This window comes from Nitrospirillum pindoramense (assembly GCF_007827955.1).
Taxonomy (GTDB): domain Bacteria; phylum Pseudomonadota; class Alphaproteobacteria; order Azospirillales; family Azospirillaceae; genus Nitrospirillum; species Nitrospirillum amazonense_B.
Genome location: NZ_VITR01000002.1, coordinates 282,059 through 507,480, shown reverse-complemented (window position 1 = coordinate 507,480; position 225,422 = coordinate 282,059). Strand labels below are relative to the sequence as shown.

The following is a 225,422-nucleotide window of genomic DNA, read 5'->3' as shown; positions in this document are numbered from 1 at the left end:
ACCTGCCAGTCGATGGCGTAGAACCGTTGCAGCAGCGGTTCCTGACCCAGCCGCGCAATGATGTCCATGCGCGCCAGGTGATTGGCGTAGTCCGTCAGCGGCGGCACCAGCACGAAGAACAGCGGGGCCAGGACCACCGCCAAGGCGACCAGGCCCAGCACCGTCGCCACGGGCAGGTCCATGCTACGGGGGCGGGCGTCGCTGCGCGCGCTGGCATCCAGGGCAACCATCATCCTCGCCAATTAACAGGCCGCTCCCGCAGCGCACAAGACAATCAAAAGAGGGACAACCAGCGAAAGGGGAATACGGGATCCCCCGTTTATGCTGGCGCTACACTTTGCCTCACGCGCGCAGCTTCTGGAAGCGGGGCGCCGATGATCGCGGTTGCTGCGGCAATGATGGCCAGGCGGTTTGCCGCCAGCACCGCAGTGACGGGGCATTTTCGATTAAATTTTTTGACACGCTGGCGTTTTGTGATTCGGCTTGTGTCGCGATGCCGATTCCCCTAACGAAGCAGGCCAGAGAAACAGTGGGGCGTCCCAGGAACGGGCGGCCCGCGCGATGGACAACAGGTGGGCACATCCGCCGCGGCTTGGGGGCCGACGGCGGCAGGGCGGCGCGGGCGTGAATGGACAGGCTCGCCGTACCCGGACAGGGACGGCGGGGCGTGTCCGTCCGGGCGGGACCGCGCAACGGGCACCATACTTTCCAAGGATTTGGGCATGCAGGCACAGGTCACGGCACGCGTTCGGCATCCGGTCGGTTTCTGGTTCGTCTTCTGGGGTGAGTTGGCCGAACGCGCCTGCTACTACGGCATGCGGACGCTGCTGGCGCTCTACATCACTTCGCAGCTGGGCTTCTCCGACAGCGACGCGGCCACCGTCATCCAGATTTTCATGGCGTCCTGCTACGCCTTGCCGCTCATCGGCGGCGTCATCGCCGACCGCTGGCTGGGCCGTTATCCCACCATCATCTTCTTCTCGTTCCCCTACATCTTTGGACAAGTGGTCCTGGGCTTCGCCAGCAGCCCCTGGATGCTGTATGCCAGCCTCGCCCTGCTGGCCATGGGCGCCGGCGCCATCAAACCCAACGTCAGCCCGCTGATGGCCCGCATGTACCAGGAACAGGGCAAGGAAGCCCTGATGGACAAGGCCTTCAGCTATTTCTACGTGGCCATCAACATCGGCGGCTTCGTCACCTCCTACGCGCTGCCCTGGGTGCGCGACAAGGCGGGGTACCAGGTGGCGCTGATGCTGCCGGCGGCCCTGATGACGGTGGCCCTGGTGGTGTTCGCCGCCGGCAAGCGCTTCTACCCGCAGGAAAACGCGGCCGATCGGGCCGCGGCCCGCGCCAAGACCGGCCAGCCCGCCTCCAGCATGACGCCGGACGAACGGACCCGCCTGGTCCGCATGCTGCTGGCCTTCCCCATGATCCTGGTGTTCTGGATGGCCTATGACCAGACGGCCACCACCTGGGTGTTCTTCGCCCGCGACTATATCGACCTGAATTTCTGGCCCTTCGGTTTTGAGCTGACCCCTGATCAGCTGCAGGCGGTCAACCCTCTGATGATCATCCTGCTCACCCCCATCTTCAACGCCTTCTGGGGCGGCGTGGACCGGCGTCGCGGCACCCTGACGCCAGCGCGCACCAAGGTGTTCGTGGGCTTCGGCATCACCGCCGCCTCCATCGCGATCATGGCGCTGGCCGGCCTGCTGGCGACCAAGGATCATCCTGTCAGCATCTGGTTCATGCTGATTTCCAACATCGTGCTGGGCTTCGGTGAGCTGTGCATCAGCATGATCGGCCTGCAGTGGGCCTATATGGAGGCGCCGGCCCGGCTGAAATCCTCCATCACCGCCGTGTTCTACCTGACGGTCTTCGCCGGCGACATGGTGGGCGGGCTCTATGTCCAGCTGTATGACCGGCTGACCCCCGTCGCCTATTTCGGTGGGCAGGTGGCGTTGCTCATCCTGGCCGGGGTGATCTTCTACGGCGTGGCCCTGCGACGCCAGCGGGGGCCGGCCATCCCCTGAACCGGCCATCGCCCGGTGTGAAGGCCCCCGGGCCATCGCCCGGTGTGAAGGGCAGCAAAAGAAAAGGCCGCCGTCCCCTGCCTGGGACAGCGGCCTTTTTCTTGATCCTGCCGATTTTCGTCCCGGTCAGGAGAGACGAGGAAGGTCAGGCGGCGCCCGCCGTCGGGGTCGCCTCGGTCAGCCCGTTGTTCAGGGCCCAGATGGCCGCCTGGGTGCGGTTGTTGCAGTTGATCTTGCGCAGCAGGCTCTTCAGGTGGACCTTCACCGTCGCCTCGGTGATGTGCAGGCCATTGGCGATCACCTTGTTGCTCTCACCCTTGACCAGGGCGCGCAGGATTTGGGTTTCGCGCATCGACAGGCCCTTGTGCGGACCGGTGGTGCCGACCGTTCCGGCCTGGCTCTGCTGGGTCAGCAGAAGCGCCAGATCGGACGGGAACACCTTCTCCCCCAGCATGACCAAATGCAGCGATTGGATCAGGGCGTTGGAGGAGCGGTCCTTGGTCAGGTAGCCGTCGATCCCGGCCTCCAGCGCCATGCGCAGGCGCGACGCGTCGAAGCCGTTGGTCAGGTAAACCAGACGGGCATCCGGGAACGCGGCGTGCAATTGGCTGACGGACGTCCTGAACTCCGCCGCGTCCGTCACGTCGAACAGGACCAGGGAGATTTCCCGGGTAACGGCATCCCGGGCGGTCGGCTTGCCCCCCGGTGTATCATTTGGTGTGGGCGCGGCCAGCTCAGCGCGAACGGCCTCCACATCCCGCGCTTCCGCGACGACGCGGAAATCCTCGGGCAGCAATTGTCTCAAGCCCTGACGGAACAGGGTACTGGGGTCGATCACCAGAACATCATGGGCGGCCATGATCCAAACCTCCGACGCAGTTGCAACTAGCTCGGAGTGTTTAATATTGGCCCTTTCGCGTTATAAAACAACCCTCACTTGTGTCCTGTCGCTTTAGCCCTTTCGCGTATTCACCCCGCAGTAGCTAGCCAGGAAAGGACTTGACGGGTTTCGAAAGGGGTGCCGGGTCAACGGCGGTAGCGCTTTTCCTGCATAATTTCCAGTTGTAGCTGCTGGATTTCCGTGAGCCGTTTCCACTGCCGCTGGATGAGATAGTCAATTTTTTCGTGTAAATGACGTATTTCCAATTCAGCTTTAAGATTCACCCGGTAGTCGTTTTCCGACCGCAGGCGATCCTTCGCCTCCTGCCGCTTCTGGCTCATCATGATGATGGGCGCCTGGATGGCGGCCAAACAGGAGAGAATCAGGTTCAGCAGGATGAAAGGATAGGGGTCGAACGACTTCTCTCCCTCGAAGCCGCTGAAGATCATCCAGGCGATCAGGAAGGCGCCGAAGGTGAGGATGAAGGTCCAACTGCCGCCGAAGCTGGCCAGATGGTCGGACATGCGCTCCCCCAGGGTGCGCTCCTCGGCGTAGCCTTCCTCGATGTTCTCCGCCAGGGTCTCGTGGGTGGCGATGCTCTCCGCCACCTGGCGGTCCAGCTCCGTCAACTCGCCCTTTTCCTGCTGCAGCAGTTCTTCCACATACAACGAGCGATAGCGGGCGACCACGCCGCGGCTGACCAGGGCGTCGGCCGGCAGGCCGGGATGGTCGCGGCGGATGCGCACGGCCAGGCTGGGGCGCAGGGTGTCCAGGCTGATCAGGTCGCGCTTGGGGCGCAGCTTGCCGGTGACCCCGCAGGCGACCCGCTTTCCACTGGCCGGGGCGGTACCATCGGACGCGGGCGCTCCGTCCAGGCCAGGCTCGTCCTCCACGCCTTCCCCGCCGTCATCCATGCCGCCGTCGTCGCTGCCCTCGTCACCAAGATCGATGTCGGCCAGCTCCTCGGCCTCGGCCGCCAGTTCGGCAGCCATGGCGGCTTCCTGGGTTTCGTCCCGTGCCGGCTGCGCCGCGCCCTGGTCTTGCGGGTTCATGCCGCCGCGCCCCTCTTCCATCGCACTTGTCCTCTTGATCCTGGCTCTTGGCTGCTCAACCCCTGACGCCGGGGGGCACCGATACTGATAAGCGTTTCTATAACCGAACTATGACAATTTTCCGCGACCGTCGGGTGGGATGATATGTCCCGCCCGGAGAACGGACGGGGGGGCAGGGTGCCGCAGCCAAAGAAAAACCCCGCCGGCGGACCGGCGGGGTTTCCCTTGAACAGGCGCTCCTTGCCCTTGGTGACCCATGGGGAAGGACGGCCAGCCTTAGAACGTGAACTGCATACGGCCGCCGAAGGACTGCCAGTTGTCGCCCACCTGGGTGTTGTTGGTGGCGGACGAGTACTTCTTCACGTCGATGAACTGGTAGTCCAGCATCATCTTGACGTTCGGGGTGGCGTACCAGTTCAGGCCCAGGGTCCAGACTTCCTGCTGGCCGCCGCGCACGCGGTTGGCGGTGTTGGTGGCCCAGGTGTCGGAGTTCAGGTTCAGGAAGCTGTAGCGCGCCACGGCTTCCCAAGTGCCCCAGTTGCCGGTCATCGGGTTGAAGGGCTTGTCCACCGTCGGGGCGCTGAAGGCGCCCTGGTTGGCGACGTAGTTGCGCTTCTGACCGGTCAGCACCCAGCCGGCTTCGGCGTAGTAGCCGAAGAAGCTCGGGTCGTTGGTGGCGGCCGGGGTGAAGCGACGGGTCAGGTCGACCTGGTAGCCTTCGCCCTGCACCCAGAAGCTGTCGTACCGCACGGCGGCTTCACCGCCGTAGATGGTGACGTCGCTGACGTTGATGTTGCCGGTGTTCAGGATGGAACCCAGGCCGCCGTAACGGTTTTCCGGGCGTTCGGACAGGGACACGACGTGCGCCTGGGCGGGCGTCACGCTGCCGGCGACCAGGTTGGTCTGCGGCGGAGCGTACAGGTAGCCGATGTCGGCGCCGATGTGGACGATGGTGTGCTCGTCGTTGATCGGGCGGTAGGCGGCGCGGGCGAACACGGCGTGCTGGTCGTCGCCGGTGGTCTGGGCGCTGGTGTTGACGGTGTCGCCGGTCAGGTAGACGTCGGCGAAATAGTTATCGCCGAAGGTGCGGACGCCGGCGGACAAGCGGCCTTCGCTCGCCACCAGGCTGGTCACGACGTTGTTGATGCCGGGACGCTCGACCAGGCCGATGTCGTTGGAGCTGATGCTGTCTTCGAAGGTGAAGGCCGGCTGCATGGCGCCGACGTCGATGATCCAGCCCTTGAAGCCGTTGTACGACAGCTGCGCGGTCTGCAGACGGCCGCTGGCGTTGGTGCGGCCCGAGAAGTCGGCGGTGGCGTTGTAGGTCCAGTCATTGAACATCTTACCGGCGAAGCCGATGTAGGCGCGACGGAAGTTGAAGCCGTCGGTGATGTCCTTGTTGGAGCGGTTGTCCGGGTTCTTCGTGTCCTGCATGTTCCAGCCGTAGTCCAGCTGCATGCGGCCGACGGGCTGGAAGGTGAAGGCCTTGTCCGCGGACGAGAACGTCGGGATGCCGTTCGGGAAGGTGATGCTGGGCAGGTTCGCCGTGGCGGCGGTGGCGGAGGTCGCGGCCTTCTCGGCGGCGGCCTTGGACTCGGCGGCGGCCTTGTTGGCGGCGTCGGTCTGGGTCGCAATCGCCTGCAGCTGCGCCTGCAGCGCCTGGATCTGCTTGTTCAGCGCGTCGATCTGCGCCTGGGTGGCCAGCGGGGTGGCGGCCGCGGCGGCGGTGGCGGAGGCGGCGTTCGACTTCTTGGTTTCTGCAGCGGAGGCGCCGGCGGCGGCGAAAGCCACGCCCAGCACCGTGCCAGCGAGCAACACGGTCTTGAGGTTCATTTCCTAGATTCTCCCATCATCCGGTCTACGGCATGCCGCCCAATCCCGGTTTCGGGGCCGACGTCACGCGTTTGGAGCGTTTGGGCTGCGGCCCTCACGAAGCGCTCGGTAGCAATATAGCATGACAGCGAGACTGCTAAAGGTTGACAGATTTATTAAAGGGGCTGCCTGTGGCCGCGATGCAACAGTTCCGAGTCGGGTGTTTTAGCGGGCTTAAAGTAAGGCGGGGCAACAAATTCCGGACTACCGTAGTAGAGCCGCGACCGCCTGAAGCCGGTGAAAAAAGAGCCGGCCCCCCTCCATTGCATCTATAGTGTTGTGAATAGGGCGCACCGGGGCACGTGCTTGCGCCGGCCGATAATGCCCGGCCGCCGGGCCAGAAAAGATCCGGCGGGGAAGCCGGCACAGGCACGCTTGAAAAGTATTTGAGAATCGTCGGAGGTCCGCACCGCCCGCCCGCCACCGGCGGTGTTGCGCGCCGGCGGCGGGGTACGGGGCGTGAACGGGGGCGTGGGCTGCGACAATAGGCCCACAGTTTCACAAAACCGTAACATACTCGTCACCAAAGGTTCAGGACCCGGAATCTAGGGTCCGCCCGTCGAGACGGGATCAGGAGCGGTCGCGGGGGCATACCCCCTGGGCGGGCCGCCGGGACCCCGAGATGGTCGACTAAGACGTTCCAACCCGTGGGGGAATCCCGTGAACTTTCAACCGAAGAACCTGCTGAAGGGCATGGTTGCCGCCGCGGCCGCGGTGATGATGGTGGGCGCCGCCCAGGCTGCCGACATCAGCGGCGCCGGCGCCACCTTCCCGTACCCCATCTACGCCAAGTGGGCCGAGGCTTATAAGGCCAAGACCGGCGTGGGGCTGAACTACCAGTCCATCGGTTCCGGCGGCGGCATCAAGCAGATCAAGGCGAAGACGGTCACCTTCGGCGCCTCGGACATGCCCCTGAAGGCCGAAGACCTGAAGGAAGCGGGCCTGCAGCAGTTCCCGATGATCATGGGCGGCGTCGTTCCGGTCATCAACGTGAAGGGCATCGCCCCCGGCCAGATCCAGCTGGACGGCCCGACCATCGCCAAGATTTACCTGGGCCAGATCGCCTCCTGGGATGACCCGGCCATCAAGGCGCTGAACCCCGGCCTGAACCTGCCCAAGACCTCCATCGTCCCGGTGTACCGTTCGGACGGGTCGGGCACGAACTTCCTGTGGACCACCTACCTGTCCAAGGAAGACAAGGAATTCTCCGAGCGCGTCGGCGCCAACACCTCGGTGCAGTGGGCCGCCGGCCTGGGCGCCAAGGGCAACGAAGGCGTTGCCAACATGGTGAAGCTGACCGACGGCGCCATCGGCTATGTCGAATACGCCTACGCCAAGCAGAACACCTTGACCTTCACCAAGCTGAAGAACAAGGAAGGCAAGATCGTCAGCCCGGAAATCAAGGCCTTCCAGGCCGCCGCCGCCGGTGCCGACTGGGCCAACGCCCCGGGCTTCTACCTGGTGCTGGTCGACCAGCCGGGCGCCGACAGCTGGCCGATCACCGGTGCCAGCTTCATCCTGGTTTACAGCCAGCCGCAGGACGGCGCCGCTGTCGCCGAGGCCCTGAAGTTCTTCGACTGGGCCTACAACAACGGCCAGGCCGCCGCCGAGCAGCTGGACTACGTGCCGATGCCGGCTGCGGTGATCTCCCAGGTCGAGAAGTCCTGGTCCACGATCAAGACCGCCGACGGCAAGCCGGTCTGGTCGAAGTAACAGGACTCGGGTAAGAAGGATGCGCCCTCGGGGTCAGCCCCGGGGGACGGAGGTCGGGAGAGGGGTCGCCAACGGCTCCTCTCCCTCTCTGTCGGCTTCCTTCACAGACATCCGGGTTTCTAGGTCATCGCGTTTTCAGTATCGCAGGGCCTATGGCCGGAGGGGTGCTTTGGTGGACATGGCGGTAAAGGCATCGGACATCAGCGCGGAAAGTCCGCGGGCGCGCACGCAGCGCCGCAACGACCTTCTGTTTCGCAGCGCCACCCTATTCTTCGCCCTCCTGGTGCTGACGCTCCTGGGCGGCGTGATCATCTCCCTCATCCATGGCGCGTTGCCGGCCTTGAAGGCCTTCGGCTTCGGCTTCGTCACCACCGAGATCTGGAACCCGGTGACGGAGAAGTTCGGCGCGCTGGCTCCCATCTACGGCACGCTGGTCACGTCGGTCATCGCCATGCTCGTGGGTGTGCCCGTCAGCTTCGGCATCGCCATCTTCCTGACGGAGCTGTGCCCGGCCTGGGCCAAGCGCCCGATCGGCATCGCGGTGGAACTGCTGGCCGGCATTCCCAGCATCATCTACGGCATCTGGGGCCTGTTCGTGTTCGCGCCCTTCCTGCAGAAGACCGTGCAGCCCTTCCTGATCAACACCCTGGGCAACGTCCCGGGCATCGGCGCCTGGTTCAAGGGCCCGCCCTACGGTATCGGCGTCCTGACGGCCGGCCTGATTCTGGCCATCATGATCCTGCCCTTCATCACCTCCATCACCCGCGACGTGTTCGAGACCATGCCCACCATGCTGCGCGAAAGCGCCTACGGCTTGGGCGCCACGACGTGGGAGGTGGTGCGCGACATTACCATCCCCTACACCCGCGTCGGCCTGGTGGGCGGCGTCATGCTGGGGCTGGGCCGCGCCTTGGGCGAGACCATGGCCGTGACCTTCGTGATCGGCAACTCGCACCACATCGCCTCCTCCCTGCTGGCGCCGGGCACGACCATCTCGGCCGCCATCGCCAACGAATTCACCGAGGCGGTGGGCGATACCTACACATCCTCGCTGATCGCGTTGGGCCTCGTCCTGTTCATCATCACCTTCATCGTGCTGTCGCTGGCCAAGCTTATGCTGGTGCGCATGAACCGCAAGGCGGGGACCTGATCCATGGCCATCACCGATATGTCCCCCGGCACGCCTACCGGCTCGCCCCCCGGCACCAACTTCGCCATGGGCCGCTACAAGCGGCGCAAGGTCGGCAACACCATCACCATGGGCCTGGCCGTGGGCGCCGCCGTCTTCGGGCTGCTGTGGCTGGTCTGGATCCTGGCGATCCTGCTGATCAACGGCCTCAGCGCCATCAGCCTGGGCCTGTTCACCCAGATGACGCCCCCGCCGGGCAGCGCCGGCGGCCTGCTCAACGCCATCTTCGGCAGCCTGGTGATGACCGTGCTGGGCATGGTCATCGGCACGCCCATCGGCATCATGGCCGGCACCTACCTGGCGGAATACGGCAAGGGCACCAAGTTGGCGGAGGTGACGCGCTTCATCAACGACATCCTGCTGTCGGCGCCATCCATCATCGTCGGCCTGTTCATCTACACCATCGTCGTGGTCCCCATGGGCCACTTCTCCGCCTGGGCGGGGTCCATCTCGCTGGCCGTGCTGGTCATCCCGGTGGTGGTGCGCACGACCGAGGACATGCTGAACCTGGTTCCGGGGTCGCTGCGCGAGGCCGCCGCCGCCCTGGGCGCCCCCCGCTGGAAGGTCATCGTGCAGGTGACCTACCGCGCCGCGCGCAGCGGCATCATGACCGGCATCCTGCTGGCCGTGGCCCGCATCAGCGGCGAAACCGCCCCCCTGCTGTTCACCGCCCTGAACAACCAGTTCTGGAGCGTGAACATGAACGCCCCGATGGCGAACCTGCCGGTCACCATCTTCCAGTTCGCGCTCAGCCCTTATGAGGACTGGCAGCGGCTGGCCTGGGGTGGTTCGCTCCTCATCACGGTCGCCATCCTCGCCCTCAACATCGGCGCCCGCATGCTCGCTTCCATCGGCACCAAGAAAGGCCAGTGATCCCCATGACCGCGCTTTCCATGACGGCGGAACAGTCCCAGGCGGCCCTCGCCACCGACGGCGACATGCGCGAGAAGATCAGCGTTCGCAACCTGAACTTCTACTACGGCGGCTTCCACGCCCTGCGGAACATCAACCTGCCGCTGTTCGACAAGCGGGTGACGGCCTTCATCGGCCCGTCGGGCTGCGGCAAGTCCACGCTGCTGCGCATCCTGAACCGCATCTACGACCTCTACCCCAACCAGCGGGCCGAGGGCGAGGTGCTGCTGGACGGCGAGAACCTGCTGTCGCCCAAGCAGGACCTGAACCTGCTGCGCGCCCGCGTCGGCATGGTGTTCCAGAAGCCGACGCCCTTCCCCATGTCGATCTACGACAACGTCGCCTACGGCATCCGGCTGTATGAGAAGCTGAGCCGCGCCGACATGGACGTGCGCGTGGAAGAGGCCCTGCGCAAGACCGCGCTGTGGGGCGAGGTGAAGGACAAGCTGCGCCAGAGCGGCCTGTCCCTGTCCGGCGGTCAGCAGCAGCGTCTGTGCATCGCCCGCGCCGTGGCCGTGCGCCCCGCCGTGCTGCTGCTGGACGAGCCGACCTCGGCGCTGGACCCCATCTCCACCTCCAAGATCGAGGAGCTGGTGGATGAGCTGAAGCCCGACTACTGCATCGCCATCGTTACCCACAACATGCAGCAGGCGGCCCGCGTCTCCGACTTCACCGCCTTCATGTACCTGGGCGAACTGGTGGAATACGGCGCCACCGACACCATCTTCACGGCGCCCAAGGAAGAGAAGACGGAGCAGTACATCACCGGCCGCTTCGGCTGAGCCGGCGGTTGCGCGCGATTTGACAGGAAGGGCGGCATCCTCCGGGATGACCGCCCTTTTTCCATAGAAGCGCCGCTTTTGTCGCCCATATCGGCTTGGTGCCTGTTATCACCCTTGTCCTGACCGGTCGCGGCCCACATCTGCCTGATACCATGGATACCCACCCGCCTTCCTCACCCCCACCGGCCGGCCTCCCGGACCCGGAGTCTGGGCCGGTTGGGGAAGATTTGGGTGCTGGGGCGGCACAGCCAGCCGGGTCGCCGCCGCCCAGCGGTGGCCGTCGTCGCGCCGGGCGCCGCCTGCCCGTGGTCTGGCGCGCGCTGACCCACGCGCTGACACCCAAGGGTTTGCGCTCCTCCGAACTGTCCTTGGCCCTGCTCAGCGTGCCGGTGGGCATCGGCGTGGGGCTGGCGGTGGCGGGGCTCCACGCGCTGGTGTTGGCGCTGCACAGTCTGGCCTTCAAGGTCCCGTTCGGCGACCATGTCAGCAGCGCCTTGTTCATTCCCACCACCCTGACCCTGGCCGTTCCGGTGGTGGGCGGCGCCGTGTTGGCGGGGTTGGCCCTGCTGTTCCGCCGCGCCCGCGACACCGTCGACCCCATCGAGGCCAACGCCCTCTATGGCGGTCGCATGTCCCTGCGCGACAGCTTGCGCCTGACCCTGTCCATCGTCGTGTCCCATGGCGCCGGCGGGTCGGTGGGGATGGAGGCGGCGTTCACCCAGACGGGGGCCGGCCTGGCCTCCAATTTCGGGCGGCGGCTGAACCTGCGGCGCAACGATCTGCGCACCCTGGTGGGCTGTGGGGCCGCCGCCGCCATTTCCGCCGCCTTCACCGCCCCCCTGGCCGGCGCTTTCTACGCCTTCGAGCTGGTCATCGGCACTTATACCCTGGCCACCCTGGCCCCCGTCTGCGTCGCCGCCGTGGTCGCCAACCAGGTGGCGCAAATGGTGCTGAACCGGCCGGCCCTGTTCATCCTGGCGGAACCCCCGGTCATCCGGGGTGGCGACTTCGCCACCTTCCTGATGGTGGGCCTGGCCTCCGGCGCCGTGGCCATCCTCACCATGCAGGCCGTTACGTATGCGGAACGACTGTTCCGCCAGCTGCCGTTTCCCCGTGCGATCCATCCCATCCTGGGCGGCCTGCTGCTGGGACCCATGGCGCTGGTGCTGCCGGGCGTGCTGGGCGGCGGGCAGGGTGCCTTGCAGTACGGCTTCGACCATGGCTACGGCCTGGGGCTGGCCTTCGTGATGCTGGTCGCCAAGGTGGTGGCCTCGGCCCTGTGCCTGGGCGCCGGTTTCCGCGGCGGCTTGTTCAGCGCCTCGCTGCTGCTGGGCAGTCTGTTCGGCAGCATGGTGTCGGATATCGGGACCATGCTGCCTGTGGATTTGGTGGCGCAGAGGTCCGCCGTCATGCTGGTGGGCATGGGCTCGCTGGCCGCCGCCGTGGTGGGCGCGCCCGTGACCATGGTGCTGCTGGTGCTGGAACTGACGGGCGACCTGCGCGCGTCCGCCGGCGTGCTCATGGGCGTCATCGCTTCCACCCTGCTGGTGCGTGAGACTTTCGGCTATTCCTTCGCCACTTGGCGCTTCCATCAGCGCGGCGTGCAGATCCGCGGTGGGCATGACATCGGCTGGGTCAAGGACATGACCGTGGGGCGGCTGATGCGCGGCGACCCCAAGACGGTGCCGGCGGACATCACCCTGGGCGCCCTGCGCGGGCATTATCCACCCGGCAGCGCCAAGACGGTGTTCGCGCTGGACCCTGGCGGCGCTTTCGCCGGCCGGGTGGACATGAACGCCGTGCACGACCCCCAGCATGAGCTGCCGGCCGACCAGCGCGCGGCGGAACTGGCGCGGGATCGCGAGCATTTCCTGCTGCCCGACCAATCGGTGCGCATGGCCCTTCAACGCTTCGCCGACTGGGATGCCGACAGCCTGCCGGTGCTGGATGGGGTGAGCAGCCGCCGCATCGTCGGCTACCTGACCGAGGCCTACGCCCTGCGCCGCTATTCCCAGGAGTTGGAGCGTCGGCGTGGCGATGAACTGGGTGTGCGCGACCTGTTCGGCGGCGTCTGACGCCCTATCTTTGCTCTCCCATGGTCGGGGAACGAGCGCATCGGTCGCCTTAGGCGTTGCGCCCGCTGCGCCGATGTTGCATCACGGGGGCGGCCCCACGTTGGCGCGGCAGTCGGCGCGGCATCCGTCACCGGACCTGTCAGGCCCTTGAACCTTTCGGGGGGGCCGCTTGCCTTACTTCTCAGGGAAAGTCCGCATTGTTCGATGATTTCGGCGTGTTGATCCGGGGGATCGTCCTGGGATTGGCCATCGCGGCGCCGGTCGGCCCTATCGGCCTGCTGTGCATCCGGCGGACGGTGGAGCGGGGCATCATCGCGGGTCTCGCCACCGGCTTCGGCTCCGCCCTGGCTGACGGCTTCTTCGGTGGCGTCGCGGCCTTCGGCGTCAACGCCATCCTGGACGCCCTGCTGGGTCATGTGAAGGAGCTGCGCCTCATCGGCGGCATCTTCCTGCTGGGCGCCGCCATCCATTCCCTGTTGAAGGAACCGCACGAGCGCAAGAACAGGCCGCCCGATGCCGGCAACCTCATCGGCTCGGTCGGCACCGGCCTGTTCCTGACGGTGACCAACCCCATCACCATCATGGGCATCATCACCGTGGTCGTGGGCTTCGGCGGCGCGCTGGACCATGCCAAGGCGGGCACCATGACCCTGGGCGTGTTCCTGGGCTCACTGACCTGGTGGTCCATCCTGTGCGGCGGCACCTTCCTCATCCGCCACCACTTCACGCCGCGCATCGTCCTGTGGATCAACCGGGGCACCGGCGTGGTGCTGGGCGTGGTCGGCCTGATGGCCCTGCTCAGCTTCTTCTCCCTGGTGCCGGAAACCCTGCAGGACTTGGTCGGGGCGTTTATCAGTAAATAGCCCTCAGATGCCGGGCTTGTTCGTATTCCTCAGGCGCCCGCGTCCCCATCCGGGGACTTGGCTTCCTCGATTTCCAGTCCGCTACGCTCCCCGGAAATCTGTGGCGGACGCCGTCGCGTCCTACGGGCCTGGCAGCCCGCTGGAGCTTTTTCCGCCGGGGTAACCAAAACTAATAATCCCACTGGTACTTCAGGCCCACGGTGTCGTCCGTGCTGCCGACGGCGCCGTTCAGACGCAGGCGGGAGGTCAGGGCGTATTCCAGGGTGACGTTGGTGCCCGTGCCGCCCACCGATTGGCTGACGCCGATATAGGTGCGGCTGTTGATGTAGCGGCCGGCGGTGACCGTGCCGAAGGCGCTAGAGCCCACGGCGGCGCTGGAGAATTCCAGGCGGTCCACGCCCAGGCTCCGCTTCACGTTGTCCATGATGCCGGGGCCGCTGCCCAGCACGCCCGACAGCTGGGCCACGCCCTGGGCCAGCTGCAGGGCCTCCAGGGCGCTGATCTGGCTGATGGGCCGGTCGAACAGCAGGCGCGACAGCACTTCGTCCTGCGGCCGGGGCGGGTCGGACGTCAGCGCCACCGTGGGCTTGGACAGGCGGCCGGTGATGTTCAGGATGGCCGTGAAGTCCGCCTTGGTGGAGGAGGCGGAAACGTCCAGCAAGGGGTCGCTGTCGCCGGTGAAGGTGATATCGCTCTTGGTCAGGGTGAAGGTCTGGCCCTGGGCGCTGAAATCGCCCTTCACCAGATAGACGCGGCCGGTCAGCTGGGGGTCGGCGCTGGTGCCGCGCGCCTGCATGTCGGCCGCGAACTCGGCCGTCAGGCCCCGGCCCTGGACATAGATGCGGTTGCGCGCCGTGATGTCCACCTTCAGGTGGATCAGCAGCCCGCCGCCCGCCGCCGCCATCTGGGCTTGCGGCTGGCGGGGCCGGCCGTTGACGTAGCGCACCGGCAGGTCGGCCACATCGGCCGGGGGCTTGTCCGGCAGGCCCACCCAGGTTTCGCGCAGGCGCACGGTGCCGGCCAGGTCGGGCTTGTTCATCAGCCCCTTCAGCGTCAGGTCGCTGTCCACCCAGGCGGTGATGGGGTCGGTGCGCAGCAGGCGGGCGTTGTCGGTGGTGACGTGCAGGTCCAGGATCGGCGCCTTCTCCTGCGCGTTCGGATCGCCCAGGTTGATGCGCCCGCTCAGGTCCACCGCCCCGCCGTCGGCGGTGCTGCCATGGAACTTCTCGATGGCCAGGCCGCGCGCGTCGCCCACCAGATGGGCGTTCAGGCCGAAGATCTGGGTGCCGGTGCCGCCGTTCTCATACTTGGCGTCCATCAGGTCGACCGCGCCGGTCACCTTGGGGTCGGCCACCGTGCCGGCCACGGCCAGGTCGACCGAGACCTTGCCGCCCATGCGCTGGGCGGACGCCGCCATGAAGTCGTTGTAGCGCGACAGCTCCGTCCGGCCGTTGATCTTGGCGCTGACAGGCCCCTGTATCACCGGCGCCATCGTCTCGGGGTTCAGGGCCAGGGGGGTGTCGGCATCGGCGGTCAGGTCCACGGCGCCGTCGGCGGTATGGGCGGCCAGGGTGCTGTGCAGTCGGCCGTTGCGCCAGGCGGCGGACAGCGTGGCATCCGCGTTCAGCCGACGGTCGGTGCTGTTCTTCACCTCCAGCATCTTTTTCTTCACCGGGGTGGTGTCGGCGCCGGTGGCGTTGGCCGGGTTGTTGGCGACGGTGGCGCTGACCGCCGGCTTGCCGTCGGCCTCGGTGGCGGCACCCGGCGACTGGGTCGCGCCACTGTCCAGCGTCACGGCCAGTTGCTGCATGGACAGGCCGCGGATGCTCAGGGTGGCGTCGGCGGTGGGATTGGCGGCGGTGCCGCTGGCCGTGACCTTGGCGTCCAGTGTCCCGGCCAGGGTCAGTGCCGGGTCGGCCAGGGCCGCCAGCGCCAGCGGCAGGGCCGTCGCCTCCACCTGGGCCGTCACCTCCTTGCCGTTCAGCGCCAAGTCGGCACGGATACGGCCCGTGCCCAGGGCCACGTCCAGCCCCTTCACCGCGATGCTGCCCTTGGCGAAGGTGACGGTGGCCGGTGCCGCCAGCTTCAGCGTGGTCTGGTCCAGCCGGCCGTCCAGCTGGTCCAGGCGCGCCAGGGTGGGCGCGCGGGCCGCCTTCGGCGACGCGGGTTCCGGCGGCTGGGTCAGGTGGCCGGCCGCCTCCACCTGGAAGGCGCGGCGGCGGCCGACGCTGCCTACGCCGGTGGTGCCGTCCACGGCCAGGGTCAGGTCGCCTTCACCCAGGGTACCGCGCCAGGCGGCCGTGACCTTGTTCACCAGGATCTGGCCCGCCTCGATGCCATCCGCCGTCAGCGTGACATTGGGCCTGGGGCTGCCCAGCACGTCGTCGATGCGGCCGGCCAGGGTCGCCTGCTGGATGCGCTGGTCCTCCACCACCAGGTCGTCCAGCGCCACCTTCAGGTCCATACCCTGTTCGTTCCTGGGGCCGCTTCGGGGTGCCGGCGTCGGCTTGGCGGCCGACGGCGCGGCCTGGCCCTTGCCGGGACGGGGTTTGGTCTGCCGGGTTGGCCGCACCGGCGCCGGGGTGGAGGCGCCCAGCACGATGTCGGCCTTGGCCCGGCCAGCCAGGCGGGTACCGGCCAGCGCGCCCAGGCTGGACAGGTCGGGGAAGGTGGCCGCCAGCTTGCCGGTGGCCACCTGCCGGTCCAGGTCCGCCTCCAGCCCGCCCTGCAGCGTGTTGGGGCCCAGCGCGGCGGTGAGGTCGCGCACCGTCAGGCGGGGGCCGGTCTTGACCACATGAGCGGCGACGCTGGCGGGGTTGCCCACCACTTGGCCGTTGCCTTTCAGGTCCGCCGTCAGGGTGTTGTCCTTTAGGGTGACGGTGCCGGACAGCTCCACGGCGCCCGTGCGCACGGTCAACGGCGATACGGCCACGTCCTTGCCGTCCAGGCTGGCGCGCACCCGGCCATTGATCTCCGCCCGGCCGGCCAGCAACGCATCCTCCGTCGGCTGGCCGGTGCGCAGATCCGTCGCCTGCAGCGCCAGCGTGCCGTCCACCACGCCGTCGGCCACCGTGCCCTCCACCGTGGCGGCCACATGGCCGGTGATGGCGTCCTCTGGCGCCGGCTTGGCGTCGGAATTGGGGGTGGGCTTGCCCATGCCCGTCAGGGCCATCAGGGTCGCCAGCTCGCCGTCCGTCAGGCGCAGGCTGCCCTTCGCCTGGCGGCCCCAGCCCTGGGCGCTGCCGCTGCCGGTGACATGGCCCATGCCGCCCGTCAGGTCCAACTTGTCCACCAGGATGTCGCCATTGGCCCGGTTCAGCGCGCCGTTCAGCGCCAGGTCGGCATGATCGGTCAAAGCCGGGGGCAGGCCCGGCGCGTTCAGGCCCTGCAGCTTGGCGGCCAGGTCCAGCAGCAGGCGGGTGCCGTCCTCGCGCAGCGTGGTGGTCGCGGTCAGGTGGCGCACATGGGCGTCGTTGTAGCCCAGGTCCTCCACCGTCAGGTCGGCGCTGACGGTGCGTTGCCGCTTGGCGCCTGTCTTGCCCGCCGCCGGATCGATGGTGTGCAGCACGGCGTCCAGTCCGCCCAGCGCCAGGCCGGGCGCCACCGGGGACAGGGCCTCGGGCGCCGCCGGAGTCAGCCGCAGGGTCAGGTCGCCCCCCTTGTCCTTCAGGCTGCCCTTGGCGGTCAGGCGGCCAAAGGCGGCGGCTAGATCCAGGTTTTCCAGGGTGATGGTGCCGTCGTCGGCCAGGGTGGCGGCCACCTGTACCGTGGCGGCGTCGCCCGCCATCTGGGCCAGGTTGTCGGCCAGCAGACGGCCGGGCGCCGCCTTCAGGGCCAAGGTCAGACGCTTGGCCTTGCTTTGGGGGCGGGCCAGGGCCACGTCGGCCACCAGATTGACCGCGCGCGGGGTGGCGGTGGTGCCGTCCGCCGCCTTGACCGGCTGCGGTGTCTCCTTCAATTCCAGATGGGCCTGGAAGCGGTCCAGCGGGCCGTCACCCTTCAGGCTCAGGGCCAGGGGCCCCAATTCCGGGTGCCCGGCCAGCCGAGCCACCAGGCCCCCGGCTTCCTCCTGGCCTTGCAGTTCCAGCGTCAGGCTGCCGGGGCTGGCCAGGCCGGGGGCGGTGAAGCGGGCGGTCAGGTCGCCATGGGCGGCCCCGCCGTCCAGTTGGGTCAGCGTCAGGCGGCTATCGCCATCCAGGGTGGGGCCCAGCCGCACGGTGCCGCTGGTGGACAGGGCGGCCCCCTGGCCGCCGGCCAGGTTGGGCGCCAGTTCGACGCGCGGCAGGTCCAGGTGGGCCAGGGTGATGCTGACGGGCAGGGTCAGGGGATTGGTGTCATCCTTGACCGTTCCGTCCGGCGCTTCCAGCGCCGGGGCCGGTTGGGCCACCCAGATGCGCTTGGCGCTCAGCGTGTCCACCGCCAGCTCGCGGTGGGCCAGGGGCAGCAGCCGCCAATCCAGCGCCGCGTCCTCCACCATCAGCCAGGGCTTGCCCGTGATCACGTCCACCAGGGTGGCGCGCCCCACCCGGGGGTGGAAGGGCAGACCCGCCAGGCCCTCCACCTTCAGGCCCGGCACGTTGGCCTCCGCCTGCCGCGTGGCGAAGGCGCGCCCCGAATCGGTGTCCATCCACCACAGGCCGATGCCGCCGGCGGCCGCCAGGCCGGCGATGACACCCAGCGAGGCGAAGGCCGCGACATGACCCGCCGACAGCAGGCGCCGTCCCCAGGATCGTTTTGGAACGGAGGGGCCAACCGGGGGCTGGGGACCGGGGGATACAGGGCCGGGACCGGGCGTTTGGGGGGGGTCGGACATGCCGGGTTCCGTCAGAAGGACTGGCCGATGCTGACATACAGCTGCCACATGCTGTCGCCGCTGCGGCGATCCAGCGGCACGCCGACGTCCAGGCGCAAGGGACCGAAGGAGGTGAAATAGCGCACGCCTAGGCCAGCACCCCAGCGCATGCCCTGGCTCAGGTCCGGGTAGGCGGACTCGAAGACGTTGCCGCCGTCGATGAAGGGCACCAGGCCGATGGTGTCGGTCAGGCGGATGCGCAACTCGGCGCTGGTCTCGATCAGCGAGCGGCCGCCGGTGGGGTCGTTGTTGACGTCCAGGGGCCCGACCTTCTGATAGGCGTAGCCGCGCACCGATCCGCCGCCGCCGGCGAAGAAGCGTTTGTCCGCCGGCACCTGGGCCAGCGATCCGCCATAGACCGCGCCCAGGTTCACGCGCGCGGCGATGACATAGGCCTTGGCGTCGTCCACCGCCCAATAGCCGCTTGCGCCCGCGTTGCCTATGACGAAGGTGCCGCTATCGCCCAGGGGGCTGAGATAAGGCGTCAGGCCGGCGTTCCAGCGATAGCCCTGGGTGGGGTTCAGCAGATTGTCGGTGTTGTCGAACTTCAACGCCACCGGCAGCCCCACCAGGGTGTTGTCGGTGGTGGTCAGCACGCCATCGCCCGTCAGGTCCTGCCGGATGGAGGATTGTTCCAGCGTCACGCCGGCGCTGGCGGTCAGATGGGGCGTCAGCGGGTGGGTGACGATGGCGCCCAGCGTCAGGGCGTCACGCGAATAGGCCTCCGGATGCTCTGACACCGCCAGGGCCGACAGGTTCAGCGTGGTGTCGGTTTCCAGGAAGTCGGGCTTCTTCAGGGTGGTGCCCAGGCTGTAATCCAAGCCGTCGGAATCGCGGAACTTCTTGCGGGCGATGCCGCCGATGGATCCGGTGACGGTCAGGGCCTCCGCCCCGCACAGGAAGTTGCGGTCGCCCCAGGTGGCGGTGGCGGCGGCGCCGTCGGTGGTGCCGTAGTTCAGCCCGGTGTTGATGAAGTGGCGGGGCCGTTCCTCCATCTGGCCCAGCATGGGCACCTCGCGCGATCCGTCCGGCTGCGCCGTGCCCGGCACATCGTCCAGAACGACGCGCACCTGGGAAAAGACGCCCAGGTCGGTCAGCTTGTTGCGGGCCTTGTCCACCTTGGCCGGATCGTAGACGTCACCCTCCTTCCACGGTAGGCGGCCATAGGCCACGTCCGGATCCAGGCGGCCCAGCCCGGTGAAGGTGGTGGGGCCGAAGCGGACCAGCGGGCCAGGCTCCAGGGTGAAGGCCACGGCCATGGTGTGGGCCTGCACGTCCACCGCCAGGTCGCGCTGGCCGACCTTGGCCCGGGCGTAGCCGCGGGCGGCCATCAGGGGCACCACGGCCGCCTCCGCGTCGCGCACCGCGGGGCCCCGGGCGGGATCGCCCGGCTTCAGGTGCAGCTTGGACAGGTCCAGCGGCCCGCCCGGCGGGGGGGAGCCGTCGGGCATGCTCAGCGTCACCTTGGAAATGGTGTAGCGCCGGCCCGGCGTCACCTCGATGACCACCGCCACCGGCTTGGCGTCGGCATCGACCTTCACCATGACGCTGCCGTCGAAATACCCTTCGGAGCGCAAGGCGGCGGCCAGCTTCTCGTAGTCGTTGTCGATGCGCTTCTCCAGCCCCAGCAGGGACGATGGCGGATCGTTCTGCAGCGTGATGAGGGAGGAGGCGCTGCGCAGCACGTCCATCAGGCCGTCATCGGCCTCGACCCCCGGCGCGGGGTGGAAATCGACGGTGTAGGTGGCCGGCGGCGGCTCCGCGTCCGGCTGGTGGGTGGCGCCGTCCGGCTCCTGTTCCGCCTTGCGCGCCAGCACGGCCCCCGGCGTGTCGTCATCGCCCGGCGTGTCCGGCTGGGTGGCGGTCCCGGTTGTGGTCCCAGAGGCGGCCCCGGCAGCCGCGTCGGTCGCCGGGGCCGCCTTGGCGGCATCGGTCGCGGGCGCGGCGCCGACCTGGGGCTGCTGCCCCGTGGGCGCACTAGTGGGCGCACCTTGGGCGTGGCCCTGTGCGGACCAGCAGGCCAGGGACAGGGTAGAGAGCAGCGCCAACGCGGTCGGACGGACCGGCGATCGGGGCTGAAGGCGGGGGACGGCGAAGGGCGACGCGGGCTCCAACGGCTGCGGGTGGTGGAGTGGGGCTTATAGAGGCCGGCGGTAAGGGGGGCCGGCGGTAAGGGCCAGGAAGGGGACGGGCCTCCATGGTTTTTCGACCCATCCGCCGGCGTCCAGCGTTAAGTCTTTGTGACGGTGACGGCGGGGCGCATTCTCCCGATTCAGGAAAAACGCTCCGCGCGCATGAGGTTAACCCACAAAATCATGGCGAATTTATAGTCTGCCTTGCGGTACCCGTAACCCCCTCTTGCGTCCAACCCCCTTCGGCAGGTCTTTCTCCCGACCCTGCCAATAGCTATATTCCGCTCCGTGAAACCCGGTCCCGGCGCCGATGCGTCAGGGGGCGGGCTTTTGTTTTTGGGCCATCGCCAGGCGCACGTCGCGTTTTTGGACCGGGCCCCAGCTTCGCGGGATTAGCGTCCAATGGATATGCGTAACATCGCCATCATCGCGCACGTCGACCATGGCAAAACCACCTTGGTTGACGTGCTGCTGCGCCAGTCGGGCGCCTTCCGCGACAACCAGCAAGTTGCCGAGCGCGCCATGGACAGCAATGACCTGGAACGTGAGCGCGGCATCACCATCCTGGCGAAGTGCACCAGCGTCCTGTGGGAAGGCACCCGCATCAACATCGTCGACACCCCTGGCCACGCCGACTTCGGCGGTGAGGTGGAGCGTATCCTGAGCATGGTCGACGGCGTCATCCTGCTGTGCGACGCCGCCGAGGGCCCGCTGCCCCAGACCAAGTTCGTGCTGGGCAAGTCGTTGAAGCTGGGCCTGAAGCCCATCGTCGTCATCAACAAGGTGGATCGTTCCGACGCCCGCCCCGACGAAGTCCACAGCGAGGTGTTCGACCTGTTCGCGGCGCTGGACGCCAGCGACGAGCAGCTGGACTTCCCCACCCTGTTCGCCTCGGGCCGCAACGGCTGGGCGGCGGAAAGCCTGGATGCCCCGCGTGAGGACATGCGCCCGCTGTTCGAGCTGGTGCGCCGTCACGTGCCGCCCCCCAAGGTCGACGTTGACGCCCCCTTCACCATGCTGGCGACCACCCTGGAAGCCAATCCCTACCTGGGGCGCCTGCTGACCGGCCGCATCCAGACCGGCGTCGCCCGGGCCAACATGGCCATCAAGGCGATGAGCGCCGACGGCAAGCTGATCGAGCAGGGCCGCATTTCCAAGCTGCTGGCCTTCCGTGGCCTGGAGCGCGTGGGCGTGGAAGAGGCGCAGGCTGGTGACATCGTCGCCATCGCCGGCCTGACCAAGACCACCGTGGCCGACACCATCTGCGAGCCGTCGGTGACCGAGCCGCTGGCCGCCCAGCCCATCGACCCGCCGACCCTGGCGATGACCTTCAGCGTCAACGACAGCCCGCTGGCCGGCCGCGAAGGCGACAAGGTCACCAGCCGCATGATCCGCGACCGCCTGATGCGTGAGGCCGAGGGCAACGTCGCCCTGCGCGTCCGCGAGACCGAGAACGCCGACGCGTTCGAGGTCGCCGGCCGTGGTGAACTGCAGCTGGGCATCCTGATCGAGAACATGCGCCGCGAAGGCTATGAGCTGTCGATCTCCCGTCCCCGCGTGCTGCTGAAGACGGACGAGAACGGCCAGCGCATGGAGCCGATCGAGGAAGTCGTGGTCGACGTGGACGAGGAATTCTCCGGCGCCGTCGTGCAGAAGATTTCCGAGCGCAAGGGCGACATGCTGGAGATGCGTCCGTCCGGCGGCGGCAAGGTGCGCCTGGTGTTCCACGTGCCCTCGCGCGGCCTGATCGGCTACCAGAGCGAGTTCCTGACGGATACCCGCGGCACCGGCCTGATGAACCGCCTGTACCACGGCTACGCCCCGTACAAGGGCCCCATCCAGGGCCGCCGCAACGGCGTGCTGATCTCCAACGGTGAGGGTGAGGCCGTGGCCTACGCCCTGTGGAACCTGGAAGACCGTGGCCCGATGATGATCGAGCCGGGCGCCAAGGTGTACCAGGGCATGATCATCGGCGAGCACAGCCGCGGCAACGACCTGGAAGTGAACGTCCTGAAGGGCAAGCAGCTGACCAACATCCGCGCCGCCGGCAAGGATGAGGCCGTGCGCCTGACCACCCCGATGGACATGTCCCTGGAAAAGGCCCTGGCCTACATCGAGGACGAGGAGCTGGTGGAAGTGACGCCGAAGTCCATCCGCCTGCGCAAGCGCCTGCTGGACCCGACCGACCGCAAGCGCGCCCAGAAGCAGGCCGAAGCCGGCTGATCGCTGGCTTTGCCGGTTTGATTGCGTTTGAAACCCCGCCCACCACTCCAGTGGGCGGGGTTTCGTTTTTGGGGCGGCCGCCTCTACGCGCGGGTGGGCAACGATATTCTCGCCTGGGGCGCCGTCTCTGGCAGGATGGGGGCGGGCCCCTCGTAAGTGACGTCGGTGGAGAGGCTGACCGCTTTCCACGCCGCCAATTGGGCCGCGCGCTCAGCATCGGCCAGGCTGAAGAAATGCATCGCGTCACTGCCCAGCAGCAGGTGCGGGGGCAGGGTGGGGTGGTCGGCCAGGCGCAGGATCAACTGAGCGACTTTGGCCGGATCGCCGGCTTCATTGCCGATGTAGGGCTTATACATCTCCATGAAGGCGCCCACGGTGGGCTGGTAATCGGGCCATATCGCCGGCATGTCACGCAGGGAACGGGGGCCCCAGCCGGTACGCATGCCGCCGGGCTCCAGCGCGCAAATCTGGATGCCCAGCGCGTTGAGTTCCCCCGCCAGCACCTCTGTCAGGCCGCTCACGGCCCATTTGGCTGCCTGATAAGCGCTGAGCCCCGGCCGGCCCACCCGCCCGCCGACGGAGGACACCTGCAGGATGTGGCCGGATCTCTGGGCCCGCATCACGGGCACCGCCGCATGGGTGACGTTCACCACGCCCATCAGATTGGTCTCGATCTGCGCCCGGAAGACGTCCAGGTCCATCTGCTCGAACGGGGCGATGTCGGCATAGCCGGCATTGTTCACCACCACATCCAGGCGGCCGAAAGCCTTGACCGTCTGGGCCACGGCGTCATGGGCGGCCGCAGCGTCCGTCACGTCCAGCGCCAGGGGGCGCACCCGATCGCCGTACCGGGTATGAAGATCGGCCAGCCGCTCGGGCTGACGGGCGGTGGCGACCAGGCGGTGGCCGGCGGCCAGAATCGCCTCGGCGATGTCGCGGCCCAGGCCAGCGGCGCTGCCGGTGACAAGCCAAACCTTGGAAGTGTCGGTCATGATCGCTCCTTCGTGGATGATGGGAATATGAGTGATCAATCACTCATTTTTGAGACTTAAAAATCGGGCCGGCGCCTACGTGTCGACCATCAGCGGCCGATGGCGTGCCAGAGGGCGTCGAAGCCGGCGGCGCGGTAGTTCTCGGCGCTGTCCGGCCGCCGCAGGATGAAATCTATGGTGGTTTCGGCCAGCGAGGCCAGGATGGCTGCGGCGAAGTCGGGGGGGTGTTCCCGCATCAGGTCTTGGGCTACGCCCTCACGCACCATGTCCTCGATGCGGGCGAATCCCTCGCTGCCCAGCGCCCGGGTTTCGGTCGCCAAGCGGTCCGACACGATCAGCTGCGCCAGCGTCCGGCGCTTGGCGGGATTGTGGACCCCCCAATCGACATAGCGGTCCCAGATGTGGCGCAAGCGGTCACGGAGGGGGGCGTCGGCGGGATAGGTCGCCATCATGGCTTGGCGCAGTTCCGCCTTCAGCCCCAGGTACAACTGGTTCAGCAGCAAATCCTTGGTGGCGAAATAGGTAAACAGCGTGCCCTCCGCCACGCCGGCCAAGCCGGCAATGCGGGCGGTGGGGGCGCCCAGGCCTTGATCGGCGATGATCTGGACGGCAGCCGCCAGGATGGCGTCGCGTTTCTCTTCGCTTTTGGGCCGGGCCATGAGTTGAACATGCAGAGGTTAAAGAATGAGTGCGCACTCAATATAGCCTCCTCGAGCGCCGGGTGCCAGTGTGCGGCGTCACAGAGGATCGCGCGCGCCTCATTTGATCCGAATCAGCGCGGACGGGACGCGTGCAAGTTAAGTTTCCGGGTGAAGGACGTAATGTGGCGCAAGGGTGTTTCGCGCTTTGGTGGTGCGGCGGCTGGCGAGCATGCTTGCACCCGGATTGGTAAATGGCCAAGACTAGGAACCGGGGATGGCCAAATGCCGCCCCACCGGAATTTCCACCGCCTTTTCCCGCCGGCCCCGTTAACCTTGACAGGGGCGCCGGCGGGGCGGGCCGCCCCAAGATAGACGGGGCATGAAATCGTTCGGGAAGAGAGGAAACATCATGGTCGAAGTGGTCATCGCCGGTGCCGTGCGCACGCCCATCGGCAGCTTCAACGGCGCGCTCAGCAGCCTGACGGCCGTGGCCCTGGGCACTGTGGCCGTCAAGGAGGCGCTGGCCCGCGCCCACGTCGACGCCGCCGAGGTGTCCGAGGTCGTGCTGGGCCATGTGCTCAAGGCCGCCACCGGCCAGAACAGCGCCCGCCAGGTGTCCGTGGCCGCCGGGGTGCCGGTGGAGCGGACCGCCTACACCTTGGACCAGGTCTGCGGGTCCGGCCTGCGTGCCGTGGCCCAGGGCTTCCAGGCCATCCGCCTGGGCGAGGCCGAGGTGGTGGTGGCCGGCGGCATGGAAAGCATGAGCCAGGCCCCCCACGCCATCCACCTGCGCAACGGCACCAAGATGGGTGACGCCAGCATGGTGGACACCATGATCAAGGACGGCCTGTGGGACGCCTTCAACAACTATCACATGGGCACCACGGCCGAGAACGTGGCCAAGAAGTGGGAAATCAGCCGCGAGGCGCAGGACGCCTTCGCTGCCGCCAGCCAGCAGAAGGCTGAGGCGGCGCAGAAGGCCGGCCGCTTCAAGGATGAGATCGTCCCCGTCACCGTGCCCGGCCGCAAGGGCGACGTGGTGGTCGAGGCGGACGAATACCCGAAGCCCGGCACCACGGCCGAAACCCTTGCCAAGCTGCGCCCGGCCTTCGCCAAGGACGGCACGGTCACCGCCGGCAATGCCTCGGGCATTAACGATGGCGCCGCAGCCGTCGTGCTGATGACCGCCGAGAACGCCGCCAAGCGCGGGGTGAAGCCGCTGGCCCGCATCGTTTCCTGGGCCACCGCCGGTGTCGACCCGTCCATCATGGGCACGGGGCCGATCCCGGCCAGCAAGCTGGCGCTGCAGCGTGCCGGCTGGACCGTGGCCGACCTGGATCTGGTGGAGGCGAACGAGGCCTTCGCCGCCCAGGCCTGCGCCGTGAACAAGGACATGGGCTGGCCCGAGGACAAGGTGAACGTCAACGGCGGCGCCATCGCCCTGGGCCACCCCATCGGCGCCTCGGGCGCCCGCGTCCTGGTGACCCTGCTGCATGAGATGCAGAAGCGTGACGCCAAGAAGGGCCTGGTGACGCTGTGCATCGGCGGCGGCATGGGCATCGCCCTGTGCGTGGCCCGCGACTGAGTGATGCGGTTGCGCGACCGGAATTGATCTTTCCGGCTGCGCAACCACCTAGGTTTTACCTTGGGCTGGCGCGATATCGTCGCGCCGGTCCGGGGCTGGGGGGCCGGATGCCGATCCTCCTGAAGCGTGACGCTCCATGGTCGTATTCTGACTCGTGAAAAAAGGGGAGGACTAGATGACAGCGCGTGTTGCATTGGTGACGGGTGGTACCCGCGGCATCGGTGAGGCCATCTCGGTGGCGCTGAGGGACGCCGGCTACAAGGTTGCGGCCAATTACGGCGGCAACGAGCAGAAGGCGCGCGAGTTCACGGAGCGGACGGGCATCCCCGCCTATCGCTTCGACGTGGCGAATTTCGAGGACGTTCGTCATGGCATGGGCAAGATCGAGGCCGACCTGGGCCCGATCGAGATCATCGTCAACAACGCCGGCATCACCCGTGACGGCGTGTTGCACCGCATGGACTTCGAGCAGTGGAACGAGGTCATCCAGACCAACCTCGCCTCTTGCTTCAACACCTGCCGCGTGGCCATCGACGGCATGCGGGCGCGCGGCTTCGGCCGCATCGTCAACATCGGCTCGATCAACGGCCAGGCCGGCCAGTACGGCCAGGTGAATTACGCCGCCGCCAAGTCCGGCATCCACGGCTTCACCAAGGCCATGGCCCAGGAAGGGGCGGCCAAGGGCGTCACCGTCAACGCCATCGCCCCCGGCTACATCGACACCGACATGGTGCGCGCGGTGCCGCCGAACGTGCTGGAAAAGATCGTGGCCAAGATCCCGGTCGGCCGTCTGGGCAAGGCGGAGGAGATCGCCCGCGGCGTGCTGTTCCTGGTGGGCGACGATGCCGGCTTCATCACCGGCTCCACGCTGTCCATCAACGGCGGCCAACATATGTATTAAGAGATCCCTCAGCCGCCGGGCGGCCACATCCGTGGCCTTGGCTCGTCCTCGCGTTTCAGTCCGCTACGCTCCCCAAAACGCTCCGGCGGCCGCGGTCGCGGCCTAGGAAATTTGGGAAGCGGATGTGGCGCGAGGTGTTGGCCCGGTGGGCGGGCTTTGAGGTATGACGGGGGCGGGTCCGGTGACGGGCCCGCCCTTCGTCTTTGGTGAAATCATGACCAACCCGCCGTCCGCCTCGCCGCATCTCTACCCCGACCAGCCCCGCGTGGGGGTGGGCGTGCTGGTGTGGAAGGGGGACCAACTGCTGCTGATCCGCCGCGCCAAGGCGCCTCTGGCGGGGGAGTGGTGCCTGCCCGGCGGCAGCCAGGAATTGGGGGAGACCCTGTTCCAGACGGCGGCGCGGGAGGTGCGGGAGGAAACGGCCGTGGCCTGCCGCCCCTACACCGTCCTGACGGCGGTGGACGGCATCACCCGCGACCCCCGACCCGCAGGCGCCGGGCCGGCGGTGGAACCGCGCGTGCGCTTCCACTTCACCATCGTGGAGATCATGGCGGAGTATGTGGGGGGTGAGCCCGTGGCGGGCGATGATGCGGCAGCGGCGCTGTGGGCCGACCGGGAAACCTGCGAGCGGCTGGTGACCTGGCCGTCGATCAAGGCGGTGGTGGATTTGGGCTGGGCGGCACGGGCGACTGCCGGTTAGGATCCTCCCCTGGGATATTGGGGCAAGGGGCGGGGCATGGTTGATACGGCAGCGGATGATAGGGTGGCGGCCGGCGGCACGGCCGCGCGGCGGGCGACGCTGATCGGCGCGGGGGCCATCTTGCTGTGGTCCACGCTGGCGCTGCTGACCACGCTCACCGGCCCCATCCCGCCCTTCGAGACCGAGGCGGTGGCCTTCGCCGTCGGCGGCCTCATCGGCATCGTCTGGATGATGGCGCGCGGCCGATCGCCCTGGGCGGCCCTGCGCCAGCCGCCGGTGGCCTGGGTGTTAGGGGTGGGTGGGCTGTTCGGCTATCACTTCCTGTACTTCCTGGCGCTGAAGTCGGCGCCGGCGGCGGAGGCCAACCTCATCAACTATCTGTGGCCCCTGCTCATCGTGCTGTTCGCCGGCCTGCTGCCGGGCGAGCGGTTGGGCCGGCGCCAACTGGCGGGCGCCCTGGTCGGCCTGGCCGGCACCGGCCTGCTGGTCACCGGTGGCCGGGGCCTGAGTGTGGACCCCGCTTATCTGCCGGGCTTCCTGGCGGCGGCGGGGGCGGCTGTCACCTGGGGGGCCTATTCCACCCTGTCGCGCCTTCTGGGGGCCGTGCCCACCGATGCCGTGGCCTTCTTCTGCCTGGCCACCGCCGCCCTGTCCGCCCTCTGCCATGGCGCGCTGGAGGCGACGGTGGTGCCCGACGCCGGGCAATGGACCTTGCTGGCCTTGATGGGCCTGGGGCCGGTGGGCGCCGCCTTCTTCGTCTGGGACATCGGCATGAAGAAGGGCGACATCCACACCCTGGGTGCGCTCAGCTACGCCACGCCGCTGCTGTCCACCCTGCTGCTGATCCTGGCGGGGCGCGCCCAAGCCAGCGGCGTGGTCGCCGCCTCCTGCCTGCTGATCATCGCCGGCGCCGTTATCGCCAGCTGGAAGCCCCGCCGCTGGAAGGCCCCCATCTGAAGCCCTGTCAGCACTGACATTTTTCGCTCACATACCGCTTGCGCAAGCCCCCCGCATCCGCTAGGGTCCGCGCCGCTTCGCCAGCCGGCCCCTTTCCCGTTCGACAGCAAAACGGGGGCCGGACACGGGAATGGATACGGAGAGGTGCCGGAGCGGTCGAACGGGGCGGTCTCGAAAACCGTTGTACCAGCGATGGTACCGTGGGTTCGAATCCCACCCTCTCCGCCATTTCCTTAGCTCAAGCCTTCTTAAACAAAGGCTTATGCTCCCCGAAAATCCCTGAGTCGCGCCAGTGGTACAGAACCGTGGTACAGCACGGATGCTGCCATGGCCTATTCCCATGTCCCCCACCTAGTCATCCGGAACACCACGTTCTGGTTCCGCATGGCCGTTCCCAAGGACATTTTCCGCCGAACAGGCTTCCTGGAGTTCAAGGGATCGCTGCGGACGCGGGACCCTGCCGTTGCTAAACTCCTGGCGCGCCGGCTAAGCGGCGACTTTGAGCAATTAATTGCACGGCTACGCCACATGGAAGAGTTGAGCCACGAGAAGCTACAGGCCCTGGTACGCGGCTACTTCCAGGGCTTGATCGATAAGGGCAAGGAAACCATCGCCTGTATGCGGGACGACGCGATGGCTGATTTTGAGCAGGAGACGGCTCTTACCCAGCGGGATCTGGATGCCCTGAGGAAGGAACTGACGAGCCGACAGTTCCGCCAGGTTATCAAGGGCGCGGCGATGGACATCCTCGCCGGCGCGGGGGTCGAACCCAAGGCCGTATCACCCTCTGGCTTTGCGGACCTGTACGAGGGGGTGCTGCGGGCCGAGATCGAGTCGCTACGGATACAGGTGGCCAGGCTGGAAGGGCGCCCCTGGAATACCAGCCCCGGTGATCCGTTGTTCCAGGGACTGAGCGTCGAAAATTATCCACCGCTCCCCCTTTTGCCCGGCCAAGAGCCGCCTGAAGCTATTCCCGCCCCACAGGGGAAGACGCTAAGCGAGGTCCAGCGGGAGTTCGTGGCCCTGAAGAGCAAGGGTGAGTGGGAGGAGGATACGCGAAAGGACTATGAGCGCGTGTTGCGATGGCTGTTGGAGGTCATCGGTCCAGATTGCCCGGTCGACAAGGTTGCGACGTCCCACGTTAAGGAATTTCGGGACATGCTCCTGAAAATTCCTGCTAATTACTCCAAGATGGCGCACCTGAAAGGGATGTCCCTTAAGGAGTTGGTGGCGCTGCCTCCTGGCGAAAAGACGCTCTCGCTTAAGACCGTGGACAAGTATTTTGGGATGCAGCGCACCTTCTTTCACTGGTGTGTGGCCGAGGACTATCTGCAGAAGGTTCCGGGGGAGAAGCTGACGCTGCCGGCGCCACCACCAGCGTCCGAGGCCCGGTACCCATACAGCCCGGAACAACTGAATAAGATTTTTTCCTCCCCTGTGTACACCGGCAGCAAGTCCCTGGGCCGCCGGTCCACCCCCGGAAGCCTGATCGTCCGTGACGGCCGATACTGGATTCCCCTCGTCGCCCTGTTCACGGGCGCCCGCCTTGGGGAGATTGTTCAATTGCTTGTATCGGACATCAAGGAGAGAGACGGCTGCGTCTTCTTCGATCTGAACCAATACGGCGGGGAAAAGAAGAACTTCAAAACAGAATCCAGTAAGCGGGAGGTTCCCATCCACCCTGGGCTGGTGGATCTTGGATTCATGGGCTATGTGGGCGCGCTTCGTCAGAAAGCCCCCAAGGGGCCTCTCTTTCCGGACATAAACGAGGGAACCGGTAAGGATTTTTCAGACGCTTTCAGCAAATGGTATGGGCGTTATGTCAGGGAGATCGATGCCTGGGCAGAAAAAACCGCTTTCCACTCGTACCGCCATAATTTCAAGAATGCGCTTGATAAAGGTGGTGTTCAGGTCAGCTTGAGCTATGCCCTGATGGGGCACGCGGACAGCAGCGTTCACGCCGCTTATGGTTCTAAGCCGTCAATTAAGCAGCTAGCTGAAGCGATGAGTATGGTCAAATTCGAGGTCGATCTTTCGCACCTCTTTTCGGAGTCCCACCAGTCTACGACGGATACTTAATCAGGGACTTTGTTAAATCCGACATCGTTTGATGTTGGGCGATAATGTGATATGTTAATTCAGGAGAGCGGATTGCCTGTTAATTATCAGTTCAAGGTATCTTCCTCTAACAAGGTCATCATACCGCTTGGTGAATACGCTTATCACAAGCCAGGTCTCTGGGTAGTGTGCAGACCCAAGATTGATAAGATCACCCTCACGGTAAAAGACCTTGACCCAGATCTACAGAATCTTGTCCAGGCCAACCTGATTGCCGCTGAAGATGAGAAGGGGCCTTACACCAGCGCGCCCGTTTCCAAGAAGGCCCCATACTACCAAACCCGCGCATTGCTCACGCATGAGCCATCAGGCCAAAATGCCTTGATCGAAGCGAAACCCAAGCTCCCCGGCGCGGCCTTTCTCCGTATGGAGTTCAACCCTCATAAGCTGGGAAAAGCGGGGATATCCTTCGTTTACAGCCATCTTCTCGCGCTGCTTTCTGGGGCCTACTTTCTGCACGAACTGCTGCCGAAGGTTCGAGTGACCCGTCTTGATATTGCGGTTGATCTCATCGACGTCCCTATCCAGGATGTCCACGTCACCTATGGCAATGGGGGGAAGACGCTCGCCTACTTCTCTAGCGTGGGGCAACTGGAAACCCTGTACGTGGGGAAAAAGAAAAGCGGTCCCGCTCCGGGGTATATCTACGATAAGAAGCAGCAGTTGCTGGACAATGGGCAGCCGCTTGTCTTCAAGAACGTGAGCCACGCAAGGGTCGAACTCCACGTCAAATCCTCACGTCCGCTGGTGAAGCTGGGGACATTAAAGAACCCCCTCAATAAGTTGACCGTCCAATGGCCCTTGGCCGGCCCCTCGCTAGATCTCACCCCACACCATTGGTCCCACTTCCTTGATAGCGTGCGCCTGCGAGGGCTCCAAGCGGCCCTATCGCTCATCAGCGACGGTGTTACGCGGGAGAACTACGCCATAGGCTTCAAGAAGGGATGTGAGGAGAACCATATTTGGGACGCTCAAAAACTCTGGGGGATGTGGGGAGAAGTGGTCCATGGCTCCGGCCTCCTGCCATAGGTCCTGGAGACAGGATGATCTGTCCCTTGGGGTGTCCTAAGCCCTCACCGGGCGGGGCAGCGCCTAGATCGACCCTATGGTGGGGTAAAGTCACAAGCGCATTTTGCGACCTGCCTAGGGTTTTATATCGAAATTATAAGCGCTTACGTGTCCGTCCCGCCCAGGCTCGAGGGTGCAATAGTTAGGGGGAAATCACCCCCTCCCGGGCCGCCAGAAAGACAGCGTGCAATTGATTGCACACCGCTCCTCATGGGAACGACGATGGGGGCAAGTCAACGCATAGAGCTACAGGCGTGAGGTGCTCTATTCACCTGCCGCCTGGTGATGGACGTCGCCCCTCAAGTTACCAGCGCCTGGCTTCAGAACGCCCAAGGGCCACAGGAAAAGGTCTACTGCTATTCCGAGCACCAGAAAGGCCAGAGCCACCCCACCGCCCACCCAGCCGTTGTCCGTGAACACGAAGGCATAGAGGGCAATAAGCGGCATGAGATAGATGACCAGGCCAGCCCATAGCTCATGGGCTGGGCGCCACTTCATATAAACCTGGGCGCCGCAGGATGGACAGGTGAACGGATGGGAGCGGCGCAGATCGCGCGACTTGCCGGCGGGTATCGTCCGATTGCTGCAGGACGGGCAGGCACGGGAGGGAATGAAGGCCATCAGTGCTGCTCCGCGCCCTGGGTTTCGGCGTCCTGCGCGAAGTTCAGGATGCCTTTGAGCGCATCCACCATCGGGCCCGTGTCCTTGATGTCCATGTCCTTCAGCTCGCGCTCCATCTTATCGACCGGCACGCACAGCCCATCATAGCGGCCGCTCAGAATAGAGTATGCGATGGCATGCAGTTGCCGGTCTCCCTTGGCGATACCCAGGATGGCGGAGCCATAACTGGCCAGGATGAAATTTAGGCCCAGGCCACCATACCTCGCCGTATCGTTCAGCTTTCGGAGGCGCAGGGCGTAGGCGGTGAATGCCGCTCCCCCGAATCGGGCCGCGATGAAAGCGGCGTCCTTGGGCAGGACGTTGATGGCTATCCATTTCAGGATGCGGCCTGTCCGGTCCAGGTCCTGGAGGGCCATTGATATAACCGAATGCAGGACATGGTTGCGCAGTACGGCGTGGCGCTTCTGCGTTTCGCCAAAGGTGCCGGCCAACATGGCGATCTGGATAAGGCCGCCGGCCCATCCCTGGGGAAAGCTGAGAAAGCCCTTTGAGACTTGCTCGACGATGCCGTGCGTCGGGCACGCGGCTATTGGCAAGGTCGGATTGCCGTTGGCCTCGGCCATCTTGTTGAACAACTGCGGGTGATCCACCCACCCGGCGCCGTCTGGCCGATTGAGCCGGGACAAGAGGGCGTTGGCCTCTTGGGTTGTATCAGCAGGAAAGGGCGTGGGCATGATGTTGGCCGTCATCAGTTGCACGGCGGGCGCGTAGGCCCACCACGCGACTCAATCTATGGCGCCGATCCCCGGAGGCCACCGCCCATAGGTGATAACCCTTGGGAAGTCTGGTAAGGGTGCCACCGTAGTGGCCGACAAACCGCCCGGCTCAGTTTGCAATCAATTGCACACGCCCCGGCCAGTGTTACCGTTTCATTCCCTTAAACCACCCTTCAACCCAATGTAACGCCGGGGGGCCGCCCGAAATGACCCGCTACGTCGCCTATCTCCGCGTCTCCACCGCAAGGCAGGGAGCTTCAGGGCTCGGGCTGGGGGCGCAGCGGATGGCTGTCGGCCAGTTTATAGGCCGGGTGGGGGGAGAGCTTGTTGCTGAGGTCCAGGAAGTGGAAAGCGGGCGGAAGAATGACCGGCCGCGGCTGCTGGAGGCACTGGCCCTCTGCCGGGTCCATGGCGCCACCCTGCTGATCGCCAAGTTGGATCGTTTGGCCCGAAACGTCGCCTTCATAGCCAACCTGATGGAAGCGGGGATTGAGTTCGTCGCCTGTGACATGGCGGCAGCCAACCGGCTGACTATTCATGTTCTTGCCGCCGTAGCAGAACATGAACAGGAGATGATCAGTAGTAGAACAAAAGCAGCTTTGGCAGCAGCAAAGATGCGTGGTGTGAAATTGGGAACGCCCGGAAATTTGAAACGACAGAGCGAAGGTAGTTTAGCAGGAAACAGAAGCCGCGCCGTGTCTGCTCAACTGCGAGCAAAAGATCTGAAGGCCGTTGTTCGAGACGTACAGGTTACAGGAGAGTGTAGCTTACGAAAGCTAGCTCAGGTCCTGAATGATCGTATGATTCCCGCTCCGAGGGGTGGGAGTTGGTCTGGTGCTCAGGTTCGAAGATTGTTGATAGATCAGAGTAAATTAGATCAATGAAGAGTGGTTGATACGTAGAAAATTACAAGTTCTATCTATTACGGCCGTGGCATTTCTTGTATTTTAGGCCGCTATTGCATGGGCATCGTGAGTTTGGTTTAGTGCGTGGGACTGATATTGGTCTGGATTTGGGGTCTTCAGGTTTTACAGACAATCCTGATATTACCGATTTGTTTTTATCAGATGTAACGACAATGAGGTCTGGCATGTAAGTTTCTTGTTTATTTATTGAAGAATAATAATCTGATGTAATCATTTCTGATGGATTGCGCGGAATAATCACGACGTTCAGTTGCTTTCCAATTGTGCCGTTAGATAAGTCTGCACCAGCTATTCTCATAAATATATTGTAGACTTCTCTAATGATTGCATTGCGAGAAGCGTGACGTTCAAGCATGCTTAGTAGACGCAACTCTTCGGCACGCTCCATTGCCGTCCATTGGCCAATACGTTGGATCAGCGCCGGAACTTTTTGAGCTGGTCTCCGCTCTTCTGTGAAGGAGGTGATAAATTCCCTTGATGCAATGGGCAGTATTTGTCCGTCAGGTCGGAATGAGAAATTGGATATGGCCGCCGTTACAGCTAGTGGCGGATCAATTCCATAGTGATACCCACAAAAAGAAATACTTAAGCGCTTTGTAGCTGGATCAAGGCGACGTATATGGTTATTTTTCTCGAAAAGCTCCGTTGCCTTTAGTGCGAGTCTTTTGATTATTAACTCTGCTTTGTAGTCTGGTGGTGATAAATCAAATAAAGAATCTAATATCCATTCTCTCGTTGAGAAGCGGCCTGCCGTTGCTAGTCCAGAAAATGAGACAGATAGGCGTGCATCGGAGGTAACTAGAGCAATCGCTTTATTTTCTTCGTCAGTTAGCGTGCCGTGTCTATAAGTTAATCTCCTATCTGATATCTGAATGCATTGTTCGTCATTTAATAATGATAAAACTAGTGTCATTATTGTGCGCTTCTGGCTCGTGTATTATCGAATGCCAAGGTAACAGATTTGGGTTAATCGGTTGAATGAATTGTGGTGTGTTGGGAGGGGGCCTAGCGCCCTCGCTCGTTGAGCAATTTGGATAGGGAAATAACCACATCCAGGTCCTTCTCTTCGAGGGCCTGGGCTTCTGTTAGGAGTTGCAGTTCTTTCTCCAGTCGCCGTTGGCTGGCCTCCCGCCCCTCTCCGACGCCCTCAAAGAAATAAGTCATTGGTGACCCGACCGCCTCACTGATGCGCTGCAGGGTATCGAGACCGGTCAACGCGAAGCCGCGCTCAATGTTGGAGATGGTCTCTGTGGCCTTGCCAACGGTCTCGGCTAGTGCCTCCTGCGTAAGGCCCGCCTGCTGACGCGCAGCTTTGACTCTCAGACCAATGTGCATTTTTAAGTTCATGATGCGACCCGGATTATCGAGTCGGGTCTGCGCATCGACCATGATCCCAAAATGCGTTTGCAATCAATTGCACGTAATATGGTAGCGACTTTTGGTCGAAGCCGATAAAACGGACTCCACAGTGCCAAGGAGGGCGGCGTGGGGTTGTTCATCGTTGGTGGGGAAACGGCGGCGCCGTTGGTGCGGGTGGCGTTCAGCGACACGCACCTGGAAAGGGATGTTCAGGTTTGGGTGAACCAGTGCCCAGCCATGATCAACGCCGGCTGTCCCATGTTGCCGCTGGGCATGGAGATCCAGACCAAGCACGGGCTGTCCATCGACAACCTTTTCCTCGACGGCAACGGCACGCTGGTGGCCGTAGAGATGAAGCGGGGACGGGCTCCCCGCGATGTGATTGCCCAAATCCTGGAGTACGCCAGCTTCATCAAGGGTCTGGAATGGGATGCCGTTGATCAGCTTTCCCACAAGATTCATGGCCGGCCGGCTGAGCAGGCGTTTGGTTCCTTTTTCGGCCGCCCGCTGTCAAAGGCGGGCAATCCGACCTTTAGGCTGGTTGTAGCTGCTGAAAGTTTCGACGCGCGGGTATTCGAAAGCGCGGTCCTGCTCATCAACACCGGGATGCCCTTGGCGCTGATGACGTTCACCTACTTCCGCGTGGGAAGTGCCGAGGTGTTGGAGACGGCGACTGTGTTGGGTGACATCCCCGCCCAAGCCCCGCCCAATGTGATTTTACCTGCCGGGCTACCTACCCCCATCCCAACGGCATCACAGGACTCCACGGCCCTCCCAGGCGCGGGAAATGGCTATAACGCGTGGCTCTTTTCCAACCTCGCCCGGAAGCTGACGGAACTGGCGGAACAGAAGGGATGGAGCCTGCGCAGTAAGGTCAACCAGATGTCGCTCCCCTTCGCGGAGACATCTTGGCCGCTGCCGTTTGGAGACTTCCATTTCCGGGTCGATGTGCATAAGGCGGGCGTTGTCTCCATCCGCCTGCATTTTCGCACGGATGTCGCGCCTGGCCTACCTGAGTTCCTCACTGCCCACCAGGCAGTGTGGGGTGGGGTGTTCAGAGGGGTGATGGCCAGATCGTCCAGCGTGACACCGAATACGTTGATCACGGCCACCGTGCCCCAGCCAGCTATGGGCGACCAGCAGGCCGTCAGCCGCACTTTTGACGAAGTGGCGAAAATGACAGAGGTTCTAACCCCTTTAATTCGGCGATATTTCGCTGAAATAAAGTCTATCGCGTCCCGGTAAAATAATAATTGATAGGCTGCTGACCAGTAATACGATCCCCTTAATTCGCAATATCAGGGGAATCAAATGCTTAACTTATTCCGTGACTCTCTTTGTTCTTTTTTGGTTTTGCCCGACGAGATTATGGAGCCGCTTGCGCTGCCGGATAAATGGATTGGGCTCAGCATTCTACAGAAAGCCATTAGGCGAGGAGATACCGCCAAGGCGGCGAGTGCCGCCCTGGCGTTGCTGCCGTTGGATCGCTCCGGGCTCTGGCGCCGCCTTTTGACCATCGCTTTCGAGGATGTTGGTATTGGCGACGAGAACGCCGTTTCCATGTGCGCGGCGGCTGTCGAGAGCCCGACCTGGCGGGCGGAGATGGGCGGTGACGCGCGGGTGGCGGTCACGCTCTGCAAGCTCTTGGCAGAGGGTGTTAAGGACCGGTCTGCTGATCATCTGATCTGTGCCGCGCGAAGTCACCCCGACTGGGAGGAGGTGCGCGAGGCCGCCGGCAGCAGGCCCCTTGCTGACCGCGTCCGCATGGTCGAGGACGCCTCCCTCCCCATCGCCGACAGGATCACCGCCGCTTGGTTCGCCTCCGGCGTGGAATGGTACCCGGAACGGCGTGTGGGCGCCGGTGACCTGGACGGGCTCATGGACGCCCTCCAGTCCGCTGGAGCCGCGCCCGGCATGGTCGCCGCGACCCGGGTTGGTATCCGCAGGGTGGGGCACCCCATCGTTCTCGTCCCCGCCATGCTGTCCGCTGTCACCACCGGCGAGCCTCACCGCTGGGAAGCGCGGAGCGTACCGCAGGAGACCTGCGTCAACGGCTTGCCCCTCCATGCCTATGACCAATTCACCCGGTTGGGGAAGGCCGCCATCGCCCGCTTCGCGCGGCAGAACAATGCGGTGCGGACGGTGCTGGAGCGTTTCGTGCCAGACCGGAAATGGGAAGCCGCCACCGGCCTGGGCGTCTTCTTCGCGGAGGGTAGCCAGGTCGCTAAGTGCCGCGTTTGGAGTGACGCGATCAATCCCGAGCGCTTGGGCCGGGAGGCTGATTTCGAGTCACAGGGCGTGGACATGAGTGCCGCCGATCCGGTGATCAACGTGGTCGGGGAGAATCTCCAGGACCTGAACCGGATCAGGATGGAACTACTGCGCCACTGAAATTGCAATTGATTGCACGCCGGGTATGGCTCTAGGTGCGGGGGGAAGGGCAATGGGTTCTGTAACTTGTCGCGAATGCGGGCATGTCGCCAAAGGCGAGGTGCTCATATGTCCGAACTGCGGGGCAAAGAGGGCGATTGGGTCAGGGCCGATGGTCTGGGCTGTTGGCATCTCCATCATTCTGCTTCTGATCGTCGGTCTCATTGGGCTTTGTTTCGTCCCCCGTCATCCAGAGACGGCACAGGAGGACGCCTTACAGGTTGCTCTCCGAACTGCGGAGGCGCTGCACCCTCATCCACCACCTCGTCCTGCTCTGGGCTGGTCCTATTCCTCCGAAGGCGACGGCATGACGAGTAAGGAAGTCAAGCTGGCGAGGACGGTGAGCGCCAATGTGGAGGATCTCCATTGGCCGTATGGGCCAAATGTTGGCGCCGTCCTGACCTTGAGAAAACATCCGCGCTTCGGGAAAAGTGCCTACATTACCCTCGATAGGGGGCAGATCCTCTGCCTCAGCTACGAGGATTGCTACATCGAGGTCCGTTTTGATGATCGGCCTGCCATGTCGTTTTCGGCGCGGCGGCCAAGCGATGGCACAACGGAGATCGTTTTCATTGGGGAGTACCCGAAGTTCCTGAAGGAACTGAGCCGATCAAAGAGTGTCTTGATCGAGTTGCCCATGTACCAGGATGGAAACCGGTCCTGGCGGTTCGAGGTCGGCGATCTAACTTGGCAATAGCATGCCAAAGTGCTCGGATAGAGCCTGCCCAGCCATGGTCACTACCGAGCTCAATGGATGCTAATGGTAGGGGGAAATAGATATTTGTAGGTGAGACGCGCCGTGAACGCATGGATTTTCCAGGGGAATCCCACTCTCTTTGACATGGAAAAGTACCTGGCGCAGAGCGATGGCGTAATTGTTTGGGGCGTTGGTCGATATGCCAGTGAGATTGCCCCTGGGGATGCAGCCTACATATGGAGGTCCCAAGGGAAGGAAAAGGACTTGGCGGGGATTATTGCCGAGGGGACCATTATGGATTGGCCCGCAGTCCAGCCCGATGATGCGGCCAGCGCCTTACTTTGGCGGGGAGAGGCTGAAGCTGAACTAGCGATGCGAGTGAAAATTCGGCTGAAGCGGATTGCGTCGCGTAAGGAAATTCTGAAGCGGGACTGGATGAAGGATGACAGTGTGCTCAGGAGCATGTTGATCATGCGGAATCCGAACCAAGGAACGCCATTTCCTCTCATGCCGGCTGAGGAACAGCGTCTTGGTGCCATGTGGCGAAAAACCGGTAGCGACTGGGGCCGAGATGAAATTATCGCGGCCATGCACCTCTATGAACAGCTTCAAGGGAAGCCGATTTCCAAAATCGCAGGATCAGAAGTCGAGCAATTGGCCCAAAAGATCGGCCGTGCTCCGACGGGTGTCTATAATAAGCTGATGAACTTGCGGGCGCTTGATCCCCGTGACGGAAGAACCGGATTTGAAGGGGCTTCCAAGCTCGATCAGGTAACCTGGGATGAGTTCTATGATGCAGAACGGCAGGAGATTGACGTCCGTCGACTGAGCGCCGAGCGAGGTCGCCTATGGGATGGCATCAGCGAAGGAGCGGAAACATCATATCCGTCGCTGGAGACGGAAGAGCGTCGTTTAAGCGAAAAGTCGACGGAATGGTTATTGGCGCATTACTCGCACCGGCCCCGGAATTTAGCGCCTCAGCGCCGTTCGCAGAGGGCCGCGACTTATGAACGTGACGCCATTGTCGCGTTGTTGCGCAAGCGGCTTGCTGGTTTCAGATGTGAGGTGGATGGCTGCACTAGCGAGAGGTTTGAGACCTCTGCGGGAGAGTATTTCATTGAAGTTCACCACTTAATTCCGTTAGCGGCTGGTGGGCCGGATACTCTTGAAAATACAGCTGCGGTATGCCCGACCCATCACAGGTTGATGCATCATGGAAAGGAGAAGAGAAAGATAACCGCACTGCTTTCAGATAAGCGTTCCAAGGATAAATGGCTATAGAATTTACTCGCCTTCGCGAGAAGGTGCGGCCTAATTTGGGGAGTGGGTCATGAAATTTCGCTCATGGGTCTGGCCTATCATTCTCGCCGTCGTGTTAATCCCGATAATTATTGTTTTCTTCGACGCCTTGCTTTGCTCAAAGGCTGGTGAGATTGCAGGGGCATTGGGCGGGTTAATTGGCGGTTTGGTCGGAGCGGGAGGCGCGATTTACGCTGTCAGCCTTGCCGTTTCAAGTCAGAGGAAGGAGGAGGCGAGGAGGGTGACCCGCGCCATCAACATTGAGGTCGCAGTGTATGTTAAGTACGTCATTGGTGCACTGGAGATTTGCAATCAGATAGCTAAGGCAAGAACATTGCTTCCGACGAATCAGGCTTCTTACATAACGAAAAGTATTCCGATTGATCCTACTGTCTATACTGCGGTTGCTGACAGAATAGGGCTTCTCATTCACCCAGAGGCAACTGTTAGCTTCTATGCTAGAATTCTAGAAGCAAAAGCCATGACAGAGGCCTTGGAAAAGAAGCCAAAAGATGTATCTCAAACTATGTATGTTCCCTCTCCGACAGAGCATGTTTCGATGAAAAACGTCCAGCCGGTGGTTGATGTTCTACTTACTGCTCTTGAGCTTTCTAGGCCTATTATCAACGCAGAGCCTGAATTTCGTGGCCGTGATGTTTTCGATAAACTGGTACGAAAGAGGACACTAGAGCAGATTGAACAGGCGCGGGAAGGTGTTCGCTCTTGGTATCCAAATTCGGAATGTTTTTCCCCGCCTCCTATGGAGCTATAAGACTCCGTGGTACAGACTTTTGGTACAGAACCTACCCGGTTCCGGGCCACAGCAGCGTGCAAACCCTAAGGTTTCCGGGGCTTGGCGGAAAATGGGAACTTCTCCCACCCTCTCCGCCATTCCCTTATAGAGCAACGTGAGATGCCGGAAGGCGCCCCGTTGCCCTTGCAATGCGCGCCGCAACTCACGGCAATCTCTTCCAGAAAATTGGGTTAATAGACTCTCCCGGGTCGCTATGGCCGTTTAGGGGCGGCACGACGCTGCCTGGCGGATCGGCGGCGGATACCCGGATTAGGCGGGTGTGGCGTCGGCGGTTTCACTATGCTGATCACGCCCGCAATAACGGCAAATATTGGCGTCTGCCTTTATCAGCTCGGCGCAGTGCGGGCATTTTTTCATTCCATTATCCAGTTGCCGCTGCTCGACTTCCGCGACGTTCGGCGAGATCAGCAGGGCATGGATTAAGGCAATGATGAAGAATGCGGCGCCATAGAGCCACCACAGGAAAAATGAACGACCTTTACTGTGGGCGATGTAGCCGGGAATGACACCAATCAAGGCGGCGATGGCGAATATTTGAAACATTTTCACACCCTATCTGTCGAATTCCTTGCCATCGGTGGAAACTGTGTATAGCCACTTGCTGTAGGGAAGGCGAAGGTAGATAGTCGCGTTTTGGGCCACGGTGCCCAGCAGCATGCTGCGGCATAGCAGGCTGACACTGCCTTGAACGCGGTCACACATCGCATCAGCGCTATCAATGAACTGCATTTTATTCAGTCTGGAAATAATCAGGGTTTTTCCATCAGGAATGGCGCCGATGGGCTGAATCACGAATATTGTTATCTGTGTGCACAGGACGGCGACAATCAGGACAATGGTCGCCAGCCCGCCAAGGATTATGGCTTTCTTTTTATTCATTCTCCCCTATGCCTCCATGGCCCGTTTATTGTGATTTTCTGAAACTTATGTGCTTGGCACGAGCGCGCGTTCACGGCACATATCGGAACATAGGCAGAACGAAGAGTCAACGAACATTCCCGTTTTTGGTGTGTGTCCGATCATTTTGCAAAAGACGGCGCGCATCGTCCCAGTGGCAGGGAACTGCCCTCCACAATCAGGTCCACAGGGTTTGACAGATGGCCGGAGCGCCAGCCGGCTTATCCATCCAAAGTCCATCCTGCCTTCCCTCTTTATCCGCGCCATGCTGTCCCCCCAGCAGGGGAGGATGCTCATGGTCAGGGTGGTGGCGGGGTTGGCGTTGGTGGTGATGCTGCTGGTGGTGGCGGCCCGGGCCGGCGCCGCGCCGGCGGGGGGCCCTGCCACGGCGGTGTTCGACGTGCAGTTCGTCAACAGCTCACCGGCCGACACCACGGCGGAGGAGGCGGCACGGGTGGCGCGGCTGGGGGTGGCCTTGCGGGCGGCGCTGGCGCAATCGGGGCGCTATGCCCTGGTGGACATGACGCCCTGGGCGGCCACGCTGGCGGCGAAGCCCGCCCCGCGCGATTGCCCGCCCTGCGCCCTGGAGATCGCCACCCGGGCGGGGGCGACCGTGGCCGTGTTCGCCTGGGTGCAGAAGGTCAGCAACCTAATCCTGAACCTGAACATCAGCATCCGCGACGCCACCACCGGCCAGGTGCTGAAAGGCGGCAGCGTCGACATCCGCGGCAATACGGACGAGTCCTGGGATCGGGGACTGAAGTTCCTGCTCCAGGAGCATGTGTTTGAGGAGGGGCGGTAGTTCCCTCAATCGGCGGGCGGGCCCATCCGGGCCCTTGCCTTATCCTCGATTTCCAGTCCGCTTCGCTCCCCAGAAATCTCCGGCGGCCGCGGTCGCGGCCTAAGTTCAGATCGGCTGGTCGATGGAGGTGGCCAGCGGGGTGAACAGCGTGGGTCCCGTCTCCGTCATGTGCCAGCAATCCTCCAGCCGGATGCCGAACTCACCAGGGATGTAGATCCCGGGCTCGTCGGAGAAGCACATGCCGGGCTCCAGCGGTGTGGCGTCGCTCAGCACCAGGTAGGGGGATTCGTGGCCGTCCAGGCCGATGCCGTGGCCGGTGCGGTGCGACAGGCCGGGCAGGCGGTAACCGGGACCCCAGCCTTCCCCCTCGTAATAGCGGCGCACCGCCTTGTCGATGTCACCCACCGGAATGCCCGGCTTGGCGGTTTCCAGCGCGATCTCCTGCCCACGCCTCACCGTGTCCCACACCGTGCGCTGGCGGGCGCTGGGGGTGCCGAAGACCCAGGTGCGGGAAATGTCGGACTGGTAACCGTGCACGGCGCAGCCGCAGTCGAGCAGCACGGTGGAGCCGTCCCGCACCACCTCCGGCTGGAGGGAGCCGTGGGGATAGGCGCTGGCCTCGTTCAGCAGCACCAGGGAAAATTCGGGCCGCCCGCCCAGGGCCGCCGTGGCGGTGTCCACCAGGGCGGCAATGTCGGCGGCGCGCATGCCCGGTCGCACATGGGCGTGGGCATACCGCAGGGCCGCCAGCGTCACGGCGTTGGCCACCTGCATCAGGGCCAGTTCCGCTGGCGACTTGTGCATGCGGCAGGCCCGCACCAGATCGTCGCCGGACACCAGGTCATAATCCCGCGTCACCTGGCGGATGCCGTCGATGATGAAAAAGCGGGTGGTGGGCTCCACCGCCACCGTCCGCGCCACCGTCCCCGCCGCCACGCCGCCGTCCTTCAGCGCCTGGGCCAGGCGCTGGAAGGGGCTTTCATGCTCCTGCCAGGCACGGACGTCGCCGCCCACCTGCAGGGTTTCGCGCACCGACGGTTCCTCGAACGCCGGGGTCACCACGATGACCGGCCCCTGGGCCGGGATCAGGGCGGCGGTGGTCCGTTCAGAGCGGTGCCAGCGGATGCCGGTGAAATACTCCAGGCTCGACCCGGATTCGACCAGGAAGGCGCCGATGCCGCGCCGTGCCATCAGGTCCTGCAGCTTGGCGATGCGGGCCTGCCGCTCTTCCACCGTGATGGGCTTGGCGCCGGTGGTCAGGGATTTCAGGGCGGCGAGGTCGCCGCCGCCGGTGGCGGCCATGGCCCCCATGGTGCTGGCGGTAATGGCCGGGACCGACAAGGGCAGGGCGGCTGCGGCGGTGAGGAGGTGGCGGCGGCTGAGCATGGTGACGCTGTCCCGGAGGGTTCCGCGCCAGCCTTGCGCGGCTGGCGGTTCGCCCTCCGTCCTATCACAGCGCATCCGCCCTTTCCCCGCCTTTCCCCAGCGGTGGCGGTTCGGGGTGGTTTATCCGCCGGCGGCCCTGGCCTTCATGTAGGCGCGCAGGCCTTCCTCCATCTCATCCCACACCCGTGCCAGGGCGGGGCTTTCGCGCAAGCCCTGGGCGTAGCCGGCCACGGCGGCGTGGCGGTCCAGCAGGTGGGTGCGGCCGGAAAAGCGCATCAGTCCCTCCAGCGTGTAACGCACGGGCGTCAGCCACGCGTCGGCGGTGGTCACCCGGCCGCCGAAGGCGAAGGGGCCGCGCGCCGCGTCGTCCGCCAGCAGGGCGTTCAACTGGCCCAGGCCCGTGTCCAGCTTGGCCAGTTGCGCCTGGATGGCTCCCTCATCCGGGGTCTTGCTGTCGAACAGGGCGAACAGGGGGAAGGTTTCCCGCATCACATAATGGTCGGCCACGGCGGTCAGCAGGCGCACGCGCGCGCCGTCCACCGGGTCGGCGGGGCGCAGGGGGACGGCCGGGAAGGCATCCTCCAGATACTCCACGATCACGCCCGACTCCGGGATGGACCGGCCGTCGTCCAGCACCAGCACGGGCACCCGCACCATGGGGTTCAGCGCCCGGAAGGCGGGGGAGGTGCGCCAGTCTTCCGGCGGGGTTAGGATGTCGACGGCCAGGTCCTTGGCATAGATCGCGGCCCGGGCGCGGGCGGCGAAGGGCGACAGGGCCAGGGAATAGAGTTTCATGGCGGCTCTCCACGGGGAAGGGGATGGCTGGAACGATAGTCTTGGGGGACACCGTGGGCTTGGAAAAACGCGACAGCAGGAAGGAAGCCCCGTGCATCCGGTGACGGCGGCGCCTAAGGGGGTGCTGGCGCCCGGCGCGGCGGCGCAGCGTTTCCGCCTGGGCCGTTACCAACCGTCTCCGGATCTGGCCCCCGATCTGGCGGCGGTGGTGGAGCATTACTGGGTGGTGGCCTGGGACCTGACGGGGCAGCCGCCCTATGTCCAGCGCACGCTGCCCTATCCCGCCGTGAATTTGGTGTTCGAGCGCGGCCGCTCCGCCGTCTACGGCCCCATGCACGGCATCTTCGCCTATGAATTACGTGATGCCGGGCGGGTGCTGGGCATCCGCTTCCGCCCCGCCGGCTTTCGCGCCTTGGTGGATGCCCCCCTCACCACGCTGGTCGACCGTGTCCTGCCGCTGGAGGCCGTGCTGGGCCACCTGACCCCGGCGACCGCGGCGGCGGCGGAGGCGGCGGTGCTGGCCGCCGACGATGACGCCGGCATGGTGGCGGTGGCCGAGCCCCTGCTGCGCCAGGGGTTGAGGTTGAGGGCGGCCCCCGCCCAGGTGGAAGAGGTCAACCGCCTGGTGGCGCTGATCGAGGCCGACCGGGAGATTTTGCGGGTGGACGATCTGGTCGCCCGCTCCGGCCTTGGCGTGCGCACGCTGCAGCGCCTGTTCGCCGATCTGGTGGGCATGACGCCCAAATGGGTCATCCGCCGCGCCCGCCTGCATGAGGCAGCGCACCGGCTGGCCCAAGAGGGGGGCGGCCAAGAGGGGCGGGGCGAGGATGGCGCGGCGCTGGATCTGACGACACTGGCCCAGGATCTGGGGTATTTCGATCACGCCCACTTCACCCAGGATTTCAAACAGGTCATCGGCCAGTCCCCCTCCGCCTACCGCGAGGCCTGCGCCCGGAAGATCGTCGAAGGGAAACAGCACCCATGACCCTGCAAGACCGCCTGCGCTGGCTGCTGCCCGCGGCATTCGCCTGGTTCGCCACCGACCAGGCGACCAAGGCCTGGCTGAAACAGGCGCTGACGCCGGGGGTGGAACTGACCGCGCTGGGCGGCGCCATCCTGGTGACGCCGGTCAACAACCCCGGCGCCTTCCTCAGCCTGGGCGCCGGGCTGGACGACCACGCGCGCGGCCTGGTCTTCACCGTGGGCGTGGCCCTGGTCCTGGCGGCCCTGCTGGTGTGGAGCCTGCGGGCCAAGACGCTCGGGTGCCTGGAACTGCTGGGTGCCGGCAGTTTCCTGGGCGGCGGCCTGGGCAACCTGCTGGACCGTCTGCGTCAGGACGGCATGGTGTTCGATTTCCTGAACCTGGGCATCGGCCCCTTGCGCACCGGCATCTTCAACATCGCCGATGTGGGCCTGATGGCGGGGGTGGCGCTGTTCGTGGCGGGTGGGTTCAGGGGCGGAATGCGCCGCGTATAGTTATGTTCAGCAACTTTTCTGGACATCCATCGTTTCCGCGCGCACCTTAATCCCGCCCATAAGAACAAACGGGAGAGGAACGTGCTGAACCAAGACGCGGTGCCCGCGCCCGCCGGTGCCCCCATGGCGGCGGCCGGCGGTCTGTTGAACCGAACGACGCTTCTGTGCCTGCTGGTCGCCATCCTGGAGGGGGTGGATTTGCAGGCCGCCGGCGTGGCGGCGCCGAAGCTGGCCCCGGCGCTGCACCTGACGCCGGGCCAGTTGGGCATCTTCTTCAGCGCCGGCACCATCGGCCTGTTCCTGGGCGCGTTGGTGGGCGGGCGGCTGGCCGACCATTTCGGGCGCAAGGCCGTGCTGGTTGTCTCCGTCGCCCTGTTCGGCCTGTTCACGGTCGCCACCGCCTTGTCGCCGGACTTCACCACCCTGTTCCTCATGCGCCTGGCCACGGGCCTGGGGCTGGGGGGCACGCTGCCCAACCTGGTGGCGCTGGCGGCGGAGAACAGCCCGCCGGGACGCAGCGGTGGCGCCGTTTCCCTGATGTATGGCGGCATGCCGCTGGGCGGTGCCATCGTCAGCCTTATCGCCATCTTCGCCGCGATGAGCGGCGGCTTCGACAGTTGGCGCACCATCTTCTATGCCGCCGGCGGTGCGCCGCTGCTGGTCCTGCCCCTGCTGATCTGGGCCCTGCCCGAGTCGCGCGCCTTCCGCGTGGCCGCGGCCGCGGACAAGGAGGGGCGGCCCGGCGTTCTCACCATCCTGTTCGGCGGCGGCCGCGCGGCGGAGACGGTGCTGTTGTGGCTGGCCTTCTTCGCCACCCTGATGGTGCTGTACCTGCTGCTCAGCTGGCTGCCCCTGCTGATGACCGACCGGGGGTTCAGCAAGCCGCAGGCGGGGCTGATCCAACTGGTGCTGAACATCTCGGGCGCCATCGCTTGCGGCATCACCGGGCCTCTGCTGGACGGCCCGCGGCGCTTCAGTTTCGCCATCACCGTCTTTTTGGGCCTGGCTCTCTTCCTCGTGCTGCTGGCCTTGATGCCGCCCAACCTGACGGTGGCCATAGGGGTGGGCCTGGGTGCCGGCGCCATGATCCTGACCACCCAGGCCACGCTCTACGCCGCGGCCCCCGCATGCTACCCCATCGCCATCCGTGGCACCGGCGTGGGCGGGGCGGTGGCCGCCGGGCGCCTGGGGTCCATCTTCGGGCCGTTGCTGGGCACTGCCCTCGTGCAGGCGGGGTTATCGGCCTCGGGTTTGCTGCTCAGCCTCGTGCCCCTGGTCGCGGTGGGGGGGCTGCTGGCGGTCCTGCTGATCCACCGGCAGCTGCGGCGCCGGGCCTGACGCTTCCCAGGCCACCGTTTCCCAGGCGGCCGATTCCCTCGCCAGCCGCCGCGCGACGGTGTAACCCTGCCGCCCGGTATCGGGATGCGCTGTTGGGGAAGGGATGGGCAGGAAGACGGATATGGTGCTGGCCGTGGCGGACATGGCCGGCACCGTGCTGTTCGCGGTCGAGGGCGCTATGGCGGCGTTGCGGGGTGGGCTGGACCTGTTCGGGGTGCTGGTCCTGTCCTTCGCCACTGCCCTGGGCGGCGGCGTGCTGCGCGACCTGCTGATCGGGGCGGCGCCGCCCACGGCGCTGCGCGACTGGCGCTATCCCGCCATGGCCTTCGCCGCCGGGGGCGCCACTTTCGCCGGCCACGCCATCGTTGGCCAGATTCCGGTGGGCCAGGGCCCTCTGGGGTGGATGACCACGCTGGACGCCGCCGGCCTGTCGCTGTTCGCCGTGGCCGGCACGGAAAAGGCGCTGAACCGCCACATACCGCCCTTCAGCGCCGTGCTGATGGGCACCATCACCGGGGTGGGCGGCGGCACCCTGCGCGACCTGCTGCTGGCCCAGGTGCCGGCCATCCTGCGGGTCGATGTCTATGCCACGGCGGCCCTGCTGGGGGCCGCGGTGATGACCGCCGCCATCCGCCTGGGCGTCGCCCCGCGCTATGCCGCCTTGATGGGGGGCGGCGCCTGCTTCGTCCTGCGCATGGTCAGCGTCTGGCGCCACTGGGCCCTGCCCACGGCGGCGGGGCTGGCCGGCTGACGTTTCAGTCGCCGTCCACCTTGGGCGCCGGCGTCGCCGTATCCGACGGCTTGTCCGTCTTCGGCTTGGCCTTCAGGGCGTCGGCCTCGGCCTTGTCGATGGGGATCATGCTGTCGATCAGGCAGACGGGCGGCACGGGCATGCCCACCAGGGTCAGGGGATCGGTGCGGCACAGCTCATCATTATGGGAAACGTAGGCGAAGCCGTAGAAGCCCAGCCCTGTGCACCGGCCGGCCAGGTTGATGCGGATGAACTTGGTGCGGTCCTGCATCTCCACCAGGATGGTGCTTTCATCGATGACCTGGGTGCGGCGGATGGTGCGCACGGGGATGCACATCTGGCCCCGGTCCCGCGACTCGGCGTCGGCCGTCTGGGTTCCGGGGGCGCCCTTATCGGCGGCTGGGTCGGCGGCGCAGCCGGCCAGCAGGCCGGCGGCAAGGGTCGCGGTGATCAAGGCGGGGGCGAAGCGGAACATGGCGGGGGCCTCCCAAGGCGTTCACCCTGGAAGGTAAGCGCCGATTCGCCCCGCCACAAGCGGCGGCCGCGTCGCAGGGGAGGCGGCCGGCATGGTTATAGGTTTTAGGGCTCCAGGCCTAATAGGCGAACCCGCGCCCGCCATGCTAGCATCCGCCCGATGTATAACGATGTCGTCGACCTGCGCGAATTCTATGAAACCAGCCTGGGCCAGGTGGTCCGGCGCCTGGTGCGCCGCCGCCTGCGGGAGCTGTGGCCCGATGTCACCGGCCAGCGCGTGCTGGGCATCGGCTACGCCACGCCCTTCCTGCGCCCCTTCCTGACAGAGGCGGAGCGGGTGATGGCCGTCATGCCCGCCGCCCAGGGGGTGGTCTTCTGGCCGCCGGAAGGGCCGGGGCTGGTGACGCTGGGCGAAGAATCGGAACTGCCGTTCCCCAATATGTCGGTCGATCGCGTGCTGCTGGTCCATGGGCTGGAGTTCACCGAGCACCTGAAGCCCATGATGCAGGAGATCTGGCGCGTGCTGGCGGGGGGCGGGCGCCTGATCGCCGTCGTGCCCAACCGGCGCGGCATCTGGGCCCGCACCGACCGCACCCCTTTCGGCCACGGGTCGCCCTTTTCCTCCGGCCAGTTGCGCCGCGTCTTGCGCGCCAACCTGTTCGTGCCGGAGCGGGAGACGTCGGCCCTGTTCATGCCGCCCGTGACCTCCCGATTCTTCATGGCGTCGGCGGGCGCGGTGGAAAACCTGGGGGCCCGCTGGTTCAAGGCCTTCGCCGGCGTCCAGATCGTGGAGGCCAGCAAGCAGATTTACGCCACCACCGCCACCCGCGTGGTCGAGCCGCGGCGGCGCATGGCCCCCTCGGTGGCGCAGCCGGCCTTCTCCGGCCTGGCGGCGGAACGGCGGCTTCTGCCCCGGCTGATCGCTTCCTCCGGCACCGGCATGGACCCGGACGCGGAGCCCTGAGAATCCCGCAACGGTGCCGGGCGCGGAGATTCCGCGCGGACTCGTATTGGGGGTGCTTGACAGGGGCCGGGTCGCCTGTATAGTGCGCGCTCTCTTAGAAACGGGTCCTGTGCTAGGTCCCGTCGTTCCGTTTTGCGTGGGCGCTGGCCACTCTCGGCTGGGCCCGGCCAGATCAGTGGTGGGCTAGAATGTTCGCAGTCATCCGCACCGGCGGTAAGCAGTACAAGGTCGCGGCCGGCGACGTCATTAAGGTTGAGAAGCTGGCGGGTGAAGCCGGCGCCTCCCTGAAGCTGGACGAGGTCCTGCTGGTCAGCGATGCCGGCAACACCACCGTCGGCACCCCGCTGGTGGCTGGCGCCGCCGTGACGGCCACCGTGGTGGCCCAGGCCCATGCGCCGCACATCATCATCTTCAAGAAGAAGCGCCGGCAGAACTACCGCCGCAAGAATGGCCATCGTCAGGACCTGACGATCCTGCGCATCACCGACATCCAGGCCGGCGCCTGATCGGCAGCCGACCCGCTAGATTTAAGGAGTTTTCGAGATGGCACATAAAAAGGCAGGCGGTAGCTCCCGCAACGGTCGTGACAGCGCCGGTCGTCGTCTGGGCGTGAAGGCCTTCGGCGGTGAAGCCGTCGTTTCCGGCAACATCATCGTCCGCCAGCGCGGCACGAAGTTCCACCCCGGCGCCAACGTGGGCCTGGGCAAGGACCACACCATTTTCGCGGTCGCCGATGGCGCCGTGAAGTTCCACACCGGCCGTCAGGGCCGCACCTACGTGTCCGTCGAGCTGGCCCAGGAGCCGGTGGCCGCCGCCGCCGAGTAACCTGCCGCTTCGGCATCAGGTGTTTTGACTCTGATCGGGGGGACGGGTGACCGTTCCCCCGATTTGCATTTGCCGCGTGCCGCCCAGTCTCCCACTCCCCTGCTAGGACGCGACCGCGTCCGCCGGAGCGAGCACCGAAGGGCGGAGCGAGGAAGCCAAGGCCACGGATGTGGCCGCCCGGCGTTTGAGGGGGCCTTTGATAATTCAAAGGCCATGACATAAGGCCCGCCCATCATGAAGTTCCTGGACCAGTGCAAAATCTACCTGAAGAGCGGTGACGGCGGCCCCGGCTGCGTCGGCTTCCGGCGGGAGAAGTTCATTGAGTTCGGCGGGCCGGACGGTGGCAACGGCGGGCGGGGCGGCGACATCGTGATCGAGGCCGTGGACGGCCTGAACACGCTGATCGACTATCGCTACAAGCAGCATTTCAAGGCGCAGCGCGGTGGCCATGGCATGGGCCGCGACCGCTCCGGCGCCGCCGGTGAGCCCATGGTGCTGAAGGTGCCGGTGGGCACCCAGGTCCTGGACGAAGACCAGGAGACGGTGCTGGCCGACATGATGGAGGTGGGCCAGCGCATCGTGCTGCTGAAGGGCGGCGACGGTGGCTTCGGCAACGCCCATTACAAGACCTCCACCAACCGCGCGCCCACCAAGGCCGGCCCCGGCTGGCCGGGGGAGGAGCGCTGGGTGTGGCTGCGCCTGAAGCTGATCGCCGACGTCGGCCTGGTCGGCCTGCCCAACGCCGGCAAGTCCACCTTCCTGGCCGCCGTGTCCCGCGCCCGGCCCAAGATCGCCGACTATCCCTTCACCACCCTGGTGCCCAACCTGGGCGTCGTGCGCGCGGGTGAGGAGGAGTTCGTGGTGGCCGACATCCCCGGCCTGATCGAGGGCGCGCACGAGGGCCACGGCCTGGGCGACCGCTTCCTGGGCCATGTGGAGCGCACGCGCGTGCTGCTGCACCTGGTGGACGGCACGCAGGAGGATGTGCAGAAGGCCTACCGCACCATCCGGCGCGAGCTGCGCGCCTATGGTGGCGGCCTGGCGGAAAAGCCGGAGATCGTGGCCCTGAACAAGGTCGACGCCCTGACCGAGGAAGAGCTGGCGGAAAAGAAGCTGAAGCTGCGCCGCTCGGCCAAGAAGCCGGTCATGGTGCTGTCCGGCGCCACCGGCGAGCATGTGCCCGACGTGCTGTATGCGCTTCTTGAGCAGATCAAGGCTGCGCGTCTGGCGGATGGCGAGGAAGCGCGCAGCAAGGCATACAAGGCGCGGTACAATCCCCTGGATGACATCTCCCAGGCCGACAAAGGGACACGTTAGAAAATGAACGACGCCGCCGACCGCACGGAAATTTCCTCAACCCGTGCGGCGGCGGTGTTTGATGTCCCGCCGGTGTTGGGCGCCAAACGGCTGATCGTCAAGATCGGCTCCGCCCTGCTGGTGGATGGCGAGACGCACCGCATCCGCCGCGACTGGCTGGACAGCGTGTGCGATGACGTGGCCGCATTGCGCCGCCGGGGCGTCGACGTGGTCATCGTTTCCTCCGGCGCCGTGGCCGTGGGGCGGGAGCATCTGGGCCTGGTGGGCCGCCCGCTGAAGCTTGAGGAAAAGCAGGCCGCCGCCGCCACCGGCCAGATCCGCCTGGCCCACGCCTATCAGGAAACCCTGGCCCGCCACGACATCACCGTGGCCCAGGTGCTGCTGACCCTGGACGATACCGAGGACCGCCGCCGCCACCTGAACGGCCGCGCCACCATCGAGACCCTGCTGAAGCTGGGCGCCGTTCCCGTGATCAACGAGAACGACACCGTGGCCACCGCCGAGATTCGCTTTGGCGACAACGACCGCCTGGCCGCCCGCGTGGCGCAGATGATCAGCGCCGACACCCTGATCCTCATGTCCGACATCGACGGCCTCTACACCGCCGACCCGCGCAAGGACCCGGCGGCCAAGCATCTGCCGGTGGTGACCGAGGTGACGCCGGAGATCGAGGCCATGGCGGGGGAACCTCCCGCCGGCTACAGCAGCGGCGGCATGGTCACCAAGATCGCCGCCGCCCGCATCGCCGTGGCCGCCGGCTGCCGCATGGCCATCGTCTCGGGCAAGCGCATGAACCCCCTGGCGGCGCTGGAGAAGACGGCGGAGCAGGGTGGGGCGCTGTGCACCTGGTTCCTGCCGTCGGCCGGCCCCGGCACGGCGCGCAAACGCTGGATTGCAGGGTCACTCAAGCCAGCGGGGACCCTGGTGGTGGATGAGGGCGCGGCCCAGGCCCTGGCCCGGGGCGGCAGCCTGCTGCCCGCCGGCGTGCGCGAGGTCGAAGGGGATTTCCAGCGCGGCGACCTGGTGGCCGTCCGCACCCAGGCCGGCCGCGTCATCGCCCGCGGCCTGGTTGCCTATTCCGCCGAAGATGCCCGCCGCATCCAGGGCCGCCGCAGCGCCGAGATCGAAGCCAGCCTGGGCTGGCGCGGCCGGGACGAGATGATCCACCGGGACGACCTGGCGCTGGGGTGAGTGAGTTACTTCACGCAGGCATATAAAGTTACAAATGGCGTTCCATGGGATAATTTAGGAGAAATAGGCTTTTTGAGCAGGTGAATGTTCTCAAATTTTTCAATGGAAAGCATTCTGAAACCCGAATCTTCCGCCAATTTAACGATTTCATCATCCGTCATAATGTTTGATGGCAGGTAGAGATCAGATCCGTCCTTCTTTTGGAAATATGCTTTGTCTGATATTTCCTTCCGACCTGATCTAAAGCTGTTAGCCCACTCGATAGACGGTGTGGTGTACATGAACATGCCGCCGTGATGTAGGATTGAATTAACTGATTCCCACATATTTCGACCATTATATGGATCTCCGAGGTTCGAAATCACCAAATCAAAATATCTGTTCTTAAAAGGCAACTTCCCAGCGTCGCATAGAACTATATCAATATTCATTGATTTTAGATTCATTGAGTGACTGATCATATTTATATTTAAATCACTAAGAACAACGTGAGATTTTTTGCTAATCTTGATCGGTTTTATTTCTTCAATTATGGACATTCCGCAGCCAATCTCCAAGATTTTACCAAATTCTCCTGGAGTCTCGGAGAGGAAATGGGAAATAAGCCTAATGCCCGCCTCGCGGAAGTTGTGGCAAGTTGGATGGGCAACGGGATCATAGTATTCTAAGCCTATATCGTTATAGCTCATTTAGAGGCCCCGCTTCAGATCGACGAGAATTCGTAGTGAAGAGAATTCATCCTCCATCTCTGCTAATTTTCTCCCAAATGTATCGTTTATATGGTTTTGAAGTTCTTGTGTGATCTCTTCTTTATTGGATTCCATGATATTGCCGTTCAAAAAAGTATCCTTCTCTTCAGAGTCCATAAATATCAAGCCAATTTTTTTTCCGCTATCCGGTGTGAAAATCGGTGCGCACAGATAAGACGGCTTCTTTATAGCATTTTCCGCCTCGTCTTTGTGCATTCCCCAGTCCTTCATTATGATATGAATTTTCTCGTCTTGACTTTTACTATTGTGCGATGGGTTTTGATGAAAAAGGTTCCCAACAACCTGACTGGTTTCTGAGCGCCATATCTTTCCAATAATCCCATATCTATCAGAAAATACGCGACCGGCCGTCTTTTTTTTATTTTTTCTCGGAAAATATTCAACAAGTTGATAGAGATTTGTGCTCGTTATATAGTCTTGAACGTATATTGTGCATCGAAAATTTCCAGTCTCGACACCATTCTGTAAGTACGGCGCGATATGATTATCGACGAAATAAGACATGGTTTCATATATTCTACGCTCGTAGGCGGCGCTCTTGATCTTAATATCTGCGTCTCTCGAGTAGGAGTTTATTGTATCCGCCAATTCCTTTGCGGCCCCCTCGATCTGGCGCTTTACCACATCTCCCAATTCGAACTCAGTTCCGAGAATTTTAATTTTCCGTACAAATCGGAGAATGCCAAACATGAATGTCACTGCAGATTGTGAGTATACAATAGAAATAAAGGCAACTAAAAAAACAAATGGCCATGGAAAAAGAGATTTTATTATATCAGATATATAAGCGACTATATTTATTAAAGATGCTGATATAATATCTCCAAAATAAGATTGGCTATTGACGATATTAAAATCAAAAACATGTCTTGTCGAAACAAATAAAATAAAAAGGAATAATGCCGTGAACATGGATGGGATTATGGTTGATAGAAAGCATTTCTTTAGGTATGAAAGCGCTCTTCTCCAGGCAGACCTTACGGATTGCGTCCCCATACTCCATTCCCTTCATATGGCAGTGAAATTTAAAATATCTTGAATATGTTAGCCCGAATCGCCTTTAAAGTCAGTGGCAAGCTAGCCGAGTCGATTCCTTACCTGGACCCTAACGCGCTCGGCAATTCACGTAAGGATGCGAGCTCGGTATAGGGGTAGGGAATCGGGCCGGACACCATCTCGTGGGCCCAGGTGGTGTGGTAGGGCACGTGGAAACCCTGGCCGCCCAGGGCCGCCACCGGCAGCACGTCGGACTTCAGGGAGTTGCCGGCCATGGCGAAGTCGGCGGGGTCCACGCCGTGGCGGTCCAGCAGACGGCGATAGGTGGCGTCGTCCTTTTCCGACACGATCTCGATGCGGTGGAACAGATCGGCCAGGCCGGAGCGGGCGATCTTGCTTTCCTGGTCGAACAGGTCGCCCTTGGTGATCAGCCACACCTCATGGTCCCGCTCCCGCAGCGTCTCGATGACCTCCACAGCACCATCGATCAACTCCACCGGGTGGGCCAGCATGGCGCGGCCGCGCTGCACCAGCGTCTCGATGGCGATGCCGGGGATGCGCCCCTCGGTCAGTTCCAGGGCGGTCTCGATCATCGACAGGGTGAAACCCTTGATGCCGTAGCCGTAGGTCACCAGGTTGCGCCGCTCCACCAGCAGCAGGCGCTCATCAATGGTGGCTTGGTCCAGGTCGCTGTGGCGCAGCAGCAGGTCGCGGAACTCGGCGTACGAGGTCGAGAACATGGCCTCGTTGTGCCAGAGCGTGTCGTCGCCATCCAAAGCGATCACCCGGGGAGGAAGGGCAGGCATAGTCGGAACTCCAAAGAAACTCAGGCGGCTTGATCGGGGGCCGCGACGGAAGGGGACGATACCCCCGCCGCCCGCATCAAGGCCAGGCAGAGCAGGGATGCGGCCAGGCCGCAGGCGGCGGCGCTGGTCCAGCCCCAATGGCCGGCGAAGGCGGCGAACAGCGGCGGCCCGATAAGGGAGCCGCTGGCGCCGAATTGGGTCAGCAGGCCGTTGGCGGCGGGCAGGCCCCGGTCCGATCCGGCCACGGCGGGCAGCAGGGCGAATGCCAGGCCGGGATAGACGCCGGACAGGGCGTTGAGCGCGACGACCACCCCGGCGGCGGTGGTGAGGTCGGGCGCCGGCCCGAACACCATGAACAGCATAAGGGCCGGCAGGACGATGCTGAGCGCCATCAGGGCGAAGGAGGGGCCCCGCGCCAGGTCCCGCCCGTGGTTGCGGTGGTTCCACCACCCCGCCACCGCGCTGCCCGCCACGGTGGCGAAGGAGGCGACGCCGGTGATCAGGCCGGCGGTGTCGGCGCTGGCGCCGGCCTTGTCCACCAGGAAGGTGGGCAGCATGCCCAGCAGGCCGACCTCGAAGGTGGTGTAGCAGCCGAAGCCCAGGGCCAGGGCCCAGGCCCGCCGGGTGGGGCCGCTGCCGCTGGCACCAGCGCCGCGCACCCGCGCGCCGGCACCCGCCGTCATGGGCAGGGACAGCGCCAGGGCGCCCGCTGCCACCACGCCGCCGCCGAACAGGGCGCCGCGCCAGGTCCACAGCTCCGCCGCCCAGCCGGACAGGATGGCGCCCAGGGCCAGGCCCACGGGCACGAAGCTGCTCCACAGGGCGAGAGCCACGCCGCGCTGGCGCGGGGTCGCCGTCTCCAGGATCAGCATGGGGGCGGCGATGACGGTGGTGAGGTAGCCGGCGCTCTCCACCACCCGCCAGGCGATCAGCGCCGCCGGGCCCTGCGCCAGGCTTTCGCCGATTCCGCCCAGGGCCAGGAGGGCGGTGCCGGCCAGCAGGGCGGGTCGGCGGCCCGCGCGCTGGATCAGCCCGCCTGCGATGCGGCCGAAGCCGGCGCCGCCGATTTCCAGCAGCGAGATCACCAGGGCCGCCACGGTGAGGCTGAGCCCCAGGTCGCGGGAGATGAGGGGGATCAGGGCCGACATCTTGCCCAGTTGGGCGGCGGCGATGACGCCGACACCATAAAACCAGACGATCTTCACCCAGCTTCCGCCCATGATGCCCCCACCCACGACCTGCCCCGCGACAGGCGGGGCACTATTTTTGCCATGACCGGTCGGGGTCCGGCGTGAATAAGATATGCGGCCCCAGGGTGCGGCCGGGATGGCCGGTCCGGGCAGGCAACGGAGGCACCATGGCCAGCATCGCCGCCGTCATCGACACGCTGCCGCGCATCGCCGGGCCGCACCTGGGCCGGTCGTTGCGGTTCTGGCGCACCCTGCGACGCATGAAGCAGAGCCATGCCGGCGAACTGCTGGGCGTCTCCCAGGCCACCGTGTCCCGCTGGGAATCGGGGGCGCTGACGCCCGATGCCGGGGAGCAGGCGGCCATCCGCCAGCTCATGCAGGCCGGGATGGACAGCGCCGCCGACCGGGAGCTGGCGCGGCTGGTGAACAACGCGAACGGGCCGGTGCACCTGGTGTGCGACCTGACCCACCGCCTGCTGGCGGTGTCGGCGCGGCGGGAGCGCGACTTCGGCCGGCCGCGGGCGGAGGTGCTGGGCACCTCGCTCTGGCCCTATGCCAGCGATGAAATCCGGGCGGCGGAGGCCACGCTGGCCGATTGGGGCTGGTTCGAGCCGGCACCGCCGGAATTGGTGATAACGACGCGGGCCAACCGCTCACCCGAGGTGCGCATCTACGCCAGCCGCTTCCGCTGGGTGCGCTTCCAACTGTCGGACGGCAGCTTCGCCCGTCTGGTCGACACCATCGCCTATGATGACTGACGTGCTTGAGACCCAGGGGCCCCAGCGGCCGCCGGCCGCTGTAGGACGCGACCGGGTCCGCCGGACCTTTGTGGGGAGTGCAGCGGACCACAAAGGGAGGACAAGCCAAGTCGGCGGCCGCCGGCGCCCGGCGCTTGAGGTGGAGGGGAAACTAATCCCTTCTTAACAGGAAAATCCCCTGCTCGCCCGACCAGTTGGCGCGCCAGGTGGTGGCGTCGCTGGTCAGTTGGCGGCCGTCATGGTCCAGGATGGCGCTGCGCTCCACCGTCACCCCGCCCAGCTCGGCGCAGAGGGCGGTGAAGTCGGCGATGGTGCAGAAGTGGATGTTGGGCGTTTCCCACCATTGGAAGCCCAGCCGGTCGGTCACCGGCATGCGCCCCGTCAGCAGCAGGGCCAGGCGCACCCGCCAATAGCCGAAATTGGGGAATGAGACGATGACGCGGCGGCCGATGCGCAGCATCTGCAGCAGCACGCCGCGCGGGTCGCGCGTGGCCTGCAGCGTCTGCGACAGGATGACGTAGTCGAAGGCGTCGCTGGGATAGTCCTTCAGGTCGGTATCGGCGTCGCCCTGGATGACGGACAGGCCACGCGACACGCAGGCGCGCACACCGTCCATGCCCAGTTCCATGCCGCGCCCGTCGACACCCTTTTCCCGGGTCAGAAGGTCCAGCAGGGCGCCGTCGCCGCAGCCCACGTCCAGCACGCGGGCGCCCGTGCTGACCATGTCGGCGATGCGGCGCAGGTCGCCGCGGATGTCGGTGCGGGGGGGAATGACCGAAGCGTCCATGGGATCAGACCCGCCGTTTCAGGCCGCGATGGTCGGCGCAGCCGTTGATGAAGCCGCGCATGACCTGATGGAACTCCGGCTCATCCAGCAGGAAGGCGTCGTGGCCCTTGTCCGTCTCGATCTCCACGAAGCTGACATTGGCGGCCACGGCGTTCAGCGCGTGCACCACCGCCCGCGACTCGGACGTGGGGAACAGCCAGTCGCTGGAGAAGCTGGCCAGGCAGAAGCGCACCGGCGTGCCGCGCCCGTTCACGCGGAAGGCCTGGGCCAGCTGGCCGCCGTGTTCCGCCGCCAGGTCGAAATAGTCCATGGCCCGGGTGATGTAGAGATAGCTGTTGGCGTCGAAGCGGTCGACGAAGCTGGCCCCCTGATAGCGCAGATAGCTTTCCACCTGGAAATCGGCGTCGAAGCCGAAGGTGATGGCCTGGCGGCTTTGCAGGTTGCGGCCGAACTTGCGGTGCAGGGCCGCCTCGGACAGATAGGTGATGTGGGCGGCCATGCGGGCCACGGCCAGGCCGCGCGCCGGGTTGGTGTCCGCCCGCTGATAGGCGCCGTCGCGCCAGTCCGGGTCGGCCATTATGGCCTGGCGTCCCACCTCGTGAAAGGCGATGTTCTGCGCCGAATGCCGGGCGGCGGTGGCGATGGGCACGGCGGCGAACACCCGCTCCGGGTGGGCCACCGCCCATTGCAGCACCTGCATGCCGCCCATGGAACCGCCGATGACGCAGAACAACTGGTCGATGCCCAGCGCGTCGATCAGCAGCGTCTGCGCCCGCACCATGTCGCCGATGGTGATGACGGGGAAGTCGATGGCGTAGGGCTGGCCCGTCGCCGGGTTCACGTCGTGCGGCCCGGTCGAGCCCATGCAGCCGCCGATGACATTGCTGCAGATGACGAAGAAGCGGTCGGTGTCCACCGGCTTGCCGGGGCCCACCAGCATCTCCCACCAGCCGGGCTTGCCGGTGATGGGGTGGCGGTCGGCCACGTATTGGTCACCCGTCAGGGCGTGGCACACCAGGATGGCGTTGGACTTGTCGGCGTTCAGGGTGCCGTAGGTCTGGTAGGCCACGGTGAAGGGGCCCAATTGCCCGCCGCCGTCCAGGGGCATGGGCCGGTCGGCCCCCAGCACCATGCGCTTGCCCGGCAGGACCAGGGGGGAGGTGCCGGTATTGTCCGTGCCGGAACTATCCGTGTAGGCAGGCGGGGTGATCATGATGAAGGGGCCTTCGAATCCAGTCTGAATGACTAGGAAGGTGGGGCGTCCCAAGTCAACGTTTTCTTTGATTTTGCGGGGGGCAGGCTCTAAGACTCAGTCGTTTCAGGTCTCAAATCCGAACCCGTCCATGCCCCCTGTGCCCCCCTCTGTTGACGCTTTACGCCGCGAAATCGATGAAATCGATGTGGCGATCCATGACCTCATCATGCGGCGCGCCCGGGTGGTGGAGCGTATCGCCCACTCCAAGGCGGGCGAGAAGGTCTTCATCCGTCCGGGCCGGGAGGCAGGCATCCTGCGGCGCCTGGTGGCCCGCCACCAGGGAAGTGTGCCCGTGGCGGCCATCGTGCGCATCTGGCGGGAGATGATCGCCGCGATGACCCTGATCCAGGGGCCGTTCGCCGTCGCCGTCTATGCGCCCGACGACGACCGTCGCCTGTGGGACATCGCCCGCGACCATTACGGCACCGTCACCCCCTTGGCGCCGGCCAACACCACCCAGGCTGTGCTGCGCGCCCTGGCGGAGGGCCGCGCCACCGTCGGCGTCGTGCCCATGCCGGAGGAGGAGGACACCGACCCCTGGTGGCGCTTCCTCATCAGCGACGACACCAAGACGCCCAAGATCATCGGCCGCCTGCCCTTCTGCCGCCGTCCCGGCCAGAAGGAGGGCGGGGACGCCCTGATCCTGGGCGCCGTCCCGCTGGAGGCGACGGGCCAGGACCACACCCTGCTGGGCGTGGAGCTGTCGCAGGACATGAGCCGCGGCCGCCTGAAGGACATGATCGAGGCCGCCAGCCTGCCCGTGGGCTGGTTCCGCATCTTCCACCTGCCGGGGGGCGGCGGTTCCGTTCACCTGATCGAGGTGGAGGATTTCGTGGATATCGACGACCCGCGCCTGCGGACCCTGGCGGAAAAGCTGGGCGACGCGCTGGTGCGGGCGCTGCCCGTCGGCACCTACGCCCTGCCCATCACGCTGGAAGCCAGGAAGGCCTGATGCGTGTGGCATTTGATCGTGGACGCTCAAATGCCCCCTAAGTCGCCGGGCGCCAGCATCCGCTGGCGGAAATCTCCGGCGCCCGCAGTCGCGGGCTGATGGGGGCAGGCCTTGCGAGTCGTGCTCACACTTCCGCCCGAGTCGCGCCCCGTCGGCGCAGGGCATGCGCCCCCGATTCGCATAAGGCTTTGATAAGACTCACAGCTATCCTTACCTGCGTGCGGGTTTGATCCCGAACCCGCCGCCCGCGAGAAGAAGACCGCCACCGCCTGTCAGAAGGTTACGCCGTACCATGTCCGCACCCGTTCCCAACCCCGGCATTCTCGATATCCATGCCTATGTCGGGGGCGAGGCGCATGCGCCGGGGGCGTCGCGGCTGATCCGTCTGGCCTCCAACGAGGGGGCGCTGGGCCCCAGCCCCAAGGCCATCGCGGCCTATACCGCCGTGGCGGGGCAGATGCACCGCTATCCCGACGGCGGCTCGAAGGCCCTGCGCGCCGGCCTGGGCCGCCGTTTCGGCCTGGATGCGGAGCGCATCGTCTGCGGCAATGGCTCGGACGACGTGTTGCAGTTGCTGACCCGCGCCTACGCCGGCGTGGGCGATGAGGTGCTGCACACCGTCCACGGCTTCGCGATCTATCCCATCAGCGCGCGCTTCGCCGGCGCCACGCCGGTGGCCGCCCCCGAGCGCGACCTGAAGACGGACGTGGACGCCCTGCTGGCCCGCGTCACGCCCCGCACCCGCGTGATCTTCATCGCCAACCCCAACAACCCCACCGGCAGCTATCTGAACAAGGATGAGCTGCGGCGCCTGCACGCGGGGCTGCCGGAGAACGTGCTGCTGGTCATCGACGCGGCCTATGCCGAGTATGTCGACGCGCCGGACTATACCGATGGCGCCGATCTGGTCGACGAATTCAGCAACGTCGTCATGACCCGCACCTTCTCCAAGATTTTCGCCTTGGGCGGTCTGCGCCTCGGCTGGGCCTATTGCCCGGCCGCTGTCGCGGATGTGCTGAACCGGGTGCGCGGCCCCTTCAACGTGGCGTCCAGCGCCCAGGCCGCCGGCCTGGCGGCGCTGGAGGATGTGGAGTTCCTGGAGCGGAGCCGCCGGCACAACACCCAGGTGCGCGGCTGGTTCGTGGAGCAGGTGCGGGCCCTGGGCCTGGTGGTCCATCCCTCCGTCGCCAATTTCGTCCTGATCTCCTTCGCGGAGCAGGCGGGCGAACGCGCCGACGCGGAGGGTGCGCGCCAGCTGCTGAAATCGCGCGGCATCCTGGTGCGGCAGGTAGGCTCCTACGGCCTGCCGCATTGCCTGCGCGTCACCATCGGGCTGGAGGATGAGATGCGGGCGGTGGTCGACGGCCTGGCGGACTGGGTGAACGGCAAATGAGCGCCCCCGAAACCATTCCCGGCACGCCCGACACCCCGCTGTACGACCGCGTCTGTGTCATTGGCCTGGGGCTCATCGGTTCCTCCCTGCTGCGCTGCCTGATGGCGGATCGCGGCCTGGCGGGGGAAGTGGTGGCCTGCGACCGGTCGGACGCCGTTTGCGCCCGCGTGGCGGAACTCGCCATCGCCGACCGGGTGGAAAACGACGCGACCCTGGCCGTGGCCGGTGCCGACCTGGTGGTGCTGTGCACCCCCGTGGGCGCCTATGCCGACGTGGCGGCCCTGATTGGCCCGCACCTGGCGCCTGGCAGCACGCTCAGTGACGTCGGCTCCGTCAAGCAGGCGGTGGTGCGCGACGTTTCGCCCCATGTGCCCGACGGCGTGCATTTCGTGCCCGGCCATCCCCTGGCCGGCACCGAGCATTCCGGCCCGGACGCCGGCTTCAAGGAGCTGTTCCGCGGCCGCTGGCTGATCCTGACGCCGCCGCCGGGCACGGACGCGGCGGCGGTCGACCGGCTGGGCCGGCTGTGGGCCGCCTGCGGCTCACAGATCGAGGTCATGGACGCCAGCCACCATGACCAGGTGCTGGCCATCACCAGCCATCTGCCGCACCTGATCGCCTATACCATCGTCGGCACGGCCACGGACCTGGAGGAGACGACGAAGTCGGAGGTGATCCGTTTCTCCGCCTCCGGCTTCCGCGACTTCACCCGCATCGCGGCGTCGGACCCCGTCATGTGGCGCGACATCTTCCTGAACAACCGCGAGGCGGTGCTGGAGATGATCCAGCGCTTCACCGAGGATTTGACAGCCCTGCAACGCGCCATCCGCTGGGGAGAGGGGGACAAGCTGTTCGACCTGTTCACCCGCACCCGCGCCATCCGCCGGTCCATCATCGACGCCAAGCAGGCTTGATCGGTTCGTTTGCCTCAAGCGCCGGCGGGGCATCCGCCCCTTGGCTTATCCTCGCTGCGCCCTTCGGTACTCGCTACGGCGGACGCGGTCGCGTCCTTGTCGCTGCGCTCCGGTGAAACTGCGAGGGGGCTGGCCCATGATCCGACCTGGTTCAGCGCCAGGCGATGTCGGGGTAATGGCCCACGGTCAGCGGGCCGATCTGCAGCTTGTGGTTCTGCATCGTGATGGGCAGCTTCAGGGTGGGGGCGCCGCCGTCGGCCTTGGGCTTGGCCAGCAAGGCCACGCCCAGGTGGGCCCATTGGGCCTGGTTGCCGTGGAGGCTACCGCCGTCCTGCAGCGCGTCCACCAGGTTGTCCAGGCCCGAAAGCTCGGCCGTGCCCGATCCCTGGGGCTGCAGGCTGGTGTCCAGCGCCAGGGTGGCGTTGGCCGCCAGGTGCAAGTCGCCCCAATCCAGCTTCAGGCTGTCCAGTTCCACCGTTCCGCCCGCCTTGGACCAGGGCGCCACCGCTTCCGCCGTGGGGGCGGCGGGCAGGGGACCTTGCACCCGGGCGGACAGCACCAGACGTTGCAGCTTGGTGCCCAGGCTGCGCACTGGCGGCACCGTCATGTTGGTGATGTCCAGCCGCAGGCCCAGCCCCGTGCCGGTATGATCGGCGGGTGGGGTCGCGGGCCGTTCCACCGTGATGGACAGGCCTTCGATGGGATAGCTGCCGGCCGGCACCAGGCTGGCCGGTGGCGGCGCGCCGGCGGCGTCTCCCTCCGGCGCCGGCAGGGCGGCGGCGGTCAGGGTGGCGTGGCTCAGGTTCACCTGCACCGTGCGCGGGGTGCCGGCGCCGAGGTCCAGGGCGACACGGCCCCCGACGATGGCGGCGGTGGCGTCCAGGGCCGGTCGCACGCCCTCATGTGGCAGGCTGGCGTGGCCGCCCTTGGGCAGGGTCAGGACGACATCGTCCAGGCGCCAGATGGGGGCGGAGGCCCTGACCGTGTCGGCGGACCAGCTGAGCCCATCCGGCTTTTCCACCTTCACGTCGGTGGCGGTGATGGCGATGCTGAGGGGAAAGCCGCCCAGCGTCGGCGGCTGATAGGTGATGGTGGCGCCCCCGGTCCGGGCCAGGTCGGCGCTGTGGTCCAGCAGGGTCAACAGCCGGGTCGCCATGCGGTGCCACCACACGGCATAGCCGGTGACCAGGACCAGCACCAGGAACAGGACAAGCGTCAGGGGACGGATACGCATGGGAAATCCCGAAAGGCGGCGGCCGGGGCTGGCCGCCGGGGCGATGAGGCCATGGCCCGGGTGGGCTTGGCAAGGGCGGCGCCGTCGCGGCGGCCTTCAGTCATAGATCGGCATCATGCGGCCGGAATGCCAGCCTCCGTCCTTATGCCGGCAGTTGACGGCGGGGGCCTAAGCCGTCCAGGCTCAGGGTGTGTCCCTGTTTCCCCTGCCTGGCATGCCGGCCTTGTCCTCATCGTCTTCTGAAATCGCCGCTCCCTACCGTGCCATCGGCGTCGCCGCTGGTGCTGATATCTGGGTCTTCGGATATGGTTCCCTGATGTGGAACCCCGGTTTCCCCTTTGAGGAGCGGCGGCGCGCCACCGTGCGGGGATGGCATAGGGGCTTCAGCGTCTATTCCTTCCTTCATCGCGGCACCCGCGCCTGCCCCGGTGCCGTGCTGGGGCTGGACCGGGGCGGCGCCTGCCGCGGCATCGCCTACCGTGTGACGGCGGCCCATGCGCCTGGCGTCCTGGACTATCTGTGGGAGCGGGAGATGCCGAACGAGGTCTATGAGCCGCGACTGCTGACCGCCGCCTTGGACAATGGCGCGCGCGTTGCCGCCCTGGCCTTCACCGTGCTGCGTGGGCATGAGCAATATTGCGGCCGCCTGCCCCCGGACGAGGTCGCCCGCCTCATCCGCCAGGGCGTGGGCGAGAGCGGGCGCAACGTGGATTATCTGGTCAACACGGTGCTGCACCTGCACGAACTGGGCATCCGCGACCGTAACCTGGAAGGGCTGGTGGAACGGGTAATTGGTCAAGGAATTGATGTTAATCTTCAATAGGGTATCATCGGCCCGATGAGATAAACGGCTTCAGTTGGCGATGAGGGTGCGGTGTCGATAATGGCGCCGCCACCAGGGTCCAATTCCCAGGCATATTCTTTGCCGTCACTGGTTACTAGGTGACCTTTAGCAGAGCATTGTGTAATCGTTGATGTTTCCATGAAGCTGGATTGTTTAACCTCTTTTGCTTTCTTAATCCAATTGAAGACCATCTTATTTGTTGGTTTGAATCTTGAGCAGGCTTCTTTGCTTAGGTAGCTCGGTATTTGTTCTTGATAAATTCCAGTTTCCTCGACCATAACTGACTTTACGGAAAATGACTTTGGTTTGCAGTTTCCAGTCGTGGAAATGGAGAATATAGATAAGGCAATTACGCAAATTTTATTATTTACCATTTTGCGGTCTCCGCCTCGTGAGTGCTCTTGTAGGAGACATCTGGGTGGCGCCAAATCTCTGTTGGCGGCAATCTAAATCTGATGGATATTTCCGAAACGAGCCATTTTAAAGAGTCGTTTTGTTGCTGTGTCGCTGGCTCGTAGTGCGCATCTTTTGATTTATCGATAGTGCTACCTACTAGTTCGATTCCTATCGCATCATCATTCATAGGAAATCTATCGGGAAAGTTCTTTTCCTTCTCGATTCGATGGACGGTCATCGCGTTCCACGGCCTAGAGGTTAATGCTTTAGTTTCTACCTCTGGGCAACTCAAAGTTAAAATACATCTGGGCTTCAATATTCCAACATGCCACAGTTTCCAGGTAACAGAAGCCGTCTGATAGATGGTGCCATCTTTGTCTATTAAGAAATGAGCCCCGTTTGGGTCGGCTGATTTGTAGCTATTGAAGGTGGATTGAGCGGATGGGCTCGCGGTTTGATGAACTATTATTCCATGGATAACAGATATCAAGCCGTGCTTGAGATTAAAGAATGGCGTTTTCTTTACTCGGGGGTCTATGACCCACCCATCGTCGTCTATCACCATCTTTAACATTCCCTAAAAAATCAGGTTGGGAAATGCTACCTAGGGTCGCTCGCCCAGATGGCAAGGCGCATCGGAATAAGTAAGCCTTCGGACCAGGAGATGACCTGCCTAAGCGCTTCGAAGGAACAGCACCCGGGTGTCGCCATAGCGGCGGTCGTCCAGTTCCTCGAACCCCGGCGGCGCCTCGAACGGGTCGTCGCCGCCGATCTCCACCACGCAAAGGGCCTCAGGGGCCAACCAGCCGGCGGCCGACAGGCCCTCCAGGGCGCGGGGTGCCAGTCCCTGGCCATAGGGCGGGTCCAGGAACACCAGGGCGGCCGCCTGTGCGTTCACGGAGGGGGGCTTGGGCTTGGCGGCGTCGCCCTGGACGAACTGGCAACGGCCGGTTTCCTTGAGCGTGGCGGCGTTGGCCCGCGCCAGCTCCAGGGAGGCGCGGCTGACGTCCAGGAACAAGGCGGCCTCCGCGCCGCGCGACAGCGCCTCCAGGCCTAAGGCGCCGGTGCCGCAAAAGGCATCCAGCACCACGCGGCCTTCCACCGTTGGGCCGCCGTCGGTGAAGAAGTCGCCATGCTCCAGGATGTTGAACAGGGCTTGGCGCGTGCGGTCGCTGGTGGGCCGCACGTCCCGGCCGCTGGGCGCCGCCAGGGCCCGCCCGCGATGCCGGCCGCCGACGATGCGCATCAGGTCTTCTTGCCCTTGGGCGCCGGCTTGCCCTTAGGGGCCGGGCGAGCGGGTTTCGGGCCAGCCGATTTGGCGGGCGTGGCCTTGGCGGGGGCTGCCTTGCCGGCGCGCGGGGCCGCCTTGGCGTCACCCCGCTTGGCACCGTCCTGTTTGGCGTCTTGGCGTTTGGCGGACGCGCGCTTGGCGGGGGCGCGGCTGTCGACACGCTCCCCCAGGCTGGGCGCGGTGCGGGCCACAGCGGCCTTGCGCGGGCGGCGGGCAGCGGGCCTGTCCTCGTCATCGTCCGGCGTGCCGTCCAGCGCCCGGTCCAGGGCGTGGGCCAGCGCGCGCGCCTTGTCGGCGGCGCTGTTGCCGGTCGATGGCGGGCGCCGGGTGCGCGTGGCCGCGTCCGCTTGGGCCGAAGGACGCTCAATTGAGGGGCGCTCCACCGAGGGCCGGGAGGGTGAGCGGGCCGGGCGGGGCGCCTCGGCCACGTCCTCGCGGCGGGACCGGGCCGGCGCGGCCTTCGTTGTCGCGGCCTTCGCCGGTGACTTCCCCGACGGGGCGGGCTTGGCCTTGGGCGCCTTGTCGAAGCGCAGGGCGGGTACCTCCGCCGCCGCGGCCTTCGTGGCGCGGGCCTCCTTGCGATCCTGGGCGCTGTCCTTGGGGAAGAAATCGGGCAACTGGTCGCGCAGCACACGGCGCGGCACTTCCTCCACCTCGCCCTTTTCCAGCTTGCCCAGCTGGAAGGGTCCGTAGGCGATGCGGATCAGCCGGTTCACCGTCAGGCCCAGATGCTCCAGCACCTTGCGGATCTCACGGTTCTTGCCCTCGCGCAGGGTCATGGTCAGCCAGGCGTTGCTGCCTTGCTCGCGGTCCAGCACGGCCTCGATGGGGCCGTACTCGATGCCGTCGACGAAGATGCCCTCGGCCAGCTTGGCCAGCTTGGCGGTGTCCGGCGTGCCATGCACGCGCACGCGGTAGCGGCGCGGCCAGGCGGTGGACGGCAGTTCCAGGTGCCGCGCCAGCTCCCCGTCATTGGTCAGCAGCAGCAGGCCCTCGGTGTTCAAATCCAGCCGGCCGACGCTGATGACGCGCGGCATGCCGTCGGGCAGCCGGTCGAACACCGTGGCGCGGGCCAGTTCGTCCCGGGCGGTTGTCACCAGCCCGGCGGGCTTGTGATAGCGCCAAACGCGCGTCGGCTCCTGTTCCGGCAGCACCTGGCCGTCAACGACGATGCGGTCGCCGGGCCGCACGTTCACGCCGGGCGAGGTCAGCACCTGGCCGTTCACGGCCACGCGGCCATCGGCGATCCAGCGCTCGGCATCGCGGCGGGAGCACAGGCCGGCACGCGCCAGCCGCTTGGCGATGCGCTCACCGTCCTTGGGGGCGCCGGCCTGGTCGGCCGCGGATTTCTGGGGGGATTTGGTATCGGGCATGCGGCGGACTGTATGCGCGCCCAGCCGCCTTGCCAAGCGCCACACGGCGCTGGCCCAAGCCGGTGGGGCCCCCGTCTGGGGCATGGCTGATGGCGGTCGGCGGGATTAGCGACTGGGGCTGTCCACCGTCTCAATCGCCAGGATGGCCTGCTTGCGAAACGCCAATGGTTCGGCGATCCCTGCAATGGGGGTTGGGGTGCCGGCGACGCCGCGAATGATGACAGTGCCGTAATTCAGCAAACGTCCGGGAATGCTCTGCTCAACATGGAAGCTTTCGACCTTGGACAAGTTCAATTCCACCGTGGTTCGGCGAATGATCCCCTGCTTGACGATGACGCGCTTGGTCGTCACGGCCAACTCCGTCGTCTTGGCGTGGAACCAGGCTCGAGCCAGGTCGGTGACACCGCCAAACGCCGCTATGGCACCGAGGATCGTAAGGATGGGCCGAGTGCCCGGATCCGTAGCCAGAAAAGCCATGATGGCGGCGCCCGCCAGGAAAAAGCTCGGCTTCGCATAGATGATCCAATGGATGCGCCCCACCGCAAACACGGCTTCCCCTGGCATCAGGTTGCTCGCTACGTAGCTCAAAATTGTTCCCGCCATGGTTGTTGTGCTGACACCATAGCGAAGGATGCGGACCCCGACGATAGGCAGACGCCATAGCTTGATTCGGAAATGATCATTTCCTATCATGCCGCCATGACCGCTCCATCCCATCCCCGCCTTACCGGGCCCCGCCGTCCCGGGCCCGGCCGTCCGCGCGAATTCGACACCGACCTGGCGCTGGACCGCGCCATCGCGGTGTTCAGTGAGCGCGGCTATCAGGGTGCCGCCATCAGCGACCTGACCCAGGCCCTGGGCCTGACCGCCGGCAGCCTGTACAAGGCCTTCACCGACAAGCGCGGTCTGTTCCTGGCCGCCTTCGACCGCTATGTGGCCGTGCGGACAGAGCGATTGCGCGCCGCGCTGGAGGGCGCCCCCACCGGTCGGGCCAAGATCAAGGCGGTCTTGGATTTCTATGCCGACAGCAGCCATGGGGCGGACGGTCGCCGGGGCTGCCTGGTGGTGGCCGGCGCCGTGGACCTCGCCACCGCCGATCCAGAGGTCGCGGCCCGGGTGACCGGCGCGCTGCACCTGAACGAGGACCGGCTGGCTGGCTTTGTCGCCGAAGGACAGGCCGATGGCACCGTCGCCCCGCATCTTGATCCCATGGCCACCGCCCGGCTGCTGCTGTGCGTGCTGCAGGGGATGCGCGTCGTCGGCAAGACGGGGCGGGACCGCGTGGAAATGGCGCCCCTGGCGGACAACGCCTTGAAACTGCTGGATTGAAGGCGGCCCGCCATTGCCGCCGCATTGACGGCCATCCAATTAGGAAATGGTCATTCCCAAAATTAGGAGAGAAGCCCATGGAACCCTTCAACGCCCATCGCTTCTGGCAACGCTTCCGACACGGCCTGGTGACCGCCAACGGTGTGCGCCTGCATTATGTCGAGGGTGGGCCGGACCGGCAGGGGCCGCCGGTGCTGTTGATCCCGGGGTGGCCGCAAAGCTGGTACGCCTGGCGTCATGTCATGCCCTTGCTGGCCGACGCCGGGCGGCGGGTCATCGCCGTGGATCCCCGCGGCTTCGGCGAGTCGGACCGGCCGGCGGGCGGGTATGATTTGGGCACGGCGGCGGCCGACATGCATGGCTTGGCCGCCGCCCTGGGCCTTCTGACGGAGGGTCCCCTTGACGTGGTGGGCCATGATGTCGGCACCTGGATCGGCCACGCCTATGCCGCCGACTGGCCCGGGGATGTGCGGCGCCTGGCCCTGGTGGATGCCGCCCTGCCGGGCATCACGTCCCCGCCGCCGCCCGGTATCCCGTCGGACGAGGCCAATGCCCGCACTTGGCACTTCGCCTTCAACCGCCTGGACGACCTGCCGGAACTGCTGATCCAGGGGCGGGAGCGTGCCTACCTCAGCCACCTGTTCAACGCCAAGGCCCAGCGGCGCTGGGCCATCGGGCCGGCCGACCTGGACGAGTACGTGCGGGTGCTGTCCCTGCCGGGCGCCCTGCGCGCCACCTTCGCCTATTATCGCGAGGTGTTCCGGCCGGAAGAACTGGCGCGGGCGAAGGCGCGGGCGGGGAAGGGGCTGGCGCTGCCCATCCTGGCCGTGGGGGCCCGGACCGGCGTGGGAACCATGCTGGCCGATACCCTGCGCGGCCACGCCGCCGACGTGCGGGCCCAGGTGCTGGACTGCGGCCATTATGTGCCCGAGGAGGCACCGGACGAACTGGCGGCCCTGCTGGTCGATTTCCTCGCCGGATGACAGATGCGTCGCCCGCCCGCTTGACGCCGTGCGCGGCGCTGCCCCACGCTGGGGACATGCTGTCGTCCCCGCTTGAGACCGAGCCCGACCTGTCCCCCATGGAGCGCGCCTTCGCCGAGGCGGCGTCGGCCGCCGCGCGGGGGGAGGTGCCGGTGGGTGCCGTCATCGTCGACCCCGCCACCGGGGCGGTGCTGGCCGCCGCCTCCAACCGCACGGAGGAACTGGCCGACCCCACGGCGCATGCCGAGGTGCTGGCCATCCGTGCCGCCTGCGCCGCCGTGGGGCAGCCGCGCCTGCCGGGCCTGGATCTCTATGTGACGCTGGAGCCGTGCGCCCTCTGTGCCGCCGCCATCAGCTTCGCCCGGCTGCGGCGCGTCTATTTTGGCGCCTACGATCCCAAGGGCGGGGCGGTGGAGCACGGCCCCCGCTTCTTCAGCCAGCCGACCTGCCATCATGCGCCCGACACCTACGGCGGGCTGCAGGAGCGGCGGGCGGGCGCCCTGCTGCGGGATTTCTTCAAGGATCGCCGATAGGGGATCGCCGCTGACCATAGCAAGACGACACCAAGGGGGACGGGAACCGCATGCCGCTCTACCGCGACGACTACGGCGCCTTCTATTGGTCCTTGCGCGGCGACGTCACGGGCGAGGTGGTGCGCGACACGCCGTTCCATAAGGACGCGGGCATGCGGGCCCAACGGGTGCGCCCAGGCCAGGAGGGGCGCATCCTGTGGACGGTGCGCGGCGTCCTGGCCCTGTTGGCGCTAGAGGCGCTGGCCCTGGTGGCGCTGGCGGTGGGGTTGGGGGATGTCCTGGCGGGCTGGCCCCTGGCGCTGGCCTTGAACGCCTTCCTGCCCATCACCGTCATGGCCGGGCTGGCGGTGTCGGTTCTGGTCCCGCTGTCCTGTGAATGGACCACGGTGCGCTATCCCCTCCGCATCGTCTATGGTCAGGCGGCCAGCCTGTTGCTGGCGCCGCTGCTGCCCATCCTGGCGCTGGCGCTGCATTTCCTGGCCATGGCCCTCACGCTGGGGCTGCACCCGCAGGCCATGAAGGGGATGCTGGTCGTTCTGCGCGGCGCCGATGTCTGGGAATGGGGAATGCTGGCGGTGGCCGTTACCGGCTTGCTGGCGCTGGCCGGGTGGCAAGTCCGCCAATGCTGGATCGCCTGGCGGGCGTCCCGCCGCCGCCCGCCGCCGCGCATCCTCGGCCTGAGGGTGGCGGCGTCACGGGAACAGCGGCGGGACCGCACCGGGTCTTAAGCCTCCGGCGTCGCCGCCGGCGCGGTTTCCGTGGCCGCCTCTTCGGCCTTCGGGGCCTCTTCAGCCGTCGTCTGGGCGGCGGCCTTCTCGGCGCGGTAGGTGTCGAAGGCGATCTTCACCGACCGGGCGGCCTCGCTGTCCGGGTAGGCGGCCGCCCACTGGTCGGCGCGGTCGGCGGCGGCGTCGCCATTGCCCATCTGCGCCATGACCGTCAGGGCGCGGGCGTAGAACTGCTGCGGCACCGGGTGGGCCGGCGTGGTCTGCACCAGCACCCAGATGATCTGGGCGGCCTCTTCGGCGCGGCCCATGGCAATCAGGGTGTCGGCCAGGGCCAGGCGGGCATCGCCCTGGGACGGGTCCAGGGTGGCGCAGGCGTGGAATTCCGCCGCGGCCGCGTCCAGGCGGCCGGTGTTGCGCAGCACCAGGCCCAGGTTGAAGCGGGTCTCGGCCCGGTTCGGGTCCAGTTCCAGCGTGCGGCGCCAGGCGTCCTCCGCCCCGGCCAGGTCGTTCTTCTGGCCGGAGGCCACGCCCAGGGCGTGCCAGGCCTCGGTGAACTGCGGGTTCAGTTCCACCGCGCGGCGGAAGCTTTCCAGCGCCTCATCCACCTTGCCCTGGGCCAGCAGGGCCATGCCCAGGTTCTGGTAGGGCGGCGGGTGGTTGGGGTTCAGCGACCGCGCCTTCTTCAGCGCCGTCACCGCCTCTTCCAGCTTGCCCAGGCCCTGCAGCACGGCGCCCAGGTTGGACCAGGCGACGCGGATTTCCGGGACGGAGGCGTAGATGCGGATGATGGCGCGGTAGGCGTTCTCCGCCTCCTTCAGCCGGCCCTGGCGGTGCAGGTCGGCGGCCACGCGCATGTCGTTGACGAAGGGCGCGCCGGCATTGGCGTCCTTGGAGATTTCCGCGATGCGGCGGCGGCGGTCCTGGCGATTCATGATCTCGTGTCCCTAAAAACGGCGGGGCCCCGTGCTGGGGCGCCGGCCTTATCCCTGCTTCTGTTCCCGTTCGGCCTTTTCGCGTTCAAGCGCGCGCCAGCCGATGTCCCGCCGGCAGAACCCCTCGGGCCAGCGGATGCGGTCCACCGCCTGGTAGGCCAGGGCCTGCGCCTCGGCCACCGACTTACCGATGGCCGTCACGCCCAGGACCCGGCCGCCGTTGGCCAGCACGCGGTCGCCATCAGCCTTTGTCCCGGCATGGAAGACGGTGACCCCGTCGACCTTGCCCGCGTCCTCCAGCCCCCCGATGACGGTGTTCTTCACATAATCACCCGGATAGCCCTGGGCCGCCATCACCACGCACAGGGCGGGGTCATCGTGCCAGCGCACATCCACGTGGTCCAACTGCCCGTCGCAGGTGGCCAGCAGCAGCGGCACGATGTCGGACTTCAGGCGGCGCATCAGCACCTGGCATTCCGGGTCGCCGAAGCGCGCGTTGAATTCGATCAGGCGCGGCTTGGGTCCTTCCGGGCTCGCAACGATCATCAGCCCGGCGAACAGCACACCGGTGAAGGGCTTGCCCTCCGCCGCCATGCCCTTGACCGTGGGTTCCACGATCTCGCGCATCACCCGGTCCTGCAGCGCGGGCGTCAGGACGGGGGCGGGGGAATAGGCGCCCATGCCGCCGGTGTTGGGGCCCTGGTCGTTGTCGAATACCCGCTTGTGGTCCTGCGCCCCCACCAGGGGCAGGGCGTGGGTGCCGTCGCACAGGGCGAAGAAGCTGGCCTCTTCCCCATCCATGAACTCCTCGACCACCACCTCGGCGCCGGCGCTGCCGAAGCGGCCATGCAGCATGGCGTCGTCGATGGCGGCATGCGCCTCTTCCAGGGTCATGGCGATGACCACGCCCTTACCGGCGGCCAGACCGTCGGCCTTGACCACGATGGGCGCACCCTGCTCGGTGGCATAGGCCTTGGCGGCGGCGGCATCGGTGAAGCGCCGGTAGGCGGCCGTAGGCACGCCGTACTTGGCGCAGATGTCCTTCATGAAGCCCTTGGAGCCTTCCAGGGCGGCGGCGGCCTGGCTGGGGCCGAAGGCCTTGATGCCAGCGGCGGTCAGCCGGTCCACCAGGCCCAGCACCAGCGGCTGCTCCGGCCCCACCACCACCAGGTCCACGGCGTTGGCCGTGGCGAAGGCCACCAGGGCGTCCACGTCGTCGGCCTTGATGTCCACGCAGCTCGCCACGTCGCGGATGCCGGCGTTGCCGGGCGCGCACCACAGCGTGCCGCACAGGGGGGAGGCTGAGATCGCCCAGCACAGCGCATGCTCCCGCCCGCCGGATCCGACCACCAGGATCTTCATCGCCTCTACCCCCGATCACGATTCCATCTGTTGAGCGGGTGCTTGTATCATGCCCGCGCCATGACTCAAGACTTCCCCGACTCACCCCCGCCCTCCGCCGCCGATCTCGGCTATGCCGGCGCCACGCCCGTGGCCGGCGGCAACCTGCCGGAACTCAGCGTTTCCGACCTGTCGCGCGCCCTGAAGCGCACGGTGGAGGAGACGTTCGGCTATGTCCGCGTGCGCGGCGAGGTCAGCCAGCCCAAGCGCGTCTCCTCCGGCCATCTGTACCTGCGCCTGAAGGACGACCAGGCGGTGATCGAGGCCGTGTGCTGGAAGGGCACGGTCATGCGCCTGGCCGTGAAGCCGGAAGACGGGATGGAGGTGGTGTGCACCGGCCGCCTGACGACATACCCCGGTCGCTCGCAATACCAGCTGATCATCGAAACCATGGAGCTGGCGGGCGAGGGCGCGCTGCTCAAGATGCTGGAGGAGCGCAAGCGCCGGCTGGCGGCGGAGGGGCTGTTCGATGCCCAGCGCAAGCGGCCGCTGCCCTTCCTGCCCCGCGTCATCGGCGTGGTGACCTCCCCCACCGGCGCCGTCATCCGCGACATCCTGCACCGCCTGGCCGACCGCTTCCCCCGCCATGTCCTGCTGTGGCCGGTGGCGGTGCAGGGCGAGCAGGCGGCGCCCCAGGTGGCCCGCGCCATCCAGGGCTTCAACGCCATCGCCCCCGGCGGCCCCGTGCCCCGGCCCGACCTGCTGATCGTGGCGCGCGGTGGCGGCAGCCTGGAAGACCTGATGCCCTTCAACGAGGAGATCGTGGTGCGGGCGGCGGCGGCCAGCCAGATCCCGCTGATCTCCGCCGTGGGGCATGAGACCGACACGACGCTGATCGATTTCGCCTCCGACCGCCGGGCGCCCACGCCCACCGCCGCCGCCGAAATGGCGGTGCCGGTGCGGGCCGAGCTGATGGCCCAGGTCATGGAATGCGGCCGCCGGCTGGAGGGCACGGCCAACCGCCTGTTGGCCGAGCGCCGCAATCGGGTGGAGGGGCTGGCGCGCGGCCTGGGCGACCCCCGCGCCCTGCTGGAAGGGTGCGCCCAGCGCCTGGACGACCGGGGGGAGCGCCTGGCCCTGTCCATGACCGGCCTGATCCGCCGCCATCGCACGGAGGTGGCCAAGCTGGGTGCCGGCCTGCGCCATCCGGCCCAGGTGCTGGGCCTGGCCTACGCCCGCCTGGATATCGCCAGCCGTGGCCTTTCGGGCGGGGTGACCCGCCTGCTCACCGACCGCACCACCCGCGCCCAGACCCTGGCCCAGCGCCTGACGCCCCAGCCGCTGGTGCGCCGGGCGGAGGAAGGGGGCGTCCGCCTGGCCGATCTCGGCCGCCGCCTGGACGCCAGTTTCGGCCGCGCCGTGGCCGACGGCGCCCGCCGCCTGGAAGGCCAGGCCAAGCTGCTGGAGACGCTGTCCTACCGGGGGGTGCTGGCCCGGGGTTTCGCCCTGGTCACCACCGCCGACGGCCACCCCGTGACCAAGGCGGCGGATGCCCCCGCCGGCGGTCGCGTGCGCGTGGAGTTCATTGATGGCGCGGTGGGCGCCACGCTCGATGGGGAAGGGGCCCCGGCGCCTGTTCCAACACCGGCCCCGCCGCGCGAGTCGGCTCCCCCGCCCAAGCCGCGCGCGTCGGCCCGGCCCGGGGGCCAGGGCAGCCTGTTCTGAGCAGGGGGCGGGCAGCCCCCTATTTCGGCCATCTCCGGTGGGTCCATAGCCATTGGCCAGGGTTGTCCAGCACCCACCGCTCCAGCAGCTGGTTCACCGCCACGGTGATGGCGCGGATGTCGGCCGGCCGGTCGCCGGTGGGGGCGGGCAGATCCATCGGGGGGAACGCCTCGATGCGGAAGCGGGCGCCCTTGGCCTTGCGTGTCACCCGCACCGGCACGACCACGGCGCCGTGGCGCACCACCACGTCGCCGGCGATGGTGCCGGTCATGGCATCCCGTCCCAGGAAGGGGACGGCGATGCCCTCGTTCAGCTTCTGATCGGCCAGGATGCCCAGGATGCCGCCTGCGCGCATGGCGGCCAGGATGCCCTTGGCCGAGGCGCGGCCCTTGGGCACCAGGGTGGTGCCCAGTTCACCCCGCGCCTCCGCCAGCAGCTTGTCGACCGAGGGGTTGTTGGGCGCGCGATAGATGGCGGTCATGGTGGTGCCGCACTTGAACACGGTCATGGCCACCAGTTCCCAATTGCCGAAATGGCCGGTCAGGATGACGCCCGGCTTGCCGTCGGTGACCAGGCCGCGCACGTGCTCCGCCCCGATCAGCTCCACCCGCTGCTCCCACTCGCGCGAGATGGTCTTCAGGTGCGGATATTCGGCCAGGGTGCGGCACAGGTTGTCCCAGGATTCGCTGGCCACGCGCCGGCGCGCCGCCTCGTCCAGCTGGGGCATGGCCTGTTCCAGGTTGCGCAGCACCTTGGCGTTGCCGCCCAGCCGGGGGCCCAGGGTGCGCCCAACCCAGCCGCCGAAGTCCGACGCCACGTCGGCGGGCAACAGGCCCAGCAGGCGGAACAGGGCGCGGATGCCCGCCGCCTCGATGGCGTAGCGCAGGGAGGAAGGCTGGGTACCGTGCTCGGCCATGGATGCTCCCGCTGGCGGGCCCGCATGGCGATGGGCCGACCGTCCTGGAAAGGATGGGGTGACGAAACCCCTCCGAACCTGCGGGCGGCGGAAAACTCCGAGGCGGACGAAGACGGGTGCCCCGGTCCCCATATCCGGCGGCGCTACAGCTATCGGGCGCTTTTCGTCGCGGGTCAAGCGTGGCGGCTATCGCTCAAGGGGCCAAGGCCTAATCGGGCCAACGGTTATGGGTCCACATCCATTGGCCGGGGTGGGCGCGCACCCACTCCTCCAGCAGGGCGTTGACCCGGACCATGCCGGCGCGGGTGTCGGCAGCGCGGTCACCGGTCTTTTCCAGCGCCACGGGGGCCATGGCCTCGATGCGGAAGCGGCTGCCCCTGGTGTCCAGCCGCGTCACCTGGATGGGGACGATGGGCGCGTCGTAGCGCAGGGCCAGGTCGGCGGTGAAGGTGCCGGTCATGGCGTTCCGCCCCAGGAACGGCACGGGGATGCCCTCGTTCAGCTTCTGGTCGGGCAGCACCCCGATATGGCCGCCGCTGCGGATGGTGGCCATCATGCCCCGCGCGGCGTCGCGGCCCTTGGGCACCAGGAAGCCTTGCAGCGGCCCTCGTGCCTTGGCCAATAGCCGGTCGACCCAGCGGTTGTTGGGCGCGCGGTAGACGATGGTCAGCGGCAAGTCCAGCTTGTGGCAGGCCAGGGCCGCCAGTTCCCAGTTGGCCAGGTGGGCCGTGACGCAGATGCCGGGCTTGCCGTCGTCGCGCAGGGCCCGCAGATGCTCCGCCCCCACCATCTCCACCCGCGTGTCCCAATCGCGGGATATGGTTTTGATGTGGGGATATTCGGCCAGGGTGCGGCCCAGGTTTTCCCAGGATTGCCGGGCGACGTCCCGGCGCTCCCGCGCCGTCAGGTGGGGCATCGCCCATTCCAGCCGGCGCAGCACCTTGGCATGGACGGGCAGCCAGGGCCCCAGGGTGCGGCCCACCCACCCGCCCAGCGCCGATGCCGCGTCCAGGGACAGCAGGCTCAGCACGCCGTAGATGAGGTAGACGGCGACCGCCTCCAGCCGGTGGCCCAGGACGCGGTCGAAGGTGCGGCGCAACGGGCTATGGTTGGCCATGGCGCGCAGGGGGGTTGAATGACTGGAACATGCTTCCACGCAACGCGGCGGTGCCGGTGGCGCCCGCCGTTCCCTCAATGGACCGGTTTCTCGATCACCATTCCCGGAACAGGATGTCCCCGAAACAGGGTGTCCAAGACACGCTCCAGGGCGCCGGGATCGTCGAAGTCCAGCACCACGGGCAGGGCCTTTATGGCCCCCTGGTGCCCGGCCGGTAGTCGCACCCAATCCTTCTCGGTCGTCAGCGGCACGGCGCTCAGGGCGCCGGCCCGACCCAGCAGGCGGGTGATTTCGGCGCCGGTATAGGGATGATGGTCAGGAAATGGAACCGTTTCCGTCAGGGTCAGGCCCAGTTCACGACAGGTATCGAAAAACTTGGACGGCCGCCCGATGCCGGCGAAGGCCAGCACCGGCCGCCCGCCGATGCTGGCGGCGACGGTGGAATCCGGGCGCAGGCGCGCCGTCAGGATGGGCAGGGCGGGCGCCAGCCTGGCGACCTGGGCCGCAGCGCCCAGGCGATCCTGTCCCACGATGACCACGCCGTGCGCCCGGGCCAGGCCGGCGGCCAGGGGTTCGCGCAGGGGGCCGGCCGGGATGACCTGGCCGTTGCCGAAGCCGGCGCCGCCGTCGACCACCAGCAGCGACAGGTCCTTGGCCAGCGCCGGGTTCTGGAACCCGTCATCCATGACCAATGCCTGGGCACCGCCGTCCCGCGCGGCGCGGGCGCCGGCCAGGCGGTCGGCGGATATCCAGGCGGGGCCGGAGCGGGACAGCAGCAGCGGCTCGTCACCGACATCGGCGGCGCCGTGCCGGGCTGGGTCCACCCGCAGCGGCCCCGTCAGGCGCCCGCCATAGCCCCGCGACAGGTAATGCGCCTGGATGCCGCGCGCCTGCAGAGATCGCATCACCGCCTGCGCCAGTGGCGTCTTGCCGGCGCCGCCGGCCACCAGGTTGCCGATGCACAGGACGGGGATGCCGGCATCCTGTGGGGCCGCTTTCGCCTGGCGCCGCCGGCCGGCCAGGGCGTAGAGGCCGGCCAGCGGGCTCAACAGGGCCGCCGCCAGTCCAGGCGGGCGATACCAGAAGCCAGGCGCCTTCATGCGGCGTCCCCGGGCGGGCGCAGGCCCGCCTCCGCCAGCAGCGGGGCCAGGGCGGCCATCACCCGGTCCACGGCGTCGCGGTTGTCATCGGCCACGGCCCGGGCGGCGGCGGCCTGGGCCGCGCGCGTGGATGCGTCGGTCAGCAGGGCGCGCACGGCGTCCGCCAGGCCATCCCCGTCAGCCACCCGCCGGGCGCCGCCCGCCGCCTCCAGCGCCGCGGCGATTTCCGCGAAATTATGCATGTGCGGCCCATAGACGACGGCGGCGCCCAGTTGCGCCGGCTCGATCGGGTTATGGCCACCCACCGGCACGAAGGACCCGCCAATGGCGGCCACCGGCGCCAGGCGGAAGAACAGCCCCAGTTCCCCCAGCGTGTCAGCCACATGCAGATCATCCGTCGCCAGGGGTAGCGCCCCGGTCGCGCGGCGGCTGACCGTCAGGCCCTGGGCCTGGAACGCGGCGGCGATCTCCGGCCCGCGCTTGGGATGGCGGGGCACCACCAGGGTCAGCAGGCGGGGAACATGGGGGGCCAGGCGCCGGTGGACCTGGGCGGCCAGGTCGTCCTCACCCGGGTGGGTGCTGGCGAAGACCCAGGTGGGCCGCTCGCCCATCGCGGCCCGCAGCGCCGCCAGGGCGTCCGCCGACGCCGGCAGGGGGGCGGTCGAGTATTTCAGGTTGCCGACGCAACGCACGTCCACCAGGCCCAGGTCCCGCAGGCGTTCGGCCTCCGTCGCCGTCTGCGCCAGGGCCAGGCGGAAGGTGGACAGCAGGCGGTGGGCGGTGCGCGGCGCCCGGCGCCAATTGCGGTGGCTGCCGGCCGACAGGCGGGCGTTGACCAGGGCCGTGGGCACGCCCCTCTTGCGCAGGGCGCGCAACAGGTTGGGCCAGAATTCCGATTCGATCCACAGGGCGAGGTCGGGACGCCAATGGTCGATGAAGCGGGCCACGGCCGCCGGCAGGTCCACCGGCACGAACTGGTGGATGGCGCCGGTGGGCAGGCGCTTGGCCATAAGGGTGGCGGAGGTGACGGTGCCGGTGGTGACCAGCACGGTGGGCCGGGGCGCCAGGGTCAGCAACCGGTCGATGAGCGGCAGCACGGCTTGGGACTCGCCCACGCTGGCGGCATGCAGCCAGATCAGCCGCCCCGGCGGCCGGGGCAGGCCGGGATGGCCCAGGCGTTCCGGCAGGCGGGCGGGATCTTCCTTGCCGGCGGCCAGCCGTCGGTCCAGCAGGCGTCGGACGGCGGGGCCGGCCAGGGCGGTCAGCCCGCGATAAAGCGCTTCCAGCATACTGGTCATGTCAGGGGAATGGGCGGTGCGGCGGGTGCGTGCCCGCCGCGGTCGCCGCCACCCTAGCACCGGGCCGTCGCCCGCTTCAACGGATGCAGGTCAATTGCGCGGCCGGGATCAGCTGGCCTTCTTGGCCTCGTCGGCTTGAGGGGCCAACTCGGGGGCCGGGTCCAACACGGGGGCCGGGTCGATGACCGGGTGGCCGCGGAAGGGGCGCAGGTTGTTCAGGAACTGCTCCGCCGACGCGGACCAGGAGAAGGTCAGGGCGTGGCGCCGGCACTCGTCGCCCGGGATCTTCAGCGCCGCCAGGGCGGCCTTCTGCAAATCCTCGTCCAGCACGGCAACGTCCGACCCCGCCAGCACGTCCAGCGGTCCCGGCACCGGGTAGGCCGCCACCGGCACGCCGGAGGCCAGCGCCTCCAGCAGCACCAGGCCGAAGGTGTCGGTGCGCGAGGGGAAGACGAAGACGTCGCCGGCGGCGTAGTGCTTGGCCAGTTCCTCGCCATGCTTGGGGCCGACGAACTGGGCGGCCGGGTACTTGGCCTTCAGGTCGTCCAACTGCGGGCCGCCGCCCACCACCACCTTGGTCCCGGGCAGGTCCAGCGACAGGAAGGCCTCGATGTTCTTCTCCACCGCCACCCGGCCCACATACATGAAGATGGGGCGGGGGAAGGGCAGGAAGTCCTTCTCGCGCGGGCGGAACAGGTCGGTGTCGACACCGCGCGACCAGCGCTTGATGTTGCGGAAGCCCCGGTCCACCAGGTCGTTCTCGATGGACGGCGTCGCCACCATGACGGCCGAGGCCGGCGCGTGGAAGCGGCGCACCAGCGCGTAGCTGAGACGCAACGGAATGGGGAAGCGGTCGCGGACGTATTCCGGGAAGCGTGTGTGATAGGCGGTGGTGAAGGGGATGCGCCGGCGCAGGCAATAGCGCCGCGCGGCCAGACCCAGGGGCCCCTCCGTCGCGATGTGGATGGCGTCGGGTTGGATTTCGTCGATCATGCGGCGCAGCCGGGCGCCCGGCTTCAGCGCCAGGCGGATTTCCGGGTATGTGGGCATGGGTACGGTGCGGAAGCGGTCGGGGGCGATGACCTCGACCTCATGGCCCAATTGGCGCAGTTCGTCCCGCGTCGTGGTCAGGGTGCGGACCACGCCGTTCACCTGGGGATGCCAGGCATCCGTGACGATCAGGATCTTCACGCTGCAGCCTTCTGCGTCGTCCCGCCCGGCTGCCCAGGCTGCCGCGCCGCTACGCGCTTGCGCACTTCGTCCGCCCAATGAATGATCTCCAGCGTGCCGTCGGCGTGTTCGACCAATGCGGTACACGATTCCACCCAGTCCCCGTCGTTGCAGTAGAGGACGCCACCCATGTCACGCATCTCCGCGTGGTGGATGTGGCCACAAATGATGCCGTCGACCTGGCGGCGCTTGGCCTCGTCCGCCAGCGCCTGCTCGTAATTGCCGATGAACTCCACCGCTTTCTTGGTGCGGTTCTTCAGGAAGGCGGAGAGCGACCAGTACTGGAAGCCGAAGCGGCGGCGGGCGGCGTTCAGCCAGGTGTTCAGGGTCAGCAGCAGCGTGTAGGCGCTATCCCCGACATAGGCCAGCCACTTGGCGTATTTCACCACGGCGTCGAACAGGTCGCCGTGCAGCACCAGGAAGCGGCGGCCGTCGGCGGTGGTGTGGACCGCATCCTCCAGGATGGTGACCCCGCCGAACTGCAGCCCGATGAAGTCGCGGAAGACCTCGTCATGGTTGCCGGGGATCAGGAAGACCTTGGTGCCCTTGCGCACCCGGCGCAGCACCTTCTGCACCACGTCGTTATGGGCCTGCGGCCAGTACCAGCCCTTCTTCAGGCGCCAGCCGTCGACGATGTCGCCCACCAGGTACAGATACTCCGACTCGGTGTGCTTCAGGAAATCCAGCAGCATGTCGGCCTGGCAGCCGCGGGTGCCCAGATGCAGGTCGGACAGCCAGATGCTGCGATACCGCCGCGTGGCCTCGTGCTCCGTCTCCATCTCCGTCTCCATGCTACGCCCCCGACATGACCAACGCAGACAATCAATAGTAATGTTGACAGGGCTATACCGCAGCATGTAGGGCAAGACAAATGGTGATAGAGGCTGGCTCAAGGACTTCACCATATATTCACGGGGCATTCATAAATATGTCTTCCGCCCTTCACTTGGCTGTCACGGAAACTGTGGCGATTCCCGCCCGCCGTCTCTTGATCATTCACAATCCTGTCGCGGGTCGCCGGCGGCGGGGGCTGATGGGCGGCGTGGTTGACACGCTGAGACAGGGCGGGTCGGCGGTGACGGTGGTGGAAACCACCGGGCCGCGCGACGCCGAACGGCTGGCGGCGCTGGCGGCCTCGGGCGCCTTGACGGAGGGGGTCATCCCCGACGCCGTGGTGGCGTCGGGCGGCGACGGCACCATCAATGAGGTGGTGAACGGACTGCTGGCCGCCCCCCTGCTGTCGCCGCCGGCCCTGGGCCTCATCCCGTTGGGCACGGCCAACGTGCTGGCGGCCGAACTGGGCCTGCCCACGGGCGCGGCCGACCTGGCGCGCACCCTGGCGGGCGCCGCGCCGCGCGTCATCCATGCCGGGCGGGCGAACGGCCGGCTGTTCACCATGATGGCCGGCGTGGGGCTGGACGCCCATGTGGTGGAAGGGGTGGACCCGATTGTGAAGCGGCGCCTGGGCAAGGGCGCCTATTTTCTGGAAAGCCTGGCTCAGATCGCCCGCTGGCCCAGCCCGCGCTACCGCGTCACCCTGTGGGACGCCGCCGGCCGCGACAGCGTGCACGACGTCGCGTCCTGCATCGTGGCCAAGGGGCATTTCTATGGTGGCCGCTTCGTCTGCGCGCCCGACGCCCGGTTGGACGTGAGCGGCTTCCAGGTCTGCCTGTTCTTAGAGGGCGGCCGCCTGGCGGCCCTGGCCTATGGCGCGGCCCTGGTCACCGGGCAACTGGCCCGCTGGGGTGCCGATGCGGCGCGGGCGGCGAGGGGGGGATTGGGCTACCGCGTGGTTCCGGCGGTGCGGGTGCGTATCGAGGGGCCGCTGGGCGACCCGGTGCAGGGGGATGGCGACACCATCGGGCGCCTGCCGGTCGATATGGAAACGGCGGCGCCCTTCTCTGTCCTGGCACCGCCGCTCCGCCCCGTATCACAACTGAGATAAGTGTCCCGTCTGCCCTGATGGGGGCGCTGGTCTGCCCCCAAGGCGTGAAGTCCAGGCAAGGCCACCAACCAGGCAACTCACTTAACGCCACTCACTTAACAATGAACCAACCAGGCCACTTTACACGACGCGACTCCGGACGCCGCCAAGGCTCACATCAACAGTAGGCCGCCTCAATTCGGGTCCGGACCACGCCACCCAGGCATCCAATGGGCGTCAAAACCCCTCGTTCTTTAGTATAGAGGGCCCCGTGACGACCGGGCCCTCAACGCGTGTGCGTCAACGTCCCGCCTGGGCGCCGGCCTCGGCCGTGGCGCGCGGCACGCGGCCCCGCCACACCGACAGGCATTCCTCGGCGGTCTCGCCGGTGCCGATGCAGTACCAGCCGCGACGGTCGTTGAAAAACAGGCGATAGGTGCCGCGGCGGTCACGCTCGAAACGAAACACCGGCCGGTCCAGGTTGGGAAAGCGCACGATCAGCTGGTCGTGGTCCGGCGCGGTCTGGCGGCTGACCGTTTCCCACAGGCCCCGCTCCAGCTTGGGCTGGGCGACGCTGTTCCACTCGGTCAGATCGAAGGGGGTGAAGCGGGCAGAGGAGAAGGGGACGACAGTCATGACTCACCAGCACTCTGCCACCCTGGATCGGGGTACCCGGGTGATGCCGGGCTTTTTTCAAGGGGCGCCGGGTGGCATTGGCGCGATGAGGGGACTATGCGGTCCCAACTGTTAATGGCGCCTTAAAGAGCGCCGCTCACCCAGGGGATAGTATGCTTTCGATGGAGTGATGCAGTTGCGCCCTGCGGCATCCTGTGTTAAGTGCACGACGCCCGACGCCGGGGTGGTTTCCACCCGGTTCGGGCCCACATTGCTAAGGCCCTGAAATCCTTCAGGTCTGCGGATAAACCGAGGTTTCCAGGTGGCATCCCAAGGGACAGTCGTATCCGGACTGGCGGCCCGCTACGCGGCGGCGCTGTTCGACCTTGCCGACGAGCAGAAGGCGCTGGACCAGACCGCGCAGGACCTGACGTCGCTCAAGCAGGTTCTCGCCGAAAGCGCAGACCTGCGTCGCGTTGTGCGCAGCCCCGTCCTGTCGCGTGCCGATCAGGCCCGCGCCATGGAGGCGGTGCTGTCACAGGCGGGCACGTCCGAGCTTGTGCGCAAGTTTGTTGGTCTGGTGGCCCAGAACCGCCGGCTTTTCGCCCTCGACGGCATGATCGCCGCCTTCCTTGCCGAGCTGGCCCAGCGCCGCGGCGAGGAAACGGCCACCGTCGTCTCGGCCCGTCCGTTGACGGATGAGCAGCTGTCGGCGGTGACCGATGCGCTGAAGAAGGCCCTGGGCTCGAAAGTTACCGTCGCCGCCAGCGTCGATCCGACGCTGCTGGGCGGCATGATCGTTAAGGTCGGATCGCGCATGATCGACAGTTCCGTGCGCACCAAACTGACCAAGCTGAAAATCGCCATGAAAGGGGTGGGCTGATGGAAATCCGCGCCGCAGAGATTTCCGCGATCCTGAAGCAGCAGATCGCGAATTTCGGCACCGAGGCCGACGTTGCTGAAGTGGGCCAGGTGCTCTCGGTCGGTGACGGTGTCGCTCGCATCCATGGTCTGGACAAGGTCCAGGCCGGTGAGATGGTCGAGTTCCCGGGCGGGATCAAGGGCCTGGCCCTGAACCTGGAAGCCGACAACGTCGGCGCCGTGATCTTCGGCGACGACCGCGCCATCAAGGAAGGCGACACGGTGAAGCGCACGGGCGCCATCGTCGAGGTGCCGGTGGGCCGCGGCCTGCTGGGCCGCGTCGTGGACGGCCTGGGCAACCCCATCGACGGCAAGGGCCCCCTGGTCGACGTCGAGCGCAAGCGCGTCGAGGTCAAGGCCCCCGGCATCATCCCGCGCAAGTCGGTGCACGAGCCCATGCAGACCGGCCTGAAGGCCGTGGACGCCCTGGTGCCCGTCGGCCGTGGCCAGCGTGAGCTGATCATCGGCGACCGTCAGACCGGCAAGACCGCCGTCGCCATCGACGCCTTCATCAACCAGAAGGGCGTCAACGCCGGCGGCGACGAATCCAAGAAGCTCTACTGCATCTACGTGGCCATCGGCCAGAAGCGCTCCACGGTCGCCCAGATCGTGAAGACGCTGGAGGAAGCCGGCGCGATGGAATACTCCATCGTCGTCGCCGCCACCGCGTCCGAGCCGGCCCCCCTGCAGTACCTGGCGCCCTACACCGGCTGCGCCATGGGCGAGTTCTTCCGCGACAACGGCATGCACGCCCTGATCGTGTACGATGACCTGTCCAAGCAGGCCGTCGCCTACCGTCAGATGTCCCTGCTGCTGCGCCGTCCGCCGGGCCGCGAAGCCTATCCCGGCGACGTGTTCTACCTGCACAGCCGCCTGCTGGAACGCGCGTGCAAGATGGCCGACGGCTACGGCGCCGGTTCGCTGACGGCCCTGCCCATCATCGAAACCCAGGCGGGTGACGTGTCGGCCTACATTCCGACGAACGTCATCTCCATCACCGACGGCCAGATCTTCCTGGAAACGGGCCTGTTCTACCGCGGTATCCGCCCGGCCATTAACGTCGGCCTGTCGGTCAGCCGCGTCGGCTCCGCCGCCCAGATCAAGGCGATGAAGCAGGTCGCCGGCACCATTAAGCTCGAACTGGCCCAGTACCGCGAAATGGCCGCCTTCGCCCAGTTCGCCTCGGACCTGGACGCCGCCACCCAGCGCCTGCTGAACCGTGGCGCCCGCCTGACCGAACTGCTGAAGCAGCCGCAGTACAGCCCGCTGCCGGTGGAAGAGCAGGTGGTTTCCATCTTCGCCGGCGTGAAGGGCTTCCTGGACAAGGTGAAGGTCGAGGACGTGAACCGCTTCGAGGCGCGCTTCCTGGACGAGATCCGCAGCAAGGGCCAGGACATCCTGACCGCGATCCGCACCGACAAGCAGATCAGCAAGGACACCGAGGAAAAGCTGAAGGCCTTCCTGGAGAGCTTCTCCAAGGTCTTCGCCTGATCCCCGCAAACGGCGGGCGGCGCCGTCATGGCCGCCGCCCGCCCAAGTCTCCCTAGGAAGTGAAGGCACGGCATGCCCAGCCTTAAGGACCTCAAGATCCGGATCGACAGCGTCAAGTCGACGCAAAAGATCACCTCGGCCCTGAAGATGGTCGCCGCCAGCAAGCTGCGCCGCGCCCAGGAACAGGCCGAAGCCGGGCGTCCCTATGCCGAGCGCATGGGCCGCATGCTCTCCTCCCTCGCCGCCAACGTGCCGGCGGGCGCGCAGGGCCCGAAGCTGATGGCCGGCACCGGTTCCGACCAGGTGCAGCTGCTGATCGTGCTGACGGGTGACCGCGGCCTGTGCGGTGGCTTCAACGCCACCATCGTCCGCGAGACCAAGCGCCAGATCGCCCGCCTGACGGGCGAGGGCAAGACGGTGAAGCTGCTGACCGTGGGCCGCAAGGGCCGCGACCTGCTGCGCCGCGAGTTCGGCTCGATGATCGTCCACAGCTACGAGAACCTGGGCGGCAAGCGCCTGGGCTTCGCCGACGCGGCCCAGGTCGCGGACAAGGTGCTGGAGCTGTTCGACGCCGGCGAATTCGACGTCGCCTCCATCATCTTCAACAAGTTCAAGTCGGCGATGACGCAGATCGTCACCGTCCAGCAGATCGTCCCGTTCGCCGTGACGGCCACGACGGAAGAGGCCCCGGCCTCCACCGAGCCCAAGGCCATCTACGAGTTCGAGCCGTCGGAAGAGGACATCCTCAACGACCTGCTGCCGCGCAACCTTTCCATCCAGGTGTACACCGCCCTGTTGGAAAGCTCGGCCTCGTTCTTCGGCGCGCAGATGACCGCCATGGACAACGCCACGCGCAACGCCGGCGACACGATCAAGAAGCTGACGCTTAACTACAACCGCACGCGCCAGGCCTTCATCACCAAGGAGCTGATCGAGATCATCTCCGGTGCTGAAGCGGTCTGACGGCGCCACGACAACATTCGCAAGGGTCCGAGGGAGCTTACCCCATGGCTACGACTAACCAGGCGACCAACGCCGTCGGCCGTATCACGCAGGTGCTGGGCGCCGTGGTGGACGTGCAGTTCGATGCCGAACTGCCCGCCATTCTGAACGCCCTCCACACGCAGAACGAGGGCAAGACCCTTGTGCTCGAAGTCGCCCAGCATCTGGGTGAGAATACCGTCCGCTGTATCGCCATGGACAGCACGGACGGTCTGGTGCGTGGCACCTCGGTGTCCGACACCGGCTCGCCCATCCAGATGCCGGTGGGCCCCAACACCCTGGGTCGCATCCTGAACGTCATCGGCGAGCCGATCGACGAGCGCGGTGCCGTCGCGTCCGAGAAGACCTACCCCATCCACCGGTCCGCGCCGGAGTTCGCCGAGCAGGCGACCGACGCGCAGATCCTGGTCACGGGCATTAAGGTCATCGACCTGCTGGCCCCCTACCTGAAGGGCGGCAAGATCGGCCTGTTCGGCGGCGCCGGCGTGGGCAAGACCGTCACCATCATGGAACTGATCAACAACGTCGCCAAGGCGCACGGTGGTGTGTCGGTCTTCGCTGGTGTGGGCGAGCGTACCCGCGAGGGTAACGACCTGTACCACGAAATGATCGAATCGGGCGTCATCAAGCTCGACGGCCCCGGCTCCAAGGTGGCGCTGGTGTACGGTCAGATGAACGAGCCGCCGGGGGCCCGCGCCCGCGTCGCCCTGTCCGGCCTGACCATCGCGGAATACTTCCGTGATGAAGAAGGTCAGGACGTGCTGCTGTTCATCGACAACATCTTCCGCTTCACGCAGGCCGGTGCCGAGGTGTCGGCGCTGCTGGGCCGCATCCCCTCCGCGGTGGGTTACCAGCCGACGCTGGCCACCGACATGGGCGCCCTGCAGGAACGCATCACCTCCACCAAGAAGGGCTCGATCACCTCGGTGCAGGCCGTGTACGTGCCCGCCGACGACCTGACCGACCCGGCCCCCGCCACCTCGTTCGCCCACTTGGACGCCACGACGGTGCTGAGCCGCGCCATCGCCGAACAGGCCATCTTCCCGGCCGTGGACCCGCTGGACTCCACATCCCGCGCGCTGGACCCGCGCGTCGTGGGTGAGGAGCACTACCAGACGGCCCGTTCGGTGCAGAAGGTGCTGCAGACCTACAAGTCGCTGCAGGACATCATCGCCATCCTGGGCATGGACGAACTGTCGGAAGAAGACAAGCTGACGGTCGCCCGCGCCCGTAAGATCCAGCGCTTCCTGTCCCAGCCCTTCCACGTGGCCGAAGTGTTCACTGGCACGCCCGGCGTGCTGGTCAGCCTGGAAGACACCATCCGCGCGTTCAAGGGCATCGTGGCCGGCCAGTACGACCACCTGCCGGAAGCGGCCTTCTACATGGTCGGCACCATCGAGGAAGCCGTCGAGAAGGCCCGCAAGATGGCCGCCGAGGCCGCTTGATCGCCTGAGGAGTGCCAGGACGGAAGGGGCCGCCCCTTCCGTCCGTTTTCTTACCCGTGCGATCGGCCGCCAGGCCGTGAATCGCACGACGAAACAAGTCGCCGAACGGAAGCCCCATCATGGCCGATAAGGTTGAATTCGAGCTGGTGTCGCCGGAAAAGCTGCTGGTTTCCCAGCCGGTCGACATGGTGGTCGTCCCGGGCAGTGAAGGCTACCTGGGCGCCCTGCCGGGCCACGCCCCCCTGATCACCACGCTGAAGCCGGGCGTCATCGACATCTATGCCGATGGCATCACTACCATCAGCAACCGCATCTTCGTCGCCGGCGGTTTCGCCGAGGTGACCGAGACGCGCTGCACCGTCCTGGCGGAAGAAGCGGTCGAGGTCACCGCTCTGGACCGCGCCGCTGTTGAGCAGCAGGTGAAGGACTTGGCCGAAGATCTGGCCGACGCCGCCAGCGATGTCGAGAAGCGGGCCGCTGAGGGCAAGTTGCTGGTTGCCCAGGCCAAGCTGGAAGCGCTGGGCGGCACCCAGACGGCCCACTAAGGCCGGCGCCCGACGGGTTGAGAGCGAATCGCAAGACCGCGTTCGCGGGCTAGGACACAGGGCCTAGCCCCCTCGGCCTTGGGGCCGAGGCTTGATGATCAGACCTAGCCCGTTGATTTAGCACAATTGTTTCCGCCCCTGTCGGGTGCGCATCTTGCCAATCCGGGACGTCGTGCTAGTTTGGCCCCTGCCAAGCGTGGCGGATGTTACGGATTTGTGGCATACCGGCCGGCGGGGCATCATGGAAAGCCCACCGGCCTTTTTGCTTTCAGGCGGACTTTCCGAAAAATCGAGTGGGGTCTGATCGTCGCAGTGGGGGCGCGGCGGCGGTATCGGCCCCGTATAATGGTCATAGGTTGCCGGCGCTCCGCCCAGTGGACCGCGCCGGCCCTGGGGCACAAAGAACGGAACGCGCATGGCAGACGTCAACGGCATGGACTCCCCGGCTACCGATCCCCGCAACGGCCACTGGACGGTCGCGGGTTTGCCCTGGGACAAGCTGGACCCCTCCAAGGTCGACGCCGATATCCTGAAGCTCATCAAGGCCGCCGCCCTGGTGGAGTACAACGGCGACAGCTACGCCGATTACCTGTGCAACGTGTTCGCCGACAACGCCGATTTCTGCGCCACGGCCCGCCAGTGGGCGGTTGAGGAAGTGCAGCATGGCGAGGCGCTGGGCACTTGGGCGGAGCGCGTGGACCCCAACTGGAGCTTCCAGGCGGCGGTGAAGCGCTTCCGTGAGGGCTACAAGATAGACATCAATGTCAGCCAGTCGGTGCGCGGGTCCCGCGCGGGTGAGCTGGTGGCGCGTTGCATTGTCGAGACCGGCACCAGCAGCTATTACACCGCCCTGGCCGAAGCCACGGACGAGCCGGTGCTGAAGCAGATCTGCCGCCACATCGCCGCGGACGAGTTCCGGCACTACAAGCTGTTCTATGACTACCTGGGCGACTATCTGGCGCAGGAGCGTCTGGGCACCTTCGGCCGCCTGCGCATCTCGCTCTCGCGCATCAATGAGACGGAGGATGATGAGCTGTCCTTCGCCTATCACGCCGCCAACAACGGTGACGCCCCCTATCACCGCGAGACGGCGTTCGCCAACTATGTGCGCCGGGCCTACAGCTATTACCGGCCCCACCACCTGGACCGCATGGTCGCCATGGTGTTCAAGGCCAGCGGCCTGAACCCCCAGGGCTGGCTGCGCGACATCGCCTCGCGCTATGCCTACAAGCGCATGATGAAGAAGGCCGGTGTGCCACCCTTGGCCGCCTGAGGCGTCTTCCGCGCTGACAACAAAAACGCCGCCCCTGGGTGACCGGGGCGGCGTTTTTGTTTTCGCGGCGCATGCCCTTTTGCGGAGCTGTCCTCCAGTGCCTAAATAGGATTAAATCCTATTTCAGCCCAAGGGACCCAACCATGCGAACCACCCAGCAAATGAGCATCACCTTGCCCAATGACATGGCGGATGTCGTGAAGGCGAAGGTGCGGTCTGGTGAATACGCCAGTGAAAGCGAAGTGATCCGGGATGGTTTACGGGCCTTGATGGCGCGGGACCGTGCCGTGGAAAGCTGGCTGCGTGATGAGGTCGGCCCCGCCTATGACGCCTTGAAAGCCGATCCGTCCCGCGCTGTCACCGCGGAGGATGTGCGAGCCCGTTTGGCGGCCGAACACGCAAAGGCGCGATGAGCCAGCGTGTCGTCTTCACGCCGGAGGCGATGGAGCAACTCGCCGCGCTGTACCGCTACGTTGCCGAGGCGGCCTCGCCGGACATCGCGGCCCACTATACTGACGCGATCGTCAGCTACTGCGAGAAACTGACACCATTTCCCCATCGCGGCATTGTCCGGGATGACGTCCGGCCCGGCCTCCGCATCACCAATTACAAGAAGCGCGCGATCATCGCTTTCAACGTGGACGCGGAGTTGGTTTCCATTATCGGCATCTTCTACGGTGGTCAGGACTATGAGGCCATCCTGGGAGACGACACGGGTAGCGACGAAGGGTGGGGGTGATCGTTGGCTTATTCACCCGTGGCTCTCAGCCAGATCGCGCTTACGGCACCAAATGCCGGAATGCGGCGACCACCTGCACATAAATCTCCCGCTTGAAGGGCACGATCAGGTCCACCGTCCGCTCCAGCGGCACCCATTGCCAGGCGTCGAACTCGGGATGCTCGGTCTCCAGGTTGATGTCGCCGTCCTGGCCGGTGAAGCGGCAGGCCAGCCATTTCTGTTTCTGACCACGGTACTTGCCCTTCCAGGCCACGCCCACCAGCTCGGGCGGCAGGTCATAGCGCAGCCACTCCGCCATTTCCTCCAGCAGGGTGGCCTTGTCGGTGCCGATTTCCTCCCCCAGCTCGCGCAGGCCGGCCTCCGCCGCCGTCTCGCCCTTGTCGATGCCGCCCTGGGGCATCTGCCAGGCGCCGGGCGTGTCCCGCCGCTGCCCGACGAACACCAGGCCTTGGGCGTTGAACAGGCAGATGCCGACGCAGGGGCGGTAGGGCAGGGTGCTGGGGTCGACCGGCTTGGCCATGGGATGCTCGTCATCGCTGGGGGTTTCGCCCGCAGACTAAACAGGGACGGGCCGTCAAGCCAGCGCCGCTTCCCGAGTCGCGGGCCCAAAAAACGGCTGGAGGGTGGCCGGGCCGGCGCGCGCGCATGGCTGGGTCGCGCCTACGTAAGGATCGAACCCAAATGGCGCCCCCTGGGAACGAGTCGGCGCGATTGCTGCGGTGCTTCCGACAGGAAATATGTCAGCATAGATGACCTATTTTCGGGGCCTTGCATCCCTGCTTAGATGGATGGGTAAGCCGGGAAAACATCGGCGCCGGACCTTGCGGACCCCCAGGCCGTTAGGCACCGTTCCCTGGAAGGCCGCCGCCCGACCGCATCGGGCAGGCGCTCCGGGGCCAGGAAGGGGACAGGTTCACCCGAGTGGGAGATGCGTTATGACGCTGGCCGCCGTTACCCTTGATGACAAGTACGTCCTGCGGGACGGCCGGGTCTATATGACCGGAACCCAGGCGCTGGTGCGCCTGCCCATGCTGATGCGCGACCGCGACCGCGCGGCGGGCCTGAATACCGCCGGCTTCATCTCGGGCTATCGCGGTTCCCCCCTCGGCGCCTATGACCAGGCGCTGTGGCAGGCGCGCAAGCACCTGGCCCGGCATGACATCCATTTCCAGCCCGGCGTGAACGAGGAACTGGGCGCCACCGCCGTCTGGGGCAGCCAGCAGGTCAACCTGTTCAAGGGCGCCAAGGTCGATGGCGTGTTCGGCATCTGGTACGGCAAGGGCCCCGGCGTCGACCGCTCGCTGGACGCGCTGAAGCACGCCAACTTCGCCGGCACGGGCCGCTATGGCGGTGTGCTGGCCATCGCCGGCGACGACCATGCCTCCAAATCCTCCACCCTGCCGCACCAGTCGGACCACGCCTTCATCCACGCCTTCATGCCGGTGATGAGCCCGGCCGGTGTGCAGGAGTTCCTGGACTACGGCCTGATCGGCTGGGAGATGTCGCGCTATTCCGGCTGCTGGGTGGGCTTCACCGCCCTGGCCGACACCATCGACACCTCCGCCATCGTGCGGGTGCCGGACATCACCAGCGGCGTGGTGCTGCCGGCCGATTTCGAGATGCCGCCGGGCCGGCTGAACATTCGCCTGCATGATACGCCGTTGATCCAGGAAGACCGCATGATCCAGTGGAAGCTGGACGCGGCGCGCGCCTTCGCCCGGTCCAACCGCTTGGATAAGGTCATCCTGGGGGCCGCCAAGCCGCGCCTGGGCATCGTCACGGTGGGCAAGTCCTATCTGGACGTGCGCCAGGCTTTGGATGAGCTGGGCATCACGGCCGAGATGGCGGCGGACCTCGGCATCGCCATCTTCAAGGTGGCCATGACCTGGCCGCTGGAACCGCACGGCATCCGCGACTTCGCCGAAAGTGCCGAAGAGCTGCTGGTGGTGGAGGAGAAGCGCGCCCTGATCGAGGCGCAGCTGAAGGAGCAGCTGTACAACTGGGACCGCCGTCCCCGCATCCTGGGCAAGACCGATGAGGAGGGGCGGCCCCTGCTGTCGGAAAAGGCGGAACTGTCGCCCACCACCATCGCGCTCGCGCTGGCCGGCCGCATGGCCAAGCTGGGCCTGATGGTCGACCGCGTGGCGGAGCGGGTGAAGGCCCTGGAGGCGCAGCTACGCCCTGCCGCCTCCGCCAGCACCGTGGTCCGCGCGCCCTTCTATTGCTCCGGCTGCCCGCACAACACCTCCACCCACCTGCCCGAGGGCAGCCGCGGCCTGGCCGGCATCGGCTGCCACTACATGGTGACGTGGATGGGCCGCAACACCGACGTCTTCAGCCAGATGGGCGGCGAGGGCGTGCACTGGATCGGCCAGGCGCCTTTCGCGGGGGAGGAGCATGTCTTCGCCAACCTGGGCGACGGCACCTACTTCCACTCCGGCATCCTGGCGGTGCGCGCCTCCGTCGCCGCCAAGGTCAACATCACCTACAAGATCCTCTACAACGATGCCGTGGCCATGACCGGCGGCCAGAAGGTGGACGGCAGCCTGTCCGTGCACCAGATCGCCCGCCAGCTGGAGGCCGAGGGGGTGGAGCGCATCGTCGTGGTCAGCGACGATCCGGAGAAATACGGCCTGGGCCAGGGCCTGCCGCCCTTCACCACCATCGAGCACCGCGACGACCTGGACCGGGTGCAGCGCGAGATGCGCGAGATCAAGGGCGTCAGCGTCCTGATCTATGAACAGACCTGCGCCGCCGAGAAGCGCCGCCGCCGCAAGCGCGGCACCTTCCCCGACCCGGCCCGCCGCGTGGTGGTGAATGAGCTGGTGTGCGAGGGCTGCGGCGATTGCTCGGCCAAGTCCTCCTGCCTGTCCGTGGTGCCGGTGGAGACGGAGTTCGGCCGCAAGCGCCAGATCGACCAGTCCAGCTGCAACAAGGACTTCTCCTGCCTCAAGGGCTTCTGCCCCAGCTTTGTGACGGTGGAGGGCGGCTCTTTGCGCAAGCCCAAGCCGGTGGGAGGCAAGGCCGACGCGTTCGAGGCTCTGCCGGAGCCGGTGCGCCGCACCCTGGACCGTCCCTGGAACATCCTGGTGACGGGCGTGGGCGGCACCGGCGTGGTCACCATCGGCGCCATCGTCGCCATGGCGTCCCACCTGGAAAGCCGGGGCTGCACCGTGCTCGACATGGCCGGCCTGGCGCAGAAGGGTGGGGCGGTCACCAGCCATCTGCGCATCGCCGAACGGCCGGAGGACATCCACGCCACCCGCATCGCCGCCGGCGGCGCCGACGTGGTGCTGGGCTGCGACATCGTGGTGGCGGCCAATGCCGACGCCCTGACCAAGATGGCCAAGGGCCGCACCCACGCCATCCTGAACACCCATGAGGCCATCACCGCCGCCTTCGTCACCAACCCCGACTTCCAGATGAATGGCGGGTCCATGGTGGCGACGGTGGCCAAGGCCTGCGGCGCCGACGCCGTCAACGCCGTGGATGCCACCCGCATCGCCACCGGCCTCTTGGGCGACAGCATCGCCACCAACCTGTTCATGCTGGGCTACGCCTATCAGAAGGGGCTGGTGCCGGTCAGCGCCGAGGCCCTGGAGAAGGCCATCGAGATGAACGGGGCGGCGGTGAAGATGAACACCGACGCCTTCCGCTGGGGCCGTCGCGCCGCCCTGGACCAGGCGGCCGTGGAAAAGATCGCCACGCCCAAGGGCCCGGCCGCCGACCAGCCCCATCGCCGCCTGTCGCAGACGCTGGATGAGGCCATCGAGCGCCGCGCCGCCTTCCTGACCGACTACCAGGACGCGGCCTATGCCGACGCCTATCGCCAGTTCGTGGCCAAGGTGCGGTCGGCGGAGACGGCCAAGGTGCCGGGCGCCGACCAGTTGACCGAGGCCGTGGCCCGCACGCTGTTCAAGCTGATGGCCTACAAGGACGAGTACGAGGTGGCGCGCCTCTACACCCAGACCGGCTTCCTGGACCAGGTGCGTCAGCAGTTCCAGGGCGACTATAAGCTGGTCTTCCACCTGGCCCCGCCCACGGCGTCGCACACCGACCCGGCCACGGGCGAGGTGCGCAAGCGCGCCTTCGGTCCCTGGATGCTGACGGCCTTCCGCGTCCTGGCCCGCCTGAAGGGCCTGCGCGGCACGGCCCTGGACATCTTCGGCCGCACGGCGGAACGGCGTATGGAGCGCCAGCTGATCGTGGACTTCCGCGCCACGGTGGAGGAACTGCTGGCCGGCCTTGCCGAGGACAACCACGCGCTGGCCGTGGAAATCGCCGAGCTGCCGCAGAAAATCCGCGGCTACGGCCACGTCAAGGAGAAGGCCTACGCCGAGGTCAAGGCCAAGGAGCAGGCCCTGCTGCGCGACTGGCGGGCCCCCGCCGGCACGCCCGGCCGCTCCGCGCCCCTGGCGGCGGAGTGACACCGGCGGCGCGGGACGGTGTCTCGTGCCGCTGTAGCCCGCGACAAAGCCCTGTCGCGGGCCAACGCTTGGGGTCTATGGTTGGCGCCAGGTGAGGACGCCTCATTTCCAAGGACGGATGGCATGGACAGCAAGGTTGGCGTGGGGCAGGCCGGTATCGAGCCGGTGACCCTGGAGGATGTGCGGGCGGCGGCCCTGGCGCTGGGCGGCCAGGTGATCGACACACCCTGCATCCCGTCGCGCACGCTGTCGCGCATCGCCGGCTGCGAAATCTGGGTGAAGTTCGAGAACCTGCAGTTCACCGCCAGCTTCAAGGAGCGCGGTGCCCTGAACCGCCTGCTGTCCCTGACGGAGGAGGAGCGCCGGCGCGGCGTCATCGCCATGTCCGCCGGCAACCATGCCCAGGGTGTGGCCTACCATGCCGGCCGCCTGGGCATTCCGGCCACCATCGTCATGCCTGAGGGCACCCCCTTCATCAAGGTGGAGCATACGGAGAACTTCGGCGCCAAGGTGGTGCTGAAGGGCGCGGTGCTGGCCGAGGCGGCGGCGGAGGCCGAACGCCTGCAAAAGGAACACGGCTACGTCTTCGTCCACCCCTATGACGACCCGCTGGTCATCGCCGGCCAGGGCACCGTGGCGCTGGAGATGCTGAACGCCGCGCCCGACCTGGACGTGCTGCTGGTGCCGGTGGGCGGCGGCGGCCTCATCTCCGGCATGGCCGTAGCGGCCAAAGCGCGCAAGCCGGACATCGAGGTCATCGGCGTGGAGGTCACGGCCTATCCGCCCATGTACCAGGCCCTGCACAACCTCCCGGTCAGCGTGGGCGGCGACACCATCGCCGAGGGCATCGCCGTCAAGAACGTGGGCGCCACCACCCTGGAGATCGTTCGTCGCAAGGTGGATGACATCATCCTGGTGGAGGATTGGGAGGTGGAACGGGCGGTTGCCCTGTTCCTGAACATCGAGAAGACGGTGTCGGAGGGGGCGGGTGCGGCCGGCCTGGCCGCCGCCCTGAAGTATCCGGAGCGCTTCGCCGGGCGCAAGGTGGGCTTGGTGCTGTCCGGCGGCAACATCGACAGCCGCGTCCTGGCCAGCGTCATCCTGCGCCAACTGGTGCGCGAGGGCCGCATCGTCACCCTGCGTGTGGTCATCCCTGACCGGCCAGGCGCGCTGGGCCGCATCACCACCCTGATCGGCGAGGCCGGTGGCAATATCATCGAGGCCGTGCACCAGCGCCTGTTCAGCACCGCTAACGTCAAGGCCACCGACATCGACATCACGGTGGAATGCCGCTCCGCCAACCATGCCGGCCGGGTGGTTGATGCGCTGCGCAGCAATGGTTTCCAGGTCAAGCCGCTGGCGGGGGAGTGAGTTTAGGCAAGGAGATCCCCTAATGGATCCCACACCTCAATGTCGCATCGTTCCGCAATCTTTTCCGCCAGGGCCTTGAAGTCCTGATAGCAACCGATTACGGCTGCTTGGTGGCCGCCGATCGCACCGTCAGCTGGCCTCAGGGCAAACATCGGCTTATTAACTTCCTGCGCCATTGCCATAAGCGAACGGTAGTCCTTCAAGCGCCCCAGACAATATGGATCGACCTCAGAGGTTAAATTCGGGTCCGCAGCTTCTTCCTGAAGCAAATCTACTCGATATGCACCAGGTACTTTCCGCATCCATCGGTCGAAGGCCTTCACGGCGCGATCCAACCGCACTGAGTGGCGCATTAGAATATAGCCGGCGGGCTCAATTTTCCCATCGGGCAGCCAGAGTCCCGGGGCATCTAAACGATCTCGCCGACGTAACCAGCCGCTCCTCCATTCCCGTAGGGTAGGGCCTAAGTTGCGTAAGCCTTGAAGTGAGAATAGGTCAGGGCTCAATGGTACAATGACGTAATCGGCTGCAATCAGGGCGGCCCGATTGATAGCGCCTAAGTTCGGACCAACGTCGATCAATGTCACGCCCGCAGCTGTTTGCTCAGCCGTTCGTTTAATGATTCGACCAAACGAAGAAACAGTTCTCAAGGCCCCTTCATCACCATCGGCGCTATTCATCCAAGCTTGTGATAGCTTGTCTTCAAAGCGAGAAAGTGCTAGGTCGCCGGCAATAAGCCGTATTCGATCACTGATAGGTTCTAGAAACGGACCAGCGATATCACCGGTATTCCTATAGAGAGGTTTGACCGAACTCCAGATTGTCTGTCGATCATCGCCAGGTGCCCACAATTGCTCCTGGCGCTCCTCGGACAGAAACATCGAGGTGAGATTCGCCTGAGGGTCAAGATCCGCAACGACGACCTTCTGGCCTAATTCTGCGAACATCCAGGCTAGGTGATAGACCAGTGAGGTCTTGCCGACGCCGCCCTTGTTGTTGAAGAAGGCGATGGTGGTCATGCCTTGGGTCTCACGATAGCCAGGATATGGGCTGGCTGCACGATGAACTGAGGTGCCGGATTGCCGTTAGTTTTCAGTGCCTCGCGTGCCCGAGCGATGCCGGAGCCGAAGCGGTGGACAAAGCCCATGCTCTTGGCGGCTTCGGCAATCATGGGATTGCGATAATCGGTGGCGCCCGGTTGTCCGAACGTTTCTATGGTGACCATGCCATAAGGCCCGCCAGGGCTCAGGATTTCAATCCGGTCATCATACCAGTGCAGCCGGACAGGGGCGGCGGTACCTTCATAATTTCGATGGATGAGGGCATTCCGGACGAATTCGCGCAACGCGACAATCGGGTAGTCGGGGCTAGGAGTTGAGCGGGCCGCCGTAGGATCCAATGCTACGGCGATATGCGCGCTAATAATTTCCTCAATCTGCCGAATTTGGGACGCCAGTGTCCCGCTGACTTCCTTCTGGTCGCGGATAGGGTCCGTGAGGTTGGTGCCGGCAATGCGGACGAACTGCATGTAAGCTCCCGGCAGCCACTGCCGAGGATCTTTCCCCAATAGCAGTACGGCGCCATTCGTCGGCGTGCCGTTGGGCGTCAGCAGGCGCAGCGCCCGCATCTGATCGTCCTGTTGCCGGTGATTTTCCTCAAGGACCTCTGGAGCCACCATGGAGGGAAGGATCTCCTCACGGAAGGTCAGCAGATTGAGGTCGTCAATTGACGCGCCCGACGCGCCATGCTGATCGAACGGCAGCGCGCCCCAACGGCGCTTTTCGGTCAGGCGCCGCTCCTCCTCAGCGGTGGCGAAGCCTCGCCGTGGGCCAACGCGGATGCAGACGCGGCCATCGAATTTCACGGGGGGGTTGTCTGATGGCTGCACCTCGACTACGGCGACGGTACAGCCGTCCAGAATCTTACGATCTACGCTCAATTGTGGAAGGGGCTGAATATTTCCATCGGATCGAAAGGCCGAAAGATTCTTAAGAATCTCGTCGGTGATGTCCAAGCCGGCGCAACTGCCGTCATCCTTCTGGCCGATGAAAAGCACGCCAGGCTGACGGCGATCCGCCAAGTCGTTCGCGAACGCGCAAATGGCGCGGCCTATCTTACTCTTGTCGGTTGCGGTGCTAGTCCGCTCGACGTTGTCCGCCTCCAGGTTCCGAAATAAAGCCAGCAGGGTCTCAGCGTCGAGCAAAGCCATCTCCAAGGGCACAGCGGAAGCCCAGCATCACCAATGTGCAACCTTACAGCAGTTTGGTGCCCATTTGGCGAAATATGGCCCACATCACCCCCGCTGCCGCGTGATCTCGATCCCGGCGGAGGCCGCGTCGGGGAAGACGTCCAGTTTTTCCACGCGCACGGTGACGCTGTGCACCCGGGTGTCCTTCAGCAGGCGCTGGGCCACCGTTTCGGCGAAGGTTTCCACCAGGTTCAGGTGGCCCTGGGCCGCCAGGTCGCGGACGATGTTGACGCCGTCCTCATAGGACACCACGTCGGCGATGTCGTCGCGGCGCTGGCCTTGGCGGTCCAGCACCATCATGTCCAGGTTCACGCGCAGGCGCTGGGCCTGGCGCTTCTCATGGTCGTAAATGCCGATGACGGCCATCACCACTAGGTCGCGCACGAAGATGCGGGCCAGGGGGGGGACGGCCACCGGCGAGTTGGCCAGCGGCGGATTGGCGACGGCGGGCCGGGCCTGGGCGGGCGCGGCCTTCGCGGCTGTGCCCGTCACTTGGGCGAAGAGCGTGTTCATGGGCCGCTCCTCTACCACCGCCGGCGGATGGCGGGAAGGGCCGCTCAATGCATCTCGGCGATGACGCGCTGGCGCAGCATGTCGATGGGGGCCAGCTGGCCACCCTCGACATAGTGCCAGAAGGTCCAGCCGTTGCAGGCCGGCAGGCCCTGCATGGCGGCGCCCACCTTGTGGATGGACCCGTTGTGCTCGCCCAGATGGTTGGCGCCCACCAGGGTGCCGTCGGCCTTGATGCGGGCGCTGTGGCGGCGGCGGGTGTCATAGAGGGTGGTGCCGGGCTGCAGCAGGCCGCGCTCCACCAGCCAGCCGAAGGGCACACGCGGCTGGGCGCGCTTGGACGGCGGCTCCAGCAGTTCGGCCTCGGCCGCCGGCTCCACCGCCGCGATGCGCGACAGGGCGACCTCGGCGTAGGTCTTCTCCCGCTCGATGCCGATCCAGTTGCGGCGCAGGCGCTTGGCCACGGCACCCGTGGTGCCGGTACCGAAGAACGGGTCCAGCACCGTGTCGCCCACGCGGGTGGAGCTGGACAGCACGCGGTACAGCAGGGCTTCGGGCTTCTGGGTGGGGTGGGCCTTGTTGCCGTCGGCGTCGCGCAGGCGTTCCGACCCCGTGCACAGCGGGAACAGCCAGTCGCTGCGCATCTGCAGCTCTTCATTCAGGTTCTTCATCGCCTCATAGGCGAAGAAGTATTTGGCGTCCTGCGACTTGGCCGCCCAGATCATGGTCTCGTGGGCGTTGGTGAAACGCTTGCCCCGGAAGTTGGGCATGGGGTTGGTCTTGCGCCAGATGATGTCGTTCAGGATCCAGTAGCCCAGGTCCTGCAGGATGGCGCCCACGCGGAAGATGTTGTGGTAGCTGCCGATGACCCACAGCGTGCCGTCGTCCTTCAGCGCGTGGCGGGCGGCGGCCAGCCAGTCGCGGGTGAAGCGGTCATAGGTGGCGAAGTCGGCGAAGCGGTCCCATTCCTCATCCACGCCGTCGACGCGGGTGTGGTTGGGGCGCATCAGGTCGCCCGACAGCTGCAGGTTATAGGGCGGGTCGGCGAACACCATGTCGACCGATCCGGCCGGCAGACCCTGCATCAGGGAAACGCAGTCGCCCACAAGTATCCGGTTGGCGGGTGCCGCCTCGCGCACCTTGGATTTTGTCTTGGCGTCAGTACGGGCTTCCGGGGTCTTCAACATGGGGAGTATTCGCCGAATCGGGGGTTGATTTTTGCCGACAATGAGTCGGCCCCGAGTCGCCGTCAATGTAAATTTTTAGCCAAGAGTCAGTAGAGTCAAAGGTTTAGGGCGAGTTGTTCTGAAATTGGAGCAAATGTACGGCGGTGAACGGGTGTGACCCCCAATATCTTGATTGCGTCACGATGTTCGGCCGTGCCGTAACCGGCGTTGCGTTCCCACCCGTAACCGGGGTGGGCCAGGGCCAAATCGGTCATCAAGCGGTCGCGGGTGACCTTGGCGATGATCGACGCGGCGGCGATGGACAGGCTCAGTGCGTCGCCGCTGACCAGGGTGGTGATGCGGGGGCAGGGCAGGCCCACGGGACGCTGGTTGCCATCCACCAGGGCGGTGACCGGGGCCGGGCCGCCATCGGCCGCCAACTGCTCCACCGCCCGGCGCATGGCCAGGAAGGTGGCCTGCAGGATGTTGACGGTGTCGATCTCCTCCACGCTGCTGATGCCGATCCCCACCCGGGCGTTGGCGCGGATGGCGTCGAACAGGGCCTCGCGCGCGGCGGCGGTCAGTTTCTTGCTGTCATTGATGCCGGCGCACCAGGCAGGCGCCTCGGCCGCTACCGGCAGGATGACGGCGGCGGCCACCACCGGGCCCGCCAGCGGACCGCGCCCCGCCTCATCCACGCCGCAGACCAGGCTGTCGGGGCCGTGGCCGGCGTCCAGCTCATGCCGCAGGGTGGGCGGGCCCAGCTGGATGAGGATCTCGGAGGCGGGCTTGCGGGGGCGGGGCATGGGACACAGGCTTTGGCAGGGGGAATGAAGGGCCGCCATGATGGCGGCGCCGCCGATCCCGGGCAAGGCCCCCAGCGTCGCCCCCGGCGTCAACGAGGGGCACGGTTGAGGCAGATCATTTTGCCACCGACGCATCAGGCGCAGCATGCGGCCATCCCGCTTCCCGCCCCTTTTTGCGTCAGGCCGTCCCATGCGCCCCGATCTCGTCGCCAAATACCGCAACCAGCGCGTTCCCCGGTACACCAGCTATCCGCCATCGCCGCAGTTCAGCGCGGCGGTCACGGCTGACGACTATCGCCGTTGGCTGGGACAGCTGACCGCGGCCGATACCCTGTCGCTGTACCTTCACGTCCCTTTCTGCCGCAGCATGTGCTGGTACTGCGGCTGTCACACCACCGTGGTGAACCACGAGGCGCCCATCCGCCGCTACCAGGCGGCGCTGGAGGCGGAGATCGACGCCGTGGCGGGCGCCCTGGTTGCCGACTCTACGCTGTCCAGGGGGGGCGGCCTGCCCCTCGTCACCCACATTCATTTCGGGGGCGGAACGCCCACCTTGCTGCCGCCCGATGCCTTCCTGTCGCTCATGGATCGGTTGGCCCTGCGCTTCGGCCGCCCGGCGGCCACGGCGGAAATCGCGGTGGAGATCGACCCGCGCACCCTGACCCCGGCCATGGCGGAGGCCCTGGGGCAGGGGGGCGTCACCCGCGCCAGCCTGGGCGTACAGAGTTTCGATGAGCGGGTGCAGCGCGCCATCAACCGCATCCAGCCTTACGCCGCCACGGCGGAAGCGGTGGCCCGCCTGCGCCAGGCCGGCGTCGGCGGCATCAACCTGGATCTGATCTACGGCCTGCCCCACCAGACGGTGGAAAGCTGTGTTCAATCCGTGACCCAGGCCCTGGAATTGGCGCCGGATCGGCTCAGCGTCTTCGGCTATGCCCACATGCCCTCGCTGAAGGGGCACCAGGGGCGCATCGACACCAGCGCCCTGCCCGGCGCCACCCAGCGGACGGAGCAGGCGGCCGCGATGGCGGCGGTGCTGGAGGCGGCGGGTTATGTCGCCATCGGCCTGGATCACTACGCCCGCAAGGACGACGTCATGGCCACGGCCTACGCCGCCGGGCGCCTGAAACGTAATTTCCAGGGGTACACGGTGGACACGGCCACGGCCCTGCTGGGCTTCGGCGCTTCCGCCATCGGCCGCACGCGCGGCGGCTACATCCAAAACCGGGTGGAGGTGCCGGCCTACCTGAAGGCGTGGGAGTCCGCCGCACAAGGGGATGGTGACGGCTGGGCGGTGGCCAAGGGCCTGGCGCTCACCGATGACGACCGGTTGCGCGCGGATATCATCGAGCAGCTGATGTGCCGCTTCTCCGTCGACCTGGAAGAGACGTGCCGCCGCCATGGCGGTTCTTTGGATGAGGTGCTCACGCCGGCGACCCGCCACGCCTTGGCCGCGCTGGCGGACGATGATATGATCATCTGTGACAAAACGAGGGTGGAGGTACGGGAGGAGGCCCGGCCTTTGGTCCGGAGTGTCGCGGTCCTGTTCGATGCCTATTTCGATCCAGGATCGGGTCGTCACAGCTACGCCGTGTAGATTTTTTTCAGAAATTTTCAAGATGGGGCGGATTGACGCGCCTGCGAAGCGCCCCTCGTTGCCTGCCTGCTTTCACAATGCGCCTTAGAAGACTGAAAACAAACAGTCCCACAGGTTAACGGAGGAGAGCCCCGAACCCGCTGCTGCAATGCAGCATTATGGCGATCGTGCCCCGCGAAAGTTGCATGAAATTACGAAGGCTGGCTGGTTTAAGACAGGCAGTGACCGAGAGAGTCATTTCCTGCATACCTGCCGCTTGCGTGCGTCTTAGAAATCGGGCATACGAAAACCCAACAAGGTTCGACTGTGAAGGTCGACAACGATCGCGAGCGGTGTTCAGGTCCGTGAAAGACGGGCCGTGGTGCTTGGGGCTAGCGCTCGTCGGGTTATGAAATAACCGGATGCGCGTTACGGGTGCCGGATACTGCTTCGCAAACGAATTGGAGGCAGATGTGGGAAGGTCGGTGTTGGTCGACCCCAGGAACGCAGTTCGATGTCCAGGTGAACCCCCGGTTCCGGACGTCGCGGATTCCGCCCGCTCTGCCGCCCATGAATCACTTCCGCTCGGATGCGCCGTGGCGTTTTCCGATGCGGTGTCTTCCTTCGTGATGTGACCGCAGGAAAATGCCTTACACCGCAAAACAATCGTCAAGCAGCCGGTTGATCGGGCTGGTCGCCACGGTCCTGATCCAGGCCGGTATCGTTTACGCTCTCGTCACCGGCCTTGCGAACAAGGTCGTTGAGGTGGTCAAGGGTCCTGTCGAGACCAAGATCATCGAAGAGATCAAGGACGAGACCCCGCCGCCGCCGCCGCCGCCGCCGCCGCCGCCGCAGACCGTCCAGCCGCCGCCGTTCGTGCCGCCCGTCGAGGTCAATATCGAGACCCCGCCGCCGCCGGTCATGCAGCAGGTGGCGACGACCAAGCCGCCGGCGCCCCAGCCGCCCGTCGCTCCGGTACAGCCGAGCGCCCCGCCGGCGCCGGCCGCCAGCCCGGTCAAGATCGACCCGAGCAGCTTCTCCCGCTACCTTCCGGAATACCCGTCCGCGTCTTCGCGCCTGGGTGAAGAAGGTCGTGTCGTGTTCGTCGTGTACTGCGACGCCAGCGGCAAGGTCACCGACGCCAAGGTCGTGGAATCCAGTGGCCACGACCGCCTGGATGAGGCGGTGGTCCGCCAGGCCCAGCGCGGCGTGTGGAAGTGCACGGCGGAGCAGCAGGAAGGCAAGTCTGTGGGTACCTGGTCCTCGACCCGTGTCCCCTTCCGCTTCCAGCTCAAGGACGCGCGTTAACAGTTCAAGAAAACCGGGGCCTCTTAGACGCTGATGCGCAAGGGTTCCTCATCCCCTCAACCCAAATGTGTTGGAATTGTCATGAGCATTAGGGAGCGTTTCAAGCTGACCGCCGGTTCCATGGTGCGCTTTGCCATGGTCGCCCTGGTCGTCGGTACCTTCACCTCGGTCGCGGTCGCCCAGACCACGACCCCGTCCACCGACAGCTCGGCCCCGGCCGCTGCCGCTCCGGCCGCTGACCAGGCCGCTCCGGCCGCCGCGCCCGCCGCTGACGCCGCCGCCAGCGACGTCGCCGCTCCGCCGGCCGCCACCGAGACCGTCGAGAACCCGTACGGCCTGAACGCCCTGTGGAAGGGCGGTGACTTCGTGTCCCGTGGCGTTCTGATGATCATGGTCATCATGATGACCGGCACCTGGTACATCATCGTCACCAAGCTGATCGAGCAGACCCTGCTGCTGCGCTCCGCCGCCCAGGCCGACAAGTCCTTCTGGACCGCCCCGTCCCTGGCCGATGGCGCCGCCAAGCTGAACAAGAACAGCGTGTTCCGCATGCTGGTCGAAGACGGCCTGCGCGCCACCGAGCACCATGAAGGCACCCTGGTCGACCAGATCGACCTGCACACCTGGGTGACCATGCAGCTGCAGCGCTCGGTCGACAGCATCAGCAACCGCATGAAGTCCGGCCTGGCCTTCCTGGCCACCGTGGGCTCGACCGGCCCGTTCGTCGGTCTGTTCGGTACGGTGTGGGGCATCTATCACGCCCTGACCAACATCGGCATCGCCGGTCAGGCCTCGATCGACAAGGTCGCCGGCCCCGTCGGTGAAGCCCTGATCATGACCGCCATCGGTCTGGCCGTCGCCGTGCCCGCCGTGCTGGGTTACAACTGGCTGCTGAGCCGCAACAAGACCGCCATGGACCGCGTCCGCAACTTCTCCGCCGACCTGCACGCCCTGCTGGTCAGCGGTGGTCGTCTCGGCGCCGGCAAGTCCGCCCGGAGCGCGTAAACCATGGGGATGAATGTCGCTTCCGGCGATGCTGATGATGATGGCGAGGTCGTATCCGCGATCAATACGACCCCCCTCGTCGACATCATGCTGGTGCTGCTGATCATCTTCCTGATCACGGTCCCCGTCGTGACCCACACGGTGCCGGTGGACCTTCCCAAGGAACGTAATCAGCCAACCAAGACGAAACCGGAGAACATCGTCATCGCGGTAAACCGGGACGGCGACATCTTCTGGAACGAAACCAAGATGCCGGACTACACGACCCTGCTTGACAAGCTCAAGCAGCGGGCCGTGGAGCAGCCCCAGCCGGAAGTTCACATCCGTGGCGACAAGAACGCGCGCTACGAATATGTGGGCCGGGTCGTGGTTGCCGCCCAGCGGGCGGGTATCGTGAAGATCGGTTTCATCACCGAGCCGCCGGCGGGCGCGATCCCGGCCGCGCAGTAACGGTTCCGCCGAAGGAGTTTAAGCCATGGGTATGAACGTTGGCGGAGGTGGTGAAGACGAAGCCATGATGGACATCAACACCACGCCGCTTATCGACGTGATGTTGGTGCTGATCATCATGCTGATCATCACCATTCCGATCCAAACCCATGCGGTGAAGTTGGACATGCCGTCGGCGACCCCGCCGCAGTCCAATACGACACCGCCTGAGGTGGTCAACATCATGGTGGATTTCGACAACACGATTCAGTGGAACGGAACCACCGTTGATCGCCATGAACTTGAGCTGCGTCTCAAGGACGCCGCCCTGAAGAACCCACAGCCCGAGGTTCATCTTTGGCCGAACAAGTTGGCCAAGTACAACACCGTGGCGATGGTCATGGCCTCGGCCCAGCGCTTGGGCGTGACCAAGCTGGGCCTGGTGGGTGCGGAACAGTTCATGGATTAAGTCCGTGTCGACGGCGGCCTCTCGTTACCCAAGCTTGTCTGGGGTGCGGGGCCGCCGTTACCGTTTTCGCCATTACCATGTTCCGGGGCCCGTGATCTTTTGGGGCGCGGGCCTTGCGTCGGGTTGTTGTCCCGATTTCATCCCAATCATCGATTAGATTTCCCGCTAGTCTCGATTTCCCGACATGAGGGGCCGCTCGTCGGTCCAGCCCTTCAACAAAGCAGGTAGAGTCCTCGGAATGATCGCCACGCACTTCCTTCGTGCCGCACTGCTCGCCTCGGCGCTCACCATGGGCGGCGCCGTTGTCATCAGCGCCACCACGCCGGCCCACGCCGCCGAAGCCAAGAAGTTCAGCCCGGAAGTCGGCAAGCCGCTGCAGGAAGCCCAGACCGCGCTGAAGGCTGGCAAGTTCAAGGAAGCCTTGGACAAGATCGACGAGGCCGAGAAGGCCAGCAAGACCAAGTCGCCGTTCGAGACCTGCACCTTCGAGACGCTGCGCGCCTCGGCCTACAGCGGCCAGAAGGACATGGGCAACTTCGCCAAGTCGCTGGAAGCGACCCTGTCCAGCTGCCAGCTGCCGGACACGGACAAGGTGAACCGCGACAAGCTGATCGCCGAGGCCTATTTCAGCGTGAAGAACTACGCCAAGTTCTCCGCCGCCTCCGACCGCTATTACAAGGACGGCGGTACCGACAACCGCCTGAAGGAACTGGCCATCCAGATTTACCTGGACCAGAAGGACTACGCCAACGCCTCCAAGGCCGCGCGCGCCATGATCCAGGCCCAGGGTGGCAAGCCGTCCAAGGTGCTGCTGCAGACCATCGCCAGCGCCGAATACAACATGGATCACAAGCCCGCCTTCGTTGAGGCCATGGAACGCATCCTGATCAACTACCCCGATCAGGAAAGCTGGGAGAGCGTGATCCGCGGTGTGCAGAAGCTGCCGGGCTTCAACTCCAACCGCCTGCAGATCGACGTGCTGCGCCTGCAGCTGGGCGCCGGCCTGGTCAAGGACCCCGGTCCGTACCTGGAATTCGCCCAGCTGGCCATGAGCGACGGCCTGGGCGCCGAGGCCAAGGCCGTGATGGACAAGGGCTTCAAGGCCGGCATCCTGGGCAAGGCCCAGGGCGACCGCGAGAAGCGTCTGGCCGACATGGCCGGCAAGCAGGTCGATGACGATCAGCGCAAGCTGCCGGACGACGAGAAGGAAGCCAATGCCCAGCCGGATGGCAAGCAGCTGGTCCGCGTCGGCACGCAGTACCTGGCCCTGGGCAACGCCGCCAAGGCCATCGAGGTCATTCAGTCCGGCATCAAGAAGGACCAGCTGAAGTACCCGGAAGAGGCCAAGTTGCGCCTGGTCCAGGCCTACATCGCCGCTGGCCAGAAGCAGAAGGCCGTGGACACCATGAAGTCGATCAAGGGCACCGACGGCACCGCCGACATCGCCCGCCTGTACCTGATCCAGGCTGGCATCACCCAGTTCTGATCCCCCTGCTCCCGGCGCCCCGGCGCCCGTGGAAACAGCAAAGGCCGGTCCCTCGCGGGACCGGCCTTTTGGCATTTCAGGGCCGTGGAAGCAGCCGTCAGAACAGCGCCAGTTGGTCGCCCGGCTGCGGCGGCGGCTGGAACAGGTCACAGCGCATGTCCCAGCGCCGCTGATCCAGGCCCAACCGCCGCGTTGCCAGCCTGTGGCGCGCGGCCAGCAGTTGGGCGTAGGCACCGGTGCCGCGCATCCGGGTGCCGAATTGGGCGTGGTTGTGGCCGCCATCGCGGCATTGCCGGATAAGGCTCAGCACGCGGTCGGCCCGGTCAGGCACGTGCAGGCGCAACCATTCCTCCATCAGGCCCGCCAACTCGCGCGGCAGCCGCAGCAGGATGTAATGGGCTTGGTGGGCTCCCGCGTCCTTGGCCGCCGCCAGGATGGCTTCCAGTTCATTGTCGTTCAGGGCAGGGATCATGGGGGAGGCGAGCACGCTGACCGGCACGCCGGCCTGGGACAGCTGGCGTACCGCCTCCAGCCGGCGTTGCGGCGTGCCGGCGCGCGGCTCCAGCCGGCGGGCCAGATCCCGGTCCAGCGTGGTGATGGAGATGGCGACCCGGGCCAAGCCGTCGGCCGCCATGGGGGCCAGGATGTCCAGGTCACGCAGCACCAGGGGGGACTTGGTGATGATGCCCACCGGGTGGCGGAAATCTCGCAGCACCTCCAGCACGCCGCGGGTGATGCGCTCCGTCCGCTCCACCGGCTGGTAGGCGTCGGTGTTGGCGCCCAGCGCTATGGGGCGGGGCACATAACCCTTGGCCCGCAATTCCTTGGCCAACACGGCGGGGGCATCCCGCTTCGCATAGAGGATGGTTTCGAAATCCAGGCCGGGGGAGTGCCCCAGATAGGCATGGCTGGGCCGGGCGAAGCAGTAGACGCAGCCATGCTCGCATCCGCGATAGGGGTTGATGGATCGGTCAAAATTGACGTCCGGGCTGTCGTTGTAGCTGATGACGCTGCGCGACGTGTCCAGGTGGACCTGGGTGGCCGGCGCCGCCGCCAGGTCCGCCTCCCCGTCCCAGCCATCGCTTCCCACCCGGGCCCAGCCGTCATCGGTGCGCATGCGGGCATGGGCCTCGAACCGGCCCACGCGATTGGAGATGGTGCCCCGGCCTTTCAGCGGGCGGTCATCCAGGATGTCGACCATGGCTTCCTCCGTTACCCGGAGGCTAGCCTAGCGCCGTCAAAACCAGAACACAACATGAACAATTGGGCGGGTGCGGCGGCCAACTCCGAACTCCAGACAGCAAAAAGGCCGCCAGGGAAAGCCCCGGCGGCCTTTTTCACGCAGGTTGGTGTCAGGCGGCGGCGACGGCCAGGCGGGCGCAGACGGCCTCGATCAGCAATTGCCGGGCCCGGTCGACGATGTCGTCCATCGACGGCGTGCGCACGAACATGGCGGCCGCCCGGTCCTTCAACTCATCGCGCGTCGGCAGCGTGGGCATGGTCGGCATGTGCAGGTCGGGCAGGCTGGGCATGTGCAGCTCGGGCATATGAAGGGAGGCCAGCATGGCCTCCGCCTGGGCCCGGGCGTTTTCAAGCTTGTGCTGCAGTTCGGCCTTCACGTCGGCCAGCGAGGGCGTGTCGGCCAGCGTGGCCTGCAGCCGGGCGGCGATCTGCTCCACATGGAAGGTGGCGACCAGCTGGCTGGCGGCCTTCTCGATGATGGCCTTGCCCAGCCGCTGCTCCCCCCGCACCACGGCGGCGGGCGGGCGATGCAGGTCCCAGGTGATGCCGACCCAGGACAGCGCCTTCAGGATGTAATAGGTGGTGTCGATCTCCCACCAGCGGAAACCCTGGCAGGCGGCGCTTTGATAGGCGTGGTGGTTGTTGTGCCAGCCCTCGCCCATGGTCAGCAGGGCGAACCACCAGTTGTTGCGGCTATCATCGCCGGTCAGGTAACGGCGGCGCCCGTACACATGGGCCAGGGAGTTGATGCAGAAGGTGCCGTGGTAGGTGGCGACGGTGCTCCAGAAGAAGCCCACCACCAGGCCGGACCAGCCGGCCGCGAACCACACGGCGACGGCCAGGATGAAGGCCGGCAGGTAATGGAACCGATCCAGGAAGCGCAGCTCGGGGAACTTGGCCAGGTCCGGCACGGCGGCCAGGTCGGTCGTGTCATGGCGGGCCGTGAAGATCCAGCCCATGTGCGCGTACCAGAAGCCGCGCTGGGCCGGGGAATGGACGTCCGCCGGGGTATCTGAATAGCGGTGATGGTGGCGATGCTTGGCCGCCCACCACAGGATGCCGCGCTGGGCCGAGGTCTGGGCGATGAACGCCAGGATGAACTGGAACCAGCGGCTGGTCTTATAGGCGCGATGCGAGAAATAGCGGTGATAGCCGCCGGTGATGCCGAACATGCGCAGACCATAGAGGCCTACCGCCAGGGCCACGTCTTGCCAATAGACCCCTGTCCAGATGGCGCCCAGGCAGGCCAGATGCACGAGGATGAAGGGCAGGGCGCCGGCGGCCTGGATATCGTCCAGGTAATGGTCGGCCGGCTTTTGGGCGGCGTCGCGGGCGGGCTTGGTCACCGGGGTCGGTACTCCGTCAGGGGCGGCGAAAGGCCGCGAAGAGGGTGAGGCGATCGATTGAATACCAGGAATCGGCGGCCAAGCCGACTCCGCGTTTGGTACGGATGTCCCCGGCGCCAAGGGTAAGGGACAACCCTGAAGGGGAGATTAACACGGGGGGCCGCATCCGCGATTTGTGCTGGGTCAAAAGGGCTCAGAAGTCGGGGGACAGATCGTCCGGCATGTCCCGGCCGGGGCTGCCGCCGCCGGCGCCACCCTGCATCCACCAGCCGGATTCGGCGAGCTTGCCCTCGTAAAGCTCCATCACCGGCTTCTGCAGGCGATCGACCAGCACCATGTCATGCGTGGCCACCAGGCAGGTGGTGCCCAGCTTGTTCAGCTCGATGAACAGCCGCATGATGCGCAGGCTCATCTCACGGTCGATGTTGCCCGTGGGCTCGTCGGCGATGATCAGCTTGGGCCGGGTGACCACGGCCCGGGCGATGGCCACCAGCTGCTTCTGGCCGCCCGATAGGCGCAAGGGCCGCTCATCCAGCTTGGCCTTCAGCCCCACCCACGACAGCAGCTCCGTCACGCTTTCCTGCACATGGGCCTCATCCTGGCCGGCCAGGCGCAAGGGCAGGGCGACGTTGTCGAACACCGTCAGGTGGTTCATCAGGCGGAAGTCCTGGAACACCACGCCGATCTGGCGGCGGAGGGCCGGCAGGGCCTTGCGCGGGGTCTTGGACAGCGGATGGCCCAGCAGGGTGATGAGGCCGCGGGACGGGCGTTCCGCCAGATAGAGCAGCTTCAGCAGGCTGGATTTGCCGGCGCCGGTGGGGCCGGTCAGGAAATGGAAGGACCCGGGCGCCAGTTCGAAGCTGATGTCGCGCAGCACCTCAGGCCCGGTGCCATAGCGCAGACCGACATTCTCGAAACGGACCAAAGGCGGGGCATCCTTGAAATGGAAAGAGCCCGGCCCGCCCGCTTATGGGCGGGGCGGGACCGGGCCCGATCCGGGAAACGGAGGGGCGCTTACTCGGCCGATGCCGCCTCGGCGTCCGCGCGGTCGGTGGTCGGGAACAGGCCGGCCTTCTCGAACGCGGTCAGGGTTTCCTGCGCCCAGGCGCGCAGGTCGGTCAGGCCGCTGTGGCCGGTCCAGACGTCGATGCCGTAGCGCTTCTCCAGGTCGGCGTCGGTCATCTTCAGCGCGTCACGGACGGAGATGAACTCCTTCTCCAGCAGCTTCCAGATGTCGCTTTCGCAGCGCTTGATGGTGATCAGGCCGACGCCCTGGCTCTGGAAGCTCTTCAGGCGGCGGAAGGACTGGTCGTTCTCATAGGGGCCGAAACCGCCGGCCACCTCGTTCAACACCACGAAGCGGCGGCCGAAGGGCAACCACTCGTTCTTGTCGAACGAATACTGGATCAGGGCGCGGGCATCCTCGATGGCCTGGGCCTCGGCCTTGGTGGTGACGATCAGGTCGATGGGGTTGCTGTTGCGGCGGCGCAGCAGGGCGCCGGCGTTGCGGGCCTCGGCCCAGGCGAACAGGTCGGCGGCCACGTTGGCGCCCACGTCCACCACATAACCACCCTCCAGCAGGGTGCGGCCGAACTCGTCCCAATACTTGATGGCCAGGTTGGGGTCGGTCGAGGTCTTGATGTTGGTCAGCTGTTCACCGATGCCCAGTTCCTTCACGCCGGCGAACAGGCGGCCGAACTTGGACCGCTGGTTCAGCGTGTCGCTGTCGGCGGCGGCCAGCTTCACGGGCGCGCCCTTCTGCTCGTGCTGCAGGACCAGCATCTGGGCCACCAGCGTCTTGCCCTGGCCGCCGGTCTTGGCCATCGAGATATAGGTTCGCGTCATGGGGTCGTTCTCCTGGTCCCGCATTCTTGGTGCCGGCGTCCTTGGCCGCTCACGTCCTGCCGCCTGTCGCCGATGCCGGCCGCCGGCGGTTTCCCTCGGGGACGGACCCCGGAACGCGTCTGGCCACGGGTGTGGACGGCGTCGGGAGGACCCGTCCGGCCGGGCCTTGAATCGATACAGGTTTTCCCCCCGCGCTTCAACTGCGGGGGGCGGTCTTAACCGAAATCGCGTCCCGCCGGCCCCCGCGCCCCCGTCCTCAGGCGCGGTGTTCCTGCAGGCGGGGCATGATTTCCACCAGGTTGCAGGGGCGGAAGCGGTTGTCCAACTGATAGCGCAGGATCAGGTCCCAGCCGTCGCGGCAGGCGCTGGGGCTGCCCGGCAGGGCGAACAGGTAGGTGCCCCCCGCCACGCCGGCCGTGGCCCGGCTTTGCAGGGACGAGGTGCCGATCTTCTCATAGGATAGGGTCCGGAACATCTCGCCGAAGCCGTCGATTCGCTTCTCATAAACGCTCTCGAACGCCTCGGGGGTGACATCGCGGCCGGTCAGCCCGGTGCCGCCGGTGGAGATGACGACGTCCACCGCCGGGTCGGCGATCCAGGCGCGCAACTGCGCCGTGATGGCCGCCTGGTCATCCCTCACGATGGTGCGGGCCACCAGCACATGACCGGCGCCGGTCAACCGTTCCGCCAGTGTGTCGCCGGATTTGTCCGTGGTGGAGTCGCGGGTGTCGGACACCGTCATCACGGCGATCTGCACCGGCAGGAAGGGGCGGGTTTCGTCGATGCGGGACAAGGGGGCGCTCCTGTTCTGAACGCCCCTTAAGTGAGGCGCCGGGCGCCGGTCGTCAACCGGGGATCAGACCTCGACCACTTCCAGCAGTTCGCCATCGGGGCCGAAGCAGCCGCAGACCAGGGCGCCGTTGAAGCCGCAGCCGCCGTCCAGCGTGACGGCATGGGGCGTGGCCGCCGGTCCGCCATGGCTGGGGTCATAGCCGCGCACCACGCGGCGGAAACCGGCGTAGGCGCCCTCGATGCGGTGCCAGGCGCCACCGCCCCACCAGAAGCTGTCGCCCTGGGCGGCCAGGGGGCGGGAGATGTCGATGCCGGCGTTCACGAACAGAAGCTCGGGCAGGCCGTCCTGCCGCCGCTCGGTATAGGCCGCGCGGCGCAGGGCGGCGAACAGGGTGTCATGGCCGGGGGCGGCGCGCTGGGCGGTGCGCAGTTGCCCGGTCCAGCGCGCCAGCGACACCGCACCGTCGCGCGCGGCGGCCACCCCCTGGTAGGCGCTGCCGCCGTAGGCCGCCAGGGTGGCGTCCACGCCCTGGCTCATCATCCATTGCAACACTTCGATGGGGTTGGGCGCGAATTGCAGCTGCAGCAGCTTCTGCCACATCTCCTCCTGCCCGCCGCGCAGGTAGACCAGGTCGCTGACGATGACCCCGCGCACCGACAGCACGGCGCGACGGAAGGACAGCAGTTCATCCACCGTGTCCCGCACGCGCGGGCCGCGACCGATCAGGTTGCCGAGATAGACCAACCGGTCCCCGGGCTGAAAACGGGCGCCGATGTCGTCGTGCAACGCGGCCAGCCGGTCGACGTCGCCATGAATCGCCCCCACGGCCCAGATGCGCCGTGGACGGCCCAGCACGACAAAGCGCTCTTGTTCGTTCATGCGAAGGGTCAGACCGGCAGGAGAAAGTTATCGGTCAGTGTATGCGCCGCCGCCCCATGAAAAAAGGGGCGATCGACCGGGATCGCCCCTTTTTCCACTAAGTATAGTGATGTCGGCGCACCGTACCCCCAATGGGCGGGGATAGTCGAGCCTTGGCGGCTGACGGCTTACGCCGCCTTCGCCAGCACCGCTTCCAACCGCTCGGTGGCCTTGCGCTCATCGATCTTTTCCACGGCGGCGAGCTCGCGCGCCAGGCGCTCCAGCGCTGCGTGGTAGATCTGCCGCTCGCTGTAGGACTGATCGGACTGGTCGGTGCCGCGGTGCAGGTCGCGCACCACCTCGGCGATGGACACGGGGTCGCCGGAGTTGATCTTGGCCTCATACTCCTGGGCGCGGCGGCTCCACATGATCCGCTTGATCTTGGACGGACCCTGCAGGGTCTCCATCGCGTCCTTGATCCGGTCCTTGCTCGACAAGCGGCGCAGGCCGGCGTTCTTCGCCTTGGTCACGGGGACCTTCAGCGTCATGCGCTCCTTCTCGAAGGTGATGGCGTACAGCACCACCTCCATATCGGCGATGGCATGCTTTTCGATCGCCACGATGCGTCCAACCCCGTGGGCCGGGTAAACGACGTAATCACCAGTGACGAAATCGAGCTTATCGGTCATTTGGATCGGCTCTCACAATTCGGCTTTTAAAGTCCCGCCTCGGGGAGGCGGGCCTGGACGCCCGGAACGGCATGCAAAGGTCGCTGTCGGCCTGCCAGGGGCTGCGACAACGGACAGACAGCACGAAGGCGCTGGGGGAATGGGGCACGCTTAAGCTTTCGCGAACGGCGTGCCTATTCTCGCGTCCAGAACTATAACCGATATGACGATGCGATGACAGGTCAACAAGACCACGTTCGACTTAAGTTCCTGGTATGGGCCAGGATGTCGGACATGCGAATCGCGCATGTCTTAGGCAGAAGCCGCTTAAGATTTGGGCGGCTCCGCCCAAAGGAAAGACAAAGCGCCGCCCGGCCCGGTGGCTGGCGGCGCCTGACGCCTGTCTTCAGTTGCCGTTGCCGGGCTTGTCGCTGAAATAGGTCTTGAACTTGTCCGGCACGCCCTTGAAGGCGTCGGCATCCGCCGGGGCGGGCTTCTTGCGGTTCAGGTTGGGCCAGGCGGCGGCGTACTGCCGGTTCAGTTCCAGCCATTCCTCGGCCCGGCCGTCGGTGTCCGGCAGGATGGCCTCGGCCGGGCATTCCGGTTCGCAGACGCCGCAGTCGATGCATTCATCGGGATGGATGACCAGCATGTTGTCACCCTCGTAGAAGCAGTCCACGGGGCACACTTCCACGCAGTCGGTGTACTTGCACTTGATGCACTGCTCGGTCACGACATACGGCATTGCTCGCACTCTCCTTGAAAACCCGGTTCCCCAGGCGCCCGGACCAGGGCAGCCTCCAGCGGGGTGGCACGGGGGCACGTATAGCCCGATATCGCCCGAGGGTATAGCACCCGCGAGCGTCGGCGAAACCTACGTCGTCCGGATAGCGGCCGGATGACAGCGGGAGAGGTAGAACATGCGTGGGGCGGGCGCAACAGGGTTCAGCGTGCGCGGGTGGTGGCCCGCGTCCGCGTCCAGCGCACGCCACACGTAAAAAGAGCACGTCTGATTGAAATTGACTTACCGTTACGGATAGTCTGGCCAAGGACCGGGAGAGGCAGGAACGGTATGACGGCGCACGGCAACAAAGGCCAAGCGGAGGACCCACCGGAAATGTCCAGGCGGTGGGACTCGGGCTCCATCGAGCCGTCGCCGGCCATGGCGGCCGAGCTTTACGCCGTCCTTCAGCGCTTTTCCCAAGCCATCGTCGTGTTCGGTCCCGACGACCGGGTGGTGTTCGCCAACGACCGCTATCACGACATGTTTCCCCGGTCGCCGCCGCCGGGGGCCATCCTGGGCTGGCGCTTCGAGGATCTGCTGCGCCATTCCATCGCCGCCGGCCAGGTGCCGCAGGCGGAGGCGGATCCGGAGGCCTACATCGCCCGGCGCCTGGCCCAGCGCGGCATGTCCCAGCGCGGCCTGGCGCGCGAGGGGCTGATCGGCGACCGCTGGTACCGCGCGGTGGAGGAGCGCATCCCCGGCGGCGGCCTCGTCCTCAGCTATAACGACATCACTGACCGCCGCCTGGCCGAGGACGAGGTACGGCGCAAGTCCGCCATCCTCAGCGCCGCCATGGAGGCGGTACCCGGCGGCTTCATGGTGATGGACGAGGACTTCAATTTCGTGGTGTGGAGCCGTAATTGGCCCGCCATCGGCGGCGCCACGGACGAGATCATCCGCACCTATCCCAACATGCCCGATCTGGCCCGCTGGCAATCGCGCCGGGGTGACTATGACGGTATCCGGCTGGATCCCAGCCAGTTCGACCCGGCGGCCATCGCCTCCATCCCCTGGCTGGGTCGTCTGCTGGCCTTGCAGGCGGCCCGTCCCCCGCAACTGATCCCCAGCGATGAGGAACGGGAGCTGTTGGTGCAATGGCAATTGCTGCGCTACCGGCCCGAAGGCCGGCCCGACGGCGAGCGCGCGGAAGGCACCGGCACCATCCATATCGGGGGCGAGGACGGCCGTATCGTCGAATTCCGTCGCAACCGCATGCCCGGCCTGGGTTGGGTGTCGATCTACAATGATGTCACCGAACGCTACCGCCATGAGGAGGAGACGGCGCGGGCCCATGCCGAGACGGCGCGCGCGCTGCAGGAGTTGCGGGACACCCAGGAAAGCCTGGTGCAGGCGGAGAAGCTGGCATCGCTGGGTGAGTTGGTGGCCGGCGTGGCGCATGAGCTGAACACGCCGGTGGGCATCAGCTATACCGCGGCCACCTTCCTGGCCGACCGCCTGCGCGACTTCCGGGCGGAATTGGCGAACGGCCCACCCCGCCGGGCGGCCCTTATGGACTTCCTGGATTTGGTGGAGGAGACGGCCAGCCTCATGACCGTCAACGCCGGCCGCGCCGCGCGTTTGGTGCAGAGCTTCAAGAACATCGCCGTCGACCAGACCAGCGATGAACGGCGCCTGCTGTCGCTGAAGCCGTATCTGGAGGAAATCGCCATCAGCCTGGGCCCGCAATGGAAGCGGCCGGGCCACACGTTGACGATAGAGTGTCCCGCCACCCTGGTGCTGGACACCTACCCCGGGGCGCTCAGCCAGGTGCTGACCAACCTGATCGTCAACGCCACCTTGCACGCGTATTCGCCGGGGCAGGCCGGGCGGCTGACCATCACGGCCTCTTCCCTGCCGCCGACGCCGGGGGCGGTGGGGCGGCCGCCGGCGGAGCATGTGGAAATCCTGTTCGCCGACGATGGCAAGGGTATCCCGGCGGAGGCCTTGCCCCGCATTTTCGACCCGTTTTTCACCACCCGCCGCGGGGCGGGGAGCACGGGCCTGGGACTGAACATCGTTTTCAACCTGGTGACCCGCACCCTGGGCGGCCGTATCGAGGTGGATAGCGCCCCCGGCCGTGGCACCCGCTTCTTCCTGCGCCTGCCCAAGGTCGCGCCCCAGCCGCCGGCATCGCCACCTGCCGAGGCGGAGGTCGTGGCCGTCCCGGGCTGACCACGGCTGGTGGGGCATCGGCGGGCAGCCAGGGCTTGCCCCCGTTTGGCCGCCCCACTACGGTGGAACGGCGGCCGGCACCAACGCCAGCGCGCGGGGGGCTTTGGGGGCCGTGCCTATGGGGATATCGTCGCGCTGCCGGGCGGGGGGCCGCTGCCTGGCGCTGTGGGCTGGCCTTCTCCTGATGGCTGGCCATCCGTTTCCTGTCATGGCCGCCAATCCCCAGCCCGGGAAAACGCTGGTCCGCTCCATCGGCGGGGTGCCGCTGACCTTGGATCCGCAGCGCGCCGACCTGGGATCGGAAGGCCTGGTGATCAATGACCTGCTGGAAGGTCTGCTGGCACCCGATGGCCGTGGCGGCGCCCGGCCCGCCTTGGCGGAAAGCTGGACGGTCTCACCCGACGGCCGCATCTACACCTTCAGGCTGCGCGCGGACGCCGCCTGGTCGGACGGCACGCCGGTGACGGCGGATGATTTCGTCTTTTCCTGGCAGCGCCTGGCGGACCCGCGCACGGCGTCGCCCTTCGCCTTCTACATGGGCATCGTGGTGAATGGGGAGTCCATCGCCAAGGGTGTGATCAAGGACCCGCGTCGCCTGGGCGTGGCGGCCCTGGACGCCCACACCTTCCAGGTGGAACTGGTGCGGCCCACCGCCTATTTCCTCGCCATGTTGCAGCACCAGGCCTTGTTCGCCGTGCAGAAGGCCAGCGTGCAGGCCTATGGCGACGCCTTCACCCAGCCCGGCCATTACGCCGCCAGCGGGCCCTATGTCCTGGTTGAAGACGTGGCTGGCGATCACCTGACCCTGGCGCGCAATCCCGCCTATTACGACCGGGCCAAGGTTGCCATCGATACCGTCCGCGACCTGCCGCTGGAGGACCGCGAGGCGGAGACGCGGCTGTTCCAGGAGGGACGGCTGCAGGCGACGTACGAGTTGCCGGTGGATCAGGTGGCCTGGGCACGGACGGCATTGCCGGACGCCTTCGTCAGCGCCGAGGCCTACGACACCTATTTCCTGAGTTTCAACCTTCGCAATGAGCCGTGGAAGTCATCCCCCGCCCTGCGGGAGGCGCTGACCCTGGCCGTGGAGCGGGAGGCGCTCGCCACCGGCGTCCTGGCGGGGGAGCGGCCGGCCTACAGCTATGTGCCGCGCCTGGCGCCCAGCCCCGGCGTGCCGGGGTATGAACCGGGCTGGCCCGCCTGGCGCGACCTGCCGCAGGCGGAGCGGGAGCGGCGGGCGCGAACCTTGATGACCGAGGCCGGCTACGGCCCCGGGGCCAAGCCGCTGCCGGTCATCACCCTGTTGTATCCCACGGGCGCCAACTGGCAGTCCGCCGCCGCCGCGGTGGCCCGCCAGTGGCACGCGGTGCTGGGTGTCGAGGTGCGCCTGGAGGATCGGGACTTCCAAACGGTGACCACCAAGGCCAGTGAAAAGACTTTCAAGGATGTGGTGTTCGCCTCCTGGATCGGCGACTACCCCGATGCCAACAGCTTCCTGGCGGTGATGCGGGCGGATGCCGGCCGCGAAAACTACCCAAGCTATGCCAATCCCCTGTTCGACGCGCTGATGGAGGAGGCCAATGGCGAGGCCGATCCGGGGCGCCGCGCCGGCCTGCTGCGCCGGGCGGAACGGTTGATGATGGATGACACCCCCATCATCCCGCTGTTCCACAAGAGCATGAGGCGGCTGGTATCGCCCCATGTCACCGGCTGGGTCCCCAATCCACTGGATCTGACGCCCAGCCGCTTTCTGGACGTGACGCCCTAGCGCCAGCGACGCGAGGCGAAGGCTGGTGCCCGGCGATTGAGGGGGGCGGTCACGATCAAACACCGCGCGCACAAGGCCGGCCGCTATCGCCCCTTATCCACGGCCGGACGGCCGGCGTTAGGGGCGGTGGGCGGGCTGTCAGGCTCCGGCGGCGTGTCCCAGCCATGGGCAAGGGTGCTCTCCGCCATCGGGATCAGGAACTGCCCCAAATCCACCGGCACCTGGAACCCGGGTCTGCCCGGATCGGGACAGGATGCGGATTTGGCGCGCAAGGCCCAGCCATCGGGCAGGGGGCGGTCCCAGACGAACACGGCGCAGGGCCCCGTCAGCGGCGGCCGTGGCCTGTAGGTCTCGTCGATCTGGAAACCGGGATAGTTGCCCCGGATGCTGCCCGCCGCGCCGGCGAAGGTCTGTGGGGTGAGCGGCGGCGGCGCCGGGGGAAGCGGCCCCGGCTCGGCGCAAGCCGACAAGCCCATCAACGCGCCGCCCACGCACCACCACCGCTTTGTCATGGTTCCCCCTTACGCGACCTATGCGCGCGCCCATCCCGACGATGGATGCGGGGCGACGGCGGCAGCCGTGGGGCGGAACTGTGGCATTTCGGGGGCGGGCTCGGTTGCCGCAGGATCGGGTTGTCACCCTTCCCCGACCGCCAGGATGATCTTCCCGAAGCCGCCGCCGCTTTCCATCCTTTGATGCGCCTCGGCGGCCCGTTCAAGTGGCAGGATCCGGTCGATGACCGGCCTTATCTCCCTTCTTGCCAGGTGGGGCAGGGCGCCTGCCGTGAAGCGGGCGACCATGGCGCGCTTTTCCTCCGGCGTCCGTGATTTCATCACCGTCCCGATGAGACGGAGATGGTTGTGCAGCACCAGGTCCAGCGGGATTGACGCGTCGGCGTCGCCACTCAGGACACCGACCTGGACCAGCGTGCCACCGGGCGCCAGGCTTCGGAGATTGCGTGCCAGATAGTCGCCGCCGATGAAATCGACCACCGCGTGCACTCCCGCCGCTTGCGTAAGGCGGGAAACCTCCGCCTCGAAATCCGCGCCGCGATAATCGATCACGGCCGCGGCTCCCAGGTCACGCACGTCCGCCATCCGTTGGGCCGAGGCTGTGGCATAGACGGTGGCCCCCAGGGATCGGGCGATCTGTACCGCCGCCGAACCGATGCCGCCGGCCGCCGCGTGGATCAGCACCCGCTGCCCGGGCTGGACCCGGGCCAGGTGCGCCACCGCCTCCCAGGCGGTGACGAAGGCCTCCATGACCCCGGCCGCGTCCGTCAGCGGCAGCTCGTCCGGCACCTTCACGGCCATGCCGCGGTCGACCCGGGCGATCTCTGCATAGGCTCCGCCGCCGACGATGGCCATCACCCGATCCCCGATCCGCATATCCGTGACGCCGGGGCCGACCTCGATGACCTCGCCGGCGAGTTCAAGGCCCAGCAAGTGACTGTCGCCGAAGGTCTGGTCGCCGTAGAAGCCGGCCCGTTGCATCAGATCGGCCCGGTTGACCCCCGCCGCGGCCACACGAACCAGCAGGTCATTGGGCCGCGGCCGCGGCGCGGGCGCCTCAACCAGCCGCAGCATGTCCGGCGGGCCGAAGCGTTCATAGGCGATGGCTCTCACGACACCGCCTCCTTGGCATTGGCCAGGGCGCGACGGGCGATGCTCTCGGCGAACAAGGGAGTTTCGCGGCGGTTGTGGTCTCCGCCGGCGGCTTGGCGCGCCGCGGCGGCGTCCTCATAGGCGATGCCGTGCCGGGCCAGGAAATCCATGAAGGCGTCGGTCGGGTGGGCGGTCACGCGGTTGGTATACCGGGTGCGATTGCCGTCGATCGCTTCGGCCATCAATTCCCAGATCACGTTCACCTGGGTACGTCCGTTGGCGGTGAAAACGTCCGAGATCGAATTCATGCGGCAGTAGGTCTTACCCGCCTCCTCGGCCACATAGTGCTGTACCACCAGGCCGGTTCCGATCATCTCGACATTGATGGACATGCGCCGGCCATCGTCGGTGGTGGTCACCCCGGCGGCGATATGATCAGGCGCGCAACACCGCAGGTACTCCGCCTCGGGTAGGGTGAACAGCCAGTCGGCGATATCGATTTGCTCAATCGGAACATCGACTTCATGGCTGTACGCGGATTGGGATAGGATGCGGTCGAGGACAGTGGCCATGACAGTGTCTCCTGGTTGGGTTGGCTCGGCGGGCGGGCGCCACGTCGATGAGCCAAACCATGCGGCCAGGGGCGGCGGATGATAACGCGGCCATTTCTCGAAATGGCTTTGCCTGCGGAGCAAAGATGAAGGACCCGAGGTTCGCCGAGTTGGTGGCCGTGTTCGTCGACGTCGTGCGGGCCGGCAGCTTCTCGGGTGCAGCGCGCCGGCGGGGGGTGACGCCCTCGGCCATCGTTCGGCAGATCGACGCCTTGGAGCATGGCCTGGGCGTGCGGGTGCTGGTGCGGTCCACCCGCGCGCTGGCGATGACCGATGCCGGGGAGAGGCTGTTCGAACGCGGCCAGCGCCTGATCGACGATCTTGTCGATGTTCATGCCGAAATCGCCGCGTTCGGCGGGGCGATCGCCGGCGTCCTGCGCGTCGCCTGCTTTCCCACCTTCGGCAAGCGGTACGTGCTGCCGGTGGCGGGCGCCCTGATGCGGGATCATCCCGGCCTGTCGGTGGAACTGGATTTGACGGAGCGCCTGGCCGACCCGGCGCGCGATCGCCTCGACGCCGTCATCCGCATCGGGCACCTCGCCGACAGCGCCTTGATCGCCACCAAGCTCGCCGATCAATCGCGGTTGGCGGTCGCCGCCCCCAGCTACCTGGATCGTCATGGCACGCCCGAGCGTGTCGAAGATTTGCGCGCCCATCGCCTGCTCGACAAGCTGCACGGGGCGGACCTCTTGGGGTGGGCCGACATGCTGGGCGACGCGGCGGGCCAGCCTGGCTGCGGCGAGGTGGTTTTCCGGTCCGATGATTTCGAGGCGTTGCGCCTCGCCGCTCTGGAGGGTGTGGGGGTGGCTTTCCTTCCCAGTTGGGTGGTCGGTCCGGACGTGCGCGCCGGTGCCCTCACGCGGCTTGCGCTGGATGGGGAGCCCTGGGCCCCGAACCCTCAGGGCATCTTCCTGCTCAGGGCCCTGCCGGAGCCATCAGCCAAGCTGCGCGCCTTCATCGATGGTCTGCGGTTGTCGATCGGCGGCCCCCCTGTTTGGGAACCGTGACGGTCCGGGAACCATGGCTGCCGCCGACCTCTCCCCCAAGGACGCCGGTCCCCAAACGAAAACACCCGCCGGACGCGCTGCCCGGCGGGTGTCTTGGTACTGCATCAAGCGTGCGACCGGGGCGGCGCCTTAGGGCCGCCGCCTGGGCTCACAACAGGCGCCTTAGGCGTCCTTGTTGTTCATGCCACGGCCGGTGGTGCGCTCGGAGATGCGGGCCGACTTGCCGCGGCGATCGCGCAGGTAGTACAGCTTGGCGCGACGCACGTCACCCTTGCGGATCAGCTCGATGCTGTCCAGGCGCGGGCTGTACAGCGGGAACACACGCTCCACGCCTTCGCCGTAGCTGATCTTGCGGACGGTGAAGCTGGAGTTCACGCCGGCGTTGCGGCGGGCGATGACGACGCCCTCGTAGGCCTGCACGCGCTCGCGCGAGCCTTCGACGACCTTCACGTTCACCTTCACGGTGTCGCCCGGGGAGAATTCCGGGACCGCACGGGTGGCGGTCAGCTTTTCAATCTGCTCTTGCTCGAGCTTCTGGATGATGTTCATGGCACTCAACTCCACATGATGACAATGGCCAGCCTCACGGCGGTCAATCCAGGTTTGGCACAGGCGCCGTTTCCGCAGTGGGGTCCACCAGGGAAACGCCATCCTCAAGGGTCGAACCGCTTCGCGGCTTGCGCCGTCGGCGGCTCTTGGTTTCGGCCTTGGGCCGGCTCTCCTCGTAGCGCTGCCACAGGTCCGGTCGCCGGTCCCTGGTGATGCGCTCCGCCTCGGCCAACCGCCAGGCTTTCACCTTCTCATGGTGCCCGGAGAGTAGAACCTCGGGCACCGCGCGGTCCTGCCAGACGGCCGGCCGCGTATAGTGGGGATACTCCAGCAATCCCCGCTCGAAACTCTCTTCGCCCGCCGTCTCGGCGTTGCCCATGACGCCCGGCAACAGCCGGACGCAGGCGTCGATCAGGCACAGCGCCGCGGGCTCACCCCCCGAAAGCACGAAATCCCCGAGGCTCACTTCCTCGAGGCCCTGCGCTTCCAGGACCCGTTCATCCACCCCCTCATACCGGCCGCACAGCACTGTGAGGCTGGGCGCCGATACGAGTTCCCGTACCAGCGCCTGGTCCAGCACACGGCCACGCGGCGAGAGGTAGATCGCCCGGCCCCGTTCCCTCTGGTCCTGGCTCAACCGCGACCGGCTGGCGGTCAGGGCTGCGTCCAGGACGTCGGGCCGCATGACCATACCTGGTCCGCCGCCGAACGGGGTGTCGTCCACGGAGCGGTGTTTATCACTCGCGAACGACCGGATGTCCACTGATTCCAGCGACCAGGTGCCATTTTCAAGCGCTTTCCCCGCCAGGCTCATGCCCAGCGGCCCCGGAAACATCTCCGGGAACAGGGTCAGCACCGTCACATGCCAGCCGGCCGTCATCGAATCAGCCCTCGTGGGCCTCGGGCGCGTCGTCATCCGACGCCACCGCCTCATCATTTTCCGAGGCTACCGCCTCATCGGCGGCGGGCCCGCCTTCCATCTCGGCCAGTTCCTCCGGCGTCGGCTTGACCTTCTCGAACAGGCCGGCCGGCGGTTCCACCGTCACCAAGCCCGCCTTCACATCCACCACCGGGACGGCGGCGCGGGTGAAGGGGATGGTGACCGTCTTGCCGGACGCCGCGTGCGCGATCTCCAGCATGTCGCCGCCACCGAAGTCGTAGATGGCCTTGATCTCGCCGAAGGGCTCGCCATCCGCGGTGGTCGCCACCAGGCCGATCAGGTCGGTGTGATAGAACTCGTCCTCGTCCTCGGGGGCGGGCAACTGATCACGGGCGATGTACAGGCGGGTGCCCTTGAGCGCGTCGGCCGCGTCGCGGTCGCGCACGCCCTGCAATTCCGCCAGGAAATGATCCTTGCCCATGCCGGTCATGGTCAGGGCGAAGGCGCGGGCGCCTGATTCGTCGGTCAAGGTGCCATAGGCGAACAGCGACTCCGGCACAGCCGTGAAGCTCTTCACCTTGACGCGGCCGCGCACCCCGTGGCTGCCCACGAACTGCCCGACGCAGATGCGCGTGGCGGTTTCCATAACGATACTCTCTGGAAGACTGTAGGCGGCGGAAAAGCTGAACGGGGGCGGTCACCCGCCCCCGTCGCAACCCGTCAACCTGGATGCCTGCCAACCCACCCCTGTCGCCAAGGGAGGCGGCCGGCGTCAGGTCAATCAGCCCTCGGTGCTGGCGGCGGCAGCGGCGGCCAGCTTGGCGCGCTCCTGGGCCTTCGCCTTCGGGGCGGACTTCTTCGGGGTCTCGCGGACCTTCGGCAGCTCGATGATGTTGGCGCGGCCCAGGAACAGGGCGACGCGGTCGGTCGGCTGGGCGCCCACGGACAGCCAGTGGCGGGCGCGCTCTTCCTTCAGGGTGACGCGCTCGGCGTGCTCACGCGGCAGCATCGGGTTGTAGGTGCCGATCTTCTCGATGAAGTTGCCATCGCGGGGCGAACGGCTGTCGGACACGACGATGCTGTAGAACGGACGCTTCTTGGCGCCACCGCGGGCCAGACGAATCTTGAGGGACATTTCTTACTTCCTGACTCTGATGTTGAACTGAAGATGATGGTGAAACGCGGATACTAAAATTTGGCTGGGGATCAGCGGCCCTTGGGCATCAGGGCCGACAGGCCCTGGCGCATCAGGCCCTTTTTCCCCAGTTTTTTGAACTTGCGCATCATGTCGGCCATGTCCTGGTACTGCTTCAGCAGCCGGTTGACGTCGGCCACCGTGGTCCCGGACCCCAGCGCGATGCGGCGCCGGCGCGATGCGTTCAGCAACTTGATGTCGCGGCGCTCTTTCTGGGTCATGGAGGTGATGATCGCCTCCTGACGCTTCAGCATGCGCTCGTCGATGTTGGCCTTGGACAGCTGGTCCTTGATCTTGCCCACGCCGGGCAGCATGGACAGCATGCCGCCCATTCCGCCCATCTTCCGAATCTGGCGCAGCTGGGACAGCATGTCGTCCAGGTCGAAGTTGCCCTTCTCCATCTTCGCGGCAAGCTTCTCGGCTTCCTCGCGGTCGATGGTTTCGGCGGCCTTCTCCACCAGGCTGAGCACGTCGCCCATGCCCAGGATGCGGCCGGCGATGCGGTCGGGGTGGAAGGCCTCCAGCGCGTCGATCTTTTCGCCGGTGCCCAGCAGCTTGATGGGGCGGCCGGTGATCTGGCGCATCGACAGGGCGGCACCGCCCCGGGCGTCGCCGTCGATGCGGGTCATGACGATGCCGGTGACGCCGACCTTGTCATTGAAGTTGGTGGCGACGGTGACGGCGTCCTGGCCGGTCATGGCGTCCACCACCAGCAGGCTTTCCACCGGCTTGGTGACGTCGCGGATGCGCACCACCTCGTCCATCAACTCCTCGTCGATGGCAAGGCGGCCGGCGGTGTCCAGCATGACGACGTCATAGCCTTCCAGGCGGCCGACGCGCATGGCGCGCTGGGCGATGGTCACTGGGTCTTCGCCGGGGACGATGGGCAGGGTGGCCACGTCCACCTGCTCACCCAACACCCGCAGCTGTTCCTGGGCGGCCGGGCGTCGCGTGTCCAGCGACGCCATAAGCACCTTTTTCTTCTCGCGGGTCTTCAGCAGGCAGGCGATCTTGGCGGTGCTGGTGGTCTTGCCCGAGCCCTGCAGGCCCAGCATCAGCACCGGCACCGGCGCCTCGGCGTTGAGGTTGATGCCCTCGTTCTGCTCGCCCAGCATCTCGACCAAATGGTCGTGGACGATCTTGATGACCATCTGGCCGGGGGTGATGGAGCGCAGCACCTCCTGCCCGACGGCCTTTTCCTTCACGCCGTTGATGAAGGACTTGACCACGGGAAGGGCCACGTCGGCCTCGAGCAGGGCCACGCGCACTTCGCGCAGCGCGGCACCAACGTCCTCTTCGGTGAGGGCGCCGCGCCGACGCAGCCGGTCGAAGATATCGCCGAGCCGTCCTGTCAAGCCGTCAAACATAACCCGTCCTGGCCATTGCCGTTCCGATCTTCACCCGCCCCCCTAGTCCAAGCGTCCGGTCAGGCCCATTTGCCCAAACGAAAAGCGCCAGTGCACGAAACTCGTGGACTGGCGTCGCGCCTTGGCGCGGGGTGCGGTTCGACCTGGCTTCCGAACCGGAACCCGTGGTCGAGGTTGGGCTATCTAGACCGATGGCGGGCACATGTCAATGCCCCACAAGGGCGGGCGAGAGGCGCGAAACAGACGATGACAGCCCACCAGGCGCGGTATGCCGGCGGCGGGGGCCAAGCAAAATGGGCGACGTCCAAAGGCCTGCGGATGTGTGACAGATCATATACGGCGCCCGCCATTTCATCTAAAGCCTAGCCTCGTGTGCGCGGGGGCCCTTCCAGCCAGCATTTAAGATAATGTATGAACGGATTATCGGGATAATCTTAGATTAATCTCACCGCCCCGAGGCGAAGATGGATTGCGGGGGAGGACCGGCCCCCGCGGAGGCTTGTATGTCGATGTCGTCCGGCAGAAATGCCGAACCCGAACGGTCAAGGATGAGCCAGACGGAGTTGCTGGCGATCATAGGCAAGCATCGGGCCTTCCTGACGAAGCAGCCCGGTGGCGTGCGTGCCAGCTTCAAGCTGCGTGACCTGTCCCACATGGATCTGTCGGGCCTGAACCTGGCGGAGGCCGACTTCTCCGGCGCCAAGCTGTTCGGCGCCCGCATGGTCGACTGCATCCTGACCGGCGCGTCCCTCTATGCCGCCGACTTGCGCCTGGCCAACCTGGAACGCTCGGACCTGCGCCGGGCCGACCTGCGCGGCGCCTGCCTGCGTGGGGCCGTGCTGAACCAGGCCTCCATGGCGGAGGCGGACCTGCGCGAAGGCACCATCATGCACGTCCGCAAGGACGGCAGCATCACACCCCATGAGTTCGACGATGTTCCGGTGCAGACGGAACTGTCATGCGCCACGGTGGTGGGGGCGGATCTCAGCCGGGCCAAGCTGTCCAACACCTTCCTGGTGCAGTCCGACCTGACCGATTGCATCATGCGCGGCGCCAAGATGGCGCGCGCCAACCTGACCAACACCAACCTGACCGGCTGCGACCTCAAGGGCGCCGACCTGACCGGCGCCAACCTGACCGGCGCCAAGCTGCACGGGGCGGATTTGTCGGGCGCGGAACTGGGGCTGGCCCGCTTCGCCGGCGCCCTGATGATGGGCACCATCCTGGACGACAACGCCCGGCGTGCCGAAGAGGTGCTGGAGGGCATCCACGCCCCCACGCCGGAGGACGCCGGCCTGGACCTGTCCGCCATGCTGGTCCTGCATACGGAATGGGTGGAGACGGGGGGGCGCGAGGGCGCCCGCGCCGACCTTTCCAGCCTGGACCTGAGCGGCGTGGATCTCGCCGGGGCGAACCTGTCGGCGGCCCTGCTGCACTGCGCCTGCCTGCGCAAGGCCAGCTTGGTGGGGACGTCGCTGCCCATGGCCGATCTGTCGCTGGCCGACCTGCGCGACGCCGACCTCAGCCGGGCCGACCTGCGCGGGGCCTCGCTGGAACGGGCCACCCTCAACGGGGCGCTGCTGGTGCGGGCGGACCTGGGCCCCGTCTTGATCCAAAGCTCCACCGGCCGGTTGTGGAGCGCCAACCTGCACCGCGCCCGCCTGGACGGCGCCAACCTGACCGGCGCCATGCTGAAGCGCGCGGTGCTGTCCCAGTCCTCGCTGGTGGGGGCGGTGCTGAAGGACGCGGAACTGTCGGACGCCAAGATGGCGGGGGCGGATCTGCGCGATGTCGACCTGGCCGAGGCGGACCTGGACGGGGCCGACCTGGCGGACGCGGTCGGCATGGTTCACTGACCTGGGTTCACTGATCCGGGTTCACTGATCCGGCATCCTTTCCTGGGCCTAGTTTCGCCCTATTTTCTGGCAAATCTGTCGCACGATTTCCGCCGCCCGCCTTCCTCTGTTTGACGGACGCCCATGTTGCTGCCCACACAAGACCGCCCCGTCCGCCGCCTCACGCTCGGCCTCCTGGTGGCCGGCCCCTTCCTGTTCGGCCTGTGGGCCGTGCTTCTGGGCCAGGACGGCAATTGGGACCTGCGCAACTATCATTGGTACAACGCCTACGCCTTCCTGACCGGGCGCTGGGGCATGGATGTGGCGCCGGCGCAGGTGGCCAGCTTCTACAATCCCACCCTGGATCTGCCCTTTTTCCTGGCGGCGCAGGTCTGGCCGGCCCGGGTGGTGGAATTCCTGCTGGGCAGCATCCAGGGTGCCAATCTGGTGCTGCTGTACGGCCTGGCCTGGACGGTGCAGCGCCCGGCGACACCGGAAGGCCGGCGCGCCCTGGTGGCCCTGGCCGTGGCGGTGTGCGGCATGGTGGGTGGCGGCCAAGTGGGCCTGCTGGGCACCACCTTCTACGATAACGTCATCAGCCTGTTCGTGCTGGGCGGCCTGCTGGTCGCCATCGGCGGCGGCCAGCGGGGCGGCGAGGGTGCCGCGTGGACCGCGCCCAGCGGCCCCGCTTTCCGCCGTGTGGCGTTGGCGGGATTGCTGGTCGGCAGTGGCGTGGGCCTGAAACAGCCCACCATCGTCTTCGCCGTGGGCACCTGCGCCGCCTTCCTGCTGGCCGGCGGCACGCCATGGCGCCGCCTGTTGCTGTCCTTCTTCTTCGGGCTGGGTGTGCTGGCCGGCATGGCCCTCTTCTCCGGCCACTGGATGTGGTTCCTGTGGAGCCATTACCAGAACCCGCTGTTCCCCTATTTCAACAATGTCTTCCATTCCCCCTGGGGCACGCCCGATCCCTACCGGGACGACAAGTTCATCCCCAAGGGGGCCTTGGCCGCCGCCGCGTTCCCCTTCGCCTGGGCGCGCGATCCCAAGCTGGTGGGCGAGATCATCTTCCGGGATTACCGGGTGCTGGCGGCCTATGTCGTGCTGCTGCTGACGGGGGCCGTGGCCCTGGTCCGCTGGCTCCGGGGGCTGTTCGCCGTCCAGGCCCCGGCGGTGGACACCACGGGCCATGCCCGCGCCCGGCGCTACCTGCTGCTGGCGGGCGCCTTGAGCTACCTGGTGTGGCTGAAGCTGTTCGCCATCTACCGCTATCTCATCCCGCTGGAGATGCTAGCGCCGGTGCTGATCCTGGCGGCCGTGTCGCTGTGGCCGGCCCCGGCCCGCGTGCGGGGCACCGTCATTGCCCTGCTGTTGCTGCTGCTCGCCATCACCGGCCAATCGGGCACCTGGGCCCGCGTGCCCTGGGGCGAGCGCCCCTTCGGCGCCAAAGTGTCGGAGGTGCAGGCGCCCGTCCTTCCCCGGCCGGACCATACCGTCATCCTGATGACGGGCTACGCCCCCACCAGTTTCCTCATTCCCGGCTTTCCGCCGCAGATCCCGTTCCTGAGGGTACAGAGCTATTTCATCCACCCCGACCAGGGCGACATCCTGCTGAACCGGCAAATGCGCCAGCGCATCGACCAGGGCATCGCCGACGGGGATGACTTCTATCTGCTGGTGGCGCATTGGGAGACGTGGACCATGGACCAGATTTTGCCACGCTATGGCCTCAAGGGTGCCGGGGAACCCTGCCAGCCTGTGACATCGACCTTGGACGAACCCATGCTGTTGTGTCGCATCGTACCGCTGCAACCGGCGGCGGCCCGTGATATGAACCCCGTCAACTGACGCCTATTTTCGAGGATACCCCGCGATGGTAGATACCACCGCCTCCACTCCGGACGCCAACCGCCGCCCCACCGTGGCCGTCCTGGTGCCCTGCTATAACGAGGAAGCCGCCATCGCCAAGGTGGTCGCCGATTTCAAGGCGGCCCTGCCTGACGCCACCGTGTACGTCTATGACAACAACTCCAGGGATCGGACGGTGGAGGTGGCGCGCGCCGCCGGTGCCGTGGTGCGCACCGAGCCGCTGCAGGGCAAGGGCAATGTGGTGCGCCGCATGTTCGCCGACATCGAGGCGGACGTGTACGTGATGGTCGACGGCGACGACACCTATCATGCCGCCAGCGCCCCGGCCCTGGTCGACCGGCTGGTGACTGAGCAGTTGGACATGGTGAACGGCGCCCGCGTCACGGAGATCGAGGCGGCCTACCGCCCCGGCCACCGGTTCGGCAACCTGTTGCTGACGGGCCTGGTGACCTTCATTTTCGGCAAGCGCACCAACGACATGCTGTCGGGCTACCGCGTCTTCTCCCGCCGCTTCGTGAAGTCCTTCCCGGCGCTGGCCGGCGGCTTCGAGACGGAGACGGAGCTGACGGTGCATGCGCTGGAGTTGCGCATGCCCATAGCGGAGGTGGAGACCCCCTACAAGGACCGGCCGCCTGGGTCGGTCAGCAAGCTGTCCACCTACAAGGACGGCATGCGCATCCTGTGGATGATCACCAAGCTGGTGAAGGAGGAACGGCCCATGCTGTTCTTCGGCGTGGCCGCCCTCCTGTTCGCTCTGCTGTCGGTCATCTTGGGTATTCCCATCTTCGTCACCTTCGTGGAGACGGGCCTGGTGCCCCGCCTGCCCACGGCGGTGCTGGCCACCGGCCTCATGATCCTGGCCTTCCTGTCGCTGACCTGCGGCCTGATCCTGGACACGGTGACCCGTGGCCGGCGCGAGATGAAGCGCCTGCGCTACCTGGAAATCCCGGCGCCGGACTTCGCCCCGCTGGGCCGGGGTTGAGCGGCGTGACCGATCTGCCTGAGGGCCAGTCCCCTCCTGGCGACCCGAAGCAGGTGAAGGCGGAGGTCATGTCCTTCGCCCTCATCGGCGTGGCTGGCCTGTTCGTGGACATGGGCGCCCTCTGGGTGGCCATGAACCCGCTGGGGCTGGACAAACACAGTGCCGGTTTCTTCTCCTACTTCGTGGCGGCCACCTTCACTTGGTGGATGAACCGGCGGTTCACCTTCACCGGCGCCAGCCGCCGGCGGGCCTTGCACCAGTGGGCCAAGTTCCTGGCGGCCAATGCCGTGGGCGGCGTGGTCAACCTGTCAGTCTACAACCTCATCGTCTGGCTGGACGCCCCGGCCTTCGCCGTCGCCCTGCTGCCGTGGCTGCCCACGCTGTGGCCCTATGGTGCCAAGGGTGCGGGTTCCCTGGCCGGCATGGGCTTCAACTTCGTCCTGTCCAAGGTGCTGGTGTTCGGCCGGAAATAATCTCTCCAACCTGCAGCGGGGACAGAACCGCTCTGCCGGGCACGCCCATGGACAGGGGGCGGATCGTCGCCATATAACCGGACATCATGGCGCGCCGGTTTCTCAAGATGCACGGGCTGGGCAACGACTTCGTCGTTCTGGATGCCCGCACCACCCCCCTGTCCTTGACGGGCGCGCAGGCGCGCGTCCTGGCCGACCGCCGCTTCGGCGTCGGCTGCGACCAGATCATCATCCTGGAACCGCCGCAATCGGCCGGCGCCGATGTCTTCATGCGCATCCTGAACCCGGACGGCAGCGAGTCCGGTGCCTGCGGCAACGCCACGCGCTGCGTCGCCTCGCTGATCGCCGCCGAGGGGGCTGGACGCGACCGCCTGACGGTGGAAACCATCAGCGGCCTGCTGCCCGCCGTCCGCCATGCCGACGGTCTGGTGACGGTGGACATGGGTCCCGCCCGCCTGGACTGGCGGCAGATCCCGTTGGCTGAACCTGCCGATACCCTGTCGCTGGACGTGGCCGCCGGCCCGCTGTCCGGCCCCTGCACCGTCAACATGGGCAACCCCCACGCCGTGTTCTTCGTGGACGATGCGGAGGCGGTGGACCTTCCCCAGTGGGGGCCGCAGCTGGAACACCACACCGCCTTCCCCGAGCGCGCCAATATCGAGGTCGCGACCGTTGTCGCACCCGGCCGAGTGCGCATGCGGGTGTGGGAACGCGGCGCCGGCATCACCCTGGCCTGCGGTTCCGGGGCCTGCGCCACCCTGGTGGCGGCCGCCCGGCGCGGCCTGACCGACCGCAAGGCCGACATCGTCATGGACGGTGGCACGCTGACCATCGAGTGGCGGGAGGACGGGCATGTGTTGATGACCGGACCGGTGGCCACGGCCTTCAGCGGCGAGCTGGATGACGCCTTGCTGGCGGGCGCTGGACGATGAGTGCCGAGCACGCTGACACTGATCATGGGCACGAGCACCGCCAGGAAGGCTCCGGCCCGGAGATTTCCGGCGAGGCCGGAGGGCCGCAGGTGGTCACCTTCGGCTGCCGCCTGAACGCCTACGAGTCCGAGGTGATGCGCGACCACGCGCGCGCCGCCGGCCTGGGCCCGGTGCTGATCTTCAACACCTGCGCCGTCACTTCGGAAGCCGAGCGCCAGGCGCGCCAGGCCATCCGCAAGGCCCGGCGCGAGAACCCGGACACCCGCATCGTCGTCACCGGCTGTGCCGCCCAGGTCAACCCCGGCACCTTCGCCGCCATGCCCGAGGTGGACCAGGTCCTGGGCAACGATCTGAAGCTGAAGGCTGACAGCTGGACCAGCTTCGGCGCCGGCCAGGCGGAACGGGTGATCGTCAACGACATCATGTCGGTGCGCGAGACCGCCAGCCACCTGATCCAGGGCATGGAGGGCCGCGCCCGCGCCTTCATCCAGGTGCAGAACGGCTGTGACCACCGCTGCACCTTCTGCATCATCCCCTATGGTCGGGGCAATTCCCGCTCCGTCCCCATGGGTGAGATCGTGACCCAGGTGCGCACCCTGCTGGAACAGGGCTACCGCGAGGTGGTGCTGACCGGCGTGGACGTCACCAGCTATGGCCCCGACCTGCCGGGCGCCCCCACCCTGGGCCAGATGATCCGCCGCCTGCTGGCCCTGGTGCCGGAGCTGCCACGCCTGCGCCTGTCCTCGCTGGACCCGGTGGAGATCGACGACGACCTCTGGCGCCTGATCGCCGAGGAACCGCGCCTGATGCCCCACCTGCACGTCAGCCTGCAGGCCGGCGACGACATGGTGCTGAAGCGCATGAAGCGCCGCCACAGCCGGGCTGACGCCGTGGCCTTCTGCCAGCGCGCGCGCGACCTGCGGCCCGACATGGTGTTCGGCGCCGACCTCATCGCCGGCTTCCCCACGGAAACGGATGAGATGTTCCAGAACACCCTGGACGCCGTGGCCGACTGTGGTCTGACCTGGCTGCACGTCTTCCCCTACAGCCCGCGCCCCGGTACGCCCGCCGCCCGCATGCCGCAGGTGGACAAGGCGGTGCGCAAGGAACGGGCGGCCCGGCTGCGCGCCGCGGGTGAGGAGGCGGTGCGCCGGCACCTGGCCAGCCAGCAGGGCCGCACCGTCGCGGTGCTGGTGGAAAAGGGCCGTATCGGCCGTACGGAACAATTCGCCGAGGTGCGGCTGGATCGCGATTTCGCGCCAGGCACGCTCGTGGAGGCCCGCATAGCCGGGCTGGATGGCGACATGCTGATGGGTTGCTGCTGATGTTCGATTGGATCAAGCGTAAGAAGCCCGCCGCCGAAGCCCCGGCCGCTCCACCCACGCCTGAAACCCCAGTCGCCGTCGAGCCTGTTGCGCAACCGGAACAACTCGCGCCGGAGCCGCTGGCGCCGGAGCAGCCAGCCCCGGTCGCGGTGGAAGCCCCACCGGCCCCGGTGGTCCCCAAATCCGCGCTGGTCCTGGACGCCGCCCCGGTGGCGCCGGTGGAAGAGGCGCCCCAGGGCGGCTGGCTGTCGCGCCTGCGCCGGGGTTTGTCCAAGTCGACCTCTCGCCTGACCGACGGCATCGGCGGTATCTTCACCAAGCGCAAGCTGGACGACGAGACGCTGGAGGAGCTGGAGGAGCTGCTGATCCAGGCGGACCTGGGGCCCGCCATGGCGGCGCGCGTCACCGGCGACCTGGCCAAGAGCCGCTTCGGCAAGGAGATTTCCCCCGACGAGGTGAAGCGCTTCCTGGCCGATGAGATCGCCAAGGTGCTGGTCCCCGTGGCCCAGCCCCTGGTGCTGGACGGCAACCACAAGCCCCATGTCGTGCTGGTGGTGGGCGTCAACGGCACGGGCAAGACCACCACCATCGGCAAGTACGCGCGGGAATTGCGCGCCGCCGGCAAGACCGTGTGGCTGGCCGCCGGCGACACCTTCCGCGCCGCCGCCGTCAGCCAGTTGCAGATCTGGGGCGAACGCACCGGCGCCCCCGTGATCGCCAAGGAGACGGGGGCGGACGCCGCCGGCCTGGCCTATGAGGCGTTGGAAAAGGCGCGGGCCGCGGGCGCCGACGTGCTGCTGATCGACACCGCCGGACGGCTGCAGAACAAGCAGGGCCTGATGGATGAGCTGCGCAAGATCGTGCGCGTCATCAAGAAGGTGGACCCCACCGCCCCCCACACCACCCTGCTGACCTTGGACGCCACCACCGGCCAGAACGCCCATTCGCAGGTGGAGGTGTTCAAGGAGATGGTGTCGGTCAACGGCCTGATCCTGACCAAGCTGGACGGTTCCGCCCGCGGTGGCGTGCTGGTCTCGCTGGCGCAGAAGTTCGGCCTGCCGGTCCACGCCATCGGCGTGGGCGAGGGCATCGACGACCTTCGCCCCTTCGACGCCCAGTCCTTCGCCGCTTCGCTGGTTGGCCTGGACGAGGGGCGCTGACGGGGGCTGGCCCGGTGTCTGGCCCCGGTGGCTGGCCGGGTGACGGAAGGTCGCGCAACGGTCATCAGGGTGCGCTTGACACCTTCCGTTCCTTGACGGACTATCTTTGCAAAGCCGCACACGGGGACAGCCCGGTGCGGCTTTTGTATTTTTAAAAGACGTTGCTGACCCAAGGGGTCCGCCGGCGGCAATCCGGTCGCGGGCGTGCAGGACCCCAGAATAAAAAGAGGAGTTTTCGATTGAACGCACCGGTTTCCCTGCAGACGGACAAGGTCGTCACCTTCACCGACGCGGATGCCGCCTTCACCCACGTGCTGGCGCTGTACAATGACGCGGTGGGGCATTTGCGGACCCGTTTCCAGGATTACGCCAAGGGCGACAGCTTCACGGGCCGGGTGCGGCGCTTTTATCCCTTCGTGCAGGTCACGGTGGACCATGAGCCCCGGGTGGACAGCCGCCTGGCCTATGGTTTCGTTTCCGGCCCCGGCACCTACCGCACCACGCTGACGCGGCCCGACCTGTACGCCCATTACTACCGCCACCAGTTCCAGCAGCTGCTGCGCAACCACACCACCAGCATCGAGGTGGGGGTGAGCGATATGCCCATTCCCATCCAGTTCGCCTTCCCGGAAGGCATGCATGTGGAAGGCGACCTGCCGCCGGAACATCTGCGCAAACTGCGCGAGGTTTTCGACCTGCCCGACCTGGCGGTGATGGACGACAGCATCGTCAACGGCACGTACGAATGCCCGCCGGGCGCGCCCGAGCCGCTGGCCCTGTTCACCGGCCCGCGCGTGGACTACAGCCTGCACCGGCTGAAGCACTATTCCGCCACGGCGCCGGACCACTTCCAGAACTACGTGCTGTTCACCAACTACCAGTTCTACATCGACGAGTTCGTGCGCCGCGGGCTGGAGACCATGCAGCCGTCGGACGATCCGGAGGTGCAGGCTTATCGCTCGCAATACGTGGCCTTCGTCGAGCCCGGCGACCACGTGACCTTCAACCAGGCGCTGGAGCCCGGCCGGGCCGCTGAGGGGGAGCGGATCAAGCGCCTGCCGCAGATGCCCGCCTATCACCTGAAGCGCGCCGACGGCAACGGCATCACCATCGTCAACATCGGTGTCGGTCCCAGCAACGCCAAGACCATCACCGACCACATCGCCGTGCTGCGGCCCCACGTCTGGCTGATGCTGGGCCACTGCGCCGGCCTGCGTGAGACGCAGCGCCTGGGCGACTACGTCCTGGCCCACGGCTATGTGCGCGAGGACAAGGTGCTGGACGCCGACCTGCCCACCTGGATCCCCGTGCCGCCCCTGGCCGAGGTGCAGGTGGCCCTGGAAAAGGCGGTGGGTCACGTCACCGGGCTGGAGGGCTGGGAGCTGAAGAGCCTCATGCGCACCGGCACGGTCGCCACCATCGACAACCGCAACTGGGAACTGCGCGACTACCGCGAGCCGGTGCAGCGCTTCAGCCAGAGCCGCGCCATCGCGCTGGACATGGAATCCGCCACCATCGCCGCCAACGGCTTCCGCTTCCGGGTACCCTACGGCACCCTGCTGTGCGTGTCGGACAAGCCGTTGCATGGCGAGCTGAAGCTGCCGGGCATGGCCAACCACTTCTACCGCGCCCGGGTCGACCAGCACCTGGCCATCGGCATGCTGGCCATGGAACTGATGCGGGAGAACGGGCTGGAGCGCCTGCACAGCCGCAAGCTGCGCAGCTTCGTGGAAGCGGCGTTCCAGTAATGTCGCAGCTGATCCGTCTGTTTCTGGAATGGGGCCCGTTGGTCATCTTCTTCGTGGCCAACGCCAAGGGTGGGATCATGGTCGCCACTGCCGCCTTCATGGCGGCGGCGGTGGTGGCCCTGCCCATCTATCGCAAGCTGGATGGCAAGTGGCCGCTGATGCCCCTGGTCACCTGCGGCTTCGTGGTGGTGTTCGGCGGCCTGACCCTGTGGCTGAACGATGAGACCTTCATCAAGGTGAAGGCCACCATCATCTACCTGCTGTTCGCCGTGGCCCTGGCCGTGGGCGTCGCCCTGCGCCGCAACCTGCTGGCCCACGTGCTGGTGGGCGTGGACCTGGACCCCGACGGCTGGCGTCGCCTGACCGTGCGGTGGATGGCCTTCTTCCTGGTGCTGGCCGGCGCCAACGAGGTGGCGTGGCGCTTCCTCACCACCGACCAGTGGGTGGCCTACAAATCCTTCGTCGTCATTCCCCTGTTCGTCCTGTTCAGCATGGCGCAAGTGCCCCTGATCCTGAAGCACCAGAAGCCGGAGGCGGAGGCTGGGGCGGACAGCAAGGGCGGAGAGGGGTGAGGATGCGCAACCGGCGGACCGGGCTTGCGGTGGCGATGATGCTGGGCTTGGCCGCGTGCGCCGGCAACAATGCCCAGGAGCATGGCACCGCCCTGCATCACCTGGGCGGCCCGGCCGATGGGGTGATGGTGCCGCCGGCGGTGGCCGCCCCCCCGACCCAGGCCGAGGGGCCCGGCACACAGCAGGCGCAGGCGAATGGGGCCACGCCGTCCGGCGGTACGCCGCGCAACCGCGCGGCCGCCTCGATCCGGCCGACACCCGCCCCCGACACCGCATCCCCCACGGCCGCCGGGCCGTTCGCGCCGCCGCCGGATACCGAAATGCAGGAGGTGGTGATCACGCCGCTGGACGTCAGCGGCTATTGGAAGATCACCGCTCGCTCCACCTTCGGCTTGGGCGACTCGGCGTTCTACAAACGCTATGAGAACGACACCCATATCTGCCGGTTCGAGCAGACCCGCGCCCGCCTGCTGGCATACTGCCCCCTGCTGGATTCGGTGGGGGAGGGGGAGTTGCGTGAGCGCCATCTCAGCCTGTCGTGGAGCCTGGCGGGCGGCATCGCCTTCCATGTCGATGCCGAGGTCGAGGGGGGGCCCGGTAGCGGGATGGGGGGACAGCAATTGTCCTTCACCGGCCAAGCCGCCGGCCGGCTGGTGGGTCTCCTGCCGGTGACGGCGGAGGTGCCGGCGCGCGGCGTACGGTTCGAGCCGCCGGCGGACGCGGCGCCACCCAGCCTTGGCCCCTTGCGCCAGGCCTTGGCCGATTGGGACAGCGGCCATCTCACGCCCGACCTCTACACGCCCAACTTGCTGCCCCGCCTGGCCAAGCTGCTGGCCCGCCCGAACCGGGCCGCGGGACGGGGCGCCCTGCAGGGCCTGCGCTACATCGGCAGCATCGAGCGCGCGCTGAACAAGAAGGACACCCCCGACGCCCGCGTCAGCCATGACGTCTATGAGGCGCGCTACGCCGCCGGTACCTGGCTGTGCGTGGTCCATCTGGAGGGCGACGGCAAGATCAGCGACTTCGCGTGCTGATCCCTGTTTGTTGGCTGGCCCGTTACCAAACGGCCTGCCGCGTTACCGTCCGGTAAATTCGGGTAACCCCCTGGTTTCGCAGCCTTGTCCTTCCCCACGGTCCTTGTAGAGAGGGCGGGGGCGCCGCGTTGCGCCATCGCCATGTAAGGGGAGAACGGGGCATGCGTAACCGGGTGATCATGGGCGCCGCCGTTGGCTGCCTGTCCTTGGGGGGCTGCGTCATCAATGCCGATGACAGCGGCCATCACTATGACATGCCGCGCACCGCCACGACCGTATGCCGGCGCGAGGTCGATCACGTGTACGACGATTATTACAAGATCGCCTTCGACCTGCCGGTTCTGTCCACCGAGGCGGACGGCCGCCAGACCGTGGTCCAGCCCTTCACCCTGATGCCCCGCCGCGACATCACCGCCGCCGCCGGCCGCCATGTCATGCGCTGTGTCGTCAAGGATACGGCCCTGATCTCGGTCAGCGAGGATCGGTGAGGCTTCGTTGCCGGCCTGGGCCCGCGCCGAGCAAGGTCAAGGCCAAGCCGGCGACCAAGGCGACGTAGCCCCATCCCATGTGGGGCGGGCTGTACCGGAAGACCACCTCCGACTGGCCGGCGGGTAAGGCCAGTTTCTGGAACAGCGGGCCGTCTGTCGCCACCGCCTGTTCCCGGCCGTTCACCGTGGCCGTCCAGCCCGGCATGAACAGTTCCAGCCGGGTCAGGCTGGATGGCGCGGCGCAGTCCGCGGTCAGCCGCTCCCGCGTGGTCGGCGTCAGTTGGCATCCATCCGCATTGAAGTATGGCCGGGGGTCTGTGAGGGCGTCGATCTGCATCACCTCATCGCGGAAGACGGGTCCACCGCCGTCGGCTGGCGCCGCCGCCGCCGCCGCCAGGGCAAGGGCGAGGTGGGGTTCCATGCCCCCGACCGGGGTGCCGTTCAGGGTGAGGGTTCGCCCCGTATCGGCGGCCATCGTCCACATGGCCAGGCCAAAACGCTTGTGTCCGCCCACCCGGCGAATCTCCAGCGTCAGGGGCATGTCGCCCGCCAGTGGGACGGTGCCGGACAGTGGGATCAGGACGTAGCCGCCCCCCACGATATCCGACAATCCGCGCCCGCCCTCCGCGCAGGTGCCGCCGCCGCACAGGCGCAGCGTCAGGCGGCCGTCGGCGGCGCCGTTCTTCAGGGAACGGACAGTCAGTCCCACGGCGGCCACCTGATCGCGCTTGGCATCGAATGGCGCCCGGCCAGCATCCGCCGGCAGGGTCAGGATGGCCGCGTCCCCGTCAGCCAGGACCAGGGGGCGCTGCTCCTGGTCGCTCATCCCGGAAGGCCGCCAATCGAAGGGGCCCTGGCCCGGTACGGAAACAACATAGCGAACGCCCACATCGCGGTAGGCGTCCATATCGCGCCGCACATTCTCCACCGCGCTGGCTCCGGCGGCCGAGCGGCGATCCCGTCCGTCGAAAGCAATGGATTGCGTGTTGTCGTCCAACCGATGGATGACGTGGTCCACCCAGGCGGCCGGCAGGGGCAGGTCGTTGTGGTTGATGCCGGCAATGCCGTAATAGGCGCCATAGTTGGGTTGGACGGGGCCCACGGTGTAAAAGCGCTGCAGGCCCAGATGGCTTTGCAGAAAGGCGATGCCGTCTTCCCGGAGGACGCCGGCGCGCGGATAGAACACGGTGGGTATCAGCAGCAGCAGCACCGCCTCCGCCACCGCCAGGCCACCCAGCCAGCGGGCGCGACGATGGCCGTCCAGGGTGGGCCGGCGCAGCACGGCGGCCATGCCGCCCAGGACCAGGACGGCCACGACCAGCGAACCCCACAGCCAGGGCCCACGGTAGGGCTTCAGCGCCAGCAGCGGGGCGGCAAGGCCCAAGGCCAGGGCCGCGAAGGCCATCACCGCAGTGATACCAAGCCACTGCCGGCGGGTCGGCTTGGCCGCGCCCGCCACATCCTGGCAGCCCAGCCCCGCGAGGATGGCCAGGGCGAAGGCCACCGACGGGGCGAAATAGCGAAAGAACATGGCCCAGCCGACGCCCGGGATGGCGGTCACCACGGCGTTGACCAATGGCAGGCCATAAATGGCGCCGGTAACGATGGCGACCCACGCGGCCAAGGCCAGGCGCAGGGGACGCAGGTGGCCTCCGACGGCGCCGATCGCCCCCAAGGTGAGCAGGCCGATGCCGGTATAGCCACCAACCGCCCCCCAAAAGCCGAAGCTCTCCGCCGTGCCGGGGTCGCTCAGCCGGCCCAGGCCGTAGGGCAGGATCAGCGTGATCAGGCGGGCGGCGGAGAGATGCACATGGCGGAAGCCGCCATCGCTGTGATCGCCCAGGTTGGCGTGTGGCAGATAACCCAGGAAAGCGATCAGGATGGGGGCCGCGACCAGCAGGCCGCCGAGGGCGCCCAGCGCCACCCGCGCGAGATAGGCCAGGCGCTGGCGCCCGGCAAGGCCGGCCAGCCGTGCCAGTGTCCAGACGGCTATCAGCAGGCCGTTGAAATAGGCGACTTCGGGAAAGCCGGCATAGAGGGACAAGGCCAGCCCCAGGATGATCCAGGACCAACCGCCCCGCCCGCCCGCCTGGACACGGCTTCGCACGGTTTCCACACCCAGAAGGATCATGGGCAGGAAGCAGATGGGGTTGACGACGGCGTTGGCCAGCCAGGCGTAGGTGCCGTTGAACTCGAACAGCAGGGCCGCGACGGCCGATGCCATCGGCGCCAGGCCCAGCCGCCGCAGCAACAACCAGGTGAACAGGCCGGCCAGGATCTGCAGGCTGATGTGCATGTAGAGCTGGCCGTTGGGCAGGGCCAGCAGCAAGGTTGGCGGGAACAGGGCGGCGGATTGCATGTCACCGGCCAACGGCATGCCGACGCCGGAATAGGGATTCCACCAGGGAATGGTGCCCGACAACCAGTCCAGCGCCGCGCGGTGGCCCAAGGCTTGGCTGGTATAGGCGATGTTGGGGTCCAGCGTGGCCAGGCTGCGCCTGAGGACGTTGGCGGCGATGCCGCTTTCCAGGAAGCGGGCATCGGCCAGCCGCCAGCCCAGGATCAGGTGCAGTTTGGCCAGGATGGGGGCGAGGATGACGAGGAGCAGCCCCCGGCCGCCGGTGGTGCTTGATGTCATCAGTGCCATCACGGCGTCGCAGGAGCGCGGCGGTTACGGCCGAAGGGCAGCGCGCTGGCCGCCGCCAGGGCAAGCCCGGCAAGGAAGGCGGCATAGCCCCAGGCGATGTGCGGCGGCTGGTATTGGAAGCGCACCTCCGACCGGCCGGCGGGCAGGTCAACCGTCTGGAACAGCGGGCCCTCCCGGCCAACTGGCCGCGACGCCCCGTTCACGGTCGCGGTCCAGCCCGGCATGAACAGTTCCAGGCGCGTCAGTGTGGCCGGGGCGGGGCAGTCGGCGGCAACGCTGTCGCGGCTGATGGGGGCCAGCTGGCATCCCTCCGCCGTGAAATAGGGCCGGGCGCCTGGCAGTTCGACGATGTCCATGATGCCGTCGCTGGCTGCGGGGGAATCGAAACGCAGGGTCACCTGGGGTTGCCGCTCGGGTGCCGGTGTGGTCCATAGCCCCACTGGGGAATGGCCGCCGACCTTGCGGAAGGTGATGGTCAGGGGGCCGGCGAAAGGCACTGGGGCGTCAAGGGGAATGGACAGGTACTGGTTGTCGACCGCCGTGGCCAGGTCCCGCCGACCCTCGGCGCAACGGTCGGCGGCGCAGAGGCGCACGGCCAGCGTGCCGGTGCTTGTCCCCAGATATGTCGCTACCAGGACGCCGACCGATCGCACCTCGCGGTCGGCGTTCATCGACGGGTCAGGCGGCAGGGTCAGGCTGGCGCTGTCTCCGTCCTCCAAGCGCAAAACCTCGGTCCGATGGATGGCCGTGCCCGGGGGCCTCCAATCGAAGGGGCTTTGGCCGGTGGGCGCCACCAGGTACTTCACGCCCAAGGCCCGATAGGCGTCCAGATTGGCGCGCAGGTTCTCCGCGGCGGTTGGTCCCGACGGTACCTTGCGATCCTGGCCATCGAAGGCCGACTCGATGGTGTTGTCGTCCAGATGATCGTGGACGTAATTCACCCAGGTCGCCGGCAAGGGCAGGTCGTTGTGGTTGATGCCCGCGATGCCGTAATAGGCGCTGTAGTTGGGTTGGATGGGCCCCAGGGTATAGAAGCGTTGCAGGCCCAGGTTCTTTTGCAGGAACTCTATGCCCGCGGTCTGTAGCTGCCCGCCCTTGGGATAATAGCGCAGGGGCAGCACGAACAGGACCACGGCTTCAGCCACGGCCACCGTGCCCAGAACCAATGCCCGGGTGCGGTCGCTGATGAAGGTGGCGCCGCCCAACTCGCGGATGCCCAGCATCACCACCACGGCGTAGATCAGGGATTTGGCCAGGATGGGCGTGAGGGGAGCGTTCATATACAGCATCCGGGACAGCCACAGCGCCGCCGCCAAGCAGGTCCACCCCACTGCCCAGCCGACCCAATAGGTGCGGTTCGGCCGCCGTTCCGTCCCACACTCCACCAAGTCCTGGCAGGCCAAGCCGGCCAACACGGCCAGCGCGAAGGAGATCGAGGCGCTGAAGTAGCGGTAGAACATCGCGTCGCCGACGGCCGGGATGGCGGTGAGCAAGAACACCGTCGCGTGCTGGCCATAGATCGCGGTCGTCACCACCAGGCACCAGCCGGCCAGTGTCAGCCGCAAGCTGCGCAACCAGGGGCGCCAGACCGCCATCACGGCGGCGACCACCAGGACCAGGCCGGTATACCCGCCAACGCTGCCCCAGAACACCACGTCCTCGGGGGTCTTGGATTCGCCCGCCTCGCCCAGGGCATAGGGCAGGAACAGGGTCAGCCCCCGTTGGATGTTGAGATGCGACTGGCGAAAGACGCCCGTGGCATGGTTGCCCAGATAGGCGTCGCCCATATAGACCAGGAAGGCGATCAGGATGGGGGCGGCCAGCAGCAGGCCGGCGACCGCGCCGGCGGCGACACGCGCGAGGTACGCCACGGAATGGCCCCGCAGGTCCGCCAGCCGCGCCAGGGTCCAGGCGGCGACCAGCAGACCGTTGAAATAGGCGACCTCGGGAAAACCGGCATAAAGCGACAGCGCCAAACCGCCGGCGATCCATCCCCACCCGCCCGGGCGGCCGGCCAGCGCGCGGGCCCGCGCCTCTTCCACCCCCAGCAGCACCATGGGCAGGAAGGGGATGGGGTTGATGACGGCGTTGGCCAGCCAACCGAAGGTGCCGTTGAATTCGAACAGCAGGCCGGCCACCGTGGCCCCCAGCATCGCAACCCCCAGGCGGCGCATCAGCAGCCAGGTGAACACCCCCGCCGTGATCTGCAGGCTGATGTGCATGTACAGCTGCCCATTGGGCAGGGCCAGCAACAGGGTGGGCGGGAACAGGGCGGCCGACTGCATGTCGCCGGCCAGCGGCATGCCGATGCCGGAATAGGGGTTCCACCACGGGATGTGGCCGGACAGCCAGTCCAGGGCGGCGCGGTGGCCCAGCGCGTGGCTGGTATAGGCGATGTTGGGGTCCAGGGTCGACAAGCCCCCGCGGACCACACCGGTGGCCAGCCAGCCTTCGATGAAGCGGGCATCCGCCAGGCGCCAGCCCAGGATCAGGCCGAGCTTCGCCAGGATGGGGGTGGCGATGAGCAGGGCGATTGCGCGGAAGCTGGCGGAACGCCACAGAGCGGGGCGGGACCGCGCGCCGGCGGGCTGTGGCGGCAGGGGGGGCGTCAAGCTATTCGGCAAGGCTTCCATCACGGCGCTGAAGAGGCGAGGGTAACGCTTCCTCATCGGCTATGGCGGACACTTTTTCAATCGCCCAGTGCCGTTGATGCCGCCCTTGCAGGCCAAGAAAAACGCCGCGGCGGGCGAACCGTCGCGGCGTTTGTCATCGTGGGCCTTATCGGCTGGCGTCAGGCGGCGCGGGCCACCATCAGCTTCTTGATCTCGGCGATGGCCTTCGCCGGGTTCAGGCCCTTGGGGCAGGTCTGGGTGCAGTTCATGATGGTGTGGCAGCGGTACAGCCGGAAGGGATCTTCCAGGTTGTCCAGGCGCTCACCCGTCATTTCGTCGCGGCTGTCGGCGATCCAGCGGTAGGCCTGCAGCAGGATGGCCGGGCCCAGGTACTTGTCGCCGTTCCACCAATAGCTGGGGCAGCTGGTGGAGCAGCAGAAGCACAGGATGCACTCATAGAGGCCGTCCAGCTTCTCACGCTCCTCCGGGCTCTGCAGCCGCTCACGCGACGGCGCCGGGCTCTGGCTCTGCAGCCAGGGTTTGATGGAGGTGTACTGGGCGTAGATCGTGTTCAGGTCCGGCACCAGATCCTTCACCACCGGCATGTGCGGCAGCGGGTAGATCTTGACGTCGCCCTTCACGTCCTCGATGGCCTTCAGGCAGGCCAGCGTGTTGCGCCCGTCGATGTTCATGGCGCAAGAGCCGCAGATGCCCTCGCGGCACGACCGGCGGAAGGTCAGCGTGCTGTCGATGTCGTTCTTAATGTGGATCAGGGCGTCCAGCACCATGGGACCGCACTTGTCGAGATCGATCTCGTAGCGGTCCTCGGTGGGGTTGCTGCCCTTGTCCGGGTCATAGCGATAGATGCGGAAGGTCTTGGCCCGCTTGGTGGCGGACGTCTTCACCGACGTGGTCTTGCCGGCGTGAACCTTGGAATTGGCGGGAAGGGAGAACTCGGCCATGGCATCGGGTCCGTTCGGCTAAGGCGTCAGTAGACGCGCTTCTTGGGCGGGATGACGTCAATGTCACCGGTCAGGGTGTACATGTGGACGGGGCGGTCACCCAGGGTGACGGTGCCCTTCTCATCCACCCAGGACGTGGTGTGCTTCATCCACTCGTGGTCGTCGCGCTCGGGGAAGTCCTCGCGGGCATGGGCGCCGCGGCTTTCCTTGCGGTTGGCCGCCGAATTGATGGTGACCACGGCCTGGCGCATCAGGTTGTCCAGCTCCAGCGCTTCCACCAGGTCGGAGTTCCAGATCAGCGAGCGGTCGCTGACGGCGATGTCGTCGCGCTTGGCCCACACGCCCTTCATCAGCTCCACGCCTTCCTCCAGCACCTCGCCGGTGCGGAAGACGGCGCAGTTGTTCTGCATGATCTTCTGCATTTCCAGGCGCAGGTGGGCGACGCGGGTGCCGCCCCTGGCGTTGCGCACCTTGTCCAGGTGGGCCAGCGCCTTGTCGGTCACGTCCTGCGACAGCGTCTTGTGCGCGGCACCCTTCTTCACCGTCTCGGCGGCGCGGTTGGCGGCGGCGCGGCCGAACACCACCAGGTCCAGCAGCGAGTTGGAGCCCAGGCGGTTGGCGCCGTGCACCGACACGCAGGCCGCCTCGCCGATGGCCATCAGGCCCGGGACCACCTGGTCCGGGTTCTCGGCCGTCGGGTTGATGACCTCGCCATGATAGTTGGTCGGGATGCCACCCATGTTGTAGTGCACGGTCGGCAGCACGGGGATGGGCTCCCGCGTCACGTCCACGTTGGCGAAGACCTTGGCGGTCTCGGCGATGCCGGGCAGGCGCTCGTGGATGATGGCCGGGTCCAGATGCTCCAGGTGCAGGTGGATGTGGTCCTTGTGCTCACCCACGCCGCGACCCTCGCGGATTTCCACGGTCATGGAGCGGCTGACCACGTCGCGGCTGGCCAGGTCCTTGGCCGACGGGGCGTAGCGCTCCATGAAGCGCTCGCCCTGGCTGTTGGTCAGGTAGCCGCCTTCACCGCGCACACCCTCGGTGATCAGACAGCCGGAGCCGTAGATGCCGGTGGGGTGGAACTGCACGAACTCCATGTCCTGCAGGGGCAGGCCGGCGCGCAGCACCATGCCGCCGCCGTCGCCGGTGGAGGTGTGGGCCGAGGTGCAGCTGAAGTAGGCGCGGCCGTAGCCGCCGGTGGCCAGCACCGTCTGATGGCCACGGAAGCGGTGGATGGTGCCGTCGTCCAGGTTCCAGGCCAGGACGCCCTTGCACTCGCCATCTTCCATCAGCAGGTCCAGGGCGAAGTATTCCACGAAGAACTCGGCTTCGTGCTTCAGGCTCTGCTGATACAGGGTGTGCAGGATGGCGTGGCCGGTGCGGTCGGCGGCGGCGCAGGTGCGCCTGGCCTGGCCTTCGCCATAGCGGGTGGTCATGCCGCCGAAGGCGCGCTGGTAGATCTTGCCTTCCGGGGTGCGCGAGAAGGGCACGCCGTAGTGCTCCAGCTCGATGATGGCCGGGACGGCCTCACGCACCATGTACTCGATGGCGTCCTGGTCGCCCAGCCAGTCCGACCCCTTCACGGTGTCGTACATATGGTAGCGCCAGTCGTCCTCGCCCATGTTGCCGAGTGCTGCGGAAATGCCGCCCTGCGCCGCCACGGTGTGGCTGCGGGTGGGGAACACCTTGGTGATGCAGGCCGTCTTCAGGCCCTTTTCGGCCATGCCGAAGGTCGCGCGCAGACCGGCGCCGCCGGCGCCGACGACGACGACGTCGTACTGATGGTCGATGATGGGGTAGGCGTTAGCCATGACAGTCCTTCCTCACGCCCCGAAGGCGATCTTGAGCACGGCGAAGACGCTCGCGGCGGCCAGCAGGATGGCGGCGCCGTTGGTCAGCCCGATGGCGACCAGACGCGCCAGCTTGCCGTGGATGTAGTCTTCATAGACTTCCCGCATGCCGTAGGCGGCATGGTGGAAGGTGGCGATCAGGGTGACCAGCAGCAGGACGGCATGCACCGGCTGGTGCAGCCAGGCGATGGCGTCCGCGTGTTCCGCCTTGGCCAGGCGGACGACGGAAACCAGGAACCAGACGGTCAGCGGGGTCAGCAGCGCCGCGACCATGCGATAGGCCAGCCAATGGGCGCCGCCGCTTTTGGCGGAGCCAAGGCCGCGCACGCGGCCGAGGCGCGTGCGGAAGCCGTTGTCGGACGTAGAAGCCATGGAATGCGCGCTCCCGTCAGAGGGCGAAAGCGGCGATCCAGACGATCGCCGTGAGAACGAAGGACGCGCCGAACACCAAGGCGGAGTTGCGCTGCGCGCTCGCGGTATTTACGCCGACGCCGGCGTCCCAGATCAGGTGCTGGATGCCTTTCAGCAGGTGGTAGCCGAAGGCCCAGGTCCAGCCCAGCAGGCAGAGCAGGCCAATGGGGCTGCCCAGCACGCGCTGCGCCGTGTCGAAGTCGTCCGGGCCGCTGGCGGCGGCGACCAGCCACCAGGTCAGCACCAGGGTGCCGACGGCCAGGGCGATGCCGGTGAAGCGGTGCGTGATCGACGACACGGCCGGCAGGGGTAGGCGATAGACCTGGAGGTGGGGCGACAGCGGCCGTGCCTTTTTGGCCACGCTGGTCTCGCTCATGATTCGCGCGTCCTCGTCCTTTTGGATTATCAGGTGCCGGTGCCGCACCGGCCACGTGGCGCCCCCGACATGCGGGTCGGGACGCCGGCCGAATTGTTGCACCGCCGGGGGCGGATAGGATGTGAAGTCAATTACGCCCCTGCCTCCGGTCCGTCAACGCTCTGTCTGGGGACGACTTTTTGGGAATGCAAGGGGGTGGCGCATAGGTGCGTGATTTTTTTGGCATGGCTGGGGACGCCCCGTCGCCAGGGGCTTCCTCGATCGGACCTGGGGCCGGACTGGGACCGGACCTGGGCCGCGTTGCGGCGCAGCATCGGGGCCGGTACAGTCCGACCGTCAACGCCCCGGCTGTCCGAAAGTTTCCGTCTTGCCCGCCAACGACTTGTGCCGCCTGCTGGAAGAGCTGTGCCTGACGGCCTGGCCCGCCCTGAAGACCATTCATGACGATGGCTGGCTGCTGCGCTTCGCCCAGGGGCATACCGGCCGGTCCAACTCCGTCACCTGCCTGGCGCCCGGCGTGCTGCCGCTGGCCGAAAAGGTGGACCGGGTGGAGGCGGCCTACATCCGCGAAGGCCTGCCCCCGCGTTTCCGCATCACCCCGCTGGCGCCCGCCGGGCTGGCGGCCGAACTGGACCGGCGCGGCTATCTGCGGCAGGAGGAGAATCTGGTGCAGGCGGCCGCCATCCCGCCGGACCTGGTGCCAACAGTGGATGGCCTGGATTGGCGGGTGGAAACGGCGCCGGCCGGCGACCTGCTGGCTAGCTATGCCCAGGCGTTGCCGCTGCCGGTGGGGGAGGTGGGCCCGATGCGCCGCCTTCTGGACGCCATCGCCGTCCCCACCCTTTATGTCAGCGCCTGGGAAGGCGACAGCTATGCCGCCAGCGCCCTTGGAGTCGCGGATCGCGGCTGGCTGGGTATCTACAAGGTGCTGGTGGCGCCGGAGCAGCGTGGCCGGGGCCTGTCGCGCCGGCTGCTGACCCGCTTGCTGGCGGCGGGGGCGGAGGCGGGTGCCACGCGAGCCTATCTCCAGGTGGGGGGCGGCAACCACCCGGCCCTGGCGACATACGCCCGGGCCGGGTTCCAAACCATTTATCACTACCAGTATCGGCAGACGCATTAGTTGTGTCATTGATAAGGCGAACGCCCAAAAGTAGATTGCCAGTGCGGCAACCTATCGGATTTGGGGGGCGCGCTTGGGCATGGGGATCATCAGAACCGCCATTGCGGGAATGGTTTTGTTCCTGCAAGGACCAGTCCCGGCGTGGGCGGGTGGCTCGCCCATGGGTTCGACCATAGAGATTATTGAAACCCAGCTTTACAGGGCCGATCCGGCGGGGCGCGGTGGGCTGGTGGAGCTCACCGATTGTGACGACCGATTCTCCCAGCAGATATGTGGCGCAGGGGGGCGAACTGGAGGCGCGGGAGGTGGAGGACAGCGGTTCCCTGCCACCCAGGCCACGCACACGCGGAAATGCGCCGGCCATCCTGCCGGACCAGCGCGCGCAGATTATGGAGGCGGTGGCATGGGTGACCGGTGGCACGGGGCTGGAGCATCACATCGGGTCTTTTCCTGGGGCGATTTTTATATCCAGTGCATGAAGGCGGATGAGCCCAAGATGTATTGTGAGGTGGTGTCCGCTGACATCAACCCCAACCTGAAGTCCGTGCTGACGCCCGCCGCCGGGCGGCGATTGCAGGAATTGGGCTTCCTGGAACCGGGCTATTCCAAGAACTACGTCGGGTGGTTCAGGCTGAACGACGGCAAGCCCGAGAACTGGGCCTGGTCGACGATGCAGGCGGCGCTGACGGCCTTCGGTGGCTACGCCATCCAGCCGGTGACCGTGGAGCGCCGCTCCATGAAAGGGGAAACCTGAGCGACCCGACTTAGGAGGAGGGCGGATTCCCGCTGGCCGCTGTCCCGATTGCCGCCGCCAGCGTGACCAGCCGGTGGGCCTCCGCCACATGCAGGGCCTCCACCAGGCGGCCGTCCACCAGCACGACGGCCTTGCCCTGGGCCATGGCCTCGGCATGGGCGGCGATGATGCGGCGGGCGCGGTCCAGGGACGCCGCGTCGGGGGCGAAGGCGGCGTTGGCGGCCGCCAGCTGCCTGGGATGGATCAGGGTCTTGCCGTCGAAGCCCAGTTCCACCCCCTGGCGGCAACTGGCGTCCAGGCCCGCCGCGTCGTCCAGGTCCAGATGCACGCCATCCAGGATCGCCAGGTTGTGGGCACGGGCCGCCAGCAGACATAGGCCCAGGGCCGTGATCATGGGCAGGCGCAGGGGTGTGTGATGGGCGTGCAGTTCCTTGGCCAGGTCCGAGGTGCCCAGCACCAGGCCGGCCAGCCGGGGGGAGGCGGCGGCGATCTCCTTGGCGTTCAGCATGCCCAGCGCCGTTTCCATCATGACCCACAGGGCAAGCTCCCGAGGCGCGCCATGGGCTGCCAGCAGCCGGTCGGCCTGTCGCACCGCCTCATCCGACTCCACCTTGGGGATCAGTACCCCATGGGCCCCCGATCGGGCGGCGGCCGACAGGTCGGCATGGCCCCAGGGCGTGTCCAGGCCGTTGGTGCGGATCAGCACCTCGCGCCGGCCGAAGCCACCGGCGGCGACGGCGGCCAGCACTTGCGCGCGGGCCTGCTCCTTGGCGTCCGGCGCCACCGCGTCCTCCAGGTCCAGGATCAGCACGTCGGCGTCCAGCTCCCTGGCCTTTTCCAGCGCGCGGGCGTTGGATCCGGGCATGTACAGGGCGGAGCGGCGGGGGCGGACGGATGCGGGCATGGCGGCGGCTCACAAAAAGAAAGGGCGGGGGCGATAGTGTGACGGCGGCGACGGCTGGTCGCCATCCCCGCGTGGTAACAGGGTTCGCGTCCCTATGTCCCGTGTCTTGCGGCTTGCCGACAGGCCGCCGCGGGGCTACCCCTAGGACAGGCCGCCGCCCCTTCCCGCAAGGGCGCGGTCCATTGCCACGAGGAGCCGTTCCCCGATGCCGTCGCGCACCCGCCGTCCTTCCCCTTTTTCTCCCCTCTACGCGGCGGCCCTGCTTTGCCTGACCGCCGGTGTCGCCGTGGCCCAGGTGGCCCCGCCGCCGCAAGGAACCGGGCAAACCGACGGCGCGCCTGGCGCCGGCGAGTCGGTGACCGCCAACCAGCCCCTGCTGCGCGATCCGCGCCTGGTGGGCAATGCCAAGGCGCCGCCGCGCGACGTGGAATGCGTGGTGGGCGTAGGCAGCCCCTGCGCCGGGCGGCTGGACTTCAACGACGGTCGCAGTTTCGGCTTCAAGATCAGCGGCCCGGGCGAGGCGCTGTTCCACAACACCGGCAACCGTCGCTGCACCCTGGAATACATCCTGACCGACAGCACGGTGGCCACGGCCGGCCGCACCATGGACCTGGCGGCCGGCGCGTCCACGACCCTCAAGGTGCGCGACGCCCAGGGCATGCATGTCCGCCTGTCGGCGCGCGGCATGGCCTCCCCCGTCTGTGAAATGGAAGTGGCCGCCAAGCAACCCTGAACTAGTGCAGATCGCCCAAAGGTGGAATCGCCTTTGGGCGTGAAGCTGCTCGCGGGACAGACTCAGCGAGAGCTGGCTGCGTCTGGTTTTACGCAACCAGCTCTTAGTCGTTGGGCACATGAAAAAGGGCGCCAGCCTGGTGAAGGCGGCGCCCTTTTTTGTCAGCCGGCGGGGCCGAGGCTCATACGTGCGGTATTTGATCGTGACCGCTCAAATACCCCCTCAGTCGTCGGGCGCCAGCATCCGCTGGCTTGGCCTCTCCTCGATTTCCAGTTCGCCTTCGGCTCCCCGAAAATCTCCGGCGCCCGCAGTCGCGGGCTACATCGGCACGCGTTATCTCTCGTGCCGCTGGTGCTACTTCTTGGCCAGGTGATCCTTGATCAGGCGTTCGGCGATCTGCACGGCGTTCAGCGCGGCGCCCTTGCGCAGGTTGTCGGAGACGACCCACAGGTTCAGGCCGTTTTCCACGGTGAAGTCCTCGCGCAGGCGGCTGACGAACACTAGGTCATCGCCGGCGGCCTCGACGGGGGTGACATAGCCTTCGTCGGCCTGGTGGTCGATCAGCGACACGCCCTTGGCCCGCCGCAGGGCGGCGCGGGCCTCGTCGGCGCTGATGGGGTTCTCGAACTCCACGTTGATCGCCTCGGAATGGGCGATGAACACCGGCACGCGCACGCAGGTGGCCGTCACCTTGATGGACGGGTCCAGGATCTTCTTGGTCTCCACCGTCATCTTCCACTCTTCCTTGGTGGTGCCGTCGTCCATGAAGACGTCGATGTGGGGGATGACGTTGAAGGCGATCTGCTTGGTGAACTGCTTCTTCTCGACAGGGTCGTTCACATAGATGGCGCGGGTCTGGGTGAACAGCTCGTCCATCGCTTCCTTGCCGGCGCCCGACACGGACTGATAGGTCGACACCACCACGCGGCGGATGCGGGCCAGGTCGTGCAGCGGCTTCAGCGCCACCACCATCTGGATGGTGGAGCAGTTGGGGTTGGCGATGATGCCCTTCTTCTTGTAGCCGGCGATGGCCTCGGGGTTCACCTCCGGCACCACCAGGGGCACGTCCGGATCCATGCGGAAGTGGCTGGTGTTGTCGATGACCACGGCGCCGGCGGCGGCGGCCTTGGGGGCGAACTGGGCCGACACCTTGGCGCCGGCCGAGGACAGCACGATGTCGGTGCCGGTGAAATCGAACTTGGCCAGGTCCTGCACCCGCAAGTCATCGTCGCCGAAGCTGATCTCCGACCCGATGGACCGTTCGGACGCCAGGGCCACGACCTCGCTCACCGGGAATTCCCGTTCCGCCAGGATCTGCAGCATCTCGCGCCCGACATTGCCCGTGGCGCCCACGACGGCGACTTTATAGCCCATGGTCATGCTCCTCATATCTCTGGCGGGGATCCCCAGGGGCCGCCGCTTGCGGGGGCGGGGGCCGCTCTGGTCTAATTCGGCGGAGACTTAAGACGGGCAGGCGGGCTTTGCAAGCGCGCAGGCGTCAGTGCCGCCCCGCGAGCGGGCTGACCACGGGCGCCGGCGGCCGGGACGGGAAGGAAATGCCATGACGGTGCATGAACCACGCATCACCACTTATGAGGCGTTCTGGCCCTTTTACCTGGGGGAACACGCCCTGCCGGCCACGCGGGCCTGGCACTTCGTCGGGACCGGCTTGGTTCTCTTGGCGCTGGCGGCCGGGGTGGCCACCCGCGACTGGCGCTTTTTCGCCGCCGCCCCCGTCTGCGGTTACTTCTTCGCCTGGGTCAGCCACTTTTTCGTGGAGCACAACCGCCCCGCCACCTTCACCTATCCGCTATGGTCGCTGGTCAGCGACTTCCGCATGTTCTTCCTGTTCGTGGCCGGCCGACTGGGCCCCGAACTGCGCCGTCACGGCATCGGCCGCTGACGACCGTCCCACCATCCAGGCCAGCCACCAAAGGATAAGCCGCCTTGGCCCAAATCGTCGAAACCATCGCCCAGTCCATCAAGCGGGCCGACAAGACCTTCTTCAACGAGAACTATGTCAAGCAGGCTCAGGCCGTGGTCGATGGCCTGCGCAAGGCCGGTTTCGAGATCGTCCCGGTGAAGCCACCGGAAGTCCTGGTGGAATACGCTATCGAGAACATACCGTTCGGCCGGTTGCGCCCGTCAGAGTTGATCAGGGCGCTCTATGGAACAATGGTAGAGAATTGCCGAAAGTTCGTTTCCTGATTTGGTAAGTTTATTTCAGTTTTTGTCAGATTCTTTTGCCGAATACAGGATTGAATCCCCTTCTAAAAACTCCGTTTGGGGTGCAACAATGCGGTAACGCACCGGCTGATCGGGGCGATGGTGGTAAGTCGGGTGGCTAATCCGCATGCATCCTGAACGGCAGTACCAGGAAAACTTCGAATGGCGGCGCGTCGCCCCCGCTGAGGTCATGGAAGCGGCCCGCAAGCACGAGCGGTTGATCGAGGGGCGCATTGGCGGCGCCCGCTTCGCCTTCGTGCTGCATGACCTTCGGGGCGCCGTTCTTTCGACCCTGAACCTTACCGACGCCGATCTGACCGGCAGCCGCCTGGATCAGGCCCAACTGGTGGGGACGCGGCTGCGCAGCGCCTCCCTCTTCGCCTGTGATTTCCGCTTGGCCTGCCTGCGCCAGGCCGACCTGTCCAAGTCGGATCTCCGCGGCGTCAGCATGCGCGGCGCCGACCTGACCAAGGCGCGCATGCGCGAGGCCGACGTGCGCGAGGCTGTGCTGGCCGTCTATCGCGGCGGCAAACCCTTGCCCGAAACCTTCGATGGCCGCATTCCTGACCTGACCTCCGCCATCGCCGTCGGCACCGATCTGTCCGACAGTCGCCTGAACGGTGCCTGGACGCTGAACGCGGACTTCAGCGACGCCAACCTCACGGGCGTGGATTTGCGCGGCGCCGATTTGCGCGGCGCCGTGTTCAAGGGGGCCAACCTTCAGGGCGCCAACCTGTCGGAAACCAAGCTGAGCGGCACCACCTTCGCCGGCGCCGTGTTGACCGACGCCATCTTCAACGACGCCCTGCTGCAGGATGCCAATTTCCGGGGCGCCATCATGGAAACCGGCTTGATCGGCCGCCTGCGTGGCAAGGGCGCCGTCCTGCCGGGCGAGGGGGAAGAGGGCGCGCGCCCGGTGATGGATATTGTGGAGGATCACGCTACCTGGGTCGCCGCCGCCGGGCGATCCGGTACCCGGGCCGACCTGTCGGGCCGTGACCTCACCGCGCTCAACCTCTCAGGCCGCAACCTGACGGCCGCCAAGATGGCTTATGCCATGGCCCGGCGCCTGGTGCTGACGGGGGCGTCCCTGGTCATGGCCGACCTGGAATGCACAGACCTGCAGGACGCGGTGCTGGTGGGCGTGGATGGCCGCGGCGCCAATTTCGAGCGCGCCCACCTCAACGGCGCCGACTTGCAGGATGCCAACCTGGGCCTGTTGGAAAGCGCCGAACAGCCGGACCGCAAATGGCCAGCACGGTTCACGCGGGCCCGCCTGCGGGGCGCCAACCTGCGCGGCGCCAACCTGCGCGGCGCGGTGTTGCGTGAGGCTGACCTGACCGGTGCCGACCTGCGCGACGCCCAGGTGGAGGGGATCGTGCTGGACGGCGCCATCACCGCCCAGGTCCGGTCGAAGTAGCGTCGGCGGAATGCACGAAAAGGAAAAGGCCTGGAGCCGGCGTGGCTCCAGGCCTTTCCTTTTTGCGGTAAGGCGTGGGCCTCAGCCCACCAGCTTGTCCAGCTCGCGCAGGATGCTGTCGCCCATCACGGAGGTGGAGCAGCGTGCCATGCCCGGGGACATGATGTCGGCCGTGCGCATGCCGCCCTTCAGGACGTTCTGCACCGCCTTGTCCAGCAGGTCGGCTTCCTCGCTCCGGTCGAAGGAATAGCGCAGCGCCATGCCGAAGCTCAGGAGCGAGGCGATGGGGTTGGCGACGTCGCGGCCGGCGATGTCGGGGGCGGAGCCGTGCACCGGCTCATACAGCGCCTTGCGGCGGCCATTGGCGTCGGCGGCGCCCAGCGAGGCCGACGGCAGCATGCCGATGGAACCGGTCAGCATGGCGGCCTCGTCCGACAGGATGTCGCCGAACAGGTTGTCGGTGACGATGACGTCGAACTGCTTGGGATTGCGCACCAGCTGCATGGCGGCGGCGTCGGCCAGCATGTGGCTCAGTTCCACATCCTTGTATTCCGCCGCGTGCAGGGCCGTGACGTCCTGGTTCCACAGCAGGCCCGACTCCATGACGTTGCGCTTCTCGCAGGAGCAGACCTTGTTGCCGCGCTTGCGCGCCAGCTCGAAGGCGACGCGGGCCACGCGCTGGATTTCCGGGGTGGTGTAGACCTGGGTGTTGACGCCGCGGCGGATGCCGTTGCCCAGGTCCTCGATGCCGCGCGGCTCACCGAAATAGACGCCGCCCGTCAGTTCGCGGACGATCATGATGTCCAGGCCGCGCACCACCTCGGGCTTCAGGGTCGAGGCGTCGACCAGGGCGTCGAACACCACGGCCGGGCGCAGGTTGGCGAACAGCTCCATCTCCTTGCGCAGACGCAGCAGGCCGGCCTCGGGCCGCTTGTCGAAGCTGACGCCGTCCCACTTCGGGCCACCCACGGCGCCCAGCAGCACGGCGTCGGCGGCCAGCGCCTGGGCCATGGTCTCGTCGGACAGGGGCACGCCGTAGGCGTCGATGGCGCAACCGCCCACCAGGCCTTCCGACACGGTGAACTCCAGATCACGGCGCCGGGCCATCCAGTCGATGACGCGGCGGACCTGGCGCATGACTTCCGGCCCGATACCGTCGCCCGGCAGCATGAGAAGAGAGTAAGCGGCCATGGATGAACCCTTTTTGTCGGATGGTGCGGCGCCGCCACGGCTGCCGGCTTCCCGTCCCCGGGAAGGCCCAGCCGGGCGTGCGGCCTAGCGGCTGCTGGTTAGCGAAAATATCGGGTGGGCCTGCATCCTGCAAACCCCCCGTTGGGCCGGGACCCGCGCCAAAGGCGCGCGTCCCTGGGCCGTCACAGCGAAATCACCGGCGAGGGCAGGGGCCCCCTCCGGGACGGTCAACCGGTCAGCGGGCCCAGCGCCAGGGCTGGCCCGTCTGCTGCTGCGCCTCGAACGCGTCGATGGCGCTGACCTGCTGCAGGGTCAGGCCGATGTCGTCCAGGCCGTTCAGCAGGCAATGGCGGCGGAACGGCTCCACATCGAAGCCGACGCTTTCACCGTCCGGGGTGGTGATGGTCTGCTTCTCCAGATCTACGGTGAAGGTGGCGTTGGCGCCCTTGGACGCCTCGTCCATCAGGCGGTCCACCACCTCTTGCGGCAGGGCGATGGGCAGGATGCCGTTCTTGAAGCAGTTGTTGAAGAAGATGTCGGCGAAGCTGGGGGCGATGACGCAGCGGATGCCGTAATCCAGCAGGGCCCAGGGCGCATGCTCCCGCGAGGAGCCGCAGCCGAAATTGTCGCCCGCCACCAGGATGCTGGCCTTGCGGTAGGCCGTCTGGTTCAGGATGAAGTCCGCCCGGTCGCTGCCGTCCTCGTTGAAACGGAGGGAGGAGAACAGCCCGCTGCCCAAGCCGGTGCGCTTGATGGTCTTCAGATACCGCGCCGGGATGATCATGTCCGTGTCGATGTTCTGGATCGGCAGGGGGGCGGCGACGCCGGTCAGGATGGTGAACTTGTCCATGGGCTCTCGTCCGGTGACTGTAAAACGGGTGACGCTGCCCCTTTCTGCCACAAGGCGGATCGGGCCAACAACCATCCGCGATGATACGTCAACGCGCGACTGACCCCACCGAAACGCAAGGGAAGTACGGTAACGGGTCAATTGGCGCACTTATATTGCGCCGTGGCATCGATGCACTGGGCCCGCTTCCGACCATCGCATGGGCGGCGCAAGGGTGCGTTGAGGCCGCGTCTGTTGTTGGCGGCGAACCGTTTCGATATGAGGAACCGCCCGTTTCCCAGCACTGCGGTGGCCGCCCCATGACTGAAGGTCCCTTGTCCGTCTACCGCGCCCGGCGCGGCACCGGCACGTTGAAGGACGACCCCGCGCAGGAACTGGCGGCGGAAAAGCTGCAAAGCCTTTACCAGGCGCTGAAGGACTACCGTCCGGCCCAGGGCCAGTCCGGCTGGCGCGCCCGTTTCGGCTTGGCGCGGCGGCCCGATCCGGCGCCGCAGGGCCTGTACATCTACGGTGATGTGGGGCGGGGCAAGTCCATGCTGATGGACCTGTTCTATGAGACGGCGCCGGTGCTGCGCCGCCGCCGCGTCCATTTCCACGCCTTCATGCAGGAGGTGCATCAGTCGCTGCACGCCCTGCGGCAGCGTCCGGACCTGCGCAAGAGCGGGGCCGACGAGTCGCTGCCCGAATTGGCGCGCACCATCGCCGACCAGGCCTGGCTGCTGTGCTTCGACGAATTCCATGTCACCGACATCGCCGACGCCATGATCCTGGGCCGGCTGTTCACCCACCTGTTCGAGCTGGGCGTGGTGGTGGTGGCGACCAGCAACTGGGCGCCCGACGACTTGTACAAGAACGGCCTGCAGCGCGACCTGTTCCTGCCCTTCATCGCCCTGCTGAAGGAAAAGCTGGACGTCTTGCACCTGGAAGGGGCCCGCGACTATCGCCTGGCCCGCATCCGGGGGCGCCAGGTCTACTTCGACCCGCTGGGGCCGGCGGCCACGGCGGCGCTGGAAAAGACCTTCACCGAGCTGACGGACACCCAGCCCACCGCCACCCACCTGATGGTGCAGGGGCGCACGCTGCCGGTGCCGCGCCAGGCCAAGGGTGTGGCCTGGTTCACCTTTGACGAACTGTGCCGCCAGCCCCTGGGGGCGGGCGACTATCTGGCCATCGCCACGCATTATCACACCGTGCTGCTGGACGGCGTGCCCATGCTGGACCCCAGCCTGCGTAACGAGGCCAAGCGCCTGATGACCTTCATCGACGCGCTGTATGAGCACAAGGTGCACCTGATCATGGCGGCGGAGGCGGCGCCGGGCCAGCTCTACCCCGAGGGCCAGCACGCGTTCGAGTTCCAGCGCACCGTCAGCCGCCTCATGGAAATGCAGGCGGAGGATTATCTGGCGGCGGGGCATCTCACGTAACGGGGTGCCCCGTTGGCGTGGTGCCCGTTGGCGCGCTGCCCCCTCGGGCGCGCTGACGGTTCCCCCGCCGACATGTTAATGTGCCCCGATCCTGTGACCCAGCCGGAGGGGCCCTTGCCGCCGTCCACGCCGACCATCGATTACGAGACCGCCAAGACGGTGGCCGCCGGTGGCGATGTCGCGGCGCGCGTGGCATTGGCCAACAGCCCCGACACACGGCCCGAACTGCTCTATTACCTGGCGGATGACGATGACGAGCGGGTGCGCGGCGCCGTCGTGACCAACGCCATGACACCGGTGCGCGCCTTCGGCCGCCTGGCGCGCGACCCCAGCGAGCGGGTGCGGGCCCTGCTGGCGGACAAGCTGACCCGCCTGTTGCCCGACCTGTCCCGTCCCGAGGTGGGGGCCATGCGCGACGTTGCCTTCGCCGCGCTGGAATTGCTGGCCGCCGATCAGGTCATCCGTGTGCGCACCGCCTTGTCCAGCGCCCTGGCCGATGTGGAATGCGCCCCGCCCAAGCTGGCGGTGACCCTGGCCCGCGACGTGGCCCAGGATGTGGCGGGGCCGGTGCTGCGCTGGTGCATGGCCCTGTCGGATGAGGAACTGCTGGACATCCTGTCCCGCCGGCCCGAGCCCTGGGTGGTGGAGGCGGTGGCCGGGCGGCGCACCGTGTCCCAGCCCGTGGGCGACGCCGTGGTGGCGATGGGCGATCACCAGTCCTGGGCCACCCTGGCCGGCAACCCCGGCGCCGACCTGTCGCCCAAGGCCCGCCGCCTGCTGGCGGAGCGGGGCCACATGCCCATCGGCGGGGTCGCGGCCGGCGATGGCGCCGAAGAGGTACCTGATCCGAATGCTCCCGCTGGTGCCCCTGGGGTGCCGCCGGCGGGCCCGGCGGAAGTGTCGCAACGCCTGGCCGATGCGGTGCAGGACGCCATCCGGGAGGGCCTGGCGGGGCAGGGGCTGGACCGGGAGGGGGTGGAGGCTGTGGTGGCCGCGGCCACCCGCCGGTTGGATTGGGCGGCGGGCTACGCCAAGCGCGAGGGTGCCGCGGAGAAGGCGGCGCGCCTGGCGGCCGGCGGCGGCCTAAACGAGGATGTGGTGTGCGACGCCCTCAGCTGGGGCGACCGCGACTTCGCCCAGGAGGCGGTGGCGCTGCTGGCCCGCGTGCCGGCGGACGCCGTGCGCCGCATCCTGGCGACGCAAAGCCCCAAGGCGGTGACGGCGCTGGCCTGGCGGGCGGGCTTCTCCATGCGGGGCGCCCGCACCCTGCAGGCCCGGGGCGCCGGCATCGCGCCGCGCAAGCTGCTGAACGCCCGGCTGGGAACGGACTATCCCATGACCGATGTCGAGATGCACTGGCACCTGGAACTGTTCGACATTCGGCCCAAGTGAGGCTTTTCGCTGCTGGGGCCCGCCAGGGACTGGAGATCGTGCGCCCGCCCCTCGGTTCCGGGCCATACCTTTTGCCGGAAGCCTGCCATGGCGGCGGCGCGCGCCTGCGGCTGCAAGGGGCGCCTTGCCCGGCGCGCGGATTCAGGCTAAGCAGCCCGCCGCGGGCTCCCTCGTTCCTCGGGCCCCGAAGGCCGGGCGCCCTGGCGCCTGGGACCCCGCACGGCGACTTTCCGGGACCTTGCCCGATGCCTTTCCGTCATTGGCCGGGCGTGGTCCCCGTAGTTTCGTGACGCCTTTTCATTCAACCCGAAGTTCGAGGAACCCAACCATGGCACGCAAGAAGATCGCGCTGGTCGGCGCCGGCCAGATCGGCGGCACCCTGGCCCTGTTGGCCGGCCTGAAGGAGCTTGGCGACATCGTCCTGTTCGACATCCCTGATTTCGAGGGTGTCGCCAAGGGCAAGGCGCTGGACATCGCCGAAGCCGCCCCCGTGGAAGGGTTCGACAGCGCCCTGACCGGTGCCTCCGACTATGCCGACATCGCCGGCGCCGACGTGGTGATCGTCACCGCCGGCGTGCCGCGCAAGCCGGGCATGAGCCGTGACGACCTGGTCGGCATCAACGCCAAGGTGATCAAGAGCGTCGGCGCGGGCATCAAGGAACACGCCCCGAACGCCTTCGTCATCGTCATCACCAACCCGCTGGACGCCATGGTCGGCCTGATGCAGCAGGTCACCGGCTTCGACCCGGCCAAGGTGGTCGGCATGGCCGGCGTGCTGGACAGCGCCCGCTTCCGCCACTTCCTGGCGGACGAGTTCAAGGTCTCGGTCGAGGACGTCACCGCTTTCGTGCTGGGCGGCCACGGCGACACCATGGTCCCCTCCGTCCGCTACTCCACCGTTGCCGGCATCCCGCTGCCCGACCTGGTGAAGATGGGCTGGACCACGCAGGAGAAGCTGGACCAGATCGTGCAGCGCACCCGTGACGGTGGCGCCGAGATCGTCGGCCTGCTGAAGACCGGTTCCGCCTTCTACGCCCCGGCCGCCTCCGCCATCGCCATGGCCGAGAGCTTCCTGAAGGACAAGAAGCGCGTGCTGCCCTGCGCCGCCAAGCTGACCGGCCAGTACGGCGTGGACGGCCTTTACATCGGCGTGCCGGTGATCATCGGCGCCGGCGGCGTCGAGAAGATCATCGAGATCGAGCTGAACGCCGAGGAAAAGGCCAACTTCGAGAAGTCCGTTGCCGCCGTGCAGCAGCTGGTCGAAGTGACCGCCAAGGTCGCCGGCTGATCGTTCGGGTTCCGGTATGACGTTCTGAATGGCCCCGTCCGCCCCGCGCAGGCGGGGCCATTTGGCAAAGAGATACCGGAATAGCGTTCAAAGCCACCCTTCCGTCACTTACGCGGTTGATCGCCCCGGCATTGCTCTCTACAGTGCCCGCGGCGCGGGGTTGGCCCCGCGATCGGCCGCAAACTTTGCGAGGCCGTTTCCCAACCGGAAGCGGGCGATCCCCGAATGAATATTCATGAATACCAGGCCAAGGGCCTGCTGAAGAAATACGGCGTCGCGGTACCCCGCGGCGGCGTTGCCTACACCCCCGAAGAGGCCAAGACCGTGGCCACGGACCTGGGCGGCCCGGTTTGGGTCGTGAAGTCCCAGATCCACGCCGGCGGCCGTGGCGCCGGGCGGTTCAAGGAGAACCCCGAGGGCAAGGGCGGCGTCCGCGTTGTGAAGTCGATCGACGACGTCGTGTCCAACGCCAAGGAAATGCTGGGCCACACGCTGGTGACCAAGCAGACCGGTCCGGAAGGCAAGGAGGTCAAGCGCCTCTATGTCGAGGAAGGCTGCGACATCAAGCGCGAGCTGTACCTGTCCCTGCTGCTGGACCGCGCCACCTCCCGCGTCACCGTGATCGCCTCGACCGAGGGCGGCATGGAAATCGAGGAAGTGGCCCACAGCCACCCCGAGAAGATCGTCAAGATCGCCATCGACCCGGTCAGCGGCCTGCAGGGCTACCACGCCCGCCAGATCGCCTTCGGCCTGAAGCTGGAAGGCAAGCAGGTCGGCGCCGCGGTGAAGTTCCTGTCCGCCATGTACAAGGCGTTCGTGGAGCTGGACGCCTCGCAGGTCGAGATCAACCCGCTGGTCGTGACCGGCGCCGGTGAGATCATCGCCCTCGACGCCAAGATGAACTTCGACGACAACGCCCTCTACCGTCACAAGGACATCGAAGAGCTCCGTGACGAGAGCGAGGAAGAGGCGTCGGAGACCGAGGCCACGAAGCACGGCCTGAACTATGTGAAGCTGGATGGCAACATCGGCTGCATGGTCAACGGTGCCGGCCTGGCCATGGCCACCATGGACATCATCAAGTTGTACGGCGGCGAGCCGGCCAACTTCCTGGACGTGGGCGGCGGCGCCACCCGTGAGCGCGTGACCACCGCGTTCAAGCTCATCCTGTCCGATCCGAATGTCGAAGGCATTCTGGTCAACATCTTCGGCGGCATCATGCGCTGCGACGTCATCGCCGAGGGCGTGGTGGCGGCGGCCCGTGAGGTCAGCCTGCACGTTCCGCTGGTCGTCCGTCTGGAAGGCACCAACGTCGAGCTGGGCAAGAAGATCCTGGCCGAGTCCGGCCTGCCGATCCTGTCCGCCGACAACCTGGCCGACGCCGCTGAAAAGATCGTCAAGGCCGTGAAGGAGGCCGCGTAATCATGGCCGTGTTGGTTGACAAGAACACCAAGGTGATCTGCCAGGGCTTCACCGGCGCGCAGGGCACCTTCCACTCCGAACAGGCCATCGCCTACGGCACCAAGATGGTCGGCGGCGTGACCCCCGGCAAGGGCGGCACCACCCACCTCGACCTGCCGGTGTTCGACACCGTGGCCGAGGCCGTGCACACCACCGGCGCCAACGCCTCGGTGATCTACGTGCCGCCGCCCTTCGCCGCGGACGCCATCCTGGAAGCCATCGACGCCGAGATTCCGCTGGTGGTCTGCATCACCGAAGGCATCCCGGTGCTGGACATGGTGACGGTGAAGCGCGCCCTGGCCGGGTCCAAGACCCGCCTGATCGGCCCGAACTGCCCCGGCGTCATCACCCCGGACGAGTGCAAGATCGGCATTATGCCCGGCCACATCCACAAGCGTGGCAAGATCGGCATCGTCAGCCGCTCCGGCACCCTGACCTATGAGGCTGTGGCGCAGACCACCGCGGCCGGCCTGGGCCAGACCACCTGCATCGGCATCGGCGGCGACCCGGTCAACGGCACCAACTTCGTGGACAGCCTGCAGCTGTTCCTCGACGATCCGGAGACCGAGGGCATCATCATGATCGGTGAGATCGGCGGTTCGGCGGAAGTCGACGGTGCCGAGTTCATCCGCGACAGCAAGACGAAGAAGCCGGTCGTTGGCTTCATCGCCGGCCGCACGGCCCCCCCGGGTCGCCGCATGGGCCACGCGGGCGCCGTGATCTCCGGCGGTAACGACACGGCCGACTTCAAGGTCGAGGCCCTGCGCGCCGCTGGCATCCATGTCGCCGACAGCCCCGCCAGCCTGGGTTCCACCATGCTGAAGGCGCTGAAGGGCTAAAGGCCCTGCCTTCGCGGGTCAAGTAAGGGCCGGTCCGGACTTCCGGGCCGGCCCCAGGAAGGAACGGCGGCACCGGCCCAGCGTACGTCTGGCACCCCGGGGCCGCCGTTTTTCCATGGCTGGCATGAGGCATCGTTTCCCGTCGGTCGCTTGACCCGACGGGATGCCGGTGCCACCTCATTGTTAGCGTGCACATCAATAAGTTGATGGGTGCGCGCCCACCGTCCGTGATGGCCCGCCTTGTCCAGTGCCGCGCAACAAAAGAGTCAGGGCCTTTTTGTTCGTGATGAGTTTGTTGCGGGAACTGGGCGTTTCTTATGCGTGGTAGGCGTTTTCGTGGCAACGGCCCCCGCGCCGTCGCATATTGAAGGCGCTGGTATCATGGCGTAAAAGAACGCGAATTTCGGTCCCATCGGGACGCCCTGCCACATAGACGCGGGCGCCCTATCCCTCCCAGATCAAGCGCAGAGCGCCATGGTAACCGATCAAAGCTCCCTGTTTTTCGCCGGCAACGCGACCTTCCTCGCCGAGCTTTACGCCCGCTACCTGCAGGATCCGGCCTCCGTCGATCCTTCGTGGAGCAGCTTCTTCGCCGGGCTGGATGACGATGCCCGCGTCGTGCTGGGCGAGATCAAGGGGGCGAGCTGGGCGCCCAACAAGGCCGCCGTCATCGGCGTGCCCGACCCCGACGCCAAGCCGGCCGCCCCGGCGAAGGGCGCCAAGGGTGCCAATGGCGCCGCCGCCCCGGCCGCGAACGGTGCGGTCGCTGGTGGCATTACGCCCGAGCAGCTGCGCCAGGCCCAGCTGGACAGCATCCGCGCCCTGATGCTCATCCGCGCCTACCGCGTCCGCGGCCACCTGATGGCTAAGCTGGACCCCCTGGGCCTGGAGAAGCGCAGCGAGCATCCGGAGCTGGATCCCAAGTCCTACGGCTTCACCGACGCCGACCTGGACCGCCCGATCTTCATCAACAACGTGCTGGGGATGGAGACGGCCACCCTGCGCCAGATCGTGGACGCGGTGCAGCGCACCTATTGCGGCCACATCGGCGTGGAGTTCATGCACATCCAGGATCCGGAGCAGAAGGCCTGGATCCAGGAGCGCATCGAGGGCATCCGCAACCAGACCGACTTCACGGTCCAGGGCAAGAAGGCCATCCTGCAGCGCCTGACGGCCGCCGAGGGCTTCGAGCGCTTCCTGCAGCTGAAGTACACCGGCACCAAGCGTTTCGGCCTGGAGGGCGGTGAGGTCTGGATCCCGGCCATCGAGCAGATCCTGAAGCGCGGCGGTCAGCTGGGCCTGAAGGAACTGGTGATCGGCATGGCGCACCGCGGCCGCCTGAACGTGCTGGCCAACGTGATGAACAAGCCGTACAAGGCCATCTTCTCCGAATTCCAGGGCAACGCCGCCAATCCCGAGGACGTGCAGGGCTCGGGCGACGTGAAGTACCACCTGGGCACCTCGGCCGACCGCGAGTTCGACGGCAACTCCATCCACCTGTCGCTGACGGCCAACCCGTCGCACCTGGAAGTGGTGAACCCGGTCGTGTGCGGCAAGGTCCGCGCCAAGCAGGTGCAGCGCTCCACCATGCCGCCGTCCGATGAGGCGCGGCATGAGGTCATCGGCCTGCTGCTGCACGGCGACGCCGCCTTCGCCGGCCAGGGTCTGGTGCCCGAGACGCTGCTGCTGTCCGAGCTGAAGGGCTACCGCACCGGCGGCATCATCCACATCATCACCAACAACCAGATCGGCTTCACCACCGCTCCGCAGTACGCCCGTTCCGGCCCGTACCCGACGGAAGTGGCCAAGGCCATCCAGGCGCCGATCTTCCACGTCAACGGCGACGATCCCGAGGCCGTGATCCACGTCACCCGCATCGCCGTGGAGTTCCGTCAGAAGTTCCTGAAGGACGTGGTGCTGGACATCGTGTGCTATCGCCGCCAGGGGCACAACGAAGGCGACGAGCCGGCGTTCACCCAGCCGCTGATGTACAAGGCCATCCGCAACCACCCCACCACCCGTGAGCTGTACGCCAAGCAGCTGATTGCCGAGGGCGTCATCACGGCCGAGGAGGCCGATGGCTTCGTGAAGGACTTCCACAAGGCCATGGAAGTCGAGTTCGAGGCCTCCACCACCTACAAGCCGAACAAGGCCGACTGGCTGGAAGGCAAGTGGCAGGGCCTGAGCGCCGCCAAGGACGATGACCGCAAGGGCAAGACCGCCGCGTCCATGGACCTGCTGCAGGAAGTGGGCAAGGCCATCTCCGCCGTGCCGGAAGGCGTGGACGTGAACGCCAAGGTGGTGCGTCAGCTCAAGGCCAAGCAGGAGATGTTCGCCACCGGCAAGGACCTGGACTGGGCCACGGCCGAGGCGCTGGCCTTCGGCACCCTGCTGGTGGAAGGCGTGCCCGTGCGCCTGTCCGGCCAGGACGTGGGCCGCGGCACCTTCTCCCAGCGCCACTGCGTGCTGGTCGACCAGACCACCGAGGCCAAGTACGTGCCGCTGGATCACATCCGGGGCGACCAAGCCCGGTTTGAGGTCCACGACAGCCCGCTGTCCGAAGCGGCGGTGCTGGGCTTTGAATATGGCTTCACCCTGGCCGAGCCGCATGCCCTGGTCCTGTGGGAGGCGCAGTTCGGCGACTTCGTCAATGGCGCCCAGTCCATCATCGACCAGTTCATCAGCTCGGGCGAAAGCAAGTGGCTGCGCATGTCCGGCCTGACCATGCTGCTGCCGCACGGCTATGAAGGCCAGGGTCCGGAGCACAGCTCCGCCCGCCTGGAGCGCTTCCTGCAGCTGTCCGGCGAGGACAACTGGCAGATCGTGAACTGCACCACCCCGGCCAACTACTTCCATGTGCTGCGCCGCCAGGTGAACCGCGAGTTCCGCAAGCCGCTGGTGGTCTTCAGCCCCAAGTCGCTGCTGCGTCACAAGCTGTGCGTCAGCGACCTGGCCATGTTCACCGGCAACGAGTCCTTCCACCGCGTCCTGTACGAGACCGGTGTGGACCTGGTCGAGCCGGCGAAGATCCGCCGCGTCGTCCTCTGCTCGGGCAAGGTCTACTACGACCTGTTCCAGGAGCGGGAGAACCGCGGCGTGAAGGACGTGGCCTTCCTGCGTCTGGAGCAGCTGTATCCGTTCCCGCACGACGCCCTGAAGGTGGAGCTGGCCAAGTATCCCAACGCCGAGGTGGTGTGGTGCCAGGAAGAGCCCGCGAACATGGGCGCCTGGAGCTTCGTCGACCGCCGTATCGAGGCCGTGCTGAAGGAGCTGAACCACAAGGCGGGCCGTCCGTCCTATGTGGGCCGCGCCGAGGCCGCCTCGCCGGCCGCCGGTCAGCTGAAGCGCCACAACCAGGAACTGGCCAAGTTCCTGGACGAGGCGCTGACCATCGCTTGATCCAATGACGTTCCGGGGCCCGTTGCGGCCCCGGAATGATTTTATTCTGAAACCCTTTGTTAGAAACGAACCAAGGTCCCAAAAACATGGCGACGGAAATCCTGGTGCCCACCCTCGGCGAGTCCGTGTCGGAAGCGACGGTCGCGCGGTGGCTGAAGAAGGTTGGCGACAGCGTCAAGGCGGATGAAACGCTGGTGGAGCTGGAGACCGACAAGGTCACCTTGGAAGTGAACGCCCCGGCCTCCGGCACGCTGGGTGAGATCCTGGCCGCCGAGGGCGCCAACGTGGGCGTCAGCGCCGTGCTGGGCCTGATCACCGAGGGTGGCGCCGCCGCGGCCGCCGCTCCCGCCGCCGCCCCGGCCCCGGCCAAGGCCGCCGCTCCGGCGCCGGTCGCCGCCCCGGTTGCCGCTCCGGCCGCTGGCGCCTCGGCGGGCGTGATGCCCGCCGCCGCCAAGATCGCCGCCGACGCCGGCGTCAACCCCGCCGCCATCGCCGGCACCGGCAAGGACGGCCGCGTCACCAAGGGTGACGTGATCGACCACCTGGCCGCCCCGCAGGCCGCCCCGGCCCCGGTTGCCGCCCCGGCCCCGATCGCCAAGGCCCCGGCCGGCCCGCGCGCGCGCGCCGACCGTGAGGAGCGGGTGCGCATGACCCGCCTGCGGCAGACCGTCGCCGCCCGCCTGAAGGATGCCCAAAACACCGCGGCCATGCTGACCACCTATAACGAGGTGGACATGACCAACGTGATGAAGCTGCGCAACGAGCTGAAGGACCAGTTCGAGAAGAAGCACGGCGTGAAGCTGGGCTTCATGTCCTTCTTCGTGAAGGCCTGCCTGGTCGCCCTGAAGGAAATCCCGGCCGTCAACGCCGAGATCGAGGGCACCGACATCATCTACAAGAACTACTATGACATCGGTGTCGCCGTCGGCACGCCCACCGGTCTGGTGGTTCCCGTGGTGCGCGACGCCGACCAGATGGGCTTCGCCAAGATCGAGCAGTCGATCAACGAGCTGGGCAAGAAGGCCCGCGACGGCAAGCTGTCCATCGCCGACATGACCGGCGGCACCTTCACCATCTCCAACGGTGGCGTGTACGGCTCGCTGATGAGCTCGCCCATCCTGAACGCCCCTCAGTCGGGCATCCTGGGCATGCACAAGATCCAGGAGCGTCCGATGGTCGTCGGCGGCCAGATCGTCATCCGCCCGATGATGTACCTGGCCCTGTCCTACGATCACCGCATCATCGACGGCCGCGAGGCCGTGACCTTCCTGGTGCGGGTCAAGGAATGCCTGGAGAACCCGGAACGCATCCTGCTGGATGTCTGATCCGACGGACGGGGGGCCCACGGCCCCCCGTTTGCTGACTGCCTGATCGCTTAATCCAACATTCGGCGCCTGCTCCCTAACGCCTACCGTATCCGGAGCGATAGCGACTAGGCCGCGACCGCGGCCGCCGCAGATTTCCGGGGAGCGTAGCGGACTGGAAATCGAGGAAGCCAAGCGGGCGGATGCCCGCGCCCGGCGCCTGAGGGAACCCAAACATGACCACCGAAACCCAATTCGACCTCGTCGTCATCGGCAGCGGCCCCGGCGGCTATGTCGCGGCCATCCGCGCGGCCCAGCTGGGCATGAAGGTCGCCTGCGTCGAGATGCGCAAGACCCTGGGCGGCACCTGCCTGAACGTGGGCTGCATCCCCTCCAAGGCCCTGCTGGTGGCCAGTGAGAAGTTCGAGGAGGCCAGCCACTCCCTGGGCAACTTCGGCGTCAAGGTGTCGGGTGTCGAACTCGATCTGCCGACGATGATGAAGCACAAGGACGACGTGGTTAAGTCCAACGTCACCGGCGTGGAGTTCCTGTTCAAGAAGAACAAGATCACCCGCTTCACCGGCAAGGGCAGCATCGCCGCCCCGGGCCAGGTGACGGTGACCAAGGAGGACGGCGCCACCGAGACCGTCACCACCAAGAACATCCTGATCGCCACCGGCTCTGACGTCATGCCCCTGCCGGGCGTGACCATCGACGAGAAGCGCATCGTCTCCTCCACCGGTGCCCTGGAACTGGCCGGCGTGCCGAAGCGCCTGGTGGTCATTGGCGGCGGCGTCATCGGGCTGGAACTGGGCTCCGTCTGGCAGCGCCTGGGCGCGCAGGTCACGGTGGTGGAGTTCCTGGACCGCATCCTGCCCGGCATGGACGGTGAGGTTTCCAAGCAGTCGCAGCGCATCCTGGCCAAGCAGGGCCTGTCCTTCAAGCTGTCGACCAAGGTCACATCGGCCGTGGCCAGCGACACCGGCGTCACCCTGACGGTCGAGCCCGCCGCCGGCGGCACGGCCGAGACCATCGAGGCCGACGTGGTGCTGGTGGCCATCGGCCGCCGCCCCTACACCGAGGGCCTGGGCCTGGACAAGGTCGGCGTGGAGCTGGACGAGCGCAAGCGCGTCAAGACCGACCACCACTTCCGCACCAACGTGCCCGGCATCTGGGCCATCGGCGACGTCATCGCCGGTGCCATGCTGGCCCACAAGGCTGAGGAAGAGGGCGTGGTCTGTGCCGAGGTGATGGCGGGCCAGTCCGGCCACATCAACTACGATGCCATCCCGGGCGTGGTCTACACCTGGCCGGAAATCGCCTCCGTCGGCAAGACGGAGGAGCAGCTGAAGGCCGCCGGCGTCAACTACAAGGTCGGCAAGTTCCCCTTCACCGCCAACGGCCGCGCCCGCTCCATGCAGGCGACCGAGGGCTTCGTGAAGCTGCTGGCCGACGCCCATTCCGACAAGCTGCTGGGCGCCCACATCATCGGCGCCTCGGCTGGCGAGATGATCGAGGAACTGGCGCTGGCTCTGGAGTTCGGCGCCTCGTCCGAAGACATCGCCCGCACCAGCCACGCCCACCCCACGTTGACCGAGGCCATCAAGGAAGCGGCCCTGGGCGTGCTGGGCCGCACCATCCACATGTAAGCCTTCCCATCCGGGAATGCGGAAACGGCGCCGGGGTCATCCCGGCGCCGTTTTGCGTTGAGGGCCTTTCATCCCAGCGGCACGAGACAGTGACTCGTGCCGCTGTAGGCCCCGACCGGGGCCGCCGAAGCGAGCACCGCAGGGCGCAGCAAGGACAAGCCTAGGCGGACGGATGTCCGCCGCCCGGCGCCTGAGGGAGCACTTGAACGGTCACGTTCAAGTGCCGCGCGTATCAGTTCACGACCAGGGCCCCTTGGGGCCGTCATGATCCTCGCGCCTGGGCAGTGGGGGCGGGGGTGGGGGCGGGGCGGGCGGCTGGTCCCGCGCCGGCGCCGGCGGCGGCTTCGGCCCCCAATAACGGCGCAGGCGGGGTGCCCCGAGCATCACGATCAGTACCGCCACCAGATAGATGAAGCTCTGGCTGCGGATGCCGGCCCACAGATGGTCCAGCAGCCCGCCCTTCACCAGGGCGTCGCCGGCGATCAGGCCGCTGAGGCCCAGGGTGACGGACTGGTCGGCGATGGGCACGTAGTCGCGATAGCCGTTGCCGGGCGTGAAACGGACCATGGACAGCAGCGCCGGCATCTCCCCTTCGATGCCGGGCAGGTCGTTCATGCGGGCGGCGATGTCCAGGCCCAGCACGCCGCGCCGCCCCAGCAGGCGGACGTGATAGTCCAGGCCATCCACCACCCCGCCATCGGCCAGGCGCCGCGTGGCCCACACCAGGGTGTGGCTGGACTCGTCGTACTGCGGCGGCCGGGCCCAGCCGGTCAGTCGCGGCGTGCCGCCGTCGGCGGATTTCAGCGCGGCCAGCAGGGCGTCGGCATCCAGCCGGCCGGCATCCAGGTCGCTGACATGGCCGCCGCCGTCATAGCTCAGGACCACCACCCATGCCGGCTCCGGCGCTGACCCAACGGGGACCAGCAGGCCCAGCCCGGCACCGCCGGCCAGGGGACGGCCCTGCCAATGCCGCTCCAGGAAAGCCTTGGTGTCGCCGGCGGCCACATAGCGGAAGGCGGGGTTGGGCGTCAGGGTGACCGCCTTGTCCGCCAGTGACAGGGGCGTTTCCTCCGTGGCGCGCGCCGGTGGCGCCACGCTGAAAACCAGCGCGCACAGGAGGGAGATGACCAGATTCAGCAGCCGCATGGGGCGTGTCCTCAGGAACGGGGGCCGCCGCGTCGGGCCCGGGGGTGCGCCGTCTCATAGACCGACAGCAACTGGTCGGCGTCCACGTCGGTATAGCGCTGGGTGGTAGACAGGCTGGCATGGCCCAGCAGGTCCTGGATGGCGCGCAGATCGGCGCCCCCACCCAGCAGGTGGGTGGCGAAGCTGTGGCGCAATGCATGCGGCGTGGCGGTGTCGGGCAGGCCCAGCAGCTGCCGCAGGGTCTGCATGGCCAGGCGCGCCACCCTGTCGTTCAGCCGGTCCCCGCGCACGCCCACGAACAGCGGCCCGGCGGCGGGCAGGGGGTGGGGGCAGGCCTCGATATAGGCGGCCAGCGCCTGGCGCACGGCGGGCAGGACGGGCACGTCGCGCTGCTTCGATCCCTTGCCGGTAACCCGCAGCGTGTCGCTGGCCAGCGGCGCCTCCCCCCGGGTCAGGCGCAGGGCCTCATCCATGCGCAGGCCGCAGCCATACAGCAGCGTGAACAGGGCGCGGTCGCGCAGGCCCACCCAGGGCGATTCGGGGATGTCGGACGATTCCTCCAGCAGCGTGCCGGCGTCGTCCACCGTCAGCGGCCGGGGGATGGGGCGCTTCACCTTGGGGGCGTTCAGCAGGCCGATGGCCGGGTTGTGCAGCCGGCCGGAGCGGTCCAGCCAGCGGAACAGGTTGCGTACGCCGGAAACGGCGCGGGCCCGGCTGGCGGCGATGGCGCCGTCGTTTGCCCGGTCAGCCAACCAGGCGCGGAAGTCGCCCAGCTTCGCCCCGCCCAGATCGTTCAGGCTGGGCGCCCGGCCCAGATGCTCCGTCAGGAAGGACAGGAAGGCGGCAACATCACCCTGGTAAGCACGCAGCGTGTGCGGCGAGGCCGTCTTTTCCGACGTCAGCCAGCGCCGCCACTCCTCCAGCGCCGCCGCCACGTCCGGCGCGCAGGAATATCCCAGGGCGGGGGGCTTGGTCATGATGATCTCTCTAGCGCACCTTTTATAGGGCCCGACTGAGCCCGCCGGCGCTTGAGGCAACTCAAAGAGCCAACCAACCTTTTATACACCGCTCCACCACGCGGGCCAGGAAGCTCAGCAGCTCGGTGCCCTGGCCGGGGTGGAACAGGTCGGCGTCGCGGGAGCCGAAGGCCAGCAGGCCCGCCGGCGCGTCGGGCGCGATCTGCAGGCGCACCAGCGCCTCGGAGCGGACGATGGGGGCGGCGGGGCCATAGATTTCGGGCATGCCCTGGATGTTGCCGCGCAGGATGACCTCGCGCCGGTGCATCCATTGGCCGATGGTGCCGGTCCCCACCAGTTGCAGGCCACTGCGCTCGGCATGCAGGACCAGGCGGCTATCCTCCGGCTGCTCCATGACCAGGCAGGCCATGTCCAGGTCCAACAGCACGGCCAGGTCGGTGGTGATGGTCTGGATCAGATGCTCGAAACTCTGCGCGTCCATCAGGTACAGCGCCGCGGCATGCACCCGGCTCTGGTTGTTGATGTTGGCGCGGGCGGTGGCGATCAGCTCTTGCTGCTGGGCGGTCAGCTCGGCCACCTCGCGCCGCAGCTTCAGCAGCATGAAATGCTGCAGGTCGGCGACTCCGTTGCCCCGGTTCTCGGGCGGCGGGATCAGGTGGTGGACCACGTCCGGGTGCTGCTGCAGGAAATCGGGGGTTTCGCGCAGGTATGTGGCCACATCCTCCGCGGTCAGGGCGTCGCCCAAGGCGCTGTGCGGTGTCTTGCCGCCCATATGCTGCTCTTCCCTTCAGGCCGGTCGCCCGGCGTCCCATGGGTTCAAACGCAAACCGGCCCGCCCATCGCTGGGCGGACCGGTCAGGCATCCGCTGGAACGCGACAGGGATCAGCGGGTCGGCAGCGGCTGATCCAGGATAGTCTGCCCGGTCTTGGCCCAGTCCGCAACGAACTGCGCCAGACCCTTGTCGGTCAGCACATGGTTGAACAGCTGACGGATGACGGAGGGCGGCATGGTGGCCACGTGGGCGCCCATCTTGGCCGACTGGGTCACGTGGATGGGGTTGCGGATGGACGCGACCAGGACCTCGGTCGTGAAGTCCGGGTAGTTGTCATAGATGGTGACGATTTCTTCGATCAGGCTCAGGCCGTCCTGGCCCATGTCGTCCAGGCGGCCGACGAAGGGGGACACGAAGGTGGCACCGGCCTTGGCGGCCAGGATGGCCTGTGCGGCGGAGAAGCACAGGGTCACGTTGACCATGGTGCCTTCCTGCGACAGGTGGTGGCAGACCTTCAGGCCGGCCGGGGTCAGGGGCACCTTCACCGCCACGTTGGGGGCGATCTTGGACAGGTGCTTGCCTTCCTTCAGCATGGTCTCGAAATCGGTCGAGGCGACTTCGGCGCTGACCGGGCCCTTCACCACGTCGCAGATCTCGGCGATCAGGTCGATGAAGCTGCTGTGACCGGACTTGGCGACCAGCGACGGGTTGGTGGTGACGCCGTCCAGCAGGCCGGTGGAGGCCAGCTCGCGAATGTCGTTGATGTCCGCGGTATCGACGAAGAACTTCATGGGGGAATGCCCTCAAGATCTGAATGGGACCGGGGCCCGCCCCCGGGTTGGCCGGCACTCTAACGGAGGGGGCGCCCGGGTGCACGGGCAGAAATGGCGGGGCGGGGGATAGGGGGCATGCGCGCTTGAAGGCCGCTTCCCATATAGGACCAACGGCATGAGGCAGAGACTTATGCCGTTGTAGGCCCCGACTGGGGCCGCCGCAGGTTTCCGGGGAGCGTAGGGGACTGGAAACCGAGGAAGCCAAGCGGGCGGATGCCCGCGCCCGGCACCTGAGGGCGGCATTTGACCGGCTACGGTCAAACGCCCTGGTATAAGATCATATAGGGAACAGTGGCGCCCAGGGGGCGCCCGGTGGTAACAGCAGGATCATGGATCTGTTGACGGCAAGCGGGATGGAGACGGCGGCCCCACCGGTGCGGCGGGTGCGCGTCCTGCTGCCCTTGCCGCTTGCCAGCCCTTACGACTACCGCGTGCCCGACGACATGGAGTTGGAGGCCGGCGCCTATGTCGAGGTGCCGCTGGGCCCCCGCCACGTCTTCGGCGTGGTCTGGGCCGTGGGTGGGCCAGGGGACAATTGGGAGGCGGGCGTGGCGGCCAACCGATTGAAGCCGGTCATCCGCCGCTTCGACCTGCCACCCATGCCCGAGGTGTCACGCCGCTTCGTCGACTGGGTGGCGGCCTACACCCTGTCGGCGCCCGGTTCCGTGCTGCGCATGGCGGTCAGCGTCTCGGCGGCGCTGGAGGACCCCAAGCAGATGCTGGCCTATCTGCCATCGGGCGAGGGGCCCCCGCCCGGCTTCAAGATGACGGACGCGCGCCGCCGCGTGCTGGCGCTGATGGAGGAGGACGGGCCCCCCCGCACCCCCGCCGACCTGGCGCGCGACGCCGCCTGCGGCATCGGCGTGATCCGGGGCCTAGCCGAATCGGGCCTGCTGACACCGGTGGCCCTGCGCGCCCAGCCGCGCCCGCCCATCCCCGACGCCGACATGCCGGGCCCAGCGCTGTCGCCCGACCAGGCGGCGGCGGCCGATGCCCTGCGCGCCGCCGTGAACGACCATCGCTATTCCGCCACCCTGGTGGATGGCGTCACGGGATCCGGCAAGACGGAGGTGTATTTCGAGGCCATCGCCGCCTGCCTGAAACAGGGGCGCCAAGCCCTGGTGCTGCTGCCGGAAATCGCCCTGTCCAGCCAGTGGCTGGACCGCTTCGCCCGGCGGTTCGGCGTGCGGCCGGTGGAATGGCATTCCGATCTGGCCGGCGCCCACCGCCGCGCCGCCTGGCGCTCCATCGCCAATGGCGAGGCGCCGGTGGTGGTGGGCGCCCGCTCCGCCCTGTTCCTGCCCTATCCCGACCTGGGCCTGATCGTGGTGGATGAGGAGCATGAGGCTGCTTTCAAGCAGGAGGACGGCGTCATCTACCACGCCCGTGACATGGCGGTGGCGCGCGCTTTCCTTGGTGGCATCCCGGTGGCCCTGGTCAGCGCCACCCCTTCGCTGGAGACGCTGACCAACGCGGAGACGGGGCGCTACGGCCGCATCGACCTGCCGGCCCGTCACGGTGGCGCCAGCCTGCCCGAGGTCACGCTGATCGACCTGCGCCGCCCCGACAGCCGGCCGCCGGCCCGCCATTGGCTGTCCCCCATCCTGACGGAGGCGATGGCCGAGACGCTGGCGGCGGGGGAGCAGGGCATGCTGTTCCTGAACCGCCGGGGCTATGCGCCGCTGACCCTGTGTCGCAGTTGCGGCTTCCGCCTGCAATGCCCCAACTGCACCGCCTGGCTGGTGGAGCACCGCCTCAGCCGCCGCCTGCAATGCCACCATTGCGGCTACACCGACCGGCTGCCGGAAACCTGCCCGTCCTGCGAGGCGGAGCATTCCTTCGTCGCCTGCGGCCCGGGGGTGGAGCGGGTGGCGGAAGAGGTGGCGCAACTGTTCCCCGACGCGCGGGTGGCGCTGATGACCAGCGACACCCTGGTCGGGCCCCACGCCATCCAGACGGTGATCGAGGAGGTGCGGGCCCACAAGGTCGACATCCTGATCGGCACCCAGGTGATGGCCAAGGGCCACCATTTCCCCATGCTGACCCTGGTGGGGGTGGTGGACGGCGACCTGGGGCTGGGCGGCGGCGACCTGCGCGCGGCGGAGCGCACCTTCCAGATGCTGCACCAGGTGGCGGGCCGCGCCGGCCGCGAAAGCCGGCCGGGCCGCGTCTTCCTGCAAACCCATATGCCGGAACATCCGGTGATGCAGGCGCTGGCCGCCCATGACCGCGACGCCTTCCTGGCGGCGGAGGCGGACCAGCGCCGGGCCATGGACCTGCCGCCCTATGGCCGGCTGGCGGCGCTGATCGTCTCGGGCGAGGATGAGCGCCAGGTGGACAAGCTGGCCCGCGACCTGGCCCGCGCCGCGCCGCAGGGGGACGACGTGCTGGTCCTGGGTCCTGCCCCGGCCCCCCTGGCCCTGCTGAGGGGCCGGCACCGGCGCCGCCTGCTGCTGAAGACGGCGCGCGGGGTGGCGGTGCAGCCGCTGCTGCAATCCTGGCTGGCCGCCGTGCCCATCCCGGCCGCCCTGCGGGTGCAGGTGGACGTGGACCCCTACAGCTTCATGTAGGGGGAACCCGGCTCAGCCAATAGGCGTGGCGCATCAGCAGCGGATGGCCGGGCCGGGCGGTGAGGGTGCTGAAGCTCAGCGTGTCCCCGCGCCGGGCCAGGATCAGACGCGAGGCCACCGCTTCCCCATTTTCCTCACCCGTGCCGTCGGCCACCAAGGTCACGTCGCCGGGCCCCGGGCCGGCGTGGAACGTCACCACGCGATAGCAGTGGCTGGTGGTTTCCGCGATACACCAGGCCGTCGGGTCCAGGGACCAGGACTCGCGGGAGCGGACGGTCTTGCCCGGCCCGTCATCGAAGGTGAAGGCCAGTACGGGAACCGGCCCGCCGGTGGCGGTCAACCGTGTCGGCAGGATGACGCGGCGGTCGTTGCCATAATCCCGATAGTCCAGCGTGCCGACCCAGGCGCCGGCCAATGCCGTGCCAAGGCGCACCGCATCCGCCGGCGTCTCCTGACCGAGGCGGTCCATGCCGCGGACCAGGTCGATCACCGTGGAAATGGATCGATTGTTCGCGTCGGAACCGGCTGGCGGTATTGGGGCGGTGGCCGGTGCCAGGTCGGACTGTGTCAGCCGGCTGTCGCCCAAGCGTTTCCATTGGATGGACCAGCGGTCGGGCGCGCCACCGGGGGCCGGCCAGCGGTCCGCCGGGGCGGCGGCCAGGCCCAGCCCGGATAGGGTCATGGGCACGGGTTCGCCGTTGATGGCGGTGACCTCCGATCCCGACGGCGGCGCCCCCGGCTGCCCGTCGTTGGATAGGACGATCATCCGCCCCTCCACCAGCGCGAAGCGAAAGGGCAGGGGCGCGTCATTCGACGTCTGGGCGTCGGCCAGCGGCGACCGGCACAGGGCTGCAGCCAGCAGCAGGGGGGTGAGAAGGCGGTGCGGGCGCATTGGCTTCCTCAAATGGGCGCCGGACCACCCGGCGCGCCGCCTCAGCTAGGCCGCATCCCCATCCGCCGTCGCCTCATTCCCCGTAAATCCGCGACTTTCCGTCTTTTGAGCCGCGCGCCAGGCGCTGGGACTCATCCCCGTGTGGTCCCGGAACACGCGGTTAAAGCTGGCCTTCGAGGCGAAGCCGCAGTCCAGCGCCAGGGTCAGCAGCTCCCCCGGTTCGGTCGTCGGCAGGCGGGCCTGCACTGCCTCCACCCGCAGGCCGTTCACCAGGGCGCTGAAGGTGCGGCCCAGGCCCTGGTTGAGGGCGCGCGACAGATAGGTCTCGTTGGTGCCCAGGCGCTGGGCCACCTGGGCCAGGGTCAGGCCGGGCTCCCGCCACCAACCCGCTTCGCGTATGGTGTCGCGCCAGCGCCCCGCCTGGGCCGTCCAGTCACGGTCCCGCGCCGGGGCCGACACCGATTCCGGCGGGGAGCTGGCGGTCATGACGGGGAACGCGGTACCGGCATGGCGCCAGCCCTCCAGCCCCAGGCCCAGGATGATGGCGGCGAACGCCAGATACTGGGGGAAGCGGTCATAATAGCTGAGGGGGGCCAGCAGGCCGTCCACCGCGTCGAAGGCCACCGCCACCAGCAGCCACAGCGCCAGGGCCGCCAGCAGGGTGCGCAGCCAGGGCTGGTGGTGGTCCGCCGGGTTGCCGACCGCGCCGGCCAGCCAGGCTTGATAGCGGCGGTGGAACAGGGCGGTGACCACAAGGTACGCCGCCAGCGACAGGGTGGTTGCCCAGGTCTGCACCGGGGCTATCCACCGCACATGGACGGTATCGTTCCAGCGCATCTTCTCCGCCAGCGGCAGGGCGAAGGCCCAGGTGGTGTAGGCCAGGGTCAAGGCGGCGGGCGCGAGGTGCCAGGCCCAGCCGCGCGGCAGCCGGGGCTCCACCAGGCGCCGGACATACAAATAGAGCAGCGGGCCGGTGGCGAGGCCCAGATTGAAGGGGGCGAAGGACAGCCAGGGAAAGGCGTCGTAGAAGCCGGCGAAGCCCAGGACATAGGGCATCAGCCGCAGCACGGCCACGCCCAGCAGGGCCGCCAGCAGGCGGTTCGCCACGCGGTTGCCGGGCGACGCCAACAACAGCACCGCCACCACGGCGCCAAAACCGGCGGCCATGCCCAACATGGTGCTCCAGGGACCGAAGCGGATCATGACCCCTCCGACGAACAGTCTAAAACATTCCGCCGGCCACCCGAAACGCCAGCCACTTCACCTACACCGGAAGCACAGATGGCGGCCCGGCGGCGACTGCCCCAAGGTCGCCATGATCGGCGGCATAATGCCGCTGGTAGACCCCCTATCCGGTGGCGCGTCCCTTGCCCAGGGAACCCGCGCCGCCCGAGCATCGGAAGAAATCGAAGGCCATCATGAAGCGCGCTTCCCGTCTCATCGCCGCCGCCGCGACCGCCGTCGTCGCCCTGGGCGCCACCCTGCCGGCGTGGGCTGATCCGCCGCCGTGGGCGGAGGCGTCGGGCTATCGCTACCAGGATCGGGATTGGCATGACGACCATCGCGGCGATGACCGCCGGGATGACGACCGCTGGCGCGACGATCACCGGGGGGATTGGCGCGACGACCACCGGGGCCCGCCGCCCCGCTATGTCGATCACCGTTCCCCCCATTACCGGGAGTTCTATGCCACCGATGTCGGTATCGACCAGGGGCGCTGCGACCGGGGGACGGTGGGCCTGAACGTCGGCACGCTGGTGGGCGCGCTGCTGGGTGGCTTGGCCGGCTCGCAGTTCGGCCACGGCGGCGGCAAGGCCGCCATGACCGGCGCCGGCGTGCTGCTGGGCGCCCTGGCCGGCAACGCGGCCTTCAACAGCATGGACCAGAGTGACGAGGGCTGCTTCGCCCAGGCGATGGAAAAGGCGCCGGACGGCCAGCAGATCGTCTGGAACAACCCCGACAACGGCGCCCGCTATCAGATGACCCCGGTCAAGACCTGGCAGGAATCATCCGACACCTATTGCCGCGAATACCAGAGCGTCGCCGTGGTGGGCGGCCGCCGTCAGAACGTGACCGGCACCGCCTGCCGCCAGCCCGACGGCCAGTGGAAGATCGTGAATTAATGTCTTTCCGACTCGAATAGAATCGTCGGGAAGAAATTAAGTATTTGGTTTGTCGTGTGATTCACGCTTCAGGTGATACCACCTGAAGCGATCACACTCTAATACCAAGGGGCGATGATTCCCATACATCGCTCCTTGGTATCGTCGGCGACTGCCGCCGCGCGCCAAGGCGCGGAAGCCAAGCCGGCCAGAGACAGCCCTAAAATTCACACAAAACCATGCCGGCCGAGCCAGCGGTGGTAGAGCTCCGGCCAGGGTTCGGCGGGGCGGCCGGGGATCTCGCGCAGGGCGAAGCCGTGGCCGCCGGATTCGAAGATGTGCATTTCCGTCGCCACGTTCTGGCGGCGCAGGGCCTGGAACATCGCCAGGCTGTTGCCCACCGGCACGGCGCCGTCATCGGCGGCGTGGAACAGGAAGGTGGGGCAGGTGCCGGCGCGCACCGTCTGGTCCGGTGAATAGGCGGTCACCTGGGCGGCGGTGGGCGCGTTGCCCAGCAGATGCTGCCGCGACCCGGCGTGGGTCAGCGACTCGTCCATCGAGATGACGGGATAGGCCAGGCAGGCCAGCTGCGGGCCGGCCGGCAGGGTGTCGGCCTCATCCACGGCCGAATAGACGGCGGCGTCATGGCGGGTGAGCAGGCTGGCGGCGAGGTGGCCGCCGGCGGAAAAACCGATGATGCCGATGCGGCCGCCATCCACCGCCCAGGCCTTGGCCTTGTGGCGCAGCAGACGCATGGCGCGCTGCGCGTCCTGCAGCGGCACGTCGGGGCCGTTCTTCCATCCCTCCGCCGGCAGGCGGTAGGTCAGGACGGCGGCATGCACGCCAGTGGTATTCAGCCAGCGGGCGATCTCATAGCCTTCCTTGTCGAACCAGACGTTGGTGTAGCCGCCGCCGGGAATGACCAGGATGGTGGCGCGGGGGCCGGGGCTGGCGCTGCGGAAGAAGGCCAGGGTCGGCATGGCGACCCCGTCCGCCGAACGGTCGGGCGGGCCGCCCACGGGGCCATGGTCGATGACCAAATCCTTGACCGCCAGGCCCTCGCCGCCCGGCGGGGTGCCGGGCCACACGGGCAGCACGACATCGGGATCGCGGCGCTGGCGCGACAGCCGCACGAGGTCGGCGGCGGACGTGCCCTCGGCTTTCGCGGTTCCGGCCAAGGCGGCACCAGCCAACGCGGCCAGGGCCAGGCCCCGGCGGTTCAGGGTGAAGGTCATGGGGGCTGCCTCCCTCAAGGCGGGTTCGTTCCTGTTACCGGTAACTTAGCCGAGGGCGGACGGGATAACCAGCCCGCCTCAGGTGCCGGCCACCGTCATGCCTTCCACCCGCAGGGTGGGGCTGTCCACGCCGTGGCGGAACTCCAGGTCGTTGGCGGGCCGCAAGGTCAGGTACATGTCCTTGAGGTTGCCGGCGATGGTGATCTCGGCCACCGGGTAGGCGATCTTGCCATCCTCGATCCAGAAGCCCGAGGCGCCCCGGCTGTAATCGCCGGTGATGCCGTTGACGCCGCTGCCCATGAGCGAGGTGACGTAAAAGCCCTGGCGGATGTCGGCGAGCAGCTGTTCCGGCGTCTCCTCTCCCGGCATGAGATAGACGTTGGTGGCGCTGGGGCCAGGGGGGCCGCCGGTGCCCCGCGAGGCGTGGCCGGTGGAGGCCAGGCCCAGCTGGCGGGCGGAGCGGCAGTCCAGCAGCCACGTGGTCAGCACGCCGCCGTCGATCAGGTTGCGGCGCTTGTTCGCCTGCCCCTCCGCATCGAAGGGCTTGGAGCGCAGGCCCCGGCGGATATGCGGGTCGTCCACGATGGTGATGCTGGGCGCGAACACCGCCTGGCCCATCTTGTCCTTCAGGAAACTGGTGCCGCGCGCGATGGCGGCGCCGGAGATGGCACCGGTCAGGTGGCTGACCAGGCCGCCGGCCACCCGCGGGTCGAACACCACGGGCACCGCCTGGGTCGCGACCTTGCGCGGGTTCAGGCGGGCCACCACCCGCTCCCCGGCGCGGCGGCCGATGGTGGCAGGCGAGTCCAGGTCACCGGCATAGACCGCGGAATGATAGTCGTAGTCCCGCTCCATGCCCGTGCCGCTGCCCGCCAGGACGGAAACGGACAGGCTGCGCCGGCTGACGCTGTAGCCGCCGGAAAAGCCGTTGCTGGCCGCCAGCGTGACGGTGGAGCGCGACCAGCTGGCGTCCGCCCCCTCGGAATTGCTGACGCCGGGCACGGCCAGCGCCGTCTCCTCCAGTTCCGCGATCTGGGCCAGCAGATCCTCCGCCACCGGTTCCGCGGAATCGCACAGGTCGAGGTCGGGCCAGTCGCGGGCCAGGCTGTCAGGGTCGGCCAGGCCGCAGAAATCATCCTCCGGCACCAGGCGGGCCATGGCCACGGCCCGTTCCGCCAGCTCCTTCAGCAGGGTGGGGCTGCGGTCGGTGGAAGAGACGATGGCCTGGCGCTTGCCCACGAAGACGCGCAGGCCCAGGTCACCCGATTCGGCGCGCTGCACCTCCTCCGGCTTGCCCAGGCGCTGGCTCATGGACATGGCGGCGCTGTCGACCAGCAGGGCGTCGGCGGCGTCGGCGCCGGCCTTGCGCGCCAGGGTCAACAGGTCGTCCAGGATGCCGGCGGCGGTGGCGTCAGGGGGCAGGGGAGGCATGGGGGCGTCGGCTCCAGGCTTCGGATACGGGCGCCGCCGGGGTGATCCCGCCGGGCCATCAGGGGGCCAGCTTGCCAGTCCTGGGGGGCGAGGGGGAAGCCTGACGTTGGATTGGGGTGGAATGTTTCTGAACGGTAACAGGAGGCACAATTGCAACGATCTGTTTCTTCACCTATCAAAGGCCGACATCCGTCTGTTACCGACCGGGGCTAGGGTGCCCGAGCCAATGCGCGAAGGCTGCCCCGCCTGGCGCGTTCGGTCGGCCGGATGGACCATCCGGGGATCTGCCGCCCCGGTTCGTTCGGTCACCTTTCGGGTTTCGTTCCCGGAAGTAGTCCATCTACCTTGCAGGGCCGCGGGTGCCAACTCCGCGGCCCTCTTTTATTTTCCGTCGCCGGCAGCAGACAATTTCCGTGATAACCGCAAAAAAACGCGGTAGTTGTATATGCAACTGAAACCGATTTCACCGAACAGGGATCGTCCTTGTCCTTCGACCTCACGGTGCTGACCCCCCACCTGGAGCCGCTGCTGGCGGGCGCCCTGCTGACGGCCGAGGTTTGCGCGCTGGGCATCGCGGGCGCGTTCGGCCTGGCCACGGTTCTGGGTCTGGCGACGGCAGGCCGGGGATGGGCGCAGCGGCTGGCGTGGCTCTACGTCGACGTCTTTCGCAACGTCCCCTTCGTGGTCCAGGTCTTCTTCCTCTATTACGGCCTGCCGGAGATTGGCGTTTACATCGACGCCTTCTGGACCGGCGTGCTGGCGCTCAGCCTGGTGGGCGGCGCCTATGGCGGCGACGTGGTACGCAGCGGCATCCTGGCGATCGACCCCGGGGTGGTTGAGGCCGCGCGGGTCGGCGGCCTGCCACGCCTGGACATCATCCGCCGCATCGTCCTGCCCATCGCCCTGCGCGCCGCCATCCGGCCCCTGGGGTCCGTCTTCGTCAACCTGGTGCTCAGCTCCTCCATCCTGTCCATGATCACCTTGGATGAGGTCACGGGCACGGCCCGGGGGGTGGCGGCCGAAACCTATCGCCCGTTCGAGGTCTACGCCTTCCTGCTCGTGGCCTACGCCGTGCTGACCTACGCCGTGTCACTGGGCATCGCGGCCCTGCACCGGCACTTGAACCGGCACATGGTGGCGAGCCCCGGTGTGGCGGGTTCTGAAGTAGCGGGGAAGGGCGCCTGATGCGGCACGCCGGCTTCACCTGGCACGACGGTGCCTTGCTGGCTCAGGGCCTGGGCGTCAGCCTGGGCCTGTTCGCGGGCACCTTCCTCATTGGCCTGGTCCTGGGCTCGGGCGCGGCCGTGGTGCGCCATTTCCGGGTGCCGGCGCTGTCGCCCATCCTGCATGCGGGGTTGGAGCTGCTGCGCAACTCCCCCGTCCTGGTGCAGCTGTTCCTGGTCTTCTTCGGCATCCCGGCGCTGATCCACCAGCCCCTGGCGCCCCTGTCCGCCGCAGGGCTGACCTTGTCGGCCAACACGGCGGCCTTCGTCTATTTCATCGCCGTCGCCGGCCTGGACGCCGTGGGCCGCGACCAGGTGGAGGCGGCGCGCACCTTCGGCTTCACCCGGATGCAGGTGGTGCGGCACATCCTGGCGCCCCAGGCGGCTGCCTTCGCCGTGGCGCCCCTGGTGGGCCTGGCGGTCAACCAGCTTCAGGTGACGTCGCTGGTTTCCGTCATCGGGGTCATGGACCTGACCAAGGCCGGCGACATCCTGAACCTGCGCACGCTGCGGCCCTTCGCCGTGTGGACCATGGTGGGCGCCTTGTATTTCGCGGCGGCCAAGACGCTGACGCTGTTGGGCAATCGATGGGAGCGGCGGCTGCGCGCCCACGCCGCCCCGCTGGAGCTTTGAGGGGGATAGTCCGAATGATCGCGGTGGAGGGGGTGGTCAAGCGTTTCGGTGCCCAGACGGTGCTGGACGGCGTCAGCCTGGCGGTGGCGCCGGGCGAGGTGGTGACCATCCTGGGCTCCAGCGGCTCAGGCAAAAGCACCCTGATCCGCTGCATCAACGGGCTGGAACGGCTGGACGGCGGGCGCATCACCGTGGACGGGCTGGACGTGGCCGATCCCCGGCAACTGGCCCAGGCCCGACGCCTGTCCGCCACGGTGTTCCAGCTGTTCAACCTCTATCCCCACATGACGGTGCTGCGGAACGTCACCCTGGCGCCGGAGGTGGTGCTGAAGCGCCCCCGCGCCGAGGTGGAGGCGGAGGCCCAGGCCCTGCTGGCCAGCGTCGGGCTGGCGGGCAAGGCCGACGCTTATCCAGCGCAGCTCTCGGGTGGCCAGCGCCAGCGGGTGGGCATCTGCCGCGCCCTGGCCATGAACCCGCGCTACCTGCTGCTGGATGAGGTGACCAGCGCCCTGGATCCGGAGATGACGGCGGAGGTGCTGGCCATCCTGGGCCGGCTGGCCGGCCGGCAAATGGGGGATGGGGGCACCACCATGCTGTTCGTGACGCACGAGGTGGAATTCGCCCGGCGCATTTCCACCCGCATCGTCTTCCTGGACCAGGGGCGGCTGATCGTCGACCTGCCCACGGCCCGGTTCTTCGCGGATGACGGGGGCCTGGCCCACCCGCGCATCCGACAATTCCTGTCCAAGATGGCGCCATCGAACACGGTGGCCGGCGCCGAGGTAACCGTATGATCCTGATCGCCAATTCCGAAGCCTGGCCCGGATTCCAGACCACCGTCGACCGCCTGAAGGCCGGGGAAGGGGGGCCGGGCCCGCTGGTCGCCGGCATCGCGCACGTGGAACGGGAGGTGACCGTGCGCAGCGTGGGCTATGGCGGCTGGCCCAATATGCTGGGTGAGATGGAGTTCGACGCCGGCGTCATGGACGGCACCACCCGTCAGGTGGGCGCCGTCGGCGCCCTGCGGGACATCGTGCCGGCCAGCGCCGTGGCCCTGCAGGTCATGCGGCGCCTGCCGCACACGCTGCTGACCGGCGACGGCGCCCGCCGCTTCGCCCTGGAGTGCGGCTTCACGGCGGAACCGACCCTGCTGGAGGATTCGCGCCGGGTGTGGTGGGACCGGCTGGAAAAGGAACTGCCGCCCCAGGACCTGGCGGCCTTCCCCAACATCCCGCTGGCGCCCTTGAGCCGCGCCATCACCGACCCCGAGCGGGTGCGCGACACCACGGTCTTCCTGGGCCAGGATTCCGCCGGCGGCCTGCACGCCGCCACCAGCACATCGGGCTGGGCCTGGAAATACCCGGGGCGCCTGGGCGACTCGCCCATCGCCGGCGCCGGCTTCTACGCCGACAGCCGCTATGGCGCCGCCGCCTGCACCCATACGGGTGAGATGACCGTGCGTTGCGGCACGGCCCGCGCCATCGTGCTGGCCCTGCAATTGGGCAAGACCCTGACCGAGGCGGTGGACATGGCCGTCGCGGACTTGGCAACCTTGCGCGAGGGCTTCCTGGCCGGCGTGGTCATCCATGCCCTGGACGCCCACGGCAATCACGAGGTGGTCAGCTTCCGCTGCGGTCCCGCCATCCGCTATTGGTACTGGGACCCCTCGCTGTCCGCGCCTGAGGAGCGGGTCGCCCGCACCGTCTGAGGAGCCCCCATGCTGCGTAAGTTCCTGCCCGCGCTCGCCGCCCTTCTCCTTGCCCTTCCCCTTCCCGCCTGGGCGGGCAAGCTGGAGGATATCCGTCAGCGCGGGGTGCTGCGCGTGGGCGTGTCCCTGGGCGGGGAGCCCGTCGGCTTCCGCGATGACCGCAACGCTCCGGCCGGCTATGACGTGGACGTGGCCAAGCGGCTGGCGGACAAGCTGGGCGTGACGGTGGAGTTCACCGACGTTTCCGGTGACGCCCGGGTCAGCATGCTGGTGTCGGGCCAGATCGACGTGGCGGTGGCCAACCTGACGGCCACGCCGGAACGGGCCAAGACCATCGCCTTCACCATCCCCTATAACCGTGTCGGCCTGCGCGTCATCGCGCAAAAGAGTGCGGGTATCAACCAGCTGTCGGACCTGGCCGGCAAGAAGGTGGTGGTGGGCCGGGGCACGACGGGTGAGGCCTTCCTGCGCCAGGCGGTGCCGGGGGCGAGGCTGGTGTTCACCGACACCTTCGCGCCCGATGGCGTGCTGCTGCTGGTGCAGCGGCGGGTGGACGCCGGCATCGAGGATTCGTCCATGATGGATTACCTGGCCAGCACCAACCCCGCCCTGAAGACGCTGCCCGACCTTTATTCCAACGCCCCCATCGCCATCGGTCTGGCCCAAGGCGATCCGGACTTCCTGCGCTGGCTCAACGGCTTCGTCGCCGACTACATCACCTCCGGCGCGTACCAGGCCAACTACCGCAAATGGTGGGGCAAGGACGCGGCCGTGCCCGCGCTGTCGGCCGCCCCCCCGGCGGGCTGATCAGCCGGTCAGCCGGGGATGGAAGCGCGTGGGCAGGGTCAGGGGCCAGGGGCCGGTGGCGGCCCCGGTCAGCACGGCGATGACCGCCGCCACATAGGCCTGTTTGTCGAAGCCGATGGACGAGATGGGATAGGCGTCGAAATCCGTCAGCGACAGATTGTCGAAGCCGTACAGCCGGGTTGTCGTGGCGCGCCCGCCGGGGAAGTCCCCCCGCAGCCGGTCCAGCACGCCCATGGCCATGGCGTCGGAGGTGCAGAAGATGGCGTCCGGCCGGGGCGCCTGGGCCAGCTCCTCCCCCGCCTTGTGCCCGCTGGCATAGGAATAGTCGCCTTGCAGGCTGGCGGTCAGGCGGATGCCGTGGGCGGCCAGCGCCGCGTGATACAGCCGGATGCGCGCCTGTTCCAGGACGGAGGTGGGGCGCCCCGTCACCAGGGCGGCCGTCCTGACCCCCTGGGCGGCGGCATGGGCCACCGCCTCGGCGATGCCCACCCGTTCATCCGGGATGACGGCGGGCGATTCCGGGTCGTGCCGGCCGTTCAGCATCAGCACCAGCTCGCTGCGGAACAGGGTGCGGACGGTGGCGGCGTCGGCGAAGTCGGAAAAGACGATGGCCGCGTCGACATGATAGGCGACCCCGGTGCGCAGGAAGGACTCCACCCGGTCGCTGGACCCGACGCGGACGAAGATCACCTGCTTGCCCGTGTTCTGCACCGCCGCCAGCAGGGGGTCGAACAGGTCCAGGTCGCTCAGGTCGTGGATGTGGTTGACGACGACGGCCACCAGATTGACGCTTTTGGTGGTCAGGCTGCGGGCCAGCAGGTTGGGGCGGAAGCCCAGTTCCTGCGCCGCTTGCAGCACGCGCGCCTTCTTTTCCGCCGAGACCGGGCGCTGTTCATCCGACAGGGCCCGGGACGCCACCGCCCGCGATACCCCGGCCCGCTGGGCCACGTCGCTGATGGTGGGGTTGGTCGGCAGGGGCGCCCCCAATTTGTCAGTCCCGGTCCCATCCATCCCAGCCACGACCTCCCCATCCCTTTCCGGCACTGGTAACGCGCAGCCGGTTTCCTATAAAACCGGGTGCCACGGTGAAAGAAGATTTCAAATCTTGATATACTGTTTCGATATCGGCGGGTCATACATTTCCCTGGGGACAGCCCATACGGATGTCGCGGTGACGGGTGCCGTCACCCGCGTGGGCCGGGTGCCCACTCCGGCCCATGACCGCGCCGCCTTCATCCAGGCGCTGGCGGACCTGCTGGCCCAGGCGCCCGGTCCCGCCGCCCCTGTCGCCGCCGCCCCGGTGGCCCTGGCGCTGGCCGGCGGCATCGACCCCGCCACGGGCCTGGCCAGTTGCGCCAACATCCCCTGCCTGACCGGCACGCCCCTGGTGGCCGACCTGGCCGCGGCGTTGGGCCGGCCGGTGGTGGTGGGCAACGACGCCGCCTGCTTCGTCCTGGCGGAGGCGATGGTAGGCGCCGGGCGCGGCCAGGATGTCGTGTTCGGCATCATCCTGGGCACGGGCGTGGGCGGCGGCCTGGTGGTGGACGGCCGCCTGGTGCCGGGGGCGGGGGAGTGGGGCCACGGCCCGGTGGTGAAGCATATCGCGGGCGATCCGCCCGTCACCCTGCCGCGCCTGCCCTGCGGCTGCGGCCATGCGGGCTGTGTTGACACCATCGGCGGCGCGCGCGGGCTGGAGCGTCTGCACCAGGCCCTGCATGGCGTCCGGCGGGACAGCCAGGCGCTGACGGCGGCCTGGGCGGCGGGTGAGCCCGCGGCCATGCGGACCATGGAGATCTATGTCGACCTGGTGGCGGATCCCCTGGCGGTGGTGGTGAACGCGATTGGTCCCGGCCTGGTGCCGGTGGGGGGCGGGCTGTCGTCGGACGCCGCCCTGGTTTCGGCGTTGGACCGGGCCGTGCGGGCCCGTATCCTGCGGCGCACCAACGGTCCGCTGTTGGTGCCCACGGCCCTGGGTGGGGCCGCCGGCATGCTGGGCGCCGCCATCCTGGGCGCCCAATGGTTGGACTCGAACAGGGCTTGAAGAAGGGGAATGCGGGGATGACGCGGGTGGAGACGAATCGCGTGCGGCTGGAAGTGTGCGTGGACAGCCCGGCCGGGGTGGCCGCCGCCGTCAAGGGCGGGGCCGACCGGCTGGAACTGTGCGCCGCGCTGGTGGTGGGCGGCCTGACCCCGTCCCGCGGGCTGATGGCCCTGGCGGCGGCCTGCGGCAAGCCCGCCTACGCCATGATCCGCCCCCGGCCCGGCGACTTCGTCTATGGCCCGTCCGACCTGGACGTCATGGGCGACGACATAGATACGGCGCGGGCCCTGGGCCTGCCGGGCGTGGTGCTGGGCGCCAGCCTGCCCAACGGCGAACTGGACGCGGCGGCGCTGTCCATCCTGGTGGACCGGGCCGGCGGCCTGGGCCTGACCCTGCACCGCGCCATCGACCTGACCCCCGACCCCATCGAGGCGCTGGACATCGCCATCGAGCTGGGGTTCGAGCGGGTGCTCACTTCCGGCGGCGCCCGCTCGGCGGTCGAGGGGGTTGAGACCATCGCCGACCTGGTGGAACACGCCCAGGGCCGCATCAGCATCATGGCCGGCAGCGGCGTGAACGCCGACAACGCCGTGGACCTCATCCGCCAGACCGGCGTGACCGAGGTCCATGCCTCCTGCGGCATGGCCCCGGCGGTGGTGGATGAGCATCTGCTGCACTTCGGCTTCGTCCAGCCCGGTGCCCGCGAGACGGACGCGGCCACGGTCATGTGGCTGGCGGCGGCGATCCGGGATATCGAAGCGGATCAGTGGCCCTAGCCCTCATTCCGCATGATGCTTTCGTGGCCACGAGCGCTGTGAAGAACATGGATGATCTCGATAATCCCGTTTGTCTTCGTGCGATAGTAGATGACGTAGTTTTTATAGGGGAAGCGAAGAAGGCCAGGGGCGATGTGATCACATCGTTTGCCGGCTTTCGGGAACTGAGCCCGTCTTCTACACGCATCTTCCAGATCATCGATGAAAGATAAGGCTTGGGCGGGATTGTCTTCGGAAATGAAGTCGACTATTTCATCGAAGTCGCGCCGGGCGCGCGGATGAAAAATGACGCGCCGCATCGATTAACGATTTTGGGCTTTCATTTTTGCCAGAACCCGAGCCCGCGCGTCGCTGAAGACGGTTTCAGCCGGAACGCCGGGCTGATCATCGTTCATTCGGTCGATCAACAGCGCCCGGACATGGGCTTCCGCTTCCTCTTCCGTGGCGTCAATGACCCTTACTTCGACGCGGCGGTTGCCGGCGAAGGGCGCAAGTTCGTCCGACAGCTTGTCGACGGTCGTACGGATGACGGTTTCAGCCATGCCCACAGCATATGCGACGTGCGGCCGCCACGCCAGAGCAAGCCTCACTTCCGCCAGATCGGCTTGCCACTGCCCGGCAGGCCGTAGCTGGCCCATTTGCGGCTGACCTCCTCCACCGTCTTGGCGTCCATGGCGATCTTCTCGCCCCATTCGCGGTGGGTTTCGGGGGGCAGCTTGTTGGTGGCGTCGAGGCCGACCTTGCCGCCCAACCCGGACTCGGGGCTGGCGAAGTCCAGATAGTCGATGGGCGTGCCCTCGATGACGGTGATGTCGCGGGCCGGGTCCATGCGGGTGGATACCGCCCACATCACGTCCTTCCAGTCGCGGGCGTTGATGTCGTCGTCCACGACGATCACCCACTTGGTGTACATGAACTGCCGCAGGAAGGACCAAACGCCCATCATCACCCGCTTGGCGTGGCCTGGATAAGCCTTGCGCATGGACACCACGGCGATGCGGTAGGAACACCCCTCCGGCGGCAGCCAGAAATCGATGATCTCCGGGAACTGCTGGCGCAGCAGGGGGATGAAGACCTCGTTCAGGGACTCCCCCAGGACCGAGGGCTCGTCCGGCGGCCGGCCGGTGAAGGTGGAGAGATAGATGGGGTCGCGGCGCATGGTGATGGCCGTGACCTGGAAGACGGGGAACTTCTCCACCGAATTGTAATAGCCGGTGTGGTCGCCGTAGGGGCCCTCGTCGGCGTATTCGTCCAGCGAGACATAGCCTTCCAGGATGATCTCGGCCTGGGCCGGCACCTTCAGGGGCACGGTCTTGCAGTCCACCAGGTCGACCTTCTTGCCGCGCAGCATGCCGGCGAACTGGTATTCCGACAGTGTCTCGGGCACCGGGGTCACGGCGGCCAGGATGGTGCCGGGGTCGGCGCCCAGCACCACGGCGGCGGGCAGCGGCTCCCGCTTGCCGGCGGCCTTCCAGCGGTGATGGTGCTGCGCCCCGCCACGGTGCTTCAGCCAGCGCATGATGGTGCGGTCGCGCCCCAGCACCTGCATGCGGTAGATGCCCAGGTTGAAGCGGTCTTCCGCCATGCCGTCCCGGTCGTTGGCGGTGGGGCCCTGGGTCACCACCAGGGGCCAGGTGATCAGGGGGCCGGGCTCACCGGGCCAGCAGCTCTGGATGGGCAGGCGGCCCAGGTCGATCTGGTCGCCGGTCAGCACCACCTCCTGGCACGGGGCGCTGCCCACCGTGCGCGGGCGCATCGCCATGACCGTCTTGACCAGGGGCAGCATCTCCCACGCGTCGCGCAGGCCGCGCGGCGGTTCCGGCTGCTTCAGGAAGGCCAGCGTCTCCCCCACCTCGCGCAGCTCGTGCGGCTCGCGGTCCATGCCCCAGGCCACCCGCTCCACCGTGCCGAACAGGTTGATCAGCACCGGCATCTCCGACCGGGTGCCGTCCGCCTTGGTCACGTTCTCGAAGATCACGGCGGGGCCGCCCTCGGCCAGCAGCCGGGTCTGGATTTCGGTCATCTCCAGCACGGTGGACACCGGGGTCTTGACCCGCACCAGGCGGCCCGACTGTTCCAGCCGGTCGATGAACTCACGCAGGGAGGCGTAGGGCATGGGGAAACGTCCAGGGTAGGGAAACAGGGGTTAAGGGAGCGGATGCGGCCCCGCCAGGTCAAGCCTCCACCCGCCAGACGACGCTGTCGCGGTGGGTGCGGTCCTCCAGCTCCAGCGTCGTGGGCACGCGATAGGTCGCCAGGGGGACCAGGCCGTCCTTCGGCAGGTATGTACGGCCGGGATCCCCCATCAGGATCACCAGGCCATCGCCGGCCAGGGCGCGCAGCCAGGCCATGACCCGCTCGGCCATCGGCTTCTCGTAACAGACGTCGCCCACCAGCACCACGTCGATGTCCGCCAGGGGCTGGCCCACCACGTCGCGCTCCTCCGCCGTCACGGACACGCCGTTCAACTGGGCGTTCAGCGCGATGGCGGCGATGGCGTAGGCGTCGATCTCGACGGCGGTGACACTGGCGGCGCCGGCCTTGGCCGCCGCGATGGCGATCAAGCCGGACCCGGCGGCGAAGTCCAGGACGCGGCGGCCGCGCACCAGTTCCGGATGGTCAAGCACGTGACGGGCCACCGCCTGGCCGCCGGCCCAGGGGAAGGCCCAGAAGGGCGGCGGTAGGTCCTTGGCGGCCAGCGTCTCCTCCGTCGCCAGCCACAGGGGCGTGATCTCGGTCGCGGTCAGCAGGGTCAGCTCCGGCACCAGGGCCGGGGCCTCGGGCGCCGTGTTGGCGCGGATGAAGGCGGGACGGTCCACCGGGCCGCCGTTCAAGACGCGCCCGCCATGCCCAGGATGATGCTGCCCAGCAGCACCCAGCCGGCGATGCGCGCGGCCTTGAAGGCGGCCAGGCTGTCGGCGGGATCGTCGGGCCGCCACTGCCAGGCCTGGCGCAGCAGCAGGGCGCCGGTGGCGCCCACGCCCAGATAGGCCAGGGGGTGGATGCCGGCGGCGGCCACTGCCGCCACCCACAGCGCCGTGGCGCCGGCGTAGAAGCCCAGGATCCAGCGCTTGGACGCCGCCCCCAGGCGCAGCGCGGTGGACTTCACGCCCACCTTCACATCGTCCTCCCGGTCCTGGTGGGCGTAGATGGTGTCATAGCCCAGGGTCCACAGGATGCCGCCGGCGTAGAGCAGGACCGGCGGCCAGGCGAGGTCCACCCGCACCGCCATCCAGCCCAGCAGCGCCCCCCAGTTGAAGGTCAGGCCCAGGAAGGCCTGAGGCCACCAGGTGATGCGCTTCATCAGGGGATAGGCCGCCACAAGGACCAGGGAGGCCGCGCCCAGCGCGATGGTGGCGCCGTTCATCTGTACCAGAACGCCCAGGCCCACCAGGCATTGGGCGATCAGGAAGGCGATGGCCTGGGGCACGCTGACGGCGCCGCTGGGGATGGGCCGCACGCGGGTGCGTTCCACCAGCGCGTCGAACTTCCGGTCCAGGATATCGTTGATGGTGCAGCCGGCCCCGCGCATGACCACGGCGCCGATGGCGAACAGAACCATCAGTCCCAGGTCCGGCGCGTGCCCCGGCTGGACGGCCAGCGCGATGGACCACCAGCTGGGCAGCAGCAGCAGCCAGGTGCCGATGGGCCGGTCCAGCCGCGCCAGGCGCGCATAGGGCCGCGCCGGGGCCGGCAGGTATCGGTCCACCCAATTGCCCCGCCGGATGTCGGTATGGCCGGCGCCTAGGGTTTCGCTGGTCTCGCTGGGCATGGCGTGGGGCCTCGGCTTCGGGTCGGTCGGCGGGACCTTAGCGGGAACCGGCGGGCCGGTCACCTGTCCGGCGGCTGGGCAGACCCATGAAAAATGCTTGAGTGTTAAATGGTAGAATGGACAAAAGGACGAATGTTCCGCATCTAGTCCGTACTCGTTCCGTCTACTTTCTCCATTCCCGCGATTGACACCCATGGCTGATCGTCCCCGCACCCGCCTGCATCTCGACACGCCCCTGGCGGCTGGCCAGGCGGCCGGGCTGTCGGGCGACCAGGCGCACTACCTGCGGGGTGTGCTGCGCCAGGCGCCGGGGGACCGGCTGCTGGTCTTCAACGAGGCGGGCGGGGAATGGCTGGCGGAAATCGCCACCCTCACCAAGTCCGGCGGCACCGTCGCCGTGCTGGAGCGGACGCGCCCGCCGGCGCCGTGCCCGGACGTGTGGCTGCTGTTCGCGCCGCTGAAGGGCGGGCGCACGGAATATGTGGTGGAAAAGGCCACGGAGCTGGGCGTCGCCCGCCTGTGCCCGGTGTTGACCCGCCGGGGCGACGTGCCCCGCGTCAACCTGGACCGGCTGCGCGCCAACGCGGTGGAGGCGGCGGAACAGTGTGAGCGCCTGTCCGTGCCGGTGGTCGATCCGCTGGCCGATCTGGACGACGTGCTGGACGCCTGGCCCGACAATCCCGCCACCCGGGACCGTCCGCTGTTCGTGGCGGCGGAAACGGGGGCGGCCCAGCCCCTGGCCGCGGCTGTGACGGCGGCTACTGCGGCAGGGGGCAAGGCGGCGTTCCTTGTGGGACCGGAGGGGGGCCTCCATCCCGGTGAGCTTGACCGGCTCGCCAAAACACCTTTTGTTGTCCCGGTAGGACTGGGTCCCCGCATTCTGCGGGCGGACACGGCCGCCTTCGTCGTGCTTGCCCTTTGGCAGGCGCTGGCCGGCGACTGGACATCCGCCCCGGGGCAGGACGCGCGCCCGCCGTTCCGCTGAGTATGGTTCGGCGATATGGTTCGGCGGTGGCGCCGCCATCATCACCCCCGCCGTTCCGCCTTGTGCCCCTAGCCCGTGCCTTGTGAACCCAAGCCTTGTGAAGAAGGACCGACCAGATGTCTGCGCCGCCGAAGAGCCCGGGTACCCCCGTCACCGACCGCCGCGAGTTGGTCGAATACCTGGAACAGGGCTGCAAGCCGGCGGATGCCTGGCGCATCGGCACCGAGCATGAAAAGTTCGCCTTCCGCCTGGGCGACAACCGCCCGCTACCCTATGAGGGGGAGCAGGGCATCGGCCGCATCCTGACCGAGATGGCGTCGCGGTATGACTGGACCCCGGTGAAGGAGGGCGACAACATCATCGCCCTGACCAGGGGACAGGCCAGCATCACGCTGGAGCCGGGCGGCCAGTTCGAGCTGTCGGGCGCGCCGCTCAGCACCATCCACCAGACCTGTGGCGAGGTGTCGGAGCATCTGGCCCAGGTGCGGGCCATCGGCGCGGACCTGGGCATCGGCATGATCGGCTTGGGCTTCAACCCGAAGTGGGCGCGGGAGGACATCCCCTGGATGCCCAAGGGCCGCTACCGCATCATGCGCGACTACATGCCCAAGAAGGGCACCATGGGCCTGGACATGATGACCCGCACGTCCACCGTGCAGGTCAACCTGGACTTCAGCTCCGAAGCCGACATGGTGAAGAAGTTCCGGGTCAGCCTGGCGCTTCAGCCCATCGCCACGGCGCTGTTCGCCAACAGCCCCTTCAAGGAGGGCAAGCCCAACGGCTTCCAGAGCCTGCGCAGCCATGTGTGGACGGACACCGATCCCGACCGCTGCGGCGACCTGCCCTTCGTGTTCGAGGACGGCTTCGGCTTCGAGCGCTACGCCGATCACGCCCTGGGCGTGCCCATGTACTTCGTCTATCGTGATGGCCAGTACATCGACGCCTCGGGCCAGGATTTCCGTGCCTTCCTGCGCGGGGAACTGCCGGCCCTGCCGGGTGAGCGGCCGCTGATCACCGATTGGGTGGACCACCTGACCACCCTGTTCCCGGAGGTGCGGCTGAAGCGCTTCCTGGAAATGCGCGGCGCCGACGGTGGACCGTGGCGCCGCCTGTGCGCCTTGCCGGCCCTGTGGGTGGGCCTGCTGTACGACACCACGGCGCTGGACGCCGCCTGGGACCTGATCAAGGACTGGACGGAGGAGGAGCGGGCGCAGTTGCGCAACAACGTGCCGCGTCTGGGCCTCGACACGCCGTTCCGCGGTGGCACGGTGCTGGATCTGGCGCGCCAGACGGTCGCCATTTCCCGCGCCGGCCTGGACGGCCGGGCGCGCATGGCGGGCATGGGCGACAACGAAAGCCACTTCCTGGATGCGCTGCAGGAGATCGTGGACAGCGGCGTCTCGCCGGCCACTGAGCTCCTGAACAAGTTCAATGGGGAATGGGGCGGCGATATCGACCGCGTTTACGCCGAGTACGCTTACTGAGGCTGGTCCGTTGACGGACCTTGGCTTACTCCCGGCCTGGGTGGGCCGGGATTCCTCCCTAACTTCGCGCACTTTTCAGCCGCGTCTGGCGAGGGGCCTCAGGAGCCGGGGGTCTTGCCGGTCATCGGACGGTTCAGCAGGTCCTTCGGGTCGGCGTGGCTGACATCGTTGCAGTTGCGGGCCAGCCGGCTGCCCGTGTTCACGCACTGTGTCTGCGCGGCTTTCGGGGCCGCGTTGGCGGTCTGGTCAGCGGCGGGCTCACTCTGGCAGCCCGCGGTCAACAGGGGCAGGGAGAAAGCGGCCAGCAAAAGCGGATGATGACGCATGAAGCCTCCGTTTGTTTTGTGAGCGGTAACAAACGGAATAATGCGCGCTGTGGTCGTGTGGGCAAGCCGTATCTTAACCCCAAGCGTTGCAAGGCGAGCACTCCATTTGAGGGAGCTCCGCGCGTCACGCATCCGGCCGGCCAGCGCCTCCAAAAAGGGTGAATGCGTGCAAAAACCTCAATGGGGCGGCAGCATGCCTGAGGGGTTGGTGCGGTTCTCCAGCACCTGGCGCGGGTCCGCCTGCACGCCTGCCTGGCAGTCGCCCCCCAGCCGGCTGCCCGTGGTGGGGCAGTGTTTCTTGACCGGCTTCTGCGCTGGCGGATTGTTCGCCGACTCCGGGGCGGCCGTTGCCGTTGCATCCGCTGGGGCGGCGGTCTGAGAGGGGGGCGCCGCCTGCTCCTTTGTTGGGTTGGAGGCGGCTGGCTCAGAGGCCGCTGGGGCCGAGGAGGCAGGGTCCGGGGTCGCGGGGGCCTGGGAGGTCGCGTCTTGGGCCGTGGCCCCGATGGCGGGCGTCGCCAGCGCGATCATGATCAGAAACGACGGAACCAAACGCTTGCCCATGGCGGGTGCTCCCTGCTCACCTGTGTCGCCCTTACACGGGTGAGGATGGGGCCCGCTGTCGCCGTTGTGTCCTTAGGGGCGCGACCTCAGGGCCCGCAGCCGCGTGTCCGGGCGTGGGCGCGCGACAGCCAGTCGGCCACGTCGCCGGTGATGGCGTCGACCGAGGTCAGGGGGACGCGATAGGTGATGCGGTCGCTGGCGTCCGCCGTCTTCACCGGGATCAGGGGCGTGGAGGTCATGGGACCCGGATCGCGTCCCAGCGCCAGGCCCAGGTCGATCCGCCCCTTGCCGACCGGCTTCGCCTCCGCGAACTTCAGACCCGCGCTGAAGGAGATCATCGTGGACAGGACGGTGCTGGTGACCTCCGCGCCCAGGCCTTGGGCCAGGGCGGTCAGGCGGTCGCCGATGGGGCGCAAGCCTTCCCGCCCTTCATAGAGCTTGTCCAGGCGTTGGGCCGGGGGCAGGGCATGAATGCCCCCCAGGGTGTGGGCCGCCAGCACCTGGGCGGTGGCGCCGCCCAAGCCGTGGATTTCTTTCAGCCAGCGGGCGCAGGCCTTGGGTTCCACCAGCCCCTCGGCCTTGATCAGCGCCGCCCACGCATCCGCATCCCGGCCGGTCTTGGCCGGCAGGTTGCGCAGGATGGCGGCCATCATCTCGTCCGGGCTCTTACCCATGGCCGCTTCCCGTTTGCCTGGATCAGGCCGCCGTACCGCCGACGGTCAGGCCGTCGATTCGCAGGGTGGGCTGGCCCACGCCCACCGGCACGCTCTGCCCCTGCTTGCCGCAGACGCCGATGCCCTCGTCCAGGCAGCTGTCATCGCCGATCATGGTGACCTTGGTCAGGGCGTCTGGGCCGTTGCCGATCAGCGTGGCGCCCTTGACCGAGGGGCCGATCTTGCCGTCCTCGATCAGATAGGCTTCAGAGGCGGAGAAGACGAACTTGCCCGAGACGATGTCCACCTGGCCGCCGCCGAAGTTCACGGCGTACAGCCCGCGCTTCACCGAGGCCAGGATCTCCTCCTTCGTGCGGTCGCCGGAGCGCATCATGGTGTTGGTCATGCGCGGCATGGGCACGCTGCTGAAGCCCTGGCGGCGGCCGTTGCCGGTGGGCTTAACCCCCATTAGGCGGGCGTTCATGCGATCCTGCATGTAGCCGACCAGGATGCCGTCCTCGATCAGGGTGTTGCACTGGCTGGGCGTCCCCTCGTCATCCACGGTGATGGAGCCGCGGCGGCCTTCCAGGGTGCCGTCGTCCACCACGGTGACACCGGGGGCGGCCACCCGCTGGCCGATCAGGGAGGAGAAGGCGGACGTGGCCTTGCGGTTGAAGTCGCCCTCCAGCCCATGGCCGATGGCCTCGTGCAGCAGCACGCCGCACCAGCCCGGCCCCAGCACCACGGGCATTTCCCCCGCCGGGGCCGGGATGGCCGCCAGGTTCACCAGCGCCTGGCGCAGGGCCTCGTCCACATGGCGGCGCCAGGTTTCCGGCTGCATGTACCGCTCATAGGCGACGCGACCACCGGCGCCGAAGCTGCCGGCCTCCATACGGTCGCCTTCGCCCACGACGACGGAGACGTTGAGTCGCACCAGCGGCCGGACATCGGCCACGCGGTGGCCGTCGGCGCGGATGATCTGCACCGCCTGCCACTCGCCGCTCAGGCTGGCGCTGACCTGGCGGACGCGGGGGTCGCGGCCCCGGGCGTAGGCGTCGATGTCAGCCAGCAGCTTCACCTTGGCCTCGAACGGCACCAGGGCCAGCGGGTTGTCGGCGGCGTACAGGGCGCGGTTGGTGCCCACCGGCGGCTCGGCGTAGGTGCCGCCGTGGCCGGCCTGGACCGTGCGCACGGTGGCGGCGGCGCGCTTCAGCGCGTCCTCCGATAGGGTGGAGGCGTGGGCGAAGCCGGTGGTCTCGCCGGCGACGGAGCGCAGGCCGAAGCCCTGGGTGGTGTCGAACGAGGCGCTCTTGAGCTTGCCGTCATCCCAGAAGACGCCTTCGGACTGCGCGTATTCCAGGAACAGCTCGCCGTCGTCGCCGCCATTCAGCGCGTCGGCGACGATCGATTCGGTGCGCGCGCGGTCCAGCCCCGCACGGGTGAAGAACAGATCGTCGGTCTGGGCGAGCAGGCTCATGGGTCAGGAACTCCAAACAGCGGGCAAAAGGGCCAGTGGCCAAAAGCGCAGCGGGCAAAAGGGCGACGGGCCAATGCCCCAGGTGGGCGTGTCCCTCTTAACATGGCGTGCCGGTGCCGCCATCGCCAGGGGAAAGGCGCTGCGCGCGATTCGCGGTGCCGTTCCAAGACCATGGCGGCGACGCCCGGCCGCGCCACCTTGGCGGGTTCGGCCGGTGGCCCTGTACGCCCAACGGTGTCGGCTGGGACGCGTTGTCCGCTTTACGTCAAGGATTGGGGACGGTATGGTCTGCCATGATGCAGGTGTTCCTTAGCCATAGGGAAGGCTTGCGATGCTGGGTCTGAACTCCCGGGCAGGTGCCTCGATAGCCGAACGCCATCTCCGCTCCGCCCGCCGCAACGGGAGGGAGGGGAGGGCCCAGGCGATAACGACGGGGCCCCATAATAATCGGGAGGATGGGGCGGCATCCCGCGCTTTGGCTGGCGCCTGAACAGGGGGCGCGCAAGGCCGGCGTGGGTCACCAGGACAATCTTCGGGTGGGACGTGTCACGCGTCCCCGTCAACGAGAGAGTGGTAAGGGATGTCCGTACGCAAGAACGCCGCCGCCTTCGCGGCCCTTTTGACGGCCCTGGCGGGGCGCGCTTCCGTGGCGCTGGCCGACCCGGTGGTGAGCATGCCCGAGGCGGGCAAGCTGGGCATGCAGCATGCCTATTCGCCCGTGGCGGTGCAGTTGGAGAATTTCCACAGCCTGCTGCTCTACATCATCATCGGCATTGTCGCCTTCGTGTCGCTGCTGCTGCTGACGGTCATGGTGCGCTTCAACCGCCGCGCCAATCCCGTACCGTCCAAGACCAGCCACCACACCTTGCTGGAGGTGGCGTGGACCGTGGTGCCGGTGCTGATCCTGGTGATCGTGGCCGTGCCGTCCTTCCGCGTCCTGTACTATGGCGACCGCACGCCCAACCCGGAACTGACGGTGAAGATCACCGGGCACCAGTGGTACTGGTCCTATGAATACCCGGACAACAACGACATCGCCTTCGACAGCAACATCGTCTCCGACAGCGACCTGAAGCCGGGCCAGCCCCGCCTGCTGACGGTGGACAATGAGATGGTGGTGCCCGTGGGCACGCCTGTGCGCCTGCTGCTGACCGGCGCCGACGTCATCCATTCCTGGTACGTGCCCTCGCTGGGCGTGCAGTTGCACGCCGTGCCCGGCCGCATCAACGAAACCTGGCTGCAGGCCAGTGTCGAGGGAACCTTCTACGGCCAGTGCACGCTGATCTGCGGCACCAACCACGGCTTCATGCCCATCGTCGTCCATGCCGTCAGCAAGGAGGACTATAAGGCCTGGGCGGAGAAGACGAAGACCGCCGGCATCGATGCCGGCCGTGAATTCCTGGCGTCGCTGGAAGCGGCCAAGGCTGGGGCCACCAAGACCGCCCTGGCGACGGACAATGGCGCCGCGCGCTGAGTCGGCCCCGTCTGACATTTAACCCCGGCAGAGATTAACGAGGGGAACTGGAATTATGGCGCACGCAGCCCACGACACGGCTCACGACGCGCATCACGACCATAAGCCCGGGTTCGTGAAGCGGTGGTTGTTCTCGACCAACCACAAGGATATCGGCACGCTCTACCTGATCTTTTCCGTGATCGCCGGCCTTATCGGCGGCGCCATCTCGGTGGTCATGCGCATGGAATTGCAGGAGCCGGGCATCCAGATCCTGAACCACCTGTCCGCCGACATCGGCCAGCAGTGGAACGTGCTGATCACCGCCCACGGCCTGATCATGGTGTTCTTCGTGGTCATGCCCGCCGTCATCGGCGGTTTTGGAAACTGGTTCGTGCCGTTGATGATCGGCGCGCCGGACATGGCCTTCCCCCGGCTGAACAACATCAGCTTCTGGCTGCTGGTGCCCGCCTTCCTGCTGCTGGTCTCCTCCTCGCTGATCGGGCCGGGTGCCGGCACCGGGTGGACCATCTATCCGCCGCTGTCCTCCGCCCTGGGGCACAGCGGCCCGTCGGTCGACATGGGCATCTTCGCCCTGCATCTGGCGGGCGCCTCCTCCATCCTGGGGGCGGCCAACTTCATCACCACCATCTTCAACATGCGCGCGCCGGGCATGACCCTGCACAAGATGCCGCTGTTCGTGTGGTCAATGCTGGTGACCGCCTTCCTGCTGCTGCTGGCCGTGCCCGTGCTGGGCGGCGCCATCACCATGCTGCTGGCCGACCGCAACTTCGGCACCCATTTCTTCGATCCGGCCGGCGGTGGCGACCCGCTGCTGTTCCAGCACCTGTTCTGGTTCTTCGGCCACCCCGAAGTGTACATCATGATCCTGCCGGCCTTCGGCATCATCAGCCAGATCATCTCCACCTTCTCGCACAAGCCGGTGTTCGGCTACCTGGGCATGGCCTATGCCATGGTCGCCATCGGCGTGGTCGGCTTCATCGTCTGGGCGCACCACATGTTCACGGTGGGCCTGAGCGTCGACACCCGCGCCTACTTCACCGCGGCGACCATGATCATCGCCGTGCCCACGGGCGTTAAGATCTTCTCGTGGATCGCCACCATGTGGGGTGGCTCCATCGAGTTCAAGCCGCCCATGGTCTGGGCCATCGGCTTCATCTTCCTGTTCACCGTGGGTGGCGTCACCGGCGTGGTTCTGGCCAATGGCGGCCTGGACGTCATGCTGCACGACACCTACTACGTCATCGCCCACTTCCACTATGTGCTGAGCCTGGGCGCCGTCTTCGCCATCTTCGCCGGCTACTACTACTGGATCGGCAAGATGTCGGGCCGGGAGCATCCGGAATGGGCGGCCCACCTGCACTTCTGGACCACCTTCATCGGCGTGAACCTGATTTTCTTCCCCCAGCACTTCCTGGGGCTGCAGGGCATGCCGCGCCGCATCCCGGATTATCCGGACGCCTTCCACATGTGGAACCAGATCTCCTCCATCGGGGCCTACATTTCCTTCGGCTCCACCTTGTTCTTCGTCGTGATGGCCCTTTATACCCTGATGTTCGGCCGCCGCGTCGGCGCCGACTACTGGAACACGGGTGAGACGACGCTGGAATGGACCCTGTCCAGCCCGCCGCCGTTCCACCAGTTCGAGGTTCTGCCCCGCATCAAGTGAGGTGCTGAGGGTGGCACCGGCTGCATAGGCGACGACCGCGCGGGAGGGGTGGCTTCCCGCGCGGTTTTGCCTGATTAAAGGCGCTGCCCTTCCCCCGCATGGGAATGGTCCCCTATCATCCAGGGGGACAGGCGTCAGATGAGATGCGAGACAGATGACCGATACCGCCTTTGAAGGCCAGACCGTTCCCACCCAGGCCGCCGGCCTGCCGGGTACCGTTGCCGACTACATCGCCCTGCTGAAGCCCCGGGTCATGTCGCTGGTGGTGTTCAGCGGCCTGGCCGGCCTGGTGGTGGCGCCGGGGACCCTGCATCCCGTGCTGGCGGTGGTGGCCCTGCTGTGCATCGCCGTGGGTGCCGGCGCCGCGGGCGCCATCAACATGTGGTACGACCGCGACATCGACGCGGTCATGGAACGCACGCGCGGCCGCCCCATTCCCCAGGGCAAGGTGAACCCGGATGAGGCGCTGGCCTTCGGTGTCGTGCTGTCGGTCGCGTCCGTCCTGCTGATGGGCTTGGCCGTCAACTGGGTGGCGGCCGCCATCCTGGGCGTGGCCAACGCCTTCTATGTCTTCGTCTACACCATGTGGCTGAAGCGCCGCACGCCGCAGAACATCGTCATCGGTGGGGCGGCCGGGGCCTTCCCGCCCATGATCGGCTGGGCGGCGGTGACGGGCGATGTCGGCATCGGCCCCATCCTGCTGTTCTGCCTGATCTTCTTCTGGACGCCGCCGCACTTCTGGGCGCTGGCCCTGTTCCGCAGCGGCGACTACAGCCGCGCCGGCGTGCCCATGCTGCCCGTCGTGGCGGGCGAGGCGGCGACCAAGCGCCAGATGCTGGCCTACACCCTGCTGCTGCTGCCCATCGCCATCGCCCCGCACTGGTTCGGGGTCGGCGGTGTCGCCTATCTGGTGGGCGCCACGGTGCTGAGCCTGCTGTTCATCCTGTGCGCCGTGCGGGTCATGCTGGACAAGACCCACCGTGCCGCCAAGCAGATGTTCGCCTATTCCATCCTCTACCTTTTCCTGCTGCTCGCCATCCTGATCGGTGAGAAGCTGGTGGCCTGACCTCTCCGTCGAGAGGGCCCCTCCGCATAGGAACCCTGACCGTATGGCCGACACCACGACCTCCTCCAACGCCCCCCCTTCCGCCGCAGAGCCTGTGGTCGACGCGGCGGAGCGGGCGCGCCGCCAGCGTGGCAAGAACCTGGCGCTATTCTTCTCGCTGTTGGGGTTCGTGGCATTGATCTATGTCGTGGCCATCGTGCGAATGGGGCTGCACGCGCAAGGCCAGTAAACCGCCCTTCCGGCGGCTCAAGAGTGTTCAGAACAAAAGTGGGCGGGTGAAACCCGCCACCGGCGTCAAGGCCAGGGCCATCCACCAGGGGCAATCGCCCGGATGGCCGCTGTCAAAGCCAGGGAGGTGACAGGTTGAGTGAGACCCCACGCCCCGAGTCCCCCATGAAGCCGCCGGCGTCCGACTTGGCCCGGCGCAACCGCCGCATGCTGGCGGGGGCGTTCACGCTGGTCGCCGGCATGGTGGGCCTGAGTTTCGCCGCCGTTCCGCTCTATCAGGTGTTTTGCAAGGCCACGGGCTTCGGCGGCACCACGCAGGTGGCGGAAAAGGGGGCGGACCGGGTGGTCGACCGCACCGTCACCGTTCGTTTCGATGCCGAAGTGAACCGCGAGCTGCCTTGGCAATTCAAGCCTGTGCAGAACGCCGTGCAGGTCAAGTTGGGCGAGGTGAGGGAGATCCGCTACCACGCCAAGAACCTGTCGGACAAGGCGCTGGTCGGCACCGCGACCTTCAACGTCACCCCCGACAAGGCCGGCATCTTCTTCAACAAGATCCAGTGCTTCTGCTTTACCCGCCAGCGGCTGGAGCCGGGGCAGGAACTGGATATGCCCGTGACCTTCTTCGTCGATCCGTCGTTGGCCGACGACCCCCATATGAAGGACGTGGCCACCATCACCTTGTCCTACACCTTCTTCCTGGCGGCCGACCAGACGGCGGCGGCCGTGCAGGACCAGGCCCCGGCCGGGGCGGCCGCTGTTCGTCCGGGGGGCTAAAGCGTCCCCGGGCAATGGCTTCGCCACCGTACAACCTCTGGACGGGGGGCGTAGGAAAGTTTACCAAGGGAGTGTCCAATCCCCGAACAGGGGATCAGGGAGGGCACCAATAAGGACCGGGGCGGCAATGACCGCCGCAATCTGACGACCACCGCGTTGTTTTGATCCGAGGGAAACAAGAACATGGCTGACGTCCAGGCTCACACCGCTCCCGGCAACTCTGAGGGCATCAAGCAGCCCTATCACCTGGTGGACCCCAGCCCATGGCCCTTGGTCGCCTCCATCGCGGCTGGCCTGCTGACCAGCGGCACCGTCCTGGGCATGCATGGCCATGGTTGGTATCTGGCCATCGCCGGCGGCCTGGGTGTCCTCGGTGTGATGTTCGCCTGGTGGCGTGACGTCATCGGCGAATCGGTGGTGCGTAAACTGCACTCCCCCGTCGTGAAGATCGGCCTGCGCTACGGTATGACGCTGTTCATCGCCTCCGAAGTGATGTTCTTCGTCGCCTTCTTCTGGGCCTTCTTCGACACCAGCATCTATTTCAACGAGGCGCAGCAGGTGGGGCGTGTGGCCGCCAACGGCGGCATGTGGCCGCCCAAGGGGATCGAGCCCGTCAATCCCTTCGATATGCCCATCCTGATGACTGTCATCCTGCTGCTGTCCGGCACCACGGTCACCTGGGCCCACCACGCGCTGGTCGAGGGTCGCAACAAGGAAGCGGCCAAGGCCCTGGGCTTCACCGTCCTGCTGGGCCTGTTGTTCACCTGCTTCCAGGCCTACGAATACATCCACGCTGAATTCGGCTTCGCCCAGAACGCCTACACCTCGGCCTTCTTCATGGCGACCGGCTTCCACGGCTTCCACGTCATCGTCGGAACCATCTTCCTGATCGTCTGTTTCTTCCGCACCCGCGCCGGCCATTTCACGCCCAAGAGCCACTTTGGCTTCGAGGCCGCGGCCTGGTACTGGCATTTCGTCGACGTGGTCTGGCTGTTCCTGTTCATCAGCATCTACTGGTGGGGATCCACCCCCCGCGGTGTGATCCCCCATTGACCACGGGACCCGGCCCTTCCGCCCTTCTGACGGAAACGTGTCTTGGACTCTGACGCCTCCACCGTCGCCCCGATCCTGGCGGGCTTGCGCTGCAAGTGCCCCCGCTGCGGTCGGGGTGATCTGTTCACGGGTTACCTCACGGTGGCACAGCGGTGTTCCGTGTGCGGCCTCGAATTGGCGCGGGGCGACAGTGGCGACGGGCCGGCCGTTTTCCTCATCTTCATCCTGGGCTTCATCATCGTGCCCATCGCGCTGATGGTGTCCATGCGCGTGGACTGGCCCCTGTGGTTGACGGGCCTGGTCTGGGGCGTGGTCATCCTGGGCGGCACTCTGGGCCTGCTGCGCCCGGCCAAGGGCGTGGTGTTCGCCCTGCAATACCGTTACCGCCGGGCCGAGTTCGAGGGGCCGGACGACAGTGACAGCGATAGGACTCCCGGCGCATGACTTCCCCCCCCATTACCGCCGTCCCGGCCTCCGCAGCCAAGGCCCCCGGAACCAGGGGACGCCGGCGCTTCCGGCCCACTTTCTGGGGCGGACTGGTGGCTGGCGGGGCCATCGTCTTCATGGCCGGCCTCGGCACCTGGCAGGTTCAGCGCCTGTTCTGGAAGCAGGGTATCCTGGACCACATCCAGCAACAGATGGCCGCCGCCCCCGTCGAATTGCCCGCCAAGATCGACGACCCCAAAATCTGGGATTACCGCCGGGTGCGGCTTAGCGGGCATTTCCTGAACGATCATGAATTGTACCTGGGCGCCCGGTCCCTGAAGGGTGCGCCCGGCTATGACGTGGTGACACCCTTCGTGCGGGCCGATGGCGGCGGCGTGGTGCTGGTCGATCGCGGCTGGGTTCCCACCCAGGGCAAGGATCCGGCCCGCCGGCCGGACGGCCAGCTTGAGGGGGAGGTGACGGTGCAGGGGGTGGCGCGCGTGCCGCCGCCGCGCGGCTGGATGCAGCCGGACAACCTGGTGAACGACAATTTCTGGCTGTGGTACGACCTGCCGGCCATGGCGGCCAAGGCGGGGACGGAGGTGCCGGAGCCCGTGGTGGTGGAGGCAGACGCCACGCCCAACCCCGGCGGCTTTCCCATCGGCGGCCAGACCCGCGTCACCATTCCCAACGATCATCTGCAGTACGCCATCACCTGGTACTGCCTGGCCATCGCCCTGGCCGTCATCGCCTACCTGCGCTTCAGCCGGGTGGAGACGGATTAAAAGGCTAAGACAGGCCAAGTGCCCACTGGGCCGCGGCGGGGCGCCTGAGGGGGAAACTCAGGTGGCCGCCAGCCGCGCCGCTTTGGCCGCGCGGGTTTCCAGCTTGGCGGTCGTGGCGGCCGGTGGGGCGGCGGCGTGGTTGGGACGCAGCATCAACTGGGTGATGCGGAAGCCGCTGCCGTGGGGGAACCGCCGTTCCAGGCGGGCGCGGGCGGCCTCGTCGTCCGCGGCCCACAGCAGGAACTGTCGGCGTTGCCACGGCACGGCGGCGGCCACAGCGCTGTCGGCGACGGTGCCGCCCACCTCCACCGTGGCCAGCCAGGCGGCGTCGGCGGCATTGCGCCGTTCCTCCAACACGAAGATGCGGTTTTCCGGGCGGGACGCGCGCTTGATGTCCTGCTCCAGCCGCGCGCACTCATCCTCCAATGTCTCCAGGGTCAGCCGGACATGGCGGCGCTGCTGCTTCATGGCATAGGTGGCGCGGGCCAGGCGGCGGATGCGCTGGCTCTGCTCCCGGGCGCGGGTCAGGATCTGGCGGCGGTGGGCCTTTGCCTCCGCCACGCGGTTCCAGGCGCGCTCCCCCGTCACGCCGGCGGCCACCGTCACGGCCAGCAGGGTCAGCAGGAAGGCCATCATGCCGTGCTCTCCTTCTCATTGACCGTGTCGTTGCCCGCCTTGCCGCTGTTGGCCAGCTGTATGCTCAGCAGCACATAGCCCAAGGGGGCGGGAAAATAGCGCAGCAGGTCGCGTCGGGCATCGGACAGGTTCTCCGACCACACTTCGATCACCTGCGGGCCGGCCCATTCCGGGTCCAGCGCGATGACGGTTCGGGCATCGGTCTGGGCCTGCTGCACCAGGCGGTTCACCATCCAGGCGACGAAACGGTTCAGGCCGGCATCCTCCCGCCCGACCACGCGCACGGGGGCCTGGGCGCTGCGCCGCGCGTCCTCCAGCTCCTTATCCAGGGCGTAGCGGCGGCGGCGCGCTTCGCCCAGGGCGTTTTGCAGGGCGGCCAGTTCGGCCCGCACGTCGGCCTCCCGCCCCTCCAGCCGGTTTTCCATCTGCGCGCCAAGCGGCAGGCGGCTGGCGGCGCGACGCATTTCGGGGTGGCGCTCCACCCCGGCCTCGCCCAGCTTGCCGATGACCATGATGATCAGGCCCACCACCACCGCCAGGGTGCCGGCCAGCAAGATCGCGTGCAGAAGCCCCATGGTGCCCCGGGATGCCCCATCCAAAAAGACCCCGGTCCAGCCCGGAGTCGCTGCTTCGATCCGGTTCGAACCCGTCGGGAGTGGTGCGAGTGAATGGCGGATCAACCGCCAACCCTATTGCACCGCAACCGGCGCCGGTTTCCAAGTGTCATTTCCGGGAAAATTGGACGCACCCCATCCCCAGGGGGGGGCAGGGGGCGGCCAATGGCCGGGCGGCGGCGGGTGTCGTCCCCGCATCCGTCGCCCATCCATGCGAATCCCCCATGCGGATCCTGGGGGTTTGGCGGGCTTGCGGGACATTGGCGGCACTGGCTACTGTAGGGGTTCAAGTTAAGCCAAGGGATGCCTAGGGTGGATTATATCAGCACGCGGGGCCGGGCGCCGGTTCTGGGCTTTGAGGACGCGCTCCTGGCGGGGTTGGCCCGCGATGGCGGCTTGTACGTGCCGGCCGCTTGGCCGACCTTCGATGCGGCCGATCTGCGCGCCCTGCGTGGCCTCAGCTATGGCGAATTGGCCACGCGCGTCATGGCGCCCTTCATGGAGGGCGCCATTTCGCGGGATGAGCTGAGCGCCCTGGTGCATGACGCCTATGGCAGCTTCGCCCACACCGCGATCACCCCCCTGACCCAGTTGGGGCAGGAGGCGTGGGTGCTGGAGCTGTTCCACGGCCCCACCCTGGCCTTCAAGGACGTGGCGCTGCAGTTGCTGGGCCGCCTGTTCGACCATGTGCTGGCCAAGCGTGGCCGCCGCATCACCGTGGTCGGCGCCACCTCCGGTGACACCGGGTCGGCCGCCATCGAGGCCTGCCGCGACCGGGAGCTGGTGGACATCGTCATCCTGCACCCCAAGGGCCGCACGTCCGAGGTGCAGCGCCGGCAGATGACCACCGTGCTGTCGCCCAACGTGCACAACGTGGCGCTGGAGGGGACCTTCGACGACTGCCAGGCCATCGTGAAGGCCCTGTTCAATGACCAAGCCTACCGGGATGAGCTGAACATCTCCGCCGTCAACTCCATCAACTGGGCCCGCATCGTGGCCCAGGTGGTGTACTACGTGGCGGCGGGCGTGGCCCTGGGGGCGCCGGACCGGCCGGTGGCCTTCTCCGTTCCCACCGGCAACTTCGGCAACGTCTATGCCGCCTATGGCGCCCGGGCCATCGGCCTGCCCATCCAGCGCCTGGTGGTGGGCACCAACAGCAACGACATCCTGACCCGCTTCTTCCAGTCCGGCACCATGGCCTCCAACGGCGTGGTCCCCACCATCAGCCCCAGCATGGACATCCAGGTGTCCAGCAACTTCGAACGCCTGCTGTTCGACCTGCTGGGCCGGGACGGCGCCGCCGTGACGGGCGTGATGGACGGTTTCGCCGCCAGCGGCCGCTTCACGGTGGAAGAGGGGCAGCTGGCCGAGGCGCGCGGCCTGTTCGACGGCTTCCGCGCCGATGAGCATGAGACGGCGGAAACCATGCGCCGGGTGTTCGCGACCACGGGGTACCTCTTGGACCCGCACACGGCGGTGGGTGTGCATGCCGCCGCCCAGGCCCGCGCCGCCGGCACCGTGCCGGCCGAGGTGCCGCTGGTGTCGCTGGCCTGCGCCCATCCGGCCAAGTTCCCGGATGCGGTCAAGGCCGCGACCGGGGTGCATCCGCCGCTGCCCCGCCACCTGGCCGACCTTTATGAGCGGGAGGAGCGGGTGACCGTCCTGCCGAATGATGTGGAGGCGGTGAAGGCCTTCGTGCGCGCCAAGTCGCGTGTGACGGGAGGCGCCCAATGAGCGACGGCAGCGGAATCCAGGTCACCACGCTGGACAACGGCCTGCGCGTCGTCACCGACAGCATGGCCGGGGTGGAGACGGTGTCGCTGGGCGTCTGGGTGGGTGTCGGCACCCGGGACGAGGCGCCCGAGGTCAACGGCGTCGCCCATCTGGTGGAACACATGCTGTTCAAGGGCACGCCCAAGCGCGACGCCTATCAGATCAGCCGCCAGATCGAGGATGTGGGCGGCCATCTTAACGCCTACACCACGCGGGAGCACACGGCCTATTACGCCAAGGTGCTGAAGGAGGATGCGGCCCTGGCGTTGGACATCGTGGCGGACATGGTGCAGCACGCCAGCCTGGACGCCGAGGAGCTGACCAAGGAGCGCACGGTCGTTCTGCAGGAGATCGGCCAGGCGGAAGACACGCCCGACGACATCATCTTCGATCATTTCCAGGCCACGGCCTTCCCCGGCCAGGCGCTGGGCCGCCCGGTGCTGGGCCTGCCGGACATCGTGGAGAGGCTCAGCCGGGACGATCTGGTGGCCTATGTCCAGGGGCACTATTCCGGCCCCGCCATGGTGGTGGCGGCCTCGGGCCGCATCGAGCATGCCCGCATGGTGGAGATGGCGTCCGACATGTTCGGCGCCCTGCCCAAGCCCCAAGCCTGGACGCAGGAGGCGGCGCGCTACAGCGGTGGCGACTTCCGGGATGAGCGCGACCTGGAACAGACCCATGTCGTGCTGGGGTTCGAGGCGGTGGGCGTCCATCACGAGGACAACTACGCGACCCAGGTGCTGTCCACCCTGTTGGGGGGCGGCATGTCGTCCCGCCTGTTCCAAGAGGTGCGGGAGAAGCGCGGCCTGGTTTACAGCATCTACAGCTTCGCCAGCCATTTCGCCGAGACCGGCCTGTTCGGCATCTATGCCGGCACGGGGCCGGACCAGGTGGCCGAACTGGTGCCGGTGGTGTGCGGCGAGGTCGCCGACCTGGTGGGGGACATCCGCGAGGAAGAGGTGGCCCGCGCCCGCGCCCAGCTGAAGTCCAGCCTGGTCATGGCCCTGGAAAGCAGTATGGCCCGGTGCGAGCAGGTGGGGCAGCAGATGCTGGTTCACGGCCGTCCCGTCCCGACGGCCGAGATGCTGGCCCGGGTGGACGCGGTCGACGTGGCGGCGGTGGAGCGCTGCGCCCGCCGGATGCTGGACAGTGTGCCGGTGGTCACCGCCCTGGGGCCGGTGACGGGCTTGGAATCGTACGACCGCATCCGGGCCCGGCTTGGGCACTGAGAAACCGCGGCAACGGGGGTAGGGAGGGGCTGGAGGCGGTGATACGGCTGTTGCACGCCGATATCTTGAGCGCACCGTCCATACGGCTGGACGGACCGCAGACCTATCTGCGTCCCGCCCAGGTCAAGGACTGGCGGGAATGGGCCGATTTGCGGGAACGCAGCCGCGACTTCCTGGCGCCGTGGGAACCCACCTGGCCGGCTGACGCCTTGCTGCGCTCCTCCTTCCTGCGCCGTGTGCGCCGGCACACGGCGGAATGGCGCAATGACGAAGCGTACAGCTTCCTGATCTTCGAGCGCGCCAGCGACCGGCTGGTGGGTGGCATCGGCCTGTCCAACGTCCGCCGGGGCGTGGCCCAGATGGCCACCATGGGCTATTGGGTGGGCAAGCCCTATGCCCGCCGGGGCTACACCAGTGAGGCAGCCAAGGTCAGCCTGGGCTTCGCCTTCGGCCAGCTCGGCCTGCACCGGGTGGAGGCCGCCTGCCTGCCCACCAACCAGCCCAGCCAGGGCCTGCTGGAAAAGGTGGGCTTCGTGCGCGAGGGCTATGCCCGGGGCTATCTGCGCATCGATGGCCGCTGGGCCGACCATGTCCTGTACGGCATCCTGCGCGACGATTGGCGCGGTTAGAAGGCAGATTGGGTGCTCATAAACAAGCGGCCCGGCGGGTTTCCCCGCCGGGCCGTTGTCATTTTGAGACTGCCCCGTCTTACCAGCTGAGGCGGAAGCCGGCGGTGAAGACGTGGTCGGTCTCGTGGCGTCGGAGCGTGCCGTCGTAGTTGGCGTAGAGGTTCAGGTTGTCGCCTTCCTGCAGGGTCAGTCCGCCCCCGATGCCCAGCGCGTTGGCGCCGGTGTCGGGGCCGGTCACGGCGAAGGTGGTGCCGGCAAGCGCGGCCTGGCTGGTCAGGGCCCGGTCGCGGAAGTCGTGCAGCCAGGCCGCCCGCAGGGCCGGGGTGATGACCGTGCCGCCGTCCGTCTTCCAGCTGGCCGAGGCGCGGCCGCCTACGCTGCTCTGCAGGGCCGTGGCGTCCAGGTCCTGCAGCACCAGGTTCAAGGCACCGGCGCCCGTCTCGGTGAAGCCGTCGCGGCCGACCTTCAGCCACTGGATGCCGGCCTGCGGCTCCAGCGTCAGGTTGGACACCCGCACCCGGTAGCCGGCCGTGACCCCCGCGCTCAGCTCGTCACCCGTGGTGTGGCCGAAGGCCGTGCGGCTGAGGCCGCCGAAGCCCATGGTCCGCGCCGTGTCGTACTGGTCGTAGGTGTAGCCGGCGTTGCCAGTGACGAACAGGCCATCCCCCAGATCAACGTTGCCGTAGGCCGACAGGCCATAGCTGCTGGTCTCGTTGGACCCGCCGGAGGTGCTCTGCAGCAGCACGCCGGCGAGGCCCACGGTCACCCCCGGCGCCACCGTGCGGTCGCCGCCGAACAGGCCGCCGCCGGTGTTGCTGTGGCCGCCGGCGGCGTTGCCGTCGCTGTCCACCCGGGTGAACGCCCCCAGGCCCTGGGCCCAGAAGTGCCAGCCTTCCTGCGGTGCCGAGCCGGCCGCCGCGCCCCGCTCATCGCCCACCGGGGCGCCATCGCCGCCGCTGGCGACGCTGGTGTAGAGGGTGCGGCCCACCAGCTGGGCCTGCATCGTGCCTTGCATGCCGCCGGCCACGCCGTCGCGCACCGCCGCCAGGCGCTGGCCCAGCACCTGCGTCACCGCCAGGCCCCGGTTCAGGCTGTAGGCGACGATGTTGGCCTGGCTGCTGCCGCCGATCTGGGCCAGGGCGTCCAGCGACGCGCCCACCGTGGGCAGGCTGTACAGCGCCTTCAGCACCGTGCCCAAGTCGGCGTTGCCGGCCCCGGTCAGGCCCGCCACCACGCGGCCCAGGGTCTGCTGGTTGGCGCTGGCGCCCAGGCTGGCCAGGGAGCCATAGGTGGGGGTGACGTACAGGTCGATGGCGTTGCTGCCGTACAGCGCCGTGAACTGCGTGCCGGCCAGCAAGCCGCTGCTGGGCTGGGTGATGCCGGCGAAGGTGCCGGAGACACCGCCGGCGGCCTGCACGATGGTGAAGTCCGTGCCCAGGCCGGGGGTGTAGGTGTTGGTGGCCTTGCCCGTCATGCCGCGCAGGTTGGGCTGAAGCGTGGCGCCGGAGCCGATGACGTAGCTGCCGCCCGTGACCAGGACGCGGGCGTAGTTGCCATAGCCGGCGCCCGTGCCCGTGCCGTCGATGTCGATGGACAGCACTGACTTGGCCGCTTGCGTCAGGCCATTGGTGAAGGTCAGCGTGCCGGGCGAGTTGCCGGGGCGCAGCACACCGGCCACGGTGGCCGCCCCGGTGATGACGCCGGACCCGCGCAGGGTGCCGCCGCTGCCCACGGTGACGGGGCCGGTGGCGGTGCCGTTCAGGGCCACCAGGCCACCGTTGACGGCCAGGGGTGCCTGCACGGTGCCGCCCAGGTTCAGGCTGCCACCCTGGACCTGCACCGCCGTGGTGCCGGCGATGGTGGACCCGGCGCTTTGGGTCAGGGTGCCGCCACTGATGGTGCCCAGGGTGGCGCTGCCGCCGGCCAGCGCGATGGTGCCGCCGCTGATGCTACCCACCGTGGGCGTGCCGCCGGTGATGGCCAGGCTGCCGCCCGTCATCTGGTCCAGGGTTCCGGCGCCGCCGGCGATGGTGGCCGCGCCGCCAGCCGACAGGCTGCTGTTGCCCACGCTGACGATCAGGTCGGTCTGGCCACCCACCACGGTGCTGGTGACGGTGGTGGAGTTGTAGCCCGGGGCCAGCGCGGTGACGCTGGCATAGCTGGAGGCGGCGTCGCCGGCTGCCACGATGGTGTAGCTGGCGCCGCTGGTCAGGCCGTAGGCGTATTGCGAGGTCAGCACGACGGTGGCGCCGCTGATGCTGGCGCTGCCGCTGACCTGCAGGCCACCCACGGTGCCGCCGGCCGCCATGGCCGTCAGCGTGCCGCCCGCCTGGGCATAGTTGCCGGTGAGGGTGGTGGGGGCCGTCAGCACCAGGCTGCCGCCAGTCGCCACCAAGGTGTGGCCGGCGATGCTGACACTGTCGTTCAGCACCAGGTTGCCGGCCAGGGTCACATTGCTGGCCGTGCTGGACAAGGTGCCACGGGCGCCGCCGACGCCCGTCAGGGTGCCGAACACCGCGCCGCTGCCGCCGGTGATGGACAGGTCGGATGCGGCGGTGTGGACGATGGCGCCGGCGATGATGCCGGTGTTGGTGACCGGGCCCAGCGTGCCGCTGTCCCGGATGGCCACCACGGCGCCAGTGATGGTGCCGCTGTTGGTCAGGGTGCCTATGGTGCCGGCGTTGATGACGCCCGTCTGGCCGCCCTGGATCAGGCCGCTATTGATCAGCGTGCCGATGACGGCCGTGGCGGCGCCGTTGTCGATGCCGGCGGTTGCCGTGCCCAGGATGGTGCCGGCGTTGAGCAGCGTGCCGATGGTGCCACCGACGGGGCCGGTGGTGCTGGCTATGGTGGATTGGGATAAGATGGAAGCGGTAAAGTAATCGCGGCTCCGATAGACGGTCGTGTTGGTTCCCGTCGATTGGCCGTTCACGATTCCGCTTTGGCTTCCTATAATGGAACCGGTATTATTCAATACTCCGATGGTGCCGCCGACCGTCGTAGTGACGGCGGTAGTGGACGCACTATAGTACGGCCAATAGTAATTGGTTGAGAATGTGGAATGCGTCACCGTACCGATGTTCATCACACCGGCAGATATCGAGCCGTAGATGGTGCCGGAATTTGATACGGCTCCAATGCTGGTGACGGATAGAATTGCTGCATCGCCTTTGATGACGCCGCTATTGCTGAGCGCGCCGATGCCGCCGGCAACGTGTGTCGTGGAATGGTAATACGTGTCGGCATATGTGGAGTCGTAGGCGCGTGGCCGAATGGCGGCGGTTCCGCCCTGAATTGTACCGGCATTATTGATGGTGCCGACCCCGCCGAAGATAGCAACCGCTGACCCGGCGGCGACCAGGGTTCCGCTAGCGCCATTGTTCAGGGCGGTCAGAGTGGCATTATCGGAGACGTTGAGGGCGGAGGCAAAGGTTCCAACGGTGGCGCTAATCAGGCCGTCGTTGCGGATGCCGCCAACATTGCCGCTCATCAGGATGGCGCCAATGGTATTCGTGGCGATGATGGTACCGCCGTTCCTGTTTTCGATCAGGCCGATGGTGCCGACAGTATTAGTGCCGTTGTAGGCCGCCAGATTGCTAATGGCTGTGGCGCCGGAGATTAGGCCACCATTCGAAATCGTACCAACGTCAATGTAGCTTGTCGTAATAGCGGCACCGACCGTGGCGCTTTTGGCCATGATGGTGCCGGTGTTCAGGATAATGCCGACACCGGCAGGTACCGCCATGGGACCTGTATAATAGTAATTGTAATTTGTCAGGGAGAGCGCGTTGATGCTTCCGGTGATCAGGCCATCGTTCCGCAGGGTTCCCAACACGCCGGATGTCAGCGCAAGTCCGACGTTGGCGCCGATGATGCTGGCACCGGCATCGTTGATTACCGTGGCGATGCTGGCGCTGGGCGCGGCGTTAAAATAATAACCCATATTGATGCCGGCGCCGCCAGTGCCCTGAATCAAGCCCTGGTTACGCAGCGTTCCCATCGTGCCGCCCTGGAAATTCAACCCGCTACCGCCGGAGAGGGTGCTGCCGACGAGATTGGAGAAACTGACAATGGTTGGCACAGAAATGAAGGAAGCAGGCGTGGTGCCATAACCACCGGTGAAGTTTGTACTGGCGGCGCTGAAAGCAGCCCCTTGCGCCGACGTGATGAGGCCTGCGTTGGTGATGGTCTGCACCGACGCGCCATCCAGGACGACACCTCCGCTCTGACCTTGGATGGTGGCGCCGGCTGCGTTGTTCAAGCTGCCCAAGGTGGTGGACAGAAGTGTGTCACTGGATGAGTAATAGTAGGTGGAGCCAAGGGAGATGCCCATCGCTGCGGAAGATATGATGACGCCTTGATTGTCCACTCGGCCGATGGTGGTATCGGTGAAGGAAAGGCCGCCTGACAGGCCCGCGATCGTGCCGCCGGCTGCATTGATCAGGGTGCCGATACCACCGGTGATGCTGAAGTAGCCATAGACGGGCGTATTGCTGATCGCCTTTCCGCCACTCGACTGGATCAGGCCGCTGTTTACCAGCGTCCCTATGGTTGAGTTGGTAAGTTGCAGGGCCATCGTGCGGCCCGATATGGTACCGGTGTTCGTCAGGACGCCGATGGTGCCATAGGTCAGGACGGCGCCCTGTCCCATGGTTCCACTGCTGGTGATCAGTCCGGCGTTGATCAAGGTGCCCAGGCTGCCATTGCTAAAGACGAGTGCGATGTTCTTGCCGGAAATCGTTGCCCCGGCGTTGTTGATAAGAGTGCCAACCGTGGCTGGGGCCGAAATCGTCGGGAAGTTCCCGGCGATGGAATCGTAATACATTGTTCCGGCGCCATAGATGCCGAAGCCGTTCCCCAGGGCCCCAGTAATTACGCCGCTGTTGGCCAGCGTGCCGACACTGACGCCGGCCATGCTGATACCCGTGTAACCGCCGGCGATGGTGCCTCCGGCCGTATTGATCAGGGCAGCCAAGCTGCTACCTAGGGTCACCGTCGGGCTGAGGGCTGAGGATATGGATATGCCGATACCCGAACCGTAGGTATAAGAATAACCGTAACCGTAATTAATGATCGTCGTGCCACCGGCGTTCACCAGGCCGCTGTTGCTCAGCGTACCAATGACACCGGACAACTTCAGGCCGATGCCCGCACCGGTGATGGTACCGGTGGCTTCATTGGTGATGTCACCGACGTTGCCGTTGGCCCGAACCCCGGCGGCGGAGGAATAGGTGCCGGTGATAAGACCGGCATTGTCCAGCGACTTGATCGTGCCCCCTACGATCACGCCTCCGGCGGTGCCAGAGATGGTGCCCCCAAGGTTGTTGACAAGGTGGCCGAGGGTGGAGGGAATGGACAGGCTGCTAGAGGTATAACCGAAGCCGACCTGGGTGTAGGAGACGCTGGTATAAGCATCCGAGTCCACGGCTGGGCCACCACCACTAATAATATGCCCGGAATTGACCAGTGTGCCGAGGCTGCCACCTTCCAGCTTCACGGCCGCAGCCGAACCGCTAATGGTACCGCCCGCATTGTTGATCAAAGTACCGTGGCTGCCCCAGGCGGATGCAGCAGAAATACTGGTACTGCTAACTGTATCCGCCTGTAAATTTATAGCCGCTCCGCCAGCTGAGAGCGCGGAGATCACGCCGCTGTTGCTAAGAGTGCCGATGGTGCTAGCCATAATGCCGATAGCCGAGGCGTTGCCGGAGATGGTGCCGCTAGCTTTATTGGTTAGTGCAGTAATGGTATTATAATACTGGAAAATTGCCCGATATGAAGATCCGGTCGCAACAATATTTCCAGCGTTGTCGATGGTTCCGATCAGGCCACTGGCGACCAAGCCTTCTCTGTAGCCGCTGATGGTCGCGCCAATATTGTTGATGATCGCCGCGATGGTATTGGGCGAATTCCCTACCTTGTAGGGAGGGGAGCCGGCCGATCCAAGATCGTAAATGCCCCAAGCGAAGCCGTTGATGATGCCTGAGTTGCTGATGGTTCCAACGGTCCCGTTAGACTGAATACCGGAGTAGCCACTGATGACGCCCGTGTTGTTCAAGTCACCAGAATTGAGTGCCGCGCTATGAGCCGTCTGCCACGATGTGGCCAGCGCCAGGACAGAAGCGCCCAGCAGCAGGGCCTTGGTACGGTTGGGGGCGGAGGCGCGCATGCGGGAAGAACTCCTGGCAATATGGATTTGGCGTGAATAGGGAAGCCCGGGGGCCAATGGCGCGCCGGTATGGTTGTGTTTTAAAGGTTGGGGAGTGACATCGGCCCTGTGCGGGGGACACTCAGGCGGTGGCGCGACCGGAAAAATCACCACATCGCTCGGGCTGGGGGACCCGCTGGCGGTAAACGGCATCAACCATGGACTGTCACACTACCCCTATGCATTTTGGTCTAGCTTATGGGGCGTATGGGCAATTTGTTAAATCATTTTTGTAAATTTCTGACCGCATCCCTAGCCAAAGTGTTACTCCGGCTGACGAAGGGAGCGGCGGCGCTACATCAGTAGCGAGTGGGGCGCTTGGCGCGCATCCGCTACCGCCTCGGCGGGAAACGCAGCCCCGCGCTGGCGGGGACTCGGCGTCAGCCTTCCTCGTCCACCGCCATGCTGGCCAGCGACAGCAGGATGCTGACCAAGCCGCCCTCGGCCACCATGAGGGCCGCTTGCGAGGGGCTGACCCAGCGGCGTTCGCGCTGGTGCTTTTCCGGCCAATCCTCCAACTCCCGCTCCACCTCGAAGAGGTAGGCGTCCACGGCGCAGGGCAGGCGCTTGCCGGAAGGCATGACCTTGAAATAGTGGAAGGTGCCCAGGGGCTTCTTATGGATGGTGCCGATCAGGCCCGCCTCTTCGAACGCCTCGTTCGCCGCCACGCCGCGCGCGTTCAGCTTCTTTTCCGGCCAGCCCTTGGGCACCACCCAGCGCCGCGTCTCCCGCGAGGTGATCAGCATCACCTGCAGGTGCCCGTCCCGGATGCGGACGGGAATGGCGGCGTATTGGCGTTCGGTGGCCTCGCAGGGCGTGCTCGGCGGCTCCGAAACGAGGATGGGGGCGGCGTGGGGCAGGGGATGACACCTTGTCGAACGGGGTTGGTCCAAAGAGATAAGAAGCGATGTTGCCAAGGCATCGCCGGATATAAGACGGCTTCCCATCGTACACCAGCGGCCTTGTTTCATATAATCCCCGAACGGTTGCCAAGCCGTAAACGTTTTCAGTCCCCTACACCGAATAACCTGGTGTGCCGCCCTATATGGCCGATGCGGCGTCGTTCGACCTATCCTGACCAGATGGTCAATCAAAACAGTGGAAACCGAGGCGGGTTGCGGCATGGCCGCCCAGGCCGTTTGCCCTGGGCCCTGAGGGAAGGCGGCGACTCGGGACTTTGGCGGGTCAGGGCCGCGGTGGCATCACCTCGACCTGCGCCAGGTGGCCCACGACGTGGGTGAAGAACAATTCCCCTGCCTCCAGGCGCACGGGCACCACCGGCCCTCCCGGCACCGGCCGGCCGATCCACAGATCGAAGCCGCGCGGCTTGCCATCCGGCGCCGCCGTCCAGAAGTTCTGGCTGCCACGGCCGGCCGGCTTGAAGCCCGCCACCGGCACGATGGCGACATGGCAGCCGATGGCGTCGCCTGCGAACACCGTGTAGTCGGACTTCTCAATGTGTCGGCCGGGCCGGCTTTCCATCACCACGTCATAGCGGCGGCGGCCGTCATAGACGGGCAGGCGGCTGGCGCAGTCGCCCCCCTCCGCATGGCGGCTGATGGCGGCTGCGGCGCTCAGCAGGTCGACGGTGCCGGGACGCTGATCCAAGGGCACGGCGTCCGCGTCCTCCGGCGACGGGGGTGGTGTTTGGCTGAAACCGACCGCGGTGTCGCGAGCACCGTAGGGGGCGGTGTAGCTCAGCGTGGCGTCCCAGCTTTTGTCACGTAGCGTGCGCAGGCTGTGGAAGTGGCGGGGCGCCACGCCGTGAACGCCGCCGAACGCGCCCTCCGCCTCGGCGGTGTAGGACCATTTGATCAGGCGGGCCAGCATATCGCCGGCCTCCGCCGCCACGCTGACGCGATAGTCCTCGCCTTTGATGTCCGTCTCCAGGGTCATGCGGCCCAGCTTCAGGCCACCGACATAGACGTCGTAGCCCAGCCGCAGATGCTGGGGGGCCTCCGCCGCACCGGCGCTGGCCGGCAACGCCAGCAGCAGTGTCAGGAGGGAGGCGTGCAAGGGCAGGAAACGGGCGGGAGCTTTCATGCCCCCAATCCTCCGGGTGGAAAATGGCGGCGGCAAGGCGGCCGGCTGGGGCGCCTGATCAGGCGTGCCCCACCTCGGCCGACAGCATGGGCAGGCTGACGCCCAGCTTGGCGATGGCCCGTTCCCACTTGGTATCCATGTCGTCATCGAACAACAGGGTGGAATCGGCCGGCACGTGCAGCCAGCCATTGGCCTGCATCTCCTGGTCCAGTTGGCCGGCGGCCCACCCGGCATAGCCCAGGGCCAGCAAGCACTGGCGGGGCCCGCGCCCCTCGGTGATGGCGCGCAGGATGTCCACCGTGGCGGTCAACGCCACCTCATCCTCCACCTTCAACGTGCCCTCGCGCTGATAATCGGTGCTGTGCAGCACGAAGCCCCGTCCGGGTTCCACCGGCCCGCCGAAATGCACGCGCAGCCGGTCGTCCGGGTCGCCGCCATCGATGCCCAATTGTTCCAGCAGGCCCCCGGCGTCGATGCCGTCGAACAGCCGGTTGATCACCAGGCCCATGGCGCCGTCGTCGGTGTGGGCGCACACATAGATGACGGTCCGGGCGAACCGCTCATCGGGCATGGACGGCATCGCGACCAGCAGCTGCCCGGTCAGGAAACGTCGGATGGTGGTGTCCTTCATGGCCGGCGCCTTCCCTCTTCACTTCGCGGCCGGCCCACATGGCCGGCACTGTCATACTGCCTGTCCCTATCGTTCAGCCTAACATGGGCATCACGCGCCGTCGCTTCCGCTCGCCAGCCGGAACAGGCTTCATTCTGGTCATATTGAGCGGCGTACCCGGGTGACAAGGGGGGGACATCCGTTTCCCTTGCCGCCCGGCCCTCCGGGACATAGAACCACGGGTGACCAGAACCATTTCCCGCCGGCGGCATTACCTATGTTCCGTGCCCCGCCCAGAACCCAAACGTCCACCACCCAAAGGGACCCCAGACCATGACCATCAAGGTTGGCGACACCTTCCCCAGCGTCACGATCAAGCACCTGACCGAAGCCGGCATGCAGGAAACCAGCACCGACGCCCTGCTGAAGGGCAAGAAGGTGGTCCTGTTCGCCGTACCCGGCGCCTTCACCCCCACCTGTTCCGCCAAGCACCTGCCGGGCTTCCTCCAGAATGCCGGGGCGCTGAAGGCCAAGGGCGTGGACACCATTATTTGCCTGGCGGTCAACGATCCCTTCGTGATGAACGCCTGGGCCAAGGCCAACGACGTGGGCGATACCGTGTTCATGCTGCCCGACGGCAACGGCACGCTGACCACCCAACTGGGCCTGACCATGGACGGCACCGCTTATAACCTGGGGCAGCGCAGCCAGCGCTTCGCCCTGGTCATCGACGACGGCGTGGTCAGCCGCGTGGATGTGGAAAAGCCCGGCGCCTTCGAGGTGTCCAGTGCCGAAGCCGTGCTGAAGAACCTGTAAAACCAGGCGTATAACGCCAAGCTGCCCGCGCCGGTTCCATGAACCCGCGCGGGCCTTTTTGCATCTGGGGCAGCCGGCCTATCTGCCGCGCGCTTCCGCCAGCCCTTCGCGGGCCAACTGGTCGGCGCGTTCGTTTTCCGGGTGGCCGGCATGGCCGCGCACCCAGTGGAAAACCACTTCATGGCGGTCGGCCTGAGCGGACAGGCGCTGCCACAAATCCACATTCTTCACCGGCTTCTTGTCGGCGGTGAGCCAACCCTTGGCCCGCCAGCCGTGGATCCACTTGGTGATGCCGTCGCGCAGGTACTGGCTGTCGGTGTGCAGATCCACCTTCACCGGCCGCTTGAGCGTTTCCAGCGCCTGGATGGCCGCCATAAGCTCCATGCGGTTGTTGGTGGTGTCGGGCTCCCCGCCCTTCAATTCGCGCTCCGTGCCGTTCCAGCGCAGAATGGCGCCCCAGCCGCCGGGGCCCGGGTTGCCGCTGCAGGCGCCGTCGGTGAAGATCTCCACGCGCGGGCTGATCGGTTTCGCGTCGGTGGTGGGCGTATCGGTCACGTCAAATCCTCGGGCGCCAGGCCGTAATCCGCCAGGCTGCGGGCCTGCTGGTGGAAGCGCAGCTTGTGCAGGTACTCCAGCGGGTCCTTGCGTTTCACCAGGGCGCCCGCCGGCGTGTTCACCCAGTCATAGAGCCGGGTCAGCAGGAAGCGCAACGCGCTGCCGCGGGCCAGCAGCGGCAGGGCCGCCACCTCCGCCGCCGTCAGCGGCCGCACCTTGGCGTAATGGGTCAGCAGCAGGCGTGACTTGGTGACGTTGAAGGCGCCATCGGGTTCGAAGCACCAGGCGTTCATGCAGATGGCCAGGTCATAGGCCAGCATGTCGCTGCAGGCGAAGTAGAAATCGATCAGGCCCGACAGGGCGCCGTCGCGGAAGAAGACGTTATCGGGGAACAGGTCGGCGTGGATGATGCCGTGCGGTAGGTCGGGCCGGCCATCCCGGCCGGGCCACAGCGCCGAGAGTGCCGCCAGCTCCTCCGCCAGCGCCACCTTCAGGCCAGGCTTGACGCCGTCGGCGCCGTCCGCTGTCGCCGCCACCAGGGCCCGCCAGCCATCCAGCGACAGGCTGTTGGCCCGGGGGACGGGATAATCCGCGCCGGCCAAGTGCAAGCGGGCCAGGGCCGTGCCCAGGGCCGCGCAATGGTCGGGCAGGATGCGGCGTGGCCACATGCCGGTCAGGAAGGTGACAATGACCGCCGGTCGGCCGGCCACGACGCGCAAAGCCTCGCCATCGCGCCCCGGCACCGGCTGTGGGCAGGTGATGCCCCGCGCCGCTAGGTGGCGCATCAATCCCAGGAAGAACGGCAAGTCGGCCGGGTTCACCCGCTTTTCATAGAGGGTGAGGATGTAGGGCCCCTGCGTCGTCACCAGCAGGTAGTTGGAGTTCTCCACCCCCTCGGCGATGCCCTTGCACGAGATCACCTCGCCGATCGCGTAATCGGCGATGAACGCGCGCAGTTCCTCATCGGTGACTTCGGTATAGACGGCCATGCCTTGCGAGGTAGCGGGATTCCCGGCTGGGGTCAATGGCCGCCAGGTGCCTGGGCCCGCCTTTTCAAGCGGGTTGGTGGACAGCCGACGGCGCGAATGGCGAATTTAGCGATTTAGTGGCGAGAAAAATCACATCGTCACTTTTCGCTGTGGGCGGTTAAAAATTTTATCCAGCAAAAACAAGGAACTAACTTCCCGCTCTCCAACTGGCACGGCGGTTGCTTTTAAGGGGACATGGCCGACCCCGCCACCGGCGACCGGCCCCCAAGACAACCGAGCTTCCTTTACGGAGATTGACATGACCGACCTGACCATGACCACCGCCGCCCGCAGCTTCAGCGCCCAGGCTGGTGATACACCCCGGCGCCTGGCGGCCCTGGTCCGCCACCTGCCGCTGTTGGCCGTCACCGCCCTGCTGTCGGTCGCCATCATCAGCCTCTTCTAAGCGCCTGCGTTCACCGCCTCCGTCCGCCACCGCCTCATCTCTTAAGGACGCCTGCCATGGGACTGTTTTCCCGCCTCGGCGACATCATCGATGCCAACCTGAACGCCATGCTGGACCGCGCGGAAGATCCGGAGCGCCTGATCGGCCTGGTCATCCAGGAGATGGAGGACACGCTGGTCGAGGTGCGGGCGGAGGCCGTCCGCTCCATGGCCCGCCGCAAGGAGCTGGAGGCCCGTTACCGCGACGTGGAGTTCGAGCTGCTGGAATGGGACCGCAAGGCCGAACTGGCGGTGACCAAGGGCCGGGAGGATCTGGCCCGGGGCGCCCTGGTGGCCAAGGCCCGGCTGGCCGATGCCGCCGACCCCATCCGCCGCGAGATCCAGGCCATCAGCGACAGCCTGGCCAAGGGGGCGGATGACGTGGCGCGGCTGGAGGCCAAGCTGGCCGATGCCCGCGCCCGCCAAGGCGCCCTGCTGGCCCGCCACCGCAGCGCCACCGCCCGCCTGCGGATGCGCAGCCAGATCCACGACAACCGTCTGGAAGAGGCGCTGTCCCATTACGGCACCCTGCAGCGCGACATCGACCTGCTGGAAAGCGAGGCCGAGGTCATGGAGATGGGCCGCCAGCCGCGCGGCCTGGCCGCGGAGATCGACGCCCTGGGCGACGACAAGGTGACCGCCGAGCTTGAGGCGCTGAAGGCCCGCGTGGCCAGCCGCAACAACCCGCAAGGGTAAGACAAATCCGTAAACGACCCGGGCGCCGCCGGTGCCCGCCATCATCGAACAGTGGAGAGGGGATTATGAGGAGCTTTCAGCGTATTTCCGCCACGATGCGCCGTCATCGCCTGGCCAAGGACCCCAGCCGCGCCGTGCTGTTCGGCGTCTGCGCCGGCCTGGCCCGTTACACCGGCCTGCCGGCCACCTTCATCCGCATCCTGACGGTGCTGAGCCTGTTCTGCTTCTTCGGCGCGACCCTGGTGGTCTATGCCGCCCTGGCCCTGGTGCTGGACAGCGAATACGCCGACCGCGAGGAAATCCACGTCAGCCGCAGCTTCTACCGCGCCCACTGGTGAAAGAGGCTGGGGTAGGGCTTTGGACGGTTCGCGGGGGACCGTCCCGACCGGCCTCCACCGCCACGGGAACCCGACCCATGGGTCAAGGGAAGCCCGGCCGTGCGGTGGGGGCCGGTTTCACTTTCAGCGTTTGGGTTCAGCATCTGGGCTTGATCGCCAGTGGCAGCGTATCGAACAGGCTGGGTGGCTCGTTCTCCGGGCGGGCCTGTTCGATGGCGAGGATGCGGAACTTGGTATCGATGCCGCCTTGGGCGGAAAAGCCGCCGGTGCCGCCCCCTGACGCCAGCACGCGGTGGCAGGGGATCAGGATGGGGATGGGGTTGTGGCCCAGCGCCTGTCCCACCGCTCGCGCCGCGCCCTTGGGCGCCCCGATGCGGGCGGCGACCGTTCCATAGGTCAAGGTCTGTCCCCGCGGAATGGCGCGGGTGACGGCATAGACCTGCAAGGCGAAGGGATCGATCCCGGTGAGGTCCAGGGGGATGTCGGCGATGTCCACCGCCTCCCCGCCCATCAGGGCCCGGATGCGCGCCCGGGCCTGGGCGATGACGGGCGGGAGAGAATCCTCATCCGCGGCCGTGGCGCCGGGAAAGCGCCGCGCCAGACGGGCCGTGGCCTGCTCAGGCCCACCCTCCGGCAATTGGGCCCCCACGATCCCGTCCGCCCCCCACACCAGCGCGCAGGCGCCGATGGCGGTGTCGAACAGGATATGGGCATGCGCCGTCATCACTTCCCTCATCCCGCCAAAGGCCAAGCACTCTTATGGCCGCGACCGCGGCCGCCGGAGCTTTCCGGGAAGCGCAGCGGACTGAAACGCGAGGACAAGCCAAGCCGCCGGATGGCGGCGCCCGGCGATTGAGGGACCCGGAATCACTCCGCCGCAAGGCCTCGCGGCAGCTTGAAGGTGATGTTTTCCACCGCGGTCACGACTTCCTCGATCTGGACGTCGTAGCGCTCACGGCAGGCCTCGATGACCTCCTGCACCAGGATGTCCGGGGCCGACGCGCCGGCGGTGATGCCCAGCACCTTGACCTTGTCCATCATGGACCAGTCGATCTGGGTGGCCCGCTGCACCAGCATGGAATTGACGCAACCGTGCTTGGCCGCGACCTCCACCAGGCGCATGGAGTTGGAGCTGTTGGGCGCGCCCAGCACCAGGATGGCGTCCGCCTTCTCGGCGATGGCCTTCACCGCCGTCTGGCGGTTGGTGGTGGCGTAGCAGATGTCTTCCTTGCGCGGCCCGGCGATGGCGGGGAAACGGGCCTTCAGCGCCGCCACGATCTGCACCGTGTCGTCCACCGACAGCGTGGTCTGGGTGACGAAGGCCAGGTTCAGCGGGTCGTCCACCTGGACGGTGCGCACGTCCTCTTCCGACTCCACCAGCAGCACGGCACCTGGCGGCAGCTGCCCCATGGTGCCCACCACCTCGGGGTGGCCGGCATGGCCGATCAGGATGATCTGGCGGCCGTCGGCGAAATGGCGTTCCGCCTCGCGATGGACTTTGGACACCAGCGGGCAGGTGGCGTCGACATACATCAGCTTACGGTTTTCAGCCTCGGCCGGGATGGACTTGGGCACGCCATGGGCGGAGAAGACCACCGGGCGGCCATCCGGCACCTCGTCCAGTTCCTCCACGAAGATGGCGCCCTTGGCCTCCAGGCCCTGGACGACGTAGCGATTGTGCACGATCTCGTGCCGGACATAGACCGGCGCGCCGTACCGCTGCAACGCCACCTCCACGATCTGGATGGCGCGGTCCACACCGGCGCAGAAACCGCGCGGGGAGGCCAAGAGGATGTTGAGCGTCGGCTTGGTCATGGTGATCAGGTCTACTCGGGTTCCGGTAAGCCCCGGCTCGCGGGGCCGATCATGGCGGCGGATCATAAAACGGCGCGGCTGAGGATCGCCAGCGCCGATACGTTAAATCTCGTCGCCCATCAATATAAGGATGGCGCAGGCGATGTCTTGTGCCGGTATGGCTGCTTCTCTATTGTCGCGGGGCCCCGACGCCGGCCGGCGTCCAACTCCAGACGAGCCCCGCTTCAATGAACATCCACACGGACACTAATATAGGTTGGCCCCCCAGGAAAGGCACCCGCGGCCGCCTGGCCCTGCTTTTGGGGATGCCTCTCATGCTGTCGCTGGCGGCATGCGCCAACAAGAACGTCGGTTACCGTCCCGGCTGCCCCACCGTGGCCATCGTCCGCGACGCGTCGTCGGTGGGCGTGCCCGGTGCCAACGGCCAACTGAGCTATACCGCCGTGATGCCCAATATCGAGGGGCGCTGCGAGTACAGCGAAAAGGGCGTCACCATGACCGAGAATCTGCGCGTGGGCGCCAGCACCGGTCCCGCCTACACCGGCGGCCCGCTGCCGCTGACCT

General features: G+C 67.0%; 210 protein-coding genes and 1 tRNA gene (2 of these 211 running past the window's edge). 114 read left to right on the top strand and 97 right to left on the bottom strand.

Translation table 11 applies throughout. From position 1 onward, the window contains the following. On the bottom strand, positions 1-233 hold the 5' end (the start) of the coding sequence (locus FBZ90_RS04940; protein ID WP_145729893.1) for a hypothetical protein. Its footprint begins 1,354 nt before the window's first position; 233 of the gene's 1,587 nt are visible here — the first part of the coding sequence; the start codon lies at positions 231-233; its stop codon lies off the left edge, out of view. Positions 234-722: 489 nt separating this feature from the next. On the opposite strand from FBZ90_RS04940, the gene FBZ90_RS04935 reads away from it, so the two are divergent. Continuing rightward, a complete protein-coding gene (locus FBZ90_RS04935; protein ID WP_145729892.1) occupies positions 723-2,033 on the top strand; it encodes a peptide MFS transporter in 1,311 nt (436 codons plus the stop codon). A 145-nt stretch (positions 2,034-2,178) separates the two neighbouring features. Here FBZ90_RS04935 and FBZ90_RS04930 read toward each other — a convergent pair whose 3' ends face one another. From FBZ90_RS04930 to FBZ90_RS04920, 3 genes are all read right to left on the bottom strand, one after another. Beyond that, entirely contained in the window at positions 2,179-2,892 is a 714-nt protein-coding gene (locus FBZ90_RS04930; RefSeq protein ID WP_145729891.1) for a LuxR C-terminal-related transcriptional regulator, read from the bottom strand. Positions 2,893-3,059: 167 nt separating this feature from the next. Continuing rightward, positions 3,060-3,965, bottom strand: a complete 906-nt coding sequence (locus tag FBZ90_RS04925; protein ID WP_246130156.1) for a DUF1003 domain-containing protein — start codon at positions 3,963-3,965, stop codon at positions 3,060-3,062. 276 nt (positions 3,966-4,241) lie between these two features. After that, positions 4,242-5,798 (bottom strand): OprO/OprP family phosphate-selective porin, encoded by a 1,557-nt coding sequence (locus tag FBZ90_RS04920; protein WP_186455606.1) that lies wholly within the window; start codon positions 5,796-5,798, stop codon positions 4,242-4,244. Between the two features lie 699 nt (positions 5,799-6,497). Here FBZ90_RS04920 and pstS point away from each other — a divergent pair. The 6 genes from pstS (at position 6,498) to FBZ90_RS04885 (ending at position 13,371) form a co-directional block, all read left to right on the top strand. Next, positions 6,498-7,550, top strand: a complete 1,053-nt coding sequence (gene pstS, locus FBZ90_RS04910) for a phosphate ABC transporter substrate-binding protein PstS (protein WP_246130155.1) — start codon at positions 6,498-6,500, stop codon at positions 7,548-7,550. A gap of 178 nt (positions 7,551-7,728) precedes the next feature. Continuing rightward, the gene (gene pstC, locus FBZ90_RS04905) at positions 7,729-8,700 is read left to right on the top strand and encodes a phosphate ABC transporter permease subunit PstC (RefSeq protein ID WP_145729953.1); all 972 of its coding nucleotides are present in this window, start codon (positions 7,729-7,731) and stop codon (positions 8,698-8,700) included. Positions 8,701-8,703: 3 nt separating this feature from the next. Continuing rightward, positions 8,704-9,612 (top strand): phosphate ABC transporter permease PstA, encoded by a 909-nt coding sequence (gene pstA, locus FBZ90_RS04900; RefSeq protein ID WP_338121702.1) that lies wholly within the window; start codon positions 8,704-8,706, stop codon positions 9,610-9,612. 5 nt (positions 9,613-9,617) lie between these two features. Continuing rightward, complete coding sequence (gene pstB / locus FBZ90_RS04895; RefSeq protein WP_186455605.1) at positions 9,618-10,433, top strand: phosphate ABC transporter ATP-binding protein PstB; 816 nt, start codon at positions 9,618-9,620, stop codon at positions 10,431-10,433. 305 nt (positions 10,434-10,738) lie between these two features. Then, on the top strand, positions 10,739-12,508 hold the full coding sequence (locus tag FBZ90_RS04890; protein WP_186455604.1) for a chloride channel protein: 1,770 nt from the start codon (positions 10,739-10,741) through the stop codon (positions 12,506-12,508). A gap of 197 nt (positions 12,509-12,705) precedes the next feature. Continuing rightward, positions 12,706-13,371: a LysE/ArgO family amino acid transporter gene (locus tag FBZ90_RS04885; protein ID WP_145729889.1), complete on the top strand. Its 666-nt coding sequence runs from the start codon at positions 12,706-12,708 to the stop codon at positions 13,369-13,371. Between the two features lie 169 nt (positions 13,372-13,540). Here the strand turns inward: FBZ90_RS04885 and FBZ90_RS04880 are convergent, their stop codons facing one another. Continuing rightward, positions 13,541-18,184 (bottom strand): translocation/assembly module TamB domain-containing protein, encoded by a 4,644-nt coding sequence (locus FBZ90_RS04880; RefSeq protein ID WP_145729888.1) that lies wholly within the window; start codon positions 18,182-18,184, stop codon positions 13,541-13,543. An 11-nt stretch (positions 18,185-18,195) separates the two neighbouring features. Beyond that, positions 18,196-20,271: an autotransporter assembly complex protein TamA gene (locus tag FBZ90_RS04875; RefSeq protein ID WP_145729887.1), complete on the bottom strand. Its 2,076-nt coding sequence runs from the start codon at positions 20,269-20,271 to the stop codon at positions 18,196-18,198. A gap of 486 nt (positions 20,272-20,757) precedes the next feature. On the opposite strand from FBZ90_RS04875, the gene typA reads away from it, so the two are divergent. Next, the gene (gene typA, locus FBZ90_RS04870) at positions 20,758-22,578 is read left to right on the top strand and encodes a translational GTPase TypA (protein WP_145729886.1); all 1,821 of its coding nucleotides are present in this window, start codon (positions 20,758-20,760) and stop codon (positions 22,576-22,578) included. Between the two features lie 83 nt (positions 22,579-22,661). On the opposite strand, the gene FBZ90_RS04865 is transcribed toward typA, so the two are convergent. Then, a complete protein-coding gene (locus tag FBZ90_RS04865) occupies positions 22,662-23,570 on the bottom strand; it encodes an SDR family NAD(P)-dependent oxidoreductase (protein WP_145729885.1) in 909 nt (302 codons plus the stop codon). Positions 23,571-23,659: 89 nt separating this feature from the next. After that, entirely contained in the window at positions 23,660-24,229 is a 570-nt protein-coding gene (locus FBZ90_RS04860) for a TetR/AcrR family transcriptional regulator (RefSeq protein WP_145729884.1), read from the bottom strand. A 391-nt stretch (positions 24,230-24,620) separates the two neighbouring features. On the opposite strand from FBZ90_RS04860, the gene FBZ90_RS04855 reads away from it, so the two are divergent. The 7 genes from FBZ90_RS04855 (at position 24,621) to FBZ90_RS04825 (ending at position 31,501) form a co-directional block, all read left to right on the top strand. Further along, the gene (locus FBZ90_RS04855) at positions 24,621-25,796 is read left to right on the top strand and encodes an acetyl-CoA C-acetyltransferase (protein ID WP_145729883.1); all 1,176 of its coding nucleotides are present in this window, start codon (positions 24,621-24,623) and stop codon (positions 25,794-25,796) included. A 175-nt stretch (positions 25,797-25,971) separates the two neighbouring features. Further along, positions 25,972-26,697 carry an acetoacetyl-CoA reductase gene (phbB, locus tag FBZ90_RS04850; RefSeq protein WP_145729882.1) on the top strand — a complete coding sequence of 242 codons (726 nt, stop codon included), beginning with the start codon at positions 25,972-25,974 and terminating at the stop codon, positions 26,695-26,697. Between the two features lie 163 nt (positions 26,698-26,860). Beyond that, positions 26,861-27,397 (top strand): NUDIX hydrolase, encoded by a 537-nt coding sequence (locus FBZ90_RS04845; protein ID WP_246130154.1) that lies wholly within the window; start codon positions 26,861-26,863, stop codon positions 27,395-27,397. Between the two features lie 36 nt (positions 27,398-27,433). Continuing rightward, positions 27,434-28,354, top strand: coding sequence for an aromatic amino acid exporter YddG (gene yddG, locus FBZ90_RS04840; protein ID WP_145729881.1), 921 nt, complete (start codon positions 27,434-27,436; stop codon positions 28,352-28,354). A gap of 138 nt (positions 28,355-28,492) precedes the next feature. Continuing rightward, positions 28,493-28,582, top strand: a tRNA-Ser gene (locus tag FBZ90_RS04835). A gap of 99 nt (positions 28,583-28,681) precedes the next feature. Beyond that, the gene (locus FBZ90_RS04830; protein WP_145729880.1) at positions 28,682-30,433 is read left to right on the top strand and encodes a site-specific integrase; all 1,752 of its coding nucleotides are present in this window, start codon (positions 28,682-28,684) and stop codon (positions 30,431-30,433) included. A gap of 51 nt (positions 30,434-30,484) precedes the next feature. Next, positions 30,485-31,501, top strand: coding sequence for a replication initiation factor domain-containing protein (locus FBZ90_RS04825; RefSeq protein WP_145729879.1), 1,017 nt, complete (start codon positions 30,485-30,487; stop codon positions 31,499-31,501). Between the two features lie 303 nt (positions 31,502-31,804). Here FBZ90_RS04825 and FBZ90_RS04820 read toward each other — a convergent pair whose 3' ends face one another. Both FBZ90_RS04820 and FBZ90_RS04815 read right to left on the bottom strand, forming a co-directional pair. Continuing rightward, a complete protein-coding gene (locus tag FBZ90_RS04820) occupies positions 31,805-32,161 on the bottom strand; it encodes a hypothetical protein (protein ID WP_145729878.1) in 357 nt (118 codons plus the stop codon). Continuing rightward, entirely contained in the window at positions 32,161-32,910 is a 750-nt protein-coding gene (locus FBZ90_RS04815; RefSeq protein WP_145729877.1) for a hypothetical protein, read from the bottom strand. Before FBZ90_RS04815 ends, FBZ90_RS04820 begins: the two co-directional genes overlap by 1 nt. A 233-nt stretch (positions 32,911-33,143) precedes the next feature. On the opposite strand from FBZ90_RS04815, the gene FBZ90_RS04810 reads away from it, so the two are divergent. Continuing rightward, positions 33,144-33,821 (top strand): recombinase family protein, encoded by a 678-nt coding sequence (locus FBZ90_RS04810; RefSeq protein ID WP_145729876.1) that lies wholly within the window; start codon positions 33,144-33,146, stop codon positions 33,819-33,821. 31 nt (positions 33,822-33,852) lie between these two features. On the opposite strand, the gene FBZ90_RS04805 is transcribed toward FBZ90_RS04810, so the two are convergent. Both FBZ90_RS04805 and FBZ90_RS04800 read right to left on the bottom strand, forming a co-directional pair. Then, on the bottom strand, positions 33,853-34,776 hold the full coding sequence (locus FBZ90_RS04805; RefSeq protein WP_145729875.1) for an SEC-C domain-containing protein: 924 nt from the start codon (positions 34,774-34,776) through the stop codon (positions 33,853-33,855). A gap of 92 nt (positions 34,777-34,868) precedes the next feature. Next, complete coding sequence (locus FBZ90_RS04800) at positions 34,869-35,252, bottom strand: helix-turn-helix domain-containing protein (protein ID WP_145729874.1); 384 nt, start codon at positions 35,250-35,252, stop codon at positions 34,869-34,871. Positions 35,253-35,348: 96 nt separating this feature from the next. Here FBZ90_RS04800 and FBZ90_RS04795 point away from each other — a divergent pair, with 96 nt between their 5' ends. From FBZ90_RS04795 to FBZ90_RS04775, 5 genes are all read left to right on the top strand, one after another. After that, positions 35,349-36,467, top strand: a complete 1,119-nt coding sequence (locus FBZ90_RS04795) for a PDDEXK family nuclease (RefSeq protein WP_145729873.1) — start codon at positions 35,349-35,351, stop codon at positions 36,465-36,467. A gap of 66 nt (positions 36,468-36,533) precedes the next feature. After that, positions 36,534-37,613, top strand: coding sequence for a hypothetical protein (locus tag FBZ90_RS04790; protein WP_145729872.1), 1,080 nt, complete (start codon positions 36,534-36,536; stop codon positions 37,611-37,613). A gap of 151 nt (positions 37,614-37,764) precedes the next feature. Then, on the top strand, positions 37,765-38,349 hold the full coding sequence (locus tag FBZ90_RS04785; RefSeq protein ID WP_145729871.1) for a hypothetical protein: 585 nt from the start codon (positions 37,765-37,767) through the stop codon (positions 38,347-38,349). 90 nt (positions 38,350-38,439) lie between these two features. Further along, entirely contained in the window at positions 38,440-39,630 is a 1,191-nt protein-coding gene (locus FBZ90_RS04780; RefSeq protein ID WP_145729870.1) for an HNH endonuclease, read from the top strand. A 49-nt stretch (positions 39,631-39,679) separates the two neighbouring features. After that, positions 39,680-40,420, top strand: a complete 741-nt coding sequence (locus FBZ90_RS04775) for a hypothetical protein (RefSeq protein ID WP_145729869.1) — start codon at positions 39,680-39,682, stop codon at positions 40,418-40,420. A 291-nt stretch (positions 40,421-40,711) separates the two neighbouring features. Here the strand turns inward: FBZ90_RS04775 and FBZ90_RS04770 are convergent, their stop codons facing one another. Together FBZ90_RS04770 and FBZ90_RS04765 are read right to left on the bottom strand one after the other, a co-directional pair. After that, positions 40,712-41,005, bottom strand: coding sequence for a zinc ribbon domain-containing protein (locus FBZ90_RS04770; protein ID WP_145729868.1), 294 nt, complete (start codon positions 41,003-41,005; stop codon positions 40,712-40,714). Between the two features lie 9 nt (positions 41,006-41,014). Further along, entirely contained in the window at positions 41,015-41,341 is a 327-nt protein-coding gene (locus FBZ90_RS04765) for a hypothetical protein (protein ID WP_145729867.1), read from the bottom strand. Between the two features lie 313 nt (positions 41,342-41,654). Between FBZ90_RS04765 and FBZ90_RS04760 the strand changes: the two genes are divergently transcribed. Then, positions 41,655-42,161 carry a DUF3280 domain-containing protein gene (locus tag FBZ90_RS04760; protein WP_186455603.1) on the top strand — a complete coding sequence of 169 codons (507 nt, stop codon included), beginning with the start codon at positions 41,655-41,657 and terminating at the stop codon, positions 42,159-42,161. Between the two features lie 105 nt (positions 42,162-42,266). On the opposite strand, the gene FBZ90_RS04755 is transcribed toward FBZ90_RS04760, so the two are convergent. Both FBZ90_RS04755 and FBZ90_RS04750 read right to left on the bottom strand, forming a co-directional pair. Continuing rightward, complete coding sequence (locus tag FBZ90_RS04755) at positions 42,267-43,622, bottom strand: M24 family metallopeptidase (protein WP_246130153.1); 1,356 nt, start codon at positions 43,620-43,622, stop codon at positions 42,267-42,269. A 45-nt stretch (positions 43,623-43,667) separates the two neighbouring features. Beyond that, positions 43,668-44,342, bottom strand: a complete 675-nt coding sequence (locus FBZ90_RS04750) for a glutathione S-transferase family protein (RefSeq protein WP_145729865.1) — start codon at positions 44,340-44,342, stop codon at positions 43,668-43,670. 91 nt (positions 44,343-44,433) lie between these two features. Here FBZ90_RS04750 and FBZ90_RS04745 point away from each other — a divergent pair, with 91 nt between their 5' ends. The 4 genes from FBZ90_RS04745 to FBZ90_RS04730 all read left to right on the top strand — a co-directional run bounded on the left by FBZ90_RS04745 (position 44,434) and on the right by FBZ90_RS04730 (position 47,907). Further along, positions 44,434-45,327 (top strand): AraC family transcriptional regulator, encoded by an 894-nt coding sequence (locus FBZ90_RS04745; protein ID WP_211101908.1) that lies wholly within the window; start codon positions 44,434-44,436, stop codon positions 45,325-45,327. Continuing rightward, on the top strand, positions 45,324-45,818 hold the full coding sequence (locus tag FBZ90_RS04740; protein WP_145729863.1) for a signal peptidase II: 495 nt from the start codon (positions 45,324-45,326) through the stop codon (positions 45,816-45,818). Before FBZ90_RS04745 ends, FBZ90_RS04740 begins: the two co-directional genes overlap by 4 nt. Positions 45,819-45,899: 81 nt before the next feature. Next, a complete protein-coding gene (gene mhpT, locus FBZ90_RS04735) occupies positions 45,900-47,156 on the top strand; it encodes a 3-(3-hydroxy-phenyl)propionate transporter MhpT (RefSeq protein WP_246130152.1) in 1,257 nt (418 codons plus the stop codon). 103 nt (positions 47,157-47,259) lie between these two features. After that, positions 47,260-47,907, top strand: a complete 648-nt coding sequence (locus FBZ90_RS04730; protein ID WP_145729862.1) for a trimeric intracellular cation channel family protein — start codon at positions 47,260-47,262, stop codon at positions 47,905-47,907. Between the two features lie 4 nt (positions 47,908-47,911). On the opposite strand, the gene FBZ90_RS04725 is transcribed toward FBZ90_RS04730, so the two are convergent. After that, entirely contained in the window at positions 47,912-48,382 is a 471-nt protein-coding gene (locus tag FBZ90_RS04725) for a DUF6491 family protein (protein ID WP_145729861.1), read from the bottom strand. A 159-nt stretch (positions 48,383-48,541) separates the two neighbouring features. Here FBZ90_RS04725 and FBZ90_RS04720 point away from each other — a divergent pair, with 159 nt between their 5' ends. The 5 genes from FBZ90_RS04720 to proB all read left to right on the top strand — a co-directional run bounded on the left by FBZ90_RS04720 (position 48,542) and on the right by proB (position 52,678). Further along, on the top strand, positions 48,542-49,345 hold the full coding sequence (locus FBZ90_RS04720; RefSeq protein WP_145729860.1) for a class I SAM-dependent methyltransferase: 804 nt from the start codon (positions 48,542-48,544) through the stop codon (positions 49,343-49,345). Positions 49,346-49,533: 188 nt separating this feature from the next. Continuing rightward, positions 49,534-49,851, top strand: a complete 318-nt coding sequence (gene rplU / locus FBZ90_RS04715) for a 50S ribosomal protein L21 (RefSeq protein WP_145729859.1) — start codon at positions 49,534-49,536, stop codon at positions 49,849-49,851. Positions 49,852-49,888: 37 nt separating this feature from the next. Beyond that, positions 49,889-50,170 carry a 50S ribosomal protein L27 gene (gene rpmA, locus FBZ90_RS04710; RefSeq protein WP_145729858.1) on the top strand — a complete coding sequence of 94 codons (282 nt, stop codon included), beginning with the start codon at positions 49,889-49,891 and terminating at the stop codon, positions 50,168-50,170. Between the two features lie 234 nt (positions 50,171-50,404). Next, positions 50,405-51,487: a GTPase ObgE gene (gene obgE / locus FBZ90_RS04705; RefSeq protein WP_004272537.1), complete on the top strand. Its 1,083-nt coding sequence runs from the start codon at positions 50,405-50,407 to the stop codon at positions 51,485-51,487. A gap of 3 nt (positions 51,488-51,490) precedes the next feature. Next, positions 51,491-52,678 (top strand): glutamate 5-kinase, encoded by a 1,188-nt coding sequence (gene proB / locus FBZ90_RS04700; RefSeq protein WP_145729857.1) that lies wholly within the window; start codon positions 51,491-51,493, stop codon positions 52,676-52,678. Positions 52,679-52,683: 5 nt separating this feature from the next. On the opposite strand, the gene FBZ90_RS04695 is transcribed toward proB, so the two are convergent. From FBZ90_RS04695 to FBZ90_RS04680, 4 genes are all read right to left on the bottom strand, one after another. Further along, a complete protein-coding gene (locus FBZ90_RS04695; RefSeq protein WP_145729856.1) occupies positions 52,684-53,367 on the bottom strand; it encodes a methyltransferase domain-containing protein in 684 nt (227 codons plus the stop codon). Beyond that, a complete protein-coding gene (locus tag FBZ90_RS04690; protein WP_145729855.1) occupies positions 53,368-54,360 on the bottom strand; it encodes a hypothetical protein in 993 nt (330 codons plus the stop codon). 182 nt (positions 54,361-54,542) lie between these two features. Further along, entirely contained in the window at positions 54,543-55,250 is a 708-nt protein-coding gene (locus FBZ90_RS04685) for an HAD family hydrolase (RefSeq protein WP_145729854.1), read from the bottom strand. A 20-nt stretch (positions 55,251-55,270) separates the two neighbouring features. Continuing rightward, a complete protein-coding gene (locus FBZ90_RS04680) occupies positions 55,271-56,470 on the bottom strand; it encodes an MFS transporter (RefSeq protein WP_145729853.1) in 1,200 nt (399 codons plus the stop codon). Positions 56,471-56,607: 137 nt separating this feature from the next. Here FBZ90_RS04680 and FBZ90_RS04675 point away from each other — a divergent pair, with 137 nt between their 5' ends. Continuing rightward, positions 56,608-57,198 (top strand): helix-turn-helix domain-containing protein, encoded by a 591-nt coding sequence (locus FBZ90_RS04675; protein ID WP_145729852.1) that lies wholly within the window; start codon positions 56,608-56,610, stop codon positions 57,196-57,198. Between the two features lie 151 nt (positions 57,199-57,349). On the opposite strand, the gene metW is transcribed toward FBZ90_RS04675, so the two are convergent. Further along, positions 57,350-57,985 (bottom strand): methionine biosynthesis protein MetW, encoded by a 636-nt coding sequence (gene metW / locus FBZ90_RS04670; RefSeq protein WP_145729851.1) that lies wholly within the window; start codon positions 57,983-57,985, stop codon positions 57,350-57,352. Positions 57,986-57,989: 4 nt separating this feature from the next. Further along, positions 57,990-59,117 (bottom strand): homoserine O-acetyltransferase MetX, encoded by a 1,128-nt coding sequence (gene metX, locus FBZ90_RS04665; protein ID WP_246130166.1) that lies wholly within the window; start codon positions 59,115-59,117, stop codon positions 57,990-57,992. A 211-nt stretch (positions 59,118-59,328) separates the two neighbouring features. Between metX and FBZ90_RS04660 the strand changes: the two genes are divergently transcribed. From FBZ90_RS04660 to FBZ90_RS04650, 3 genes are all read left to right on the top strand, one after another. Continuing rightward, positions 59,329-60,192: a chorismate mutase gene (locus FBZ90_RS04660; RefSeq protein ID WP_145729849.1), complete on the top strand. Its 864-nt coding sequence runs from the start codon at positions 59,329-59,331 to the stop codon at positions 60,190-60,192. A gap of 292 nt (positions 60,193-60,484) precedes the next feature. Then, entirely contained in the window at positions 60,485-61,585 is a 1,101-nt protein-coding gene (hisC, locus tag FBZ90_RS04655; RefSeq protein ID WP_145729848.1) for a histidinol-phosphate transaminase, read from the top strand. Then, complete coding sequence (locus FBZ90_RS04650) at positions 61,582-62,499, top strand: prephenate/arogenate dehydrogenase family protein (protein WP_145729847.1); 918 nt, start codon at positions 61,582-61,584, stop codon at positions 62,497-62,499. Before hisC ends, FBZ90_RS04650 begins: the two co-directional genes overlap by 4 nt. Before the next feature lie 151 nt (positions 62,500-62,650). Here the strand turns inward: FBZ90_RS04650 and FBZ90_RS04645 are convergent, their stop codons facing one another. Next, a complete protein-coding gene (locus FBZ90_RS04645; RefSeq protein ID WP_145729846.1) occupies positions 62,651-63,733 on the bottom strand; it encodes a DUF2125 domain-containing protein in 1,083 nt (360 codons plus the stop codon). A 190-nt stretch (positions 63,734-63,923) separates the two neighbouring features. Between FBZ90_RS04645 and FBZ90_RS04640 the strand changes: the two genes are divergently transcribed. Further along, entirely contained in the window at positions 63,924-64,556 is a 633-nt protein-coding gene (locus FBZ90_RS04640; protein ID WP_246130150.1) for a gamma-glutamylcyclotransferase, read from the top strand. On the opposite strand, the gene FBZ90_RS04635 is transcribed toward FBZ90_RS04640, so the two are convergent. The 5 genes from FBZ90_RS04635 to FBZ90_RS28060 form a co-directional block, all read right to left on the bottom strand. Next, on the bottom strand, positions 64,550-64,951 hold the full coding sequence (locus FBZ90_RS04635) for a hypothetical protein (RefSeq protein ID WP_145729845.1): 402 nt from the start codon (positions 64,949-64,951) through the stop codon (positions 64,550-64,552). The two genes, FBZ90_RS04640 and FBZ90_RS04635, sit on opposite strands and share 7 nt — an antisense overlap. Next, a complete protein-coding gene (locus FBZ90_RS04630) occupies positions 64,945-65,538 on the bottom strand; it encodes a peptidoglycan recognition protein family protein (RefSeq protein ID WP_145729844.1) in 594 nt (197 codons plus the stop codon). The genes FBZ90_RS04635 and FBZ90_RS04630 overlap by 7 nt, the downstream gene beginning before the upstream one ends. 108 nt (positions 65,539-65,646) lie before the next feature. Beyond that, a complete protein-coding gene (gene rsmD / locus FBZ90_RS04625; protein WP_145729843.1) occupies positions 65,647-66,219 on the bottom strand; it encodes a 16S rRNA (guanine(966)-N(2))-methyltransferase RsmD in 573 nt (190 codons plus the stop codon). After that, on the bottom strand, positions 66,219-67,637 hold the full coding sequence (locus tag FBZ90_RS28760; RefSeq protein ID WP_145729842.1) for a pseudouridine synthase: 1,419 nt from the start codon (positions 67,635-67,637) through the stop codon (positions 66,219-66,221). The genes rsmD and FBZ90_RS28760 overlap by 1 nt, the downstream gene beginning before the upstream one ends. A gap of 105 nt (positions 67,638-67,742) precedes the next feature. Further along, entirely contained in the window at positions 67,743-68,330 is a 588-nt protein-coding gene (locus tag FBZ90_RS28060; RefSeq protein ID WP_211101906.1) for a PH domain-containing protein, read from the bottom strand. Between FBZ90_RS28060 and FBZ90_RS04610 the strand changes: the two genes are divergently transcribed. The 4 genes from FBZ90_RS04610 to FBZ90_RS04595 all read left to right on the top strand — a co-directional run bounded on the left by FBZ90_RS04610 (position 68,313) and on the right by FBZ90_RS04595 (position 71,210). Beyond that, entirely contained in the window at positions 68,313-68,966 is a 654-nt protein-coding gene (locus FBZ90_RS04610) for a TetR/AcrR family transcriptional regulator (protein WP_145729841.1), read from the top strand. The genes FBZ90_RS28060 and FBZ90_RS04610 overlap by 18 nt on opposite strands. Positions 68,967-69,043: 77 nt before the next feature. After that, positions 69,044-69,949 (top strand): alpha/beta fold hydrolase, encoded by a 906-nt coding sequence (locus FBZ90_RS04605; RefSeq protein ID WP_145729840.1) that lies wholly within the window; start codon positions 69,044-69,046, stop codon positions 69,947-69,949. A gap of 98 nt (positions 69,950-70,047) precedes the next feature. Next, positions 70,048-70,482 (top strand): nucleoside deaminase, encoded by a 435-nt coding sequence (locus FBZ90_RS04600; protein ID WP_186455614.1) that lies wholly within the window; start codon positions 70,048-70,050, stop codon positions 70,480-70,482. Positions 70,483-70,532: 50 nt separating this feature from the next. Beyond that, positions 70,533-71,210 carry a hypothetical protein gene (locus tag FBZ90_RS04595; protein WP_145729838.1) on the top strand — a complete coding sequence of 226 codons (678 nt, stop codon included), beginning with the start codon at positions 70,533-70,535 and terminating at the stop codon, positions 71,208-71,210. Here FBZ90_RS04595 and FBZ90_RS04590 read toward each other — a convergent pair. Next, positions 71,207-72,142, bottom strand: coding sequence for a tetratricopeptide repeat protein (locus FBZ90_RS04590; RefSeq protein ID WP_145729837.1), 936 nt, complete (start codon positions 72,140-72,142; stop codon positions 71,207-71,209). The two genes, FBZ90_RS04595 and FBZ90_RS04590, sit on opposite strands and share 4 nt — an antisense overlap. Before the next feature lie 48 nt (positions 72,143-72,190). Beyond that, complete coding sequence (purD, locus tag FBZ90_RS04585) at positions 72,191-73,504, bottom strand: phosphoribosylamine--glycine ligase (protein ID WP_145729836.1); 1,314 nt, start codon at positions 73,502-73,504, stop codon at positions 72,191-72,193. 60 nt (positions 73,505-73,564) lie between these two features. Here purD and xseA point away from each other — a divergent pair, with 60 nt between their 5' ends. Then, positions 73,565-75,208: an exodeoxyribonuclease VII large subunit gene (gene xseA, locus FBZ90_RS04580; protein WP_145729835.1), complete on the top strand. Its 1,644-nt coding sequence runs from the start codon at positions 73,565-73,567 to the stop codon at positions 75,206-75,208. A 19-nt stretch (positions 75,209-75,227) separates the two neighbouring features. Here xseA and FBZ90_RS04575 read toward each other — a convergent pair whose 3' ends face one another. The 6 genes from FBZ90_RS04575 to FBZ90_RS04550 form a co-directional block, all read right to left on the bottom strand. Beyond that, positions 75,228-76,124 carry a lysophospholipid acyltransferase family protein gene (locus tag FBZ90_RS04575; protein WP_186455602.1) on the bottom strand — a complete coding sequence of 299 codons (897 nt, stop codon included), beginning with the start codon at positions 76,122-76,124 and terminating at the stop codon, positions 75,228-75,230. A 208-nt stretch (positions 76,125-76,332) separates the two neighbouring features. Next, positions 76,333-77,241 carry a lysophospholipid acyltransferase family protein gene (locus tag FBZ90_RS04570; protein WP_145729833.1) on the bottom strand — a complete coding sequence of 303 codons (909 nt, stop codon included), beginning with the start codon at positions 77,239-77,241 and terminating at the stop codon, positions 76,333-76,335. 74 nt (positions 77,242-77,315) lie between these two features. After that, positions 77,316-78,341 (bottom strand): tetraacyldisaccharide 4'-kinase, encoded by a 1,026-nt coding sequence (gene lpxK, locus FBZ90_RS04565; RefSeq protein ID WP_145729832.1) that lies wholly within the window; start codon positions 78,339-78,341, stop codon positions 77,316-77,318. Continuing rightward, positions 78,338-79,630, bottom strand: a complete 1,293-nt coding sequence (locus FBZ90_RS04560) for a 3-deoxy-D-manno-octulosonic acid transferase (protein ID WP_145729831.1) — start codon at positions 79,628-79,630, stop codon at positions 78,338-78,340. Before FBZ90_RS04560 ends, lpxK begins: the two co-directional genes overlap by 4 nt. 117 nt (positions 79,631-79,747) lie before the next feature. Continuing rightward, positions 79,748-80,830, bottom strand: a complete 1,083-nt coding sequence (locus FBZ90_RS04555; RefSeq protein ID WP_145729830.1) for a glycosyltransferase family 4 protein — start codon at positions 80,828-80,830, stop codon at positions 79,748-79,750. Next, positions 80,827-81,660, bottom strand: a complete 834-nt coding sequence (locus FBZ90_RS04550) for a UDP-2,3-diacylglucosamine diphosphatase (protein WP_246130149.1) — start codon at positions 81,658-81,660, stop codon at positions 80,827-80,829. Before FBZ90_RS04550 ends, FBZ90_RS04555 begins: the two co-directional genes overlap by 4 nt. 137 nt (positions 81,661-81,797) lie before the next feature. Between FBZ90_RS04550 and FBZ90_RS04545 the strand changes: the two genes are divergently transcribed. Further along, positions 81,798-82,814, top strand: coding sequence for a diacylglycerol/lipid kinase family protein (locus FBZ90_RS04545; protein WP_145729829.1), 1,017 nt, complete (start codon positions 81,798-81,800; stop codon positions 82,812-82,814). 279 nt (positions 82,815-83,093) lie between these two features. Here the strand turns inward: FBZ90_RS04545 and FBZ90_RS04540 are convergent, their stop codons facing one another. Next, positions 83,094-83,429, bottom strand: coding sequence for a hypothetical protein (locus tag FBZ90_RS04540; RefSeq protein WP_145729828.1), 336 nt, complete (start codon positions 83,427-83,429; stop codon positions 83,094-83,096). 301 nt (positions 83,430-83,730) lie between these two features. Here FBZ90_RS04540 and FBZ90_RS04535 point away from each other — a divergent pair, with 301 nt between their 5' ends. The 8 genes from FBZ90_RS04535 (at position 83,731) to FBZ90_RS04500 (ending at position 90,824) form a co-directional block, all read left to right on the top strand. Next, positions 83,731-84,291 (top strand): F0F1 ATP synthase subunit delta, encoded by a 561-nt coding sequence (locus FBZ90_RS04535; RefSeq protein WP_145729827.1) that lies wholly within the window; start codon positions 83,731-83,733, stop codon positions 84,289-84,291. After that, positions 84,291-85,820 (top strand): F0F1 ATP synthase subunit alpha, encoded by a 1,530-nt coding sequence (gene atpA, locus FBZ90_RS04530; RefSeq protein WP_145729826.1) that lies wholly within the window; start codon positions 84,291-84,293, stop codon positions 85,818-85,820. Before FBZ90_RS04535 ends, atpA begins: the two co-directional genes overlap by 1 nt. A gap of 72 nt (positions 85,821-85,892) precedes the next feature. Continuing rightward, positions 85,893-86,783, top strand: a complete 891-nt coding sequence (locus FBZ90_RS04525; RefSeq protein ID WP_145729825.1) for a F0F1 ATP synthase subunit gamma — start codon at positions 85,893-85,895, stop codon at positions 86,781-86,783. A 44-nt stretch (positions 86,784-86,827) separates the two neighbouring features. After that, complete coding sequence (gene atpD, locus FBZ90_RS04520) at positions 86,828-88,267, top strand: F0F1 ATP synthase subunit beta (RefSeq protein ID WP_145729824.1); 1,440 nt, start codon at positions 86,828-86,830, stop codon at positions 88,265-88,267. Positions 88,268-88,386: 119 nt separating this feature from the next. Next, the gene (locus FBZ90_RS04515) at positions 88,387-88,812 is read left to right on the top strand and encodes a F0F1 ATP synthase subunit epsilon (RefSeq protein WP_145729823.1); all 426 of its coding nucleotides are present in this window, start codon (positions 88,387-88,389) and stop codon (positions 88,810-88,812) included. Between the two features lie 415 nt (positions 88,813-89,227). Then, a complete protein-coding gene (locus FBZ90_RS04510; RefSeq protein ID WP_246130147.1) occupies positions 89,228-90,085 on the top strand; it encodes an acyl-ACP desaturase in 858 nt (285 codons plus the stop codon). 143 nt (positions 90,086-90,228) lie between these two features. After that, entirely contained in the window at positions 90,229-90,498 is a 270-nt protein-coding gene (locus FBZ90_RS04505; RefSeq protein WP_145729822.1) for a ribbon-helix-helix domain-containing protein, read from the top strand. Beyond that, entirely contained in the window at positions 90,495-90,824 is a 330-nt protein-coding gene (locus FBZ90_RS04500; RefSeq protein ID WP_145729821.1) for a type II toxin-antitoxin system RelE/ParE family toxin, read from the top strand. The genes FBZ90_RS04505 and FBZ90_RS04500 overlap by 4 nt, the downstream gene beginning before the upstream one ends. Positions 90,825-90,864: 40 nt before the next feature. On the opposite strand, the gene FBZ90_RS04495 is transcribed toward FBZ90_RS04500, so the two are convergent. Continuing rightward, positions 90,865-91,344, bottom strand: a complete 480-nt coding sequence (locus FBZ90_RS04495; protein WP_145729820.1) for an RNA pyrophosphohydrolase — start codon at positions 91,342-91,344, stop codon at positions 90,865-90,867. 415 nt (positions 91,345-91,759) lie between these two features. Here FBZ90_RS04495 and FBZ90_RS04490 point away from each other — a divergent pair, with 415 nt between their 5' ends. Further along, positions 91,760-95,251, top strand: a complete 3,492-nt coding sequence (locus FBZ90_RS04490; RefSeq protein WP_145729819.1) for an indolepyruvate ferredoxin oxidoreductase family protein — start codon at positions 91,760-91,762, stop codon at positions 95,249-95,251. A gap of 123 nt (positions 95,252-95,374) precedes the next feature. Beyond that, complete coding sequence (locus FBZ90_RS04485) at positions 95,375-96,622, top strand: threonine ammonia-lyase (RefSeq protein WP_145729818.1); 1,248 nt, start codon at positions 95,375-95,377, stop codon at positions 96,620-96,622. 2 nt (positions 96,623-96,624) lie between these two features. Here FBZ90_RS04485 and FBZ90_RS04480 read toward each other — a convergent pair whose 3' ends face one another. From FBZ90_RS04480 to FBZ90_RS04460, 5 genes are all read right to left on the bottom strand, one after another. Further along, a complete protein-coding gene (locus FBZ90_RS04480) occupies positions 96,625-97,641 on the bottom strand; it encodes a ParA family protein (protein WP_145729817.1) in 1,017 nt (338 codons plus the stop codon). Next, positions 97,638-98,831: an ATP-binding protein gene (locus tag FBZ90_RS04475; protein ID WP_145729816.1), complete on the bottom strand. Its 1,194-nt coding sequence runs from the start codon at positions 98,829-98,831 to the stop codon at positions 97,638-97,640. Before FBZ90_RS04475 ends, FBZ90_RS04480 begins: the two co-directional genes overlap by 4 nt. 84 nt (positions 98,832-98,915) lie before the next feature. Further along, positions 98,916-99,383, bottom strand: coding sequence for a dihydroneopterin aldolase (gene folB, locus FBZ90_RS04470; protein WP_145729815.1), 468 nt, complete (start codon positions 99,381-99,383; stop codon positions 98,916-98,918). Between the two features lie 44 nt (positions 99,384-99,427). After that, a complete protein-coding gene (locus FBZ90_RS04465) occupies positions 99,428-100,465 on the bottom strand; it encodes a site-specific DNA-methyltransferase (RefSeq protein ID WP_246130165.1) in 1,038 nt (345 codons plus the stop codon). Between the two features lie 197 nt (positions 100,466-100,662). Beyond that, complete coding sequence (locus FBZ90_RS04460; protein ID WP_145729813.1) at positions 100,663-101,352, bottom strand: ribonuclease HII; 690 nt, start codon at positions 101,350-101,352, stop codon at positions 100,663-100,665. Positions 101,353-101,542: 190 nt separating this feature from the next. Between FBZ90_RS04460 and hemN the strand changes: the two genes are divergently transcribed. From hemN to FBZ90_RS04430, 6 genes are all read left to right on the top strand, one after another. Continuing rightward, positions 101,543-102,949: an oxygen-independent coproporphyrinogen III oxidase gene (hemN, locus tag FBZ90_RS04455; protein WP_145729812.1), complete on the top strand. Its 1,407-nt coding sequence runs from the start codon at positions 101,543-101,545 to the stop codon at positions 102,947-102,949. A 624-nt stretch (positions 102,950-103,573) separates the two neighbouring features. After that, positions 103,574-104,236 (top strand): energy transducer TonB, encoded by a 663-nt coding sequence (locus tag FBZ90_RS04450; protein ID WP_145729811.1) that lies wholly within the window; start codon positions 103,574-103,576, stop codon positions 104,234-104,236. Positions 104,237-104,317: 81 nt separating this feature from the next. Then, entirely contained in the window at positions 104,318-105,241 is a 924-nt protein-coding gene (locus FBZ90_RS04445) for a MotA/TolQ/ExbB proton channel family protein (protein ID WP_246130146.1), read from the top strand. A 3-nt stretch (positions 105,242-105,244) separates the two neighbouring features. Then, a complete protein-coding gene (locus FBZ90_RS04440) occupies positions 105,245-105,691 on the top strand; it encodes an ExbD/TolR family protein (RefSeq protein ID WP_211101905.1) in 447 nt (148 codons plus the stop codon). 25 nt (positions 105,692-105,716) lie between these two features. Then, positions 105,717-106,139 carry an ExbD/TolR family protein gene (locus tag FBZ90_RS04435; protein ID WP_145611263.1) on the top strand — a complete coding sequence of 141 codons (423 nt, stop codon included), beginning with the start codon at positions 105,717-105,719 and terminating at the stop codon, positions 106,137-106,139. Between the two features lie 238 nt (positions 106,140-106,377). Then, a complete protein-coding gene (locus FBZ90_RS04430; RefSeq protein ID WP_145729810.1) occupies positions 106,378-107,625 on the top strand; it encodes a hypothetical protein in 1,248 nt (415 codons plus the stop codon). 97 nt (positions 107,626-107,722) lie between these two features. On the opposite strand, the gene FBZ90_RS04425 is transcribed toward FBZ90_RS04430, so the two are convergent. The 8 genes from FBZ90_RS04425 to fdxA form a co-directional block, all read right to left on the bottom strand. Then, positions 107,723-108,826 (bottom strand): PA0069 family radical SAM protein, encoded by a 1,104-nt coding sequence (locus FBZ90_RS04425; RefSeq protein WP_145729809.1) that lies wholly within the window; start codon positions 108,824-108,826, stop codon positions 107,723-107,725. Between the two features lie 151 nt (positions 108,827-108,977). Further along, positions 108,978-110,213, bottom strand: coding sequence for an acyl-CoA desaturase (locus FBZ90_RS04420; protein ID WP_145729808.1), 1,236 nt, complete (start codon positions 110,211-110,213; stop codon positions 108,978-108,980). 193 nt (positions 110,214-110,406) lie between these two features. Continuing rightward, the gene (gene ftsE, locus FBZ90_RS04415; protein ID WP_145729807.1) at positions 110,407-111,138 is read right to left on the bottom strand and encodes a cell division ATP-binding protein FtsE; all 732 of its coding nucleotides are present in this window, start codon (positions 111,136-111,138) and stop codon (positions 110,407-110,409) included. 89 nt (positions 111,139-111,227) lie between these two features. After that, positions 111,228-112,058, bottom strand: a complete 831-nt coding sequence (locus FBZ90_RS04410) for a hypothetical protein (RefSeq protein WP_246130145.1) — start codon at positions 112,056-112,058, stop codon at positions 111,228-111,230. 256 nt (positions 112,059-112,314) lie between these two features. After that, a complete protein-coding gene (moaB, locus tag FBZ90_RS04405) occupies positions 112,315-112,851 on the bottom strand; it encodes a molybdenum cofactor biosynthesis protein B (RefSeq protein ID WP_145729805.1) in 537 nt (178 codons plus the stop codon). A gap of 63 nt (positions 112,852-112,914) precedes the next feature. Next, a complete protein-coding gene (locus FBZ90_RS04400) occupies positions 112,915-113,730 on the bottom strand; it encodes a metallophosphoesterase family protein (protein WP_145729804.1) in 816 nt (271 codons plus the stop codon). 167 nt (positions 113,731-113,897) lie between these two features. Continuing rightward, positions 113,898-114,398, bottom strand: coding sequence for a CarD family transcriptional regulator (locus FBZ90_RS04395; protein WP_145729803.1), 501 nt, complete (start codon positions 114,396-114,398; stop codon positions 113,898-113,900). 385 nt (positions 114,399-114,783) lie between these two features. Then, complete coding sequence (gene fdxA / locus FBZ90_RS04390; RefSeq protein ID WP_145729802.1) at positions 114,784-115,122, bottom strand: ferredoxin FdxA; 339 nt, start codon at positions 115,120-115,122, stop codon at positions 114,784-114,786. A gap of 372 nt (positions 115,123-115,494) precedes the next feature. Here fdxA and FBZ90_RS04385 point away from each other — a divergent pair, with 372 nt between their 5' ends. Continuing rightward, the gene (locus FBZ90_RS04385; RefSeq protein WP_186455601.1) at positions 115,495-117,333 is read left to right on the top strand and encodes a sensor histidine kinase; all 1,839 of its coding nucleotides are present in this window, start codon (positions 115,495-115,497) and stop codon (positions 117,331-117,333) included. A 184-nt stretch (positions 117,334-117,517) separates the two neighbouring features. Further along, the gene (locus FBZ90_RS04380) at positions 117,518-119,101 is read left to right on the top strand and encodes a peptide ABC transporter substrate-binding protein (protein ID WP_186455600.1); all 1,584 of its coding nucleotides are present in this window, start codon (positions 117,518-117,520) and stop codon (positions 119,099-119,101) included. 83 nt (positions 119,102-119,184) lie between these two features. Here the strand turns inward: FBZ90_RS04380 and FBZ90_RS04375 are convergent, their stop codons facing one another. The 3 genes from FBZ90_RS04375 to FBZ90_RS04365 form a co-directional block, all read right to left on the bottom strand. Beyond that, positions 119,185-119,613, bottom strand: a complete 429-nt coding sequence (locus tag FBZ90_RS04375; RefSeq protein ID WP_145729799.1) for a hypothetical protein — start codon at positions 119,611-119,613, stop codon at positions 119,185-119,187. A gap of 123 nt (positions 119,614-119,736) precedes the next feature. Further along, entirely contained in the window at positions 119,737-120,726 is a 990-nt protein-coding gene (locus FBZ90_RS04370) for an NAD(P)H-quinone oxidoreductase (protein ID WP_145729798.1), read from the bottom strand. After that, entirely contained in the window at positions 120,723-121,277 is a 555-nt protein-coding gene (locus FBZ90_RS04365; protein ID WP_145729797.1) for a hypothetical protein, read from the bottom strand. The genes FBZ90_RS04370 and FBZ90_RS04365 overlap by 4 nt, the downstream gene beginning before the upstream one ends. Before the next feature lie 125 nt (positions 121,278-121,402). On the opposite strand from FBZ90_RS04365, the gene FBZ90_RS04360 reads away from it, so the two are divergent. Next, entirely contained in the window at positions 121,403-122,323 is a 921-nt protein-coding gene (locus tag FBZ90_RS04360; RefSeq protein ID WP_145729796.1) for a LysR family transcriptional regulator, read from the top strand. A gap of 162 nt (positions 122,324-122,485) precedes the next feature. Here FBZ90_RS04360 and rplS read toward each other — a convergent pair whose 3' ends face one another. The 5 genes from rplS to ffh all read right to left on the bottom strand — a co-directional run bounded on the left by rplS (position 122,486) and on the right by ffh (position 126,314). Next, a complete protein-coding gene (rplS, locus tag FBZ90_RS04355) occupies positions 122,486-122,872 on the bottom strand; it encodes a 50S ribosomal protein L19 (RefSeq protein ID WP_145729941.1) in 387 nt (128 codons plus the stop codon). 43 nt (positions 122,873-122,915) lie between these two features. Beyond that, positions 122,916-123,752 (bottom strand): tRNA (guanosine(37)-N1)-methyltransferase TrmD, encoded by an 837-nt coding sequence (trmD, locus tag FBZ90_RS04350; protein WP_145729795.1) that lies wholly within the window; start codon positions 123,750-123,752, stop codon positions 122,916-122,918. Between the two features lie 4 nt (positions 123,753-123,756). Continuing rightward, complete coding sequence (rimM, locus tag FBZ90_RS04345; protein ID WP_145729794.1) at positions 123,757-124,398, bottom strand: ribosome maturation factor RimM; 642 nt, start codon at positions 124,396-124,398, stop codon at positions 123,757-123,759. A gap of 135 nt (positions 124,399-124,533) precedes the next feature. Beyond that, complete coding sequence (rpsP, locus tag FBZ90_RS04340; protein WP_145729793.1) at positions 124,534-124,887, bottom strand: 30S ribosomal protein S16; 354 nt, start codon at positions 124,885-124,887, stop codon at positions 124,534-124,536. Positions 124,888-124,958: 71 nt separating this feature from the next. Beyond that, positions 124,959-126,314: a signal recognition particle protein gene (gene ffh, locus FBZ90_RS04335; RefSeq protein WP_145729792.1), complete on the bottom strand. Its 1,356-nt coding sequence runs from the start codon at positions 126,312-126,314 to the stop codon at positions 124,959-124,961. Positions 126,315-126,862: 548 nt separating this feature from the next. Here ffh and FBZ90_RS04330 point away from each other — a divergent pair. The 11 genes from FBZ90_RS04330 to FBZ90_RS04280 all read left to right on the top strand — a co-directional run bounded on the left by FBZ90_RS04330 (position 126,863) and on the right by FBZ90_RS04280 (position 138,729). Then, positions 126,863-128,170: a pentapeptide repeat-containing protein gene (locus FBZ90_RS04330; RefSeq protein WP_246130144.1), complete on the top strand. Its 1,308-nt coding sequence runs from the start codon at positions 126,863-126,865 to the stop codon at positions 128,168-128,170. 123 nt (positions 128,171-128,293) lie between these two features. Continuing rightward, entirely contained in the window at positions 128,294-129,994 is a 1,701-nt protein-coding gene (locus FBZ90_RS04325) for a hypothetical protein (protein WP_145729790.1), read from the top strand. Between the two features lie 25 nt (positions 129,995-130,019). Continuing rightward, on the top strand, positions 130,020-130,997 hold the full coding sequence (locus FBZ90_RS04320) for a glycosyltransferase family 2 protein (protein WP_145729789.1): 978 nt from the start codon (positions 130,020-130,022) through the stop codon (positions 130,995-130,997). 5 nt (positions 130,998-131,002) lie between these two features. After that, positions 131,003-131,470 carry a GtrA family protein gene (locus FBZ90_RS04315; RefSeq protein WP_145729788.1) on the top strand — a complete coding sequence of 156 codons (468 nt, stop codon included), beginning with the start codon at positions 131,003-131,005 and terminating at the stop codon, positions 131,468-131,470. An 86-nt stretch (positions 131,471-131,556) separates the two neighbouring features. Beyond that, on the top strand, positions 131,557-132,402 hold the full coding sequence (dapF, locus tag FBZ90_RS04310) for a diaminopimelate epimerase (RefSeq protein ID WP_145729787.1): 846 nt from the start codon (positions 131,557-131,559) through the stop codon (positions 132,400-132,402). Further along, positions 132,399-133,727: a tRNA (N(6)-L-threonylcarbamoyladenosine(37)-C(2))-methylthiotransferase MtaB gene (mtaB, locus tag FBZ90_RS04305; RefSeq protein WP_246130143.1), complete on the top strand. Its 1,329-nt coding sequence runs from the start codon at positions 132,399-132,401 to the stop codon at positions 133,725-133,727. Before dapF ends, mtaB begins: the two co-directional genes overlap by 4 nt. After that, positions 133,724-134,887, top strand: a complete 1,164-nt coding sequence (gene ftsY, locus FBZ90_RS04300; RefSeq protein WP_420872584.1) for a signal recognition particle-docking protein FtsY — start codon at positions 133,724-133,726, stop codon at positions 134,885-134,887. Before mtaB ends, ftsY begins: the two co-directional genes overlap by 4 nt. A 239-nt stretch (positions 134,888-135,126) precedes the next feature. Further along, complete coding sequence (locus tag FBZ90_RS04295) at positions 135,127-136,635, top strand: AMP nucleosidase (RefSeq protein ID WP_145729785.1); 1,509 nt, start codon at positions 135,127-135,129, stop codon at positions 136,633-136,635. Then, positions 136,635-137,207: a septation protein A gene (locus tag FBZ90_RS04290; protein WP_145729784.1), complete on the top strand. Its 573-nt coding sequence runs from the start codon at positions 136,635-136,637 to the stop codon at positions 137,205-137,207. The genes FBZ90_RS04295 and FBZ90_RS04290 overlap by 1 nt, the downstream gene beginning before the upstream one ends. A gap of 2 nt (positions 137,208-137,209) precedes the next feature. Next, complete coding sequence (locus FBZ90_RS04285; protein WP_145729783.1) at positions 137,210-138,241, top strand: hypothetical protein; 1,032 nt, start codon at positions 137,210-137,212, stop codon at positions 138,239-138,241. A 161-nt stretch (positions 138,242-138,402) separates the two neighbouring features. Then, a complete protein-coding gene (locus FBZ90_RS04280; protein ID WP_145729782.1) occupies positions 138,403-138,729 on the top strand; it encodes a hypothetical protein in 327 nt (108 codons plus the stop codon). Here the strand turns inward: FBZ90_RS04280 and FBZ90_RS04275 are convergent. The 6 genes from FBZ90_RS04275 to sdhC all read right to left on the bottom strand — a co-directional run bounded on the left by FBZ90_RS04275 (position 138,713) and on the right by sdhC (position 147,590). Continuing rightward, positions 138,713-141,367 carry a glycosyltransferase family protein gene (locus FBZ90_RS04275; protein WP_145729781.1) on the bottom strand — a complete coding sequence of 885 codons (2,655 nt, stop codon included), beginning with the start codon at positions 141,365-141,367 and terminating at the stop codon, positions 138,713-138,715. The genes FBZ90_RS04280 and FBZ90_RS04275 overlap by 17 nt on opposite strands. Positions 141,368-141,375: 8 nt before the next feature. Beyond that, positions 141,376-144,009 carry a YfhO family protein gene (locus FBZ90_RS04270; protein WP_246130142.1) on the bottom strand — a complete coding sequence of 878 codons (2,634 nt, stop codon included), beginning with the start codon at positions 144,007-144,009 and terminating at the stop codon, positions 141,376-141,378. A gap of 158 nt (positions 144,010-144,167) precedes the next feature. Continuing rightward, entirely contained in the window at positions 144,168-144,950 is a 783-nt protein-coding gene (locus FBZ90_RS04265) for a succinate dehydrogenase iron-sulfur subunit (RefSeq protein WP_145611292.1), read from the bottom strand. Between the two features lie 26 nt (positions 144,951-144,976). Next, positions 144,977-146,764, bottom strand: coding sequence for a succinate dehydrogenase flavoprotein subunit (gene sdhA / locus FBZ90_RS04260; protein ID WP_145729779.1), 1,788 nt, complete (start codon positions 146,762-146,764; stop codon positions 144,977-144,979). A gap of 12 nt (positions 146,765-146,776) precedes the next feature. Further along, positions 146,777-147,175, bottom strand: coding sequence for a succinate dehydrogenase, hydrophobic membrane anchor protein (gene sdhD / locus FBZ90_RS04255; RefSeq protein ID WP_145729778.1), 399 nt, complete (start codon positions 147,173-147,175; stop codon positions 146,777-146,779). A 16-nt stretch (positions 147,176-147,191) separates the two neighbouring features. After that, on the bottom strand, positions 147,192-147,590 hold the full coding sequence (sdhC, locus tag FBZ90_RS04250; RefSeq protein ID WP_211101904.1) for a succinate dehydrogenase, cytochrome b556 subunit: 399 nt from the start codon (positions 147,588-147,590) through the stop codon (positions 147,192-147,194). A 367-nt stretch (positions 147,591-147,957) separates the two neighbouring features. On the opposite strand from sdhC, the gene FBZ90_RS04245 reads away from it, so the two are divergent. After that, positions 147,958-148,710 carry a GNAT family N-acetyltransferase gene (locus FBZ90_RS04245; RefSeq protein WP_145729777.1) on the top strand — a complete coding sequence of 251 codons (753 nt, stop codon included), beginning with the start codon at positions 147,958-147,960 and terminating at the stop codon, positions 148,708-148,710. 496 nt (positions 148,711-149,206) lie between these two features. Then, positions 149,207-149,464 carry a hypothetical protein gene (locus tag FBZ90_RS04240; RefSeq protein ID WP_145729776.1) on the top strand — a complete coding sequence of 86 codons (258 nt, stop codon included), beginning with the start codon at positions 149,207-149,209 and terminating at the stop codon, positions 149,462-149,464. 10 nt (positions 149,465-149,474) lie between these two features. On the opposite strand, the gene FBZ90_RS04235 is transcribed toward FBZ90_RS04240, so the two are convergent. After that, positions 149,475-150,368 (bottom strand): HpcH/HpaI aldolase/citrate lyase family protein, encoded by an 894-nt coding sequence (locus FBZ90_RS04235; protein WP_145729775.1) that lies wholly within the window; start codon positions 150,366-150,368, stop codon positions 149,475-149,477. Positions 150,369-150,573: 205 nt separating this feature from the next. On the opposite strand from FBZ90_RS04235, the gene FBZ90_RS04230 reads away from it, so the two are divergent. Then, positions 150,574-151,101, top strand: a complete 528-nt coding sequence (locus FBZ90_RS04230) for a hypothetical protein (RefSeq protein ID WP_145729774.1) — start codon at positions 150,574-150,576, stop codon at positions 151,099-151,101. Between the two features lie 354 nt (positions 151,102-151,455). On the opposite strand, the gene FBZ90_RS04225 is transcribed toward FBZ90_RS04230, so the two are convergent. Further along, on the bottom strand, positions 151,456-152,475 hold the full coding sequence (locus FBZ90_RS04225; protein ID WP_145729773.1) for an aspartate-semialdehyde dehydrogenase: 1,020 nt from the start codon (positions 152,473-152,475) through the stop codon (positions 151,456-151,458). Positions 152,476-152,662: 187 nt separating this feature from the next. Here FBZ90_RS04225 and FBZ90_RS04220 point away from each other — a divergent pair, with 187 nt between their 5' ends. The 3 genes from FBZ90_RS04220 to FBZ90_RS04210 all read left to right on the top strand — a co-directional run bounded on the left by FBZ90_RS04220 (position 152,663) and on the right by FBZ90_RS04210 (position 154,747). Beyond that, the gene (locus tag FBZ90_RS04220; protein ID WP_145729772.1) at positions 152,663-153,004 is read left to right on the top strand and encodes an Mpo1-like protein; all 342 of its coding nucleotides are present in this window, start codon (positions 152,663-152,665) and stop codon (positions 153,002-153,004) included. A gap of 44 nt (positions 153,005-153,048) precedes the next feature. Then, positions 153,049-153,309, top strand: a complete 261-nt coding sequence (locus FBZ90_RS04215) for a hypothetical protein (protein WP_145729771.1) — start codon at positions 153,049-153,051, stop codon at positions 153,307-153,309. A 145-nt stretch (positions 153,310-153,454) separates the two neighbouring features. After that, entirely contained in the window at positions 153,455-154,747 is a 1,293-nt protein-coding gene (locus FBZ90_RS04210) for a pentapeptide repeat-containing protein (protein ID WP_145729770.1), read from the top strand. Between the two features lie 81 nt (positions 154,748-154,828). On the opposite strand, the gene leuB is transcribed toward FBZ90_RS04210, so the two are convergent. After that, positions 154,829-155,938 (bottom strand): 3-isopropylmalate dehydrogenase, encoded by a 1,110-nt coding sequence (leuB, locus tag FBZ90_RS04205; RefSeq protein ID WP_145729769.1) that lies wholly within the window; start codon positions 155,936-155,938, stop codon positions 154,829-154,831. Between the two features lie 235 nt (positions 155,939-156,173). After that, positions 156,174-156,788 carry a 3-isopropylmalate dehydratase small subunit gene (gene leuD / locus FBZ90_RS04200; RefSeq protein WP_145729768.1) on the bottom strand — a complete coding sequence of 205 codons (615 nt, stop codon included), beginning with the start codon at positions 156,786-156,788 and terminating at the stop codon, positions 156,174-156,176. A 299-nt stretch (positions 156,789-157,087) separates the two neighbouring features. Between leuD and zapE the strand changes: the two genes are divergently transcribed. From zapE to lpdA, 8 genes are all read left to right on the top strand, one after another. Then, a complete protein-coding gene (zapE, locus tag FBZ90_RS04195; protein WP_145729767.1) occupies positions 157,088-158,212 on the top strand; it encodes a cell division protein ZapE in 1,125 nt (374 codons plus the stop codon). A gap of 114 nt (positions 158,213-158,326) precedes the next feature. Beyond that, complete coding sequence (locus FBZ90_RS04190) at positions 158,327-159,604, top strand: DUF2336 domain-containing protein (RefSeq protein WP_186455599.1); 1,278 nt, start codon at positions 158,327-158,329, stop codon at positions 159,602-159,604. Between the two features lie 328 nt (positions 159,605-159,932). Next, complete coding sequence (gene mdh / locus FBZ90_RS04185; protein ID WP_145729765.1) at positions 159,933-160,892, top strand: malate dehydrogenase; 960 nt, start codon at positions 159,933-159,935, stop codon at positions 160,890-160,892. A 225-nt stretch (positions 160,893-161,117) separates the two neighbouring features. Continuing rightward, on the top strand, positions 161,118-162,314 hold the full coding sequence (sucC, locus tag FBZ90_RS04180; protein ID WP_145729764.1) for an ADP-forming succinate--CoA ligase subunit beta: 1,197 nt from the start codon (positions 161,118-161,120) through the stop codon (positions 162,312-162,314). A gap of 2 nt (positions 162,315-162,316) precedes the next feature. Continuing rightward, positions 162,317-163,192, top strand: coding sequence for a succinate--CoA ligase subunit alpha (gene sucD / locus FBZ90_RS04175; protein ID WP_145729763.1), 876 nt, complete (start codon positions 162,317-162,319; stop codon positions 163,190-163,192). A gap of 474 nt (positions 163,193-163,666) precedes the next feature. Continuing rightward, complete coding sequence (locus tag FBZ90_RS04170; protein WP_145729762.1) at positions 163,667-166,591, top strand: 2-oxoglutarate dehydrogenase E1 component; 2,925 nt, start codon at positions 163,667-163,669, stop codon at positions 166,589-166,591. 86 nt (positions 166,592-166,677) lie between these two features. Beyond that, on the top strand, positions 166,678-167,916 hold the full coding sequence (gene odhB / locus FBZ90_RS04165; RefSeq protein ID WP_145729761.1) for a 2-oxoglutarate dehydrogenase complex dihydrolipoyllysine-residue succinyltransferase: 1,239 nt from the start codon (positions 166,678-166,680) through the stop codon (positions 167,914-167,916). 215 nt (positions 167,917-168,131) lie between these two features. Next, positions 168,132-169,544: a dihydrolipoyl dehydrogenase gene (gene lpdA, locus FBZ90_RS04160; protein WP_145729760.1), complete on the top strand. Its 1,413-nt coding sequence runs from the start codon at positions 168,132-168,134 to the stop codon at positions 169,542-169,544. 237 nt (positions 169,545-169,781) lie between these two features. Here lpdA and FBZ90_RS04155 read toward each other — a convergent pair whose 3' ends face one another. From FBZ90_RS04155 to fsa, 4 genes are all read right to left on the bottom strand, one after another. Continuing rightward, positions 169,782-170,690, bottom strand: a complete 909-nt coding sequence (locus FBZ90_RS04155) for a DUF2167 domain-containing protein (RefSeq protein ID WP_145729759.1) — start codon at positions 170,688-170,690, stop codon at positions 169,782-169,784. Positions 170,691-170,701: 11 nt separating this feature from the next. Beyond that, positions 170,702-171,667, bottom strand: coding sequence for a tyrosine recombinase XerC (locus tag FBZ90_RS04150; RefSeq protein ID WP_145729758.1), 966 nt, complete (start codon positions 171,665-171,667; stop codon positions 170,702-170,704). Between the two features lie 61 nt (positions 171,668-171,728). Then, positions 171,729-172,439 (bottom strand): DUF484 family protein, encoded by a 711-nt coding sequence (locus FBZ90_RS04145; protein WP_145729757.1) that lies wholly within the window; start codon positions 172,437-172,439, stop codon positions 171,729-171,731. 111 nt (positions 172,440-172,550) lie between these two features. Further along, the gene (gene fsa / locus FBZ90_RS04140; protein WP_145729756.1) at positions 172,551-173,231 is read right to left on the bottom strand and encodes a fructose-6-phosphate aldolase; all 681 of its coding nucleotides are present in this window, start codon (positions 173,229-173,231) and stop codon (positions 172,551-172,553) included. Between the two features lie 371 nt (positions 173,232-173,602). On the opposite strand from fsa, the gene FBZ90_RS04135 reads away from it, so the two are divergent. Continuing rightward, a complete protein-coding gene (locus FBZ90_RS04135) occupies positions 173,603-175,843 on the top strand; it encodes a primosomal protein N' (protein WP_145729755.1) in 2,241 nt (746 codons plus the stop codon). Here the strand turns inward: FBZ90_RS04135 and FBZ90_RS04130 are convergent. Both FBZ90_RS04130 and FBZ90_RS04125 read right to left on the bottom strand, forming a co-directional pair. Beyond that, on the bottom strand, positions 175,836-176,735 hold the full coding sequence (locus FBZ90_RS04130; protein ID WP_145729754.1) for a hypothetical protein: 900 nt from the start codon (positions 176,733-176,735) through the stop codon (positions 175,836-175,838). The genes FBZ90_RS04135 and FBZ90_RS04130 overlap by 8 nt on opposite strands. Before the next feature lie 45 nt (positions 176,736-176,780). After that, a complete protein-coding gene (locus FBZ90_RS04125; RefSeq protein ID WP_145729753.1) occupies positions 176,781-177,938 on the bottom strand; it encodes a helix-turn-helix domain-containing protein in 1,158 nt (385 codons plus the stop codon). 215 nt (positions 177,939-178,153) lie between these two features. On the opposite strand from FBZ90_RS04125, the gene FBZ90_RS28605 reads away from it, so the two are divergent. Then, on the top strand, positions 178,154-178,858 hold the full coding sequence (locus tag FBZ90_RS28605) for an RT0821/Lpp0805 family surface protein (RefSeq protein WP_145729752.1): 705 nt from the start codon (positions 178,154-178,156) through the stop codon (positions 178,856-178,858). A 206-nt stretch (positions 178,859-179,064) separates the two neighbouring features. Here the strand turns inward: FBZ90_RS28605 and FBZ90_RS04115 are convergent, their stop codons facing one another. Together FBZ90_RS04115 and FBZ90_RS04110 are read right to left on the bottom strand one after the other, a co-directional pair. Further along, positions 179,065-180,072, bottom strand: coding sequence for an alpha/beta hydrolase (locus FBZ90_RS04115; protein ID WP_145729751.1), 1,008 nt, complete (start codon positions 180,070-180,072; stop codon positions 179,065-179,067). Between the two features lie 78 nt (positions 180,073-180,150). Then, positions 180,151-181,503, bottom strand: coding sequence for a TldD/PmbA family protein (locus tag FBZ90_RS04110; protein ID WP_145729750.1), 1,353 nt, complete (start codon positions 181,501-181,503; stop codon positions 180,151-180,153). Between the two features lie 483 nt (positions 181,504-181,986). Between FBZ90_RS04110 and FBZ90_RS04105 the strand changes: the two genes are divergently transcribed. The 5 genes from FBZ90_RS04105 to FBZ90_RS04085 are packed head-to-tail and all read left to right on the top strand — an operon-like array spanning position 181,987 to position 185,874. Then, complete coding sequence (locus tag FBZ90_RS04105) at positions 181,987-182,688, top strand: amino acid ABC transporter permease (protein ID WP_145729749.1); 702 nt, start codon at positions 181,987-181,989, stop codon at positions 182,686-182,688. After that, the gene (locus FBZ90_RS04100; protein ID WP_145729748.1) at positions 182,688-183,359 is read left to right on the top strand and encodes an amino acid ABC transporter permease; all 672 of its coding nucleotides are present in this window, start codon (positions 182,688-182,690) and stop codon (positions 183,357-183,359) included. The genes FBZ90_RS04105 and FBZ90_RS04100 overlap by 1 nt, the downstream gene beginning before the upstream one ends. Positions 183,360-183,373: 14 nt before the next feature. Next, positions 183,374-184,153, top strand: coding sequence for an amino acid ABC transporter ATP-binding protein (locus FBZ90_RS04095; RefSeq protein WP_145729747.1), 780 nt, complete (start codon positions 183,374-183,376; stop codon positions 184,151-184,153). Beyond that, on the top strand, positions 184,150-185,067 hold the full coding sequence (locus FBZ90_RS04090; RefSeq protein ID WP_145729746.1) for an isoaspartyl peptidase/L-asparaginase: 918 nt from the start codon (positions 184,150-184,152) through the stop codon (positions 185,065-185,067). The genes FBZ90_RS04095 and FBZ90_RS04090 overlap by 4 nt, the downstream gene beginning before the upstream one ends. Positions 185,068-185,076: 9 nt before the next feature. Then, positions 185,077-185,874 (top strand): transporter substrate-binding domain-containing protein, encoded by a 798-nt coding sequence (locus FBZ90_RS04085; RefSeq protein WP_186455598.1) that lies wholly within the window; start codon positions 185,077-185,079, stop codon positions 185,872-185,874. On the opposite strand, the gene FBZ90_RS04080 is transcribed toward FBZ90_RS04085, so the two are convergent. Beyond that, positions 185,875-186,861: a LacI family DNA-binding transcriptional regulator gene (locus FBZ90_RS04080; protein ID WP_211101902.1), complete on the bottom strand. Its 987-nt coding sequence runs from the start codon at positions 186,859-186,861 to the stop codon at positions 185,875-185,877. Between FBZ90_RS04080 and FBZ90_RS04075 the strand changes: the two genes are divergently transcribed. Together FBZ90_RS04075 and FBZ90_RS04070 are read left to right on the top strand one after the other, a co-directional pair. Next, positions 186,830-187,915 carry an ROK family protein gene (locus FBZ90_RS04075; RefSeq protein WP_420872582.1) on the top strand — a complete coding sequence of 362 codons (1,086 nt, stop codon included), beginning with the start codon at positions 186,830-186,832 and terminating at the stop codon, positions 187,913-187,915. The two genes, FBZ90_RS04080 and FBZ90_RS04075, sit on opposite strands and share 32 nt — an antisense overlap. 17 nt (positions 187,916-187,932) lie before the next feature. Further along, a complete protein-coding gene (locus FBZ90_RS04070) occupies positions 187,933-188,691 on the top strand; it encodes a copper homeostasis protein CutC (RefSeq protein WP_145729744.1) in 759 nt (252 codons plus the stop codon). On the opposite strand, the gene FBZ90_RS28785 is transcribed toward FBZ90_RS04070, so the two are convergent. Next, positions 188,688-188,990, bottom strand: a complete 303-nt coding sequence (locus tag FBZ90_RS28785; RefSeq protein ID WP_145729743.1) for a type II toxin-antitoxin system RelE/ParE family toxin — start codon at positions 188,988-188,990, stop codon at positions 188,688-188,690. The two genes, FBZ90_RS04070 and FBZ90_RS28785, sit on opposite strands and share 4 nt — an antisense overlap. Between FBZ90_RS28785 and FBZ90_RS27750 the strand changes: the two genes are divergently transcribed. After that, complete coding sequence (locus FBZ90_RS27750) at positions 188,907-189,320, top strand: hypothetical protein (protein ID WP_186455616.1); 414 nt, start codon at positions 188,907-188,909, stop codon at positions 189,318-189,320. The two genes, FBZ90_RS28785 and FBZ90_RS27750, sit on opposite strands and share 84 nt — an antisense overlap. On the opposite strand, the gene FBZ90_RS04055 is transcribed toward FBZ90_RS27750, so the two are convergent. Genes FBZ90_RS04055 through ubiA form a run of 3 tightly spaced genes read right to left on the bottom strand, consistent with a single transcriptional unit; the run spans position 189,278 to position 192,463 of the window. After that, positions 189,278-190,807, bottom strand: a complete 1,530-nt coding sequence (locus tag FBZ90_RS04055; protein ID WP_145729741.1) for a UbiD family decarboxylase — start codon at positions 190,805-190,807, stop codon at positions 189,278-189,280. The two genes, FBZ90_RS27750 and FBZ90_RS04055, sit on opposite strands and share 43 nt — an antisense overlap. Positions 190,808-190,865: 58 nt before the next feature. Continuing rightward, positions 190,866-191,525: a class I SAM-dependent methyltransferase gene (locus FBZ90_RS04050; protein WP_145729740.1), complete on the bottom strand. Its 660-nt coding sequence runs from the start codon at positions 191,523-191,525 to the stop codon at positions 190,866-190,868. Continuing rightward, positions 191,522-192,463, bottom strand: a complete 942-nt coding sequence (gene ubiA, locus FBZ90_RS04045) for a 4-hydroxybenzoate octaprenyltransferase (RefSeq protein ID WP_145729739.1) — start codon at positions 192,461-192,463, stop codon at positions 191,522-191,524. Before ubiA ends, FBZ90_RS04050 begins: the two co-directional genes overlap by 4 nt. Positions 192,464-192,656: 193 nt before the next feature. Here ubiA and FBZ90_RS04040 point away from each other — a divergent pair, with 193 nt between their 5' ends. Together FBZ90_RS04040 and FBZ90_RS04035 are read left to right on the top strand one after the other, a co-directional pair. Continuing rightward, a complete protein-coding gene (locus tag FBZ90_RS04040) occupies positions 192,657-193,448 on the top strand; it encodes a 16S rRNA (uracil(1498)-N(3))-methyltransferase (RefSeq protein ID WP_145729738.1) in 792 nt (263 codons plus the stop codon). 116 nt (positions 193,449-193,564) lie between these two features. Next, positions 193,565-194,932 (top strand): glutamate--cysteine ligase, encoded by a 1,368-nt coding sequence (locus FBZ90_RS04035; protein ID WP_145729737.1) that lies wholly within the window; start codon positions 193,565-193,567, stop codon positions 194,930-194,932. A gap of 98 nt (positions 194,933-195,030) precedes the next feature. On the opposite strand, the gene FBZ90_RS04030 is transcribed toward FBZ90_RS04035, so the two are convergent. The 4 genes from FBZ90_RS04030 to tldD all read right to left on the bottom strand — a co-directional run bounded on the left by FBZ90_RS04030 (position 195,031) and on the right by tldD (position 197,949). Next, a complete protein-coding gene (locus FBZ90_RS04030) occupies positions 195,031-195,258 on the bottom strand; it encodes a hypothetical protein (RefSeq protein ID WP_145729736.1) in 228 nt (75 codons plus the stop codon). 177 nt (positions 195,259-195,435) lie between these two features. Continuing rightward, positions 195,436-195,819 (bottom strand): hypothetical protein, encoded by a 384-nt coding sequence (locus tag FBZ90_RS27745; RefSeq protein WP_186455597.1) that lies wholly within the window; start codon positions 195,817-195,819, stop codon positions 195,436-195,438. Between the two features lie 86 nt (positions 195,820-195,905). Further along, positions 195,906-196,493 (bottom strand): DUF5655 domain-containing protein, encoded by a 588-nt coding sequence (locus FBZ90_RS04020; RefSeq protein ID WP_145729734.1) that lies wholly within the window; start codon positions 196,491-196,493, stop codon positions 195,906-195,908. 22 nt (positions 196,494-196,515) lie between these two features. Then, positions 196,516-197,949, bottom strand: coding sequence for a metalloprotease TldD (gene tldD / locus FBZ90_RS04015; RefSeq protein ID WP_145729733.1), 1,434 nt, complete (start codon positions 197,947-197,949; stop codon positions 196,516-196,518). 580 nt (positions 197,950-198,529) lie between these two features. Here tldD and coxB point away from each other — a divergent pair. From coxB to FBZ90_RS03975, 8 genes are all read left to right on the top strand, one after another. Further along, positions 198,530-199,423, top strand: coding sequence for a cytochrome c oxidase subunit II (coxB, locus tag FBZ90_RS04010; RefSeq protein WP_145729732.1), 894 nt, complete (start codon positions 198,530-198,532; stop codon positions 199,421-199,423). A 55-nt stretch (positions 199,424-199,478) separates the two neighbouring features. Then, complete coding sequence (gene ctaD, locus FBZ90_RS04005; protein ID WP_145729731.1) at positions 199,479-201,092, top strand: cytochrome c oxidase subunit I; 1,614 nt, start codon at positions 199,479-199,481, stop codon at positions 201,090-201,092. Between the two features lie 154 nt (positions 201,093-201,246). Further along, the gene (cyoE, locus tag FBZ90_RS04000; protein WP_145729730.1) at positions 201,247-202,158 is read left to right on the top strand and encodes a heme o synthase; all 912 of its coding nucleotides are present in this window, start codon (positions 201,247-201,249) and stop codon (positions 202,156-202,158) included. Between the two features lie 43 nt (positions 202,159-202,201). After that, a complete protein-coding gene (locus FBZ90_RS03995) occupies positions 202,202-202,387 on the top strand; it encodes a hypothetical protein (RefSeq protein ID WP_145729729.1) in 186 nt (61 codons plus the stop codon). 134 nt (positions 202,388-202,521) lie between these two features. After that, positions 202,522-203,160, top strand: a complete 639-nt coding sequence (locus tag FBZ90_RS03990; protein ID WP_276509082.1) for a cytochrome c oxidase assembly protein — start codon at positions 202,522-202,524, stop codon at positions 203,158-203,160. A gap of 183 nt (positions 203,161-203,343) precedes the next feature. Continuing rightward, positions 203,344-204,213: a cytochrome c oxidase subunit 3 gene (locus FBZ90_RS03985; protein WP_145729728.1), complete on the top strand. Its 870-nt coding sequence runs from the start codon at positions 203,344-203,346 to the stop codon at positions 204,211-204,213. A gap of 42 nt (positions 204,214-204,255) precedes the next feature. Beyond that, positions 204,256-204,657 carry a DUF983 domain-containing protein gene (locus tag FBZ90_RS03980; protein ID WP_246130140.1) on the top strand — a complete coding sequence of 134 codons (402 nt, stop codon included), beginning with the start codon at positions 204,256-204,258 and terminating at the stop codon, positions 204,655-204,657. Continuing rightward, on the top strand, positions 204,654-205,424 hold the full coding sequence (locus FBZ90_RS03975; protein WP_145729727.1) for an SURF1 family protein: 771 nt from the start codon (positions 204,654-204,656) through the stop codon (positions 205,422-205,424). The genes FBZ90_RS03980 and FBZ90_RS03975 overlap by 4 nt, the downstream gene beginning before the upstream one ends. 57 nt (positions 205,425-205,481) lie before the next feature. Here FBZ90_RS03975 and FBZ90_RS03970 read toward each other — a convergent pair whose 3' ends face one another. Both FBZ90_RS03970 and FBZ90_RS03965 read right to left on the bottom strand, forming a co-directional pair. Beyond that, entirely contained in the window at positions 205,482-206,060 is a 579-nt protein-coding gene (locus FBZ90_RS03970) for a hypothetical protein (RefSeq protein WP_145729726.1), read from the bottom strand. Continuing rightward, entirely contained in the window at positions 206,057-206,635 is a 579-nt protein-coding gene (locus tag FBZ90_RS03965) for a hypothetical protein (RefSeq protein WP_145729725.1), read from the bottom strand. Before FBZ90_RS03965 ends, FBZ90_RS03970 begins: the two co-directional genes overlap by 4 nt. A 351-nt stretch (positions 206,636-206,986) precedes the next feature. Here FBZ90_RS03965 and thrC point away from each other — a divergent pair, with 351 nt between their 5' ends. From thrC to FBZ90_RS03950, 3 genes are read left to right on the top strand one after another with little or no spacing between them, the layout of a single operon-like run. Further along, the gene (gene thrC / locus FBZ90_RS03960) at positions 206,987-208,408 is read left to right on the top strand and encodes a threonine synthase (RefSeq protein ID WP_145729724.1); all 1,422 of its coding nucleotides are present in this window, start codon (positions 206,987-206,989) and stop codon (positions 208,406-208,408) included. Next, entirely contained in the window at positions 208,405-209,676 is a 1,272-nt protein-coding gene (locus tag FBZ90_RS03955; protein WP_145729723.1) for a M16 family metallopeptidase, read from the top strand. The genes thrC and FBZ90_RS03955 overlap by 4 nt, the downstream gene beginning before the upstream one ends. A gap of 38 nt (positions 209,677-209,714) precedes the next feature. Then, positions 209,715-210,305, top strand: coding sequence for a GNAT family N-acetyltransferase (locus FBZ90_RS03950; protein ID WP_186455596.1), 591 nt, complete (start codon positions 209,715-209,717; stop codon positions 210,303-210,305). A 79-nt stretch (positions 210,306-210,384) separates the two neighbouring features. On the opposite strand, the gene FBZ90_RS03945 is transcribed toward FBZ90_RS03950, so the two are convergent. The 4 genes from FBZ90_RS03945 to FBZ90_RS03930 form a co-directional block, all read right to left on the bottom strand. Continuing rightward, positions 210,385-215,730, bottom strand: a complete 5,346-nt coding sequence (locus FBZ90_RS03945; protein WP_145729722.1) for an autotransporter domain-containing protein — start codon at positions 215,728-215,730, stop codon at positions 210,385-210,387. Positions 215,731-216,893: 1,163 nt separating this feature from the next. Next, the gene (locus tag FBZ90_RS03940) at positions 216,894-217,406 is read right to left on the bottom strand and encodes an NUDIX hydrolase (RefSeq protein ID WP_246130139.1); all 513 of its coding nucleotides are present in this window, start codon (positions 217,404-217,406) and stop codon (positions 216,894-216,896) included. Between the two features lie 292 nt (positions 217,407-217,698). Continuing rightward, positions 217,699-218,556 (bottom strand): DUF3108 domain-containing protein, encoded by an 858-nt coding sequence (locus FBZ90_RS03935; RefSeq protein ID WP_186455595.1) that lies wholly within the window; start codon positions 218,554-218,556, stop codon positions 217,699-217,701. 58 nt (positions 218,557-218,614) lie between these two features. Continuing rightward, complete coding sequence (locus FBZ90_RS03930) at positions 218,615-219,187, bottom strand: YqgE/AlgH family protein (RefSeq protein ID WP_088871949.1); 573 nt, start codon at positions 219,185-219,187, stop codon at positions 218,615-218,617. Between the two features lie 312 nt (positions 219,188-219,499). On the opposite strand from FBZ90_RS03930, the gene FBZ90_RS03925 reads away from it, so the two are divergent. After that, on the top strand, positions 219,500-219,982 hold the full coding sequence (locus FBZ90_RS03925; RefSeq protein WP_145729719.1) for a peroxiredoxin: 483 nt from the start codon (positions 219,500-219,502) through the stop codon (positions 219,980-219,982). A gap of 78 nt (positions 219,983-220,060) precedes the next feature. Here FBZ90_RS03925 and rnhA read toward each other — a convergent pair whose 3' ends face one another. After that, positions 220,061-220,537 carry a ribonuclease HI gene (gene rnhA / locus FBZ90_RS03920; RefSeq protein ID WP_246130138.1) on the bottom strand — a complete coding sequence of 159 codons (477 nt, stop codon included), beginning with the start codon at positions 220,535-220,537 and terminating at the stop codon, positions 220,061-220,063. Further along, the gene (locus FBZ90_RS03915; protein WP_145729718.1) at positions 220,534-221,526 is read right to left on the bottom strand and encodes a homoserine kinase; all 993 of its coding nucleotides are present in this window, start codon (positions 221,524-221,526) and stop codon (positions 220,534-220,536) included. The genes rnhA and FBZ90_RS03915 overlap by 4 nt, the downstream gene beginning before the upstream one ends. 298 nt (positions 221,527-221,824) lie before the next feature. On the opposite strand from FBZ90_RS03915, the gene FBZ90_RS27740 reads away from it, so the two are divergent. The 3 genes from FBZ90_RS27740 to FBZ90_RS03905 all read left to right on the top strand — a co-directional run bounded on the left by FBZ90_RS27740 (position 221,825) and on the right by FBZ90_RS03905 (position 223,043). Continuing rightward, positions 221,825-221,971: a hypothetical protein gene (locus FBZ90_RS27740; RefSeq protein ID WP_186455594.1), complete on the top strand. Its 147-nt coding sequence runs from the start codon at positions 221,825-221,827 to the stop codon at positions 221,969-221,971. A 56-nt stretch (positions 221,972-222,027) separates the two neighbouring features. Beyond that, positions 222,028-222,705, top strand: a complete 678-nt coding sequence (locus FBZ90_RS03910; protein ID WP_145729717.1) for a PspA/IM30 family protein — start codon at positions 222,028-222,030, stop codon at positions 222,703-222,705. Between the two features lie 65 nt (positions 222,706-222,770). Further along, the gene (locus tag FBZ90_RS03905) at positions 222,771-223,043 is read left to right on the top strand and encodes a PspC domain-containing protein (protein ID WP_145729716.1); all 273 of its coding nucleotides are present in this window, start codon (positions 222,771-222,773) and stop codon (positions 223,041-223,043) included. Between the two features lie 136 nt (positions 223,044-223,179). Here the strand turns inward: FBZ90_RS03905 and FBZ90_RS28255 are convergent, their stop codons facing one another. After that, complete coding sequence (locus FBZ90_RS28255) at positions 223,180-223,767, bottom strand: methylated-DNA--[protein]-cysteine S-methyltransferase (RefSeq protein WP_145729715.1); 588 nt, start codon at positions 223,765-223,767, stop codon at positions 223,180-223,182. Between the two features lie 143 nt (positions 223,768-223,910). Then, a complete protein-coding gene (ispH, locus tag FBZ90_RS03895) occupies positions 223,911-224,858 on the bottom strand; it encodes a 4-hydroxy-3-methylbut-2-enyl diphosphate reductase (RefSeq protein ID WP_145729714.1) in 948 nt (315 codons plus the stop codon). 314 nt (positions 224,859-225,172) lie between these two features. Here ispH and FBZ90_RS03890 point away from each other — a divergent pair, with 314 nt between their 5' ends. Continuing rightward, a protein-coding gene (locus FBZ90_RS03890) for a hypothetical protein (RefSeq protein ID WP_145729713.1) crosses the window boundary here: on the top strand, positions 225,173-225,422 show its 5' portion. It continues 248 nt past the right edge of the window; only the first 250 of its 498 coding nucleotides appear in the window; its start codon is at positions 225,173-225,175; the stop codon falls past the right edge of the window.

Bases quoted from the DNA above. Each gene is read 5' to 3' on its own strand.
- FBZ90_RS04935 (WP_145729892.1), top strand. From the start codon at position 723: ATGCAGGCACAGGTCACGGCACGCGTTCGGCATCCGGTCGGTTTCTGG.
- FBZ90_RS04930 (WP_145729891.1), bottom strand. From the start codon at position 2,892: ATGGCCGCCCATGATGTTCTGGTGATCGACCCCAGTACCCTGTTCCGT.
- FBZ90_RS04925 (WP_246130156.1), bottom strand. From the start codon at position 3,965: ATGAACCCGCAAGACCAGGGCGCGGCGCAGCCGGCACGGGACGAAACC.
- FBZ90_RS04920 (WP_186455606.1), bottom strand. From the start codon at position 5,798: ATGAACCTCAAGACCGTGTTGCTCGCTGGCACGGTGCTGGGCGTGGCT.
- pstC (WP_145729953.1), top strand. From the start codon at position 7,729: ATGGCGGTAAAGGCATCGGACATCAGCGCGGAAAGTCCGCGGGCGCGC.
- pstA (WP_338121702.1), top strand. From the start codon at position 8,704: ATGGCCATCACCGATATGTCCCCCGGCACGCCTACCGGCTCGCCCCCC.
- pstB (WP_186455605.1), top strand. From the start codon at position 9,618: ATGACCGCGCTTTCCATGACGGCGGAACAGTCCCAGGCGGCCCTCGCC.
- FBZ90_RS04880 (WP_145729888.1), bottom strand. From the start codon at position 18,184: ATGTCCGACCCCCCCCAAACGCCCGGTCCCGGCCCTGTATCCCCCGGT.
- typA (WP_145729886.1), top strand. From the start codon at position 20,758: ATGGATATGCGTAACATCGCCATCATCGCGCACGTCGACCATGGCAAA.
- FBZ90_RS04865 (WP_145729885.1), bottom strand. From the start codon at position 23,570: ATGACCGACACTTCCAAGGTTTGGCTTGTCACCGGCAGCGCCGCTGGC.
- FBZ90_RS04860 (WP_145729884.1), bottom strand. From the start codon at position 24,229: ATGGCCCGGCCCAAAAGCGAAGAGAAACGCGACGCCATCCTGGCGGCT.
- FBZ90_RS04855 (WP_145729883.1), top strand. From the start codon at position 24,621: ATGGTCGAAGTGGTCATCGCCGGTGCCGTGCGCACGCCCATCGGCAGC.
- phbB (WP_145729882.1), top strand. From the start codon at position 25,972: ATGACAGCGCGTGTTGCATTGGTGACGGGTGGTACCCGCGGCATCGGT.
- FBZ90_RS04845 (WP_246130154.1), top strand. From the start codon at position 26,861: ATGACGGGGGCGGGTCCGGTGACGGGCCCGCCCTTCGTCTTTGGTGAA.
- yddG (WP_145729881.1), top strand. From the start codon at position 27,434: ATGGTTGATACGGCAGCGGATGATAGGGTGGCGGCCGGCGGCACGGCC.
- FBZ90_RS04830 (WP_145729880.1), top strand. From the start codon at position 28,682: ATGGCCTATTCCCATGTCCCCCACCTAGTCATCCGGAACACCACGTTC.
- FBZ90_RS04825 (WP_145729879.1), top strand. From the start codon at position 30,485: ATGTTAATTCAGGAGAGCGGATTGCCTGTTAATTATCAGTTCAAGGTA.
- FBZ90_RS04820 (WP_145729878.1), bottom strand. From the start codon at position 32,161: ATGGCCTTCATTCCCTCCCGTGCCTGCCCGTCCTGCAGCAATCGGACG.
- FBZ90_RS04815 (WP_145729877.1), bottom strand. From the start codon at position 32,910: ATGACGGCCAACATCATGCCCACGCCCTTTCCTGCTGATACAACCCAA.
- FBZ90_RS04810 (WP_145729876.1), top strand. From the start codon at position 33,144: ATGACCCGCTACGTCGCCTATCTCCGCGTCTCCACCGCAAGGCAGGGA.
- FBZ90_RS04805 (WP_145729875.1), bottom strand. From the start codon at position 34,776: ATGACACTAGTTTTATCATTATTAAATGACGAACAATGCATTCAGATA.
- FBZ90_RS04800 (WP_145729874.1), bottom strand. From the start codon at position 35,252: ATGGTCGATGCGCAGACCCGACTCGATAATCCGGGTCGCATCATGAAC.
- FBZ90_RS04790 (WP_145729872.1), top strand. From the start codon at position 36,534: ATGCTTAACTTATTCCGTGACTCTCTTTGTTCTTTTTTGGTTTTGCCC.
- FBZ90_RS04785 (WP_145729871.1), top strand. From the start codon at position 37,765: ATGGTCTGGGCTGTTGGCATCTCCATCATTCTGCTTCTGATCGTCGGT.
- FBZ90_RS04775 (WP_145729869.1), top strand. From the start codon at position 39,680: ATGAAATTTCGCTCATGGGTCTGGCCTATCATTCTCGCCGTCGTGTTA.
- FBZ90_RS04770 (WP_145729868.1), bottom strand. From the start codon at position 41,005: ATGTTTCAAATATTCGCCATCGCCGCCTTGATTGGTGTCATTCCCGGC.
- FBZ90_RS04765 (WP_145729867.1), bottom strand. From the start codon at position 41,341: ATGAATAAAAAGAAAGCCATAATCCTTGGCGGGCTGGCGACCATTGTC.
- FBZ90_RS04760 (WP_186455603.1), top strand. From the start codon at position 41,655: ATGGTCAGGGTGGTGGCGGGGTTGGCGTTGGTGGTGATGCTGCTGGTG.
- FBZ90_RS04755 (WP_246130153.1), bottom strand. From the start codon at position 43,622: ATGCGCTGTGATAGGACGGAGGGCGAACCGCCAGCCGCGCAAGGCTGG.
- FBZ90_RS04750 (WP_145729865.1), bottom strand. From the start codon at position 44,342: ATGAAACTCTATTCCCTGGCCCTGTCGCCCTTCGCCGCCCGCGCCCGG.
- FBZ90_RS04740 (WP_145729863.1), top strand. From the start codon at position 45,324: ATGACCCTGCAAGACCGCCTGCGCTGGCTGCTGCCCGCGGCATTCGCC.
- FBZ90_RS04730 (WP_145729862.1), top strand. From the start codon at position 47,260: ATGGGCAGGAAGACGGATATGGTGCTGGCCGTGGCGGACATGGCCGGC.
- FBZ90_RS04725 (WP_145729861.1), bottom strand. From the start codon at position 48,382: ATGTTCCGCTTCGCCCCCGCCTTGATCACCGCGACCCTTGCCGCCGGC.
- FBZ90_RS04720 (WP_145729860.1), top strand. From the start codon at position 48,542: ATGTATAACGATGTCGTCGACCTGCGCGAATTCTATGAAACCAGCCTG.
- rplU (WP_145729859.1), top strand. From the start codon at position 49,534: ATGTTCGCAGTCATCCGCACCGGCGGTAAGCAGTACAAGGTCGCGGCC.
- rpmA (WP_145729858.1), top strand. From the start codon at position 49,889: ATGGCACATAAAAAGGCAGGCGGTAGCTCCCGCAACGGTCGTGACAGC.
- obgE (WP_004272537.1), top strand. From the start codon at position 50,405: ATGAAGTTCCTGGACCAGTGCAAAATCTACCTGAAGAGCGGTGACGGC.
- proB (WP_145729857.1), top strand. From the start codon at position 51,491: ATGAACGACGCCGCCGACCGCACGGAAATTTCCTCAACCCGTGCGGCG.
- FBZ90_RS04695 (WP_145729856.1), bottom strand. From the start codon at position 53,367: ATGAGCTATAACGATATAGGCTTAGAATACTATGATCCCGTTGCCCAT.
- FBZ90_RS04690 (WP_145729855.1), bottom strand. From the start codon at position 54,360: ATGTTCACGGCATTATTCCTTTTTATTTTATTTGTTTCGACAAGACAT.
- FBZ90_RS04685 (WP_145729854.1), bottom strand. From the start codon at position 55,250: ATGCCTGCCCTTCCTCCCCGGGTGATCGCTTTGGATGGCGACGACACG.
- FBZ90_RS04680 (WP_145729853.1), bottom strand. From the start codon at position 56,470: ATGGGCGGAAGCTGGGTGAAGATCGTCTGGTTTTATGGTGTCGGCGTC.
- FBZ90_RS04675 (WP_145729852.1), top strand. From the start codon at position 56,608: ATGGCCAGCATCGCCGCCGTCATCGACACGCTGCCGCGCATCGCCGGG.
- metW (WP_145729851.1), bottom strand. From the start codon at position 57,985: ATGGACGCTTCGGTCATTCCCCCCCGCACCGACATCCGCGGCGACCTG.
- metX (WP_246130166.1), bottom strand. From the start codon at position 59,117: ATGGTGCTGGGGGCCGACCGGCCCATGCCCCTGGACGGCGGCGGGCAA.
- FBZ90_RS04660 (WP_145729849.1), top strand. From the start codon at position 59,329: ATGCCCCCTGTGCCCCCCTCTGTTGACGCTTTACGCCGCGAAATCGAT.
- hisC (WP_145729848.1), top strand. From the start codon at position 60,485: ATGTCCGCACCCGTTCCCAACCCCGGCATTCTCGATATCCATGCCTAT.
- FBZ90_RS04650 (WP_145729847.1), top strand. From the start codon at position 61,582: ATGAGCGCCCCCGAAACCATTCCCGGCACGCCCGACACCCCGCTGTAC.
- FBZ90_RS04645 (WP_145729846.1), bottom strand. From the start codon at position 63,733: ATGCGTATCCGTCCCCTGACGCTTGTCCTGTTCCTGGTGCTGGTCCTG.
- FBZ90_RS04635 (WP_145729845.1), bottom strand. From the start codon at position 64,951: ATGGTAAATAATAAAATTTGCGTAATTGCCTTATCTATATTCTCCATT.
- FBZ90_RS04630 (WP_145729844.1), bottom strand. From the start codon at position 65,538: ATGGTGATAGACGACGATGGGTGGGTCATAGACCCCCGAGTAAAGAAA.
- rsmD (WP_145729843.1), bottom strand. From the start codon at position 66,219: ATGCGCATCGTCGGCGGCCGGCATCGCGGGCGGGCCCTGGCGGCGCCC.
- FBZ90_RS28760 (WP_145729842.1), bottom strand. From the start codon at position 67,637: ATGCCCGATACCAAATCCCCCCAGAAATCCGCGGCCGACCAGGCCGGC.
- FBZ90_RS04610 (WP_145729841.1), top strand. From the start codon at position 68,313: ATGATCATTTCCTATCATGCCGCCATGACCGCTCCATCCCATCCCCGC.
- FBZ90_RS28060 (WP_211101906.1), bottom strand. From the start codon at position 68,330: ATGATAGGAAATGATCATTTCCGAATCAAGCTATGGCGTCTGCCTATC.
- FBZ90_RS04605 (WP_145729840.1), top strand. From the start codon at position 69,044: ATGGAACCCTTCAACGCCCATCGCTTCTGGCAACGCTTCCGACACGGC.
- FBZ90_RS04600 (WP_186455614.1), top strand. From the start codon at position 70,048: ATGGAGCGCGCCTTCGCCGAGGCGGCGTCGGCCGCCGCGCGGGGGGAG.
- FBZ90_RS04595 (WP_145729838.1), top strand. From the start codon at position 70,533: ATGCCGCTCTACCGCGACGACTACGGCGCCTTCTATTGGTCCTTGCGC.
- FBZ90_RS04590 (WP_145729837.1), bottom strand. From the start codon at position 72,142: ATGAATCGCCAGGACCGCCGCCGCCGCATCGCGGAAATCTCCAAGGAC.
- purD (WP_145729836.1), bottom strand. From the start codon at position 73,504: ATGAAGATCCTGGTGGTCGGATCCGGCGGGCGGGAGCATGCGCTGTGC.
- xseA (WP_145729835.1), top strand. From the start codon at position 73,565: ATGACTCAAGACTTCCCCGACTCACCCCCGCCCTCCGCCGCCGATCTC.
- FBZ90_RS04575 (WP_186455602.1), bottom strand. From the start codon at position 76,124: ATGGCCGAGCACGGTACCCAGCCTTCCTCCCTGCGCTACGCCATCGAG.
- FBZ90_RS04570 (WP_145729833.1), bottom strand. From the start codon at position 77,241: ATGGCCAACCATAGCCCGTTGCGCCGCACCTTCGACCGCGTCCTGGGC.
- lpxK (WP_145729832.1), bottom strand. From the start codon at position 78,341: ATGAAGGCGCCTGGCTTCTGGTATCGCCCGCCTGGACTGGCGGCGGCC.
- FBZ90_RS04560 (WP_145729831.1), bottom strand. From the start codon at position 79,630: ATGCTGGAAGCGCTTTATCGCGGGCTGACCGCCCTGGCCGGCCCCGCC.
- FBZ90_RS04550 (WP_246130149.1), bottom strand. From the start codon at position 81,660: ATGGAGACGGAGATGGAGACGGAGCACGAGGCCACGCGGCGGTATCGC.
- FBZ90_RS04545 (WP_145729829.1), top strand. From the start codon at position 81,798: ATGTCTTCCGCCCTTCACTTGGCTGTCACGGAAACTGTGGCGATTCCC.
- FBZ90_RS04540 (WP_145729828.1), bottom strand. From the start codon at position 83,429: ATGACTGTCGTCCCCTTCTCCTCTGCCCGCTTCACCCCCTTCGATCTG.
- atpA (WP_145729826.1), top strand. From the start codon at position 84,291: ATGGAAATCCGCGCCGCAGAGATTTCCGCGATCCTGAAGCAGCAGATC.
- FBZ90_RS04525 (WP_145729825.1), top strand. From the start codon at position 85,893: ATGCCCAGCCTTAAGGACCTCAAGATCCGGATCGACAGCGTCAAGTCG.
- atpD (WP_145729824.1), top strand. From the start codon at position 86,828: ATGGCTACGACTAACCAGGCGACCAACGCCGTCGGCCGTATCACGCAG.
- FBZ90_RS04515 (WP_145729823.1), top strand. From the start codon at position 88,387: ATGGCCGATAAGGTTGAATTCGAGCTGGTGTCGCCGGAAAAGCTGCTG.
- FBZ90_RS04510 (WP_246130147.1), top strand. From the start codon at position 89,228: ATGGCAGACGTCAACGGCATGGACTCCCCGGCTACCGATCCCCGCAAC.
- FBZ90_RS04505 (WP_145729822.1), top strand. From the start codon at position 90,229: ATGCGAACCACCCAGCAAATGAGCATCACCTTGCCCAATGACATGGCG.
- FBZ90_RS04500 (WP_145729821.1), top strand. From the start codon at position 90,495: ATGAGCCAGCGTGTCGTCTTCACGCCGGAGGCGATGGAGCAACTCGCC.
- FBZ90_RS04495 (WP_145729820.1), bottom strand. From the start codon at position 91,344: ATGGCCAAGCCGGTCGACCCCAGCACCCTGCCCTACCGCCCCTGCGTC.
- FBZ90_RS04490 (WP_145729819.1), top strand. From the start codon at position 91,760: ATGACGCTGGCCGCCGTTACCCTTGATGACAAGTACGTCCTGCGGGAC.
- FBZ90_RS04485 (WP_145729818.1), top strand. From the start codon at position 95,375: ATGGACAGCAAGGTTGGCGTGGGGCAGGCCGGTATCGAGCCGGTGACC.
- FBZ90_RS04480 (WP_145729817.1), bottom strand. From the start codon at position 97,641: ATGACCACCATCGCCTTCTTCAACAACAAGGGCGGCGTCGGCAAGACC.
- FBZ90_RS04475 (WP_145729816.1), bottom strand. From the start codon at position 98,831: ATGGCTTTGCTCGACGCTGAGACCCTGCTGGCTTTATTTCGGAACCTG.
- folB (WP_145729815.1), bottom strand. From the start codon at position 99,383: ATGAACACGCTCTTCGCCCAAGTGACGGGCACAGCCGCGAAGGCCGCG.
- FBZ90_RS04465 (WP_246130165.1), bottom strand. From the start codon at position 100,465: ATGCAGGGTCTGCCGGCCGGATCGGTCGACATGGTGTTCGCCGACCCG.
- FBZ90_RS04460 (WP_145729813.1), bottom strand. From the start codon at position 101,352: ATGCCCCGCCCCCGCAAGCCCGCCTCCGAGATCCTCATCCAGCTGGGC.
- hemN (WP_145729812.1), top strand. From the start codon at position 101,543: ATGCGCCCCGATCTCGTCGCCAAATACCGCAACCAGCGCGTTCCCCGG.
- FBZ90_RS04450 (WP_145729811.1), top strand. From the start codon at position 103,574: ATGCCTTACACCGCAAAACAATCGTCAAGCAGCCGGTTGATCGGGCTG.
- FBZ90_RS04445 (WP_246130146.1), top strand. From the start codon at position 104,318: ATGAGCATTAGGGAGCGTTTCAAGCTGACCGCCGGTTCCATGGTGCGC.
- FBZ90_RS04440 (WP_211101905.1), top strand. From the start codon at position 105,245: ATGGGGATGAATGTCGCTTCCGGCGATGCTGATGATGATGGCGAGGTC.
- FBZ90_RS04435 (WP_145611263.1), top strand. From the start codon at position 105,717: ATGGGTATGAACGTTGGCGGAGGTGGTGAAGACGAAGCCATGATGGAC.
- FBZ90_RS04430 (WP_145729810.1), top strand. From the start codon at position 106,378: ATGATCGCCACGCACTTCCTTCGTGCCGCACTGCTCGCCTCGGCGCTC.
- FBZ90_RS04425 (WP_145729809.1), bottom strand. From the start codon at position 108,826: ATGGTCGACATCCTGGATGACCGCCCGCTGAAAGGCCGGGGCACCATC.
- FBZ90_RS04410 (WP_246130145.1), bottom strand. From the start codon at position 112,058: ATGACGCGAACCTATATCTCGATGGCCAAGACCGGCGGCCAGGGCAAG.
- FBZ90_RS04400 (WP_145729804.1), bottom strand. From the start codon at position 113,730: ATGAACGAACAAGAGCGCTTTGTCGTGCTGGGCCGTCCACGGCGCATC.
- FBZ90_RS04395 (WP_145729803.1), bottom strand. From the start codon at position 114,398: ATGACCGATAAGCTCGATTTCGTCACTGGTGATTACGTCGTTTACCCG.
- fdxA (WP_145729802.1), bottom strand. From the start codon at position 115,122: ATGCCGTATGTCGTGACCGAGCAGTGCATCAAGTGCAAGTACACCGAC.
- FBZ90_RS04385 (WP_186455601.1), top strand. From the start codon at position 115,495: ATGTCCAGGCGGTGGGACTCGGGCTCCATCGAGCCGTCGCCGGCCATG.
- FBZ90_RS04380 (WP_186455600.1), top strand. From the start codon at position 117,518: ATGGCTGGCCATCCGTTTCCTGTCATGGCCGCCAATCCCCAGCCCGGG.
- FBZ90_RS04375 (WP_145729799.1), bottom strand. From the start codon at position 119,613: ATGACAAAGCGGTGGTGGTGCGTGGGCGGCGCGTTGATGGGCTTGTCG.
- FBZ90_RS04365 (WP_145729797.1), bottom strand. From the start codon at position 121,277: ATGGCCACTGTCCTCGACCGCATCCTATCCCAATCCGCGTACAGCCAT.
- FBZ90_RS04360 (WP_145729796.1), top strand. From the start codon at position 121,403: ATGAAGGACCCGAGGTTCGCCGAGTTGGTGGCCGTGTTCGTCGACGTC.
- rplS (WP_145729941.1), bottom strand. From the start codon at position 122,872: ATGAACATCATCCAGAAGCTCGAGCAAGAGCAGATTGAAAAGCTGACC.
- trmD (WP_145729795.1), bottom strand. From the start codon at position 123,752: ATGACGGCCGGCTGGCATGTGACGGTGCTGACCCTGTTCCCGGAGATG.
- rimM (WP_145729794.1), bottom strand. From the start codon at position 124,398: ATGGAAACCGCCACGCGCATCTGCGTCGGGCAGTTCGTGGGCAGCCAC.
- rpsP (WP_145729793.1), bottom strand. From the start codon at position 124,887: ATGTCCCTCAAGATTCGTCTGGCCCGCGGTGGCGCCAAGAAGCGTCCG.
- ffh (WP_145729792.1), bottom strand. From the start codon at position 126,314: ATGTTTGACGGCTTGACAGGACGGCTCGGCGATATCTTCGACCGGCTG.
- FBZ90_RS04330 (WP_246130144.1), top strand. From the start codon at position 126,863: ATGAGCCAGACGGAGTTGCTGGCGATCATAGGCAAGCATCGGGCCTTC.
- FBZ90_RS04325 (WP_145729790.1), top strand. From the start codon at position 128,294: ATGTTGCTGCCCACACAAGACCGCCCCGTCCGCCGCCTCACGCTCGGC.
- FBZ90_RS04320 (WP_145729789.1), top strand. From the start codon at position 130,020: ATGGTAGATACCACCGCCTCCACTCCGGACGCCAACCGCCGCCCCACC.
- dapF (WP_145729787.1), top strand. From the start codon at position 131,557: ATGGCGCGCCGGTTTCTCAAGATGCACGGGCTGGGCAACGACTTCGTC.
- mtaB (WP_246130143.1), top strand. From the start codon at position 132,399: ATGAGTGCCGAGCACGCTGACACTGATCATGGGCACGAGCACCGCCAG.
- FBZ90_RS04290 (WP_145729784.1), top strand. From the start codon at position 136,635: ATGTCGCAGCTGATCCGTCTGTTTCTGGAATGGGGCCCGTTGGTCATC.
- FBZ90_RS04285 (WP_145729783.1), top strand. From the start codon at position 137,210: ATGCGCAACCGGCGGACCGGGCTTGCGGTGGCGATGATGCTGGGCTTG.
- FBZ90_RS04280 (WP_145729782.1), top strand. From the start codon at position 138,403: ATGCGTAACCGGGTGATCATGGGCGCCGCCGTTGGCTGCCTGTCCTTG.
- FBZ90_RS04275 (WP_145729781.1), bottom strand. From the start codon at position 141,367: ATGACATCAAGCACCACCGGCGGCCGGGGGCTGCTCCTCGTCATCCTC.
- FBZ90_RS04270 (WP_246130142.1), bottom strand. From the start codon at position 144,009: ATGGAAGCCTTGCCGAATAGCTTGACGCCCCCCCTGCCGCCACAGCCC.
- FBZ90_RS04265 (WP_145611292.1), bottom strand. From the start codon at position 144,950: ATGGCCGAGTTCTCCCTTCCCGCCAATTCCAAGGTTCACGCCGGCAAG.
- sdhA (WP_145729779.1), bottom strand. From the start codon at position 146,764: ATGGCTAACGCCTACCCCATCATCGACCATCAGTACGACGTCGTCGTC.
- sdhD (WP_145729778.1), bottom strand. From the start codon at position 147,175: ATGGCTTCTACGTCCGACAACGGCTTCCGCACGCGCCTCGGCCGCGTG.
- sdhC (WP_211101904.1), bottom strand. From the start codon at position 147,590: ATGAGCGAGACCAGCGTGGCCAAAAAGGCACGGCCGCTGTCGCCCCAC.
- FBZ90_RS04240 (WP_145729776.1), top strand. From the start codon at position 149,207: ATGTATTGTGAGGTGGTGTCCGCTGACATCAACCCCAACCTGAAGTCC.
- FBZ90_RS04235 (WP_145729775.1), bottom strand. From the start codon at position 150,368: ATGCCCGCATCCGTCCGCCCCCGCCGCTCCGCCCTGTACATGCCCGGA.
- FBZ90_RS04230 (WP_145729774.1), top strand. From the start codon at position 150,574: ATGCCGTCGCGCACCCGCCGTCCTTCCCCTTTTTCTCCCCTCTACGCG.
- FBZ90_RS04225 (WP_145729773.1), bottom strand. From the start codon at position 152,475: ATGGGCTATAAAGTCGCCGTCGTGGGCGCCACGGGCAATGTCGGGCGC.
- FBZ90_RS04220 (WP_145729772.1), top strand. From the start codon at position 152,663: ATGACGGTGCATGAACCACGCATCACCACTTATGAGGCGTTCTGGCCC.
- FBZ90_RS04210 (WP_145729770.1), top strand. From the start codon at position 153,455: ATGCATCCTGAACGGCAGTACCAGGAAAACTTCGAATGGCGGCGCGTC.
- leuB (WP_145729769.1), bottom strand. From the start codon at position 155,938: ATGGCCGCTTACTCTCTTCTCATGCTGCCGGGCGACGGTATCGGGCCG.
- leuD (WP_145729768.1), bottom strand. From the start codon at position 156,788: ATGGACAAGTTCACCATCCTGACCGGCGTCGCCGCCCCCCTGCCGATC.
- zapE (WP_145729767.1), top strand. From the start codon at position 157,088: ATGACTGAAGGTCCCTTGTCCGTCTACCGCGCCCGGCGCGGCACCGGC.
- mdh (WP_145729765.1), top strand. From the start codon at position 159,933: ATGGCACGCAAGAAGATCGCGCTGGTCGGCGCCGGCCAGATCGGCGGC.
- sucC (WP_145729764.1), top strand. From the start codon at position 161,118: ATGAATATTCATGAATACCAGGCCAAGGGCCTGCTGAAGAAATACGGC.
- sucD (WP_145729763.1), top strand. From the start codon at position 162,317: ATGGCCGTGTTGGTTGACAAGAACACCAAGGTGATCTGCCAGGGCTTC.
- FBZ90_RS04170 (WP_145729762.1), top strand. From the start codon at position 163,667: ATGGTAACCGATCAAAGCTCCCTGTTTTTCGCCGGCAACGCGACCTTC.
- odhB (WP_145729761.1), top strand. From the start codon at position 166,678: ATGGCGACGGAAATCCTGGTGCCCACCCTCGGCGAGTCCGTGTCGGAA.
- lpdA (WP_145729760.1), top strand. From the start codon at position 168,132: ATGACCACCGAAACCCAATTCGACCTCGTCGTCATCGGCAGCGGCCCC.
- FBZ90_RS04155 (WP_145729759.1), bottom strand. From the start codon at position 170,690: ATGCGGCTGCTGAATCTGGTCATCTCCCTCCTGTGCGCGCTGGTTTTC.
- FBZ90_RS04150 (WP_145729758.1), bottom strand. From the start codon at position 171,667: ATGACCAAGCCCCCCGCCCTGGGATATTCCTGCGCGCCGGACGTGGCG.
- FBZ90_RS04145 (WP_145729757.1), bottom strand. From the start codon at position 172,439: ATGGGCGGCAAGACACCGCACAGCGCCTTGGGCGACGCCCTGACCGCG.
- fsa (WP_145729756.1), bottom strand. From the start codon at position 173,231: ATGAAGTTCTTCGTCGATACCGCGGACATCAACGACATTCGCGAGCTG.
- FBZ90_RS04135 (WP_145729755.1), top strand. From the start codon at position 173,603: ATGGATCTGTTGACGGCAAGCGGGATGGAGACGGCGGCCCCACCGGTG.
- FBZ90_RS04130 (WP_145729754.1), bottom strand. From the start codon at position 176,735: ATGCGCCCGCACCGCCTTCTCACCCCCCTGCTGCTGGCTGCAGCCCTG.
- FBZ90_RS04125 (WP_145729753.1), bottom strand. From the start codon at position 177,938: ATGATCCGCTTCGGTCCCTGGAGCACCATGTTGGGCATGGCCGCCGGT.
- FBZ90_RS28605 (WP_145729752.1), top strand. From the start codon at position 178,154: ATGAAGCGCGCTTCCCGTCTCATCGCCGCCGCCGCGACCGCCGTCGTC.
- FBZ90_RS04115 (WP_145729751.1), bottom strand. From the start codon at position 180,072: ATGACCTTCACCCTGAACCGCCGGGGCCTGGCCCTGGCCGCGTTGGCT.
- FBZ90_RS04110 (WP_145729750.1), bottom strand. From the start codon at position 181,503: ATGCCTCCCCTGCCCCCTGACGCCACCGCCGCCGGCATCCTGGACGAC.
- FBZ90_RS04100 (WP_145729748.1), top strand. From the start codon at position 182,688: ATGCGGCACGCCGGCTTCACCTGGCACGACGGTGCCTTGCTGGCTCAG.
- FBZ90_RS04095 (WP_145729747.1), top strand. From the start codon at position 183,374: ATGATCGCGGTGGAGGGGGTGGTCAAGCGTTTCGGTGCCCAGACGGTG.
- FBZ90_RS04090 (WP_145729746.1), top strand. From the start codon at position 184,150: ATGATCCTGATCGCCAATTCCGAAGCCTGGCCCGGATTCCAGACCACC.
- FBZ90_RS04085 (WP_186455598.1), top strand. From the start codon at position 185,077: ATGCTGCGTAAGTTCCTGCCCGCGCTCGCCGCCCTTCTCCTTGCCCTT.
- FBZ90_RS04075 (WP_420872582.1), top strand. From the start codon at position 186,830: ATGGTGGGGTTGGTCGGCAGGGGCGCCCCCAATTTGTCAGTCCCGGTC.
- FBZ90_RS04070 (WP_145729744.1), top strand. From the start codon at position 187,933: ATGACGCGGGTGGAGACGAATCGCGTGCGGCTGGAAGTGTGCGTGGAC.
- FBZ90_RS28785 (WP_145729743.1), bottom strand. From the start codon at position 188,990: ATGCGGCGCGTCATTTTTCATCCGCGCGCCCGGCGCGACTTCGATGAA.
- FBZ90_RS04055 (WP_145729741.1), bottom strand. From the start codon at position 190,807: ATGCCCTACGCCTCCCTGCGTGAGTTCATCGACCGGCTGGAACAGTCG.
- ubiA (WP_145729739.1), bottom strand. From the start codon at position 192,463: ATGCCCAGCGAGACCAGCGAAACCCTAGGCGCCGGCCATACCGACATC.
- FBZ90_RS04040 (WP_145729738.1), top strand. From the start codon at position 192,657: ATGGCTGATCGTCCCCGCACCCGCCTGCATCTCGACACGCCCCTGGCG.
- FBZ90_RS04035 (WP_145729737.1), top strand. From the start codon at position 193,565: ATGTCTGCGCCGCCGAAGAGCCCGGGTACCCCCGTCACCGACCGCCGC.
- FBZ90_RS04030 (WP_145729736.1), bottom strand. From the start codon at position 195,258: ATGCGTCATCATCCGCTTTTGCTGGCCGCTTTCTCCCTGCCCCTGTTG.
- FBZ90_RS27745 (WP_186455597.1), bottom strand. From the start codon at position 195,819: ATGGGCAAGCGTTTGGTTCCGTCGTTTCTGATCATGATCGCGCTGGCG.
- FBZ90_RS04020 (WP_145729734.1), bottom strand. From the start codon at position 196,493: ATGGGTAAGAGCCCGGACGAGATGATGGCCGCCATCCTGCGCAACCTG.
- tldD (WP_145729733.1), bottom strand. From the start codon at position 197,949: ATGAGCCTGCTCGCCCAGACCGACGATCTGTTCTTCACCCGTGCGGGG.
- coxB (WP_145729732.1), top strand. From the start codon at position 198,530: ATGTCCGTACGCAAGAACGCCGCCGCCTTCGCGGCCCTTTTGACGGCC.
- ctaD (WP_145729731.1), top strand. From the start codon at position 199,479: ATGGCGCACGCAGCCCACGACACGGCTCACGACGCGCATCACGACCAT.
- cyoE (WP_145729730.1), top strand. From the start codon at position 201,247: ATGACCGATACCGCCTTTGAAGGCCAGACCGTTCCCACCCAGGCCGCC.
- FBZ90_RS03995 (WP_145729729.1), top strand. From the start codon at position 202,202: ATGGCCGACACCACGACCTCCTCCAACGCCCCCCCTTCCGCCGCAGAG.
- FBZ90_RS03985 (WP_145729728.1), top strand. From the start codon at position 203,344: ATGGCTGACGTCCAGGCTCACACCGCTCCCGGCAACTCTGAGGGCATC.
- FBZ90_RS03975 (WP_145729727.1), top strand. From the start codon at position 204,654: ATGACTTCCCCCCCCATTACCGCCGTCCCGGCCTCCGCAGCCAAGGCC.
- FBZ90_RS03970 (WP_145729726.1), bottom strand. From the start codon at position 206,060: ATGATGGCCTTCCTGCTGACCCTGCTGGCCGTGACGGTGGCCGCCGGC.
- FBZ90_RS03965 (WP_145729725.1), bottom strand. From the start codon at position 206,635: ATGGGGCTTCTGCACGCGATCTTGCTGGCCGGCACCCTGGCGGTGGTG.
- FBZ90_RS03955 (WP_145729723.1), top strand. From the start codon at position 208,405: ATGAGCGACGGCAGCGGAATCCAGGTCACCACGCTGGACAACGGCCTG.
- FBZ90_RS03935 (WP_186455595.1), bottom strand. From the start codon at position 218,556: ATGAAAGCTCCCGCCCGTTTCCTGCCCTTGCACGCCTCCCTCCTGACA.
- FBZ90_RS03930 (WP_088871949.1), bottom strand. From the start codon at position 219,187: ATGAAGGACACCACCATCCGACGTTTCCTGACCGGGCAGCTGCTGGTC.
- FBZ90_RS03925 (WP_145729719.1), top strand. From the start codon at position 219,500: ATGACCATCAAGGTTGGCGACACCTTCCCCAGCGTCACGATCAAGCAC.
- FBZ90_RS03915 (WP_145729718.1), bottom strand. From the start codon at position 221,526: ATGGCCGTCTATACCGAAGTCACCGATGAGGAACTGCGCGCGTTCATC.
- FBZ90_RS27740 (WP_186455594.1), top strand. From the start codon at position 221,825: ATGACCGACCTGACCATGACCACCGCCGCCCGCAGCTTCAGCGCCCAG.
- FBZ90_RS03910 (WP_145729717.1), top strand. From the start codon at position 222,028: ATGGGACTGTTTTCCCGCCTCGGCGACATCATCGATGCCAACCTGAAC.
- FBZ90_RS03905 (WP_145729716.1), top strand. From the start codon at position 222,771: ATGAGGAGCTTTCAGCGTATTTCCGCCACGATGCGCCGTCATCGCCTG.
- FBZ90_RS28255 (WP_145729715.1), bottom strand. From the start codon at position 223,767: ATGACGGCGCATGCCCATATCCTGTTCGACACCGCCATCGGCGCCTGC.
- ispH (WP_145729714.1), bottom strand. From the start codon at position 224,858: ATGACCAAGCCGACGCTCAACATCCTCTTGGCCTCCCCGCGCGGTTTC.